Here is a 228,357-nt window from a genome sequence, read left to right as displayed (position 1 = left end):
CCGGCTCCAGCGCCTCGTGCAGCAGACGGCCGAGCTTCTCGACGCCATCCCGGATCAGGTCCGGTGTCAGCGTGACGAAGGACAGGCGCAGCGTGCGCGGGTCGGGCTGGTGGGCATAGAAGGCCGCGCCCGGCACATAGGCGATGCCGGCGTCCACGGCCCGGGGCAGCAGGGCCATCGCGTCCAGGCCTTCGGGCAGGCGGATCCAGAAGAACATGCCGCCCTGGGGCGACAGGTAGTCGCAGCCCGGCGGCAGATGCTCGCGCAGAGCCTCGGCCATCGCATCGCGGTTGGCCTTGTAGAGGGCGCGGATGGTGGGGATGTGGCCGTCCAGGAAGCCATCGCGGATGACCTCGTGGACGACGCGCTGATTGAAGCCCGGCGTGTGCAGGTCGGCGGCCTGCTTGGCCTGCAGCAGCTTCGGGTACAGCTCGGGCGGGGCGATCAGATAGCCGAGGCGAAAGCCCGGCGTCAGCACCTTGGAGAAGGAGCCCAGGTAGAGCGACCCTTCCGGCCATAGGCTGGATAGCGCGGCCGGCGGCGGCTCGTCGAACCAGAGGTCGCCATAAGGGTTGTCCTCGACGATGGGCACGCCGGCGCGGCGCGAGGCTTCGACGACTTCCACGCGGCGCTGGGCGCCCATGACGCGGCCGGTCGGGTTCTGGTAGTTGGGCAGCAGATAGCTGAAGCGCGTGCCGGGCGCGTCATGCGGCAGGGCCGCAATGGCCTCGGGGCGCGGGCCCTGGTCGTCGCTGGCGAGACTCGCAAAGATGGGCTCAAACGGCGTGAAGGCCTGCAGCGCACCGAGGTAGGTCGGCGTCTCGACGGCCACCGGCGCACCAGCGTCGCAGAGGATCTTGCCGACCAGGTCCAGCCCCTGCTGGGAGCCGCTGGTGATCAGCACCTGTTCCGGCGTCACGGTCATGCCGAGTGTTGCGACCCGCGCCGCCACCCATTCGCGCAGCGGCGCAAAGCCCTCGCTGGCCGCGTATTGCAGGGCCTCGCGCGGGTTCTTGCTCAGCACGCGGTCGCAGGCGGCCTTCAGCGCGTCGACCGGAAAGGTGTCCGCGCTCGGCAGGCCGCCGGCCATGGACAGGATGCCCGGCTTCTCGGTGACCTTGAGGATCTCGCGAATGATGGACGGGTTCATCCGCGCGGCGCGGCGCGCTTGGGTCCAGACGGTCGTCATGTCAGCCCCTCGTTCCATGAGTACATGGACCGATCCCCCGAGGGGATGGCGGTCCGGCTAGGGGCGGCCCGGCGCTCGGCCCGCCGGCCGGCAAAGACAGAATGGTGCATGGCAATCACTCGCGGGATTTCAAAGGAGTCAGCCTAGCATCCAGTCGACCGCGGCACCGGCCTGCAAATCGGTGGAGTCGAACAGCGGCAGGGCGGCAGCGCTGTCAGCGGGCAACAGCAGGCCCAGCTCGGTGCAGCCAAGAATGGCGGCCTGTGCGCCGCGGTCGGCCAGGGCTGCAACCTGGGCGCGCAGGGCCTCGCGCGAGGCCGGTTCAAAGCGGCCGCGGCACAGTTCCTCGTAGATCAAGCGGTGCACTTCCGTGCGGCCGGCCTCGTCGGGCACGATGACCTCGATGCCGAAGCGTTTCTTCATGCGATCGCGGTAGAAGCCTTGCTCCATCGTGAAGCGCGTGGCCAGCAGGCCGGCCCGCTTGACGCCGGCAGCGCGCAGCGCCTCGGCGGTCGCGTCGACGATGTGCAAGACCGGCAGGCCGGCCGCTTGCTCGATCTCGGTGGCGACCAGGTGCATGGTGTTCGTGGCAATCAGCAGCGCCTGCGCGCCGGCGCGCTTCAGGCCGGCGGCGGCTTCGCCCAGCACGCGAGCGGCTTCGGCCCACTGGCCGGCGGACTGCATGGCCGCAATGGGCGCGAAGTCGACGCTGTGCAACACCAGCTGGGCGCTGTGCAGGCCACCCAGGCGCGCGGCGACGCCGCGGTTGATCAGCGCGTACAGATGCTGGGTCGACTCCCAGCTCATGCCGCCGAGGATGCCAAGTGTCTTCATGCAGCGCCTGCCAGGTTCATGCGCCAGCCCCGTGCCGGCTTTGCCTCGACTCTGCGCTTGGGCGCGGGCTGCAGCAATTGAAAGGCTGCTTCCGGCCAGGCCTCGACAACGACCTCCTGACCAGCAGCCAGCGTCAGGCCCTCACCGGCACGCAGCCAGTGGTCGTCGGTGCCTCCCGAAATGGTCAGCCACAGCCGACCACCCGTCACGACGAGGCGGCGCGGCGTGCGAGCGGCAGCCAGGGTCAGCGCCTGGCCGGGCGCAAGTGGGATGGTGAATCGATCATTCATCACAGGCCTCCTTCAGTGAACCGGTTGCCGTTTGCCCAGCCACACGACCGCGAGCACGGCGGCGGCGAAGACCACGGTCATCGCATCCAGCCGCTCGCCCAGCAAGGGCACTGCGAACAGCATGGACAAAAAGGGTTGCAGCACCTGCACCTGGCTGACGCGCATCGTGCCGCCCAGGGCCAGGCCGCGATACCAGGCAAAGAAGCCGATCCACATCGACACCAGCGATACATAGGCAAAGCCGCCCCAGGCCGAAGCCGCCACCGGCGCCGTCGGCCGCGTCAGCACGGCCAGTGGCACGGTGAAGGGCAAGCTGATGACCAGCACCCAGCAGATCACCTGCTCGGCCGTCAGGGCGCTGGTGAGCCGCGCGCCGCTGACATAACCCACCGACGCGCAGACCACAGCCCCCAGCAGAAGGCCGTCCGCCATCTCCAGCCCGCCCGCCCCGCGCCAGGCCGCAAAGCCGATCACCAATGCCAGCCCAGCCAACGCACAGATCCAGAACCCCAGGCTCGGCCGCTGGCGCAGCACCAGCGCGGCGATGACGGCCGTGGCCAGTGGCAGCACACCGGACACGACCGACGCATGCACCGCGTCCACATGGCGGACTGCAAAGCCCAGCAGCAGCGGCCAGCCGAACACGACGCCAGCGGCCGTGAAGGCCAGCAGCTGCCATTCGCCGCCGCGCGGCCGTCGCGCGCCGGTGATCCAGAGATAGGCGATCGACAACAGCCCCGCCGCCACCGCGCGCCCGAAGGCGACAAAGGCCGGGTCGAGCTGGGGCGCCGCAGCGCTGCCACCGGCCAGCCGCGTCATCGGGATGCTGAGAGCGAACATCAGCACGCCGGCCGCGCCGAGCAGCAGGCCACGTGTCGCATCGGACGTGGTGGTCGTCGAGACCGTGGTGGACGTGGAAAACCCTGACATGAACTCAGTCTGAGGCATGACACCGATACAGAACCAGTACAGTCAGCCAACCTGACCAAGAATCTGTACTGCCATGCCCACCGGTACACACCCTCCCCTGCAGCGCGGCGCCAGCCTGCCGCTCGCCGGCCAGTTGGCTGAGCGCTATGCCCAGCGCATCCGGGAACGCCTGCTGCTGCCGGGCGCCCGCCTGCCGTCGGTGCGCGACTGTGCGCGCCAGCATGGCGTCAGCCCGCACACCGTCGTCGCCGCCTATGACCAGTTGCAGGCCGCGGGGCTGCTGGAGGCGCGCCGCCAGCGCGGCTTCTTCGTGCGCGAGAGCCGCCCGGCCACCACTCGCGCCGCGCCGCGCCCGCAGGCCATGGCCATGCCGCGCCAGGCGCCGATGGATGCGACGGCGCTGATCCGCGGTATGTTCGAGGCCGACGCCGCGCGCTCACCGGGCCTGGGCACGCTGCCGGCCGACTGGCTGGACCCGACGCTGCTGCAGTCCGCGCTGCGCCGCCTGCATGCCGCCGACTGCCTGGCCCTGCAGGTCGGCTATGGCGACCCGATGGGCGACGACCGCCTGCGCGCGGCGCTCTCCCAGCGCCTGGACGACCTCGGCATCCACGCTGTGCCGGCACAGATCCTGACGACCAACGGCGCCACGCACGCGCTGGACCTCATCATCCGCACCCAGTTGCAGCCCGGCGACGCCGTCCTCGTCGACGACCCGGGCTGGGCCGTCATGTTTGCCCGCCTGACCCAAGGCGGCATTCGCCTGCTGCCGGTTCCGCGTGGCGCCCAGGGACCCGACCTGGAGGTACTGAGCGCGCTCGCCGCCGCCCATTCGCCGCGCGCCTACCTGACCGTGTCGGTGCTGCACAACCCGACCGGCCACAGCCTCAACCTGGCCAGCGCCCACAAGCTGCTGCGCCTGGCCGACGAGCACGACTTCTTCATCGTCGAGGACGACAGCTACGGCTTCCTCGCGCCCGAGCACCTGCCGCGCCTGGCGGCTCTGGACGGGCTGCGCCGCGTCATCTACGTGTCGGGCTTCTCCAAGGTGCTGACGCCGGCCTGGCGAGTCGGCTACCTGGCGGCCGCGCCCGAGCGCCTGCACGCACTGACCGACACCAAGCTGCTCGATGGCCTGACCAGCTCGGCCGTGCTCGAGCGCGCCGTGGCGCTGTGCCTGGAGCAGGGGCGGCTGCGCCGCCATGCGCAGCGCCTGCGTGAGCGCCTGGCCACCGCGCGCCAGCGCATTTCGGCCCTGGCCACCAAGCAGGGCTTCGCCTGGGCTGCGCCGCCGGACGGCCTGTTCGGCTGGCTGGACGTCGGCGTCGACACCGAGCGCCTGGCCCAGCCCCTGCTGGACGCGGGCTGGCTGATCGCGCCCGGTGCCCTCTTCAGCGCCACGCGCGCCCCCGGCTCGCTGGTGCGCATCAACATGGCCACCTCGCAGGACCCGGCCTTCTGGCGCGAGCTGCGCGCCGGCGTTGACGCCTTGAAAGGCCGCGCCGCGCTCCCCTAGGTTCATCCCCCTTGTTCGCTGGAGCAACCCCTGGGCGCTTGAGCGGCGCTGCACCGCAGCCTGGACGGGCGGGTCGACTTGGCGAGCTGGCAGTCGCATGTCGGCCGGCAGTTCGAGGCGGATGGCCACGCGGTCACGCCGCAAGCGCTGAGAGCCGATTTCTGCCGCCTGCAGGGCTGACAAAAAGTTCTCACTCCACCCGGACTTTTTCAAGGAGCCGCGCTCGGGCCGCCGGCAGAATCCGCGTCGCCCGGCGCCGCTGCGGCGCCCGATGTGGACATGAGCAACTCCTTGAAATTCCTTGTTGTAGACCCCCTTACCGGGGTTCAGACCTTTGCACGCCAGCTGCTGCAAAGCCGCGGCTTTGCCGCCGACAGCATCCTGTGCTGCGCCGACACCGAGGCGGCCCTGGCCCAGGGCCTGCTCTTCAAGCCGCATTTCCTGATCACCGATTGGTTTGCCAAGGCGCCACTGAGCGGCATCCAGCTCTACCAGCGCCTGCGTGAGGTGCAGCCATCGCTGCATCTGTCGTTGCTGAGTTTCGAGGTGACGCCCGAACACCAGTTCGAGGCCGAGGCGCACGGCGCCGACTTCCTGCTGAAGAAGCCCTTCACCGCCGAGCAGCTCAAGGCGGAGATGACTCGCTCACTCGAGGCGCTGGCCAAGCGCTCGCCCGGCCTGCATGGCCAGGTGCGCGAGGCGATGCGCGCGGCCAAGCCGGCGCCGCGGCCGGCGTTGCCCGTCATTGCGCCCCAGCCCGTCATCAAGCCGGGCGACAAGGTGCGCTTCAACGGCGCCGTTCACGTGGCCCAGTACGTCGTGCACCGCCACGGCGAGACCGTGGTGCAGCTCAAAGGTCAGAACGGCTTTGTGTCGCTCGAGAAGCTGCAACCCGCCTGACATCAAGTCCCCTCGCCCAGTCCCGCCCCGCTGAACGCGGGCGCGCCTGGTCGGTCCCCTGGGGGGGACGGCGATGCTCACGGCATCGAGCCGTGAGCACATCGCCCGACGGGCCGGCTAGGGAGCGGCCCGGCGCTCGGCCCGGGCAAGGCACGACTGCCGCAGCACTCAGATCACGACGATGAGGATCATCAGCAGCGGATAAGGCAGGGCCACCGTCGGGCGCAGCGCGCTCTTCAGGTATTGCGTCACCAGGCCCAAGCCGCGCGGCCGGCTGGCGAGCCAGTCGCTGTGCAACTGCATTGCCACCGCCCCCTCGCCCGACTTCAGCCCCGCCTCGACAACGAGCAGGCGATCGCCCAGCCGCCCCTGGAAGGTCTTCAGCACGCCCTCCTGCAGCCACAGCAGGGCCAGCAGCGCCAGGGCCAGGGTGTTGTCCGGCACCAGCACGGTGGCCGCAAACGCCACCAGCTTCACACCCAGGGCCAAGGCCTCGTAGCGCTCGTGCTGCGCCTGCAGGGCCAACCATTCCTGGTGCAAGGCGTTCACTTCGCCTCCAACAGTTCCCACCGCTCCATCAGCACCAGCAGCTCGGCATCGATGTCGGCGGCGCGGTCGGTCACCTCGGCGATGCGGGTCGCGCCCTGCGCGTACAGCTCGCTACCGGCGATCAACGCGTTCAGCTGCGTCTGCTCGGCCTCCAGCGCGGCGATCTGCTTGGGGATCTCGTCGAGCTCGCGCTGCTCCTTGTAGCTGAGCTTGCGCTTGGTCGCGACGACCAACGCGGGCTCGGGCGCGGGCGGCGGTGTCGGAGCAGCCRCGGCCTTGGGTGCGGCCTGCGCCTGCAAAGCTGCGGCGCGCTTGGATTGCAGCAGCCAATCCTGCACGCTGCCCTCGTACTCGCGCCAGCGCGCGTCGCCTTCATAGACGATGGTGGACGTGACGACGTTGTCCAGGAAACGCCGGTCGTGGCTGACGAGGAAGACAGTGCCGTCGTACTCCGCCAGCAGCTCCTCCAGCAGCTCCAGCGTCTCGATGTCGAGGTCGTTGGTGGGCTCGTCCAGCACCAGCACATTGGCGGGCCGTGCGAACAGGCGTGCCAGCAGCAGGCGGTTGCGCTCGCCACCGCTCAGCGTTCGCACCGGCGAGTTGGCGCGTGCCGGCGAAAACAGGAAGTCGCCGAGGTAGCTCTTGACGTGCTTCTTCTGGTTGCCGATCTCGATCCACTCCGAGCCCGGGCTGATGGTGTCGGCCAGCGTCGCGTCGAGGTTCAGCGTGTCGCGCATCTGGTCGAAGTAGGCGACGCTCAGCCGAGAGCCCAGCCGCACCGTGCCGCTGTCCGGCGCCAGCTCGCCGAGGATCATCTTCAGCAGCGTCGTCTTGCCGGCGCCGTTGGGGCCGATCAGGCCGACCTTGTCGCCGCGCAGGATGGTGGACGTGAAGCCGCGCACTATTGATCTGTCGCCGTAGCTCTTGGACACATCCTCCAGCTCCGCGACGATCTTGCCGCTGGCGCCACCGGTGTCAATGTCCAGCCTGACCTTGCCCTGCACATCGCGCCGCGCCGCATGGGCCTGGCGCATCACTTCCAGGCGCTGAATGCGCGCGACGGAGCGCGTGCGGCGCGCCTCGACGCCCTTGCGGATCCAGACCTCCTCCTGAGCCAGAAGCTTGTCGAAGCGCGCGTTGAACAGCGCCTCGTTCTCCAGCTCATAGGCCTTGGCGGCCTGGAAGGCGGCGTAGTTGCCCGGGTAGCCGCGCAGCTGGCCGCGGTCCAGTTCGACGATGCGGTTGGCGACGTTGTCGAGGAAGGCGCGGTCGTGGGTGATCAGCAGCAGCGAGCCCTTGAAGTCGTTCAGCAGGCCTTCCAGCCAGGTGATGGCGTCCAGGTCCAGGTGGTTGGTGGGCTCGTCCAGCAGCAGCACGTCCGGTTGGGCGACGAGGGCCCGGCCCAGCGCGACGCGCTTCTTCAGGCCACCGGACAGCGTGCTCACCAGGCGCGAACCGTCCAGGCCCAGGCGGTGCAGGGTCTCCTCCACGCGCTGCTCCCAGTTCCAGGCGCCGATGTGCTCGATGCGCTCCTGCACCCAGGCCAGGTCATCGTTCTCATCATGGATCTCGTAGCGCTCGCGCAGCGCCTTGTGCTCGGCCACGCCCTCGCTGATGACGTCGAAGATGGTCGCGTCGCCGCGCAGCTCGGGCTCCTGCGGCACATAGACGTTGGTCAGGCCTTGCTGCTGCTGCAGCAGGCCGTCGTCGAGCTTCTCGAGGCCAGCCAGGATCTTCAGCAGCGAGGACTTGCCGGTGCCGTTGCGGCCGATGAGGCCGACGCGTTCGCCGACTTCGAGAGAAAAGCCAGCACCGTCGAGCAGGGCGACGTGGCCGAAAGCGAGGTGGGCGTTGGAGAGGGAGAGGACTGCCATCCCTCGATTGTCCCTCGGCGGTTCAAACGGCCCTCAGCGACGGCGTTGCCGACAGATGGCCCAGCACCTGCTCCATGACCGCCGGGTCGTTGAGCAGGCGGCGGTGGCCGAGGTTCTCGGTCACGTGCAGGCGGCCCGCCGCCAAGCCGGCCAGCAGGGTCTCGCTGCCGGTCAGTGGCGCCGTCAGATCGCCCCGGTCATGCACCAGCAGCGTCGGCTGGTTCACGCGCACGCCTAGCCAGCCGGGCTCGAAATGCCCCAGCGATGCGCCCTCGCTTTGCTCGATACGGCCGCGCATGCGCGCCGCCAGACCCTCGCCCGTGCCCATGGCCTGGGCGAACCAGCGCAGGAACTGCCAGGGCGGGGGCGCCAGCGCGATCAGCGCCGCCCGCCGCACCGGCAGGCCACGCGCCAATGCGTGGGACAGCGCCATCGCACCCAGGGAATGCGCGACGACCCCATCCCACGGCCCGAAGCGGGCCGTGACGGCGAACAGCGCCCTCACCCACTGCAGCAGGTTGCTGCGCCAGCCGCTGCTGCGGCCATGGGCCGGCAGGTCCAGCAGCACGGGCTCGAAGCCGGCCACCGCCAGCGTGTCGGCCAGCGGCCGCAGCTGCTGGGCATCGCCGGCCCAGCCATGGGTCAGCAGCACCTTGGGCCGGCCCGGTTCGCCATGTTCGATATCGCTGCGCTGCCAGACGCTGATGTGGCCACCTTCGAAGGGCAGTTGCCGCTCCACCCAGGGCCGCGGCACGTCCCGCGAACGGGCCAGCCATTTGGTCGGCATGGGCGTGAAGAACAGGCGCAGCGCCACGCGCGCGCCGAGGTCGGGCGACAGGCGATGCAGGCCACGCAACAGCGCCGCGATGCCGCGGGCGGTGGGCGAGGCGTAGAAGGCAGCGGCGGGGTTGTGGGAGGTGGTCACAGGGGCTCCATATTTCGCACGACCGTGCGACGAAAAGGCAAACGAAGAAGATCAGCGGGCAAAGGCGTCATCGATCAGGGAAGGCAGTCGTTCAGCAGGCGCTGCCAGGCACGCTCGGCGCGCTCACCGGCACGGGGGTCGCGCAGGAAGCGGGCGTCGTGCAGCAGGATGATGAAGATGGCGTCCATTTCGAACACCATCTGCTCGGCGTCGAGGTCGGCACGCAGATGGCCCGCTTCAACCGCCTGCAGCACGGTGCGCCGCAGCGTCGCGCGCCAGCGCAGCACGCCATCCAGCAGATGCTCGCGCACCGGGCCCTCGCGGTCGTCATACTCGAAGGCACCGGCCGTGTAGAGGCAGGTCTTGTGGCGGTCGACGTCGCTGGCCCAGGCCAGCCAGCGGCGCATGACGGCCTGCAGCCGCGGCAGGCCGCGGGCCTCGCTCATGGCGGGCACGAAGACGGTCTGTACGAAGCGCCTGTCGAATTCCAGCAGCACAGCCAGTTGCAGTTGCTCGCGCGAGCCCACGCGCGAAAACACGCCGCTCTTGGACAGGTCCAGCCGCTTGGCCACCTCACCGATGCTGATGCTCTCCAGCCCCTCGGTCACGGCCATGTCGAGTGCCGCGCCGACGATGGCGGCCAGCGTGATCTCGGCGCGTTCGCTGCGGGTTTCCATGCCCGCAATTTAGCACGACCGTGCGGGCCTCCGCTAGGGTGCCATGTGCGGGGTCTTCGCGTCCAGCACGGCTTCCGGCTCCTCGGCCTCGGCCGGCGTCTCGTTGTCCAGCACAGCCTGCAGTCGAAGCATGTCCAGGTCACCCGTCCACTTGCCCACCACCACCGTGGCGACGCCGTTGCCCACCAGGTTGGTCAGCGCCCGCGCCTCGGACATGAAGCGGTCGATGCCCAGGATCAGCGCCAGCCCCTCGACCGGCACATGGCCGACGGCCGACAGCGTGGCTGCCAGCACGATGAAGCCGCTGCCCGTCACGCCGGCCGCGCCCTTGGAGGTCAGCAGCAGCACGCCCAGCAGCGTCAGTTGCTGCATCAGAGTCATCGGCGTGTCGGTCGCCTGGGCGATGAAGACGGCCGCCATCGTCAGATAGATGGAGGTGCCGTCGAGGTTGAAGGAATAGCCGGTCGGGATGACGAGGCCGACGGTGGACTTGCGCACGCCGAGGTTCTCGAGCTTGGCCATCATGCGCGGCAGCACCGATTCGCTGGACGACGTGCCCAGCACGATGAACAGCTCTTCCTTGATGTACTTGATGAACTTCCAGACCGAGAAGCCATGCAGCCTGGCGATGGTGCCCAGCACGATGAAGATGAAGATCAGGCAGGTGGCGTAGAAGGCACCCATCAGCTTGGCCAGCGAGACCAGCGAGCCCAGCCCGTACTTGCCGATGGTGAAGGCCATCGCACCGAAGGCGCCAATGGGCGCAAGCTTCATGATCATGCCGACGATGGCGAACAGCACGTGCGAGGTCTTCTCGATGACGTCGAACACCAGCGTGCCACGCCCGCCGAAGCGGTGCAGCGCAAAGCCGAACAGCAGCGCGAACAGCAGCACCTGCAGCATCTCGCCCTTGGCGAAGGCGTCCACCACCGTGGTCGGGATGATGGCGAGCAGGAAGTCCACCGTGCCCTGCAGCTTGCCCGGGCCGGTGTAGGCGGCGATGCCCTTGGTGTCCAGCGTCTTGGGGTCCACATGCATGCCGTCGCCCGGCTGCAGCACGTTGACGATGATGAGGCCGACGATCAGCGCGATGGTGGACACGGCCTCGAAGTACAGCAGCGCATAGCCGCCGGTCTTGCCGACACGCTTCATGTCCTCCATGCCGGCGATGCCCACCACCACCGTGCAGAAGATGATGGGCGCGATGATCATCTTGATCAGCTTGATGAAGCCGTCGCCCAGCGGCTTGAGCGCCTCGCCCGTCTGTGGCCAGAAGTGGCCGATCAGCACGCCGATGAGGATGGCTGTGATGACCTGCAGGTACAGCGAACGGTAGAAAGGCTGGCGGCCGGTGGCAGCTTGCATGCGTGTCTCCATCAGTTCTTCGAGCGGAACTGGCTTCGGCGGCAGCTTAGGTGCGAAGGCCGGCGGCGGCGACTGTGGCTTCCCACAAGAATTGCAAAGCCGGCGCCCAACCCCCTAGAACAATTGGCTCGCGTGGTGGCGCAGGTGGTCGCCCATGAAGCTGGCGATGAAGTAGTAGCCATGGTCGTAGCCGGCATGGCGGCGCAGGGTCAAGGGTTGACCCTTGGCGGCGCAGGCGGCCTCGAAGGCTTCGGGGTGCAGTTGCTCGGCCAGGAATTTGTCGGCCAGGCCTTGGTCGATGAGGATGCCCTCCGGGTAAGGGGCGCTGGCCTGTGACTGCATCAACGCGCTGGCGTCGTGGGCAGCCCAGGCGGCCCGGTCCTCGCCGAGATAGCCACTGAAGGCTTTCTGGCCCCAGGGGCATTGCATGGGTGCGGCGATGGGCGCAAAGGCCGACAGTGACGCGAAGCGGCCGGGATGGCGCAACGCCAGAGTCAGCGCGCCATGGCCTCCCATGGAGTGACCGAACAGGCCGACGCGCGCGAGCCCGGTTTCGCGCTGCACCAGCGGCAGCAGCTCTCGCATCAGCCAGCTCTCCATGCGCCAGTGTTTGGCCCACGGCTCGCGCGTCGCATCGAGATAGAAGCCCGCGCCGACGCCGAAATCCCAGGCCTCGCTCTCGCCTGCCACGCCGGCACCGCGCGGGCTGGTGTCGGGCGTCAGCAGGGCCAGGCCCAGCTCGGCCGCCAGCGCCTGCGCGCCGGCCTTGATCGCAAAGGTCTCCTCGTTGCAGGTCAGGCCCGCAAGGAACACCAGCAGCGCCTTGGGCTGCGGCGGCAGGAAGAGCCCGAAGCGCATGGGCAGGCCGATCTCGGCCGAGTCGTGCTGGTGAAAGCGCTGAGTGCCGCCAAAGCAGCGGTGTTCACTGAGGATCTGCATGCCGCAAGTGTGGCCGCTCCGGCCGGCCTTCGTCCAAGTTCCAGATCGGTATCTGGCCGCAGGCGCTGTCGACCGGACAGCCGCCGGGCCGATACTGGCGTCATGCCCTCCACTGCCCAGACTGTTCGCGTCGGCCGGCTGGCCTTGCTTGTTGGCGGCGCGCTGCTGACGCTGATATCCACCACGCCGGCCGCATCGGCGGGATGCGGCGAAGTGACCATCAAGCACATCCAGGTGGCGAGCCAACGTCCGGCTTCCTGCATCGCCGTGCAACTGCAGCACGCGATCGTCTTGCTCGACAAGGCGCTGGTGGATGCCCATGCCAAGGGATTGGTCGCGGCTCACCCCGACGACGAGCACAGCTCGTGGTGGTCAGCCCGCCGAGCCGGCGCCCTGCTTCAGAACATGACGTCGCGCACCACATTGGATTCGTGTGCCCGCGTGGACGGCACGAGGAGCACGGGCGACTGGCTGCGCTACGTCGCGCTGCAGATCGACCAAGGCTGGGCTGCTGTCCAGCCTAGCGGATCAAACACCTTGGTCAGCACCGTCGCGGTCCGCGAACGGTCGATGGATTGCCCAAGTGGGAGTATCGGAGGCACCTCCACGCGCATGTATGGCATCCCGGGTGGCCACTGGTTCCTCCCCCTCCTGACGGGCATTTCCTGAGCCAACGCCAGCGACCCATCCATGCCTTCCTCGTTCCAGACCTACCTCGTTGGCGGCGCCGTGCGCGACCGCCTGCTCGGCTTAGCCGTGCAAGACCATGACTGGGTCGTCGTAGGCGCATCGCCGCAGGAGCTGCTGGCCGCCGGCTACCTGCCCGTCGGCAAGGACTTCCCCGTCTTCCTGCACCCCGACACGCGCGAGGAAGTGGCCCTGGCCCGCACCGAGCGCAAGACAGCCGCCGGCTATCACGGCTTCGCCTTCCATGCCGCGCCCGACGTGACGCTGGAGCAGGACCTGGCGCGCCGCGACCTGACGATCAACGCCATGGCCCAGGACGAGCAGGGCCGTCTCGTTGACCCCTACGACGGCCAGCGCGACATCCGCGACAAAGTGCTGCGCCATGTGTCGCCCGCCTTTGCCGAGGACCCGGTGCGCATCCTGCGCCTGGCCCGCTTTGCGGCGCGCTTTGCGGACTTCACGGTCGCGCCCGAGACCGTCGAGCTGATGCGCGCCATGGTCGCGGCCGGCGAGGTGGATGCGCTGGTGGCCGAACGTGTCTGGCAGGAGCTGTCGCGCGGGCTGATGGAGAACAAGCCGTCGCGCATGTTCGAGGTGCTGCGCCAGGCTGGTGCGTTAGCGCGGCTGCTGCCCGAAGTGGAGGCCCTGTTCGGCGTGCCGCAGCCCGAGGCCCACCATCCCGAGGTCGACACCGGCATCCATCTGCTGATGGTGCTGGACCAATGCGCCCGGCTGAAGGCGCCGCTGACCGTGCGCTACGCCTGCCTGTGCCACGACCTCGGCAAGGGCACGACGCGCAAGGAAGAGCTGCCGCGCCACATCGCCCATGAGAAGCGCAGCGAAGACTTGGCCCGCAAGGTCAGCGCGCGCTGGAAGGTGCCCACCGACTGCCGCGAACTGGCCGAGCTGGTCGCCCGCGAGCACACCCATGTGCACCAGAGCAGCGCCTTCAGCGCCGAGGCGCGGCTGCGCCTGCTGGAGCGCTGCGACGCCTGGCGCCGGCCCGAGCGTTTTGCCGAAATGCTGTGGGCCTGCGAATGCGACGCCCGCGGCCGCCTCGGGCTGGAGGACCGCGACTACCCGCAGCGCGAGCGCCTCGCTGCCGACCTGGCGGCGACGCTGAAGGTCGACCTCGCCGCCGCGAGCGCAGCGGCCATTGCGCGCGGCGCCAAGGGGCCGGACATCGGCCGCGCCGTGCAGCGCGCGCGGCTGGCGGCGCTCAATGCCAGCGTTAGTTAGGGCCCTGTGACGCCCAAGCCCGCCTCAGGGCTTTGCGTTGCTTCACCGGCGTGAAAGCGATCGCATGGCTAAAGTCAGTGGTTTTGCTCCCGGCGCCAGAGTCGGCGCCGGAGCGGGCCGTCGAGAAGCAAGTCGAACAGGACGCAATGATGAAGTTGGCATGGGGTAGCAGCGCTCGGCTGGGCATCTTGGTGGCACTGGGCATGGGGCTGGGCGGTTGCGGCCAGTCCAACAGCCAGACTGCGGCGGCCACGCCGCCCCCGCCCGAAGTGGGCGTCGTCACCGTCACGCCGGGCCGTGCCGACCTCGCCGCCGAACTGCCCGGTCGGCTGGAGGCCTTCCGCGTCGCCCAGGTGCGCGCCCGCGCCGCCGGCATCCTGAACAAGCGCCTCTTCACGGAGGGCAGCGACGTCAAGGCCGGCCAGGCCCTGTTCGAGATCGACGCCGCGCCCTACCGCGCCTCCCTCGCCAGCGCTCAGGCCACGCTCGCACGCGCCGAAGCCAATCTGCTGCAGGCCCAGTCGCTGGCCGACCGCTATGCACCGCTGRCCAAGACCCAGGCCGTCAGCCAGCAGGAAGCGCTGGGCGCCCAGGCCGCCGCTGGCCAGGCCAAGGCCGACGTGGCCGCCGGCAAGGCCGCCGTGCAGACAGCGCAGATCAACCTCGGCTATGCCGCCGTCACGTCGCCCATCTCGGGCCGCATCGGCCGCGCCCTGGTCACCGAAGGCGCACTGGTTGGCCAGGGCGAAGCGACGCCGCTGGCCATCGTGCAGCAGATCGACAAGCTCTATGTCAACTTCACGCAGTCGGCCGCCGAGGTGATGCGGCTGCGCCAGGCGCTGGCCGATGGCAAGCTGCAACGTGCGGGCGGCAAGGACGCCGCACGCGTGCAGGTGCTGCTCGAGGACGGCAGCGTCTACGCCGAGACCGGCAAGCTGCTGTTCTCCGACCTCAGCGTGGACGCCGCCACCGGCCAGATCACGCTGCGGGCCGAGCTGCCCAACCCCAAGGGCCTGCTGCTGCCTGGCCTGTATGTGCGCGTGCGCCTGGCCCAGGCCGAGGTCAGTGACGCCGTCTGGCTGCCGGCACAAGCGGTGGCGCGCGGCGCGACCGGCGAGACGGTGCTGGTGGTGGCCGACGACGGCAGCGTCAGCGCGCGGCCCGTCAAGCTGGGCCCGGCCCAGGGCGGCAACGCGCTGGTGCTGAGCGGCCTGAAGGCTGGCGAGAAGGTCATCGTGGACGGCCTGCAGAAGGCCAAGGCCGGCGGCAAGGCCCGCCCGGTGCCATGGTCGCCCGCGGGCTCGGCCCCGGCTGCAGCGCCTGCATCGGCCGCCTCGAAGGGCTGAACCTCACATGGCGCAGTTCTTCATCAACCGGCCCATCTTCGCGTGGGTCATCGCCCTGTTCATCACGGTCATCGGCATCGTCGCGGTCACGCAGCTGCCGATCGCGCAGTACCCGCCGGTGGCGCCGCCGTCCATCGTGCTGTCGGTCAGCTACCCCGGCGCCTCGGCACAGACGCTGGAGGACTCGGTAATCAGCGTCATCGAGCGCGAGATGAACGGCTCGCCCGGCCTGATCTACATGGAAGCCGTCGCCCAAGCCGACGGCACCGGCTCCATCACGATGAGCTTCGACCCGGCCACCAGCCCCGACCTGGCCCAGGTGGACGTGCAGAACCGCTACGCACGTGCCCAGCCGCGCCTGCCGCAGGCCGTCATCCAGCAGGGCGTGCGCGTCGACAAGGCCAACCCCAACTTCCTGCTCTTCATCATCCTGTCGAGCAGCAACCCGGCCTTCGACCCCATCGCGCTGGGCGACTACGCCTCGCGCACCGTACTGCCCGAGATCCAGCGCGTGCCCGGCGTGGGCCAGGGCCTGCTGTTCGGCACCGAGCGCGCCATGCGCATCTGGCTGGACCCGGCCAAGCTCGTGGGCTTCCGACTCGCGCCGGCCGACGTCAACGCGGCCATCCAGGCACAGAACGCCCAGGTCAGCTCCGGCTCCATCGGCGACCTGCCCAATGTGCCCGGCCAACCGGTCGCGGCCACGGTCGTCGTGCGCGGCCAGCTCACGAACGTGGAGCAGTTCGGCAACATCATCCTGCGCGCCAACGCCGACGGCTCCACCGTGCGGCTCAAGGACGTGGCCCGCATCGAGCTGGGCGCCGACAGCTACACCGGCCGCTCCACGCGACTGAACGGCAATCCCTCGGCCGGCGTGGGCGTGCAGCTCGCCCCTGCAGCCAATGCGCTGCAGACGGCCAAGCTCATCAAGCAGCGGCTCAAGCAGCTGGAGCCCTATTTCCCGGCGGGCGTGAAGGCCACCATCCCCTACGACAGCTCGCTGTTCATCGACATCTCCATCTCGCAGGTCGTCGAGACGCTGGTGGAGGCCGTGGCGCTGGTGTTCCTCGTGATGTTCCTGTTCCTGCAGAACATCCGCTACACCATCATCCCCACGCTGGTCGTGCCCATCGCGCTGCTGGGCAGCTTTGCCACGCTGCTGGCCCTGGGCTTCTCCATCAACGTGTTGACGATGTTCGGCATGGTGCTGGTGATCGGTATCGTGGTGGACGACGCCATCGTCGTGGTGGAGAACGTCGAGCGAGTCATGAGCGAAGAGGGGCTGTCCCCCCTCAAGGCCACGCGCAAGGCCATGGGGCAGATCTCCGGCGCCATCGTCGGCGTGACGGTGGTGCTGATCTCGGTGTTCGTGCCGCTGGCCTTCTTCTCGGGCTCTATCGGCAACATCTACCGCCAGTTCTCGGCGGTGATGGTCAGCTCCATCGCCTTCTCGGCCTTCCTTGCGCTGTCGCTGACGCCGGCGCTGTGCGCCACACTGCTCAAGCCCGTGGAGGCCGGCCACCACCTGGAGAAGCGCGGCTTCTTCGGCTGGTTCAACCGCGGCTTCACGCGCACGGCCAAGGGCTACGAGGGCTGGGTGTCCAAGTTCATCTACCGCGGCGCGCGCATGGCTGTGGTCTACGCGGCCGTCATCGCGGCGGCCGTGCTGGTGTTCCAGAAGCTGCCCACCTCCTTCGTGCCCAACGAGGACCAGGGCAACATCCTCGTCAACATCCAGCTGCCGCCGGGCGCCACCCAAGCCCGCACGCTGAATGTCGTGAAGCAGGTCGAGGACTACATGCTCAAGCAGCCCGAGGTGGAGAGCATGGTCGGCGTCGTCGGCTTCAGCTTCTCGGGCGCGGGGCAGAACGCAGGCCTGGCCTTCGTCACGCTCAAGCCCTGGGACGAGCGCCACGGCCCCGAGCACTCCGCGCAAGGCCTGGCCGCCCGCGCCTTCGGGGCGCTGAGCAAGGTGCGCGACGCCATCATCTTCCCGACCAGCCCGCCGCCCATTCGCGATCTGGGCCGCGCCAACGGCTTCGCCTTCCGCCTGCAGGACCGCAGCGGCCACACGCGCGCCGAACTGCTGGCCGCGCGCAACCAACTGCTGGGCGCCGCGGCCAAGAACCCGCTGCTGAACGCCGTGCGCCCCGACGGCCTGGAGGACGCCGCGCAGCTGGAGCTCAGCATCGACCGCGACCGTGCGCAGGCGCTGGGCGTGAACATTGGCGCCGTCAACGCGGTGCTGGGCACGTCGCTGGGGTCCACCTACGTGAACGACTTCCCCAACACCGGCCGCCTGCAGCGCGTCATCGTGCAGGCCGATGCGCCCGCGCGCATGCAGCCCGAGGACCTCGCCCGGCTCAACGTGCTCAACAACGCCGGCCAGCCGGTGCCTCTGAGCGCCTTCTCGACCAGCAAGTGGGTCACCGGCGCCATGCAGACCGTGCGCTACAACGGCTACTCGGCCATGCGCATCCTGGGCGAGCCGGCCAAGGGCGTGTCCACGGGCGTGGCCATCGCCGAGATGGAGAAGATCGCGGCCACCCTGCCCGACGGCTTCGGCTACGAGTGGACCGGCCAGTCGCGCGAGGAAAAGCTCTCGGGCTCCACGGCCTTCATCCTGTTCGGCTTCTCGCTGCTGGCCGTGTTCCTGTGCCTGGCCGCGCTGTAYGARAGCTGGAGCATCCCGCTCGCCGTCGTCCTCGTGGTGCCGCTGGGCGTGCTCGGCGTGGTGCTGGGCGCGACCTTCCGGGGGCTGGAGAATGACGTCTACTTCAAGGTCGGCATGATCACCATCATCGGCCTGTCGGCCAAGAACGCGGTGCTGATCATCGAGTTCGCCAAGGACCTGCAGGCCCACGGCAAGAGCGTGTTCGACGCGGTGCGCGAAGCGGCCCACCTGCGCTTTCGCCCCATCATCATGACCTCGCTGGCCTTCATGCTGGGCGTGCTGCCGCTGGTGCTCGCCAGCGGCGCGGGCTCGGCCAGCCAGCGTGCCATCGGCACCGGCGTGCTGGGCGGCATGTTGACGGCCACGGCGCTGGCCGTGTTCTTCGTGCCGGTGTTCTTCGTCGTCGTGCGCCGCTTCTTCCCGGGCAGCGAACGGCAGCGCAAGCGCGATGCCCACGAGGCGGAAGACGACACGGGAGGCCAGGCATGAAGACGTCTCTCTCGCTGATCGCCCTCGCGGCGCTGCTGGCCGCCTGCGCCGGCCCCGAGCCCAAGCGCCCGGTTGCCTCGGAAGCCGCGGCCGCAGCCGTGCCGCAAGCCTTTCCGCAAGCCGGTGGCCCTGGCGCGACGGCCGCCACCGAGTTGCCCTGGGCCCAGGCCTTCAAGGGCGCGCGGCTGCAAAAGCTGATCCCGCTGGCCCTGGCCAACAACCGCGACCTGCGCGTCGCGGTGCTCAACATCGAGAGCGCCCGCGCCACCGCTTCGGCGCGCGATGCCGACCTCTGGCCCACCGTCAACGCCGGCATCAGCGGCTCGCGCACGCCGACGGCGGCTGGCGGCATCAACAGCGTCTACCAGGCCGGCCTGCAGGTCTCGGCCTATGAGCTGGACCTGTTCGGCCGCCTGCGTGGCCTGAGCGCCGCGGCCGCCGCACAGGTGCTGGCGGCGCAGTCCAACCAGCAGGCGGTGCGCACGGCGCTGGTGGCGAGCATCGCCAATACCGAGATCGCGCTGCAGGCCGACGAGGCCCTGCTCAAGATCACGCGCGACGCCCTCGCCACGCGCGAGCAGTCGCTGTCGCTGACCCGCCAGCGCTTCGAAGGCGGCGTGTCAGGCGAGCTGGACCTGCGCTCGGCCGAGTCCTCCTGGCAGGCGGCCCGCGCCGTGCTGGCCCAGGCCCAACGCCAGCGCGCGCTGGACGAGAACGCGCTGGCCCTGCTGATCGGCGGCCCGCTGCCGGCCGACCTGCCCGCGCCCACCGGCGCCCTGGCGGACTTCGAGCCCCTGGCCGAGTTGCCCGCCGGGGTGCCCAGCGAGGTGCTGACACGCCGGCCCGACATCCGCCAGGCCGAGTTCCAGCTCGGCGCAACGGACGCCAACATCGATGYCGCCCGCGCCGCCTTCTGGCCGCGCATCACGCTGACCGGCAGCGTCGGCACGGCCAGCGGCCATCTGTCCGACCTGTTCAAGAACTCGGCCTGGAGCTTTGCGCCGCAGCTGATCCAKCCCCTCTTCGACGCCGGCCGCAACCGCGCCAACCTGGCCGGAGCACGTGCGTCGCGGGACATTGCGCTGGCCCAGTACGAGAAGGCCATCCAGACCGCCTTTCGCGAGGTCGCCGACAGCCTCGCGGGCCGCGCCACGCTGGCCGAACAGCGCGCCGCACTGGCTGCCCAGGTGGAAGCCGAGACTCGCCGCCTGAACGCGGCCGAGCAGCGCTACACGGCCGGTGTCTCCAGCGCCCTGGACCGGTTGGACGCACAGCGCTCGCTGTTCGCGGCCCAGCAGACCCTGGTGCAGGTGCAAAGCCAGCGCGCGCAGAACCTGGTGGCGCTGTACCGTGCCTTGGGCGGCGGAGGCTGACCCCATGCGCGGGCTGGCGCTTGCCCTTGTCCTGCTGGCGCTGCTGCCAACGGCGCAGGCCCAAGGGACGCTGCGAGAACGCCTCAAGGCCCGCATTGAGGAGCGCCGCGCCGACAAGGGCGGCGGCCTGCAGGAGCTGCAGGTGCAGGGCCGCAAGGTGCTGGTCCATCTGCCGACGGGCTATGACGCCAGCCGCCCCGCGCCGCTGGTGCTGGCCTTCCACGGCGGCGGCGGCCATGCCGGGTACATGGCCGACGACGAGAAATACGGCTTGCAGAAGAAGGCCGACCAGGCCGGCTTCGTCGTCGCCTTCCCCAATGGCTACAGCAAGCTGCCGGGTGGGAAGTTCGCCACCTGGAACGCCGGCGGCTGCTGCGGCGACGCGCGCGACCGCAATGTGGACGACGTCGCCTTCGTCCGCGCCACCGTCATGGCGATCAAGGACAAATACAGCATCGACGCCAGCCGCGTCTTCGCCACCGGCATGTCCAACGGCGGCATGCTCAGCCACCGCCTGGCCTGCGAGGCCGCCGATGTGTTCCGCGCCGTCGCTTCGGTCGCCGGCACCGATGCCACCGCCAGCTGCGCGCCGAGCAAGCCCATCGCCGTGCTGCACATCCACGCCAAGGATGATGACCATGTGCTCTTCAACGGCGGCGCCGGCCAAGGCGCCTTCCGCGACGAGAGCAAGGTCATGAGCTTCATCTCCGTGCCCGAGACGATCTCGCGCTGGGTGCAGCGCGACCACTGCGCGGTGCCGCCGCAGCGCGTGCTCGACAAGCCCGGCGCCACCTGCGAGACCTACAGCGGCTGCAGCGGCGGCGTCAGCGTGCAGCTCTGCGTCACCGAGACCGGCGGCCATTCCTGGCCTGGCGCGCCCAGCGTGCGCCGCGGCAAAGGGGCGGCCTCGCAGGCGCTGGACGCCAACGACGTGATCTGGCGCTTCTTCGAGCAGGCCTCACGCTAGACCCTGCTGGAATCGCTTCCAATTTTCTGACCCATACTGCGCCGCACAACCAATGCCGCCCTCGCCGCCATGCGTTTCCTGACTGCCGCCCTCCTCCTTGCCACCAGCCTTTGCGCCACCGCCGGCGGCCCGCCGGCCATCTACGACGAAGGCGTCGACGCCAAGGCTGCGATCCGCGCCACCTTGGCGGAAGCCGAGAAGGCCAAGCTGCCCGTGCTGGTCGTCTTCGGCGCCAACTGGTGCGGCGACTGCCGCATGCTGGACAACAGCTTCAAGCACGGCCCGAGCGCGCCGCTGATCGCCAAGAACTTCAAGGTCGTCAAGGTCGACGTCGGCCGCTTCGACCGCAATGTCGACATCGCCGAGGGCTATCGCGTGCCGCTGAAGAAGGGCATCCCCGCCGTCGCCGTGCTGTCGCCTCAGGGCAAGCTGATCTACGCCACCGAAGGCGGCGAGCTGGCCGACGCCCGCAAGATGGGCGACCAGGGCGTCTACGACTTCTTCACCCGCGTGACTGCCTCGGCCAAGTGACGGTCTCCCTGACCGGCGCCTCGTGGGCCCTGCGCACGCAGTTCTTCGTGCTGGGCGTGATGTTCGCCACGTGGGGCGTGCATGTGCCCACCGTCAAGGCCCATTACGGGCTGGGCGAGCAAACCCTGGCACTGGCCATGCTGGCCGGCGGCGTCGGCGCGCTGCTGGCCCTGGCCCAGGCGGGCCGCATCGTCGGCCGCTTCGGCCCCAGCGCCGTGGCCGCCACCATGGGCGTGCTGTGTTGCGCCAGCGTCGCCTGCCTGCTGGCGTTCTCGTCCTATGCGGCGCTGCTGGTCGTCATGCTCGGCTTCGGCATCACGGGCAGTCTGCTCGATGTGTCGGTCAACGTCGAGGCGACCGAGATCGAGCGCCTGTCCAAGCGGCCGCTGATGAGCGGCTTCCACGGCATGTTCAGCCTCGGCGGCATGGCAGGCGCGGGCCTGGGCAGCGTCGCGCCGGCGCTGGGCCTCACGCCGCAGGGCCATCTCTTCGTGGCCACCGGCCTGGGTGCCGTCTGCGCGCTGGTGGCCAGCCGCGCGATGCTGCCCGTCGAGCCCGGTGCGGCCGACGAAAAGCGACCGCTGAGCATTCCGCGTGGCCCGCTGCTGCTGCTGGGCGTGCTGGCGTCCATGGGCTTGATCGCCGAGGGCGCGATGTACGACTGGAGCGTGCTCTTCATGAAGCAGGAGCGCGGCAGCGAGCCCAGCACCGCGGCCCTCGCCTATGCCAGCTTCAGCGGCGCGATGGCTGTGGGCCGGTTCGGCGGCGACTGGGTGCGAGCGCGCATGTCGGGCACGAAGCTGATGCGGGCCAGCGGCGTACTCGGCGCCGCCGGCATGGCGCTGGCGTTGGCCCTGCCCTCGCCCGTCGTGGCGCTGATCGGTTTCGCGCTGGTGGGGCTGGGCCTGTCCAACGTCGTACCGGTGATCTTCAGCGCGGCGTCGCAAGTGCCCGGCGTGTCTTCGGCCCACGGCATCGCGGCGGTGTCTGGCGTCGGCTACCTCGGCATGATGGCCGGCCCGCCGCTGATCGGGTTGATCGCCGAGCATTCGTCGCTGACCGCCGGCCTGGTCGTCGTCGTCGTGTTCGCCGTCTTCATGGCGCTGTCGGCGAAGCGGGCAATGCGCGGGGCCTGACGCCGGGCGCAGCAGGACGAAACCGGGGCGGGGTCATCTACCCACGACCGGCCGGCTTGGGCCACTTGATGCGCGCGGTGAGCTCGCCCTTGTGCTGTCGCATGGCGGGCAAACTCGTTTCGGAATTTAAGGCATCAAGCTGGCAGGACCGAAGATAGCGAGACAGTTTCGGAATTTAATGAATTTGAAGTTGTAAAGCCACAGCTGTGGCATGATTTCGGAATTCAAGAAATTTGTCCTTCCGGCATCGTCCGGAGCGCCTCATCACGGGAATTCCGAAATGACTTCCAACCCTACCGCCCCGCCACCCGAACTCCTGCGCGTCGTGGATGCCGGCGCCCTCGGCCCGGCCATCCGAGCCCGTCGCCGCGCACAGTCGCTGCGCATCGACGATGCGGCCTCTTTGAGCGGCGTCTCCGTCGACCTGCTCTCCCGCCTCGAGAACGGCAAGGGCTCCGTGCGACTGGACAAGCTGCTGGCGGTGTTGGACAGCCTGGGGCTCGCCCTCGTGCTCGGCCCCAAGGACCACCCAACGATGCAGTCCGTCTCGTGTCCCGGAGTCGAGCCTCCCGAGCAGCCATGAACTCGGCCGCCGACGTCCCAGTTGCCCCGCATGCGCTCAACCTCTGGGCCGACGGCCAGAAGGTCGCGACGCTGGGCTATGAGGCCCTGAACGACCGGTGGTCGCTGGACTACGAAGCGAACTGGGTCGCGGCGCCGGGAGCGTTTCCGCTGTCGCCTGCGCTGCCCTTGCAACCCTCGGCCGACGGTTATGCCGTCGGCGCCGTGAAGCGCTTCGTGGAGAACCTGCTGCCCGAAGGCCGCGCGCTCGACATCGCGGCCACGACCTACCGCGTCTCCAAGTCGAACATCTACGCCCTCATCAGCGCACTTGGGACCGAGACCACCGGGGCGTTCCGATTCTGGCGCTCGGATGACGTGCCGCCGGCCGCCGCCGCCAAACCGCCGCGTGAGGTGACCCGCGAAGAACTGGACCAACGAATTGCCGAGCGCGACCAGATTCCGCTGGCCGTCTGGGATGGCAAGGTCCGCATGTCCATCGCGGGCGTGCAGGACAAGTTGATGGTCTACCTGGACCGCCCGCTGAGCGACGCAGGACGTCTGTTCCTGGTCGAGCCGCCCCTGGCATCGACTCACATCCTCAAGCCCGACCCCGCGCGTGGTGTGACACCGCATCTCGTCGTCAACGAACACTTCTGCATGTCATTGGCGCGGCGCATGAAGCTGCCCGTCGCGGAGGTCGGCATCTATCGGACACCACGGCCGGTACTCGTCGTCCGCCGCTTCGACCGGGTTGTCGTGCAAGGCGCCGGAGACGGTGCCGCGCATGGCGCCAACGAGCCCACCGTGCGGCGCCTGCACATCATCGACGCCTGTCAGGCCTCGGACCTGCCCGAGAGCTTCAAGTACGAGCGGAACCTGGGGAGTGGCGAGCACGTCCGCAACATCCGGGAGGGCGTGAGTTTCCAAATGCTGTTCGAACGCGTGGAGCAGACCGTCAACAAGGCCGTGGCACGCATGACCCTGCTGAGGTGGGCCCTGTTCCAATTCCTGATCGGCAACTGCGACGCGCACGGCAAGAACTTCTCGTTCTTCGTGCGACGCGAGGGACTGGACCCGGCGCCCTGGTATGACCTGGTCAGTGTGGTTCAGTACGCAGGCATCGACCACCAGTTGGCCATGGCCTGGGGCGATGCCTTCTCGCTGGAAGAGGTAGGAGCGTTTCAGCTGGCCGACTTTGCGCAGCGATGCGGGGTCGACAGGAAGCTACTGAAACGCGAGGCCGCACGGCTGGCCAAACTGGTGGTGGAACACGCGCTGGCACAGGCCTTGGCGGACGACTACATCGACGACAGTGAGCGCGCCTTTGCAGGCCAACTCCGTGATTTCGTCGTGGGACAGGCTACCCGGTTGACCAAGCTCGCGGACGAGGCGTCCAAGATGAAACCTGAGTTTCTGTGACGCCTTGGAGTTCGCGGCGCTGACCACAGGGGCACAGAGGCACCGCGAAGCAGCCTTCATGCCTTGCCTCTGTGCCTGCGTGCCTATTTGGTTTGCCTTTGAGCTCCATCTCAAGGCGCCACCTCGCACTGCACCCCCGCTTCCGCTAGCAGGGCTGGAAACGGCGCTGGCGGCACCTGGTCGGTGAACAGCATGTCGACCTCGTCGAGCCTGGCCAGCTTGACCATGGCCGGCCGGTTGAACTTCGAATGATCGGCCGCCAGCCACACCTGCCGCGAGTGCTCGATGATCGCCCGCGCCACCTTGACCTCGCGATAGTCGAAGTCGCGCAAGGTGCCGTCGTCCTCGATGCCGGAAATGCCGATCAGCCCGATGTCCACCTTGAACTGGCTGATGAAGTCCACCGTCGCTTCGCCGACGATGCCCCGGTCGCGGGACCGCACCACGCCACCCGCCACGATGACCTCGCAGGCGGGGTTGTCGCTCAGGATGGCGGCGACATTGAGGTTGTTGGTGATGACCCGCAGGCCCTTGTGGTTCATCAGCTCGCGCGCAACCGCCTCGGCCGTCGTGCCGATGTTGATGATCAGCGAGCAATCTTGCGGCACGACCGCCGCGATGGCCCGCGCGATACGCTGCTTGCTGTGCTCGTTGAGCTGCTGGCGCTGCCGGTACGCGATGTTCTCGGTCGTCGAGGTGGGCATGCGCACGCCGCCGTGAAAGCGCGCGAGCAGGCCTGAAGCGGCGAGCTGCTTCACGTCGCGACGCACCGTTTGCAGCGTCACGCCGAACTGTTCGGCCAAGGCCTCCACCGAGACCGCGCCGCGGTTGCGCACCTCCTGGATCAGCAGGGCTTGTCGAGGGTTGGGGATCATGCGCGCAAGGCAAGGTTCAAGCTTGGGGGGGCCAGCGTAAAGGCGCGCGGAGATGTTCCATAGGGGTGGATTTGCTCTTGCGCAGCGTTCGCTTGTGACTTAAAAAGAAAAACTTCGAACGAATACGAACAAAAGCGAACCCGCCCGGCGCGCATTGCTCGTCGACCACACGAAGATCGGAGACAGCTTGAACGACTCCCCGACGGGCGTGACTCAACCGGCCGCATCTCCCGCCCACCCGAGTGCAGCGCAAGCTTGCGACGCGCTCATCGTGGGCGGTGGCATCAATGGTGCCGGCATCGCGCGTGACCTGGCCGGGCGCGGCCTGTCGGTGGTGCTTTGCGAGAAGGACGACCTGGCCGCCCATACGTCGTCGGCATCCACCAAGATGATCCACGGCGGCATCCGGTACCTGGAGTACTACGACTTCCTGCTGGTGCGCAAGGCGTTGGCCGAGCGCGAGGTGCTGCTGCGCAGCGCCCCGCACATCATGCGTCCGCTGCGGCTGGTGGTGCCGCACGACCCAAGCATGCGCCCGGTGTGGATGATGCGCATCGGCCTGTTCCTCTACGACCACCTCGCGCGACGCGAGTTCCTGCCCGGCTCACGCACCATCCGCCTGCGCGGGCACACATTGGGCGCCCCGTTGAACCCGCGCTATTCCCGTGCCTTCCTGTACTCCGACGGTTGGACCGACGACGCCCGGCTCGTGGTGCTCAACGCACTGGACGCCGCCGAGCGGGGTGCCCAGGTGTTGACCGGTTGGCGCTGCATCGACGCCCAGCGCGACAGCACCCATTGGCAGGCTACCCTCCAGGACGCCACGGGCACCGTCCGCCTCGTGCGCGCCCGTGCCCTCGTCAACGCGGCGGGGCCCTGGGCGGCGCAGTTCCTGAAGGAGCACGCGCATGCTCAGGCGTCGAAGATCAAGCCGCTGCGGCTGGTCAAGGGCAGCCACATCGTCGTGCCCAAGCTGTTCGACCACGACCACGCCTACGCGCTGCAGGGCGCCGACAAGCGCGTCATCTTCATCATTCCCTACGAGGGCGACTACACGCTCATCGGCACCACCGACGTCGAACACAAGGGCCCGGCCGGCGACGCGAAGATCGACGACGACGAGATCCGCTACCTCTGCGAACAGGCGAGCCGCTACATGGTCAAGCCGGTGGTGCCGGGCGACGTGGTGTGGAGCTACTCCGGCGTGCGCCCGCTGATCGAGGACGACGCCGAAGATCCCTCGGCCGTGACCCGTGACTACCTGCTCGAGCTGGACACCGACGGCGCGCCCTTGCTGACCGTGTGGGGCGGCAAGATCACGACCTTCCGCAAGCTGGCCGAAGACGCGGCGGACGGGCTTTGCAAAGGCCTGGGCTTGAAGACGGCCGCGTGGACCGCAGGCACCTGGCTGCCCGGTGGCGACCTGAGCGCCTGGATCGGCCCGGCCACGCGGCCCGACGTCGACTTCGCCCGTTTCGAACAGAAGCTAGGGGAGCGGCACCCGGCGCTGCCGGTCAAACTGCGCCATCGGCTGGCTCGTTGCTATGGCGCTCGCATCGACTGGGTTCTTGGGGCCGAAGGCCTGGGTGAAGAGATCGCACCGGGCCTGCACGAGGGCGAGCTCGTCTACCTGCACGACCACGAATGGGCACGCACGCCCGACGACGTGCTGTGGCGCCGCACCAAGCTCGGGCTGCACATGAGCGAAGCACAACGCCAGGACGTCGCCCGCTGGTGGGCGACGCGCTGGCCAAGTGAGACGACAACGACAACGACAACGACAACGACAAGCATCGGAGGCAGCGTGAGGACGACGACATGGAGTTGACGCTGGAGCGGGTCGGCAAGGTGGTGGGCCCCGAGACCCATCTCTACCCACTGGACCTGAAGCTCGCGCCGGGCGCCGTCACGGTGCTGCTGGGCGCCACCCAAGCGGGCAAGACGACCCTGATGCGCTTGATGGCGGGGCTGGACAAGCCCACGCACGGCCAGGTCCACGTGGACCGCAAGGACGTGACCGGCATGCCGGTGCGCGAGCGCAACGTCGCCATGGTGTACCAGCAGTTCATCAACTACCCGTCGATGAGCGTGTACGACAACATCGCCTCGCCGCTCAAGCTGCGCCGCGAGAAGAACATCGCCGGCCGCGTGCAGGAGCTGGCCGCCAAGTTGCACATCGAGCCCTTTCTCTCGCGCCTGCCCGCGGAGCTTTCGGGCGGCCAGCAACAGCGTGTGGCGCTGGCCCGCGCCCTTGCCAAGGCCGCGCCCTTGATGCTGCTCGACGAGCCCCTGGTGAACCTGGACTACAAGCTGCGCGAGGAACTGCGCGACGAGCTCACGCAGCTCTTCGCCGCGGGCGACTCCACCGTGGTCTACGCCACCACCGAGCCCACCGAAGCCTTGCTGCTCGGCGGCTACACCGCCGTGATGGACGCCGGCGAAGTGCTCCAGTACGGCCCCACGGCCGAGGTGTTCCACAGGCCGCGGTCGATCCGCGTCGCGCGCGCCTTCAGTGACCCGCCGATGAACCTCATCGCCGGCAACGCCACCCCGTCGGGGGTGAGCCTGCCGGCGGGCGTGCAGTTCACGGTCCCCCTGCCGCCCACCCACAGCGCCACGCTGACCCTCGGCGTGCGCGCAAGCGCGCTGCACCTGCAAAGCCGCCCGGGCGACGTGGCCCTCCCCGGCACGGTGGAGCTGGCGGAAATCTCGGGCTCCGACACCTTCGTGCACGTGGAGACCCCGGTGGGAGAACTGGTCGCCCAACTGACCGGCGTTCACTTCTTCGATCTGGGCGCCAGCCTCACGCTGTACCTGAGCCCTGGCCAGGTGTACGTGTTCGACGAAAACGGCGAGCTGCTGGTGGCGCCGAGCAAGGAGCTGACCTGATGGCCCGCATCGAACTCGACCTGGCCCACGCCTACCGCCCCAACCCSCAGGCGGATGAAGACTACGCGCTGCTGCCGCTGAAGATGGTCTTCCGCGATGGCGGCGCGTATGCGCTGCTCGGCCCCTCGGGCTGCGGCAAGACCACGCTGCTCAACATCATCTCCGGCCTCGTCACGCCGTCGCAGGGCACGGTGCAGTTCGACGGCATCAACGTGACGCGGCAGACACCCCAGCAGCGCAACATCGCCCAGGTGTTCCAGTTCCCCGTCATCTACGACACGATGACGGTGGCCGAGAACCTGGCCTTCCCGCTGAAGAACCGCGGCGTGCCGCGCGACAGGATCAAGCAGCGCGTGGGCGTCATCGCCGAGATGCTGGAGCTGAGCGGCCAGCTCGACACCCGCGCCGCCGGCCTGGCGGCCGATGCCAAGCAGAAGATCTCGCTCGGCCGCGGCCTGGTGCGCGAGGACGTGAGCGCCGTGCTCTTCGACGAGCCTCTCACCGTCATCGACCCGCACCTCAAGTGGCAGCTGCGCCGCAAGCTCAAGCAGATCCACAAGGAGCTCAAGCTGACGCTGATCTACGTCACCCACGACCAGGTCGAAGCCCTGACCTTTGCAGAAGAAGTGGTGGTGATGACGCGCGGCCGCGCGGTGCAGATCGGCACGGCCGGCGAGCTCTTCGAACGCCCGCAGCACACCTTCGTCGGGCATTTCATCGGCTCGCCAGGGATGAACTTCCTGCCCGCCGACGTCCTGCCCGGTGCCCCCGCCGGCGCGACAACGCTGGGCGTGCGGCCCGAGTACGTGACGCTGGCAGAACCTGATGCGGCCGGCGCATTGCAGGCCGTCGTCACGCAGCGGCAGGACGTCGGCACCTACTGGCTCGTCACCGCCAAGGCAGGCGACAGCGTGATCCGCGCGCGCCTCAGCCCCGACCTCACGCCGGCCGCCCTTGGCGAGACCGCGTGGTTCAGCGTCAAGGGCAGCCACACCTGCTATTACAAGGACGAGGAGTTGATGGCATGAAGCCGGTCAATCAGAAGGCGTGGTTCCTGATCCTGCCGGTCATCCTGTGCGTGGCGTTCTCCGCCATCCTGCCGCTGATGACGGTCGTGAACTATTCGGTGCAGGACATCATCTCCCCCGAGCGCCGCGTGTTCGTCGGCACCGAGTGGTTCAAGGCGGTGATGCGCGACGAGGACTTGCAAGGCGCACTGCTACGCCAGGTGGGGTTCTCGCTGTCGGTGCTGCTCGTCGAGATTCCGCTGGGCATCTGCCTGGCGCTCTCGATGCCGGCCCAGGGGTGGAAGTCTTCCGCGGTGCTGGTGCTCGTGGCCATCTCACTGCTCATCCCGTGGAACGTGGTCGGCACCATCTGGCAGATCTACGGCCGCACCGACATCGGCCTGATGGGCGCCGCGCTCGCCAAGCTCGGCATCGACTACAGCTACACCGGGCATGCGACCGACGCCTGGTTGACGGTGCTCGTGATGGACGTGTGGCACTGGACGCCCCTCGTCGCCCTGCTTTGCTTCGCCGGCCTGCGCGCCATCCCAGACGCCTACTACCAGGCCGCGCGCATCGACGGCGCCAGCAAGCTGTCCGTCTTCCGCTTCATCCAGCTGCCCAAGCTGCGCGGCGTGCTGATGATCGCCGTGCTGCTGCGCTTCATGGACAGCTTCATGATCTACACCGAACCCTTCGTGCTGACCGGTGGCGGCCCGGGCAACGCGACGACCTTCCTGTCCCAGTACCTGACGCAGAAGGCCGTGGGCCAGTTCGACCTCGGCCCGGCCGCCGCCTTCTCGTTGATCTACTTCCTCATCATCCTGCTGCTGTGCTTCATCCTCTACAACTGGATGCAGCGCGTGGGCACGCAGTCGAGGGAGGTGGCCCATGGATGAGCGCCGTTTCAAGAAGCGCACGATCTTCCTGGTCGCCTACCTGCTGTTCGCCATCCTGCCGGTGTACTGGATGGTCAACATGTCGTTCAAGACGAACACGGAGATCCTGTCCAGCTTCAGCCTTTGGCCGCAGCACTTCACCTGGGAACACTACAAGACCATCTTCACCGACGAGAGCTGGTATTCCGGCTACATCAACTCGCTGATCTACGTGGCCATCAACACGGTGATCTCGCTGCTGGTGGCGCTGCCGGCGGCCTATGCGTTCAGCCGCTACAGCTTCCTCGGCGACAAGCACGTCTTCTTCTGGTTGTTGACCAACCGGATGACGCCGCCGGCCGTCTTCCTGCTGCCCTTCTTCCAGCTCTACACCACGCTGGGAATGATGGACACGCACATCGCCGTGGCGCTCGCGCACCTGCTGTTCAACGTGCCGCTGGCGGTCTGGATCCTGGAGGGCTTCATGAGCGGCATCCCGCGCGAGATCGACGAGACGGCCTACATCGACGGCTACTCCTTCCCGCGCTTCTTCCTGACCATCTTCGTCCCGCTCATCAAGGCCGGTGTGGGCGTGGCGGCGTTCTTCTGCTTCATGTTCAGCTGGGTGGAACTGCTGATGGCGCGCACGCTCACCAGCGTGAACGCCAAGCCCATCGTGGCGACGATGACGCGCACGGTCAGTGCCTCCGGCATGGACTGGGGCGTGCTCGCCGCCGCCGGCGTGCTGACCATCGTGCCCGGCGCGATCGTCATCTGGTTCGTGCGGCACTACATCGCCAAGGGTTTCGCGATGGGCCGCGTCTAGCGCCCCGCGATCGACCGAAAGGAGACAAGCATGTTCGAGTGGATGGCCTGGACGCTGCCGGTGGCGGTGTTCTTCTGCAGCATCGTGCTGATGCTGATCGGCATGACGGTCTGGGAGCTGAAGTCGCCCACCACCAGCCGCCGCGGCTGGCTGCCGCTGGAGACGACCCGCGGGGACCGCCTGTTCATCGGCCTGCTGGCGGCGGCCTGGGTCAACCTGGCCTTCGTGGCCTTGAGCGAGAAGATGGTCACGTGGTTCGGCCTCGTGGACGAGCCGTCCATCTGGATCAGCTTCGTCATCTCCATGGCGCTGCTCGTGCTGATCATGCGCAAGGGCTAAGAGGGTGAGAGGACATCCAGCATGCCCGCTTTGACTCCCCAAACCACCCTGCTCGTCGTTGCAAATGCTCGCCGTAGCCCGAGCTACGGCTGTGCTTTGCGCCTAGACCAGGGCGCTTTGGGAAGCCATCTCGGCCACGCCGGATGCCCTCTCACCCTCTGAAGCGACGCAGTTTTTTCAAGAAGGCGGCCGGCCATCTCTTCCCGACCGGCGTGCCAGTGCAAGCAATGGGAAGCCATCTCAGGAGACAGACATGAAATTGCGCTTGAATGCCGTGGCCTTTGCCGCTGCTGCTCTGGCTGTGGGTCAGGGCGCATGGGCCGGCGAGGCCGAAGCCAAGAAGTGGATCGACAGCGAGTTCCAGCCCTCCACGCTGAGCAAGCAGCAGCAGGCGGATGAGATGAAGTGGTTCATCGACGCTGCCAAGAAGCTGCAGGCCAAAGGCGTGAAGGAGATCTCGGTGGTGTCCGAAACCATCACCACGCACGAGTACGAATCCAAGACGCTCGCGAAGGCCTTTGAAGAGATCACCGGCATCAAGGTCAAGCACGACCTGATCCAGGAGGGCGACGTCGTCGAGAAGCTGCAGACCTCCATGCAGTCGGGCAAGTCGATCTATGACGGCTGGATCTCCGACTCCGACCTGATCGGCACGCACTACCGGTACGGCAAGATCATGAGCCTGACCGACTACATGGCCGGCAAGGGCAAGGAGTGGACGAACCCGGGGCTGGACCTGGCCGACTTCATCGGTACCAGCTTCACCACCGGCCCCGACAAGAAGCTCTACCAGCTGCCCGACCAGCAGTTCGCCAACCTGTAYTGGTTCCGCGCCGACCTGTTCGCCCGGCCGGACCTGAAGCAGAAGTTCAAGGCCAAGTACGGCTACGAGCTGGGTGTGCCGCTCAACTGGAGCGCCTACGAGGACATCGCCGACTTCTTCTCCAACGACGTGAAGACCATCGACGGCAAGCCCATCTACGGCCACATGGACTACGGCAAGAAGGACCCGTCGCTCGGCTGGCGCTTCACCGACGCCTGGCTTTCAATGGCCGGCACGGCCGACATCGGCATCCCCAACGGCAAGCCGGTCGACGAGTGGGGCATCCGCGCCTCACCCGACGGCTGCACGCCGCTCGGCGCCAGCGTGTCGCGCGGCGGCGCCACCAATTCGCCCGCGGCCGTCTACGCACTCACCAAGTACGTCGACTGGATGAAGAAATACGCCCCGAAGGAAGCCACCGGCATGACCTTCGGCGAGGCCGGCCCCGTGCCGGCCCAGGGCCAGATCGCCCAGCAGATCTTCTGGTACACCGCCTTCACCGCCGACATGACCAAGCCCGGCCTGCCCGTGGTCAACGCCGACGGCACGCCGAAGTGGCGCATGGCCCCGGGCCCGAACGGCCCGTACTGGAAGCAGGGCATGCAGAACGGCTACCAGGACGTGGGCTCATGGACCTTCTTCGAGGCGCACGACGCCAACAAGACCGCCGCCGCCTGGCTGTACGCGCAGTTCGTGACCGCCAAGACCGTTTCGCTGAAGAAGACCATCGTGGGCCTGACGCCCATTCGCGAGTCCGACATCCGCAGCAGCGCCATGACCGACCTGGCGCCGAAGCTCGGCGGCCTGGTGGAGTTCTATCGCAGCCCGGCCCGCGTCGCATGGACGCCGACCGGCACCAACGTGCCCGACTACCCCAAGCTCGCGCAGCTCTGGTGGAAGAACGTCGCCGTCGCCGTGACGGGTGAGAAGACCCCGCAGGCCGCCATGGACAACCTCGCCGAGGAGATGGACCAGGTCATGAGCCGCCTGGAGCGCGCCGGCATGGCCCGCTGCGCGCCCAAGCTCAACAAGAAGGAAGACCCGGGCAAGTGGCTGTCCGACAAGAGCGCCCCGTGGAAGAAGCTCGCCAATGAGAAACCCAAGGGCGAAACGATTGCCTACGACACGCTGCTGAATGCGTGGAAGTCGGGGAAGGTTCGCTGAGCAAGCCACTGTTTGTCGCGACGGCGATGGCGCGTCTGGCCCGGCGAAGCGCCGGGTCAGCACCGACCTGCGCGACGGAGCACCGTGGATCGCTCAGCGGTTTGAAGGTCGCCGCCTCTCGCCTCTGCCGGATAGCGGCTAAGGGCCAGGAGGGGAGCCGCCAGGATTTGCAGGCGGGGGCGCCGCCGGAGCCGGCGAAGAGGGCGCCGCCACCGGACCGTTTAGCTGTTCGTTGATCAGTTCAGAAAGCAATACGTGCAGTGGCCCGAGGTCGAGGCCCGTTGCTGCTGAGGCATCCACCTGCTGAAGAGCTTGCACGTAGCGTGCGCGCTCGCGCACGATCAATTCGGGAAGGATGGTCGTTCCGGGCAGCCACTGCCCTGCCTTCAAGCAGAGCACGAAATAACTCGCCGCTCGCGCCGTACGACCGTTTCCGTTGATGAACGGATGTATCCAATTCAGACGCCACAACACAAATGCCGCCAAAACGACCTCATCTGTAGCCTCCCAGAGGCGATTCACGGTGTTGATGAAGTCTTCCATCAACGCCGGTACGCGGTAATGAGGCGGAGGGTTGTGACTGCCGACAGTCACCAGGCAAGGGCGGTACTCGCCTGCACTCGTGTGAAGGCAGGTGATGGCGTGGAAGTTCAGCGCCCGGATCACCTCGGCAGACAAAAATGGGCGCCCAACCGCGAGGCTGGCGCCCACTACAGATCTTAGAAAATCGTATTGTCGGTTTCCGTTCGCAATGGCAAGGTCAAGGTAGATCGGGTGATGTTCGTTGTCTCCGACAAGATCGAACAGGATCACTTCCGATCTCCGACTGTGCCTCCCGCTTGCTCAAGGATGACCTGACGAACTCGCTCGCGCGTAACCCCGCTGTCTTGGGCCAGCGAGCCGTAGACGAACGAAACGCGCTGCTCAAGAAGATCGCTCGCGGAAGTCTTGATCGTCGCGGCAGTTCTGAGTCTCTTCAGAAGGTCAGGACTTGTCCTGATCGCAAAAAGGTTTGATTGCATTTGCAGCTCCCGGATCTATCAACAATTCTTTTTGTCCATCTGCGCTATGCGCGTCGCAGATGAAACGGATAACGATTTATCGGTCGGAACGCGCCGCATAGCAAGCAGGTTTACATCTAAGTCGCGGTGAATGCCGATCAAGCATGGTTGAAAAATCAAGGAGTTACCTTTGATAGTTCACGTCAAACATGGCCATTTCAAAGCTACTACGCACACCAGTCGAACGCACCTCAAATGAAAGTCAGCACAGACTGCGCTGCAGCACCGGCGAACTTTTTGTAGATGACACGCCGATTTGTAGAAAAGCCCCGACCAGTTTCCTGTGCGGGGCTCTCGCCTAAGTACTTGTCAGCCTTAGAAAATTTTGGTGGCCTGGGGCGGAATCGAACCACCGACACGCGGATTTTCAATCCGCTGCTCTACCAACTGAGCTACCAGGCCTTTGTCTCGTTCCCGAACGGCTAGCGCCGCTCAGCGAAGTCCGTGACTGTAGCACAGCGAATAGCGCTGCTATTCGAGTGCGCAACTAGCGCCGCTGTTCAGCCGCCGCTGCCGCGCTTGTTGCGSSTCAGGTCGACRCCCAGCTGCTTGAGCTTGCGGTAGAGGTGGGTGCGCTCCAGGCCGGTCTTCTCGGCGACGCGGGTCATGGAGCCGTTTTCCTTGGCGAGATGGAACTCGAAGTAGCTCTTCTCGAAGGCGTCGCGCGCCTCGCGCAGCGGGCGGTCGAGCTCGAAGCTCTGCTCGGACGCCAAAGCGTTGCCAGGCATGTGGCTGTTGCCCGCAAGGCTGGCGGGCGCCGCCTGCATCGGGCTCATCTCAGGGCGGGTATAGCTGACCATGCCGACCGCCGCTGGCGCGGGGCGCGGCGGGGCTGTCTTGACCAGCGCCTGCTCGACGGCGCGCAGCAGTTTCTGCAGCGTGATCGGCTTTTCGAGGAAGGCGATGGCGCCGAACTTGGTGGCCTCCACCGCCGTGTCGATGGTGCCGTGGCCGCTCATCATGATGACGGGCATGGTCAGCACGCCGGCGCTGCCCCATTCCTTGAGCAGCGTCACGCCGTCGACGTCGGGCATCCAGATGTCGAGCAGCACGAGATCCGGGCGCATGCGTTCACGCACCGCCCGCGCCTGGGTGGCGTTCTCGGCAAGCTCAATGGTGTGTCCCTCGTCGCTGAGGATTTCGGACAACAGGGCACGGATGCCCAGTTCGTCGTCGACAACAAGAATCGTGGCCATGAATCCTTAGGTCTTGGCGGCCTGTGCACCGGGCTCGGTGGCAGGTGCCAGATTCGAAAATGATAGCGAAACTTGCGCGCCGGTCACGACAGCCTCCTGACTGCCGTCCGGGGGAGAACCCGCATCGGAAGCCGGATGCAGGTTGCGCAAGGAGATACGGGCGCCGTGTTCATCGGCAATTTTCTTCACGACGGCCAGACCCAAGCCGGTGCCCTTGGCCTTGGTTGTCACATAAGGTTCGAAGGCGCGCTTGAGCACTTTCTCGGCAAAACCGGGGCCGTTGTCGACGATGTGCAGGCGCACCGAACGCGGCGTGCCGCCCTCGGTCACGGACAACGAGGAGCGCACGGCCACATGGCCATCGGGGCGCTCGTGCACGGCGTCCAGGGCGTTCTGCACGAGGTTGTGGATGACCTGGCGCAGCTGGCTGGCATCGCCCTTGATGTGGGGCAGGTTGGCGGCCAGCTCGGCCGTCAAGCGTCCCCGCTCCTGCGGCTCGGCGTAGAGGCTGAGCACCTCTTGGATCAGCTCGTTCAGATCCAGGGGCTTGAGCTGGGCCGACGGCAGACGGGCGTAGTCGCGGAACTCGTTGACGAGCTGCTTCATGGCCTGCACCTGGTTGACGATGGTGGCCACCGAACGCACGAGCATGGCCTGGTCGGTACCTTCGAGCTTGGCTTCGAGCTTGTGCTGCATGCGCTCGGCCGAGAGCTGGATGGGCGTCAGCGGGTTCTTGATCTCGTGGGCGAGGCGGCGCGCCACCTCACTCCAGGCGGCCGAGCGCTGCGCCGAGACAACCTCGGAGATGTCGTCGAAAACGACCAAGCGGGCGGCCTGCGGCAGCGGCGCGCCGCGCACCAGCAGGGTCAGCGGGTCCTGCTTGGGGTCGAGCTTGAGCTCGAAGGAGTCCTGCCAAAGCTCGCGGTCCATGTCGCGCTCGCCGCTGTCGCGGCCGAGGTGCTGCTCGAAGCGCTGGTCCAGCGCCGCGGAGAACTCGGCCAGCGGGGCAAGGTCGGCCAATGGGCGGCCGATGTAGGCCGACAGCGGCAGGCGCAGGATGCGCGTCGCGCCGGGGTTGACGGTCTCGAGGAAGCCGTCGGCGTCGATGACGAGGACGCCGGCGGTCAGGTTGTCGAGGATGGTCTGCAGGTGGGTGCGGGCGGCGTCCAGCTCGGCCACGGTGCGCGACACCTGCGCGCGCGCGTCGGCCAGTTGGCCGGTCATGTCGGCGAAGGAGCGTGTCAGGCCGCCGAGTTCATCGCGCGAGGCGAGCACGGGGCGCGCGGAGAGGTCGCCCTGGGCCACGAGGCGCATGCCGTCGGCCAGCATCAGCAGCGGCCGCGCGAGCTGGTTGCCGAGCGTCACGGCCAGCAGCAGGGCCGCGAAGGTGGCCAGGATGAGCACCAATGTCAGCGTGCCCAGGTACATGCGGCGCAGGCCGACGCGCTCCAGCGAGCGCTGCTGGTATTCGGCGTTGGCGGTCTGCACCGCCAGGGCATTGGTCAGCATGCTGGCCGGAATGCGCTGGATGACCATCAGGTAGCGCTCGTCCAGCCCCAGGCGCAACTCGGTATTGCGCATCCGCGCCAGCGTGCGGATCTGGGCGCCGCCTTCCAGGGCTGCGGCCTCGTCCTCCAGCCCTTCGAGCTGGCTAGCCACGCTGCCACGGGCCTTGTCCAGCATGGCTCTGCTGGGGCGGTCGGGCGTGAGCTGGCGGGTATCGCCGCCGCCCTCCAGCAGGATCTGGCCGTTGGCGCCGACGACGGCGACCGTGCGGGCGCCAAGCTTGTCGCGCAGGCGCTCCAGCGCCAGCAACTGCGGCGTGCTGCTTTCGGCGAGCTGGTCGGCGGCGTCACGCGTCTTGGTGCCGAGGTCGCTCACCATGGCGTCCAGCGTGCCGCGGCCGAGGTTCAGGCCAGCCTCCAGCGCGCTGGCCAGGCGCACGTCGAACCAGGTCTCGATGCTGCGGTTCACGAACTGGTAGGAGACGGCGTAGATCATCACGCCGGGCACGATGCCCACCAGCGCGAAGATGCTCGCCAGCTTGAGCAGCAGTCGGCTGCCGAAGCGGCCACTGCGCACACGCAAAACGAGGCGCACGGCGGCCGTCAGGATGACCAGGGTCAGCACCACGGCGACCCCCACATTGACCCAGTAGAGCCAGTTGTAGTGGCGCTCGAAGAAGGCGCGCTCGGACGTGGTGCCGACGATGAGTACGAAGGCCAGCACACCGGCCACGCCCGTCAGGGTCACCAGGGTGATGACCCAGCCCCAACGCGAAACCTTGGTCATTTCAGAGTGAAGTCGGGCGCGAAGTAGCGCTTCTGCTCGATGCTGAGCGCAAAGCCCGATTGCAGGCCGATCTGCATGGGGCGCGGCAGCTGGGTGACGTCGAGCTTGTAGCTGAACTCGAGGTAGTAGCTGCCGCCGTCCTCGATGTCCTTGGACTCGGCAATATGCCAAGCGCTCTGGCCGCGCATCGCGGTCAGCGCTTCGTCCAGCGTCGCGAAGCTTTGGTGAAGGCCGCCGTTGGAGACGCGGTACTGCCGGGTCAGGGACTGCCAGGCCAGGCGCCAGGTGCGCTCGGCGCGGGCGACGCGGGCGTCGCGCCAGTACCAGCGGTTGCGCAGCACGGTGGCCTCAACGACGAAATACAGCGGCACGCCCTTGTGCAGTGCGTCTTCGGCGGGGTGGCTGAGTTCGAAATGAGTCGTGAAGCTCAGGTCCAGGCCGTCGTCGGCGCGGCGCGCGGACAGCTGGGACAGCTCGATGCCGTCTGCCCGCGCCGGCCCGGGGGTCAGGGCGAGCAGCACGGCAAAGAAGGCGGCGATGGCGATCCGGGCGAACAAATCAGGGTTTCGTGATCAGTGCGTAGAAAAAGCCGTCCAGAGGCGACTGCTGTTGCGAACCATTGTCAGCCAGGGGCAGCAGGTGACCTGTGAACCCGGGCACGGCATGGGACTTGGCGTCAGTTTGGCGTTGCAAAAACGCGTCGAGCTGGGCCTGGCCTTCGGCGCGGAAGACAGAGCAGGTGGCGTAGACGAGGCGGCCGCCCGGCGCGAGCAGCGGCCACAGCGCGTCCAGCAGCTCGGCCTGGATGCGGGCCAGGGCGGTGATGTCGTCGAGGCGGCGCAGCCAGCGCACGTCGGGGTGGCGGCGCACGATGCCGGAGGCGCTGCAGGGGGCGTCAAGCAGGATGGCGTCGAAAGGCCGGCCGTCCCACCAGGTGCCGGTCTGGCGGGCGTCGGCGGCCTTCAGCGTCGCCTGCTGCTGCAGGCGGTTGAGGTTGTCCTGCACGCGGATGAGGCGCTGCGCGTCGGCGTCCAGCGCGGTCAGCTGCAGGTCGGGCTGCAGTTCCAGCAGATGGGCCGTCTTGCCGCCCGGTGCGGCGCAGGCATCCAGCACGCGGGCACCCGGCTTGAGGCCTGCGCCGACGACGAGCGGAGCGGCGAGCTGGGCGGCCGCGTCCTGCACGGACACCAAACCCTCGGCAAAACCGGGCAGGGCCGACACGGGCACGGGCTTGTCCAGCACCACGGCCTGGGGCGTGGGTGCGCCCAGGGCCCTTGCCGCGATGCCGGCGGCCGCCAGGCGCTTCACGTAGTCATCCGCCGTGGCGCGCTGGGCGTGCACCCGCAGCGTCATCGGCGGTGGGCGGTTGTTGGCGGCCAGGAGGGCCTGCCACTGCGCCGGCCAGTCCAGCCGCAGCTTCTCGACCCACCAGGCCGGGTGGTTGAAGGCGCCCAGCGGGCTGCGCTCGGCGGCGGCGACGATGGCGCCGCGTTCGCGCAGGAAGCGGCGCAGTACGGCGTTGATGAAGGCAGCGCTGGCCGGCGCGCGCTGCTTGGCGGCGTGGACGGCCTGGTCGACCAGGGTGTGGTCGGCGTACATGGGCGACGAATCGGGCTCGGGGTCGGGCCAGAGCAGGGCCAGCGAAGTCAGCAGCAACGCGTCGACGCGCGCCGGCGGCGCCTTGGGCGCGAGCTGCTGGCGGGCGGCTTCGGCGCCGCCCAGGCGGCGCAGCGCCGTGAAGGCCAGGGCCTGGGTGCCGGGGCGCAGGTCGGCGGGCACGCGGCCCAGCAGCTCGGTCAAGGACTTGCCCTCACGCACGCCCTGGACGGCATCGGCGGCCTGGGACAGCAGCCGGTGCAGGGGGGCCGACATCGAGCCGGCTTGGGGGCTTTGGGACATCGCGCCAGTGTAGGAGCGGGCTTTGGCCGGAGAATTCGCGCCCATGAATGCACCCGCCCCCGACGCGCCCGTTTCCGAACGCATCCGCTACCGCCTCGTGTCGGCCAACTGCCGCCACCATGCCAACGACAACATCGCCGCCTTCATCGAGCCCGGTGAACTCGACGCGCTGCAGGCCGAAGTGCAGACCCGCATGCAGGAAGTGCTGAAGAGCCTGGTCATCGACACCGAGAGCGACCACAACACGCAGGAAACCGCCAAGCGCGTCGCCAAGATGTTCGTGCGCGAGGTGTTTGCCGGCCGCTACGCCCAGGCACCCACGGTGACCGAATTCCCCAACATCAGCCGCCTCAACGAGCTGATGATTGTCGGCCCCATCACGGTGCGCAGCGCCTGCTCCCACCACCTCTGCCCCATCATCGGCAAGGTGTGGATCGGCATCATGCCCAACGAGCATTCCAACCTGATCGGCCTGTCGAAGTACGTGCGCCTGACCGACTGGATCATGAGCCGCCCGCAGATCCAGGAAGAGGCCGTGATCATGCTGGCCAACGAGCTGGAGACCCGCGTGCGGCCCGACGGCCTGGCCGTCGTCATGGAGGCCGACCACTTCTGCATGCACTGGCGCGGCGTCAAGGACATCGAGGCCGCGATGACCAACAGCGTCATGCGCGGGGCTTTCCTGACCGATCCCAATCTGCGGCGGGAGTTCCTGTCGCTGATGAAGAAGTCGTGAGCCCCTCGTCCAGTCTCGGCCCGACCGCCTACAGCGAGCGCGCTTCGCTGAAGCCGTAGAGATTCGCCAGCACCCGCGTCGGGAACTGGTGCAAGGCCTCGTTGTACTGGCCGACCGCCTGGTTGAACACCTGCCGCGCGAATGCGCGCTGGCGCTCGATCAGCTTCAACTCGCTGACGAGGCCGTCGATCTCGGTTTCGCTGCGCAGCTCGGGCTGGTGGTCCAGCAGGGACAGCAAGCGGGTCAGCGCCGCGGCGTGCAGCGCGCTGGCCACGGCCAGGCTGCCGACCGGGTCGGGCGCCCAGGGCTTGCTGCGTGAGGCCTGGGCCGCGGCCTGTGATTCCGCCTGGGCGCTTGCCAGCGCATCGAACGTCGCCTGCTCGCTGGACAGCCGCGGCGCCACGGCCGCGAGCAGCTTGTCGCAGACCTCGCCGCGATCCTTCAAGTGGGCATCGAGCTGCACAAAGGCCTCGCCGATGACATTGCGCAGCGACATCAGCCGGTTGTAGGCACCAATGCCCCAGAAGAACAGCAGCGCCGCCCCGGCGACGCCAGCCCAGCTCCAGATCGTCATGCCGCCGCCCGGTAAGCAGCAAACCCATTGGCTCGCAGCGCGCAGGCCGGGCAGTGGCCGCAGCCATGGCCCCAGTCATGCAGCTCGCCGCGCTCGCCGAGGTAGCAGGTATGGGTGTCCTCGACGATGAGCTTCACCAGCGCCTCGCCGCCGAGTGATTCGGCCAGGCGCCAGGTGGCCGCCTTGTCGATGAACATCAGCGGCGTGTCCAGCGTCATCGGCGTGTCCAGGCCCAGGCTGAGTGCCACCTGCATGGCCTTCATCGTGTTGTCGCGGCAGTCCGGGTAGCCGGAGAAGTCGGTCTCGCACATGCCGCCGACCAGCACCGACGCGCCGCGGCGGTAGGCCAGCGTCGCGGCAAAGGTCAGGAAGAGCAGGTTGCGGCCGGGGACGAAGGTGTTGGGCAGGCCGTTGGCCTGCAGCTCGATGGCACGTTCGCTCGTCAGCGCCGTGTCGCTGATCTGGCCGAGCAGGGACAGGTCCAGCAGATGGTCGGCGCCGAGCTTGCCGGCCCAAGCTGGGAACTGGCGCGCGATCTCGGCGCGCACGGTGTTGCGGCAGTCCAGCTCGATGCGGTGGCGCTGGCCGTAGTCGAAGGCCAGCGTCTCGACTTCGGCGAAGCGGTCCAGGGCCCAGGCCAGGCAGGTGGTGGAGTCCTGGCCGCCGGAAAACAGAACCAGGGCTTTGCGGTTGTCGGTCATGGCCGGGATGCTACCCGGCCACCCCGCCCATGCTCGGCGCCAGGCCGGGTGCCGGCGCGCCGGTTCGGCACCTTCAAGAGCCGGCCGACAGGCACCTCGGCCGTGCTTGCGCGCCCCCGAATCGCCCTGCGCGGCGCGCCTTTGCACCGCCCGCGTGCGCGTCCAACCCGCCTCGCCCAGGCGGTCGAACTGGCACGCCACATGCTTGTATACCGCATTGAACACAAGCCGGAACTCAACCGGCGCACTTCGTGGGTCAAGCAACTTGAGGAGAGCCAGGATGACGCGATCGCAATGGAACCGCCGGCACTTGTTGGGCAGCCTGGGTGCTGCGGGAGCCGGTGCAATGACCGCCGGCTGGAGCGGCCTGGCGCAAGCCCAGAAGCCGCTGACCGTGGGCTTCATCTACGTCGGCCCGCGGGACGACTACGGCTACAACCAGGCGCATGCCGAGGCCGCGGCGCTGGTGAAGAAGATGCCGGGCATCAAGGTGGTGGAGGAGGAGAACGTCCCCGAGACCAACGCGGTGCAGAAAACCATGCAGGGCATGATCGCCCAGGACGGCGCGGGCCTGCTGTTCCCGACCTCGTTCGGCTACTTCGCCCCTCACATCCTGGCGCTGGCGCCCAAATACCCCAACGTGCGCTTCGCGCACTGCGGCGGGCTGTGGGACGCGGCCAAGCACCCCAAGAACGCCGGCAGCTTCTTCGGCTACATCGACGAGGCCCAGTACCTCAACGGCGTGGTTGCAGCCCACGTGACCAAGAGCAAGAAGCTCGGCTTCATCGCGGCCAAGCCCATCCCGCAGGTGCTGCGCAACATCAATGCCTTCACGATGGGCGCGCGCAGCGTGCACCCGGACATCACGACGACGGTGATCTTCACCGGCGACTGGAGCATGCCGGTCAAGGAGGCCGAGGCCACCAACAGCCTGGCCGACCAGGGCGTGGACGTGTTCACCATGCACGTGGATGGCCCCAAGGTCATCGTCGAGACAGCAGCCAAACGCGGCAAGTTCGTCTGCGGCTACCACGCCAGCCAGGCCAAGCTGGCACCGCAGGCCTACCTGACGGGCGCCGAGTGGAACTGGATCACCGCCTACAAGCAGATCATCGACGCCGCGCAGACCGGCAAGCCGCATCCGAACTTCGTGCGCGGCGGGCTCAAGGACGGCTTCGTCAAGAGCAGCCCCTACGGCAGCTCGGTGCCCGAGGGCGGGCGCAAGCAGGCCGAGGCCGTGCGCGCCGAGATGCTCAAGGGCAGCTTCGACATCTTCAAGGGCGAGCTCAAGGACAACGCCGGCAAGGTGGTCATTCCCAAGGGCAAGGTGTTCAAGCAGACCGACATGGAGCTTGAAGGCATGAATTACCTGGTCGAAGGCGTCATCGGCAAGGTGTGACCCCGCACCGGGAGCCGCCGCCATGGTCGCCACCTCAAGAGCGCAGGGTTTCGCCGAAGCCCTGCTGCTGCCCGTCTTCGCACTGACCGCCGCGCTGCTGCTGTTTGGCGTCTTCGTGTGGCTGGGCGGCACGTCGCCGGTGGAGGCCTGGAAGCTGCTCTTCCTCGGCGCCTTCGGCGACGCCTTCTCCTGGCAGAACACGCTGCTGCGCGCCGCGCCGCTGATGCTCACCGCGCTGGCCGTGGCGCTGCCCGCGCAGGCGGGCCTGACGATGATTGGCGGCGAGGGCGCGCTGGTGCTTGGTGCGCTGGGCTGTGCCGGCCTGCCCTATCTCTTCGGCCCACCCGGCAACGTGATCGGCAGCGCCGTGGTGCTGGCGGCCGGTGCGCTGCTGGGCGGCGGCTGGGTGATGCTCTCCGGCTGGCTGCGCCAGTGGCGCGGCGTCAACGAAACCATCTCCAGCCTGCTGCTGAGCTACATCGCCATCGCGCTGTTCAAGCACTTCGTCGAAGGGCCGATGCGCGACCCGGCGAGCCTGAACAAGCCGTCCACCCATCCGCTGGCTGAAGGCCTGCGCATCGGCCCCATCATGGGCGACGCGGCCATGGAGTCCTGGCTGGGCGACGTGCACTGGGGCCTGGTCATCGGCGTCGTGCTGTGCCTGGCCTGCGGCGCCTGGCTGAGCTTCAGCGCCTCGGGCTTCGCGATGCGCGTGGTGGGCGGCAACGCCCGGGCCGCCCGTCTCGTCGGCCTGCCCACCGACCGCCTCATCCTGCTGGCCTGCGCCCTCGGCGGCGCGGCGGCGGGCCTGGCCGGCGCCATCGAGGTGGCGGCCGTGCACACGGCGGCCAATGCTTCGGTGATCGCCGGCCTGGGCTACACGGGCATCCTGGTCAGCTTCGTGGCGCGTCACAACCCCTGGGCCATCCCGCCGGTGGCCGTGCTGTTCGGCGGCTTTGCGGCGGCCGGCAGCCTGCTGCAGCGCCGGCTGGACCTGCCCGACGCCTCGGTGCTGGTGCTGCAGGGCTTCGCCTTCGTCTTCATCCTCGCGGCCGAGGCGCTGCGCGGGCGGCTGTTTGCACCGCGTGCCGTGGCCAAGCGGCCAGCGCCCGTCACTGCGGCGGCTGAACCTCAGGGGGTCGCATGAGCGCCGCGCAGGGCCGCCCCAAGCAAGCTCGCTCCCGCTTGGCGGGACAGGCCGCAGGCCGAAGGGTGCACCAATGAGCCTCACGCTGAACGTCGTCCCCGACCTGCTGCTCGCCGTCGTCGGCGGCGCGCTACGGGTGGGCACACCCTTCCTCTTCGTCAGCCTCGGCGAGTGCCTGACCGAGAAGAGCGGCCGCATCAACCTCGGCCTCGAAGGCGTGCTCGTCTTCAGCGCCATGGCTGGCTTCGGCGGCGCCTACCTCAGCGGCTCGCCGTGGCTGGGCGTGCTGGCTGCCAGCGGCTGCGGCGCGCTGCTGGCCCTGCTGCACGGCCTGCTGTGCTCGCTGCCGCGCGTGTCAGACATCGCCACCGGCATCGCGCTGATGCTGCTGGGCGCGGGCCTGGCCTTCTACCTGGGCAAGCCGCTGATCCAGCCGCAGGCGCCGCAGATCCCGTCGCTGCCGCTGGGCGCCTGGAGCGACTCGTCCGCCGTCCAGACGGCGCTGTCGGTCAACGCCCTCTTCCCCATCGGCGTGGCGCTGGCCACGCTGCTGGCCTGGGGCTTCAAGAACACGCGCTGGGGGCTGGTGGTGCGCATGGCCGGCGACAGCAGCGATGCCGCGCGGGCACTGGGCTACTCGGTCAACGGCGTACGCATCGCCGCCACCACGGTGGGCGGCGCCATTGCCGGCCTGGGCGGGGCGTCGCTGTCGCTCTATTACCCCGGCAGCTGGAACGAAGGCCTGTCCAGCGGCCAGGGCCTGATCGCCGTGGCCCTGGTCATCTTTGCGCGCTGGCGCCCCTGGCGCTGCCTGGGCGCGGCGCTGCTGTTCGGCGGCGCGGGCGCCATCGGCCCGGCGCTGCAGAGCGTGGGCGTGAGCGGCGGCTACTACCTGTTCAACGCCATGCCCTACGCGCTGACCCTGCTCATCCTCGTGGCCACCTGCACGCCGAGCCAGTCTCTCAAAGGTGCGCCCGCCGAACTCGGTGTGTCCCGTTGAACCGAAGGAACCCGACCATGCCGACCCTGCGTTCAAAACCCTATGCCTGGCCCTTCGACGGCAACATCAGCCCGAACAACACGGCGCTGGTCATCATCGACATGCAGACCGACTTCTGCGGCATCGGTGGCTACGTCGACAAGATGGGCTACGACCTGTCGCTGACGCGCGCGCCCATCGCCCCGCTGAAGGTGCTGCTGGCCGCCGCGCGCCGCAAAGGCATGCACGTCATCCACACCCGCGAGGGCCACCGCCCCGACCTGGCCGACCTGCCGGCCAACAAGCTGTGGCGCTCGCGGCAGATTGGCACCGCGGGCCGCGGCATCGGTGACGCCGGGCCCTGTGGCCGCATCCTCGTGCGCGGCGAGCCGGGCTGGGACATCATTCCCGAGCTCTACCCCGCCGCGGGCGAGCCCGTCATCGACAAGCCCGGCAAGGGCAGCTTCTGCGCGACCGACCTGGAGCTGATCCTGCACACGCGCGGCATCCGCAACCTCATCCTCACCGGCATCACCACCGACGTGTGCGTGCACACGACCATGCGCGAGGCCAACGACCGCGGCTTCGAGTGCCTGATGCTGTCGGACTGCACCGGCGCCACCGACCCTGGCAACCACGCCGCCGCGCTCAACATGATCCAGATGCAGGGCGGCGTGTTCGGCGCGGTGGCCGACTCGGCCGCCGTGCTCGACCTGCTGGCGCAACTCTGAGCCGCGGCCATGTCCCACCCGCACGCCCTGCAGCTCGATACCTACCGCCTCACCAAGCGCTTCGGCAGCTTCACGGCGCTGGATGACGTCTCCCTCACCGTGCGGCCCGGCACCGTGCATGCGCTGTTGGGTGAGAACGGCGCCGGCAAAAGCACGCTGGTGAAGGCCATCGTCGGCTACCACCGCCCCGACGACGGCGCCGTGCTGGTGGACGGCCGCGAGCGCGAGATCGCCTCGCCGGTCGTGGCCCGCGACCTCGGCCTGGGCATGGTCTACCAGCACTTCACCGTCGTGCCCGGCATGAGCGTCGCCGAGAACCTGCTGCTGGCGCGCGGCCACCTGCCCATGGTCGTGGACTGGAAGGCTGCCCGCGCCGAGCTGCAGGCCTTCATGGACACGGCACCTTTTCGCCTGCCGCTGGACGCCTGGCCCGGCGAGCTGTCGGCCGGCGAGAGGCAGAAGCTCGAGATCCTCAAGCAGCTGTTCCTCAAGCCGCGCCTGCTCATCCTCGACGAGCCCACCTCGGTGCTGACGCCGCAGGAGGCCGACGAGGTGCTGGGCGCGCTGCGCGAGCAGGCGCACGCCATGGCCTGCTCGGTGCTGATGATCACGCACAAGTTCCGCGAGGTGATGGCCTATGCCGACGACGTGAGCGTGCTGCGCAAGGGCGCGCTGGCGGCCACCGGCGCCGTGGCCGACTGCACGCCCGACAGCCTGGCCACTGCGATGGTGGGCGAGGGCCGCAGCGCGGTCATGCGCCCGACGTGGGTGCGCGAAACGCGTCCGCCCGGTGAAGTCAAGCTCGCCATCGAGGCCCTGGACGTGATGGGCGACCGCGGCGAGCCCGCCGTGCGTGCCCTGAGCCTGGACGTGCGGCGCGGCGAGATCGTCGGCATTGCCGGCGTCAGCGGCAACGGCCAGCGCGAGCTGATGCAGGCCCTGGTGGGCCAGCGCGCCCGCCTCGCCGGCCGGGTGATGGTGGACGACCAGCCCTTCCTGGCCCGCCGCGCCGAGAACCGCGCCCGCAAGGTGCGCAGCCTGCCCGAGGAGCCGCTGGCCAATGCCTGCGTCGGCCCCTTGAGCGTGGCGCAGAACATGGCGCTGCGCAGCTTCGACGAGACACCTTGGGCGCGCGGCGGCCTGGTGCGCTGGGGCGCGCTGCGCCAGCGTGCGCGCGAATGGATCGCCGAGTACGGCGTCAAGACCCAGGGCGAGCGCGCCGCCATCCGCACGCTGTCGGGCGGCAACGTGCAGCGCGCCGTGCTGGCCCGCGAGCTGGCCGGCGAGTCCGAGCTGCTGCTGGTCAGCAACCCCGTCTTCGGGCTGGACTTCGCCGCCGTCGCCGAGATCCACGGCCGCCTGACGGCCGCGCGCAACCGGGGTGCGGCCGTGCTGCTCGTCAGCGAGGACCTGGACGAGCTGCTGGCGCTGGCCGACCGCATCGTCGTCATGAGCGAAGGCCGCATCGTGCATGACGTGCCCGCTGCGGAAGCCACGCGCCAGTCGCTCGGCGAATTCATGGGTGGAAAGGGGCACGCATGAACACGCTGCTCACGCTGGCAACCGCGCAACCCTTTCCCTACACCTTCAACCCGGCGCACACGGCGCTGGTCGTCATCGACATGCAGCGCGACTTCATCGAGCCCGGCGGCTTCGGCGCCAGCCTGGGCAACGACGTGACGCGGCTGCAGGCCATCGTGCCGGCCGTGCGCCGCATGCTGGAGGCCTGGCGTGCCATCGGCGGCGTGGTGCTGCACACCCGCGAGGCGCACCTTCCCGACCTCAGCGACTGCCCGCCGGCCAAGCGGCTGCGCGGCCAGCCGTCGCTGCGCATCGGCGACGTCGGGCCCATGGGCCGCGTCCTGGTTGCCGGCGAGCCCGGCGCCGAGATCATTCCCGAGCTGGCGCCGCTGCCGGGCGAACTGGTGGTGGACAAGCCCGGCAAGGGCATGTTCTACGCCACGCCGGTGGACGCGCTGCTGAAGGAGCGTGGCATCACCCACCTGCTCTTCATGGGCGTCACGACCGAGGTCTGCGTGCAGACGTCGATGCGCGAAGCGAACGACCGCGGCTACGAGTGCCTGCTGATCGAAGACGGCTCCGCCAGCTACTTCCCCGAATTCAAGGCCGCCGCGCTGGCCATGCTGACCGCCCAGGGCGCCATCGTCGGCTGGGCAGCGCCGTCGAGCGCAGTCATCAAAGCGATCACATGACCGAAACTCTGCACACCGTCGCCGACTGGCAGGCCGCCTATGCCGCTGGCGCAGGCCCCTTCATCCTGCTGACCGACCTGCTGGCCCGGCTGCAACCCACCGACCCTGCGTGGATCCACGTCTGCACGCCCGAGCAGCTCGTCGCCCAGCTCGCCGCACTGCCGCCGCGCGGGCCCGCCACACCGCTGTGGGGCGTGCCGCTGGCCGTGAAGGACAACATCGACGTGGCCGGCATGCCCACCACGGCCGCCTGCCCGGCCTTCGCCCACCAGCCCGAGCACTCGGCCACCTGCGTGCAGCGCCTGCAGGCAGCCGGCGCCATCGTCATCGGCAAGACCAACCTCGACCAGTTCGCCACCGGCCTCGTCGGCACCCGCTCGCCGTACGGCGAAGTGCCCAACAGCTTCGCGCCTGAATACGTGAGCGGCGGCTCCAGCTCGGGCTCGGCCTCGGTGGTGGCGCGGGGCCTGGTACCGCTGGCCCTGGGCACCGACACCGCCGGCTCGGGCCGCGTGCCGGCCGGCTTCAACCACCTCGTCGGCCTCAAGCCCACGCCGGGCAGCGTGCCCATGCGCGGCGTGCTGCCGGCCTGCCGCACGCTGGACGTGGTGAGCGTGTTCGCGCTGACCGTGGCCGACGCGGCGCTGGCGTTCTCGCTGTTCGAGGGCGCCGAAGGCGACGAGGCGCGCTTCCACGTCGCCGCGCCGCGCCCGCCGTGGCTGGGCKGCGCCCGCGCAGCGCTGCGCCTGGGTGTGCCGCTGGAGCCTGGCTGCGACGCCGCCCTGGGCTGGCCGGCCGCCTTCGAGGCCGCGCAGGCCCGCGCCCGCGCGCTGGGTGCCGAGCTGGTGCTGCTGGACTTCGAGCCGCTTTTCGAAGTCGCCAAGCTGCTGTACGAAGGCCCCTGGGTGGCCGAGCGGCTGAGCGTTGTCGACACCCTGCTCGCCGCCGAACCCGAGGCCTTCGACCCCACCGTGGCCCACGTCATCACGCAAGGCCGCAACCACGACGCAGTGGTCGCCTTCCGTGGCCGCTACAAGCTGGAAAGCCTGCGCGCCGAGTTGCAAAGCCTGTGGCAGCAGGTCGATGCGCTGCTCGTGCCCACCGCAACCACCTGCCCCACGCGCGCCGCCGTGGCCGCCGAGCCGGTGCTGCGCAACAGCGAGCTGGGCCGCTACACCAACTTCGTCAACCTGCTGGGCTGGTCGGCGCTGGCCCTGCCTTGCCAACTGCCCGATGACCCATCCCCGCTGCCCTTCGGCATCACGCTGATCGCCCCCGGCGGGGCCGACGCGGCGTTGGTCGACTTCGGGCTGCGCTGGGAGGCCGCCGGCCCCGCGCTGCTGGGCGCGCGCCTGCGCGAGGCCCGCCCGGCCGACCGCCGCGTGCAAGCCCGGCCGCTGAGCGAGTCGACGCTGCTGCTGGCCGTCGTCGGCGCCCATCTGCAGGGCCTGCCGCTGCATGGCCAGCTGCAGGAGCGCGGCGCGCGGCTGCAGGCCCGCACGCAAACGGCGCCGCGCTACCGCCTGCACGCACTGCCAGGCACCGTGCCGCCCAAGCCCGGCCTGGCCCGTGTGCCTGAAGGCGAGGCCGGCCACGCAATTGAGGTCGAGGTCTACGAACTGCCGGTGGCCAGCGTCGGCTCGCTGCTCGCGCTGATCCCGCCGCCGCTGGGTCTCGGCAATCTGGAGCTGGCCGATGGCCGCTGGGTCAAGGGCTTCATCTGCGAAGGCTCCGCGCTGCTGGGTGCACCCGACATCAGCCATCACGGCGGCTGGCGCGCCTTCCTGCTTTCGTCATGATGGACGCCGCTCGCTTCGACGACCCCGCCGTGCTGGCCGAGCTCGGCGCCGTGTTCGACGCCTACGAGCAGGCGCTGATGGGCAACGACGTGGCCGCGCTCAACGCCTTCTTCTGGCAGGACGCGCGCGTCACGCGCTACGGCATCGCCGACCGGCAATGGGGCATCGCCGAGCTGGAGGCCTACCGCGCCGCCACGCCCGCGCCGGCCTTCACGCGGCGGCTGGAGCACCTGCGCCTGCACGCCTTCGGGCCCGACATGGCGGTGGCGCAGGTCGAGTTCGTGCGCAGCGACACGCCGCTGCGCGGCTTCCAGACGCAGACCTGGGTGCGGCTGCCCGAGGGCTGGCGCATCGTGGCGGCCCACGTCAGCATGATTCCCTTCGCCTGCGGCACGCCAACCATCGTGGAGCCCGAGACTCTCGCGACCTTGCCGTGACCCAGCCCGCCCCCACCCCGCCCGCCGAAGCCCCGAGCCTGGCCGACCAGGCCTACGTGCGGCTCAAGCAGATGATCTTTGACTTTGCGCTGATGCCCGGCGACCGCGTCTCCGAGACCGAATTGGCGCAGCGCGTCGTCGTCAGCCGCACGCCGCTGCGCGCCGCCTTGCAGCGGCTGGAGCGCGAGGGCTTCCTGCAGCTGCTGCCGCGCCTGGGCTGGCAGGTAGCGCCGCTGGACTTCGACGTGATGGACGAGCTCTACGACCTGCGCACCCTCATCGAGTGCGAGGCCGCACGCCACCTCTGCGAGCACGAGCAACGGCCCGGGCTGCAGCAACTGGCCGACATCTGGATGGTGCCGCCTGCCGAGCGGCTGGCCGACGCGGCAGAGGTAGGCGCGCTGGACGAGCGCTTCCATGCGCTGCTGGTGCAGGGCAGCGGCAATCGCGAGATGGTCCGCGTGCACAGGGAAATCACCGAACGCATCCGCATCATCCGGCGGCTGGACTTCACCAAACCCGCGCGCGTGGATGCAACCTACGACGAGCATGCCCGCATCCTGCGCACCATCACGCGGCGGCGCACCGACGAAGCCCAGCGCCTGCTGCGCGCCCACATCCAGCAGAGCAAGCTCGAAGTGCGGCACATCACGCTCGACATGCTTTACCGCGCCAGGCGGAGCAGCTGATGCCGCGCAGCTCCTGGGCATGCGAATGGCACATGAATTGCATGAGCCTGCCATGCCGGTTCGTGCGAGCGGCCATGGCGATGCCGGCCGCCAAGAGTCAATTCACGCGTTCTTCATCCACCCCCTAGGAGCTTTGCCTTGAAACCCACCGCACGCCTGCTTTGCACCGCCCTCGCCGCCTTCGCCGCCGGCGCCACCCAGGCCGCCGACTGGGCCGACACCTCCATCGGCTACCGCTACGGCACCAAGTTTGCCGAGCCCTTCGGCACGAACGACATCCACAAGAACATCCTCGACCTCAACCATGCCAGCGGCTACGCCTACGGCACCAACTTCTTCAACGTCGACCTGCTGCTGTCCGACAAGAAGGACCCGTCCAGCCCCAACTCCGGCAGCGGCGCCAGCGAGGTCTACATCGTCTATCGCCACACGCTGGACTTCGGCAAGATCACCGGCAGCCCCATCGCCTTCGGCCCTGTCCGTGGCATGGGTCTCACCGCCGGTTTCGATGCCAACGTGAAGGTGGATGCCGGCTACAACTCGCGCAAGCAGATGCTCGTGCTCGGCCCCACGTTGATGATGGACGTGCCTGGCTTCCTCAACATCAGCCTGCTGCTGCTGAAGGAAAGCAACGCGCCGTACAACAAGTTCAGCAGCACGGCGACGCCGCGCTACAACTACAAGAGCCATGTGATGCTGACGGCGGCCTGGAGCATCCCGCTGGGCAAGCTGCCCCTGGCCTTCGAGGGCTTTGCCAACTACATCGCCAGCAAGGGCACGGACGAGTTCGGCGGCGCAACAGGCCCCGAGACCGACTTCGACGGCCAGATCATGTACGACGTGGGCGCGGCCACCGGCGCGACGCCGAACAAGTTCAAGGTGGGGCTGGAGTACCAGTACTGGCGCAACAAGTTCGGCAACCCGTACAAGGGTCCGGCCGGCAGCGGCGCATTCGCAAAGACGCCGATGATCCGCGCGGAATACCACTTCTGAAGTTCCCGCGACGTCCGGCATGTCTCGCCTTGAATTGATCGGCATCACCAAGCAATACCCCGGCGTTCGGGCCAACGACGACATCCATCTCAAGGTGGCGCCGGGGCAGATCCACGCCGTTCTCGGCGAGAACGGCGCGGGCAAGTCGACGCTGATGAAGATCATCTACGGCGCCACCAAGCCGGACGCCGGGCAGATCGCCTGGAACGGCCGCGAGGTCGAGGTGGCCAGCCCGGCGCAGGCCCGCGCGCTGGGCATCAGCATGGTCTACCAGCACTTCTCGCTGTTCGACACGCTGACCGCCGCCGAGAACATCTGGCTGGGGCTGGACAAGTCGGGCTCGCTGGCCGAGGTGGCCGAGCAGACGCGGGTGGTGTCGGCGCAGTACGGCCTGCATGTGGACCCGGCCCGCCCGGTGCATACGCTGAGTGTCGGCGAGCGCCAGCGCGTCGAGATCGTGCGTGCGCTGCTGACGCGGCCGCAGCTGCTGATCCTGGACGAGCCCACCTCGGTGCTGACGCCGCAGGCCGTCGAAAGCCTGTTCGTGACGCTGCGCAAGCTGAGCGGCGAGGGCTGCTCCATCCTCTACATCAGCCACAAGCTGCACGAGATCCGCTCGCTGTGCGACCACTGCACGGTGCTGCGCGGCGGCCGCGTGGTGGGCGAGGTCGACCCGCGCAAGGAAACCAACGCCAGCCTGTCGCGGCTGATGATCGGCGCCGATGCGCCGGTGCTCACCGCCCGCGAAGGCCAGCGCGGCGCACACGTGCTGCGCGTGGCTGAACTTGGCCTTGAGCAGCTCGACCCTTTCGGCGTCACGCTCAAGGACATTGACTTCGACGTCTGCGCCGGCGAGATCGTCGGCGTGGCCGGCGTGTCGGGCAACGGCCAGCAGGAGCTGCTCGCGGCGCTGTCGGGCGAGGACCCGCGCGCGGCGGCAGGGACCATCCAGCTCTTCGACCAGGACATCGCCCGCGCCACGCCGGGCCGGCGCCGCGCCGCCGGGCTGCACTTCGTGCCCGAGGAGCGCTTGGGCCGCGGCACGGTACCGACGCTGTCGCTGGCCATGAACACGCTGCTGACGCGCACCGAGGCGTTGGGCCGGGGTGGCTGGATACGCATCGCCCAGGCGCGCCGGCTGGCGGCCAGGCTGATCGACAACTTCCGCGTCAAGGCCTCGGGGCCGGACGCGATGGCCCGCACGCTGTCGGGCGGCAACCTGCAGAAGTTCATCGTCGGCCGCGAGATCGACGCGAGCCCGAAGCTGCTGATCATTGCCCAGCCGACCTGGGGCGTGGACGTGGGCGCCGCCGCGCAGATCCGCGGCGAGCTGCTGCGGCTGCRCAACCAGGGCTGCGCGCTGCTGGTGTTCAGCGAGGAACTGGACGAGTTGTTCGAGATCTGCGACCGGCTGCACGTCATCGCCGACGGCCGGCTGTCGCCATCGGTGCCCACGCCCCAGGCCACGCGCGAGCAGGTCGGCGAATGGATGTCGGGGCTGTGGCCCGCGACCGCGGAGGAGCCGGTCCATGCTCAGGCTTGAGCCGCGCACGCAAACCTCCATGCTGCTGGCCGTGGCCGCGCCGCTGCTGGCGCTGGCGCTCACGGTGGCCATCGGCGTGCTGCTGTTCACGGCCCTGGGCAAGGACCCGCTGCAGGCGCTGCGGCTGTTCTTCGTCGAGCCGCTGAAGAATGGCCGGGCACTGTCGGAACTCAGCGTCAAGGCCGTGCCGCTGGCACTGATCGCGCTGGGCCTGGCGGTGTGCTTTCGCGCCAACATCTGGAACATCGGCGCCGAGGGCCAGTTCGTGCTTGGCGCTCTGGGCGCCGGCTGGGTGGCCATGCAGGCCGGGCCGGACACCTCCGCCTGGTTCGTCGTGCCGGTGCTGCTCGGCGGTGTCGTCGGCGGCATGTTGTGGGCCGGGGTCGTGGCGCTGCTGCGCGACCGCTTCAACACCAACGAGATCCTGGTCAGCCTGATGCTGGTCTATGTGGCCACGCTGCTGCTGAACTACCTCGTCTACGGGCCCTGGAAGGACCCCGACGGCTACAACTTCCCGCAGACCGTGCTGTTCGCGGCCTCGACGCGGCTGCCGCGCCTGGTGAACGGATTGCGCATGAACGCGGGCGTGGTCATCGCGCTGCTGGCCGTGGCGGCCTTCGCGGTGTTCCAGTTCCGCACCTACCGCGGCTATGCGTTGACGGTCGGCGGCATTGCCCCGGCCGCCGCGCGCTATGCCGGCTTCTCGTCGCGCAGCGCGCTGTGGACGGCGCTGCTGCTCTCCGGCGGCATGGCGGGGCTGGCAGGCGCCTTCGAGGTGGCCGGGCCGCTGGGGCAGCTGACGCCTTACGTGCCGGTGGGCTACGGCTTCGCGGCCATCATCGTGGCCTTCGTCGGCCGGCTGCATCCGGTGGGCATCGTGTTCTCGTCGGTGCTGATGAGCATGTTCTACATCGGCGGCGAGCTGGCTCAGAGCCGCATGGGCCTGCCCAAGGCGCTGACCAGTGTCTTCCAGGGCGTATTGCTATTCACGCTGCTGGCCTGCGACCACGGCTTGCAGTACCGCATGCGCTGGGTGGCGGCGGTCAAGGCGAGGGCGGCGGCATGAGCGCCGCGCCGGGCCGCCCCAAGCAAGCTCGCTCCCGCTTGGCGGGACAGGCCGAAGGCCGAAGGGTGCATCAATGAACGAGATTGCCTTGCTCATTGCCGCCACGCTGAGCGCCGGCACCGTGCTGGCCATCGCCGGCCTGGGCCTGCTGATCAATGAGCGGGCCGGCATCGTCAACCTGGGCACCGAGGGGCTGATGCTGGTGGCGGCCATCGCCGGCTTTGCCACCGCGGTACACAGCGGCTCCGACCTGCTGGGCTTCATCGCCGGCATGGCGGCGGGCGTCGTGCTGTCGCTGTTCTTCGGGCTGCTGGTGATCTGGCTCAACACCAACCAATACGCCACCGGGCTGGCGCTGAGCCTGTTCGGCGCCGGCTTCTCGGCCTTCGTGGGCATCGAGTACACGCAGCAGCGGCTGGCCGAGCGGGCGCACTGGGCCCTACCCGGCCTGGCCGATTTGCCGGTGCTGGGCAAGGCGCTGTTCGAGCACCACCCGGTCGTCTACCTGGCCATGGCGCTGGCGGTGGCGCTGCACTTCTTCCTGTACCGCACGCGGGCGGGGCTGGTGCTGCGCGCGGTGGGCGAGTCGCCTGAGTCGGCCCATGCGCTGGGCTACCCGGTGCGGCGCATCCGCCTCGCCGCCGTGGCCGCCGGCGGCGCGCTGTGCGGCCTGGCCGGCGCCTACCTGTCCCTCATCTACACGCCGCTGTGGGTGGAGGGCATGGTGGCCGGCAAGGGCTGGATCGCACTGGCGCTGACCACCTTCGCCACCTGGCGGCCGGCCCGCGTGCTGCTCGGGGCCTACCTGTTCGGCGGCGTGACGATGCTGCAGTTCCACCTGCAGAGCGAAGGCATCGCCATCTCCAGCCACTGGCTGAGCATGCTGCCCTACCTCGCCACCATCGCCGTGCTGGTGCTGATCTCGCGCAACCCGGCCTGGATCAAGGCCAACATGCCGGCGTCGCTTGGCAAGCCCTTCAAACCCGGCCATTGAATTCCCTGTCTCAACCGCTCACCCCTCAGGAGAAACGCATGACATCCCTTGCCACCCGCCGGACCTTCGCGCTTGCCGCACTGGCCGCCGCCGCCCTCGCGGGCTGCTCCAAGAAGGAAGAAGCTCCTGCCGCCGCGCAGCCCGCGTCCGCCGCCGCTGCCAAGCCCGAGCCGCTGAAGATCGCCTTCGCCTACGTCGGCCCGGTGGGCGACGGCGGCTGGACGTTTGCCCACGACAACGCCCGCAAGGCGCTGGAGAAGGAGTTCGGCGACAAAATCGCCACCAGCTTCGTCGAGAAGGTGCCCGAGGCCGCCGATGCCGAACGCGTCTTCAACGACCTGGTGGGCCAGGGCAACAAGCTGGTGTTCGGCACCACCTTCGGCTACATGGAACCCATGCTCAAGGTCGCGGCCGAGCACAAGGACGTGAAGTTCGAGCACGCCACCGGCTACAAGACGGCCGAGAACCTGCGCACCTACGACAGCCGCACCTACGAGGGCGCGTATCTCGCCGGCGTCATCGCCGGGGCCATGACCAAGACCAACACCCTCGGCGTGGTCGGCTCCATCCCCATCCCCGAGGTCATCCGCAACATCAACAGCTTCACGCTKGGCGCGCAGWSSGTSAACCCSAAGATCAAGACCAAGGTSGTCTGGGTCAACGAGTGGTTCGACCCGCCGAAGGAAACCGAGGCCGCCACCGCGCTCATCAACGGCGGCGCCGACGTGCTGATGCAGAACACCGACTCCGCCGCGGTGCTCAAGACAGCCGAGGAAAAGGGCAAGCGCGCCTTCGGCTGGGACTCCGACATGAAGGCCTACGGCCCCAAGGCCCACCTGGCTTCGGCCGTCATCAACTGGGCGCCGTACTACATCAAGGCCACGCGTGACGCGCTGGACGGCAAGTGGGCCACCGGCAAGGCCTGGTGGGGCGTGAAGGAAGGCGCCATCGACATCGTCTCCCTCGCCGACGACGTGCCGGCCGAGGCCAAGGCCAAGGTCGAGCAGGTCAAGGCCGGCCTCAAGGACGGCAGCTTCTCGATCTGGAAGGGCCCGCTGGTCGACAACACCGGCAAGGAAGTGCTGGCCAAGGATGCCGTGGCGGACGATGCCTTCCTGGGCGGCATCAAGTTCTTCGTCAAGGGCGTCGAAGGCAAGGTGCCTGGACAGAAGTAGGAACCCCTCGCCTGGTCTTGCCGCGCTGAACGCGGGCAAGCCCAGTCGGTCCCCCGAAGGGACGGCGATGCTTGCGGCATTGAGCCGCAAGCACATCGCCAGACGGGCCGGCTTGGGAACGGCCCGGCGCTCGGCCCACAAAGACACTACGGCCATGAGTACTGAAATCGACTTCGACCGCATCCCGCGCTCAGCCCTTTCCGGCCTGCTGGCACGCAGCCCCAAGGCCGAGTTGCACATCCACATCGAGGGCTCGCTGGAGCCAGAGCTGATCTTCGCGCTGGCGGCGCGCAACGGCGTGGCCCTGCCTTACGCCAGCGTGGAGGCGCTGCGCGCTGCCTATGCCTTCACCGACCTGCAGAGCTTCCTGGACATCTACTACGCCGGGGCCAGCGTGCTGCTGCACGAGCAGGACTTCTACGACATGGCCTGGGCCTACTTCGAGAAGGCCGCACGCGACCACGTCGTCCATGCCGAGCTGTTCTTCGACCCGCAGACGCACACGGCGCGCGGTGTGCCCATGGGCACGATCATCCAGGGCCTGTCGCGCGCCTGCACCGATGCGCGCGAAAAGCTGGGGGTCAGCGCCGCGCTCATCCTGTGCTTCCTGCGCCATCTGAGCGAGGCTGACGCCTTCGCCACGCTGGAACAAGCCCTGCCCTACCGCGCGCATTTCATCGGCGTCGGGCTGGACAGCTCGGAGCGCGGCAACCCGCCAAGCAAGTTCACGCGCGTGTTCGTGCGCTGCGCCGAGCTGGGCCTGCACCGCGTTGCCCATGCCGGCGAGGAGGGGCCACCGACCTACATCGAAGAGGCCCTGGACCTGCTGCGCGTGGAGCGCATCGACCACGGCGTGCGGGCCATAGAGAGCCCGGCGCTGATGCACCGCCTTGCGCTTGAGCGCATGCCGCTGACGGTCTGCCCGCTGTCCAACGTCAAGCTCTGCGTCGTGCCCGACCTGGCCATGCACCCGCTGCCACAGCTGCTGGCCGCCGGCCTGGCCGTGACCATCAACTCCGACGATCCGGCCTACTTCGGCGGCTACCTCAACAAGAACCTGTCGGCGCTGTTCGACGCTCTGCCTCAATGGGGCGCGCGCGAGGCTTATCAGCTGCTGCGCAACAGCCTCGAAGCGAGCTTCCTGCCACCGCCGGCCCGCGCCCCCTGGGTGGCGGCGCTGAACGCCGAGTTCGCGCGGGCGGTGGTCTAGGAGCCGCCCACTGCGGTTCGCCGCGGCCCGACTCACCAGGTGGTAACTTCCGCGCCGCGTGGGCGCCTTCGCCTGGGGAGCAACAACATGAAATCGACCGTTTTCAGCCTGGCCACCGCCCTGGGGGCTGGCAGCGTACTGGCAGCCGCACCGGCATCACACATCGACGAAGTCCTCGTCTACCCGGGCGGCGCCCAGGTCACGCGGCTGGCCACCGTCGCGGCCGGCGCGCGCGAGCTGGTGCTGAGCTGCCTGTCGGCCCGCTTCGACCCTGACTCGCTGCAGATCGAGGCGCCCGCCGGCGTCAACCTCGGGCCGGCGCAACTGGAGACGCTGCCGCGCGAGCGCGTGCCCGAGTGCGCGAACAGCCCGCTGGACGAGCAGGTCCGCAAGCTGGAGGGCCAGCGTGACACGCTGACCGCCGAGTCAAGCGCACTGGACACCGGCCTCGGCTACCTCAAGGCCCTGGGCGCTGGCGAGGCACGGGCCACACCGGCCACAGGCATCGGCGCGACGGCAGACACGATCCGCAAGACCGCGTTGGAGGGCCTGCTGCGCCAAGCCGCCATCCGCCGCCAGTTGGAAGACCTGGACAAGCAGCTCGCCCCGCTCAAGTCCGAGCGAGACGGCGTGGCTGCGGCCAACCCGCAGTGGCGCAGCCTGCGCCTGCGGTTGTCGACCGCGCGCGAGGCCGAGCTGAAGCTGAACTACCGGGTGACGCAGGCCGGCTGGGCGCCGAGCTACCGCGCACTGCTCGACACGGCCACGGGCGCGCTGAACCTGGAGCGCCTGGCTCAGGTGTCGCAGCAAAGCGGCGAGGACTGGAAGAATGTGAAGCTGCGGCTGACAACGGCGCAGGTGGCTCAGAAGGTCGGGCCCGGCTCGCCCCGGCCCTGGCAGCTCGACCTGGCGACCGCCCGCGTGCCGGCACCCGCGATGTCAGTTGCCGATTCGGTGGTCGTGACAGGCCAACGGGCCAACCTCGTCAGCCGGACCGCCGCCGAAGAGGCGGCAGGCAAGCTGGAGCGCTTCGACCTCGGGGTGTTCGAGGGCAGTTACGCGACCGAGTTCGTGCTGCCGCTGCGCGTCACCGTCGACAGCGGCACCCAGCGCGCCAGCCTGACGCTCGGCAGCGAGAAGCTGCAGGCCAAGGTGCTGGCACGCGTGCAGCCGCAAAGCGAGGCTGCCGCCTATCTCGTCGCTGACGCCGCCAAACCCGCCGGCGCGTGGCCCCGCGGCGCCGTGCAACTGGTGCGCGACGGCGCGCTGGTGGGCAGCACCCTGCTCAATATCGCCAGCGGCGACGAGCGCCTGGAGCTGCCCTTCGGCCGCGACGACGCGCTGCGCGTGCTGGTTGAGCCCGAGCAGCGCAATGCCGGCAACACCGGCTTCATCAGCACGCGAGCAGAGCACCGCTATGGCCGCGCCTACGTCGTCGAGAACCGCCACACGGCGGGCACGGTGACCCTGCAGCTCATCGAGGCCGCGCCCGTGTCGCAACACGAGGACATCAAGGTGCAGTCTCAATTCAGCCCGGCGCCGACGACTCAGGCGTGGCGCAAGCAGGCAGGGCTGGTGATGTGGGAGCAGCCTCTGGCGGCGGGAGCCAGCCAGCGGTTCATGGCGGACTATGTGATCAGTGCGCCGAAGGAAGCGCAGGTGACGGGGTTGCGTTGAACGGCTCGGATTGGCCACTTTCGCTCGCTGCCACGGACCGTGCCGGAAGTTCGCCCCGGCGGACGACAGCCAAGCCCGAAGGTCGGTTGTCGCCGGCTGTTCCATCACACCCCCTCTGAGCCCGCCGAGCAGCGCAAGGCCTTGAGGGCGCGAGCGCAGCTCGCTTCAAGAGCTGACTCCGCGCAACTGTTTGAGCAGAGCGTAGCGGCGCGAGTTTTGCGCGGGCCCTCAAGGGCTGAGCAGCGCAGGGAACCCCGCAGCGCAGCGGAGGGGCGGGCGGATCGGGGGGCGACTTTTTGCCTTCTTTTTGGTCGCTCAAAAAGAAGGTCGCCCGCCGGGGCGACGTCCCGGCATGGGCATCACGCGCAGGCCAAATGACTCATCAGCAAGAGGCCGGTCGACTGGACATGAGCTCGCGGGTGCATCGCGTTGCGAGGCAGGATTCGTTGGGGTTCACGGTGTTCACCCCAGCCTGCCGAGCGTCATCGACCGACTCAGCTTGTCCGAGAGGCCGAGGTTTGGATAGCTGTTGTGAATTCGCTATCACCTATCTCTAGCTCCGGGCCGTCCGCACGGAATTCCCTGAGTTCGCGTAGCAAGGGCCCAACCGCCGAAGGTGAGAACGACCAACCTTCCACGCTTGACCAACCCTGAGTCAGCAAATATCCATTCTGAGTCCTGCAGCACCGCAGCCAGCCGGTGTACTGATCTGAGAAGTCATATGGCAGGTAAGCAGTCTCCCCGGCGCATAGAGATTGCGCCGTTTCCAGCCACTGCTCGTGTAGCCGCTTAAGAACTGCCCTGACCTTGGCCGCGTCTTCGGCCTGCGGAAGAAGCTTGTCATCGAGAGCAAGGTAGTAGGAATCACAGACCCACTCTCGACCGGCAAATCGCAAGGCGATGTCGCCATGACCGCTCTCGTTGTCCTCGAAATCAAGACTTAAGTGCATCGTCAATGGGAAGAGTTTCGAGCCTCAACCCCTCACCTCACCCTGCCCCAACACCACCCACTTCATCGACGTCAGCCCCTCCAGCCCCACCGGCCCGCGGGCGTGGAACTTGTCGGTGGAGATGCCGATCTCGGCACCCAGCCCATACTCAAAGCCATCCGCAAAGCGCGTGCTGGCATTGACCATCACGCTGGCCGAATCCACCTCGCGCAGGAATCGCATCGCGTTGGGATGATTCGTCGTCAGGATCGCATCCGTGTGATGCGATCCATAGCGATTGATGTGGGCAATGGCTTCGTCAAGTGAATCGACCACCTTGATGCTGATGATGGGGGCGAGGTATTCGGTGGACCAGTCTTCCTCGGTCGCCGGCATCGCACCAGGCACCAAAGCCAAAGTCCGCAGGCAGCCGCGCATCTCCACGCCCTTGGCCTTGAAGAGGGCCGCGATGCGCGGCAGGAAGGCCGGCGCCTGGGCCGCGTGGACCAGCAGCGACTCGGTCGCGTTGCAGGGGCTGTATTTCTGCGTCTTGGCGTTGTCGACGACCTTGAGCGCCTGCTCCAGATCCACCTCGGCGTCGACATAGCTGTGGCAGTTGCCGTCCAGATGCTTGATGACGGGCACCTTGGCCTCGGCAGAGATTCGCTCGATCAGCCCCTTGCCGCCGCGCGGAATGATGACGTCCACCCATTGCGGCGAGCTGATCAACAGTCCCACGGCGGCGCGGTCCGTCGTGTTGACGAGCTGCACGGCCGCGCGCGGCAGCCCGGCTTCCTCCAGTGATGCGGCCACCAGCTCGGCCAGGGCAAGGTTGGAGTGAATCGCCTCCGACCCGCCGCGCAGGATGCAGGCGTTGCCGCTCTTGATGGCCAGCGAAGCGGCCTCGATGGTCACGTTGGGTCGGCTCTCGTAGATCATGCCGAACACGCCCAGCGGCACGCGCATGTGGCCGACGCTGATGCCGGTCGGGCGGCGCTTCACGCCGGTGATCTCGCCGATGGGGTCGGGCATGGCGGCGATCTGCTCGCAGCCTTCGGCGACCGTCGCCAGGGTCTTGGCGTCGAGCTTCAGGCGGTCGCGCAGCGGGCCGCTGAGCTCGGCGGCACCGGCCAGGTCGCGGGCATTGGCGTCGGCAAGCGCCGGGCCGGCCGCGCGCAGGCGGCGGGCCAGGGCCAGCAGGGCAGCGTTCTTGGCGGCCGTGGGCGCGGCAGCCATTGCGGTGGCGGCGGCGCGGGCGGCGCGGCCGAGGTCGTCCATGTAGGCAGGCAGGCTCATGGCCGCCATTTTCGTCGACGACCCTCGACCTACAGCTTCGTAAGGTCTGGGCCGCCCTCCGCGCCGAACCAAGCCTTGCTCAACGCCTGGCGAGCGCTGTTCTCGGCGGCCGTGTCGCCGCGCTTCCTGTAGACCTCGGCCAGGGCCGCCAGCGCCCAGCCGTTGTTGCGCACGCGGGCGAGCGATTCCCGCAGGGCTTTCTCGGCTTCGTCCAGCCGCCCCTGGCGCAGGCGCACGGCGCCGAGGGACTGGCGCACCGGGTAGTACCAATAGGCCGGCTCGGTGTAGGCCAGGCCCTCCTCGATGGCGACGGCCTGCTCCAGTGCGGCGGCCGCGCCCGCCAGGTCGCCCTGGGCGTCGGCCAGGCGTGCCGTGGCGACGAGGCGGGCCGTCTGCGCGATGGCTTGAGCCGGAATGCCCCAGGCGTCGAAGGGCTTGAAGTCGGCGCCCTTCTCCAGCGCCGTGATCGCCTCGATCTCAAGCCGGGCCGCCACCGCGTCGTGGCGGGCGGCCTGGGCCAGCGCGCGGGCGTAGTGGTACATGACGCGCACCAGCACCAGGTCGTCGGGCGGCGCGGCCAGCTTCAGGATGACGTCGGGCGGGCTGAACTGGGCGTGCGTCGTGTAGGGCGCGGCCTTGACGGGCTGCATGATGGGGAAGGCCTTGACGACGTCGACGGGCATGGACGCGTCGAGCTTGGCCGCCGCGTCGATGGCCGTCTTGGCCGCGCCGCCCATCTGGGCCGACACCATCAGGAAATGGATGTTGTGCGGGTAGTAGGCCGAGCGGTAGAGCGGGTCGGACGGCGAGCTCTTGAAATAGGCCTCGTCGACGGCGATGGCCTGGCGGTTGGCATCCAGTGACTCGCGGTATAGGCCGACGCGGTAGTAGATGTGGGCCGGCATGTGCACGATGTGGCCGGCGCCGGGCATCTGCGCGGCCAGGCGGCGCGCGGGTTCCAGTGCGCGCTCGGGTCGCGTCGAGGCCTCGACGGCATGGATGTAGAGGTGGATGGCGGCGGCATGGTTGGGGCGGCGCTTGAGCACGGTCTCCAGCGCGGCCACGATGTCGGCGGTGCGGCCCTTGGGCTTTGCGCCGGCGGCCTCCCAGTAGTCCCAGGGCTGGGTGTCCATGGCCGCCTCGGCGTAGAGCACCTGCATCAGGTCCTCGCCGGGGAACTGGGCGGCGACGCGCTTCATCGCGTCGGCATAGGCGGCGTCCAGGGCACTGCGGTCGGCCGGTGGCTCAGCGGCGTAGCGCTGCTGCAGGGCCTCGATGAGGACGCGCTCGCGCGGCGGCAGCTTGTCCTTCAGCGCGACGGCGCGGGCAAGCGCCGTCCAGGCGGGCGCGTTGGCCTCGGCCTGCATGGGCACATTGATGTTGGGGCCCAGCACCAGCGCCTCGCCCCAAAAGCACAGGGCGCAGCCCGGGTCGAGCTTCTGCGCGGCCTGGAAGGCACGCTGGGCCTCGGCATGGTTGAAGGCGAAGGACAGGCGCAGGCCCTGGTCGAAATAGGCCTGCACCTTGGGCGACGCATGCTCAAGCTTGAAGCTCATGCGCCCCAAGTCCTTGTAGAGCGGCACGTCGCCCGGCGCGGCCTTCATGGGCGCGGGCTGGAAGGGCGCGGTCTCCGTCCTGGGCGCGGAGGCGGCCGAGGCCAGCAGGGCCTGCAGCAGCACGGGCCGACCGGCCACTGACGGGGCGCAGACGCCGCCGGGGCTGCTCAGCAGCGGGTCAAAGGCAGCGGCCGTATCGGCACTGCCGGCCAGGGCGACGAGGCCCAGCGCGGCGAGGGCCTGCAGCAGGCGGGTGGCGGGGTGATGGCGTGATGGCATGCGACCTCCAGGCCCGGCAGGGGCCAGGAGGGGCATGCTCGCACCAGCGCCGCGCGGCCGCAATCAGGGCCGGGTCAGGGCAGTGGTTTGCCCTCGGCGTCGCGAACCTCGGGCTTGCGGCCAATCGCTTCCAGCTGCGGCACGATCTTGGCCTTGTCGCCCACCGCCACGACGATGAGCTGGGCCGGGTCGAGGTGCTGTTGGGCGGCCTTCAGCGCGGTGGCAGCGGTGACGGCACCGACCTTCTTCGGCAGCTCGGTGATCGCGTCCAGCGGCCGGCCCGCGGACCAATTGCCCGAGTAGCCGGCCACGACCGCGAGGTTGGTGTCGAACAGGCCGGGCAGGGACAGCAGCTGGGCGTTGCGCACGCGGCCCAGCTCGGCCGCGCCCATGGGCTTGGCGCGCATGCCCTCGATCTCCTTCCACATGTCGACCAGGGCCGGGCCGGTCACGTCGGTGCGCACGCTGCCGCGGATGCCGAACTGGCCGCGCTCGCGGCCCATGGTGTAGCCGGAATGGATGCCATAGGTGTAGCCCTTGACCTCGCGCAGCTGGTTGTTGATGCGCGACGTGAAGAGGCCACCCAGGGCCGCATTCATGACATTGATGGCGGCTGCATCGGGCGCGGCGGCGAAGGGGCCGGGCGAGACGACGGCCAGGGCCGTCTGCGGCGCGCCGGGCTTGTCGACGACGACGGTGCGCGCGGCGATGGGCCTGGACGCGGGCAGCGGCGCGGCGGCTGCGGCCGCGCCCTCGCCCTTCCAGGCGCCGAACAGCGGCTCGATCAGCGCACGCAGCTCGGTCTCGGTCAGGTCACCGGCAACCACCAGGGCCGCGCGCTCGGGGCGGTAATGGGCCTGCCAGAAGGCACGCAGCGCAGCGCCATCCACGGCCTTGATGCTGGCCTCGGTGCCCAGCGCATTGGCGCTGAGCGGGTGGCCCTCGCCATAGGTCACGCGGTTGCCGACGGCATTGGCCAGCAGCGGTGCCTGCTCGCGCATCTGGGCCAGGGCGGCCAGTCGCTGCGCCTTCTGGCGCTCGATCTCGGGCGCGGCAAAGGCCGGATTGAGCGCCAGGTCGGCCAGCAGGCCCAGGCCTTCCTTGGCACTGGCCTTGAGGCCGGAGAAGTCGATGCGCGCCTCCTCGCTGCCGGCCTGGGCGTTCAGCGTGGCGCCCAGGGCCGCGGCAGCTTCGGCAATCTGTTGGGCGCTGCGCGTCTTCGTGCCCTCGGGCAGCATGGCGGCGGTGAAGCCGGCCAAGCCGGGCTTGTCCGCCGGGTTGGCGCCCTGGCCGGCACGCAGCACCAGGGCGGCACTCACCAGCGGCAGGCCGGGCTTGGGCGAGTAGATGACGGTCAGGCCGTTGGCCAGCGTGAAGCTCTGCGCGGCCGGCAGCGTCAGCGCCTTGGCCTTGGCGGCACCGGGCGGCTTGGCGCGCCAGGCCTCTGCCGCGTTCAGCGACTCGCGCTCACCCTTGGCGGCCTTGGTGGGCGCCGGCGGCGTGGCCACCTCGGGCGGCAGCACCTGCTCGCCAGGCTTCGCTTGCACGACGACGCGGCGGTCCTTCTTGAGCCATTGCGTGACGGTGGCACTGACGGCGGCCGGGCCCAGTTGCCCATAGCGCGCCAGATCCTTGCCGACAAAGCCGGGGTCGCCGGCCATCTGGTTGTAGTGGTTGATCAGATCGGCCAGCGACGTCACTTTCTCCATGCGCTGCAGCAGCTGGGTCTGGATGGTGGCTCGGGCCTGGCCCAGCTCGGCCTCCGTGGGCGGCGTGGTGGCCAGTTTGGCGATCTCCGCGTCAACCAGCCTCTCGATCTCGTCCAGTGACGCGCCGGGGCGGGCGACGATCTCGATGTTGAAGATCGAGCTCAGCGACTGCGAGTCCTGCCCCACCTGCACGCTCTGGGCGAGCTGCTTGTCGCGCACCAGCAGGCCGTACAGGCGGCTGGCCTTGCCGCCGCCCAGCACATGGGCGGCGACGTCCAGCTCGGCGTCACCGGCTGCGAACATGGGCGGCGTGTGCCAGGCGAGGTTCAGGCGCGACAGCTCGATGCGGTCGGTCACGACGAGGCGACGCTCCTTCGTGATCTCGGGCATGGCGACCTTGACCTCGGGCACCTTGGCGCCGGCCTTCAGCGAGCCGAAATACTTCTGCACCAGGGCCTTGGCCTGCTTGGGGTCGAAGTCGCCGGCCAGCACCAGGGTGGCGTTGTTGGGCCGGTAGTAGGTGCGGGCAAAGTCCTTCACGTCCTTGAGCTGGATGCCCTGGATGTCGGCATGCGAGCCGATGACGGCGGCGCGGTAGGGGTGGCCTTCGGGGTAGAGGGCCTGGTACATCGCCTCCTCGACGATGCCGTAGGGCCGGTTCTCGAAGCTCTGGCGGCGCTCGTTGCGCACCACGTCCTGCTGGTTGGCCAGGGACACCGAATCGACCTCGTCGATCATGTAGCCCAGCATGTCGGCCTTCAGCCACAGGCCGAGTTCGAGCTGGTTGGACGGCAGCGTGAAGAAGTAGTTGGTGCGGTCGAAGTTGGTCGAGCCATTGCTGTCGGTGCCGCCGGCGGCGTCGACGAATTTGTCGAATTCGCCGCGCGGGATGTGCTTGCTGCCGGCGAACATCAGGTGCTCGAACAGGTGGGCAAAGCCGGTCTGGCCCTTGGCCTCGTTGCGCGGGCCGGCATGCACCCACAGGTTGAAGGCCACCAGCGGCAGGCGGTGGTCCTCGACGAGGATGACCTCGAAGCCATTGGCCAGGGTGAGCTTCTCCTGGCGCACGGCGAGCTGGCCGGCCTCGGTGTTGACCGCACCCTTCATCGCGGATTCAGGGGCGGCGCCCGCGGGCAGGGCGGCCGAGAGGGCGCCGGCCAGGGCCAGCAGCGCGACGAGACGGCGGGGGGCGGGAGCTTTCATTCGTATCGGTCCTCGAAGGGCAATGCGGGATTGGGCGACGTGTTCAACACGGTGCGGAAGTGCCGGGAGTCACCATGAGCCTACCAAGGCGACAGCCAGGCGAGCAGTGCCAGCCAAAGTGGCGCCGTGGCGACGTAAAGGATGGTGGAGACGACAGTGGCGGCCGTGACCTCGGCCTCCAGCGCGCGGTAGCGCTGGGCAAAGATCAGCGCGTTGGAGCCGGTCGGCAGCGCCGCGATCATGACGATGACGGCCAGCGGCATACCATTCAGCCCCAGGCCCCAATGCGCGACGCCCAGCACGACGGCCGGCATCAGCAGCAGCTTGGCCAGCACCAGCCCGGCCAGGCCGCGCCATGTGCGTGGCCAGCCGTAATAGGCCAGCGACATGCCAATCAGCGTCAGGCACAGCGGCACGACGGCCGTGCCCAGGCTTTGCAGCGCCTCATCGGCCACGGCGGGCAGGGTGAGGCCAGTCGCGTTCCAGGCCAGGCCGGCCAGCACCGGCAGCACGACGGGGTGGATGACGGTGTTGCGCACCGTCTGCAGCAGCGTGCCGGCCAGATTGCCGGTGCTGCGCTCACGCGCCAGGTCGAGCTCGACGATGGCGGTCAGCAGCGTGAGTATCGACAGCGCATGCAGGCTCACCACGGCGATGTGGATGGCCAGGCCTTTCTCGCCGAACACGCCGGCCGCGACCGGCAGGCCCACCTGCAGCGTGTTGCCGAAACCCGCCGTGATGGCCCTGACGCTGGGCGCGACGACGTTCTCACCCGGCTTGCGCAGCCCGCGGTACAGCACATAGAGCAACGCGATCAGCACCAGCACCGGCACGAAGAAGGCGAACAGGAAGGCCCAGGGCAGCGCCGCCGTATCCAGCCGCGCCGTGGTGCGGAACAGCAGGGCCGGCACGAAGATGTAGAAGGCTGCATTGGCCAGCACACGGGCCGGGTCGCTGTCACTGCCCGCCTCGCCACCACCCAGCCAGCGCATGCGGCCGACCGCCCAGCCGATGGCCACCGCAACCAATATCGCCAACAGCTTGGCCGCAATTGCCCAGGTCATCTCAGGCCCCTCGCCCAGTCGCGCCGCGCTGGACGCGGGCGCGCCTGGTCGGTCCCCCGAGGGGACGGCGATGCTCGCGGCATCGAGCCGCAAGCACATCGCCATCGCGGGCCGGCTTGGGAGCGGCCCGGCGCTCGGCCCGAAAGGCGTCAGAGAACATCATGCCAACGGCAGGCGCAATTCAAAGACGAAACTGCTGCCCTGCCCGGCCGTGCTCTGCACGAGGATCTGGCTGCCCATCAGGCGCACCAGCTGCTGGCTGATGGACAGGCCCAGGCCTGTGCCGCCGAGGTGGCGCGAGGCGTCGGACACCTGCTCGAAGGCCTGGAAGAGCCGCGCCTGCTGGGCCGGTGTCATGCCGATGCCGGTGTCGCTGACCTCGAAGCGCAGCCGCGTGTGCCTGGCATCGAGCTCGACGACGCGCGCGTCGAGCTGCACGCTGCCGCTGTCGGTGAACTTGACGGCGTTGGACAGCAGGTTGAGCAGCACCTGGCGCAGGCGCTGGCCGTCGGCGATGACCTGGGTCGGCAGGCGGGCGTCGATGTCCAGCCAGAAGGCCAGGCCCTTCTGCTCGGCGCGCAGGCGCACGCTGTCGCAGGCCATGTCGACGAGGGCGCGCAGGTCCACGGACGCCGGCTTGAGCGAGACCTTGCCGGCCTCGATGCTGGCCATGTCCAGCACGTCGTTGATCAGCTCCAGCAGATGCAGGCCGGAGTCACGCATCAACTGCAGCTTGGCCTGCTGGCCGGCGGGAATGGCGGCATCCATCTGCATCAGCTGCGTGAAGCCCAGGATGGCATTCAACGGCGTGCGGAACTCGTGGCTCATGGTCGCCAGGAAACGGCCCTTGGCCTGGTTGGCGCTTTCGGCGCGCAGCTTGGCCTCGCTGAGTTCGGCGGTGCGCTCGTTGACGAGTTCTTCGAGGTGGTCGCGGTGGCGGGTCAACTCGGCCTCGGCCTGGCGGCGCAGCGAGATGTCGCTGACCATGCCCTCGATGCGACGCTGGCCGCTCTCGCCCTCAACCCAATGCGCGTTCAGCTCGACCCACAACGGCCGGCCACCCGCGCCGCGAAGCTGCAGTTGGCATTGCTGGATCTTGCCCTGCTCGTTCATGACGGCAGCGACGCGCTGCATCTCGTTCCGGTCAATGCCTGACAGCTCGCGCAGCCGCCGCCCGACGGGGCTTTGCGAACCCAGGCCCAGCATCTGCGTGAAGGCGCGGTTCATGCTGAGCACGCGGCCATCGGCGTCGGCCTGGAAGACGCCCTCGGTCGCGTTCTCGAACAGGCTGCGGTAGCGCGCCTCGCTGGCGCGCAGGCCTTCGGAGCTGAGCTGCACCTGGTCAGCCGCGCTGCGCAGCTTCAGGCTCATGGCGTTGAAGCGCATCGTCAGCTCGCCGATCTCGTCGCCGCGCTCCACGGTCTCCTGCGCACCGAGGTCGCCCTTGGCAACGCGCTGGGCCAGGGCGCCCAGCTTCAGCACCGGCCGGCGCACCAGCCATTGCACGAGCAGGGAGCTGGCGATGACGATGCCGATGACGACGACGGCCAGCAGCTCGACGACGAAGAGGCGGGTGCGGCTGATCTGCTCGTCGATGAGATCACGCGTGACGGTGAGAACGGCCGAGGCGACCTGGGTGCCGGCCGTGTCAGCCGCGGGCTGGTAGGTGATGGCGAACTCGCGTCGCAGCGGCCCCACGGCCGGGGTGTCGCGGCCGCGCCGCGCCTGGCCGCCGCGCAGGCCCAGGCCCTTGAGCTCGATGGCATGCACCTCGGGGTCGGCCATGACGGCGTCGAGCAGGTTCTCGATGGCGACATGGTCTAGGTTCCAGATCGGGCCCGCGAAACCGCGCTCGATGAGGCCAGCCATGCGCGCCTCGCGCTGGCGCAGGCCGGCCATCAGCTCGGCCTCTTCGTGTGTCGTCCAGTACCAGCCCACCGCCAGCACCAGCAGGCTCGCAACCAGCGCAATGCCGGCCGTCAGGCGCGTCTGTATGCCGATGCTGATCGGTGCCAACGCCATCCCCTCTCCCCCGGTGCAGCCTTGTCAGGCCATGCGGCGAGCATAAATGCTGTGGCGCCGCGAATTTCCTGCCCGCTCAGCTCTTGGCCGCCGTCTTCTTGGCTGCCACCTTCTTGGCAGCAGGCGCCTTGGCAGCGCGCGGCTCGAACTCGAAGATGACCTTGCCTTCCTTCTTGTCATAGGCCAGGAAGGCCTTGAACTTGCGGCGCGTCTTGTTGGAGACGAAGTTTTCCAGCAGGTCGGTCTTGCCGTTGGCCAGCAGCTTGTGCACCTGGGCCGGCTCGATGGGCTGGGTCAGGATGACCTTGCCGGTCTTGAAGTCGCAGGTGACGGTGGCACCGACCGAATGCTCACAGACGTAGTTGGCGCCGTGCTCGTAGACGTGGCCCTTGCACTTGGGGCAGGCCCCGAGCGAGTTCTGGCCGGAAAAGTCCACCGGTTCGCCATCGCCCTCGGCCTTCTTGGCGTCCTCGCCGAAGTCGAATTCCAGCTTCCAGTTGGCGATCTCCTCGTCATAGACCAGCGCCAGCTCGGCCGTGAAGGGCCAGCCCGCCTTGGAGCGGAAGCCTTCCAGCGGGCCGATCTTCTTGTTCGCCAGGAAGGTCTCGACCTCGTTCAACTCGAAGCTGCGCCCACCCGGGATCTTGCCGATGGAGAAGCCGCAGGCGTCCTCACCCGTGCCGCTCTTGCCGGTGCAGGTGAAGCGCCGATAGTTCTCTTTCACGATGCCGCCGCACTTGGGGCAGGGCGTCTTCAGCGTCGCATAGTCGCCGGGGATGGTGTCGCGGTCATAGCCCTTGGCCTTGGCGACCATCTTCTCGGTCATGGTCGCGATCTCGGCCATGAAGACCTCGCGCTTCAGTCGCCCCTTCTCCATCTCGGCCAGCTTGTATTCCCAGTCGCCGGTCAGTTCGGGCTTGGTCAGGTCCTCCACGTCCAGGCCGCGCAGCAGCGTCATCAGCTGGAAGGCCTTGGCGGTCGGGATCAGCTCGCGGCCCTCGCGCAGCATGTACTTCTCGCTGATGAGGCCTTCGATGGTGGCCGCGCGCGTGGCTGGCGTGCCCAGACCCTTCTCGGCCATGGCCTCGCGCAGCTCGTCGTCGTCGATGAGCTTGCCGGCGCCTTCCATGGCGGACAGCAGCGTCGCTTCGGTGTAGCGCGCCGGCGGCTTGGTCTGCAGCGCCTTCACGTCCACGCTCTCGGTGCGCACGACTTCGTTCGGCTGCACCGGTACGAGGTTGGCGTCTTCATCGTCCACGTCCTTGCCGTAGACGGCCAGCCAGCCCGGCTTGACCAGCACCTTGCCGTTGGTCTGGAAATGGTGCTTGTTGTCGATTTTCGAGATACGCGTCGTGACCAGGAACTCGGCCGGCGGGAAGAACACCGCCAGGAAGCGCTTGACGACCATGTCGTAGAGCTTGGCCTCGATCTCGGTCAGGGCCTTGGGCGCCTGCAGCGTCGGGATGATGGCGAAGTGGTCCGACACCTTGGCGTTGTCGAAGACCTTCTTCGTCGGCTTGATATAGCCTTCTTTCAGCGACGTGGCGGCATGCTGGGACAGCGCGGCCAGCGGGCCCGGCAGGTCCTCGGTGGCCAGCATCTTGGCCGTGTCCTTGGCCACGGCCACGTAGTCCTCGGGCAGGAAGCGCGAGTCCGTCCGCGGGTAGGTCAGCACCTTGTGCTTCTCGTACAGCGCCTGGGCGATGGACAGCGTCGTCTTGGCCGAGAAGCCGAAGCGCGAATTGGCCTCGCGCTGCAGCGTCGTCAGGTCGTAGAGGCCGCCGCAGCTGGTCGTGCTGGGCTTGCTTTCCTCGGTGACGACGGCGGGCTTGCCGAGCACCGCCTTGGCGATCTCGTCGGCCTCGGCCTGGGTCCAGAGGCGGTCGGCCCGGCGCTCCAGGTCGTCGTTCTTCTTCCACGCGGGGTCGAACCACTTGCCTTCGTACTGGCCGGCCTGGGCGTCGAAGTTGGCGCGCAGCTCCCAGTAGTCGCGGGCGACGTGCTTGCGGATCTTTTCCTCGCGCTCGACGACGACCGACAGCGTCGGCGTCTGCACGCGGCCCACCGTGGTCAGGAAGAAGCCGCCGTCGCGCGAGTTGAAGGCCGTCATGGCCCGCGTGCCGTTGATGCCCACCAGCCAGTCGGCCTCGGAGCGGCAGCGCGCGGCGTCGGCCAGCGGCAGCATCTGCGCGTCGCTGCGCAGCTTCTCGAAGCCCTCGCGGATGGCGGCCGGCGTCATGGACTGCAGCCACAGCCGCTCGATGGGCTTGTTGAGCTTGCCCTTGGCCGGCTGGGCGTACTGCTCGATAAGCCGGAAGATCAGCTCACCCTCGCGGCCCGCGTCGCAGGCGTTGATCAGCGCCGTCACGTCCTTGCGGCGGATCAGCTTGGCCAGCGCGTTGAGCCGGCCCTTGTTCTTGTCGATCGGGTTGAGGTCGAAATGCGGCGGGATGACGGGGAGGTTGTTGAAGCTCCACTTGCCGCGCTTGACGTCGAACTCCTCGGGCGCCGCGATCTCCACCAGGTGGCCGACGGCCGAGCTGACGACGTACTGCTCGTTCTCGAAGTGGTCGTCGTGCTTGTCGAACTTGCCCGCCACGGGTGTCAGCGCGCGGACGATGTCCTGCGCGACGGAGGGCTTCTCGGCAATGATCAGAGTCTTGCTCATCGGTCTTTCAATCAGTTGTCAGTTCGTCTTCCCGGGCCGAGCGCCGGGCCGTTCCCAAGCCGGCCCGCCGGGCGATGTGCACGCGGCTCGAAGCCGCGTGTATCGCCGTCCCCTCGGGGGACCGGCCAAGGTAGTCCTTGGACGAGGGGTCTCATTCTTGCTGCCTACAATCCGGGCCTCGCGCGCACGCCTACGCACACGCGCACCCATGAAATCACCGTACCACAGCGCCGATGACCGCCAAATCCCCGCGTCCTGCCCCGCGCCGCAAGATCGAAGTCCGTGATTCCGGCGTGCATGGCCGGGGGGTTTATGCAGCAGCTCCCATCGCCGCCGGTGCGCGCATCATCGAGTACACCGGCGAGCGCATCACCTGGGAGCAGGCGGTTGACCGCCATCCGCACGACCCGGCCCAGCCCAACCACACCTTCTACTTCCACCTCGACGGCGGCCTCGTCATCGATGCGCTGTATGGCGGCAATGACGCGCGCTGGATCAACCACGCCTGCGAGCCCAACTGCGAAGCCGACGAGGTCGATGGCCGCGTCTTCATCCAGGCCCTGCGCGATCTGGAGCCCGGCGAGGAGCTGTTCTATGACTACGGCCTGGTGCTGGACGACCGCCACACGGCCAAAGTCAAGAAACAGTTCGCCTGCTGGTGCGGCGCGCTGACCTGCCGCGGCACCATGCTCGCCCCCAAAACCCGCAAGTCGGGGCGCTGACCTGATGGAACGGCGCCACCTCGCCGAATGCGGCTCGACCAACACCGAGGCGCTGGCGCATCTGCGTGAGGGCGGCGGGGCGCTGCTGGTTTCGGCCTCGCGCCAGACCGCGGGTCGTGGGCGCCTGGGCCGGGCTTGGCTGACTGAACAGGGGGGGGATGACGCCGCGCTGACTTTCTCCATCGCCTTGCCACTGCCGGCCGCGCTTGACCTGAGCGGCCTGTCCCTCGCCGTGGGTTGCACGGTGGCCGATGCGCTGGACCCGGCGGGCCGGCACATCCAGCTCAAATGGCCCAACGACCTCTTCCTGGATGGCGCCAAGCTCGGCGGCATCCTCATCGAGACCGTGCCGTTGCCGGTGGACCAGCGCGGCGTCGTCATCGGCATCGGCCTCAACCTGCGGCCCTTGCCCGAAGGCGCCGACCGCACCGCCTTTGCCAGCGGCCACGCGGCGCTGCAGACGCTGAACCCGGCCGCCACGGCCACCGAGACGCTGGACCGCCTGGCCCCCGCACTGCGTGGCATGCTGGCCGATTTCGAGACCCTGGGCTTTGCGCCCTGGCAGGCCGCATTCGCGCGCCGCGACCTCGCGGGCGGCCAGCGTGTGCGCGTCGGCGAGCAGGCCGGCACCGCACGCGGCGTCAGCGAGCGTGGTGAACTGCTGCTGGAAACCGCCGCTGGCCTGCTGCCGATCAGCGGAGGCGAACTGAGTCTCAGATTGGAGAAATCGCTGTGATGCGCGTGGTCGTGCTGGTACTGCTGGCGGTGAACGCCCTCTTCCTTATCTGGTCGCGAGGCTGGCTGGACACCGTCACGGGCCTGCCGGCCGAGGGCGGCCGCGAGCCGCAGCGCGTCAAGGCCCAGCAGCATCCCGAACGCATCCAGCCCCTGGCCGCCAGTGCGGCCGCCGTCGCCGCCCAGCGCAGCTGCCTGGAACTGGGCCCGCTCGATGGCGATGCGGCCCTCGCCGCCGCCCAGGCCGCCTTGAAGGCTGCCGGTGCTGAGGCCCAGGTGCGCAGCAGCGAGCAGCCGGGCGTGTGGGTGGTGGCGACCATCAAGCTCGCCGACCCCGAGTTCCGCGCCCGCAAGGAAGCCACCTACAAGCAGCTGCGCATCAACTTCGAACCGCTGGACGGCCTGCCCGCCGAGCAACCGGCCTTCGTGCTCAGCAAGCACCCCAGCCAGGCCGAAGCGAACGCCCAGGCCGAGAACTTCGACAAACGCGGCCTCAAGGGCCTGCGCGTGCTGACGCTGAAGGCGCCGCTGGCTCGCCACAGCCTGGTCATCAATCAGGCCGACGGCCTGCTCGCGGCCCGGCTCAAGGCGTCCAAGGACGCGGCCCTGGCCGTCGGTTTCAAGGCCTGCAGTGCGGCGCCCGCCGCAGCCGCATCAGCGGCCAGCAGCTGAGCGTCGCAGCGCCGACGCCGCCAGCAACAGACCAGCCAGCCAGGCCGCGCTAGCTGCGCCGCCGCCGCCACCACCCGACGAGCCGCTCGACGAAGACGCTGCCGCGACGCTGATCGTCGCCGACTGGCTGTAGACGACACCGGCGTTGTCGGTCAGGTCGGCGCGCACCGTGAAGCTGCCGGCCGCCGTCGGCGTGATCGTCGCCGCGGCCGTGCTGGCGCCGGAGGCAAAGGCCGTCACGATGCCGCCGCCATCGACCAGCACCCAGGCCGTGGAGGCGACCGAGCGGTCCCCGGGCAGGCCGGTGGCCGTGACGGTCAGTGTCAGCGTCTGGCCAGCGGTCAGGCCGCTCGCCGGGCTTGGCGTGATGGTCACCGTCGTGCCGTTCAGCGCCTGGGTCGCGGCCACGGCCGCAGCGGCGTCCACCATGCCGGCGCCGCAGGTGCTGGTCGTGCAGTAGCACTCGTCCTGCGCCGTGGCACTGGGTGCCTTGCATTGCGGCGGGTTGCCATCCGCGGCGCTGCCGCCCCCGCTTGTCGGGAAGGGGCGCGCCGTGCTCTTGAGGATCTGCGTTGCCTCGGCCGAGGTCAGACCCGGACGCACGGAGGCCATCAGCCCGACGATGCCACTGACGATGGGTGCCGAGAAGCTCGTGCCCACCGAGGCGCCGCTGCCGGTGTAGGTGTCTGCGCCCGCCACTGGCGTCGTCGTGCCCGAGTTGGTCGTGCTGACCATGGGATAGAGGCAGGCTTGGTTGGTCAGCGTGTTGATGCAGTTGCCGCCCGGCGCGGCGATGGTCACCTCCGTACCGAGGCTGGAGAAGCCGACCTTGGTGCCGACATGACGCAGCGCCGCCACCGTGATGACGCCGGGGCAGTTGCCCGGCAGGCCGACGGCCTGGCCTTCGGAATTGCCGGCCGCGACGACGATGGTGACACCGGCCGCGTTGACCTGGCTGATGACGTCACGGTAGAGAGCGCCCGTGCCCGTGGTGCCACAGGTCCCGCTGCCGCCCAGGCTCATATTGAGCACCTTGGCCTTGTTCGCATTGGCCGGCAAGCCCGGCACGGCAATGCCGGCAGCCCACTTCATGCCAGCCATGATGTCGCTGTCATAACCGCCGCATTTGCCCAGCACACGCACGGGCAGGATCTTCAGGCCCCAGCCGACGCCGGCCATGCCCAAGCCATTGTTGCTGCTGGCGGCGATCAGGCCGGACACACGGGTGCCGTGCCAGGAGCTGTTGCCGATGTCGCTGCTGTCGCAGCCACTGCCCAGGGCGCCGCCGTTGATATCGGTCTGGCTGACCCAGTCGCCCGGGTCGGACGGGTCGTTGTCAGCACCGCCACCGTCATTGGCGATGGCAATCGACGTCGCTTGCTGGCTGTTGCCGGCGCTGCCGAAGCCGATCATGTCGTAGCCGCTGACGAATTGACCCGACAGGTCGGGGTGATCCAGGCGCACGCCGGTGTCCAGCACGGCGACTATCGTTGTGGCGGTGCCGGTCGTGGTGTCCCACGCTGCCGGCGCATTGATGCTGGAGACAACCTGGCCCGGCGTGGCGCTGGGCTTCTTCAAGTACCACTGGTCGATGGTGCGGGCCTGCACACCACCGACGGTCGATTCAGGGTTCACGTCCGCGCCACCGAACAGCGGGTCGTTGGGGAGGCGGGCATGCTTGCGGCGTTGGTCGACGACCACCAGCTCGACCTCGGCATCGGTGGCCAGCTTCTTTGCCAGCGCGGCACCGGTCATGCCCTTGGCGATGACCACATGGGTGCGCTCGTCCAGGCTGATGCCGGCCGCCAGCCGCTGGCCGCTGCGCAGGCCCAGGGCCGTCGCGCGCGTCTGCGCCACCTCGCGCGCCTCGGCCCGGGTGGCCCGCAAGGCCAAGGCCTTCGCGCGCACGCTGTCGGCCTGAGGCTTGAAGCGCACGATGACGCGGGCTTCGGTGTCTGGCGTCTGGGCCAGCACGGGCGCGGCCATCACGGTCAGGGCGGCGATCAGCAGCGGACGCAAGGACTTCATGACGGCGAGCTCGAACGGGCGGGGCGGCCAGTTTAGGCGCGCCCTTGTGAAGCAATCGCAAACAAGTGTGGGGCGCAAGAAAGCAGAAAGGCCAGCCGATCGCGAGATCGACTGGCCTTTTCAGCGGTATTCGGGCCGAGCGACGGGCCGCCCCTAGCCGGCCCGCCTGGCGATGTGCTTGCCGGTCGATCCGGCAAGCATCGCCGTCCCCTTGGGGGACCGGCTAGTCTGGCCCGCGTTCAGCGCGGCAGACTGGACGAGGGGCTCACGCAGCCACCACGCGGGCCATTTCGAGGACCTTGTTCGAATAGCCCCACTCGTTGTCGTACCAGGACACCAGCTTGACGAAGGTGCTGTCCAGSGCGATGCCGGCGTCGGCATCGAAGATGGAGGTGCGGGCGTCRCCGCGGAAGTCGGTSGCAACGACCTTGTCCTCGGTGTAGCCCAGSACGCCCTTSAGCGCGCCTTCGCTTTGCGCCTTGAACTCGGCGCAGATCTCTTCGTAGCTGGCGTCCTTCAGCAGCTCGACGGTCAGGTCGACGACCGACACGTCGCTGGTGGGCACGCGAAAGCTCATGCCGGTCAGCTTCTTGTTCAGCTCGGGGATGACCTTGCCGACGGCCTTGGCGGCGCCCGTGCTGCTCGGGATGATGTTCTCGAGGATGCCGCGGCCGCCGCGCCAGTCCTTGTTGCTCGGGCCGTCGACGGTCTTCTGCGTCGCGGTGGTGGCGTGCACGGTGGTCATCAGGCCGCGCTTGATGCCCCACTTGTCGTTCAGCACCTTGGCCAGCGGGGCCAGGCAGTTGGTGGTGCACGACGCGTTGGAGATGATGGCTTCGCCGGCGTACTTGGTGTGGTTGACACCGAAGACGAACATCGGCGTCTCGTCCTTGGAGGGGGCCGAGAAGATGACCTTCTTGGCGCCTGCGGCCAGGTGCTTCTCGCCGCCGGCCTTGTCCAGGAAGATGCCGGTGGCTTCGATGACGATGTCGGCACCCGCCTCGGCCCACTTCAGCTCGGACGGGTCCTTGACCGCGGTCAGGCGGATGCGCTTGCCGTTGACGATCAGGGTGTTGCCGTCCACGGCCACTTCACCGTCGAACTTGCCGTGCACGCTGTCGTACTTGAGCATGTAGGCCAGGTAGTCGGGCTCGAGCAGGTCGTTGATTGCGACGACCTCGATGTCCTTGAAATTCGCCACGGCGGCACGGAACACCATGCGCCCGATGCGGCCGAAGCCATTGATGCCGATCTTGATGGTCATGGAACTGTCTCCAGAGGATGAAAAATTCGGTGCGGGCGCGATTCTCGGCGATTCGCGGTACGGGGTGGTTTCAGGGCGATTTCAGCCACCGGTCGCGGCGGCAAACCGGCCGCAGGGAATGTCGATGACCATGGATTCATCGAACAGCCAGTCCTGCGAACGCGAGTCCAGCTCCATCTCCAGCCCGGCCAGCCAGCGCAGGAATTCCAGGCGGTTGGGATCGGGTCGTCCGAGCTCGAAAGCGGTGTTGGGCAGGTGAGGCCGACGTTGCGTCCAGGTCACCTTGAAGGGGCACGCCATGGTGTCGAAATCAAACGAAGCGTCCAGGGTCCTGCGGCCTTTCACCCAGCCCATGAACTTGGCCAGCGGCACCTCGGCCTCGCGGAACTTCGGCGGCTTGGCGGACGTGAAGACGTACTGGAAGAGCTGCTCGAAGGCAAATGGGGGATCGCCTGCCTGCCGGCAGGGCATCCGGTATTGCTCCAGGTATTCCTGGATCGCCTTCTGCGGTCGTGGGCCGGCGTTGGAGTAAAGGACCTGAACCTTGGGCGGCTGTTGGCCGTCGCCGTCGAAGCGGGCCACCACCAGGGTCTTGACGATGGGGCCCTCCATCTGCGAATACACGAAATCGGGCGCCTTGCGCGGCATGACCACACACTTCTGCGTCGCGGCCTGCTCCGACCACCCCCGTGCCGCCGATATCCGCACCGGTGCATCGCCGGCGAATACGAATTCCTGGACAGCCGCGAGCGGGGCAGCGCCCGCAGGCAGGCAGGGCAGGCGATGGCCCTTGAGATAGTCGAAAACCTCGTCCTGCATGGACTCATCGGCCGTGTTGGCCAGCACCTCCACGCGCGGGGCCGCGTCCGGGCGCTCGAACAGCAGCTTCACCCGCACCATCCGTGAACTCGACGGTTGACCGCGCAAGGCCTCCCGCTTTTCCCTCGGCAGCTGAGGGAGTGCGTTGGCATTGAGCAGGCAGGCCAGCATCTGGTCGGCCCTGTCATCCGGCCTTGGCACCTGGCCCTGAGCCGCCAATGTGCACAGCCCTGCCGCCAAAAGAATGATGAAGTCGCGCATTGCATCTCCTGCCGCCATGACCGGAGGTTTTACCGCAAGACCGCCGCGTTATTCCTTCTTCAGCATCGCCTTGACGGTCGCGGCCACGTTCTTCGGCGTGCAGCCAAAGTGCTTGAACAGCACACCGGCCGGCGCGGACTCGTCGAAGGTGTCGATACCAACGACGGCGTCGACACCGTATTACCACCAGAAATCGCTGACTTCAGGCCAAGCCCTTCTCCTGCAAACTGGCCAGCACGGCCGAGAGCTCGCGCTCCACCGCCTGCAGCAGCGGCTCCAGGCCCACCGCTTCGACGCCCTGGCTGCAGGCTTCCTCCAGCGCGGTGGCGGCACGCTGCAGGGCGGGCATGCCCAGGCTGCCCGCGACGCTCTTCAGGTCGTGCGCGCAGCGCAGGGCGGCCTTGCCATCACCGCGCTCACGGGCCGCCCGCAAGCGCACGACGATGTCGCTCTCACGCTCGCGGAACAGCGCCAGCAGGCGCCGATACAGCGCCTCGTCACCCATCAGCGCGGCCAGGCCGGCGCCCATGTCCAGGGCCGCGGGCGGCGCCTGCGGCGCGGGCGCGGGCAGCGCCGGACGCACCCAGCGCGCCAGCGTGGCGAACAGCTCGTCAACGCGGATGGGCTTGGGCACATGGTCGTTCATGCCCGCCTCCAGCGCCTTCTGGCGATCGCCAGCCATCGCGTTGGCCGTCATCGCGATCACCGGCAGGTCCTGCAGTTCGGGGCGGCGGCGCAGTTCGCGCGTCGCCTCGTAGCCGTCCATCACCGGCATCTGGCAGTCCATCAGCACGGCCTCGAAGCGCTCGCGCGCGAGGATCGCCAGCGCCTCCTGGCCGTCGCCGGCGATGTGCACGACGATGCCGGCGCGGTTCAGAAGGTCGCGCGCGAGCTCCTGGTTGATGGGGTTGTCCTCGACCAACAGGACGCGCGCGCCGGCCAGCCCGGCCTGGCGCGCCTGCAGCAGTTCGTGGCGCTGCACGTTGCGGCTGAGCCCGGCACGCGGACGGCCCAGCGCATTGGCGCAGGCGTCCAGCAGGCCCGAGGGCGTGACCGGCTTGGCCAGCAGCCCTGCCACCAGCAGCCCGCGTGCGGTGAGCTGGCGTTCGGCCTCGTCGCGGTTGAAGGCAGTCACCATCAGCACCGTCGGCGGAGCGTGCCTGCCGGCGGCCTGCCCCAGCCGTTCCAGGCAGCCGATGCCATCCAGGACCGGCATGTGCCAGTCCAGCAGCAACAGCCTGAACGGCCGGTCCTCGGCGTCGGCCTGCGCCACGGCCTGCAGTGCCGCAACGCCATCGGCCGCCGTCTCGGCCTCCAGGCCGAAGGCCGTCGCCAGCGTGTGCAGCAGCTCGCGTGCCGCCGGATGGTCGTCGACGACCAGCATGCGCATGCCGTGCAGTTCGTTGTCCTGCGGCGCTGGCGCCGCCCCGGGCTGCAGGCCCAGGGGCAGGCTGAAGTGGAAGCAGCTGCCGCGCCCGGGCTCGCTGTCCAACCCGATCTCGCCGCCCATGCGCTCCACCAGGTGGCGGCAGATCGCCAGGCCCAGCCCCGTGCCGCCGTAGCGCCGGCTGGTCGACGCATCGGCCTGCGTGAAGGGCTGGAACAGGCGCGCGACGGCCTCGGGCGCGAGGCCGATGCCGCTGTCGCGCACCTCGAAGCGCAGCGTCACGCGCTGGCCTTCGCGCGCCGTCTCGGCCACCGCCACCGTGACCTCGCCCTGCTCGGTGAACTTGACCGCGTTGTTGCTCAGGTTCAGCAGGATCTGGCCCAGCCGCGACGGGTCGCCGACGAGCGCGGTTGGCAGCGTGGGCGACAGCGCGAACAGCAGCTCCAGCCCCTTTTCCTCGGCGCGCATGCCCACCAGCGTGGCGAGCTGGTCCAGCACGTCGCCGAGCTGGAAGGGGATCTCCTCGATCTCCAGCCGGCCGGCTTCGATCTTCGAGAAGTCGAGGATGTCATTGATGATCCCGAGCAGCGACTCGGCGGCGCGATGTACCTTGTCGACGTAGTTGCGCTGGCGCGCGTCCAGGCCGGTCTGCAGCGCCAGGTAGGACATGCCGAGGATGGCGTTCATCGGCGTGCGGATCTCGTGGCTCATGTTGGCCAGGAACTCGCTCTTGGCCCGCGTGGAGGCCTCGGCGGCGTGCTGGGCGCTGGCCAGCTCTTCGGTGCGCTCGCGCACGCGCTGCTCCAGCCCTTCGGCCACCTCGCGCGCGACGCGGGTGCGCTCGTCGAGCCGCGCCTGGAGCGCGATCTCGAAATGGCGGTGCAACTGGCGCATGCGCAGGCGGTAGGCCAACCACAGCGCCGTCAGCAGCAGCACGGCGACCGCGGCGCGGAAGTACCAGGTGGCATACCACGGCGGCGGAACATGGATCTTGAGCGGCACCGCGCTCTCGCTCCAGTCCCCGCGGGTGCCGCGCGCCTGGACGAGGAAGGTGTAGTCGCCCGGCGGCAGCATCGTGTACGTCGCGTTGCGCCGCGCGCTGTCCGTGTCGTTCCACTTCGTCTCGAACCCTTCGAGCCGGTACCGGTAGCGGGTGTGCGCCGGGTCGACATAGTTCAAGGCGGCGAAGTCGAAGGACGCGATGCTGCGCGGTTCCAGAGCCAGCGCAGAAGCAGACCAGATCGGCTGCTGCAGCGGCGTGCTGCCTGGCAGCACCGACTCGCCGAACAGGCGGAAGTCGGTCAGGAACACCGGCAGCGTGCGCTTGCGGTCGACGACCTGGCCGGGGATGAACGCCACCAGCCCCTTCTGCGAGCCGAAGAACAGCTCCCCGCTCGAACTCCTCGCGGCCACCACGGGGTTCGCGAACCGGTCGGTCAGCAGGCCGTCGGATGCGCGGTAGTTCGTGAAGGTCCCGGTGCGCGGGTCGAAGCGCGACAGCCCGTTCGGCGTGCTGACCCACAGCTGTCCATCGTCGTCTTCCAGGATGCCGAACACGCTGTCCGCGGGAAGGCCGGCGCGCGAGTCGTACGAGGTGAACGTGCCGTCGCGGGGATCGAGCTTGACCAGCCCGCGGAAGGTCCCGGCCCACACCGTCCCGGCGCGGTCGACGTGGACCGCATTGACGCGTTGATGGCCCGGCGGACGCGCGGCGCGGAGTTCCGCATCGAAGACCTTGAAGGTGCTCGTGCGGGGGTCAAAACGGTGCACGCCGTGAGATGACGTCGCCAGCCACAGCACGCCGCTGGCGTCCTCCGCGATCGAGCGGTACTGGACCAGGGTGCCGGGCTGCGGGCTGAAGGTCGAGAACCTTTCCGTCGCCGGCTCCCAGCGGCTCAGGCCGAAGTCCGTGGCGACCCACAAGGTGTTGCCGCGATCAACCCACAGTGCCGTGATGCGGTCGTGGTTCAGCGAACTCGGGTCCGATGCGACGTGGGTGTACGCCGTGTAGCGCTGCGTGCGGCGATCGAAGCGGATCAGGCCGTTGCCGTAGGTGCCCAACCACAGATCGCCCGCGTGATCCGCAATCGCCCGGACGCCCCGCGCGAACACCGGCAGGTCGATCTGCGTCGCCTGATCGGTCGTGCGGTCGACGCGGTTCAGGCCGCGGTCCGTGCCGATCCACAGCGTCTGGTCGTTCTCGGCGTAGGCGGCGGTCACCGGGCCCTTGCCGAGGCTGCGCGGGTCCGCCTGCTGGTGGCGGTAGGACCGGAAACGCGGACGCTCGGTGTCGAAGCGGTAGACGGCCCCCGCCCTCGTCGTCGACCAGAAGCTCCCGTCGCGATCCCGGAACGTGCCGACGACGAGGTCGCCGCGCAAGCCGTCGGGATCGTCGGGGTCGCTCTGGTACCAGAGCGCCTGAGTGCGGTCCGGCGTCAGCTTCACGAGGCCCAGCTTGCCGGTGCCGAGCCAGAGTGCCCGGTCGTCATCCTCCTGGATCGACAGGACGCCGGAGGAGGCGTTCGGCGCCAGCCCGCCGCCCCGCAACGCATAGACGGTGACGGCGCCGCTGGCCACGTCGACCGAGGCAAGGTCCCCGCCGGAGGAGAGGCCAAACCACAGCATGCCCCGGCTGTCCAGGAACGGCTTGGACGGGAATCCCGTGGCGACGACTTTGCGCCCGGGACTGGTCTCCAACCGAATGTGTCGCCTGACCTCGCCCGAGCGCCGGTCCAGCACGTAGAGGCCCTCGGTGCTGGTGACCCAGAGCGTGCCGTCGCGCAGTGCCAGCGTCGCGATGACGCGCGTCTCGCCGAGCCCGGGCGTGTAGCGCGGCCGATGGCAGGTCGTCTTCGACGTGACCGGGTCCAGGGCCGTCACGCCGTCGTCCGTCGCGAGCCAGATCAGGCCGTCCGGGTCCTCGCTGATGTCGTGGGTGATCGCCACGGTGCCGCAGGCTTCGTTGGGTGACCGGTACTGTTTGAAGCTGCCGGTCGCAGGGTCATAGCGGCTGAGCGAATCATCGGCGCCGATCCACAGCCGGCCCGCGTGGTCCTTGAACAGCGACTGGCCAATGATGAAGCCGACGCTGCTCGCGCGCTGGTCCGCCGGGACCTTCATGAAATCGTAGCCGTCGTAGCGCCGCAACCCGTCCTCGGCGCTCAGCCACAGGAAGCCGAACTCGTCCTGCACCATCCGCTGGACCGCCACGGACGCAAGGGGCGACGGCAGCGGGTAGAACGGCATTGGCGCGCCGGCGACGAGCGGTACGTCGACGACGCGGATGTCCTGAGCGCAGGCGGCCCTGCAGGTGGCGAGCGCAGCAAGCGCGGTGAACAACGCGACGAAATTGCATAGCCGTGCGCTGATGGCGCGCCAGCCCCTCGAACGCGCACGAAACAAATCGCCAGTCGCCAACGCCAGCCCTCCAGAGCCCCCGGAATCAAGGGCCATTGGATGTCTGTCCGGGAACCCCGGCTATCGGCATTCACCCGCTGCGCCGGGCAGGCCCGCGGCGGCGCCCCCGAGCCCCTGATGTCCATCGCCACCCCCTGGCCGCACATGGCCCGGGGCGCGACGGCATCACTTCTTCTTCAGCACCGCCTTGACGGTCGCCGCGACGTTCTCGGGCGTGAAGCCGAAGTGCTTGAACAGCACGCCGGCCGGGGCGGACTCGCCGAAGGTGTCAATGCCGACAACCGCGTCGACACCGTACTTCCACCAGAAGTCGCTGACGCCCATCTCGACGGCCACGCGCGGCAGGCCCTTGGGCAGCACGCTCTTCTTGTAGTCCTTGTCCTGGCGGTCGAAAACGCTGGTCGACGGCATGGAAACCACGCGCACCTTGATGCCCTCGTCGGCCAGCAGCGCCTTGGCGGCCATCGCCAGCTGCACCTCGGAGCCGGTGGCGATGATGACGGCCTCGGCCTTGCTGTTGCCCTTGGCGCTCACCGGGTCGAACAGCACATAGGCGCCCTTGGCGATCTCGTCGACGTTGGTCTTGGGCGAGTAGGTCAGGTTCTGGCGGGAGAGGGCCAGCAGGCTCGGGCGCTGGGCGTTGCCGATGGCCATGGTCCAGGCGACCACCGTTTCGGTCGTGTCGGCCGGGCGCCAGACGTCCAGGCCCGGGATCAGGCGCAGCGAGGCGACATGCTCGATGGACTGGTGGGTCGGGCCGTCTTCGCCCAGGCCGATGGAGTCGTGCGTCATCACGTGGATAACGCGGGCCTTCATCAGTGCGGCCATGCGGATGGCGTTGCGGCTGTAGTCGCTGAAGGTCAGGAAGGTGCCGCCGTAAGGGATGAAGCCGCCGTGCAGCGCGACGCCGTTCATGATGGCCGCCATGCCGAACTCGCGCACGCCGTAGTTGATGTGGCGGCCGTTGTTGGGCGTGCCGTCCGCGCCGATGCGCAGGGCCGGCGTGCTGCTGGTGTTGGTCAGGTTGGAGCCGGTCAGGTCGGCGCTGCCGCCGAGCAGCTCGGGCAGGGCGAGCGTGAAGGCTTCCAGCGCCAGTTGGCTGGCCTTGCGGCTGGCGACGGTCTGCGCTTCGGCATGGGCCTTGACGACGGCGTCGACGGCGATCTGCGCGAAGTTGGCGGGCAGCACGCCGGCCATGCGGCGCTGGAACTCGGCGGCCAGCTCGGGGTGGGCTTCGGCATAGGCGTCGAAGCGGCTGTCCCACTCGGCCTCAACCTTGTCGCCACGTTCCTTGGCATCCCAGGCGGCATAGACCTCGGCCGGCACAGCGAAGGGCTCGTGCTCCCAGGCGAGGGCCGCGCGGGTCAGCTTGATCTCTTCGGCGCCGAGCGGTTCGCCGTGGGCCTTGCTGGTGTTGGCACGGTTGGGCGAGCCCTTGCCGATGGCCGTCTTGGCGATGATCAGCGTGGGCTTGTCCTGGCTCTCCTTGGCCTTGCCGATGGCGTCGTCCAGGGCGTCGACGTCATGGCCGTCCACCGGGCCGATGACGTGCCAGCCATAGGCCTGGAAGCGCTTGGCGGTGTCGTCGGCGAACCAGGGCGCAACCTGGCCGTCGATGGAGATGCCGTTGTCGTCGTAGATGGCGATCAGCTTGTTCAGCTTCCAGGCGCCGGCCAGCGACGCGGCCTCGTGGCTGATGCCTTCCATCAGGCAGCCGTCGCCCAGGAAGGCGTAGGTGTGGTGGTCGACGATCTCGTGGCCTTCGCGGTTGAAATCGCGCGCCAGCAGCTTCTCGGCCAGGGCCAGGCCCACGGCGTTGGTCACGCCCTGGCCGAGCGGGCCGGTGGTCGTCTCGATGCCCGGGGTGATGCCCACTTCGGGGTGGCCCGGCGTCTTGCTGTGCATCTGGCGGAAATTGCGCAGCTCGTCGATGGGCAGGTCGTAGCCCGTCAGGTGCAGCAGCGCATAGATCAGCATCGAGCCGTGGCCGTTGGACAGCACGAAGCGGTCGCGGTTGGCCCAATGCGGGTTGGCCGGGTTGTGCTGCAGATGGTGGCCCCACAGCGCGACGGCGATGTCGGCCATGCCCATGGGTGCGCCCGGGTGGCCGGAGTTGGCCGCCTGCACCGCGTCCATCGCGAGGGCGCGTATCGCGTTGGCCATGAGGGTGGGGGAAGCGGTCGATGCAGTCATGGCCGGGGCTTTCTTGGGGCTGAAGGGCAAAACCAGGGATTTTACGGGGGTGGTTCGATTGGCTTGATCCAGCGCAAGACCGCCCGCGCGGCGAAGCGCGACGCTTGGGGCATGACCACGCCCATGCCCCTGGCCGTGCGCATCATCCGCGCCGAGCACGACGCCCTGGCCGCGATGCTGCGCACTTTGCCCCTGCTGCTCGAGGCCCAGCAGCGCGCCGGCACGCCCTGCGACTTCGGTGCGCTGCGGGCGATGCTGTTCTATGTCGACGAATTTCCAGAACGCTTGCATCACCAAAAAGAAAGCGAGCTGCTGTTCCCCAAGCTGCGCGCGCTGGCGCCCGAACTGCGCGAGACGCTGGACGAACTCGACGCCGACCATGCCCAGGGCGAACGCGCGGTGCGCGAGCTGCAGCACAGCCTGCTCGCCTGGGAGCACATGGGCGAGCCGCGGCGCATGAAGTTCGAGCAGCAGCTCAAGGTCTACACCGCCCGGTACCTGCGCCACATGCGGCGCGAGGAGACCGAGATCCTGCCGCGCGCGGCACGGCTCCTGAGCGCCGCGGACTGGGCCGACCTGGACGAAGCCTTCAGCAGCCACCAGGACCCGCTGGCCCCGCGCCCGGGCCAGCCGGTGGACGAGGCCTACGCGCCGCTACGCCAGCGCATCCTGGCCGCGCTGCCGGCGCCACTGGGCTGGGGGCCGGCGCTGGATCAGGCGGGTGGCTGACCCTCGGCGGCCTGGGCCCGCAGGATGAAGCGGAAGCCCACGTCGTCGCGGCGCTGATCGCGGGCGATGCGGTCGACGGCCGCCGAGCGGGTCTGCTCGACGCGGCTGCGGAAAGACCCGCCGCGCAGCGCGTGCCAGCCGGTATCGGCGCCCGGCCGCCCTTCGGGATCGACCCAGGCGGCTTCGGCGCTGCGCTGTTCCGGCGCCAGCAGGTCGCGGCAAAGCTCCGCGACGTTGCCGTGCATCTGGCGCAGTCCCCAGAAATTGGCGGCGCCCGCGGCGACCGGGAGTGGCGCGTCGGCCTCGGCATGCACCCTCTGCTGGCCCGGCTGGTCGCTGAAGGCATAGGCCGTGCGCGTGCCGGCGCGGCAGGCCGCCTCCCACTCGGCCTCGCTGGGCAACTGGATCTCGCAATCAGGCAGGCCACGGGCCAGGCGCGCCAGCACCTCCTCCACCTCGGCCGCAGTAACGCCGACGACGGGGAAGCTGCCGTCATCGCTGCGTACGCTGCGCCCGCCCAAACGCCGCCAGAACGCCCAGGAACAAGTGGTGTCGGCAATCCAGAAGCCGCGGCTGAGGGTCACCGTGCGCAGCTCACCCTCCTCCTCCGGGCCGTTGGGCGAACCCATGGCGAACTTGCCGGCCGGCACCCACCGCAGATGCTGCAGCGCCTTGTCATACCCCTCCAGCGGCGCCATGCGCAGCCGGGCATAAACACCGTGAGCTGCATCCGACCCCAGCACGACGCGGGCCTCACGCGCCTGGCTGGCACCGTACTGCTCCGGGCAGACCCACCCTCTCGGAATCGCCCAGGTCGCCGCCGCATCGGGCGGCCCGGTCGGCAGCCAGATCGCCTCACCGCGGCGCAGCGGCGGTGTCAGCAGCGTCGCGGTGCCGTCCTCCGCGCGCACCTCGGCGGCCCAGTCCGGGCGCTTCAGCACCTTGAGTACCGGCGTCCCGAACTGCCGGAGCAGGTCCAGGGCTGCCGCCTGCGACAGATGGGGCCGCAGCTCCTGCAGCAGGAACTGCGTGGCATCCGCGGGCGCACCGCGGTCGACCCAGGCGCGCAGCTGATCCATCAGCCGGCCGCTGCTCAGCAGGCTCCACAGCGACGCCGGCAGCACGCGGTCCCGCAGTGCCGCGCCCTCGCGCGACAACGCCACGCGCACCAGCTCCAGCTCGCCCGAGTTGACCGCCTCCACCAGAGCGCGCTCGTTCTCCAGGCGCGCCTCCTGGGGCGCGTTCGCCAACGCGACCGGCTCGTCGCTCTCGGTGCCGCCGGCCTGCGGCTCGACCGGCTCCGGCATCGCGACCGCCACGGCCGGTGGGGCGACGGGCGCGGTAGCGGCCGGCATCTCCACCATCACCGCCGGCACCGCGGCCTCCGGCGGCTTGGCCGTCGCGGCATCCGGCGCGACCGGCATCACGGCGGGCGCGCCGGCCGCGGTCTCCGTGCCTTCCACCTCCGTGAACACCATCAGCGCCCCCAGCTGCGCGCCGGTCAGCGCCGCCTTTTCGTGCAGCTCGCCAACACGCGCCAGCAACTCCAGCAAGTCAAATCCCGAGCGGTTGTGCATGGCCGCTTCGCACAGATCGGGCAGGCGCTGCAGAACCAACCGGTACTGCAGCTGGGCCGGCGAATCGACACCCAGCACCTGCAACTGCAAGGCCTTGCGCAGGCCGGCGACATCGCGGAACAGCGCGTCGGTGCGCCAATCGGCCAGCGTGATCAGCAGCCTGGCGCCGTGCAGGCGCAGATAGCGGTACAAGGCCGGCGCAAACAACTGCAGCGCGCAGACGATGGCCAGCCATTCGCGCTTGCGCGGCGTCTTGGCGTCGCCGGCACCCAGAGACTCGGCCAGGGCCAGCAACGAGGTCATGCGGTGCAGCTTGCGTGGCACGCCGGGCGTGATGGCGGCCACCAGCGTGGCGAGGTCGTTGGCCTGCGCGGACGCGTCGGCGAACCAGGCCGGCCACTTGTCGGCCAGGAAGTCGCGCGCCGCCGCGCCGGTGGGCCGCGGCAGCCGCACCGGCAGGTGCACGAGCTTCTCCAGGTACTCCGCACCGGTGATGGGCGTCATGCCCTCCTTGCCCTGCAGCGCGTAGTCGCGGTAGCGGTGCGCAATGCCGCGCTCGATGACCTCTTCGTCCAGCGCCAGCACGAAGGCGCAGCCCTCCACCTCCAGGAAGAGCTTGATCGCCTCCAGGACCTCGACGGCCTTGTCGGGCAGGCAGCGGTCGAGGTCGTCGACGAGAAACACCAGGTTGACCTGCACGCCCGGCGCCGAAGCCACCTCACCCGTGAAGAACCAGTCCCAGCCCGTGCGCGAATAGAAGCGCAAGGCGGGCCACAGACCCGTGCCGCGTCGAAGCAGGCGCTGCCGGTGCAGGGTCAGCGCCGAAGGGTTGCGCCCCGTGACGGCCTTGAGCTGTTCGAGGAAGTCGTAGTAGAGGCTTTGCAGCTGGCTGATGGGCGTGTCCAGCCGGCGCGCATTCGCCCTCAGGCGGCGACGCAACTCCAGCACCTCCAGGGCGCCGGGGTTGGGCTTGCCCTCGGCCGGCTTGATGGCTGGCAGCTTGAGCGCGACTCCATGGGCCGTCAGCGCCGCCTGGGCCAGGTCGCGCCCACCGTGCTGGTAGATAACCTGCGCCAGATCGCCCAGCAACATCAGCTGATCTGACAGCCGCTCATGCCGCTTGATGTCGGTGCCCAGGCTGTCGTCGATCGCCTTGCGCAGGCATTGCTGGGCGACCCGCAACAGCGGCACCAGCAGATGCTCCTCACGCTCGAAGCGCCAGGCGTTGAAGGGCACGACGACCGTCAGCACCTGCTCGCCGTTCTTCTGGCTGCGCTTGTCCAGCTCATCGCCGACGGTCTGCAGCAACCGGCTCTTGCCCGCACCCCATTCGCCGAAGACACCGATGACCAGCGCCGGCTCGGTGCTGCTGCCAGCGCCGGGCCTGAGGCTGGCCTCCAGCTCGCTCACGAGGCGCCGGGCCAGAGCTGCGTGACCGAAAGAAAGCGGGACGGCGGGCTGCATGGCGTCGTTTCGCAAGCCGCCGCCGCGGGCCTCAGCTGCGACCTGAACGCTGCAGCGTCAGCCGGCCACTGCTGGCCCAGCTGTCCAGCGGCCGGCGCATGTCCTGGCGCAGCTCGTCCTCGCCATCGGCCTTGGCGTCCAGCAGGCCGACCCAGGCGTTGCGGCCGGTGTCCTTGGCGTCGTACAGCGCCGCATCGGCCAGGTCGATGGCGGCATGCCAGTCCAGCGCGCGCGGCAGCCTGGGGCATAGCGGGAAGGCCGAGAAGCCGACCGAGCAGGTCAGGGTCAGGCGCAGCCCGCCGTCGAGCTCGAAGGGCTGGGCCATGATGGCCTGGCGGGCGCGTTCGGCCAGCTCGGCCGCGCGGCGGCGCGGCGTGCCGCGGGCGACGATGAGGAACTCTTCGCCGCCCCAGCGCACCAGGTAGTCGGTGGCGCGAAAGACCTGCTCCAGGCGGCCGCGCATCTGCATCAGCACGGCGTCGCCGGCCATGTGGCCATGGGCGTCGTTGATGCGCTTGAAGTGGTCGATGTCGATGAGGAAGAACAGCAGGTCCTGGTCGCTGTCGGGGTTGGCGACGAGAGCGCCCGAGGTCGGCTCGTAGTGGCGCAGAACCATGGCGACGTCGGCCGGCATCTGGCGGTCCAGGAAGCGGCGGTTGCGCAGGCCGGTCAGCGGGTCGGTGAGGCTGGCCTCTTCCAGCTCGACGGACTTGGCCGTCAGCGCGGCAGTGGCGGCCTCCAGCGCTTCGGTGCGCTCCTGCACGCGCAGCTCCAGCACGCGGCGGTGGCGCAGCAGCAGCCGCGTGCGCATGCTGACGATGGCCGCCACCAGCCCCACGGCAGCGATGACGGCCAGGGCCAGGGCCCAGCGCGTCTGCCACCAGGCGGCGCGCACGTTGACACCGATCTTGATCTCGGTGGGGCTCCAGGCGCCGTCACGATTGCTGCCCTGCACCTGCAGCTGGTAGTGGCCGGGTGACAGGTTGGTGTAGGCCGCCGTACGGCCCAGCATGCCGGCGTCGATCCAGCCGGCGTCCAGGCCCTGCAGCCGGTAGCGGTAGCGGTTGCGGCTGGGCTGGCTGTAGTCCAGCGAGGCGAAGGCCAGGCTCAGGCCCCGCTCGCCGGGCGCGAGGACGATGTCGCTGCCGTTGGCCGGCAGCGCGCGCTCCTCGCCATCGACGCGCAGTTCCGAAACGACCAGCGGCGGCTTGTACGTCCAGGGCGAGAAACGGTCAGGGTCGATGACGAGCAGGCCGCGTGCGCCGCCGAACAGCATGCGGCCGTCGTCGAGCTTGGCGTAGGCGCGGAACCAGCCGGTGCCGAGGTCGGCCCCGTCGGCCGCGCCGAGTTCGCGGCGCTCGCCGCTGCGCGGGTCGTACATATTGCGCTGCGACCAGATGCGGCCCTGCTTGTCGAACAGCAGGTTGGCGCCGAACGCCCCACCGATGTCGGAGGCGCCGACGACTTCGAAGCGCGCCTTCTTGCCGTCGCTGTCGATGAGGCGGTGCAGGCCGGTGCCGGTGTCCACCCAGAGGCGCCCGGCCAGGTCGACGGCCATGCCCAGTACGGTCTGGCCGGTCAGGCCCACGGGCTCGACCCATTCGGCCACGGGCTCGTCCGACCCCGGCTTGGCGACGCGGAACAGGCCGGCCGCGCCGCCCGCCCACAGGCTGCCGTCGGGCAGGCTGGCGAAGGCATTGACCTCGCCGGTGCCGCCCACCAGGCCGGCGGTCGGGATGGCGCGCATCTGCGGGTGCTCGGGCGTCCAGCGCATCACGCCGTCCAGCGTCGCGATCCATAGCGAGCCGTCGTCCAGCGCGTGGAAGCGCCGCGGCACGGCATTGCCGCTGCGCAGGGTTTCCTTCCAGCGGCCCTGGGTGTCGAAACGAAGCAGCTGGGTGTCGATGGCGACCCAGACGGAGCCGTCCTTGCTCTGCCCCAGTGCATTGACCCGCCCTGACGGCAGGCCGCCACTGCCCTGGGCGACCACACCCAGCGGCATCAGCTGGCGGTCGCGGCGTTCGATGCCGCCGGCCAGCGTGCCCAGCCAGATCTCGCCGTTGTCCAGCTGCAGGATGCTGCGCACGTCCAGGCCGCCCGAGACCGAGCCGATGGCCTCGCGCACCATGGACAGGCCAGGCAGCGACGGCACATGGCGCATCAGGCCGCCACCATAGCTGCCGGCCCAGACCGTGCCGGACGGATCGCGCATCAGCGCGCGCACATCGCTGCGCGGCGCGGTGCCGGCACCGGTGGCGGGCAGGCGCTCGATCAGCGCGCCGTCGACCGCGCGACGGCGCGACACGCCCGAGGCGTCACCGAACCACAGCTCGTCGGCATCGGGCTGGGCCATGGCCATGACGGGCCAGACGCCCGAGGTGGCGCCTGGCTGGGCGCCGGGGCTGAAGGGCAGCGGCTGGCCATTGGGCGACAGCGCGCGCAGCCGCCCCTGGGCCGTGCCGACGATGATGCGGCCGTCCTGGGCCTCGCTGATCAGCGTGACCAGCTGGTCGCCGATGCCGACGTCCAGCGCTTCGATGGGGCCGTCGGGCGCCTTGCGCGCCAGGCCCCGCCAGGTGCCGATCCACAGCGTGCCCTGGCGGTCGACGAGCAGGGTCTGCACGCGCGGGTCGGGCAGGCCGTCCTCCTTGCCGCGGTGGTGGGTGAAGCGCTGGCTCTTGACGTCGAAGCGGTCCAGGCCGCCGCTGCCGCCTATCCACAGCGTGCCGTCCTTTTCCAGGGCGAAGGTGCGCACGGTATTGGCGGCGGGCGCGGTCTCGTCGGCCGACTTGCCGTTGCGCGCCCAGCGATCCCAGCGACCGGTGGCCACGTCCAGGCGCACCAGGCCGCTGTTGCCGGCGGCCACCCACATCCAGCCGCGCGGGTCGGGCAGCATGGCGCGCACGAACTGCTCGGGCAGCAGCTGGCCGTCGGGGCCGCTCAAGGGGTAGCGCCGGAAGGCATAGCCGTCAAAGCGCAGCAGCCCCTCGGGCGAGCCGGCCCACAACACGCCGCGGGCATCCAGCGCTAGCGCGGAGACAACGTTGTCCCTTACCGCGCCCGCTTCCCCGATGGGCTCGAAGCGCGGCACCACCGCCTGTGCCGCGGTGGCCAGCAGCGCCGCGGCGATCAGCAGCGCTGCAGCGCACCCTTTTGTTGTCAAGACCCTCATAACGGCATTCTCAGGCACCCAAAGGGCCTGCTTTGCCGGGTCTTGCCCTCAGAGAACGTGAATGATCACTGCGCAAGAGGCTTGGCGATGCTGTCGATGCGTTCGATGACTTCCGGGGTCAGCTTGGGCGTCACGGCCAGGGCGCCGAGGTTGTCGCGCAGCTGCTCGATGCGGCTGGCGCCCAGGATGACGGTGGACACGCGCGGGTTGCGATTGATCCAGGCGATGGCGAGCTGGGCCATGCTGCAGCCCAGCTCGGCGGCGATCTCGGACAGCTTGCCGACAGCGTCGTTCCTGGCCTTGTCCTGCAGTTGCTCGCGCATCCAGCTCATGTTCTCCAGCGCGCCGCGGCTGCCGGCGGGAATGCCGCTGCGGTATTTGCCGGTCAGCAGGCCCGAGGCCAGCGGGCTCCAGGTCGTCAGGCCCAGGCCGATGTCCTCGTACAGGCGGGCGTAGTCTTGCTCGACACGGCGGCGGTGGAAGAGGTGGTACTGCGGCTGCTCGACGACGGGCTTGTGCAGGTGATGGCGCTCGGCAATCTCCCAGGCGGCGCGGATGTCGGCGGCGCTCCATTCGCTGGTGCCCCAGTACAGCGCCTTGCCCTGGCGAATGATGTCGCTCATCGCCCAGACGGTTTCCTCGATGGGCGTGTTCGGGTCGGGGCGGTGGCAGTAAATCAGGTCCAGATGCTCGAGCTGGAAGCGCTTCAGCGATGCGTCGACCGCCTGCATCAGGTATTTGCGGTTCAGCGTGTCCTTGCGGTTGACCGTCACGCCATCACGCTGCAGACCCCAGAAGAACTTGCTGGAGACGATGTAGTCCAGCCGGTTCCAGCCCAGCGCCTTGAAGGCCTGGCCCATGACGACCTCGCTCTCGCCCTGCGCATAGACCTCGGCGTTGTCGAAGAAGTTGATGCCGGCGTCGAAGGCCGCGGCCAGCATCTCGGTGGCGGCCTTCGTGCCGACCTGGTTGTGATACGTGACCCAGGAGCCGAGGGAGAGTTCGGAAACCTGGAGGCCGGCGCGGCCGAGACGGCGGTATTGCATGGAGCGTTCCTGTGCGGGAGGGGCGGAAAAGCCGCAGCTTATCGGGGCCGCCCGGCCCGGCCGGTGCATGGCCACAATGGCCCCGAGCGCGCCGGGGGCGAGGCGCCCGACACCCCGAGTCGCCGCGCAGCTGCATCGCCGGCAGTTATCGTTGAGCCCATGAAGCTCGCCGTCATCGGCGCCGGTCCTGCCGGCCTCGCCCTCGCCCTGCTCGCCGCCGAGCGCCTGGCAGGCGCTGAAATCCATCTTTTCGACACCCGGCCGCTGGACCACGACATCAGCGGCGACGCCCGCACGCTGGCGCTCAACCTCGGCAGCATCCGGCTGCTGCAGCGCCTGCACGCCTGGCAGCCCCAGAGCGCCCAGGCCATCCAGACCGTGCATGTCAGCCAGGCGCCGCCCGCGCCGATTGCCGGCGAGGTGCGCATCAGTGCCACCGAGCAGGGCCTGCCCCAGCTTGGCGCCGTGCTGCCCTATGGCGCCCTGGTCGCGCCGCTGCAGCAGCGTTGGCTGGAGTTGGCCACCGCCCAGCGCGAGCGCCTGTTCACCCGCTTCGGGACCGCCGTGCATGCGATTCGCTCGAACCTGGCTGGCGTGGAGCTGGACTGCGGCGAAGGTCCAGTCGTCGACAGCTTTGACCTCGCCGTCGTCGCCGAGGGCGGCGTGTTTGCCGAGCAGGATAGAAAGTCCATCACCAGCGACTATCACCAGAACGCCTGGGTCGGCACGGTGCGCCTGGCGCCGCCCGGCCTGCAGGGCCTGGCCATCGAGCGCTTCACACGCAACGGGCCCCTGGCCCTGCTGCCCCTGCCCGACGACGCGCAAGGCCCGCGCGCAGCCCTCGTCTGGTGCCTGCCCCAGGCCGAGGACGACATCGCTACCTTGAACGACGCCCAGCGCCTGGTCGTCATCCAGCAGCAACTGCCCGCCGTGGCCGGCCGGCTGACCGGCATCTCGGCATTGAAGTGCTTCCCGCTCGGCCTGAACGCCGAGACGCGGCTGCTGCAAGGCCGGGCGCTGCGCATCGGCAATGCGGCCCAGACCCTGCACCCGGTCGCCGGCCAGGGGCTGAACCTGGGCCTGCGCGACGCCCAGGCCCTGATCGATGCATTGCGCGATGCGACGGAAACCGGCCTGGGCCTGGACGCCGTGCTGGCCCGCGTCGACTGGCAGCGCGCCCCCGACCGCTGGCCCATGATTGCCGCGACCGATTTCCTCGCCCGCAGCTTTGCCTGGCGGCTGCCGGGGCTGCCGGCGCTGCGTGGCCTGGCCCTGGCCGGCCTGGAGCTGGCCACGCCGCTGAAGAAAGCGCTGGCGCACCGCATGATGTTCGGAGGCTGATCTGGAGATCCGACCCATCCAGCCTGCCGAGGTCGAAGCCGCGCGCGAGCTGCTGATCGCCAACCACTGGGGACCGCGCGTGGCCGATGCCGACGTCTTTGCGGAACTGGTCCGGCGCTCCCAGGTGGCCCTGGCTGCCGTGGACGACGACGGTGAGGTCATCGGCTTCCTGCGCGCCATCACCGACGGCCTCTTCAACGGCTATATCTCCATGGTCGTCGTGGCGGACTCCCACCGCGGCCGCGGCGTCGGCAGCGCCCTCGTCAAGGCGGCCGTCGGCGACAACGACGAGATGACCTGGGTGCTGCGCGCCGGCCGCGACGGCGTGGCCACCTTCTACGAAAAGCTGGGCTTTCAGGTCTCCCAGGTGGCCATGGAACGCAAGCGCAAATCCTGAAAGCATCGATGCGACACGCTCTCCTTCTGACCCTGCTGCTGGCCACGACCGTGCCGACCCAGGCCCAGGCCCAGCTCATCCCGCCGGGCAAGGCTATCGCTGGCGCCACGCAGGAGGAATGGTCCAAGCGCTGGTGGCACTGGGCCTTGTCCTTCGACGAAGAGGACAGCCCCGTGGCGGACACCGACGGCAGCCTGTGCGCCAGCGGCCAGTCCGGGCCGGTCTGGTTCCTGGCCGGCACCTATGGCACAAAGCGCACGGTGCGCCGCTGCAGCATCCCGGTGGGCAAGACGCTGTTCTTCCCGCTGATCAACTTCATCGCCTTCCCGCCCGACGATGAGCGCGAGGCCTGTGCCTCGCTGATGCTGCGCGCCGAGTCCCTGACCGAGGCGCCCGCGGCCCTGGTGCTGGATCTCAACGGCAAACGCTTCGCGGGGCTGGAAGCGCACCGCCAGGCCACCAAGGGCTGCTTCCTCGTCGCGCCTGACGACGACGCGCCGGCTGCCGGCAATGGCTACTACGTGGCCCTCGGGCCGCTCAAGCGCGGCCGCTACACGCTGAACTTCGGCGCCATCCTGCCCAGCATGTCGCAGGCCGTGACCTATACGCTTGACGTGAAGTGACCCCGTCATGCCGCGGGTGAAAGCTCCCGCCAGCGGCACGGTCATGACGCACCGGCTGTTTTCCGAGGCCTGAAAAGCCGGGCAGAGCGGCCGCTTTTGTTGCCCTGCCCAGCCGCGCCTGGGCCTAGCATGGGACACCCATGTCGCGCCCTGCCCTGCTTCCCGCCGCCCTGCTGGCCCTGTTGCTGGCCGGCTGCGGCACGCCCAGCCAGCCCCTGCCCATGGCGATCAGCCCGGCCGAGGCGCTGCAGATCCGTGGCTGGGTGCCGGATGCGCTCAAGGCCCAGGTCGGCGTCGCTGCCGTCAAGGGCGGCCAGGAGACCGGCCGCTGGTGGGGCTCCAAGGTCAGTGCCCTGGCACTGCAGCAGGCGCTGGAAGAGTCTCTGCATGCCGTCGGCATGAAGCCGCTGTCGCCCGAGCCGGCGCCGCGCTTCGAGTTGCAGGCCGAGCTGCTGCAGCTGGACCAGCCCCTGGTGCCCGCCGTCGGCGTGACCGTCGGCGTGGCGGTGAGCTACACCCTGGTCGACAAGGCCAGTGGCAAGCCGGTCTACCAGCGGCGCGTCGCCAACACCGACGAGGCCCGCTTCAGCGAGGCCATCGTGTCGCCCAACGAGCGGCTGCGCATCGCCAACGAGCGCGCGCTGCGGGCCAACATCGACCTGCTGCTGCGCGACCTGGTCACGCTGCGGCCGTGACCTCGTGCCGGCGCCGACCGGCCGTCAGCCACAGCGCCAGCGCGCACAGTAAGCCCAGCGCGCTCGCGGTGCCGAAGAAGGCCATCATCGGCCCGTAGCCCGCCGGGTTGGCCGCGCCGGCACCGGCCTGGTCGTTCAACCAGCCGGCCATCAGGTTGGCACCGCTGACACCCGCGTTCTGCGCCACCCACATGAGGCCGATGGCCGTGCCGAAGCGCGCCGGGGCAACGAGGCGACTGGTCAGCGGCCACATGACGGCCGGCACCAGCGAGAAGCTGATGCCGATCAGCGCCGTCGACACCCACAGGGACCAGTCCGTCAGTGCCATGACGGCCAGCGCCAGCGGCAACAGCAGCGCCCCCAGGGCCAGGAAAGGCGCATAGCGGCCAAGCCGGTCGCACAGCCAGCCGAAGGCCGGCGTGGCGAACACCGCGGCCAGGAAGACATAGCTGTTCATTTCGCCTGCCGTGGCCAGGTCCAGACCATGCGTGTGCTGGAAATACTTGATCGAGAAGGTGCTGCGAAAGGCCAGGATGACCGAGTACCACAGCACGCACAGCGCCAGCAGATACCAATAGGCCTTGCCGAAGTGCAGCAGGTCGCGCAGCACGAAGCGTTCGGCCGCCGGTGCGGCTGACACCCCACGCTGAGCGCCACGGTCCACCCACCAGTAGGCCAGCGACGCCACGAACGACGTCGCAGCGAGGGTGGCGGCGATGACCAGCGGCGGCTGCCAGCCCTGGGCGTAGGCGCTGGCGAACCAGGTCGGCGACATGTCGGCGCCAAAGGAGCCCAGGCGCCCGATCGCCAGCGCCAGCCCCATCGCGAAGGCGACGGTGCCGCCGGCGAAATACTGCGCGATGGCCGCCAGCGTGGCGATGCCGAAGGTCTCGGCGCCGATGCCGAACAGCAGCCGGCCGGTCGCCATGCCGGCGAAATTGGGGCTGAAGGCGGTCAAGGCCGCGCCAGCCAGGCAGATGGCCGCCGTCCACAGCGTCATGCGCGCGGCGCCGAAGCGGTCCACCAGCACCCCGCCGACAAGGATGAGCACGATATTGGGCAGGCTGTAGATCGCGTTCAGCAGGCCGATCTGGCTGTCGCTGAAGGCGCGCTGCTGCTGCAGCAGGTCGGCCACCGGGCCGATGGAGTCGTAGACGTAGTAGTTGCCGAACAGCGCCAGCGCCACCAGCGCACCCACCAGCCAGGCCGTGGAGCGGCTGGCCATCTTGTCAGTCATGGGGAATCCTTTGCAGACGCCGCTCGCAGGCCCGGAGCGGCGGAGTGCGCCGATTCTCGACGCGCCTGCTCAGAGCTTGCGGTGGGCCAGGGCCGGCAGCTGCTGGCGCACCTGAGTCAGACGCGCCGGGTCCACGTCGGCGACGACGACGCCCTCGCCTTCGGCCAGCACGCTGAGCACCTGGCCCCAGGGGTCGATGACCATGCTGTGGCCCCAGGTGCGGCGACCGTTGGCATGCTGGCCGCCCTGGGCGGGGGCGACGACGTAGCACTGGTTCTCGACGGCGCGGGCGCGCAGCAGCAGCTCCCAGTGCGCCTGGCCGGTCGTGTAGGTGAAGGCGGCCGGCACGGCGAGCAGGTCACAACCGGCATAGGCGCGGTAGAGCTCAGGGAAACGCAGGTCATAGCAGACCGACAGGCCGACCTTGATGCTGCCGGTGTCGAAGCTGGTGGGCTGGTTGCCAGGCTCCAGCACGCGGCCCTCGTCATAGCTCTCGCGGCCGTTGTCGAAGGCGAAGAGGTGGATCTTGTCGTAGCGCGCGACGCGCTCGCCGTCGGGCGAGAACACCAGTGTCGAGTTGCGCACGCGCTCAGGCGTTGTCGACCTGATCGGCAGCGTGCCGCCGATGAGCCACAAGCCCAGGTCGCGTGCGGCGCTCGCCAGCATGGCCTGGATGGGGCCTTCGCCATCGACTTCGGCCAGTGCCAGCTTGTCGCTGTCGTGCATGCCCATCAGGCAGAAGTACTCCGGCAAGGCTGCGAGCTGGGCGCCGCGGCGGGCGGCATCCTCCAGCAGGCGCCGCGCCGCGCCGAGGTTGGCGGCCACGTCGGGGCCGGAGACCATTTGGAGGGCTGCGATCTTCATACAGTTGATGCTAGCCGCTCAACGTCCGCTTCGTTGTTAAGCCTGGAAAACGATGCGCGCACGATGCCGTCGAGACCTCGAGCCCGCATGTCCAGCGGCGTGTAGGGCACTCCATTGGCGCCCACATGGATGCCCTGCTGCGCCAACCGTGCACGGGTTGCCGGGGCCGTTTCACCTTTGACCGTGAAGCTGACCAGGCCCGATTGCGGCCCCGTGCCGAGGTCGTGCACGCGCACATGCGGCAGCCCGCCCAGACGCTCGCGCAGCAGAGCCGCCAGGCTTTGCACATGCGCAGCGATGACGTCGATGCCGCTCTCCAGCGCCTCGGCAATGGCCACCTGCAGGGCCAGGCGCAGCGCCACCGGCTGCTCCGCCGTGTCGAAGTGCCCACCCGAGACGTCCACCCAGGGCGGCTCCAATTGATCCAGGAAACCCTTGCGCACATACAGCAGCGCCGTGCCACGCGGGCCGCGCAGATGCTTGCGGCCGGCGCTCTTCAGCACATCGCAGCCAAGGGCCTGCACATCCACCGGCAACTGCCCCACGGCCTGGCCGGCATCGATGAAATACGGCACGCCGGCCGCGCGCGCCACCTGGCCCAGGGCGGCAGCGTCGTTGATGAGGCCGCCATTGGCGGGCAGCCAGGTCAACGAGATCCAGCGCACGCGCTCGTCAATCAGCGCCGCGCTGGCCTCGACGTCGACGCTGCCGTCTTCACGGCAGGGCAGCACCTCGACGCTGGCACCGCTGCGCTGGTAGGTCGCCAGATTGCCGCCCCATTCCTGGCGGCCGACCAGGATGCGGTCGCCGGGGCGCAGCGACGTCTTGTGCGTGAAGGCCGACCAGGCCGCGCCAAAGGCGGCCGAACCGCTGCTGAGAAAGGCCACCTCGTCCGTGCCAGCGTTCAACAGCCGTGCGGCGTCTTCGCGCAGGCGCTGCAGTTGGGGCGCGACCGCGTCCCCGGCCTCCATCGGCCCGAGGCGAGATTCCAGCGCCAGATGTGCCTGCAGGGCCGCCAGTGCTGCCGCCGACATCGGCGAGGCACCGGCATGGTTGAGCAGCAGGTGCCCGGTCACGACACCAGCTCCACCAGCGCCTCGACCTCCACCGCCGCGCCCGCCGGCAGGCTGGCCACGCCGATGGCCGCGCGCGCATGCCGGCCCCGCTCGCCCAGGGCCGCGACGACGAGATCGGACGCGCCGTCGGCCACGGTGCTGTGCTCGGTGAAGCCAGGCGACGAAGCGACAAACACCCCCAGGCGCAACACTTGGCGCACGCGGCCCAGGTCGCCACCGACAGCCGCGTCCAGCACGGCCAGCAACTTCAACGCGGCCACTTCGGCCTCGGCGCGGCCGGCTGGGGCGTCCAGCGCACCGCGCCCAGGCGTGCCGATCTGGCCGGCGATGACGAGCAGGCCTTTGCCTTCGCGGTAGTGCAGATAGTTCGCAGCAGGTTCGCCGAGTTCAGGCAGGCTGCGGCCGAGGCTGGCCAGGCGATCTTTCAGGTTGGTCATGGCTTGAGGAGGAGCTTGCCCTGCGTCGCACGCGACGCGAGCAGTTCATGGGCGCTGGCCGCGTCGGCCAGCGGGAATTCGGCGTGGATGCGCAGCTGCACGGCACCACTCAGCAACGCATCGAACACCGTCGCCGCCCGTGCGCGGCGCTTGGCCGCATCGGGCAGGAAGTGGGGCAGCACGGGCCGCGTCAGCGTCAGGCTCTTCTTCTGCAGCGCCAGCACGTCGACCGGCTCGGGCTGGCCGCTGGCCGCGCCGAAAAGCACGAGATGGCCACCGATACGCAGCGCGTCCAGGCTGCCGGCGAAGGTGGAGCGGCCTACCGAGTCGAAGGCGACCGCCACGCCGCGCGCCGCCGACAACCAGTCGCCGTCCGCGAGCAGGGGCACGGCGCCCAGGCCACGCAGCCAGTCGGCCTTGGCAGCGTTGGACACCGTGCCGAAGACCGGATGGCCGCGTGCAATCAGCCACTGCACCAGCCAGCCGCCCACACCGCCGGCCGCGGCATGCACGAGGACGGGCTCGCGCGCCGGCAGCCGCGCGACGTCGTCGAGCAGCATCGCCGCCGTCAGGCCATGCTCCAGCGCCGCAGCGGCGTCACGCAACGACAGCGCATCGGGCACGCGCACCAGATGCTCCAGCGGCACGGCGAGATGGCTGGCATAGGCACCTTGCACGCCGGTCGTGAAGGCGACGCGATCACCGACCTGGAACTCGGCGGCTGGCGTGACGTCGACGATCTCGCCCGCCCCCTCCAGGCCGAGGCGCCAGGGCAGGCTGATACCGGGATAACGGCCCTCACGCTGATAGAGGTCGACAAAGTTGATGCCGGCGTAGTCGATGCGCACGACCGCCTGGCCGGGCATGGCCTCCGGCATCGGCAGCTGCTGCAATTCCAGCACCTCGGAGCCACCGAACCGGTGGACAAGAATGGCTTGTGCGGGCATGGCTTTGATCTCCAGCGTTAACGTCGCGCCACTGTCGGCCCCACCCGCCCGCCACACCAGCGAGGCTTTCGCACACCGGCTGTGCCGATTTCTCAAGACCATGCGCGAACGCCTGCCACCCCTCTTTTCCCTGCAAGCCTTCGAGGCCGCCGCCCGCCTGGGCAATTTCAGCCGCGCCGCCGCCGAGCTGCATCTGACGCCCGGCGCCATCAGCCGCCAGGTGCGCCAGCTGGAAGACTGGTGCGGCCAGACCCTGTTCGAGCGCGTGGGCAACCAGATGCGGCTGACGGCCGAGGGCCGCGAGCTGCTGGCGCGCCTGGGCGGGCCGCTCGCGGCCCTGCACGAGGCGGTCTACCCCGAGCCAGACGAGGCACGCACGACGCTGCAGATCGCCACGCTCGGCTCGCTGGCGCGTGCCTGGCTGCTGCCGCGGTTGCACGGCTTCATCGCGGCCGCGCCGACGGTGCGCCTCATCGTGCAGACCGACTACGCGCTGGTGCGCCCGGCGCCACGTGTGGCCCTGGTGGCGCTGCGCCATGGCCGGCCCGAGGACGGCGGCGAGCTGCTGTTCGAGGACAGCCTGCTGGCGGTCGCCGCGCCGGCGGTGGCCCACGCGCTCGGGCCGGATGCCATGCGCTGGCCTGCAGCGCAGATGCTCAGCCATGTGACCGGCGACGCGCCGCTGTGGCAAGCCGCGGCCGGTGTCTCCGCACAACCCGAAGGGCCGGCCTTCAACGATGCCGGCGTTACGCTGGACGCGGCCGAGGCCGGCCTGGGTGTGGCGGTCACGCGTCTGTCGCTGGCGCTGCCGCGGCTGCGCGTGGGCACGCTGGCGCAGGCGCACGCGCTGCTGCTGCCGTCGCCACGCGCCAACCTGCTGGTCATCCGCGAGGACGCCGCAGCCCTGCCCGTCGTGAAGCGCTTCGCGGCTTGGGTGCGCCAGGAGGCCGCCCTCACCGCCGCAGACTTGAAAGCCTACACACCGGCCTGAACTGACCTCGATGAGCCAGGCCGGACTGTTCGACGATCTTGCGCCGTCGCCGGGCGCGCTGCCCGCCGGCTTGCGCTACGACGCAGGCTTTCTGTCCGCCAGCGAAGAAGCGACCCTCATCGCCATCGTGCAGGCGCTGCCGCTGCAGGAAGCGAAGTACAAGAGCTATACCGCACGCCGCCGCGTCGTCAGTTTCGGCGGCCAGTTCGATTACGACAGCAACGAACTGCGGCCGTCGTCACCCCTCATCGCCGAGCTGCACCCGCTGCGCGAGCGGGTCGCCCGCTGGGCTGGTGTCGACGCACAAGCCCTCGTGCATGTCCTCGTGGCCGAGTACGCGCCCGGCGCGCCACTGGGCTGGCATCGCGACGTGCCGGATTTCGAGGACGTCTTTGGCGTGTCGCTGGGCAGTGAGGCGCTGCTGCGTTTCAGGCCCTATCCGCCACACAACCCGAAGCGCGAGGACATCATCAAGCTGAACGTCGACCCGCGCTCCCTCTACGCGCTGCAAGGCGCGGCACGCTGGGGCTGGCAGCACAGCGTGGCGCCGGTGGACGCCCTGCGCTGGTCGATCACGTTCAGGACTGCGCGGCAGAAGTCACGCCCGCCGGCATGACGCCCCAGGGGCTGCGGCATGAGAATCGAGCGGACATGCAGCTTCCCTCCCGCCTGCGGCGCCAACTGCTGGCGCTTCCTCTCGCCGCCGCGCTACCCGCCGCGCTGTCGCCAGCCCATGGTGCCGGCACGCCACTGACGCTGCGACTGCCCGACCCCAATGCCTACAGCGCTCACGGCGACTTCTTCATCGAGGCGTTGAAGCTGGCCCTGAGCAAGACGGGCGACGGCGAGCCGGCGCCCGTCCTGGTTCACGCGGCACCTGACCTGCCACGGCCGCGCATGCGCCAAATGCTGCAGGACGGCCTGCTGGACCTGATGTGGAGCACAACGACACCCGAGCGCGAGGCGCAGGCGCTGCCGGTGCGCTTCAACCTGCTCAAGGGCATCAACGAGCTGCGCTTCCTGCTCGTGCGGGCCGCCGACCTCTCCACCCTGCGATCGGTGCGCACCCTGGAGGCGGTGCGCAAGCTGCGAGCCGGCGCGGGCACCTACTGGAGCGACGCGCAGATCCTGCGGGCCAATGGCTTCACCGTCGAGACGGCGACCAAATCCGAGCTGCTGTTCCGCATGCTCAAGGCCGGCCGCTTCGACTTCATCCCGCGCACCCGCGAAGAAATCGACGCCGAGCTGCTGCAATTCGCCGATCAGGGCTTCGCCGAACTGCCGGGTGTGGCGCTGCAATACAAGCAGCCGCTCTACTTCTTCGTGGCGCGCGACAAGCCGCAGCTGGCCGAGCGGCTGATGCGCGGGTTGAGCCTGGCGGCGGCCGATGGCAGCTTCGACACCCTCTTCATGGCCGAACCCGGGCTGAAGACCGCGCTGATGCAGCTGCGCGGCTACACGGGACTGCGGCTGCAGCTGAAGGCGCTGGATTAGGGCGCGCTCGCCGCCTTGGCCGGCAGCGCCTCCACCTTCTCCACCTTGGGGTCATCCCAGGTCCCGGTGATGTGGAACTCGCGCGTGTTGGCCGCTGCCACCGGGCGGCTCAGGATGAGCTGGGCCAGGAAGGCGCCGAGCGCGATGGCCGGGTTGATGGCCGCATAAGCCAGCGATGCACCGCCGGCCGACACCTCGGGCACGACGACGACGCGCAGCTTCTGCGTCTCGGCCGCCAGGTCGGTGCTGCCGTCCACCAGCACGGCCGCCTGCAGGCCGCGGATGCGGATGTTGTCGCTGCGGGCCACACCGGCGGTGATCTTGACGTCGCCGGTCACGCCGTCGAATGTGAAGCCCTCGGCAAAGACGTCGCGGAAGTCCAGCAGGAAGCGGCGCGGCAATGATTGCAGGCTCAGCACGCCCAGCAGCCGCCCGACGCCGGGCTCGGCCTTCAGGAAAGTGCCCGTGTCGAGCTGGATGTTCAAGGCGCCCGCCATGCTGGCGTAGTGCGGCGCCAGCGGCGAGCCGTCCCAGCCGACCTGGCCGGCCAGCACGCCCTTGCCGCCGCGCAGCACGGGGGCGTCCTTCTGGCCTTGGCCGAGGCGCTCCAGCAGCTTGCCGGCGTCGGCGATGTCGAGCTTCCAGTCGAGCTGGGTGCGGCGCCGGGCGTTGCCGTCGCCACCCCAGTGGCCGGTGGCCATCAGCGTCGCCTCGGGAGAGTGGATCTGCAGCTTCTCCAGCTTCCAGTCACGCGCGGCGGCCGGCGCGTGGGCCAGCACCTCCAGCCGGCCCAGACGCTTGCCGCGCAGCTCGAAGTCGTCGACCGCGATGTCCAGCGACGGCAGCGGGCCGCTTCCCGCGTCGGTCTTGCCCGGATCGATGAGCTCGCTGACCGACTCGGCTTCCTGGCGCGGCAGCGACAGCCGGGTCAGCCGTGCCTGCACGGCGTCGATCTGGCCGCCCTTGACGCCCTTCAGGTCGATGCGGCCGGAGAGCTGCTCGGCGTCGATGTTGACGCGCCAATTGGCGCCCTCGCGCGCCACCACCGCGGACGCGCGGCCAAGCTGGCGGCCACCGACCTTCAGCGACTGGCTGCGCAGCGAGATCTGGCTGGGCAGCAGGCCCGCGTCGTCAGCACCCTCGCCGCCGCTGCCACCGCTGCCACCACCCGCCAACCCGCCCAGGCGCTGCTGCCAGGCGTCCAGGTCCAGGGCCGCGACATTGACCTGCAGCAGCACGCCGGTGGCCGGCAAGGCCGGCAACTTGTCCTRCACGGCCAGGGCGCCACGCAGCACCTGGGAGCTGGGGCCGGAGATATCGCGCTGCAGCTGGGCCTGCAACAGCGGCGCTGCGGGGGTGCCGACTTCGAGGCGCAGCTCGTCGCGGCCGGCGGCGGTAGGCGTCATCAACAGGCGCAGCGGCAGCACCGCATCGGCCTCCTTGTGGCCGGGCGCGGGCAGGTCCAGGGCCAGGCCCTGCAGATTGCTGGTGACGCTGAGCTCGCTCTGGCCATCCTTCGGGATGGCGAGCTGGAAGCGGTAGGCGGCCTGGCCGCTGGCCGCCTGCGCCAGGCGGGTGACGGCGCCCAGCTCCGTGGCGCGGCGCAGGCCCTCGGCCGTGGCCTGGCCCTGCACGGCGAAGCGCATGCCGCCGTCGCGCTGGGTACCGCCCTCGATGCCAGCGTCGCCGCCGAGCAGGCGGGCCGTCATGCCGGTCAGCTGCAGGCCCTTGCGGTCGAAGTCGACCCGGCCACGTGCGCCGCTGAGCGCCGGCAGTTCGGGGCGCAGCTTGAGGTCGACGCCACCGAGCTGGAGCTGGCCTTTGACCGCCGTCTGGTGGGTGTCGTCCAGCGGGATGGTGATGCCAAGCTTGAGCCCGACCGGGCCCTGGGCTGTCGTGGTGCTCAGCGCATGGCCCAGCCACTCGTCCAGCGGCGAAGCGCGCACGAAGCGCAGCAGGTCGGTGCCGGTGCCGCGGCCGTTGCCGTCCAGCTGCAGCACGCGGGCATGGTGCAGGTCCTTGATACCACCGTTGACACCACTGAGTTCATAGCCCAGCACCTTGGCATGGCCATCCTCGATCTCCATGCCGGCGCGCTCGAAGATCAGCTCGGCATCCACGCCCTCCATGGCCGGCCAGTTGCCGCCGTTGTCGCTCGGCGGCACATAGGCCAGCGTGACRTTCTGGGCCTGGGTGGCCACACGGAAGATGCCGGGGGATCTGGGGGCCGCGAAAGGGAAGTCGCTCAGTTCGCCCTTGAGCCGCACGCTGACGTTGCGCGCCTCGCCGCCGAGGATGGCACGCGACACATAGCTGCGCGTGGCTGGCAGGCGCTGCGGGATGTAGCGGGCCACGCGCGTGGCCTCCACGCGCTGCACGCGGCCGCTGAGGTCCAGGAAGCCCGGCGTGGTGGCACCGGCCGCGCGCCGCCAGGTGACATCGAACTCGCCGCTCAGATCGGGCGTCTGCAGTTGCAGCTCGTGCAGCTTCAGCTCGACCTCGCCGGGCGTCTTGCCCTTGGCTTGGCTGTCGGGCTGGGGCAGCTTCCAGGTCAGCTGTGTGGACAGACGCGTGATCGGCAGGTGCGGGTCCTCGAACAGGCCCGGCAACTCGACCTCGCCCTGGTGCACGGCCAGCTTGGCGATGCCGCCACGTTCGTTGGCGTCGAGTTCCAGGCTGGCGCCGTGCAGCCCGGGGCGGCCGAGGTGGTCCTCCTGCGCGCCGGCCTTGGCGGCCACGGCCAGGCCGTCGATCTGCGCCTTGACACGGTAGCTGCGCGGCGCGTCCAGTGCGCCCTGCCATTGGCCGCTGAGGGCCGTCAGCACGCCGCGCGGCTCCAGCTCGTCGAGCAGTTGGTGTGCGCGCTCGCCAAGAGGCAGGCGCTGGGCGATCTGGGCCATCAGCGCGAAGTCCAGGCGCTGGGCGTTGACCTCGCCACCCAGCACCTCGTCGGCCTTGCCGAGCTGCAGGGCCACGCCCCAGTCCGAACGCGGCCAGACCACGACGCTGCCGTCGTTGTCCCGGCTGACAAAGCCGAGCTGACGGGCCTGGACGCTCAACGCGCCCTTGGCGCGGGCCAGGTCCAGCCGGCCCTCGATGTGGTCCAGGTCCAGCTCGGGCGCCGATTCCAGCAGCCTCAGGCGCACCGAGCGCAGCGCCAGGTCCAGCGTCGCCGCCACCGGCTGGCCGTCCTTGATCTGGCCCCAGGCGCGCACGGCACCGTCGCCCTCGCTGAGCTGGAAGGGCAGGTCGACATGGCGCTTCAACTGGCTCAGGTCGGCGCGCGGCAGCTCGGCATAGAGCTGGCCGCTCCAATGCTGGAATTCGCCCGGGCGCTTCAGCAGGCTCTGAGTGAACTGGCCACGCAGCGTGAAGCGCCGACCCCAGTCGGCGGGCGGCGTGGCGTCCAGGCGCAGGTCGTGGCGGCGCAGGCCGTTGCGCATGACGAAGTTCAGCGCCGACAGCTCCAGCGGCCGGGTGTCGGCGCGCTTCTCGTCCACCCAGCGCACCCGGCCGTTGACGATGGCCAGCTCGGGCTGGCTGAACAGCCAGTCCATGCCGGCTTCGGTGGTGCCGGCGTCGGTCTTCTCGGCCTCGTCCAGGCCCAGCCCGGCGATGAAGATGCGGCCTTGGGCGTCGCGGCGGATGATGAGCTCGGGGGCGTCGACCAGCAGTTGCGAGAAGCGCGGCTCCAGCGCGAGCAGGGACTGGGCCGACAGCACGGCCGCGACGCGCGGCAAGCGCAGGGCCGGCCGGCCGGCAGCGTCCAGCACCTGCACATCACCCAATTCCATGCGCGGCAGCCAGCCACTGGATTCGACGCTGATGCGGCCGATGCGCAGCTCTACCCCCAAAGCCTTTGAGGCTTCCTTTTCCAGCCAGGGGCGCCAGTCATTGGCGTGCGGGAGAATGGCCCAGTGCAATACCGCCCAGGCCATCACTCCCAAAGCCCACAACAGGGCCAGCACCAGCAACGCCCAGCGCAGGCTGTGCCAGCACAGGCGCAAGGGCCAGCGCGAGGCGCGGGTGCAGCGGTGGAGGGCGGCCGAGAGGAAGTCAGACACGTTGTCTTGGGGCACGTGGAGAAGAACCGGCCGGCAGGCAATCTAGCACAGGGTCATGAGCGCACTGTTTCCCGTTTTTGCTGAGCACAGCCGCTATGTGCAGCGGGTTCGCCGCCGCTATGCGGCCGAGCTGGCGCTGCTGCAACCGGGCCTGCCCGACCGGGCCGTCATCGCCGCACTGATCGAGACATTGGGCACGAACCGCCCGCTGGCCAGCGCCCTGCGCGTCGCTCGCCACCTGGTGCTGGAGCGCCTGGCGGTGCTGGACATCGAACAGGGCGCCACCGTGGAGGATGTCACGCTGGCCATGACGCACCTGGCCGAGGTGACGCTGGACAAGGCGCTGGCCGACGCGCGCACCGAGCTGGATGCCATCCACGGCGAGCCGCGCACCGCGGAGGGCGGCGACATCGCCTTCTGGGTGCTGGGCATGGGCAAGCTCGGCGCCCGCGAGCTGAATGTCTCGTCCGACATCGACCTCATCTACGTTTACGAAGACGACGGCCAGACGCAAGGTTCAAGGCCGGTCAGTGCCCACGAATACTTCTCCAGCGTGGCCAAGAAGCTCTACGCGCTGATCGGCGACGTGACCGACGACGGCCAGGTCTTTCGCGTCGACCTGGCGCTGCGCCCCAACGGCAAGAGCGGCCCGCCGGTCGTCAGCCTGGGCATGCTGGAGGAGTATTTCCTCGTGCAAGGCCGCGAGTGGGAGCGCTTTGCCTGGCTGAAGAGCCGCGTTGTCGCGCCGCTGTCGGGCATGGGCGCGCCGGGCGACGCCCGCACCCTGCAGTTGCGCAACCTCGTCACGCCCTTTGTCTACCGCCGCTACCTGGACTACGGCGTCTTCGAAGGCCTGCGCCAGCTGCACGGCAAGATCCGCAGCGAGGCCAAGGCCCGCGCGGCCGGCCGGCCCGAGCGCGCCAACGACGTCAAGCTGTCGCGCGGCGGCATCCGCGAGATCGAGTTCATCGTGCAGCTGCTGCAGGTGGTGCGCGGCGGCCAGTTCCCGGAGATCCGCACCCGCTCCACCGTCAAGGCGCTGGCCCAGCTGGCGGCCGGCGGGCTGATGAAGGCCGAGACGGCGCACAAACTCAGCGAGGCCTATGTCTTCCTGCGCCGCGTCGAGCACCGCATTCAGTTCCTGGACGACCAGCAGACCCATTGCCTGCCGCAGGGCGACGCCGACCTGGCATGGATTGCCGCGTCGCTCGGATTGAAATGTTCGCGCGAGGCCTGCGAGCTGTTTGAAATGCTCGGCGAGGTGCGCGAGCTGGTGGCGACCGAGTTCGACGCGCTGCTGCACGAAGGCGGCAAGCCCAAGGGCGGCTGCAAGGGCGGCCAGTGCGGCGGGCCCAAGCCCGCCGTCGATGGCGAGGACTTCCTGGCCGGCCTGCCGCCGGAGCTGGCCACGGCCGTGCGCGCCCTGGCCGACACGCCACGCGTGCAGGGCCTGCGCGAGGAATCGCGCCAGCGCCTGGCCAAGCTCTTCCACCGCGCAGCGCAAGCCGTGGCGGCCGACGAATGCTCGCTGGACGCGGCGCTGCGCTTTGTCGACTGGGTCGGCCCGCTGCTGCGCCGCGAGAGTTACCTGGCCCTGCTCGTCGAGCGCCCGGCCGTGCAGCAACGCCTGCTGCGCCTGCTGGGCCTGGCGCGCTGGCCCATGCGCTACCTGATGCAGCACCCCGGCGTCATCGACGAACTCGCCGACCCGCTGCTGCTGACCGCCCGCTTCGACCGCGAGGCCTTCATCACCGACCTGCTGGAGCGCGAGCAGGGCTGGGAGCGCAGCGGCGAGGCCGACGAAGAGGCCCTGCTGGACACGCTGCGCCGCGCCCACCATGCGGAAGTCTTTCGCACGCTGGTGCGCGACGTCGAGGGCCGCATCACGGTCGAGCAGGTGGCCGACGACCTCAGCCTGCTTGCCGACGCGGTGCTGCAGATCGCCATTACCTGGGCCTGGGCGCGTTTTGGCAAGGCGCATCGCCCGCAGCCGCGCCTGGCCGTCATCGCCTACGGCAAGCTGGGTGGCAAGGAGCTGGGCTATGGCGGCGACCTGGACGTCGTCTTCGTCTTCGACGACGAGGACGAGAACGCAGCCGAGATCTACGGTGCCTTCGTGCGCCGCCTCATCACCTGGCTGACGCTGCGCACCGCTGCCGGCGAGTTGTTCGACATCGACACCGCCCTGCGGCCCAATGGCAATTCGGGGCTGCTGGTCACGTCGCTGGCGCACTTCGAGGCCTACCAGACCGGCCGGGGCAGCAACACGGCGTGGACCTGGGAACACCAGGCCATCACCCGGGCGCGTTTTTGCGCCGGCAATGCTGAGCTGGCCGAGCGCTGCGAGAGCGTGCGCCGCCAGGTGCTGACGGCGCCGCGCGACGCCCAGGCGCTGAAGACCGAGGTGCAGGCCATGCGCGAGAAGGTGCGCGCGGCGCGGCCCGTGAAAGACGGTCTCTTCGACGTCAAGCACAGCGAGGGCGGCATGATGGACGCCGAGTTCGCCGTGCAGTTCCTGGTGCTGGCGCATTCGGCGACGCACCCTCAGCTGCAGGATGACCTTGGCAACATCGCGCTTCTGCGCATTGCGGAGTCAGCCGGTCTGCTGCCGGCCGGCGTGGGTGTCGCAGCGGCCAACGCCTACCGCGAGCTGCGTCGCGTGCAGCACAAGGCGAGGCTGGATGAGCAGTCGACGGCGCTGGATGCCGAAGCCGCCGCGCCGCTGGCCGCGCACCGGGACGCCGTGCGCGCGCTATGGCAAGCCGTGTTTGGCTGATGCTGTGCGCGGCGCTGGCCGCGCTGTCCCTGCTGGCCTGGCCGCTGCCGCGCGCGGCGCTGGACTGGCAGCCAGCCCTGATCGCCGCACAGCCCTGGCGCGCTGTCACAGCCGCCTTTGTTCACTGGACGCCTATTCACCTGGGCGCCAATCTCGCCGGCTGTGCCGCCCTGGCCCTGCTCGGCTGGCGTGCCACGATGGGATCGAGCGAAGCCCTGGCCGCCCTGATCGCCCTGCCGCTGACCCAACTCGGCCTGCTGCTGCGCCCCGAGCTGCGGCACTACGCCGGCCTGTCAGGCGAGCTGCATGCGCTGGTAGCCATCGCGGCGATGGCTTTGCTCACGCGCGGGGGTCGCGAACGCTGGGTTGGCGCCGGCATTGCGCTCGGTCTCGTCAGCAAACTCTTCCTTGAACACCCGCTCGGCCCCGTGCTGCGCGACACGCCGGGATTCGACTTTCCCGTGGCGCCGTTTGCTCACCTGACGGGCGCTGTCGCCGGCGCGCTGGCCTGGCGGCTGACAATGCGCCGATCTGACAAATAAAACCTGAGGACGCCCCATGGGACGTGAAGCCAGTTGTACCGCCCGCGTCGGCGCCGAGACCGAAGAGGTCACCGCCCTGCTCGAATCCACCACCGTCGTGCTGCGCGGCGCCATCAAGCGCAAATGGGACATCGCCGCCCTGCAGAACCTGCGCGTCGAAGGCGAGGAACTGCGCTTCGAAGCCGGCGAAAACGGGGAAGAGGCCGTCGCCCTGGTGCTGGGCGAGAAGGAGGCCGGCAAGTGGTTGAAGAAGCTGCAGACGCCGCCGCCCACGCTGGCCGCCAAGCTCGGCGTCAGCGCCGACAACCCCGCCCTGCTGATCGGCCCCACGGTCGGCACGCTGGACCCGGCCCTGGCCGAGGCCCTGGCCGGCGGCATCACGACCAATCTGCGCGAGGCGCGCATGCTGGTGGCCGTGCTGAGCAACCCGTCCGAACTGCCGCGCATGGCGGAGTTCCATGCCGACATGATCTGCAAGACGGTCTGGGTCGTGCACCCCAAGGGCCCGGAAGCCAGCCCGTCGGACACCGAGGTGCGCCTGGCCATGCGCAACTGGGGCTATGTGGACAACAAGACCAGCGCGGTGTCGGACAAGCTGACGGCGACGCGCTATGTGCTGACCCAGCCGCCCGCCAAGAAGCGCGTGCGCAACAGGTAGACCGGCGCTAGATGACGTTGGCCTCGATCAGAGGCCGTCCGTCCAGCAGCCGCTGCGGCGTCAATGCATCGATCAAAGGCGCATCCAGGCCCGCGATCAGCCGGGCCATCGAATGGCCTACCGCCGGCGACTGCTGCATGCCGTGGCCCGAGAAGCCGCAGGCCGTGAAGGCATTCGCATAACCCGGCAATCGACCGGCCAGGCCGTTGTGGTCGAAGGCGTTCATCTCGTAGTAACCGGCCCAGGCCGAGCGCACGCGCAGCGCCTCGAGCGCCGGCACGCGGGCGGCCAGCGTCGGCCACAACAGTTCATCGAAGAGGCCATGGTCGATGTCGTRCAGCGGCGCTTCGTCGGCGTCGTCCCCGCGCGGCGGGCCACCGGCCAGGATCAATGAACCCTCCGTACGGAACCAGAAGCCGCTGGGGTCGATGACCAAGGGGCAGCCGGGCAAGGTGGCCGGCGTTTCCAGCACGAAGACATCGCGCTTCTTGGCGCTGACCGGCAGCGTGAAGCCGAGGGCCGCGCCCAGCGGCGCACTCCAGGCGCCGGCCGTGATGACAAAGGCTTCGCCACCCACACGCGAGCCGTCTGAGCAGCGCACCGCGGTGACGTGGTCGCCAGTGGCGTCGAAGCCCACCGCCTCCGCTTCGACAAAGCGCACACCGCAGGCCTTGGCCTTGCGCCGGAAGGCGCGATGCAGAGCCGGTCCGTCGAACCAGCCCTCGCCGCTCAGGCCCAGCGACCCGAGCGCGATGTCGTCGACGGCCAGCCAGGGGAAGCGCGCAGCAAGCTCGGCCGGGCTCAGCAGCGCGACATCCACGTTCTGGGCACGCTGCAGCGCATGCACCTCGCGCAGCGTCGCGGCACCTGCCTCGGTCGCGAGATAGAGATAGCCCGGCTCGACCAGGCCGATGGCGGGCCTGTCGTCCGCCGTCGCCAGCTCGTCCGCCGCGCGGCGCAGGAAGTCGATGCTCCATCTGGACAGGGCCATGTTGACGGGCTGCGAGAACTGCTGGCGAATGGAACTCAGCGACAGCGAGCTGGAAGCCTGCGCATAGGAGGCATCGCGCTCGACGACGGTCACCGCCGCGCCATGGTCGCGGGCCAGGAAGCAGGCCGTGGCGGCGCCCATGATTCCCCCGCCAATGATGGTCACCTTGAACATGCTGGCAGCATAGGGGCCATGAGCTCTCCGATCAGCCGCCAGACCCATCTCGATCCCCGCGCCGTTTCATTGCTGCTGTTGTGCTGCTTCCTGTGGGGCATCAACCAGGTGGCCGCCAAGGCCGCACTGACCGAGATCTCGCCGCTCTGGCAGGCGGGGCTGCGCTCGGCTGTGGCGGGCCTGCTGGTGTGGCTGTGGTCGATGTCGCGCGGCATCCGCCTGTTCGAGCGTGACGGCAGCTTGGGCGGCGGCCTGCTGGCCGGCCTGCTGTTTGCGGCCGAGTTCGGCTGCATCTTTGTCGGCTTGCAATACACCAGCGCCTCGCGCATGGTGGTCTTCATCTATCTGGCGCCCTTCGTCGTCGCCCTGGGCATGCCGTGGATCGCGCGCGGTGAGGCGCTGTCGGCGCGGCAGTGGCTGGGTCTGGTGCTGGCCTTCGGCGCCATGGCTTTCGCGTTCGCGGAAGGCTTCTCGGCGCCGGGCACGCCGATGCAATGGTGGGGCGACGCCCTCGGCGTGGCCGCCGCCGTGCTGTGGGGCGGCACGACGCTGGCCATCCGTGCCACCAAGCTGAGTTCGGCGCCGGCCGAGAAGACCCTGCTCTACCAGCTCGGTGTTTCGGCCCTGGCGCTGTGCGCCGCGGCTCTGGTCGCCGGCGAACCCCTGCCCCTGCACTGGTCACCGCGCCTGTTGGGTCTGTTCGGCTTCCAGGCCATCATCGTCACCTTTGCCAGCTATCTGGTCTGGTTCTGGCTGATCCGCCATTACGCGGCCACCAAGCTGTCCGTCTTCACCTTGAGCACGCCGCTGTTCGGCCTGCTGGCGGGCGCCCTGCTGCTGGGCGAGGGCATCAGCGCCCGCCTCGTCGCGGCCCTGGCGGCGTTGGCGGTGGGCATCGTGCTGGTGAATCGATAGGGAAGTGCTGAGCAAGCCCTTCCCGCTGTCGCCACCGCGCTAGAGCCGCAGCGCCGCTCTGCATAGACTGCGGCATTCACCAGGAGACCTCCCCATGATCACCCTCTGCGGCATCCCGCTCTCGAACTACTACAACAAGGTCAAGCTGGCCCTGCTGGAAAAGGACATCCCCTTCAGCGAGGAATACATCAAGACGCATTCCCATGCCGAGGACGTGCTGAGCTGCTCGCCGCTGGGCAAGGTGCCTTTCATCAAGACGCCGCATGGCCCGCTGTGCGAGAGCCAGGCCATCGTGGAATACCTGGAGGCGGCCTATCCCGAGACGCCCCGGCTGATCCCCGCCCATCCCTACGAGGCGGCCAAGGTGCGCGAGCTCATCACCTACGTCGAGCTGCACCTGGAGCTGGTCGCGCGCGAGCTGTATGCCGAGGCCTTCTTCGGCGGCGAAGTCAGCGACGGCACCAAGAAGCGCGTGGCCCGCGTGCTGCCCGAGAACATCGCCGCCTTCAAGCGCCTGGCCAGGTTCGGCCCCTATCTGGCCGGTGACAGCTTCACGCTGGCCGACTGCGCCGGCTGGGTCAGCCTGCCATTGGTGGGCATGGCGACCAAGATCATCTATGGCGAAGACCTGCTGCAGGCCGGCGGTGTGGACTGGAAGCCCTATGCCAAGCTGATCGGCGAGCGCCCGCATGCCATCAAGGTGGCGGCCGACCGCAAGGCCGACCAGGACCGCTCACTGGCGGCCAATCGAGCCTGAACACGCCCCTGCCTTGACCGCCGCGCACATCGAGATCGAACTGAAGTTCCTCGTGCCGGCGTCGTCCCGCGCGGCGCTGGCGGCCGAGCTTGGCGCACGCGGCGCGGCGCGGCGCGTCTCGCTGATCGACGCCTATTTCGACACGCCCGACCGGCACCTCGCTCGCGCCGGGCTGGCTTGGCGCATGCGCCGTGAAGGCCGGCGCTGGGTGCAAGGGCTGAAGGCCGCGCGCGGTGGTGCGCTGGAGCGCTTCGAGCACGAGGTCACTAGCCCCGACGCCAGCCCCGACCCGCAAGCCCATGCCGCGACGGCGCCTGGCCAGCAATTGATCGAGTTGCTGGCACAGGCCAAGGCCGAGGGCCAGGATGCCCTGGAACGCTTCCAGATCCAGCAGCGCCGCCTGATGCGCCGCGTGCGCACACGCGGCGCTGTCGTCGACATCGCGCTGGACGAGGGCCGGCTGACGGCCGGCGCCGCAGTGCAGAAGTTTCGCGAGATCGAGTTCGAACTGGTGTCGGGCTCGCCGGTGGCAATGCTGGGCCTGGTCGAGCGCTGGCGGCGGCGCTTCGGCCTCGTCTACGACCCGCGCAACAAGGCCGAGCGCGGCCATCACCTCGTGGCCGGTTCGCTCCATCCACCGCTGCGCAAGGCCAAATCACCTCGCTATGACAAGGCATCCAGCGCGCTGGATGCCTTCGGCGCTGTGTTCGATGAATGCCTGGCCCACCTCAACCGCAATGCCATCGGCCTGACCGAGGGCGCCCCCGAGCTGCGCGCCGAGCATGTGCACCAGGCCCGCGTCGGCATCCGCCGGCTGCGCAGCGCGCTGCGGGCCTTCCGTGGCTGGGTGGCCGAGCCACCGGCCGAGTTGGTGGATGGCCTGCGCCGGCTGTTCGCGGAACTCGGCAAGGCGCGCGACAGCGATGTGCTGGGCAGCGGCGTCGTCGCCGAACTCAAGCAGGCCGGCGCGCCGCCGCTGTCCCTTCCCGCCGACAGCGCCCCGCCCGACCTCGCCGCGCTGATCCGCAGCGACGAGACGCAGCACCAGCTGCTGGCCTGGATCTCGTGGCGCGCCGGCCTTCAGCCCCTCGCCGAGCCGCAGGATGCGCTGCAGCGCCTGGCGCGCAAGCGGCTGCGCCGCTGGCACAAGAGGCTGGTGGACGGCTGCCGCCGCTTCGAGGAGCTCGAGCCCACGGCCCTGCATGCGCTGCGCAAGCACGCCAAGCGCCAGCGCTATGCGCTCGAGTTCTTCGCTCCGCTGCTGCCGCACAAACGCGCCACCCGTCATCTGCAGGCCCTGGCCGCGGCCCAGCAGGCACTGGGTGAGATCAACGACCTCGTTGTCGCGCGGGATCGCTACCAGGCCCTGGTGACTGCCGACCCTGCCGCCTGGTTCGCCGTCGGCTGGCTGACCGCGCGCCTGGCCGAGGCCCGCGAGCGGGCGCGCGACGAGCTGGGCCATCTGGCCGCCGTCGAGCCGCTGCCGCGCTGATGCCACAGCCGCGGGAGCGCTCGGTCAGCACGCTCTCGCGCCGTCCTACACACAAGAACCGCAACGCGGCGAAAACTGGGCCTTCGCCACCAAGGAGCCGACCATGATTCGCAAGCTCGGCAGCGGCCAGTACCGCCTTTACTCTCGCAAGCCCGATCCACAGACCGGCAAGCGCAGGAACCTGGGCACGTTTGACACACGCGAACAGGCCGAAAAACACGAGCGCGAGGTGCAGTACTTCAAGCGGCATTGACTGGAGGAGAAACCATGGAACCCTTGCAAACTGACGCCGGAAACACCGGCTGGGTCACAGGCTGGATGGTGCTGCGGGTGAAGCAGGAGCTTCCCGGCGATTTCGTCAGCATCCATGCGCACGCCGCCGAGGCGCAAGCCGCGGCCCACCAGCGCGGCCCCGGCCATCAGGTCTTTCACGGCAGGTATCACGCGGCGGGCGGCGAGTTCTTCGTTGACTAGCCCGGCGACGACAGCTTGAGCCCGGCGATGCCGACCACGATCAGTGCGATGCTGAACAGCCGCGCCGGGTTGGCCGGCTCGCCGAGCAGGAAGATGCCCAGGATCACGGTGCCGACCGCACCGACGCCGACCCACACGCCATAGGCCGTGCCCACTGGCAGCGACTTCATCGCGATGCCCAGCAACCAGAGGCTGGCCACCATGCAGGCCGCCGTTGCCACGCTGGGCCAGGGCTTGGTGAAGCCGTCGGTGTATTTCAGGCCGATGGCCCAGCCGACCTCGAACAGGCCGGCGATGACGAGAATGATCCAGGCCATCCGTTTTCCTCTGGAGAGATGCGCCGCGGATTCTGGCCGCGCTTGAATCCCCGGGGCCGCGTGGGGTTGCCTTAACCTAGCAGCAATGAGTCACAAGCCCACCACCGTCAATGACCTGGGCGAGTTCACCGTCCTCATCGACGTGCGCTCGCCGGCCGAATACGCCCTCGACCACATTCCCGGCGCCATCAACTGCCCCGTGCTGGATGACGAGGAGCGTCGCATCGTCGGCACCACCTATGTCCAGGTCTCGGCCTTCGAGGCGCGCAAGATCGGTGGGGCCATGGTGGCGCGCAACATCGCAAGCCACCTGGACCAGTTGTTCAGGGACAAGCCCAGGGAATGGCGGCCGCTGGTCTATTGCTGGCGCGGCGGCATGCGCAGCGGCAGCTTCGTCAACTGGCTGAGGCTGGTGGGCTGGGATGCACAGCAGCTCAAGGGCGGCTACAAGGCCTGGCGCGCCCATGTCATCGAGCAGATTGCGCTGCTGGCGCCGCGGCTCGACCTGCGCGTGCTGTGCGGCCCCACCGGCAGCGCCAAGACGCGGGTGCTGCAGGCGCTCGCCGCTCAAGGAGAGCAAGTCCTCGACCTCGAAGATCTGGCGGCCCACCGGGGTTCGGTGCTGGGCGCCATGCCCGGCCGGCCTCAGCCGTCGCAGAAGGGTTTCGAGACGCAGTTGATGCAGGCCCTGGCCGGCCTGGACCTGAGCCGGCGCGTCTGGGTCGAAGCGGAGAGCCGGCGCATCGGCCGCATCACGGTGCCGGAGCCGCTGCTGCAGCGCCTGCGCGAGAGCTCCGTCGTCGAGATTGACGCCTCTGCCCAGGCGCGGCTCGACTACCTGCTGCGCGACTACGCCTGGCTGGGCGACGACCCGCAGGGCCTGGCCGACAAGCTGGGCACGCTGCGCGAACTGCTGCCCAAGGAAGTGCTGGCCGAGTGGCAGGCCTGGGCGCTGGAAGGCGCCCTGCCGCCGCTCTTCGAAGCCCTGATGGCCCGGCACTACGACCCTCTGTATGCCCGTTCGCAGGGCCGCCATCTGGCGGGCCTGCCCGACGCCCAGCGCCTGCAATGCGAGGATCTGTCGGATGCCGGCATCCAGGCCCTGGCCCGTCGCATCGCTTCACTGCCCTAGGTTGGAAACATGATCCCCTCCTCTTCCGTGCCCCGCCTGACCTCGCTATCCCACGGCGGCGGCTGCGGCTGCAAGATCGCTCCCGGCGTGCTGAGCGAGATCCTGAAGAGCACGCGCCACTTTCCGGCGCCGCCGGAACTGCTGGTGGGCATAGAGACCGCCGACGACGCGGCGGTCTACCAGCTGACCGACGAGATCGCGCTGATCGCCACCACCGACTTCTTCATGCCSATCGTCGACGACCCCTTCGACTTCGGTCGCATCGCGGCGACCAACGCCATCAGCGACGTCTACGCSATGGGYGGCAAACCSATCATGGCGCTGGCCCTGGTGGGCATGCCGATCAACGTGCTGCCTGTCGACGTGATCGGCAAGATCCTGGCGGGCGGTGAATCGGTCTGCGCCGCCGCCGGCATCCCGATCGCGGGCGGTCACACCATCGATTCGGTCGAGCCGATCTACGGGCTGGTCGCGCTGGGCGTGGTGCACCCCCAGCGCGTCAAGCGCAATGCGGACGCACGCCCCGGCGACCGGCTCGTGCTGGGCAAGCCGCTGGGCGTGGGCATCCTGTCCGCGGCCCTCAAGAAGGAATCGCTCTCGCCCGAGGGCTACGCGCAGATGATCGCCACCACGACACAGCTCAACACCCCGGGGCCGGACCTGGCGGCGCTGGACGGCGTCCATGCGATGACCGATGTGACGGGTTTTGGCCTGGCCGGCCATGCGCTGGAACTGGCGCGCGGCGCCCAGGCCAGTGTCGAGCTCGACTGGGCGCGGGTGCCCTTGCTGGCGCAGGTGCGCGAGCTCGCCGAGCGCGGCATGGTCACCGGCGCCTCGGGGCGCAACTGGGCCGGCTACGGCTCGGACGTGCAGCTGCCGCAGGGCTTCCCGGCCATCGATCAGGCGCTGTTGAGCGACCCCCAGACCAGCGGCGGCCTGCTGGTGTCTTGCGACGCCAGCGCGGTTGACGCCGTGCTGGACGTGTTTCGCCGCCATGGGTTCGGTGCGGCGGCGGAGATCGGCAGGGTCGTGGCAAACGGGCCGCAAGGCAGCCGCCTGCGCTTGAACTGAGCTGCCCCACGGCGGGTCCAACCGCCTATCCCCTCCCGGCAACAGAGGTATGCCCGGCCGGGGGGTGTAAGGTCGGGCTACTTTGGAGCCCCTCATGACGTCCCGTTCTGGATCCGCATTGCTGGCAGCAGGTCGCACTCCTGCGTGCCAAACATGATCCGCCTCGAGATCGCGCTTGAACTCGACTACGTCATTGCCGACCCGGGCTGTGATTTCATCTTCAACATCCACGCGGCCAGCACCCCCCGCCAGCTGGTGGTGGCGGAGTCGCTGACGCTGAGCCAGCCCTTGCTGGCCCGCGTCGAGACGGAGCCGGTCACCCGCAACCGCTACCTGCGCCTGCAGGCCCAGGCCGGGCCGCTGAAGGTGGCCTACCGCGCCACGGTCGACCTGATGCATCACTTCGCCCCGCCGGGTGACGTGGGCGAGGTGCCCGTCGCGCGGCTGCCCGCCGAGGTGCTGGGCTATATCTACCCGAGCCGCTACTGCCAGTCTGACCGGCTGCACCGCATGGCCATGCGCGAGTTCGGCCAGCGCTGGCAGGGCTACGGCCGCGTGCAGGCCATCCGCGACTGGGTGCTGGAGCGCACGACCTTCACGTCCAACACCTCGGACTCCAACACCTCCGCCATCGACACCCTGCTCGATCAGGTGGGCGTGTGCCGCGACTTTGCCCACTTGATGATCGCGCTGTGCCGCGCCATCAACATCCCGGCGCGCTTCGCCACGGGCATCGACTATGGTGCCGACCCCGCGCTCGGGCCGACCGACTTCCACGCCTACGTGGAGGCCTACGTCGGCGACCGCTGGTACATCTTCGACCCTTCAGGCACCGCGATCCCGATGGGCTTCGTGCGCTTTGGCACCGGGCGCGACGCCGCCGACGTCGCCTTCGCCACCATCTTCGGCACGGTCAACTCCAGCGCCCCGGTCATCAACATCCAGGCCGTGGCCGGTGCCGACGGACGCCTGCAGCTGCCCTACCACTGCACCGACGCCATCTCGACGGACGGATAACGTGGCCGTGAAGATTCTCTCGGTTCTAGCCCGGCATCCCATCCTGGTTCCCCTGGCCTGCGCCGCAGCGTTGACCGTGGTGCTGGTGGGCGAGAGTTCCTACTGGCAGTCTGAAGACGTGCTGGGTGAACTCAGCGCCCTGCGCGCCGGCACCGCCAGGCTGGAGGAACTGCGCGCCGCCCCCACCGATCAGCAGACCGACATCCACCGCACGCTGCTGCTCAACCGCCTGGGCGTGGCGCTGCTGAGCGTGGCCAGCCTCGCTGCGTTGTTCCTGTACCTGCGCCAGGGGCTCGCGCTGGAAGACCAGCGCGAGCGCGAAAAGCAGGAACGCCAGCGCCTGGTGCAGATCGAGCGTGAGCGGCTGGAGGTCGAGGTGGCGCGCCGCACCGCGCAGCTCGTCAAGCTGGCGCATCACATCGAAACGGCGCGCGAGCAGGAGCGGGCCCGGCTGGCGCGCGACCTGCACGACGAGATGGGCTCGCTGCTGACATCCGCCAAGCTTGATGCCGCGCGCATCAAGACCCGCGTCGCGAGCCTCGCACCCGAGGCGCTGGAGCCGCTGACGCGGCTGATCGAGAAGCTCAACAGCGGTATCGCGCTGAAGCAGGACATCATCGAGAACCTGCGCCCGTCCACCCTCGACACTCTGGGCCTGGCCGTCACGCTGGACATCCTGGCCGGCGATTTCGCGAAGCGCTCCGGCGTGCTGGTGCATTGCGAGCTGGCGCCCGTGCGGCTCGCCGAGGCCGCCGAACTCGTCGTCTATCGCGTCGTTCAGGAAGCCATCACCAACGTCAGCAAATATGCGCGCGCGCGCCAGCTGTGGCTGAACCTGGGCATCATCCAGGGGCAGGCCGAACTGACGGTGCGGGACGACGGCATCGGCTTCGATGCCAACGCAGCAACGAACTCGAGCTACGGCCTGCTGGGCATGAGATTCAGGGTCGAAGCCGAGCACGGCAGCTTGTCGGTGACCTCGGCGCCGAATCAGGGCACGCTGATCCGGGTCAGGCTGCCAGCGTCGACCGAAGCCCCCGTTCCCGCCGAATACGTCATCGCCGGCGCCGCATCTCTGCCGGGTCATCCGCCAAGCCGAGCGAACGGTGCGGACCACGACCATTCGGTGTCGCGCCAAGGTTGAAAAGCCGTCCGCCGGGTCGGGCCCGGTGCAGACGCTGATGGCGGACCGCCACGATCTTTATACGTTCTTTACACCGCCTACGGGAAACTGGCTCCATCCCACCCAGTTTCCCGTTCATGAGCCTTGAGACCCAACGCAGCGGCCTGGCCGCACTGACGCTCGGCGCAATCGGTGTCGTCTATGGCGACATCGGCACCAGCCCCCTCTACACGCTCAAGGAAGTCTTCCTGCCCGCTACCGGCGTCACGCTGGACACCCACAACCTGGTGGGCGCGGTCTCGGTGATCGTCTGGGCGCTGATGTTCGTCGTCACGCTCAAGTACGTGATCCTGATCCTGCGCGCCGACAACCGCGGTGAAGGCGGTGCACTCGCGTTGACGGCCCTGGCCGCCCATGCCGTGCAGCAGCGGCCCAGGCTGCGTGGCGCGCTGCTGTTGCTGGGCCTGTTCGGGGCGACGCTGTTCTATGGCGACAGCGTCATCACGCCCGCGATCTCGGTGATGGGCGCCATCGAAGGCCTGGAGGTCGTGACGCCGACCTTGAAGCCCTATGTGCTGCCGATCTCGGTGGCCATCCTGGTGGGGCTGTTTCTGGTGCAGCGCCATGGCACGGCGGCGGTGGGCAAGGTGTTCGGGCCGGTGATCGTGCTGTGGTTCGCCGTGCTCGGCGCCATCGGCGTCATGCACATCACCCAGCATCCCGAGATCCTGGCTGCACTCAACCCGCTGGAGGCCTGGGCCTTCCTCAGCACGCGGGGATGGCATCTGTTCGCTGCAGTCGGGGCCATCGTGCTGGCATTGACGGGTGCCGAGGCCCTCTACGCTGACATGGGCCATTTCGGCGTGAGGCCGATCCGCCTGGCCTGGACGGGGCTGGTGTTTCCCGCGCTGGCGCTCAACTACCTGGGCCAGGGCGCGCTGCTGATCGGAGACGCCACTGCCATCGAGAACCCGTTCTTCCGCCTCTTCCCCAGCGCCTTGGTGCTGCCCATGGTCGGCCTCGCTGCGATGGCCGCCGTGATCGCCTCGCAGGCCGTGATTTCCGGGGCCTACTCGATGACCAAGCAGGCCATCCTGCTCGGCTTCCTGCCGCGCCTCACCTTGCGCCATACCTCCGCCAGCGAGTCCGGGCAGATCTACGTGCCGGCGGTCAATTGGGCACTGCTGGCCGGCGTCATCGGTGCGGTGCTGATGTTTGGCAGCTCATCGGCGCTGGCGGGGGCCTACGGCATCGCGGTGACGCTGACGATGCTGATCACGACCGTGCTGACCTTCTTCGTCATTCGCGACGGCTGGAAGCTCCCCGCGCCGCTGGCGATCGGCGCCACGGTGTTCTTCCTGGCCGTGGACATGCTGCTGGTTGCCGGTTGCGCGATCAAGTTCTTCGACGGCGGGTGGTTTCCGCTGGCGCTGGGCCTGATGCTGTTTGTCTTGATGAGCACCTGGGCGCGCGGCCGTCAGCTGCTGATGGCCGGCCTGCGCAGCGAAGGCATCGAACTCCAGCCCTTCATTGAGAGCCTCGCCCTGGGCGAAGCCCATCGTGCACGGCGCACGGCGGTCTATGCAGTCGCCGACCCGAACCTCGTGCCGCAGGCCCTGTTGCACAACCTCAAGCACAACCAGGTCCTGCACGAAACGAACGTCATCCTGAACGTCATGTTCCACGACCGTCCGATGGTCGACGCAGCCGACCGCCTCGAATTGACGTCATTGGCGCCAGGCTTCTGGCGCGTGCTCGTCCACTACGGGTTCATGGAGGAGCCCGACGTTCCCCTGGCACTGGCGCTGTGCGAGGCCAAGGGCTTGCGCATCGAGCCCTTCGAGACCAGCTACTTCCTCAGCCGCGAGACGGTGGTGCCGACTCCCGGTGGCGGCATGGCGAACTGGCGTGAGCGCCTGTTTGCAGCATTGAGCCGCAACTCCAGCGGGGTCGCCAGGTTCTTCCGGTTGCCGGACAACGCGGTGGTCGAACTGGGCACACGCGTGCAGATATAGCCAGGCGCGTCGCGCCGTCTTGCGAACAGTTCGGCCCGCGGGGGCAGTCCGGCAGCGTCGAGGCGCTCAACCACGGCAGCAACGACGTGCTCGCACTACAACCCCGGCGTTCCCTTGTCGAACGCCGGTATCCCCTCAATGGCGTGGTGAGCGGCCTCGGTGGCATAGGTCAATGCTTCCTGCTCCGTAGCCCACAGGTTGTCGGTTGTCGGGCGGTAGCTGTCATCCGTGCCAACCTGGCCAGCGGCGGCCACGTCAAGGATCGCGAAGCGTCCTTCGAAGCCGCCGCTGCGAGGCACCGCCTCCACCGTGAACCGCACACCCCGGTGAACGTCGGCGATGGCCTCATTCATGGCTTCTCCTTGGATTGAACGACGCCGTCAGTGCGGCTCAGCGTCCTGCCCCATCAACTCCGCCTTGCGCCCGGCGATGGCTTCACCCAAGGTATCCAGGTCGAGGTCGGACTTGCGGATCTTGGGGAACATCTCGCCTTCCTCTTCCTTGACGTGATGGTCGATGTACTCGCCAAGCACCTTCACCTTGGCGTCGTAGTGATCGTCATCGGGCGAGCCGGCTTCGATCTGCGCGATGAGTTCCTTGGCGCTGGCGTGCTCGATGTCGGCTTCGTCGATCAGGTCGGCGTCGTCGCCCAGCACGTCCCGCGCGGCCGGATAGAAGAGCTCTTCCTCAGCCGTGGCGTGCGCGGTCAGCATGACGCAGATCTGCAGCGCGATGGCTTGTTTCTCGCCGGCATCGCCATCGGCCTTGACAAGCTTGTCATAGGCCCGGAACAGGGACTTCACCTCCCGGTGATCGGCGGTCAGCAGATCGATCGCGTCCGGTGTCGAATCGCGTGTCGTCGGGCTGGCGGGTTTCCTGGCCGTGCTCTTGGTGGATTTGGCTGAGGTCTTCGTTGCGCTGGTGGGCATGGGAGTTCCTGCTGGCTGATGGTTTGGAAAGACTCCGGCGGGCACCGGAGCGGGTGAATTCAGAGCTTGTCTTCGGCAAGGGCGGTACGAACCGCCCTGTCGAGATCAAACCCAGGTCTCGCCGTAGTAGTCGTAGACCTTGCGACCGTAGTCGCGCGTGTATGCCGGCTCGCTGTAGCGGGCATAGCGCGGCGCGCCTTCCAGCTGCGACTTGTCGAGGTTCACCACATAGCCGTCCTTGGCGGTGTCGTACTTCAGCTTGGACCAGGGCATGGGATAGAGATCGGTGCCCATGCCCAGGAAGCCGCCGAACTCCAGGGCGGCGTAGCGCACCTGCCCGGAGGCCTTGTCGATGACCAGGTCGTCGATGGAGCCGAGCTTGTCGCCCTGCAGGTTGTAGACCTCGGTGCCTTCAACCTTCGAGGCAGCGATGGTGGGGCCGGTGGTGTTGTCAGTGTTCATGGTGGTCTCCGTAGCTGTGTAGCGGTCGATGGCGCCGCCCTGCTTCGACGGCAAATCACGTACCCACGCGCGGTGCCTCCTGCCTCGTTGAACCGCCTTGCAGGCTTGCCAACCATGCGGCATTCCGTCCTACACATGCCACCGCTGGCTTGGCGCATGCTGCGATGCAGCAGTTGAAGTTCAGCCATGTCGAAATGCATCATGCTGATTCGCCACGCCGAGAAGCCACACGGCGAAGACGGCGGCGTGGATGCATCCGGTCGCGACGATCCCAACTCGCTCAGCGTTCAAGGCTGGCGCCGCGCCGGCGCGCTGGTTCCGTACTTCTCGGCACTGGCTGAACGCCTGCATCCGCAGGTGTTGGAGCGCCCGCAGCACATCCTTGCGGCCCGGCCAACGGCAAGGCATCCGTCGACCCGCCCTTATGACACCGTGGAAGGCCTGGCCGACCGCCTCGGGGTTGCCGTCGACGAACGCTGGTCGGACCACGATCCGGTAGACAAACTCGCGTGGCACTTGCGGTCGCTGGACGCGCCGGTGCTGGTTTGCTGGCGGCACGACGATCTCCCCAAACTTGCCAAGGCGATCACGACAGTCGATGAAGTGCCGGAGAACTGGCCGTCCGAGCGATTCGACCTGACGTGGTCGTTTCGCTGCCAGGCGGGTCGCTGGCTGTTCCAGCAAGTGCCGCAGCTCCTGCTGGCCGGTGACCGGCTCACACCCGTCGACTGGCCGCAGAACAGAGCAAGGGCACGGCAAGCGGCTTGAGCAGGTTGCCGACGGTCTGGCCGCCATGGTGGCCCGCCTGCGGCATCAGGTGCAGCCGCTCGGCCAGCATCGGCCCTCGCGGCCGGTGGGAGCGGCATTTGCCAATCGTTGGGCCTTCCGCATCCTGCGCAAAAGCCCCTTGAGCCCAGCACCAACCGTCAGCCGCTTCCTCACCGCCGACGCTGCGAAGGCGGCGTTGACGGCGCCTGCCATCGCCGTCCAGCTCGCCATGGTCGACTGGCGCGGCGGCAGCGCGCGGGCGCGGCCCTCGTCATCGCCCCCCAACGGAGCGGCCCGTTCACGCGAGCGCAGTTTGCGCAGCTGCGGCAAGTTCTGCTGCACAGACTGCAGGTGGAATTCGGCGTCTCCATCGACGGCGTCGAGGCCGGCCAATGCGCTGGCGCACGGGACCTCGTCTGCGCCAACGCGCAGCGCCTCGCCTGGAACATGACCGGGGGCTTCAACCGGCAGGAGATGCAAGGTGCAGAGCAACTGGAATGGCGCCTTCAAATGCCTGGCACCCGAGCAGCTGATCGAGCGGCTGGCATGGCTGGAGCGGCCGCTGGTGTTCACCAACGGCGTGTTCGACCTGCTGCATGTCGGCCACGTCAGCTGCCTGGAGGCGGCACGCCGCCAGGGCAATGTGCTGGTGGTTGCGCTGAACAGCGACGCCTCCGCCCACGACCTGGGCAAGCCGGGTGAGCGTCCCTGCTGCACGCTGCACGAGCGCGCCCACGTCATCGCGGCTCTGTCCTGCGTGAACTGGGTGACGTGGTTCGAAGAGGCCACGCCGGCGGCGCTGCTGCAGGCGGTGCGGCCCGACGTGTACGTGAAGGGCAGCGACCACGCGGCGGAACAACTGCCTGAGACACCGTTGGTGCGCGGCTGGGGCGGCCGCGTCGTCACCGTGCCCTACTTGGCCGGCCACTCGGCGGCGGCCAGACGCAGCTGATCGAGCTTGGGGCGCATGCGCCTTCCCCTAAAGACCCTCTCAGGCGCCTAAGGCGGTAGGGGTCGGGCCGGGAAGCGAGCAGCGAGCTTGCCCGGGGCGGCGCTCATGACCTGGCCTCCTCCTCGGCCCAGCCCTGTGCGCCGATCAACGGCACGAAGGCCACGTCGGCGAGCGCTTGCTGGTCGAAGTGGCCGTTCGCCAGGCGCCTCACCTTGACGAGGGTCTGGCCTCGGGTTTTACCGACCGGGATGACCAGGCGGCCGCCGGGCGCGAGCTGGGCCTTGAGCCCGGGCGGCACGTCCGGGCCCGATGCGGCGACAAGGATGGCATCGAAGCTCTCACCGCCGGGCCAGCCGCCGCTGCCGTCGCCGGTGATGATCTCCACGTTGTCGTAGCCGAGCGCCGCCAGGCGCTCATGCGCACGACGGGCGAGCACCTCGCTGCGCTCGATTGCCGACACGTGCGCGGCGATGCGGCTCAGCACGGCAGCCGCATAGCCCGAGCCCGCGCCGATCTCCAGTACCGCGTCGCCCGCCTTCACTTCGGCAGCCTCGATCATCAGCGCGACGATGAAGGGCTGGGAGATGGTCTGGCCCTGGGCGATGGGCATGGCTGCGTCCTGGTAGGCGAAGTCCTCGAAGCCGGCTTCGACGAAAAACTCGCGCGGCACGGTGCGCATCGCCCGCAACACCGCGGCGGCGCGGATGCCGCGGGCGGCCAGCTGTGTGGCCACCATGCGCTCGCGCCGCTCGGCGTAATCCACGTTCATGGCGCTCAGAGATCCATCAATTCGCTGGACGTGCAGTCCCGGCCGCGCTCCTTGGAAACGTAGAGCGCCCGGTCGGCACGCTCCAGCACGGCATCCAGCGCCTCGTCCGGGCGGGCCTGCGCGACGCCAGCCGAGAAGGTGTAGGCAATACCGGCATGCGGCTCCAGCGTGTGGCGCACCCGCTCGAGCGCGGTGCAGGCCTCCGCCATCTCGGTGCCCGGGAGCAGCAGGAGGAATTCCTCGCCGCCGATGCGGCCCATGGCCTGGCCGGATCGCAGATGGGCCTGGGTGTGATCGCAGAAGTGGCGCAGCACGGCGTCCCCGACGGCGTGGCCACGTGTGTCGTTGACTCTCTTGAAGTGGTCCAGGTCCAGCAGCGCAAGGCTCACCGGCTGGGAATGCCTGCGCGGGTCGTTCAGGGCGCTCAGCGCGAGCTTCAGGATGTGCCGGCGGTTCGGCGTGCCGGTCAAATCGTCGGTAAAAGCTGCCTGAACCGCCAGCTCGTGCGCACGCTCCAGCTCCGAAGCCATCCGCTGGTTGGCTCTCAACAGGCGCTCGCAGTCGTCCTTCTGATCACGCAGCGACTTGCGCTGCCGATAGAGGGCGACAAACGCACCGACCTTGCTTTCCAGCACCTGAGGGTGCACCGGCTTGATCAGGAAGTCGACGGCGCCGGCCTCGTAGCCACGGAAAGTCCGCGCCGCATCGCCGCTGGCGCCCGTCAGAAAAATGATGGGAACTTCGCGGGAAAGCGCGTTGTCGCGCATCGATTCGGCAAGCTGGAAGCCATTGACGTCGGGCATGTTGACGTCAACCAGCGCCAGCGCAAAGTCGTGCTGCGTCAGCCGCTGCAGCGCCACCGCAGCAGACTCGGCGGATACGACCTCGATGCCGGGACGATCCAGGATCAGCTTCGTCGAAACAAGGTTGTCCAGGTTGTCATCGACATGGAGGATGAAGGCGGTCTCACGAGCAGGCAGCGCAAGCTCCCGGGAGGACGTTGGGGGTGCGTGGCAATTGGCGCTCCCGCAGCGCTGCCGCGCCTGGCTGATACTCGCGCCGTCAAGCCGACATCAGGAATCTGCGTGAACACGTCCCCGATCAGCGACGACCTGGTAGACCGCGTTCGCCACGCGCTGGCTGAGGTCGCCGACGTGCGAGAGAAGCGCATGTTCGGCAGCGCCGGCTTCATGGTGCGAAACCACCTGTGCGTGACGGCGCGGCCCGAGCGGCTGATGTGCCGCATCGACCCGGCGCTGCACGAGATGGCGCTCCAGCGTGACGGTGTCGAGACGGTGGTCATGAAAGGCCGCCCCTACCCAGGCTATGTGTTCGTCGCCGCGACGGCGGTACAGACGAAGGCGGCGCTGGACTATTGGATCGAACTGTCCCTGAAGTTCAACGCGACGCTGCCTGCGGCCAGCGAGAAAAAGAGAGCGACGCGAGGCAAGCCCAAAGGCGTCTAGCGCGCGCCTTGGGTCTGCGGCAATTGGCCATCGAATTCCCCGCGCGCCGGGTAGTCGTTCTTGATCACGAAGTCGAGCGCCTGAACCAGATCGGCAAAGTTCGGGCGGGCGAACGGCATGGACTGCACCGAGAGCCAATACAGCGTCCGGTCGGGTCTCACCAGAAACAGACCGGGTTCGGAAAACAAGGCCGGCTCCTCGATGCCAATGGACGTCTTGCCTCGCGAACTCGACACGTAAAGTCCCCAAGCGCGGGCCACTCGCAGGTCGAGGCCGTAGCCGATGCGAAGCTTGTTCGCGCCGATCTTGTCGGCCATCTGCCGAGCGCGGTCTTCACCGTCCGAGCTGATGGCGATGACGCCAACGCCGCGCTCGTTGAAGGCTTCCATCTTGCTTTCCAGCTCTCGCAGGTAGGTGGCGCATATCGGGCAATGCAGGCCACGGTAGAAGCTGATCAGCATGAACCTGTCTGAATGCTCCTCGGCGAGGTCAAAGTTCCCATGGGCCAACGTCGGCGCCGCCAGCGGCGGGACGGTGCTGCGGGGTTGAAGCATGGTCTTCCTTCCGATTGCTTGACGAGATGCGTGCACGATGCCAGATTTGTGGCAATCAATTGTCCGAAATGCATGATCCAAAGTCCGACATGAAGCCACAACCTCGCCTGGACCGCCTGAGCGCATTCCTTTCAGCCTTCCCTTTGGGGGTCCGCGCGACGCAGGGCGACGAGAACCCTGAACCCGCACATTTGTTTCTCTTGGAAGGCCCCGAACCCCGTTCACGCCGCATCGTTTTCTGCAGTACAGGCAGGCGCCGACCGGCATGCGCCGGCGAGGTGTTGCTCGGGGCCGTGGTCGACTTCGGTGGCGATGCGAACCCGCTTCTGCGATCCATGCCGACCGAGATCGCGCTCGACACATCACAGACCGATCCGCTATGGGCGATTGCGACCCAGTTCCACGCCGAAGCCACCGTCGCGCGTTGCGGTGGCGCCGCGGCCTTGGCGCGGCTGGGCGAACTCCTGGTGCTGATGGTCTTTCGCCAAGCCATCGACCAGGGTGCAACGCAACCCGGGGTGCTGGCTGGCCTGGCTCATCCACAGCTTCGCTACGCGGTTGGTGCGTTGCTGGAGCATCCCGCTCGCAACTGGCCGATGGAAGAACTGGCTGCACGCAGCGCGCTGTCGCGCAGTCAGTTCATGCTGGCCTTCAGGCGCACGCTGGGCATGACGCCGGGCGCGTTCCATACTGCTTGGCGACTCACGCTCGCGCACCGCAGTCTGCAGCGCGGTGAGCGCGTCAAGGCCGTCTCCGCCGCGTGCGGATACGGCAGTGCAGCAGCCTTCAGCCGTGCCTATGTGAAAGCGTTTGGCCACAGCCCTTCGGGTGCCGCATCGAACGGACAGAGCGCGCCATCCGGCGCGTGACAGGTCGCCGCCGCCACCAAGCACGACGGCACAAATCGGCGCAAACACGGCGCGTGATCAAGGGCGTTGACGCGCCTAGGCCAATTGTCCTAAACTTTCTAGGACGATTGACCTAAAACGCGTTCATGACGGACCTCTTCTCCTGCGATACGTCCTGCGGCGGCCAGCGCGCTCATATCGGCGACTCTGTCGTCGGCCTCTTCGCCAAAGGAGCGCAGCGATGAAACCGGCAGTGGATGAGCCGTCGACGCGGGAGCAAATCGTCCAGGCGGCGGACCAGTTGTTCTACGAGCGTGGCTTCGAGAAAACCTCGTTCGCAGACATCGCGGGAAGTGTCCAGATTTCGCGCGGCAACTTCTACTACCACTTCAGGTCCAAGGACGACATCCTGGCAGCCGTGATCGCGCTGCGCACCGCCAGGACGGCCGCCATGCTGCAAGCCTGGGCGTGCAAGGCCTCGACACCGGTCGGGCGGCTCCATTGCTTCGCGCAGATGCTGATCCAGAACCGCAAGAACATCCAACGCTTCGGCTGCCCCGTCGGCACGCTGTGCGCCGAGTTGTCCAAACTGGATCACCCGTCACAACGGGATGCCGGAATGATCTTCGGTCAGTTCCGCACGTGGCTGCGCGAGCAGTTCGAAGCCCTCGACCCCAACGCCGACGCGGATGCCCTGGCGCTGCATCTCCTCAGCCGCAGTCAGGGCATCGCGTCGCTGGCCAACGCGTTTCACGACGAGGGCTTTATCCGGCACGAGGTTGAGTTGATCGCGGCATGGCTGGAGTCGCTGACGGTACGGGAGGCAAGTCGGCGCGGCAAACGCAATGTCTCGTAATGATTTTTCAAGGGTGAAAGCATGTTCATCGTCTTTTTGAGATTCGGCCAGAACCGCGCGCAGGCGGGTCAGTGGATGGCGGAGCACAACAAATGGCTGGCCGAGGGCTTCGAATCCGGCGTCTTCGTGATGGCTGGCTCGCTGGAAAACGCGCAAGGCGGCGTCCTGATCGCACGAGATATCGAGCAGGTGGCGTTGCTGGAGCGGGTGAGGCAGGACCCCTTTGTCATGCACGGCGTCGTTGCCGCCGAAGTGCACGGCTTCAAGCCGTCCCGCCTTGCTGATGGCTTGGGAGCCGTTTTCGAGCCTCCGTCCCTGGCGAGCTCTTCGACGGCACGCGCTCACGTTCTTGAGTGAATGGCTGGGCGCTTGCGGCGCAGCGAAGGCCCTTCCTACACTCGGCCAGGAATTGCGAGCGGCACACGCAGTGGATGTCGTCATGATCGCGGTCCGAGCCTTTCGACCTCTCGTTTCACGCCATTCATGCCATGAAGCTCAAGCCACTGCCCAGGACCGTCGCCATCGTCATGGCCGGCTTGATCGCCGCTACCACGCAGGCTCAACCGGCCGAACCCTTCCCGGTCCATATCGAGGTGGATGCCGGTCGCACAGCGGGCGATCTCAAGCCCATCTGGCGCTTCTTCGGCGCGGACGAGCCCAACTACGCGACCATGAAGGACGGCCGCAAGTTGATGAAGCACCTGGGCGACCTGCGGCCGGGGAGCGTGTACTTCCGCGCGCACAACCTGCTGAACACGGGTGACGGCACGCCGGCGTTCAAGTGGGGCAGCACGAATGCCTACACCGAGGACCGTGACGGCAAGCCGGTCTACGACTGGGCCGTCACCGACCGCATCATCGACAGCTACCTCGAACGCGGCGTGCGGCCCTACCTGCAGATTGGCTTCATGCCGCAGGCCTTGTCGAGCGCCAAGCCGGGCACGCCGTACCAGCACAGCTGGCGCCCCGGCTTCGCCTACGACCTGATCGCCGGCGGCTGGAACGCCCCGCCGAAGGATTACGCCAAGTGGGCCGAGCTGGTCTTCCAGTGGACCAGGCACTGCGTGGAGCGCTACGGCCGCGAGGAAGTGCTGCGCTGGTACTTCGAAGTCTGGAACGAGCCCAACGGCCCGGCCTACTGGACCGGCACGCAGGAAGAGTTCAACAAGCTGCATGACTACGCCATCGACGCCGTGCGCCGCGCACTGCCCGAGGCCCGCGTGGGTGGCCCCGACGTTGCGGGCTCCGGGGGGGCGTTCATGGACGCCTTCCTCAAGCATGTCGTCAGCGGCCGCAACCATGCGACGGGGCAGATCGGCACGCCGACCGATTTCCTCGCCTTCCACGCCAAGGGCAGCCCTCGGTTCGTCGACGGGCATGTGCGCATGGGCATGGCGCCCCAGTTGAGCGGCATCGCCAACGGCTTCCAGAAGATCGCCGCGGTGCCCGAGCTGAAGGACAAGCCCATCGTCATCGGCGAGAACGACCCGGAAGGCTGCGCCGCCTGCCCCGGCCCGCAGAACGCCTACCGCAACGGCACCATGTATTCCAGCTACACGGCGGCCAGCTACAAGCGCATCTGGCAACTCGCCGACCGCCACCAGGTGAACCTGGAAGGCGCGCTGACCTGGGCCTTCACGTTTGAAGACCAACCCTGGTTTGCGGGCTATCGCCAGCTGGCGACGAATGGCGTCGACCTGCCGGTCCTCAACGTGTTCCGCATGTTCGCCAAGCTGGGGCCGACGCAGTTGCGCGCCACCAGCGACGCCGAAGTGGCGCTGGAGGACATCGTGGCGAACGGGGTCCGCGGCCGCCCGGATGTGGGCGTGCTGGCCACCCGCACGCCCGACGGCAAGATTGCCGTGATGACCTGGCACTATCACGACGACGATGCCAGCGGCCCGGATGCGGCGGTCAGCTTGAAGCTGGCGGGCCTGGGCGGGCAGGCCACGCGCACGGTGACGCAGTGGCGCGTCGACAAGGCCCACGCGAACGCATTCACGGCTTGGCAGGCGATGGGCGCGCCCCAGGCGCCGGACGCGAAGCAGTACGCCCAGCTGGAAGCCGCCTCGGTGATGGCGCCGGCCGCGCTGCCGGCGCTGGCGGTGGCCAATGGCAGTGCGACGCTGAGCTTCACGCTGCCACGGCAGGGTGTGTCGCTGCTCGTCATCGAGTAGGCGCAAGTACACCCGGTGAACGTCAAGCTTGCAGCACTGAAGTGGCTGGCCGGCCTGCTCGTCTGCGGCCTGCTGGCGCCGCTGGCGCTGGCCGCGGACGCGCCGCGCACCGAGACGCTGATGCTGTCGGGCACCGGCCCGGATGACGCGCTGGACTGGGACTTCGTCATCGACGGCGGGCAGCGCGCGGGCGAGCAGGCGCGCATCAAGGTGCCGTCCAACTGGCAACAGCAAGGCTTTGGCCACTACCAGTACGGCTACGACAAAGGCCCGCGGGCGGCGGACAAGGCGACCTACCGACGCCGCTTCAGCGTGCCGGCCGAGTGGCAGGGCCGCACGGTCCGCGTGGTCTTCGATGCGGTGATGACCGACACCCTCGTGAAGGTCAACGGCAACGTCACGGGGTCCATCCACCAGGGCGGGTTCAACCGCTTCAGCCACGACATCACCCGCTGGCTCAAGCCGGGCGAGGACAACGAGATCGAGGTGCAAGTCAGCGAAGCCTCGGCCGCCACGGCCACCGACATCGCCGAACGCCATGGCGACTACTGGGTGTTCGGTGGCATCTACCGGCCGGTGTGGCTGGAGGCGTCGCCGCTGCAGTCCATCGCGCACGTGGCCATCAACGCCCAGGCCAGCGGCGAGCTCACGGCCGACGTGACGCTGCGGGCGCCGCGCACGGTGACCCGGCTGGCGGCCCAGGTCACCACCCGCGACGGCACGGCCGTGGGCCAACCCTTCTCCACCGCGATTCCCACCGGCGGCGCCGGGCGCGCGCGCATCCAGGGGCGGGTCGAGCAGCCGCTGCTCTGGTCCGCCGAAACGCCGCACCTGTACTCCCTGCAGCTCACGCTGTTCGAAGGCGACAAGGCCGTCCACCAGGTCAGCGAGCGCTTCGGCTTTCGGACCTTCGAGGTGCGTGAGGGCCAGGGGCTGTACCTCAACGGCCAGCGCATCATGCTCAAGGGCGTGAACCGCCACAGCTTCCGCCCGGAGACGGGTCGTGCGGTGTCGCGCGCCCAGGCCTATGAGGATGCGCGCCTCATCCGATCCATGAACATGAACGCCATGCGCGTGGCCCACTACGCGCCCGAGAAGGCCTTCCTGGAGGCGGCCGACGAGTTGGGGCTTTACGTCATCAACGAGCTGAGCGGCTGGCAGAAGGCCCATGACACCGAGGTGGGCCGCAAGCTCGTGCGCGAGCTGGTGGAGCGGGACATCAACCACCCGAGCATCCTGTTCTGGTCCAACGGCAACGAAGGCGGCTGGAACCGCGAGCTGGACGGCGACTTCGCCCTCTACGACCCGCAGGCGCGGCCGCTGATTCACCCCTGGGAGGCTTTTGGCGGCATCGACACCAAGCACTACCCGCGCTACCCGGACCTGCAGCGCCGCCTGGCCGGCCCGCTGCTGGTGATGCCCACCGAGTTCCTGCACGGCCTGTTCGATGGGGGCCTGGGCGCCGGCCTGGACGACTACTGGCGAGCCATGAGCGCCTCGCCGCGCGGCGTGGGCGGCTTCCTTTGGAACCTGGCGGATGAAGGCCTCGTGCGCACCGACCAGGGCGGGCGCATCGACGTGTTCGGCACCTACGCGCCGGACGGCATCGTCGGCCCCCGGCACGAGAAGGAGCCCAGCTACTACACGGTCAAGGAGATCTGGTCACCGGTGCAGATCACGCCGCCAACGCTCGACGATCAATTCAACGGCGTGCTGAAACTGCGCAACGCGTTCGATTTCACGACGCTGGCGGCGGTGCGCTTCCAGTGGGAATGGATTCGGTTCGCCCAACCGCAGGACCGCAGCCCGGACGCCCGCGTGCTGGCCCAAGGCGACCTCGCCGGGCCGGCCGTGGCTCCGCATGCCGCGGGTGAATTGAAGCTGCCGCTGCCCGCGGCCTGGCGCGAGGCGGATGCGCTGCGCCTGACGGCAATGCAAGGCGACCAGCATCTGTGGACCTGGGTCTGGGCAGCGCCGGACCGGCCCTCCCACCTCGCGCGCCAGCATGCCGGCGCGCCCGCGGTGGTAAGAGACGGCGACAGCATCCGGCTGCAGGCCGGCGCCATGTCCGCGCGCTTTGATGCCCGTACCGGCCTGCTGCTCGAACTGGCAAGGGGCGGCAAGGCGCAACCCTTGTCCAACGGGCCGCGCCTGGTGGTCGCCCGGCCCAGGCAGGCCGCCGAGCCGGCATGGCTGGAACCGGCCGCCGCGGCCGACGGCGTCTACGAGTTCCCCACGCCGACGATGGCCAATGTTGCAACCATCGACCTCGGCATCACCGAGACCGATGGCTGGGCGAGCTTCAGGCTGGATCTGTCCGCCGATGGCCAGCGTTGGAAGACCGTCTTTGACGGCGCACGGGTGGCGCGCGACGGCCAGACCTACATCTTCCCGCCCCAGGCCGTGAAGGCACTGCGCGTGACCCGCCTGGCGGGCGTGCGGCGCACGCCCTCGGTGGTGTCTCTGCGGCTGGCCTTCGAAGCAGACCGCTTCGCCGTGCCGGCGGCTCAGGTCGCCGTGACCGCAGGCACCGGGCCGCAAGGCGCCTGGCTGGAAGCGCCTGGCGCCGGCGGGCTGGACCGCGTGCGCTGGACGCTCGGCGAGGACGACGACGGCGGCGTGCTTGCGCTGGACTACGGCTACCAGCTCCAAGGCCCCACGCTGTACCACGGTGTCGGCTTTGATCGGCCGCTCGTTGAGGCCAGCAAGCCTCGCGCGCTCGTGCGCGGGCCGAGCCCCGTCTGGCAGAACCGCCTGCGCGGGCCCGTGCTTGGTGTGTACGACATCGCGCCGCCTGCCGGCTATTTCGCGGACCCGCGCTGGCTGCGGCTGATCTCACCAGTTGGGGACCTCACCATCGTCAACGACGGGGCAGGCTATCTGCAACTGGGCGCGAGGCTGGCAGACTTCCCGACCACCAGCGTGGATTTCCCAGCCAGCGACATCGGCTTCCTGCACGCCATCCCCGCCATGGGCGCCAAGGGCCAGGCCGCTGACCTGACCGGGCCGGCGGGTGAGCCGGCCCTGGCGACGGGACGCTACGGCGGCCGGTTGCTGCTGCGGTTCTGACGGCCGCATGACGCTGCCCGGTTGCACAACGATCACAGGAGACCCATTGAACCCCCTTCACGTCATGCGGGCCGCGGCTTGCGGCCTGCTCGCCCTGGCGGCCACGGCATCATCTCAGGCGCAAGACATCGCCCTGGGCCAACGACTGTTCGACAGCAACTGCGCCATGTGCCACACCGTGACACCGGGCAGGCGCGCGCTGATGGGCCCCGGCCTGCATGGCATCGTCGGCCGCAAGGTGGGTGAAGCGCCGGGCTTCGGCTACTCGGCGGCGCTGGCCGAGCTGGGTGCGAAGGGCAAGGTCTGGACGAAGGCGGAGTTGGACCGCTTCTTGGCCGACCCCGCGGCCTACGCCCCGGGCACCACCATGCCGATCAGCATGGCGGACAAGGCACAACGCCAGGCGCTGTTGACCTATCTCGAAAAGCTTTCAGGCCCGGCGACCACGGTGGCGGTGAGCACTGCGGCCAGCAAGCCGGCGGTCCCTGGTGCAGACGTGGGCAGCTGGAGTGCTGATCGACCGGGGCGGATTCATGAGTGGAAGGTGGCCGACCTGCCCACGCCCTTCGCCACCGAAAGCGCAAGCAACGGGCCCCGCACGGTGCCACGCCCCGAGGGCGCGTTGCCGTTAGTTCCCGAGGGCTTCAAGGTCAGCTTGTGGGCCAGGGACCCTGATCGCGGCCGCGTCATGGTCAAGGCACCCAACGGGGACATCTTCATCTCGTCCACGACGAAACGGCTGGTCAAGGTGTTCTGGTCGTCCACGGGCGAGACCGCCGATGTGGTGAGCACCTTTGCGTCGGGCATGGACCGCCCCTTCGGCCTGGCCTTCTGGCCGACAGGCTCCGACCCGCAGTACCTCTACGTGGCCTTCGTCAATTCCATCGTTCGATATCCGTACCGCAACGGCGACCTTGTGGCCGGCGGCGAACCCGAAGTGGTCGTTCCCAAGCTGTCCCAGGCCGTCGGCGCGCACTCGTCCCGGACGCTGGTGTTCTCTGCCGACGGACGCACGATGTTCCTGTCCATCGGCTCGGCGACGAACGTCGCCGAGGGCATCGGCAAGACGCCGCCCGAGCCGCTTGCCGGCTGGGAAGCCAGGCACGGCCTGGGTGCAGCCTGGGGTGAGGAGGAAGGCCGCGCCGTGGTGCTGGCGTTCGATGCCGATGGCAAGAACCGGCGCACCTATGCCGCGGGGCTGCGCAACTGCGTCGGCATGTACCTCTACCCACGCACCGGGAACCTGCTGTGCAGCGTCAACGAGCGCGATCTGCTGGGCGACAACCTGCCGCCGGACTACCTGACCCGGGTGAAGGAAGGCGCCTTCTATGGCTGGCCCTGGTTCTACATCGGCGCCCATGAAGACCCCCGTCTCGCCGGCCATCGACCCGACCTTCGCGACAAGGTGACAGCGCCCGATCTGCTGCTGACGGCACACGCGGCGCCACTCGGCATGGTCATGTACGAGGCGCCGCCGGCCGCCCCTGCGGCGTTCGCGAAGGCCTACGACGCCGACCTGTTCGTCGCCTTTCACGGCTCCTGGAACCGGCAGACGCGCACGGGGTCGAAAGTGGTCCGGGTGTTCATGAAGGATGGCGTGCCGACGGGCCGCTACCAGGACTTCGTGACGGGTTTCGTCGCCAGCGACACCGAAGTCTGGGGCCGGCCCAGCTCGGTCGCCGTGCAGAAGGACGGCTCACTGCTCGTGGATGACGATGTGACCGGCGAGATCTGGCGCGTCGCTCCGAAATGAATGTTCCAGGCTGACCGACGACGCGTTGCCCGTTGCCCGGCACGCCCCCTAGATTGGCAGCTGCCCGGGGCGTCCCACCGGACCGGAAACATGTTCTCCTTGCCGGCGGACCGTTCACCTGATTCCGTTGTCAGGTTTTTCGTCTCCGTCAGCCAAGGAACATCATGACTCGCTCACGAACGTTGCTCAGCGCGCTTCTTTGCGCTTGTGCGGTTTTGCCGTTTGGCGCGGCGCATGCGCTCGGCGTCGTCACCTATGTGGGTCACGCGGCCGCTGACAATTTCAATCCGCTCAATCGCCTGAATGACATCGACCACGGGACGACCTTTGCGCCTGCAAGCTACGGGGTGAACGTGGATGGCAACGTCGCCACCTCGATCACCGATTCGGCCCAGGGGGGCTCGGCTTATGCCTATTCCCTCTCCGTGGCTGCGTACTCGCCCGTCCTCGGATTCACCGTCGGCGGTGGTGCTGGAGCGACCACGACGATTCATTACCAGGTCATGCTGAGCGGCCCGGCCGCGGCAACGGTAGTGCCGGTGCACGTCCTCGCCCACGGCTTGGTCGACGGCGAAGGAAGTACGCAGGCATCGGCCTCCTTCTCCGTGAACTACGACAGCGGCGGCGCTGGCGCGATTTTGCTCGCCGGCATCAACCTCAACGGAGTGAGTGGCAACAGCTTCTCGTTCGATCAGGTCACCAACTTCAAGGTCAATGCCGTCTTTGATGTCTACCTCCGTGCCGATTCCGGCTCGGGCGGCCCCGGCGGGCCGGCAGGCTGGTCGAAGGCCTTCGTTGACCCTTCGTTCACGATCGACGACCCGGCGCTGGCCGCGCTCTACCACTTCGAAGGCATTCCTAGCGCCGTGCCTGAGTCGGCGACCTGGGCGCTCACGATGTTGGGGCTGGGCGTGGTTCTCGGCGTGCGGCGCCGGCGGACTGCGCTCGTGCCAGTGCCCGAATCGCAATGATTGGTTAACTGGCCCCAGTAGGCGGCCGCGCCATGCGCCTCAAATGGTCGCTCCGCTAGACTGACGACCATGCGCCACGGCCTGACGACCTTCCTGCTGATGCTGTGCATGTGCTGGCAAGCGCTCGCCCATGCAGGCGTTGCCGTGGGGATGGCGGGCCAGGAAGAGCAGCAGCATGCGTTGATGCACCTCGAGGGCCAGGGGCACCATCACGATGGTCACGGCGACGCCAGCGGCGTCCACGAGGACCAGTCGCTCGCCTCGGCCCATCATCTGGCCAGCGACTGCGGTTTGCATTCACCGGTCCTGATGACCCGTGTTGACCTGCACTTGCCGCAACTGCCGCCGGCGATGCCGGTGCAAACCGCGGCGACGCCGCCCCCGCCGCCCTGCCTTGCCGGCCCCGAGCGGCCGCCCAAAGCCCAGTCCTGATCCCGCCGCGACCCGCGCGTGCACACGCGCGGCCGTCTGTCGCTCTGGCGGTGACCTCTTGCGCATGACCAGCCCTGGGCCGGTCCCATGCCGGTCGCCGCCGCTTTCGCATCAGGACCATCGTGAAACTTCCTCCATGGTTGGCGCCATGGCTCGCCGGCAGCGCCCTTGCTGCCAGCGCGCTCGCCTGTGCCGCCCAACCCCTATCGAATTCCGCAGCGCTCGCGGCCAGCCGCCCCAGCCTGGCCCAGGCGATTGACGCCGCCTGGCAGCGCTCCGCCGAGGTGACGCAGTCGCAAGGCCAGCAGCGCCAGGCTCGCGCCGAGCAGGCCGTCGCCGCCAGCTGGCTCGCCGCGCCGCCAGCGCTGCAGCTGTCCCAGCGTGAAGGCCGCGGCAATGGCGCCAGCGGCCAGCGCGAAACCGAGGTCGGCATCGCCCTGCCGCTGTGGCGCATCGGCGCCCACGCAACCGCCGGCCAGGCCGCCCAAGCCGGCCTCGACTGGAGTGCCGCCGCCGAGCGGGCCGCCCGCCTGCACGTGGCCGGCCAGGTGCGCGAAGCCCTTGGCCAGCTGAGCGGCCTGGAGGCGGAGCAGCGCCTGGCCGCGCTGCAAGGCCAGTTGCTCGGTCGCCTGGCCGAAGACGTCGAGCGCCGCGTCAAGGCCGGCGACCTCGCGCCTGCCGACGCGATGGCGGCCCGGGCCGAGTGGCTGTCCAGCCAGGCTCTGGAAGCCGAGGCTGCACTGAAGCTGCACGCCCAGCAGACGCAATGGCAACTGCTGACGGGCCTCGCCGTTGCCGCGCGGTTCGAGCCCCCGCCCGCAGGGGCGACCTTCGACCTCGATGAGGCTCACCCCGAACTGCAGCTCGCCGCGCGCGCCGTCGACCGTGCCCAGCGCCAGCTCGCCCTGGCACAGGCCCAGCGCGGCGACGGCCCCGAGCTGGGCGTCAACCTGCGCCAGGAACGCCCCGGCCAGGGCAATCCGGCATTGAACAGCATAGGCGTCGCGCTGCGCCTGCCTTTTGCTGCATTTGGCACCGAGACGCACGCCCAGCCGCGCATCGCCACCGCGCTGTCCGAGGTCGACATGGCCCTGACCCAGCAGCAACGCACCCGCGACCGCCTCGCGGCCGAGCTGGAGCTGGCACGCAGCCAGCTGCAAGGTGCTCAAGCCCAGACCCGCCTCGAAACGCAGCGCGCCACGCTGCTGCGCGAGCGGGCGGGCCACATCGACAAGGCTTTCAAGGCGGGCGAAGCGCCGCTGCCCGAACTGCTGCGCGCCCTCAGTGCCGCCGCCCAGGCCGAGGCCGCCAGCGAACGCCAGCAAGCCCATCTGCGCCTGGCCCAGGCGCGACTCCAACAAGCCCAAGGATTGCTTCCATGACCTCCCTTTCCCTGCTGCGCGCCCTCGGCGCCGCTGCGCTGGCCGTGAGCCTGGGCGCTGCGGCCGGCCCCGGCGCCCACGGACCCAACGGCGAACATCTCGACGGCCCGGCCGCCACCACCGCGCCCGCCGGCAGCCGCCCGCGCATCGAAGCCAGGAGCGAGCAGTTCGAGCTGGTCGCCACGCTCGCCGGCGGCGAGTTCTCGATGCTGATCGATCGCTTCGCGACCAACGAGCCGGTGCTCAAGGCGCAGGTCGAAATCGAGTCCGGCGGTCTCAAGGCCAAGGCTCCCTTCCATGACGACATCGGCGACTACGCAGTCGCCGACGAGGCGATGCTGAAGCTGCTCGGCAAGCCCGGTGACCACGCCATCGTCATCACCGTCATCCACGGCAACGAGTCGGACCTGCTGGACGCGACCCTCAAGGTCAGTGCCGAGCAGGCCCTGGCCGCGGCGCAGGCACCGCACGCGCACGAGCCCGGCGATGACCACGGGCACGACCACCCCAGCGGCTCACGCAAGCTGTGGACAGGGATGGGCGTCATCGCGGCGGCGCTGATCGCCCTGGCTGCATGGCGCCGCCGCGCCGGCGCCAGGACCGGGAACGGAGGCCAGGTATGAAGCGCCCGCTGCTGACCCTTGGACTGCTGCTGGCCGCCACGGCCAGTCTCGCCGGTCCCGGCGCCCATGGCCCCAATGGCGAACACCTCGACCAGGCCGGCCCGACCAGCGCCTCGGGCCTCGTGCGCCTGCCCGACGGCAGTGTCAACGTGCCCAAGCTGGCCCAGCGCCGCTTGGGGCTGCGCACGCTGATCGCACCCGAGACGGAGGCCGCCGCGACGCTGGAGCTGCCCGGCCGTGTGGTGCAGGACCCCAACGCCAGCGGCCGTGTGCAGGCCAGCCATGGCGGCCGTATCGAACCCGGCCCCAAGGGACTTCCTGTGCCCGGCCAGGCCGTGCAAAAGGGGGAAGTCCTCGCCTGGCTGCACCACCACGCCGAGCCTTTCGCTCAGGCCAACCAGGAAGCCCAGCGCGCCGAGCTGCGCGCCGGCCGCCAGCTCGCCGAGCTGCGCCTGAAGCGGCTGGAAGGGCTGGAGGGCACGGTGCCGCGCAAGGAGATCGAGGCGGCGCGGCTGGAGGCCGAGTCCCTGGCCGCCCGCGAGCGCAGCATCGCCGCGAGCCTCGACCAACGCGAGCCGCTGCGCGCGCCGGTGTCGGGCGTCATCGCCCGCTCCGAGCTGATGGCCGGCCAGGTCATCGACGCGCGTGACGTGCTCGTCGACATCGTTGACCCGGCGCGGCTGATGGTCGAGGCACAGACGCCCGACGTGACGCTGGGCCAGCGCATTGCCGGCGCCGAGCTGGCGGATATCACCGGCGTGAAGCTGCAGCTCGCCGGCGTGCCCCGTGCACTGCGCGACGGCAGCTTGCCGCTGAGCTTTCGCGCACAGGCCGACAAGGCCGGGGAAGCGACATCGCTCGCCGTCGGCCAGACGGTCACGGTGATCGTCTCGATGAAGGACAAGGTCAAGGGTGTCGTGCTGCCGGCCGAGGCCGTCGTGCGCAGCCCGGTCAACGAGACCGTCGTCTGGATCAAGACCGGCGCCGAGCGCTACATGCCTCAGCCAGTGCAGGTGAAGCCGCTGGACGCCAAAACCGTGCTCGTCACGCGAGGCCTTGCGGCGGACAACCGCGTCGTCGTCGTGGGCGCGGCGCTCATCGCGCAGATCCGCTGAAGGGCCGGCCATGTTCAACTGGATCGTCCACACCAGCCTGCGCAACCGGCTCTTCGTGCTGGCCATTGCTGCGCTGCTGATGGCCTATGGCGGCCTCACCGCCTGGCGCACGCCGGTCGATGTGTTTCCCGACCTGAACAAGCCGCTGGTCACCGTGCTGACCGAGGCCGGCGGCATGGCACCCGAGGAAGTCGAGCAGCTCGTCAGCTTCCCCATCGAGACGGCGCTGAACGGCATGCCCGGCATCACGCGGGTGCGCTCGACTTCGGGTGTCGGCCTGTCTATCGTCTACGCCGAGTTCGACTGGGGCACCGACGTCTACCGCAACCGTCAACAGGTGTCCGAGCGGCTCGCGCAGCTGCGCGGCCAGCTGCCGGGCGACATCACGCCGACGATTGGTCCCGTCTCGTCCATCATGGGCGAGGTCATGCTGATCGCGCTGCCGCTCAGCGTAGGCCAGGCCACGCCCATGCAGGCGCGCGAGTACGCGGACTTCGTGCTACGACCGCGGTTGCTCGCCATCCACGGCGTGTCCCAGGTCATCCCCATCGGCGGCGAGGTGCGCACGCTGCGCGTCGAGCCCGACACCGTGCGCCTGGCGCAGCTGGGCGTCTCGCTGACGCAGATTGAGCAGGCACTACGTGGCTTCGCCGGCAATGCGGGCGGCGGCTTCATCGACCTGAACAGCCGCGAGTACCTGATCCGTCACCTCGGCCGTACCAACCGCATCGAGGACCTGCAGGGCATCGCTGTCGCCTGGAAGGATGGCCGCGCCGTCCTGTTGGAGCAGGTCGCCAGCGTGCGCTTCGCGCCTGGCCTCAAGCGTGGCGACGCCGGCTACAAGGGTGCGCCGGCCGTCATCGTCAGCGTGCAGAAGCAGCCCGCGGCTGACACGGTCCAGCTGACGAAGCAGATTGAGACGGCCCTCAACGAGCTGAAGCCCGGCCTTCCCAAGGGCCTGAGTGCGCCCAAGGTGCTATTCCGCCAGGCCGACTTCATCGAGGCCTCCATCGCCAACGTCACCGGCGCGCTGCGCGACGGCGCCATCATGGTGGCCATCGTGCTGTTCGCATTCCTGCTGTCGGTGCGCACGACGCTGATCTCGCTGATTGCCATCCCGCTGTCGCTGGCTGTCACCGCGCTGGTGTTCCGCCTGCTCGACCAGTCCATCAACGTGATGACGCTGGGCGGCCTGGCGATTGCCATCGGCGAGCTGGTGGATGACGCCGTTGTGGACGTCGAGAACATCCAGCGCCGGCTGCGCGAGAACCGAGCGCTGCCCAGCCCGCGGCCAGTGCTGGAGGTCGTGCGAACCGCCAGCGTCGAGGTGCGCACCGGCATCGTCTACGCGACCTTGATCGTCGTGCTCGTCTTCGTGCCGCTGTTCGCGCTGCCGGGCATCGAGGGTCGGCTGTTCACGCCGCTCGGCATTGCCTACATCGTGTCCATCCTGGCGTCGATGCTGGTGTCGATGACGGTCACGCCGGTTCTGAGCGCGTTCCTGCTACCGCGCATGAAGCGGCTGGACCATGGCGACAGCCCGTTGGTGGCACGGCTCAAGGGCTGGGATGCGCGGCTGCTGGCCTGGTCCTTCCCGCGCGCCAGGCTGCTGATCGCCGCGGCCGCCATCGCCGTCGCTGCGGCTGCAGCCAGCGTGCCGTTCTTCCCGCGCGCCTTCCTGCCGGCCTTCAACGAGGGCTCGCTGGTGCTGTCGCTAATGTTCAACCCCGGCACCTCGCTGGCCGAGGCCAACCGCATGGGTTCGCTGGCCGAGACGCTGATCAGCCAGGTGCCCGAGGTGACCCAGGTGGGCCGCCGCACCGGCCGCGCCGAACTCGACGAGCATGCCGAGGGCGTGCATTCGTCGGAGATCGACGTGGACCTGCGGCGCGGTGGCAAGCCTATCGACCGCGAGGCGGTGATGGCCAAGATCCGCGCCCAGCTCGCCTCGCTGCCGGCCCAGGTCGCCATCGGCCAGCCGATCTCGCACCGGCTGGACCACCTGCTGTCCGGCGTGCGCGCGCAGATCGCCGTGAAGATCTATGGCGACGACACCGACACGCTGCGCGGCCTGGCCGAGCAGATGCGCGCCGGGTTGAGCGGCGTGCCGGGCTTGGTGGACCTCACCGTCGAGAAGCAGGTGCTGATCCCTCAGATTGCCGTGCGGCTGGACCAGCGCAAGGTCGCCCAGGCCGGGCTGTCGCCGGGCGAGGCGGTGCGCGTATTACAGGCGTTGACCGACGGTGCCCATGGCGCGGAGATCGTGGACGGCCAGCGCCGCTATGACCTGGTGCTACGCCTGCCCGACGACCAGCGCGGCCCGCAGGACCTGGCGCGCACGCTCATCGACACACCGGCCGGGCGGCTGCCGCTGTCCAGCATCGCGACCGTCGAGGAGGCCGACGGGCCGAATCAGATCGGCCGCGAGAACGGCCGGCGGCGCATCGTGGTCTACGCCAACACCGACGGGCGTGACATGGGCCGGGTCATCGGCGACATCCGCCAGGTCATTGCCAAGACCGCCTTGCCTACGGGCGCCTTTGTCAGCCTGGAGGGGCAGTTCCAGGCGCAGGAGCAGGCAACGCAGCTCATCGTTGGCCTGTCGCTGATCTCGCTGGCGATGATGTTCCTCGTGCTCTACACGCGCTACCGCTCGGCCGTGCTGGCCGGCATCATCATGGCCAACATCCCGCTGGCGCTGGTCGGCGCCGTCATCGCGATGTGGCTGGCCGGCGTGACGCTGTCGGTCGCGACGATGGTGGGCTTCATCACACTGGCCGGCATTGCCACGCGCAACGGCATTCTCAAGGTCAGCCACTACATCAACCTGTGCCGCTTCGAGGGCGAGCGCTTCGGCCTGTCCATGATCGTGCGCGGCTCGCTGGAGCGGCTGACGCCGGTGCTGATGACGGCCCTCGTCGCTGCCTTTGCGCTGACGCCGCTGCTGCTGGCCGGCGACGAGCCGGGCAAGGAGATCCTGCACCCGGTCGCCGTCGTCATCTTTGGTGGCCTGGTCAGCTCGACGCTGCTGGACACGGTGCTGACACCGGTCATCTTCTGGCTGGTGGGAGACAAGCCGCTGCAACGGCTGCTGGATCCCAGCGAGACCGAGACCCCGACGCAAGCCCAGGAAGCATTCTAGGAATCAACCAGGCCACGCGGCGCCGCCTGCACAAGAGCGCCGCACCCCGATTGGAGATGAACCCCATGAAGACCAAGCAACTGCTGATCACCGCCCTGCTGGCCGCGAGCGCCCTGGCGATGAACCCGGCGATGGCCCACGGCTCAGCCGCACCGCGCCACGGCGGCGTCGTCCAGGTCGCCAACGACGTGAACTTCGAGCTGGTGGTCGACGCCGACGGCGCGACCATCTACCTTGTCGACCATGACGAAGACATGCCCTCCAAAGGCGTCTCGGGCAAGCTGACCGTGCTGAACGGCGCGCAGAAGTCCGAAGTCGACGTCAAGGCCACCGAAGGCAACAAGCTGCGCGCCACCGGCGTGAAGATCGCCCCGGGTGCCAAGATCGTGGCCGTGCTGAACAACGTCGAGGGCAAGACCGCGACGGTGCGCTTCACCATCAAGTAAGGTGCCGTCATGACGAAACGACTGATTGCGCTCGGTGCTCTGCTCGCCGTTGGCACGCCACTCTGGGCGGCCGATGCGCCTCGCGACAACGCGTCGCTTGCAGCCAAAGCCGAGGCCGTGTTCGGCAAGCAGGCGGGCCAGAGCTTCGATGCGCCCGCGGTCAAGCCGAGCGCCTCGGCGCCGCGCACAGAGACCGTGACGGTGACGCTGGCCCCGGGCAAGGGTGCCGAGGTCCAGGCGGAACTCGACGCCGGCCAGGGTATGGTCTTTCACTGGTCCGCCAGCGCCGACGTGGCCGTGGACCTGCATGGCGAGCGGACCGGCTCGAAGGACGAGTACACCAGCTACGACATCGAAGGCGGCCAACGCCATGGCGCCGGCACCTTCGTGGCGCCGTTCGCTGGCACGCATGGCTGGTTCTGGAAAAACCGCAGCCAGCAGCCGGTCACGGTGACCCTCACGATCACGGGCTTTCACAAGCGGCTGGTCCGGCACGGTGGGCAGCCCTGAAAGCGAAGCCGAGCGTGCCCCTTCACCTGAACCTTCCTGCGCTGCGCGGCGGACTGCTGGCCTTGCTGGCGGCCGCGCTGTTCGGCGTAAGCACGCCCCTCGTGCAGAAGCTAGGCCAAGGACTGGGGCCGTTCACGACCGCGGCGCTGCTGTATGCCGGCGCGGGTCTCGCCGGCGCCTTGCTGCGCCAGAAGGCGGAGAAGGAGGCACGCGTGCTCCGCTCGGACCTGCCACGCCTGCTGGCCGTCGCCCTCTTCGGCGCGGTGATCGGCCCGGTGGCGCTGGCCTGGGGGTTGCAGCGCACCAGCGGCACCGGCGCGTCGCTGATGCTGACGCTGGAGGCCCTCTTCACGGCCGTGCTGGCCTGGCGCCTCTATGGCGAGTCGATGGACCGACGCGTCTGGACCGCGATGCTGCTGTTGCTCGCTGGAGGCGTGCTGCTCATCCTTGACCAGGGCCTGGCGTCCAGTGGCCAATGGATCGGTCTGCTCGCTGTGCTTGCCGCAACAGCCGCCTGGGGCACGGACAACACCTTGTCGCGAGCGCTGGCTGAGCGTGATCCCGGCCAGGTCGTGCTGGCGAAGTCCGCGCTCGGCGCCGCCGCGACCGCGGTGCTGGCCTTCATCGCGGGCGAGGCGGTGCCCGGCCTCGGCACCGCGGCGGGGCTGATGGGCATCGGCGCGACCGGCTATGGCCTGAGCCTGCGCTTCTATCTGCTGGCCCAGCGCGAGTTCGGTGCGGCGCGCACGGGCTCCGTGTTCGCTTTCGCGCCCTTCATCGGCGCGGCGCTGGCCTTCGGATTGGGGGACCGTTCAGCCGGCTGGGGCATGGCGGCGGGGGGCCTGCTGATGCTGCTGGGCGTCGCGCTGCACCTGGCCGAGTCGCACGACCATGAGCATGCACACGAGGCGCTGGAACACGAGCACGCGCACCGGCACGATGATGGGCATCACGACCATACCCACGACCCGATGCCAGAAGGCGCGCACAGCCACCAGCACCGGCACCAACCCGAGCGCCACAGCCATGCGCATGTGCCGGACGCCCATCACGGGCATGACCACTGAGGTCAACGCCCCAGGCGCGCTTTGACTGCCTCCACGAGCGGCGCGACGGCCGAAGGTGGAAACGGCGACACACTGCTGACGTTGATCTCGCAGAGCACGTAGCTGCCCGGCTGCTCGCCGAACAGGAAATCGCAATCCCACAGCATCGGCAGCTGGTCTCGCTTGAGGCCCACGCGCTCGCGCAGCAGGTCTATCCATCCGGACTCCAGGTGCTGCCGCAGCGCCTGGAACTGCGGCAGGTCCGCCGGGTGATAAAGCCGCGGGCTGGTGGCAGGCGGCGGCTCACCGTCCTTCGCTGGATGCAGCGCATTGACAGCCTGGTGCCCGAAACCGGCAACGCGGTCCTCGACGAGGTAGGCCCTCACCATGCCGTCGACGAGACGCGGCTGCCAGGCCTGGTCGATCATGTGGCCGCCGTTCTCCGGCTCGAAATAGGGCGCCAGCCGCTGCTGCAGTTCGTGCAGGCTGAGCAATTCCTCCTCGCTGCCCCGCTGCGCATGGCGCACCTTCAAAAGCGAAGCGCCGGTTGCCTCGACACGCCAGACGCCATTGCCACTTTGCCCGCGGTACTGCTTCAGCACACGCGCCCCGCTGGTCAGCCGCTGCGGTAACCCGTCGGCCAGTTGCACCAGGCTGTCGACGCGCACCGCATCGCTGCCGAAGGGCAGGTCGCGCACGTCGACAAGCACGTCCTTGGTGCCGAGCTTGAGCAGGGTGTCGGGATGCGTACTGACGAAGACGCCGCCCGCGGCCAGCTCGCGCAGCATTGCATCGAGCCGGTCACGGCGGCAGCCCGCCTCGATGGGGTTGCACCAGACCAGCAGGCCATCCACTCGCTTCAGCTGGGTAGCGACTTCATCGGCGAAGTCGTCGTGATAGACGGCCGGCTCGGCCGCAATGCCGGCGGCGGCAAAGGCCTCGAACAGCGCGGCAAAGCGACTCTCGTCCGGGTCATTGCGGTCGCGGGCCGCACGGTCTCCTGGATAGAGCAACGCCAGCGTGGGTGGGTGGTCAGCAGCCATGCGCGGACGGGCCGTTCAGGCTGGCTGGGTCAAGAGGAAGGTCCTGGGGGATGGCGTTCATGGCTTGTCCTCGGCGTTCTGAAAGGCAGTCAGCAGGCCCTCGAAGACCCCGGCGCTGACTTGCATCAACTGGTCGTCATCGGTGATGGCCTCGCGCATGCCGGCCAGCACGCGCTCGACGCCCGCGGCCTCCGGCGGCTGCACGCCGCCGATGTCCAGGCTGTGCACCAGCAGGCCCAGGCGCAGCAACGCAGGCGTCTCCAGGCCGAAGCTGGCGAGCAGCGTCTCGAAGGTCACGCGGGCGCCGACGTGGGTGAAGGAGGCGCCGTCGAAGTCAAAGCCGAGCGCCCTCTTCGGGCAATCGGCCGGCGACTGGAGCCACAGGATGCGGGCGTCGGGGTCGATGAAGCGGCGGATCAGCCAGGCGCAGGCCATCCGGTCCACCCACGGCCGGGCGCGCGTGGCCCAGATCCGCCCCTGGTAGTCGGCCCGATCCAGTGGCGTGATGGTTCGCACGGCGGGTTGAGGCTCATCCGGCGACAGCAGCCGGCTGGCCTGGTCCTCGAATTCTTCCAGTGCTTCGCGGGCCTGGCGTTGGGCCTCACCGGGAAAGAAGTCGATGGCGACGAACTGGTCGAAGGCCTTGCGCAGCTTGCGAGCCAGCTTGACCGACTCCATCGCCTGCTCGGCGCTGAGCCGCTTGCGACCGTCGGCGATATCGCCCAGCAGGGCCGCGAACTCGGCGCTGCGGTTGAACAGCGCAGGGAAATTTGCGTCGCCAGACTCCGTGCCCAGCAGATGAGCCGTACCGTCGTTCTGGCGCAGGTCGTCGGCAATGCCACCCAGCGCCGCCTCATGCGCCTCGGAGTGCGGCAGCAGGTAGACGCCGTCGCGCAGCACCGCCGCGCCGCAGCCCTTGAGCGCCCGCCAGACGCGCATGCGGGCGGCGGTGTTCTCGGTCGGCAGCGAGAGGATGAGGAGCAGCCACTTCATTTGGTTGAATATATAACATCATGTCTCGATCACAACATATCGTTCGAGTGCCGATATCTGAAAACCCACCATCACCCTGGAGATGAGGAGCCGTCGCGGCCGGGGAGCAGAAGGCGGAACGACGTGACGGCGGCTCCGGTGCCGAGCGTCAGCGTGCCGCCGTGCGCCTGCGCAATCTGGCGGGCGAGGCTGAGGCCTATGCCAGTGCCTTCGGGCTTGGTGGTGTGGAATGGGCGAAAGATGCGTGCGGCTGCTTCGGGTGGGATGCCCGGGCCGTTGTCGCTGACTTCGATCGCGAGGCCGCCATCGGCAATGCGAGCCGCCAGCGTCACTTGCCCGTCGTTGCGGTCCAGCACGGCCTCAGCCGCGTTCTGCAGCAAGGCCCACAGTGCCTGGCTGATTTGGTCTCGATCCAGCGGCCAACGCAGGTCGTCCGGGACTTCGACAGTCAACGCAATGCCCGGCCAACGGCCGGCGAACAGCCGCGCCAGATCGCCCAACATCGGCCGCACCGCCACCGGGAGCAGCAAGGGATCGGGCAGACGGGCCAGCGCGCGATAGGCCTCGGCGAAGCGCTGCAGGCCTTCCGCGCGGCGCGCCAATGTGGCGAGGATTTCCCGCAGCAGCGTCAGGTCGGCGTTGGGCTGCCCAACCGCCGCCAGCCCGCTCTCGGCCAGAGACGCGATCGGGGCCAGGCCGTTGAGCAGCTCATGGCCGAGGACCTGAATCAGTTCGGCGCTCGCGCGCGCCTCTGCCGCGCGTTCTTCCTGTTCGATGTCGATGAGCGCGACGACCATGCCGCTGCCCAGCATGATGCGATCGATGCGCCAGCTTCGCGCTTCATGGCGCAGATGGCGGGCATCGCGGTCCAACAGTTCAAGGGGCACCGGCAGGACGCGGTCGTCGGTAGCGAACAACCGGCGCGCGGCGCGGTTGAGCGCACGGGCGCAGCCGCCCTCGATCGCCAGTATTGGCGTCGGCGCGACGTCCAGCAGCAGGCGAGGCGTGGTCACATCCGGCGCTGGGGTGACAGGGTCGGGCGTCGATAGGGGCCTTGCGGCCCGACCCCAGTCCAGTGCGCCGAGCCAAAAGGCGACCAGCGTCGCCCCGACGAGCAGCCCCCAATAGCCCTGGTGCACTGCCGTGCCCGCGGCGACGCCGCATGCGACGAACCCGATCGCATGGAGTGCCGCCCGCAAGCCATGTCTAGAGCCCATGGCGCGCCATGCGGCGGTACAGCGCACCGCGGCTCAAGCCCAGCGCGGTGGCGGCATGCGTGACGTTATGGCGATGCTCACGCAACGCCGCTGCGATGACGGCGCGTTCGGCGTCGATCAAGTCGAACCCACCAGCCTGCGTTTGGGTGACGGGCACCGACACCGACGGTGCGAGTGCAGCGGTGGAGATCGTGCCGTCCTCGGTCAGGAGCACCGCACGCTCAATCGCAAGCGCCAGGCCGCGAACCTCGTCGGGCCATCCGCCCGCTTGCACCGCCGCCTCGGCTGCTTCGCTCAGTCTTGCCGCGGGGCGTGCGAATCGCTCGGCGGCGATGCGGGTGAAGTGCCGCGCGAGCAAGATCGCGTCATTTCCACGCGCAGCCAGCGGCGGTACGGCGATCTCGACAGTCGCCACACGACGCTGCAACGCCGGCGTCAGCGACGCCACGCTTTCCGCGATCGCGATGCATCTCACCGCAGGAGGCAGACGGTCGAGCAGCCGTGCCTGCGCCACCGCATCCAGCCGGTCGGGATGGCGCAACAAGACGGTACCCGTCGCCCCGTCGAGCCGATCCCATGCGGCATCGTCGCGCAGGTCGACGCGCAGCAGCGGCGTCGCGGCATCGGCTGAGTTGGCGTGCACCGCCAGCGCGGTAAGCGTGCGGCCGCTCCCCGCCGGCCCCGTGATGGTGACGCCCGCGCCAGTCGGACCGAAGCGGCGCACGAGATCGCGCAGCCGCTGCATCGCCGCGCTGTCACCGAGCAGCCGGGCCGGCTCCTGTGGCGCAGCGGCCTGCACCGCCGCCATCGGCCGGTTGCGCGCGACCGCGGCTTCGACCTTGGCAACCAACTCGGCGTTGCGCCACGGCTTCATCACGAAGTCCCGTGCGCCGGCCTGCATCGCCGCCACTGCGATGCGGATGCCGCTGTGCGCGGTGATGACGACGGCGCACGTCGCCGGGTCATCAGCAACGATCCGATGCAGGCATTCCAAGCCCTCGGCGCCGTCTGACCGGCCCGCGGCGAAGTTCATGTCGAGCAGCACCGCGTCGTAACAGGACGCGGCCAGGCGTGAATACGCGGCCTCCGGCCCGTTCGCGTTGTCCAGTCGATGCCCGGCGATACGGAACGCGATCTCCATCGCCTCTGCAACGGCCGGGTTGTCATCCACCAGCAGGATTGACAGGCTTTTCGACCGTCCACTTCCGGACGGTGTGTCCATCGCCGGACGGAGGGCCTCCTGTGGATCCTCGCTAAGTTGTTGCGGCATCACGTTTTAGTCCTTCAGGCCTTCTGCAACCACACTGTCAGCATGATGACCGAACGGCTCGTGCACGCAAATATGCCGCCTGCATCCATCACCGGCGTGGGCATGGACAGCCGCGTCGAACGCGCCGCGACGCCGTGGTGGCGCCACCGTGCAACGCCGATGGCGGCGACGCTGGTGCTGGCAACGGCGTTGGTCTGGCGCTTCCTGCCCGCCAGCGGGTCGACCGACATCGCCGCTGCCGACATCGAAAGCGGTGCGGTCGTCCGCGCGCCCTTTGCCGACTACCTGCCGGTGCGTGCCACGGTCGCTCCGAAGGTGACGACGCTCGTTGGTGTTCTGACCGGGGGGCATGTCGAGAAGCTGCTGGTGCAGGACGGCACGACGGTGGCTGAGGGCCAGGCGCTGGCGACTCTGGCCAATCCTGCCCTGCGGCTCGACGTGCTGACGCGCGAAGCGCAAATCGCCAGCCAGTTGGGCGGCATCGCGGGCGAGAACCTGGGTATTGCGCGCAACCGGCTGGATCGCGCGGCCCAGATCGCGCAGGCCACCTACGACCTTCTGAAGGCGCGGCGCGAACTGTCGACCCGCCAGCAGCTGCACGAAGACGGGTTCGTATCCGCGGCAGGAGTGAAGAGCTATGCAGAGGAGGCCGCCTATCAGCAGAAACGGCTCGACCAACTGCAAGCAGGCAACGACGACGAGGCGCGTATCACAGCGACCCAGGGCGCACGGCTGGATGACACGCGCGGGCAGTTGGAGCGCAGTTTGGCCGCGGTCCGCGCTGGCCTGGATACGTTGACCATCCGCGCGCCCAACGCCGGGCGGCTGATCAACTTCACGATCCAACCCGGCCAGACGCTGCGCCCCGGCGATGCGGCGGGGCAGGTCGACAGCGAAGGCTCGTGGAAGCTGACCGCGGACGTCGATGAATACTATCTTGGACGCATCGCCGTCGGCCAGCGGGCGAGCGCAGAGAGCCTCTCGCTGACCGTCTCGAAAGTGCTGCCTGCGGTGAAGGACGGCCGCTTCCGCATCGAACTCGCGGTCGAAGGCATGCCGCCCGCTGGCCTCAATCGCGGTCAGACGCTCGACATCCGCATCACGCTCGGCAGCACCGCACCCGCCCTGATCGCGCCGGTGGGTGGCTGGCTCGACGCTGGTGGCGGCACGTCGGTCTTCGTGTTCGACGCCGATGGCGAACACGCCCGCCGCCGCGCCGTGAAAACGGGCCGTCGCAACCCTGAGCAGGTCGAAATCCTGTCCGGCCTGAAACCCGGCGACCGCATCGTCACCTCCCACACCGCCTCCATGAGGGGCGACGTTCTCAACATCCGCTGAAGGGCAAGCCGTGATCCGTCTCGAGAAGATCCAGCGCCGCTACGTCTCTGACGAGGTGGAGACGACCGCGCTCCACGACATCGACCTCCACGTCGAAGCCGGCGAGTTCGTCGCCATCATGGGGCCATCGGGCTGTGGCAAATCGACGCTGCTCAACACGCTGGGCACCGTCGACCGCCCGACCGCTGGCCGCTACCTGTTCGGCGATCGCGACCTCGCCGCGCTCAACGAGAAGGAGCTGGCGAAGTTCCGCGCCGCGACGTTGGGCTTCGTCTTCCAAAGCTTCAACCTGATCGACGAGCTGACGATCGAGGAGAACGTCGCGCTCGGCCTCGCTTACCGGGCCGATGCCGGCGACCGGCGCGCGCGGGTGGCGGCGGCGATAGACAAGGTCGGCATCGGCCACCGCGCGCGCCACTTCCCGCATCAACTGTCCGGCGGCCAGCAGCAGCGCGCTGCGATTGCCCGCGCGATAGTCGGCGATCCCAAGTTGATCCTTGCTGACGAGCCGACCGGCAACCTTGACACCGTCAACGGCGAGCAGGTGATGAACATCCTCGCCGGCCTGAACGCGGAGGGCGCCACCATCGTCATGGTCACGCATTCGCCCAGCCACGCCGACGTGGCGAAGCGCCGCATCGACATGCTTGACGGCCGTATCGTGGCCTCCGCGGCCCGCTCGATCTGAGGACCGCGCCCATGAACCGCTTCGCGCTGCTGTCGCTCTACCGCTCGCTGACTCGCCACAAGCTTCACGCCGCGCTCAACATCGGCGGGCTGGCTGTGGGCATCGCGGTGTTCCTGGTGCTGTCGCTCTATGTGCGATTCGAGACCAGCTACGAGAAGTGGCTGCCAGGCCATGGGCAGATCTACCTGGTGCAGACGCGCATTGACCTGCCCGGCAGTCCATTCAGCGGCGCCTATTCGATGACGATGGGAGGCTTGCTGGAGCAACTGCGTGAGGAACATCCGGGTGTCGTGGGGACGCGCATCCGCGGCGGCAAGGATGGCGGGAGCGTGCAACGCGGCGCCGAAGCGATCAAGGAAGACGTGGCGCAAGTCGATCCATCGTTCTTCGATGTGTTCGCCCTGCCGATGCTCAAGGGCAGCGGCAGCGCGCTCAACGATCCGACCAGCGCGCTCATCAGCCGGTCGGCCGCCCGCAAGTACTTCGGCAGCACTGATCCGGTTGGCCAGACACTGACCGTCTCGATCGACTGGCCCGCCGCATACCGGATTGCCGGCGTTTTCGAAGATCAGCCGGCCAACAGCGAACTGCAGTTGTCGATCCTCATCCCATTGCCCAAGGGCGCGCCTGCGGGCCAATGGCAGTGGTACATGTGGGGCACGGCGTCGGTCTCCACTTTCCTGCGCTTCGACACGGCGGCGCAGCGGCTGGCGTTGGCGCGCGCGCTGCCGGCGATGATCGATCGCCGAGCCACGAGCATGGGGCCGCAGCCGTCACGGTTCCTGTCCTTGCCCTTGCTGCCCCTGTCTGACATTCACCTGCAGCCGCAGGGACCCGAAAGCGCGGGCCGCAAGATGACGGTGGTGGCGCTGGGCATCGTCGGGCTGATCGCCCTGCTGATCGCCATCGTCAACTACGTGAATCTCGCGACCGCCCGGGCCGGGGTGCGTGCGCGCGAAGTGGCAATGCGCAAGGTATTGGGTGCGGACCGGCGTGCATTGGTCGGTCAGTTCCTGGGCGAAGCGGTGCTGACGGTCGCCGTTGCTGCGCTGGCCGGGTTGATCCTCGCGGAGTTGAGCCTGCCGTGGGTCAATGCCGCTGGCGGGCTGTCGCTCACCATGCCCTATTCGCTGGTCGTGCCGGCCCTGGCGGCGGCCACGCTGCCCATCGGGCTGGCGGCGGGCTTCTATCCGGCCTTGCTCCTGTCACGGTTGCCCACGGCGGCGGTGCTCGCGTCGGCGCGAGCACCGGGTGGCGGCCGCGCCGGCGTCCGCGTGCGTGAGGCGCTGGTCGTCTTGCAATTCGCACTCGCGACCGCCTTCGTCATCGGCACGGCAGTGCTGGTCGCACAGACCCGTCACATGCACAACGCCGATCTCGGCTTCCAGCGCGAAGGCCTGCTGATGGTGCCCTCGCTCGCGGAAACCGGCATCAGCCCACCGCAGGCCCGCGCGATCCTTGCAGCATTCCGCGAGTTGCCCGGGGTCCGCGCCGTCGGCAGCGCCAACGTGGGTGCGGGCGTCGATGGCAATGCCGCGCTCGATGCCATCGACATGCCGGGCCGCCCGGCGCCGGGCTTGACGATCCGCGTGATCAGCGTCGGCCCGGGGTTCTTCGAGGCCTATGCGCCGCGACTGCTGGCGGGCCGGTTGTTCGATGACGCGCATGCCGCTGACGACGCCAGCGACTGGCAGAAATGGAAGCTCGGCCGCAACATCGTCATCAATTTCGAGACAGCGAAGCGGCTCGGTTTCGCATCGCCACAGGAGGCGATTGGCAAGACCGTCGGCGGCGCGATGCCGCGCACGATCATCGGCGTCATCGATCAGTTGCGATTCTTCTCGCCGCGCGCACCGGACGACACCACCAGCTATCAGTACTACCGCGAGGGTCCTGCAAAGCCCGTCGCCGCGGTCCGGTTCACCGGCGATCCGCAGGTGACCTTGGCCGCCGCGCGGCAGGTCTGGCTGCGCCTCGCGCCGCAGGTGCCGTTCGTGGCCGCCACTGCGGATCGGCGACTGGCCCAGTTCTACGAAGCCGACGATCGCGCCACTCACCTGTTTGGCATCGGTGCGGCGCTGGCGGTCCTGATCGGCTGCGTCGGGCTATGGGGCCTCGCATCGTTCAATACCCAGCGGCGGGTGAAGGAGATCGGCATTCGAAAGACGCTGGGTGCGTCGTCCGCCGATATCGCAAAGCTGCTCGTCGGCCAGTTCCTGCGGCCCGTGCTGATCGCGAACCTGCTCGCATGGCCATTGGCATTCGTGGCTATGCGGGCGTGGCTGGCCGGTTTCGACGACCGGATCGAACTCTCGCCGCTTTACTTCGTCGGCGCGACATTGCTTGCCGCGGCCATCGCGGTACTGACGGTGCTCGGCCAGTCGCTGCGCGCCAGCCGCGCCGCGCCGGCCTGGGGATTACGTCACGATTGATCTATCTGGGGCGTGCATCCCAAGCGATCAATCAATCTCCCGAGGGGCGTGCTTGACTTGCGTCGCCCGTGTGTCGGTTTGCGCTGAGCACCCGGAATCGAAAATCTTGGTGCCTCCGATGCTTGGCCTCAGCCGCGTCAGCGAACTTGGAACCGCTGCCTCACTCAACTTTGAACTACCGACTTTTTGTTGTCGATCAATGTTGAACTGTTAGCGGCGGCTCGCTGCAACGCCTAGTCGGCGAGCGTTGGATAGTCGGTGTAGCCCCTGGCTCCGGGCGTGTAGAACGTGTCCGGCGCCGGCACATTCAACGGCGCGTCTTGGCGCATGCGCTCGACCAGGTCCGGGTTGGCGATGAAAGGCCTGCCCATGGCGATCAAGTCTGCGCGGCCGTCGCTCAGCGTCTGTTGTGCGCTGGCTTTGTCGAGCCCGCCGGCGAGGATGAAGGGGCCATCGAATGCAGCCCGCAAGTCGGACTTCAGCTGCGCCGGGACGGGCGGGGCGCCCATGGCCGAATGGTCCAGGACGTGGACATACATGAGGCCAAGTGCGGAGAGTTGCTGAACCAGCGCCAGGTACTGCTCGTCCACGCCTTCGAATGCGCCGGTGCTGTTGACCACGCCGCGGGGTGACAGGCGGATGCCGACTCGCTCTGCGCCGATCTCTTTCACGGCCGCACGGGCGACCTCCAGCACCAGCCGGTTGCGCCCTTCAGCGGTTACGCCATAACCATCGGCGCGGCCATTGACATTGGCGTTCAGGAATTGCTCGAGCAAGTAGCCGTTGGCCGCGTGCAATTCGACGCCGTCGAAGCCGGCCTGGATGGCAAGCCGCGCAGCAGTGGCGTATTCGCCGATCACGGCCTGGATGTCAGTCTCCGTCATGGGGCGCGGCGGCGTGTGCGGCTGGCTGCCTTGCGTATCGGTCCACATTTCGCCGGGGCAGGTCTCGGAAGAAGGCCCGAGCACTTCGGCGCCGGCCGGCAGGTTGGCCACGTGGGACACGCGACCGGTATGCATCAGCTGCACGACGATCCTGCCGCCCCTGGCGTGCACGGCATCGGTCACCAGCTTCCAGCCCTGCACCTGGGCGTCATTGAACAGCCCCGGAATGCGGGCATAGCCCAGGCCGTTGGGCGATGGTGAGGTGCCTTCCGTGATGATGAGGCCGGCGGTCGCACGCTGGGCGTAGTAGGTGGCCATCAGGCTGTTGGCCGTGTTGTTGTCGCTCGCGCGGCTGCGTGTCAGCGGCGACATCACGGTGCGATTGCTGAGTGGGATGGCGCGCAGGGAAAAGGATTCGAAAAGCATGGGCTGTTCTCGGGGGAGTGGAATGAAGCGGGGATTGGCAGTGGCGTTGAGTCGGCTGGGTCACCCGATCCGGTAGCGGGCGGCCGGCGTTCCAACTTGGGTGTTCGCGAACAGTTCGGAGCGCGCGGCTTCGTACTTGTCCCAAAGGCCTGCGTCGGCGACCGAGGGCCAGGTGACCGTTTCGCCCTGGTCAAGACCCGCAAGCGCCGCATCCACCATGTTCTCGGTCGTCATCACGGACGCCTTGTTGAGAGCGGACAGCGGGACACCCGACGCGTCCCAGAGTTCGGTGGCGGTCGATGCCGGAAGGACCAGCTGAACCTTCACACCGGTTTCGGCAAGTTCCTGCTGCAGACCTCTGCTGTACTGCAGTACGAAGGCCTTGGTGCCGCTGTAGACGGCGCTGATCGGCAGCGATTGGATGGCCAGGACGGAAGCGATGTTGATGATCAAGCCCTGGTTCCTCGCCACGAACGCAGGCAGCACGGCCTGGCTCAGGCGTGTCAGCGCTGTGATGTTGAGGGCGATCTGGGACATCGCGTCGTTCGCAGACGTCTGCGCCGCCGGCCCCAGTCGTGCCACACCGGCGTTGTTGACCAGGACGCGAAGGTCCTCCTGGGTGGCCAGAACCGTCTCGATCCGCGCCAGATCTTGGTCCTGGGTCAGGTCGGCGACGATCGCCTCGGCTTTGATACCGTACGCCTTGGAGACCTGGGCGCTCAGCGCTTGCAGGCGATCAGCGCGCCGGGCGACAAGAATGAGGTCGTAGCCACGCGCAGCGAGGCGGTCCGCATAGACAGCGCCGATACCGGAGGAAGCCCCCGTGATCAGAGCGACTTTCCTGGAGTTGACGTTGGTCATTGATCGGTCTCTTATAAAATTGAGTACTCAACAAAATTGTTGAGGGCTCAAATGTAAGATCGACCGAGCGCGTCTTGCAGATAGTGCAGTACTCAACCATTTTGTGAACATGGGAATCTCCGCACCTCTCGTTGACCCGAAAAATGGCCTGGACACGCCGACCGTGCATGAGAACGACATGCTGGGCGGCCGCGTCTGTACGAACACGGCGTTGCGCCTTGCGGCCCGCCGACTCGGCCAGCTGTATGACGAAGCGCTTGCGCCGTTGAACCTCAAAGCCACGCAGCTCGCGCTCATCGCAGAAATACACAAGCTCATGGGCACAGGCCAGCAAGGGCCGACGCTGCAGGATCTGGCGGCCCGGCTCGCCATCCAGCTTTCGGCACTGACCCATGCGCTCAGGCCGCTGGTGCGGGATGGCCTCGTCGAGTTGCGCCAGGACGCCCAGGACAAGCGGATCAAACATGGCGTTCTGACCCCGCTCGGCCAAGCGCGGCTTTCAGAAGCCGTGGTGCTCTGGGCTGCAGCAAACGACCAGGTGGAAGCCGCTCTGGGCCCCGCCTCGGCTGCGAACTTGCGGGCCCTGGCCGATCAGGTGGCTTCCGACGCGTTTCTGGTTGCCTACAAGGCAGAAGCCTCTTGACATCAACCACGGCGTGACGCCGCTGTCGGTTTGCGTTCAACCCAGAACTGGAAACCGGCTCTGATCAATCACTTGGCGCAGGACGGGTCAGCAGGCTTTGAACTCGTGTCTCAATCAAGTCTGAACTATCGGCTTTCTGTTTCACTCAACTTTGAACTTTCGGCGCCAGCAACGCATGAACCAGAGGAGGTGCCCAGTTGCTGCAGCGCCTCGAAGGCGATGTCACGCATGACCCAGTCGCGCTGGCGCCCCGACACGCCCATCGTCGGACGCGTCGCAGGTGATGACGCCGGGGCGATTTCGACCGCACGGCTGTGGGCGATCCGCAAGAGGTTCTTCAACGTGTCCGCGGGCCTGCTGGAAGAGACCAACCCGAAGCTTGCCGACAAGCTCAGGGCGGCGTCGCCGCACTGGATGCGTCATACCCACGCGTCACATGCTCTGCACAGGGGCGCCGAACTGACGACCGTGCGCGACAACCTACGCCACGCGTCGATCGCAACCACGTCGACCTATCTGCATGGGGACGATGAGAAGCGCCGCAAGCAGCTTGGCTCAGCCTTTCCGGCGACTTAGACCTTTACGTCTTGCGCCCGACGAAGCGAATTCGCGGCAGCAATGGGAGCTGTACGTAGTCCGACTAGGCTGAGCCCACCAAGGCTAGGTGAGGGGCATGGTCCCCACATGAGCATCCCCAATTGTGGGGATGACCTCAACTGGAGGTGCAAAAAGAATCGGATCCGGAAAAGTCTACGCGAGGTAGGGATGGAAAACGAACAAACGTTTGAATACTCACTGGGTGTCGCCAAAGTCTCCGGAGAGGAGGTTCAAAAGGGTGCCCGCGAAATTTGGGACGAAATGAAGACGCCGGGATCGCTGGCGTATGAAGACCTCCAGAAGCTCGGTCTGAAGCCCGACGACCTGCCAGCTGATTTGGATTCGGCGCTCTCGTTCGAAACGGACGCCGTCGGATATGACCTGGCTACCATCAGCTTGGTCGTCGCGACCATTGGGGGCGCGATTGCGCCGAAGCTCCCAGGGATGATTGGTGATGTCTGGAAGTACGTGATCCTCCCGCAACTCCGTGCGCGCTGGGGCGACAAGGCCCTTGCCGAGAAGGCGAAAAAAACCACTGGAAAAGGTGGCGCCTAGCGCGGAGCTGAGGCCGTGCACCTGGGGTGGCCACACCTCCTTCCGATCACGTTGCACCTCCATGCGTCCAAGGAGGCGCTCAAGCTCGGCCATCCACTGTCCGTGCTGACCGAGGAGGGGGTGCCGAAGGATATCTTCGGCCTGCTCGGAGACGTCGCGGGCACCAAGGTACCGCGGCAACGCGGTGGTCACGCAACGCCGACAACCTCCTCTCTTGAGCACTATCTCGACGCAGTGGCTGCGGAGATAGAAGAGGCTTTCGCGGAGGCCGACGATCTTTTCCAAGGCGCTTTGCTAAAAGCAGCAGCCCGAGGAACTGGAAACTCGATCTGCACACGCTGTGCCGCGCAGGCCGGCGCGAGCGCGCACGTCTGTACCTTCAAGGTCGCAGATCAGGTCAAGGACCTCGCGGCTGTGACAGATAGAGGCCTGTGTTTGCAGCCCATCACGGAGCTGTTCGATTACTGTGCGAAGCTGGCTGGCCGTCTCTATGGCCTATCCGCTTCTGCTGAGCCGCTTCTGATCCTAGAGACGGGATTCGAGCAGGCTCACAACGAGATGATGGACTCCGTGCTGCACGGTAGCGTCCGAGAAGCCGCCCCGCGCGGTGGTAGAACCTGCCGCCTCGTCAGCATCAAGCTGTCGGCTGGTAAGTGGAGACCCAGCGACTACTTGGGAATCGTGACCGTGCTGTTCCATGAGTGCTTCTCGCATGGCTTTTGCGCGGTCAATGTGCAGCAAGGGCTGCAGTCGATTGCTTTCCATGAAGGGTGGATGGACTGCGTAGGCGTCGCCGCGCTGCGGGGTGAGCTGAATCGCCTCCCGAACCAGGTCCCCCCTGCCGAGTGCCTCGGCGGCCAGCACGTCGCTTACCTCTACCGCAGCGAATTCCTCGGTGCTCTGGACCTCTTGCACATGCGCCGCTATGGCGCCTCAGCCAGTCTGTTTCCCGAAGTTAACGACTACATCAAGGGGAAGAACGCCCTTGAGGCTCTTCGAAAAATGCTCATGATTCAGTTGGCTGGAGAGGTGACGGATCTGGAATCGGTCGCTGCTAAGACCCTGCTTACTGCGTCCACCGCGCTGAACGCTGACTCCTCGTGGACCCACGAGGAACGAGGGCGATTCGTGAGCGCTATGGTGCAGTGCTTCGCGAAGCCATCCCACGAGCTCGTGGATGAGGCTGTTAAAAAACACAGCATTACACGCTCGTTGGAGAGCCTGATTGCGCATCCAAAGCGCCACGCTGTGAAGTTCGCACGACAGGTTCAAGCCATCGCCGCTGCCGATTCGCCATTCACTTGACAAACGAATGTCGATTGCTAGAGTGTCTGCCAGGGGGGAAGCATCATGCTGAAAAAACTCACAGTCCTGGACAAGATTCTGGAGCTGGAATCGTTCACGATCGCGCAGCTTTCGGAGGCCTCGGGCATCACTGGGAACACGGTCCAGACCGTGGTGAACAGGTGTCCACCGTTGTGGCTCGAATCTGAGTCATCCACTACAGGAGCCAAGGGAGGGCAGCCAAAGCGGTACGAGCTGACCGAGCTGGGCAAGGCTCAGATTCGCGCTCAGTTGGCGCTGCTGCCAGCAACTCCAAGTGTCCGAAGCAATGGCAAGCCACCAGCTGGGATCGCGCTTGCCGAAAAGGCACTGGATCAGCTGCGGACGGCAGTCAAAGGTGGCGTATTCGAYGGGGACCAGGCGAAGTTTTGGCGTGACGAGGCGTGGAGCAATCTGGAGTGGGCCAAGGGAGAGCTCGAGGGTTCAAACCAGCACGACCAAAGGCATCGGTTGGCCGAACTACGGGAAGAGGTTCTTCGGCTCGACATTGAGCGTCGTGTTAAGTGCGAGAAGGAGCTCGAGGTGCGCCCCCCAGCAGAACGCCGTCCTCCGCACCTCGCTCAGACCGCTGAAGCCACCCGATCGCGTAGGAAATTGGAGCTCATGACCAGCGCGGGTGAGCGCCCAGCGTCTAGCCCAGCCGCAGCGCCGGCACTACCCAGCTTCTTTAGGACAGTGTTCAGCGGGATGGCTCAACAGCCGGCGCGCCGCTAATGAAAACTCTGACCTTCTACTCCTACAAAGGAGGTCTCGGGAGGTCCATGCTGCTGGCCAGCATGGCTCACATTCTTGCGCGCTCGGGCAAGTCGGTTTTTGCACTGGACTTGGACTTCGAAGCACCTGGCCTGCACTACAAGCTTTCGCCGGGAGGACCTGCTGATCTTCCAAGAAAAGGCGCAATCAACTTCATCTCTGAAACCCTTCGAACTGGCGCTCCTCCCAAACGACTTTGGGGGGAGTACGTTTTTAAGGTCAATGAGACACAGCCCAACCTCCGGCTAATGGCCGCAGGTTCGCCATTTACCGGAGAATATCTGGATCTGTTGGGTGGGTTCGATGTGCGGAATATGTTCGACGGCGAGGAAAATGCCGGCATCGACGTGTTCTCCCTCCTTAAGGCATCGATACAGGCCGAATTCGAGCCCGACTATTTGCTGATAGACGCGCGAACCGGACTCACCCATGTGAGCAGCGTGGCGCTCCAGTTGTTGACGGACGCCGCGATATGCCTTTTCTCCTGCTCCAGTGAGAGCTATGACGGCTCTCTTGGAGTCATGAGGTCGGTAGCCTTTGGCAACGATTCACAAGACATTCCGACCGAGATTTTCCCTGTGATATCTCGCGTATCTACTAGTCGGGATGGGGCCAAGTTGGAGAAAGAGTTTCGTCAGCGACTCAGGCGGGACCTGCCGAACGTTGAAGAGTCGAAAGTTCTCGTCTTGCATACTGATGTGAGTTTCGAGGTTGACGACAGGCCGGCGATTAATCAGCAAAGAAGCTTAGCCGAATCCACGCTCATGAACGACATGGTGGGGGCGGCCAAAACACTCTTCGGGCAAGACCGAGGAGTGATGGAAGTTCTCGATCAGCTCAACCTGCCGGAGAACCTTCAAGAGGGCGGCGAACTGCAGCCTCCAATGCCCATTTTGGACCGAATGTCGCTCCGATCGACTCGAAAAGGACCACAACAGCATCTGATCGTCGCAAACAAGCGGTATGTGGAAGGACGCGCCTACAACGCATGGGTGGACGATCTATTGTGGATGCTACTGAATCGCTCCAAGGAAAGCGGTTTCGGCTATACAACCGTTCCATCTGCAGATGTTATTTGGGCGCGTGTTCCTGAACAGATGCGCAGCGGCGCCTTTGATTTTTGTTGTGATCCTTACTACATCCAAAGAAGTCGCGAACTTCTTCTTGGCTATTTCCCATTTGGCTATGTGAGTACATTCGAGCTGTTCGTTGAGGCGGGAACCGAATTCGACGACGTGCTCACACGCGCCTACAACAGGCGTGATCACTATAAGAAATGGACACTGCGGGATGCCTTGATCGCCCTCTTTAGAAGTGGAATCCAGATCAAGGGCGTTCCTTTCAATGCGAGACATCTGCAAACGGTCAAAGATACATCCTCCTCCACCGAATGCCAGCGCATTATGGCGGAGCTCCTTCTAGACGACTCAGTTCACTTGGTGGGTCAAAAGGAGAAGCCAGAGGACCTGAAAAATAGTGTCTTAAGAGACTTTCTATTGGTCATCGATCACGGCACCGGTGTGGATCTTCTGAAGTCGCTTCCAAGCGGAAGGGAATATGCGAGGCAACAAGGCTATCGGCAAGTTTATTATGAAAATGGGCCTGTGCCGGTTGGGCTAATCTATCCTAAAGAAGACACTCAGTGGGGGCGTGCAATTGCTGACGCAGTAAGTAATTTGATACGCACTGGTCAACTGACAGAATCATATTGGGAAGCCGTCTCCGACGACCTGCGGGAAGTTGGAATAGGTGCCGTTTCGTTTGATACGTTGCAGCGGATAGCTTCGCGAGGAATGTCGTTCGCAAAGGCGTTCGACTGGGGACTTGCACGGTCGGATGCTGTATCCAGGCGACTTCATGAAATGTGAGCGCGGGGCAAGGTCAATTGTTCAAGCGCTGCCAGGCGGCATTCTCGGCGTTAAGCGCGAGCTGCGGTGACCGGCGATACGACCCTCGCTGCTGTTTCCTGAGATGCGCTGGCGTCTTCGGGAGGCCACTGCGCCAGCAGTTGGCGATGGGGCGCACGCACGGCGCTGACGCTATCGGTCCCAACCGATCTCCCGTATGACCAAGGCGAGCGCATAAACGGCGGACACCATTCGGCGAACCGTCTACGTCGCCGGCTGAACCAGGGTTCGAAATGTGAAGGGGCTGACCGAAGCCGCTTCATGGCGGCTCGACGACTTGGAAAGTCCTGCCGGCCCAGCTAGGCCGCAGCCGCGAATAGCCGTGCTGAGCTTTTGAGCCCCGTACAACAGAGTGGCCGCTCGATGACCTTAGGCGGCGCTCGACCTGTTCCCATTGACCGGCCGTCGGAAGCCAGTTCATTTCAATGGAGCGTTGAACTTCAGAAGGGATTTCCTTGTCGGATATTGGGCGGCACACCAGCTTGACGATCTCACGCCCGGCCAGCATCCAATGAGCTTCGATGTCCGACACGACACCCGGGCGCGACGGATCAGCGGGAATGGGTGTCGCCGCGCCAAGGTCCGCTGAGCAACGCTGGCAGCGCCGCTGTGATCCATGTCCATAGCTGCCGGCTTTCGTAGCAGCCATGTCCAACGGATAGCGCAGTGAACGCTTGCAATGCCAGCAGCTCGACTCCATCAGGCAACCGTGGTCCGGGCAGTATCGCCAGTCGAGGAAGCGCCAATGAATAGGGAAGGAAGGCGGGTCTCTTTCTCTCATGCATAGAGGGCAGTAGTGGAAGCATGATGTTTTCGTGTGATGGCCACACAGCACGCTCGCGCCAAGCCAGCTCTTGTTGAGTCTGGTCATGGCGCGGTCCGCTGCGAGGAACGCCGAAGTCGGCAGGCCACACTTCAGCCTCAGCTCAGTCAGCGCCAGACCGTGCAGTTGCAGATCTGCGTCGCGACGAAATTCGAGACCCAAGAAGTCAAGAAGCGCTTCCAGTGAGCAACCTTGCGCCAACGCTAACCGACTCAACCAGCTGCTCGGCGCTTCGTCACCCATGGGCATGGGCACACCGTGGCGAATGACTTGATCTGTGGTCATGTGAGGAACAGCGGCAGTTGCGGCCACGCCGAGGCCCAGCCCCGTCGAACGCGCTTCATAGAAACAATGGCATCTGCCGCCGAGGACGTGCGCCGACACGGCGCACGCCCGATGACCGCGCTGCGCGATGAATGTCCAGCAGCCACGCGGCACGCTGGCCGTCCGTCTCGGCCGCCGAGTCGTCTGCAAGCTCTCCGAGGACCGGCAGATGGACGGCGTCGAACACGTGAGGCGCGACGGCCTCCGCCCGCCCCAGCTCGAAGAGCCGCCGCATGCCGCGCACGAGGACACCGCCGACTTCCACCAGGCTCGCCGCGCTGTGCCGAACATTGCGAACCGGGTCCCCCGGCCGCTCCAGCAGGCCGAAGGCTTCGACCAGCCGAAACGCGCCGTCGAGCGTCAGGTCGTGCAGGAGCCGCGGCAGCTCTCGCATCGCACCTCGCGCTGCCACCGCATCGCCCTGCAGTACGGCCTCCACCCAACGGAGCCACACGGCGAGTTCCGGTTCCACCGATTTGGCTTCCCCCGCAGGCTTGAGGAACCGCCCGCATCGGCAGATGCGCAACGCAGGCCTGGCCCAGCGGATGGGCCTGCCGCAACTGGCGCAGGCTTGAAGGAAGCTGTAGCCATGCCGGCAGCAAGCTGGCACCGCACGCGTCATCCAAGCGATCTGCGCAAACCCGGTCTCGCGAAGGCAGACGGGACACACCTTCGCAATCATGGAGGTGGGCGCGACCCACCGGCTGAGCCGTTGCCCCGCAAGATGGACCCATCGACCCCCACCACGCCATTCGAGCAGCGCCAGGCGGTTTCGCACGTCGTCGGCATCGGCGTGGAGCGCCCATGCCAAGACGGCGACGTCGCCGTCGCCAAGGGACTGCCGCCGATCAAGTCCCATCCAGCGCATGCCCTTCTCGTACTCGACACCATTGGCCTGGAACGCTCTCAACACGAAGCTCATCGCCGATTCACCGGGCTGGAGTGCGACGGTTACGCCCAGCCGGCCGAGGTCACGCGGCGGCAAAGGGATTCACCACTTGGTTGGACGCGCCGCTGACGCGCTGGAATGCCAACTCAAAGTGCCCGCGGTCGACGGCCTCTGCTTTGGCGTCGATGGCGACCAGCACCGCTTCGGTGAGCAGCAGCTTGGTGCGGCGCCGGTTGCCGAGCACCGCCTTGTGCGTGAGCTTCGCAAACTCCCTGTCGCTCAGGATCCTGAAATCGATGCACCGCGTGCGGTTGCCGATCTCGGCCAGGAACTGGCCCCAGGTGGCATCGTCCTCGAAGTGCCGCAGGTTCAGGCGTACTGAAACGCGGTCGGCCAGCGATGCGTCCACGTTCTCGAGGCCACCGAAACTGCTGCTGGACAGGAACACCAGCGCAATGCCGGTCTCATCCATCAAGTCGCGCAGCACCTCGGACGCAGTCGTTTCGATCCCTTTCGGGGCTCGGGACTTGCGGGTGCCCTGCTCCAGGACGTGCGCCTGATCGATGAAGATCATGCGCGTGCCTAGCTGCTGCAGCGCTTCGAAGGCGATGTCGCGCATGCTCTCGAAGCGCCCCTTGCGGATGGCCGTGAACGGGTGGCGGATGGCACGGAGCAGCAGCGACACGATGGCGCCGGCGCACGGGTTCGAGCGCAGTCGCATGCCCAGTGCGCCGCAGCCGTCGATGATGTCCTTCGACGTCGGAAGACTCCTGCGGAAATACTCGGAGATGCTGGTCTTGGAAGTGCCTGGCGGCCCTGAGATCAGGATGCCCTGGGGCCGACTGACTCGCAGGGACAGCTGATAGGCCCGGTCCAGCGCGCCCAGGACAGCGTGCAGGTCCGGGAATAGCACGTACTTGCGGTCTACCTCGTCCGCCGCGAGCAGCGCCTGCTCGGAGTACATGAACATGCGGCGCGCCGCGATCTGGCGCGCCTCGTCTTCTGCAGCGTCGCCGGTGTCGATGATGTCGAAATTGCTCATGATGCTCAGAAGTCGATGACCTGGAAGTCGACGTTGTCGACGAAGGAATAAGCCTTGATCTGCTGAGCGCTGATGGGCTCGACAGGTGCCGGAGCAGGCCTGGGTGGTTCGGATGTCGTGCCACTGAACACCCGGGACGACGTGGCGCCGGAATAGCGTGCGGCAGCCTTCTGGTCGGCCCGGGTCTTCCAGCTCACCGACTCTTGCCAGTGCTCGTGCAGGCGCAACCGCGCCCTTTCGAGGTACTCGTAGGCCCCGCTGCTTTTTAGTTCCTGCCTGGCGAACTTGCGGATCTGAAGGTGCTGGTTCCAGCTCAGGCCGTTGGCGTACTCACCCCATCGGCATGGGCTGCCGACCCAGTGCTCGGTCTTCGGGTCCTGGACCCAGACTTGCGACATGTCGTCCGGATCCCACTTGACCCACGTCTTGAAGCGGGCGCCGTGCGCCTGGCGCATCGGCAACAACTCGGCGCCGCCGAACGGGAGCCCATGCAGCTCGACACCGCCCTGGTGCACTGTCAACTGCTTGGAGAGCGCCGAGACCATGCGCAGGCGCTCCAGGTCATGAGGGAAGCGCGCGGGCGGCACGCGGATCAAACCCTCCTGCATGAGGTCGTAAGGTCGCGCCAGCTTGCGTTCGTTGACCTGGAACGGGTGGAAGTCGACCGCATACATCACCAGCCCGCGCACGAACGCCGAGAACATGATGGCCGCGTCCTTGTCGGGATCGAGGTTCACCACGTTGGCCACACGCTTGTGCACGCGGCCGCGTGTCAGGGTCAAGTTGTCCAGCGTTCCGAAGAAGCGCTCGACGTGCGGCTTGAGCCACGGCGTGCGGACGCGGCAATACGTGAAATGGCTGCAGAGTTCCCAGCCCATGCGCTGGAACACGGGCGAATGGAACTCCATGCCGTTGTCGAGCATCACATGGTCCGGGATGCCGTCGGCGAGCCATGAGTTTTCCAGCTTGATGCCGGCGACCATGTCGGCCTTCGGCTGCAACGCGCACCTCACCGCGCCGCTGACGCTGCTCAGCCCGGCGCCGTAGAAGCTCACGTAGAACCCGAGCAGGTAGTTCGAGTAGGCGTCGATCACAACCGTCAGCAGCGGCCGCCCGAGAGGCAGGCCAGTGCGATCACAGATCACCACCCAGTTCAGCGGCGTGTGGTCGACTTCGACCACGTCCAGCGGGTACTTCGCCACGGTGCCGTCCATCGTGGTGCGGGTGTCATGCCGGGCACGCGCCGGACCGTAGCGCGCTTCGATGACGCGACGGCGGTCCAAACCCTGCACGCGTCTTGACAACGTGCTCAGGCTGATCTGCGCCTCGGCTTCCGACAGCTTGCCCGCGATGACCAGCGGCTTCGCCTGCGCCCGAACCATCGTCAAGGTATGGCGCAGCGAAAAGCGATCAAGCGTCAAGTAGTACTTCCGGATCGACTCGGTCACCAGGCGGTCCATCTCGGGATGGAGCTTGCTCGAACGCACTCGTCGCGCATTGCCGTCGACCAAGGACTGCGGGGCGTGCTGCGCGTCCTCGAATTTGCGCAGCCACCGCATCACGGTGCTGGCGGCGGGTGGCTTCGGATCTGCCAGACGCTGCGCGACCTGCTTCACCAAGCGCTCGATGGCTCGGCGCATGCCGCGGCTGAGGTGGGCCTGTCGGATCGCGACCACGTAACCCATCTTGCGCTTGAAGGTTTCGAGCTTCGCGCCCTTGAGGCTCTCGTAAGCGAGTAGCGGCAGGGCGGACGTCTTCTCTTGCCGCGGCGCGGGGGCGGCGTCATGGCCGACCAACTCGATGTCACCGGCCCAGATGCTCTTCAGCAGCTTGTGCTTCGGTATGGTGTTCGGCCGACGCGTGTGACAGTCTTCGTAGCTCCAGCTGCCGTCCGGCAGCTCGCGGATCAGCTCAAGCGTTCGTGCGCCACGGCGAAACACCAAGCCAGCGTGCAAGGTAAACGGCATCTTTGTTCTCCAGGAATTCGGTGTGGATGAGTCGGCTGTGAGAAGCCGTGGTCACAGGGCCGACGAACGTGATGACGCGCGTGGCGATCAGGTGAAACAGCAGTTCGCGAGTGACGCCGAACTCGGTCATCAGCGCCTCGATGGAGGCGCCTGCGCGATGTGCACGGAGGTGCTGCGAGACGCGCGCGAGGTCGCGGGGGTCGAAGTGCCCCTTGGCGTAGCGCAACACCAGGCGGACGGTTTCATGCTGCTGCCGCCGGCGCAGCGTCTTCTCGGAGATGACGAAGAACCGTTCGCCGCGCTCGGCCAAGTGCCGCGCGGCGAGGTTGAACAGCACCCGGTACTTGGGCACCTTGGCTTCGAGCTTGACTTCCCATACCGACGTCCGGCCGTCGAGGGTCTCGAGGCGGTAGTCGGGCGTGTAGGTCTGACCTGGCAGCTGCAGGGTCTCGGGCTGGGACGCGATGTGCCGGGTCGCTGGGCATAGCGCCGCGACCTGCACAAAAGCGCTTTCGGTGGTGGCCTCGGCCTGAACGGGTGAGGGCAGAACGCCTCGTAGGTTCAGGAGGTGGACGGTCCGAGGCGTGGTCGGCTTGATGAGCCGACGGACGGGGGTGTCCATGGATTTCCTTGCGGTGAGTGGCCCCGACGCCAGGCGTAGGGGCGAGCTTGACCAGCACTAACCACAAGGAGATACTCGAGTCGCCAAACCCGTTGGGAGTACCTCCCGGCGGAAAACGCCGGTCATTCGAAAGGGTGATCGGCGTTTTTTCTACATGTCGTTCTCCTTCGTCGCCGTCGAGGCGGCAGCGTCTTGGGGAGGCATGCTCTGCGTCAGGCTCTTCGTCCTGCAGCGGGCAAGCCAGAGGGCCACGTCACGCGTGAGCGCAAAGCGCCCACGGCGCTTCTCGATGTCGAAGAGGGGAACCGGCACGCGGCCTCGCGAAATGGCCTGGCGCATCGCTGCGGCCGTCGGAAATCCCAGCGCGCGATACAGCGCAGCCCCACCGAGCATCGGCCCGTGCCGCTCATGAAGGCCCCGCTCAATCTCTTGAGCCAGCTTGTCTTCGCTGTCGATTTCCACTGTGCAGTTTGCGTCTGAGGGGGCAGGTGTTGCCTAGTCACGCATCCTATGAAGACTCCATCCGGCGGTCGAGAAAGGTAGCGTTACGGGTGCCGCGTTACTCCTCCCACCGCCCCGCCAGCAACATGCAAGCCCTTGAATCTGCACGCCTTTCGTTGGCGGAGTTCCGTCAGCGGAGCGGTTTCGCGGCTTCCCGCGAAAGTCCGAAACCGATCAAGAAGGACATCACCGACGCGCTGAAGACGGTGTTCTGGGCGTTCTCACTGCAAGCAAGGACTGGCTTGGCATCGCCTCGGGCGCTGGAACGGTTTTTCGAATCCGAGACGTTTCGCAAGAACAAGGACGGTCGGCCGTTCAACAACAACAAATGGCGGCACTACTTCGCCGGCCGGCATGTACCCGATGCGGCACTCGACAAGGTAGAGGCCAGGTATGCCGGCGCGAACGCCTGCCTGGACAGTCCACTGTGGGCAGCGTTGACGCTGCGGCCACTGACCAGGCGCCAGTTGGAAGACCTGGTGCTGCCACTCGCCCCGGACATCCAAGCGATCGTCAGGCGACGAGGCACCGATCCGCGCCCGCACCGATTTCCTGGCTTGACCATAGACCGCGGGCTGGCAGACATGCTTGAACGCCGCGCCAGCTTCGACGCACTCGCCGCCGCCGTCATCATGGTCCGCATCGCGCATGTCGAAGGTGAGTCGGCCGCAGCATTTGACTGGGGCCGCCGTGTGCTGCGGATTCTGCTGATGCTGAGCGAACGGCTACACGATGGCGGCATTGCGCGGCCGCTGCTCGAATTGGTGGAGGAGCGTGTGATGGCCTTGGCGTGGCATGACGGCGCACGACCAGGCTACCCCGCCGGCTGCTTCTATCAACTGGCGTTGCACTACGCGCAGGGACTGCGGCACATGAAGGATCAGCCGTTCAGCGAGATGACAGAGAAGCAGCGGCAGGACGCAGGCCAATGGTTTCTCGACTTCGCCTACCGAGAGGACTACTACTACGCCTTCAACCCGGTCCGGGTGATATCCGAAGGTACGTCTGCCCGAGCGGACGACCGAAAGTTCGCGACGCCCGACATCTGGCTACATACCTGGGCACTAAACATGTTGGCGGTGGGTGAACACTGGGAACATCCTCCTGACGCAGTTCGATCTGGCAGAGATCTTTGGGCCTCACACTATCCAGGCATTTCAAAGATCATTGCCGCGAAATTCACAGTCAATCCGGCCGCCCAGGCAGATCCGCTCAGTCGAGCAGCTAGCTTCCTAGTGGCCGCACCATCGGACGAGGCCGAATGAAGATCTTCTGCTGTCGTCACGGGCAGAGCGTGGCCAACGCCGGCGCCGCGACGCTGGACCCGCTGTCGATTGAGTTGACCGAGCTTGGCCGTCAGCAGGCCGAGGATCTCGCGCTGCAATGGGCAGAGGCACCAAGCCTCATCCTGGTCTCGCCGGCCGAGAGAGCGAGGGCCACGGCGCTGCCGACCAAGCGGCGTTTTCCATCGGCGCGAGTCGAGGAATGGCCCATCCAGGAGTTCACCTACCTGGCCCCGGCCCGATGTGTAGGGACCACCGCTGACCAACGCCGGGAATGGGTTGAGGCTTACTGGGCATTGGCGGACCCAGATCGATGCGATGACGAGGGTGCTGAAAGCTTCAACGAGTTCCTTGCGCGCGTCGACAACACGATCGTGCGCCTGGACCAGGTCGCCGGAGGCTCTGACCACCGCACCGTCCTTCTCTTTGGCCATGGACAGTTCATCAATGCAATGCGCTGGCGGCGGTCCCGCTCGGGTGGCGGGCAGGAGATGCCGAGCTTCCGGGACTTTGACCTTAAAAGTCCGGTCCCGCACTGCGAACCGCTTGAGCTAGTGCCGCTCCCTATACATCGCTGACTTGCTGCAGGAGACGATGGCTCTGCCTCCGCCAGCAGACAGCCGACAGTCTGAGAAGCCCGCCCCGACCCGGCGGGTCTTTTCATTCTGCGGCGCGCCGCCCGCTGCGGCGGCAATGGGTGGGTCAATCGTTCCGGATTTCCACGGAAATTGACCCCGTGTTGATTTCCTCCGAAACCTGACCCACCCCATTCAGTGATTTCCGTTCAAACCTGACCCACGTATGAACCCTAGCCTGCCGCTATTTGCGGCAGGAGCACTGGAGTGATTGACGTGGCGACACTGAGTGTCATCAGGCGGTGGGCCCTGCGCGAGCAGCTGTCCATCCGCGAGATAGCCCGACGCACCGGCCTGTCTCGCAACACCATCAGGAAGTACCTGCGCAGCGGCGACCAAGAGCCGGCCTATACCAAGCGGGCCAGCAAGAGCCGGCTCGACCCGTTTGCCGAGAAGCTGACCCACTGGCTCAAGACCGAGGCCGGCAAGACCCGCAAGCAGCGGCGCACCTTGAAGCAGATCCACGCCGAGCTCGTGACGCTCGGCTACGACGGCTCCTACAACCGCGTGGCGGCCTTCGCGCGCGACTGGGCCCAGAAGCGCCAGGAGGCCAAGCAAACCACCGGACGGGGCACCTTCGTGCCGCTGGTCTTCGACGCCGGCGAGGCCTTCCAGTTCGACTGGAGCGAGGACTGGGCCGTGCTGGCCGGCGAGCGCACCAAGCTGCAGGTGGCGCACTTCAAGCTCAGCCACAGCCGGGCCTTCTACGTCCGGGCCTACCTGCTGCAGACCCACGAGATGCTGTTCGACGCGCACAACCACGCCTTCCGCGTGTTCGGCGGCGTGCCCCGGCGCGGCATCTACGACAACATGAAGACCGCCGTGGACAAGGTCCTCAGCGGCAAGGCGCGCGACGTCAACGCGCGCTTCGCCGCGATGGTCAGCCACTACCTCTTCGAGGTCGAGTTCTGCAACCCGGCCTCGGGCTGGGAGAAGGGCCAGATCGAGAAGAACGTGCGCGATGCGAGGCATCGGCTCTGGCAGCCCGTGCCGGCGTTCCCGTCATTGGACGCGCTCAACGCCTGGCTGGAAGCCCGCTGCCTGGCGCTGTGGAAGGAGATCTCCCACGGCCAGCAGCCCGGCACGGTGCACGACGTCTGGCAGCTGGAGAAGCCCACGCTGATGAAAGTGCCTCGCCCCTTCGACGGCTTCATCGAGCACACCAAGCGCGTCTCACCGACGTGCCTGGTCACCTTCGAGCGAACCCGCTACAGCGTGCCGGCGTCGTACGCCAACAGGCCGGTGAGCCTGCGCGTCTACGCCGACCGGCTCGTCGTCGCGGCCGAGGGCAACCTGATCTGCGAGCACAAGCGGGTCATCGAGCGAAGCCACGACACGATCGGCCAGACGATCTACGACTGGCGGCACTACTTGGCCGTGCTGCAGCGCAAGCCCGGCGCGCTGCGCAACGGCGCGCCGTTCACCGAGCTGCCAGTGGCCTTCAAGAAGCTGCAGACCGAGCTGCTCAAGAAGCCAGGCGGCGACCGGGAGATGGTCGAGGTGCTGGCCCTGGTCCTGCACCACGAAGAGCAGTCGGTGCTGGCGGCCGTGGAGCTGGCGCTGGAGGTCGGCGTGCCGACCAAGATGTACGTCATCAACGTGCTGCACCGGCTGCTCGATGGCAAGGCCGATCCACCGCCGGTGGACGCGCCACAGGCCCTGCGCCTGACGACCGAACCCCAAGCCAACGTGACGCGCTACGACGACCTGCGCAATGAAAGGAAGGTGCGCCATGCGTGACACCAAGATCAATGGGCTCGTCGTCGCGCTGCGCGAGCTGAAGATGTTCGGCATGGCCCACGCCGTGGGCGAGCTGGCCGAGCAAGGGGCGCCGGCCTTCGAGGCTGCGCAGCCGCTGCTGGCCCAGCTGCTCAAGGCCGAGACCGCTGAACGCGAGGTGCGTGCCGTGGCCTACCAGCTCAAGCAGGCCCGCTTCCCGGTCTACCGCGACCTGGCCGGCTTCAACTTCAGCCACAGCGAGGTCAACGAGGCTCTCGTGAGGCAGCTGCACCTGGGCGACTTCATGGACCGCGCCGAGAACGTCGTGCTCGTCGGCGGGCCTGGCACGGGCAAGACCCACCTGGCCACGGCCATCGGCGTACAGGCACTGGAGCATCATCGGCGGCGCGTGCGCTTCTTCTCCACGGTCGAGCTCGTGAACCAGCTCGAGCAGGAGAAGGTCTGCAACAAGACCGGCCAGATGGCGCACCGGCTGGCCCACATGGACATGGTCGTGCTCGACGAATTGGGCTACCTGCCGTTCAGCGCGTCTGGCGGCGCGCTGCTGTTCCATCTGCTGAGCAAGCTCTACGAGCGCACCAGCGTCGTGATCACGACGAACCTGAGCTTCAGCGAATGGGCCAGCGTCTTCGGCGACGCCAAGATGACCACGGCGTTGCTGGACCGGCTCACGCATCACTGCCATATCCTTGAAACCGGCAACGACAGCTACCGGTTCAAGAACAGCTCAGCTCAACCCACCACCAAGAAGGAGTCCAAACCGAGGAAGTTACCCACAACCTGAGCCCGAGAGGCTCGAACAAGGGTGGGTCAGGATTGGACGGAAACGGTGGGTCAGGATGGCGTGGGAATCAACAGCACTTGTGCGCTCGCCTATCGCGGAATAGTGGACCGGGGGGGGCCCGGCGCAGAGCGAAAGGTGCTTAAATTCTAGGGGGGAGCGTGTGCCGCCGAGCCCTGGCTAGAGCTGAAGCTTGCGGTCGCCTCAGGGAGGCGAAACAAGCATCGTTCCGCCGGTTCTGGTGCAGATTAAGAACGACAAGATGACTAATGCATTCTTTGAGCGGCCAATCCTCAACTCGCCGTACGAGTACCCCGCTCGTCACTGGGAGCTTGATGGAACCGGGCAACCGACGCAAAAGATCGTCGAACAGCGCAGGAAGGCCGAGTTCATCACGCCAATCCCGCGCGCGAAGAAGCAAAAAGGCTCTGGGACCCAGGTTTCCTTGATCGCCGGTGATGAGGCCCTGTCGTCCGCCTCACAAAGCTACGACCACACAGCGCTGATCAACTCGGTGCGGCAAGCGGTTGACCGATGGCGCCTTCTGCCGGAAGCTCAGTGGCGGGTCACTCCAGAAACGGCCCGCCTGCTCAAGCACTGGCGCAGTCACAAGTTCGCCAGCATCCGCCCCTTCTTCTGCCAGGTCGAGGCGGCCGAGACAATCATCTGGCTGACCGAGGTGGCACCGCAAATCGGCAATGCCGGCAAGGCCTTCCTGGATCACCTGGACAGCGTCAACGGCGAAGCCAACCCCGGCCTGTCGCGCCTGGCCCTGAAGCTGGCGACCGGCGCCGGCAAGACTACCGTGATGGCTATGGTCATCGCGTGGCAGACCATCAACGCCGTGCGCCACGAGCGCAGCAACAAGTTCGCTCGCGGCTTCTTGATCGTCGCCCCTGGCCTGACGATCAAGGACCGCCTTCGGGTGCTGCAGCCCAACGACCCCGACAGCTACTACCAAAGCCGCGAACTGGTGCCCAGCGACATGCTGGAAGACTTGAACCGGGCCAAGATCGTCATCACCAATTACCACTCGTTCAAGCTGCGCGAGCGCATCGAGCTGAGCAAGGGCGGCCGCGCACTGCTTCAGGGTCGGGGTGGCGCTGATCTCGATACGGTCGAGTCAGAAGGTCAAATGCTGCAGCGCGTCATGCCAGAGTTGATGGGTTTGAGCCAGGTGATGGTCATCAACGACGAGGCCCACCATTGCTACCGCGAGAAGCCGGCGGCCGAGGCCGAGGCCCCCGCAGACACACTCAAGGGGGACGAGAAGAAAGAGGCCGAAGAGAACAACGAAGCGGCGCGGCTGTGGATCTCTGGCCTGGAAGCCGTAGGGCGCAAGCTCGGCATCAACCGCGTGGTGGACCTGTCCGCCACCCCTTTTTTCCTAGCCGGCTCGGGCTACATTGAGGGAACGCTGTTTCCGTGGACGCTCAGCGACTTCTCGCTGATGGATGCCATCGAGTGCGGCATCGTCAAGCTGCCCCGCGTGCCGGTAGCTGACAACATCCCCGGCGGCGACATGCCCAAGTTCCGCAACCTGTGGGAACACATCCGCACCAAGATGCCCAAGAAGGGCCGTGGCGCGGCCGGCAAGTCGCTGGACCCGCTGAGCTTGCCCGTTGAGCTGCAAACGGCGCTTGAGGCCCTGTACGGCCACTACAAGCTCACCTATGAGAAGTGGCAGGAAGCCGGCCTGAAGGTGCCGCCCTGCTTCATCGTGGTGTGCAACAACACGTCAGCGTCCAAGCTCGTCTATGACTTCATCTCGGGGTTCCACCGCGAAAACGACGATGGCAGTAGCACGCTGGTCAATGGCCGGCTGGAGCTGTTCCGCAACTTCGACGAGAACGGTAACCCCTACGGCCGCCCGCGCACATTGCTGATCGACAGCGAGCAGTTGGAGTCCGGCGAGGCGCTGGATGACAATTTCCGCGCCGCAGCCGGTGCAGAGATTGAGCAATTCAAGCAGGAGGTGCTGGAGCGCGGCGGGCCGCTGGCCGACGAGCTGCGGTCCGGCAAGGCATTTGACGACGCTCGGCTGCTGCGCGAGGTGATGAACACCGTGGGCAAGCATGGCAAGTTGGGCGACTCCATCCGCTGCGTGGTGTCGGTATCCATGCTGACCGAAGGCTGGGACGCCAACACAGTGACCCACGTGCTAGGCGTGCGCGCCTTTGGCACCCAGTTGCTGTGCGAGCAGGTGATCGGCCGTGCGCTGCGCCGCCAGTCCTATGACCTGAACGAAGAGGACCTGTTCAATCCCGAGTACGCGGATGTGCTGGGAATTCCATTCGACTTCACCGCTACCCCGGTGATCAGCAAGCCAAAGCCTCCGCGCGAAACCGTGCAAGTGCGCGCCATGCGCGACCGCGAGGCTCTGGCCATCGACTTCCCCCGCGTGCAGGGCTACCGGGTGGAGCTTCCGCAGGAGCGCCTGACCGCCGAATTCAACGACGACTCCACGCTGGTGCTAACGCCCGACCTCGTGGGCCCGTCTATCACCCAGAACGCTGGCATCGTGGGTGAGGTGGTGGATCTGAGCCTGAAGCACACCGGCGACATGCGGCACTCTACGCTGCTGATGCACCTGACCAAGCGCCTGCTTTACAACCACTGGCGCGACCCAGGCGACGATCCCAAGCTGCACCTGTTCGGCCAGCTCAAACGCATCACCCAGGAATGGCTGACCAAGCACCTGGACTGTAAGGGCGGCACCTACCCGGCCCAGCTGATGTATCAGGCTCTCGGCGACATGGCCTGCGAGCGCATCACTGCAGCCATCACCCGGGCCGAGCACGGTCGCCGGCCCATCAAGGCCGTGCTGGACCCGTACAACCCCAGCAGCAGCACCGCCTACGTCAACTTCAACACGTCCAAACCCGATCGCTGGGAGACTGCTGCCGACCGCTGCCACATCAACTGGGTGGTGCTGGACAGCGACTGGGAAGCCGAGTTCTGCCGCGTGGCCGAACGGCACCCCAAGGTGCACAGTTACGTCAAGAACCACAACCTGGGCTTCGAGGTGCCCTATCGCTACGGCTCCGAGACGCGGCAGTACCGGCCCGACTTCATCGTGCGCATCGACGACGGCCACGGCCCCGACAACCTGCTGAACTTGGTGGTCGAAATCAAGGGCTACCGCGGCGAAGACGCCAAGGATAAGAAGACCACCATGGACACCTACTGGGTGCCCGGGGTCAACAACCTAAAGGTGTATGGCCGCTGGGCCTTCGCCGAGTTCACCGACATCTGGCAGTTGCAAGACGACTTCGCCACCAAGGTGGGCGCCGCCTTTACCCACATGATCGACGACGCCATGGTGCGCGCAAGTTCTGCCCCCGCCGGCCAACCCCTGACTGCCGAGATCGCCTGATGGCCAAAAAGAGCAACAAGAAAGACGGCCTGACCGTCGAGACCTTGACCCACACCGACGCCACGCGCAAGAACATCCCGACGGCCGAGTTCCAGTCGGTCATGAAGCCTGAGGAGGAAGGCCCGGTGCCGGTGCGCTATCTGCGCGAGACCCAGGGGCTTGAAGACGAGAAGGCTGCGCGCAACCGCGACCTGGATCCACAGCTGGTGTGGCGCGGCAAGGACGCGCAGGACTGGTCAGACCTGGTGGTGCACGCCCCGCCGCTGTACATCCAGGAGAAGGTGCATCCCAAAGTTCTGATCGACGACCTAAAGCGGCAGACTGAGGTCGCAGCGGCAGCCAAATCCCAGGAACACTTCGGCGACACACTCGATCTGTTTGCCGACTTCAATGGCCTTCCTAGCGAGGACGCAAAAACCGAGTTCTATCAACACGACAGCCACTGGTCCAACCGCATGATCCTTGGGGACAGCCTAGCGGTGATGGCCTCACTAGCCGAACGTGAGGGGCTGCGCGGTAAGGTGCAGTGCATCTATTTCGACCCGCCTTACGGCATAAAATTCAACTCTAACTTCCAATGGTCCACAAACGCTAAAACAACTTCCGATGGAAAGTTGGACCATATAACGAGAGAGCCAGAGCAAGTAAAGGCGTTTCGAGATACTTGGCGCGACGGCATCAATTCCTATCTCACGTATCTTCGAGACAGACTTCAGGCATCCAGGGACCTGCTTTCTGAAACCGGATCAATTTTCGTTCAGATTGGCGACGAGAATATGCATCTCGTCCGATCGCTTCTAGACGAAGTTTTCTTACCACAGAATTTCGTGAGTGTAATTGCGTACTCGAAGACGACTGGATCTGGGAGCGGCGCTGGAGGCACAAACGTCCTCGCCTCAGTGGCAGACTACATACTTTGGTACGCTCGGGACAAAACCCGGGTCAAGTATCGTCAGCTTTATAAGGAGAAGGTGTTTGGTGAGGAAGGTGCGACGAAATACGACCAAGTACAGGAGCCGAGTGGGCTCCGAAGGCCCATCACCACTGAAGAGAAAAACGGCGCGATAGCGCCGTCGAATCGCATCTTCACCCTTGGGGACCTGACTTCTCAGACAGGCGTAGACAAGACTCGATTCGACCTCAACATTGAAGGTCGCACCTTTCGTCCCCATCCATCCGTTTGGAAAACGGGGGAAACAGGCATGGCAAGACTTCAGAAGGCGGGTCGAGTCATTCCAATCAAGTCATCAGTTCGCTATCAACGCTTCCTGGAGGACTTCTCCGCGTTTCCTCTGAGTAATGTATGGCTTGATATAGGCGGAGTTCAAAGCAGGTCTGATCCGAAGATTTACGTCGTTCAAACTTCCACTACCGCAGTAGACAGATGCGTATTGATGACGACCGACCCGGGAGACTTGGTACTCGATCCAACATGCGGCTCGGGGACTACTGCTTACGTCAGTGAACTCCGCGGTAGGCGTTGGATTACCGCTGACACCTCTCGTGTTGCGCTGGCACTTGCACGTTCACGGCTAATGGGTGCAAGGTTTCCATACTTCCTGCTGCGGGACAGCCGAGAGGGGCAATTGAAAGAGGCTGAGCTGACCCGCACAGCTCCTGCAACGGCCAATAGATTTGGCAGCGTACGTCATGGATTCGTAAATGAAAGAGTCGCCCATATAACCTTGAAGTCGATCGCAAACAATGCTGAAATCGATGTTATTCACGACAAATTCCAAGCGCTACTAGAGCCTCTGCGCCAGCAGTTGAACCAGTCGCTTGGTCAGACGTGGGCCGAATGGGAAATCCCTCGCGGGACTGACGCCAAATGGCTAGAAGGAGCCAAGAAACTACACGCCCAGTGGTGGGCACAGCGCATCGAACGCCAAAAGGAGATCGACGCTTCCATCGCCGCCAAAGCCGAGTTCGAATTCCTGTACGACAAGCCTTACGAGGACAGGAAAAAGGCGCGCGTGGCCGGCCCGTTCACGGTGGAAAGCCTGTCGCCGCACCGCGTCCTGTCGTTGGACGAGGACGACGAACTGGTGGACGGTGTGGCCGAGCAGGAGGCCCGCTATCAGGCCGAGCAACGCGACTTCGCCGCAATCATCCTGGACCAACTGCGCATGGCCGGCGTGCAGCAGGCGCACAAGGAGGACCGCATCATCTTCACGTCGCTGAAGCCGTGGCCGGGCGACCTGATCTGCGCTGAAGGCCACTTTGGCGAGGATGTGGGTGATGCCAAGCGCGCCGCCGTCTTCATCGGCCCCGAATTCGGCACTGTCTCGCGCCCCGACCTAGTGGCCGCCGCACGTGAAGCCGCGGATGCTGGCTTTGACGTGCTGATCGCATGCGCCTTCAACTACGACGCCCGCTCCACCGACTTCGACAAGCTGGGCCGCATCCCCGTGCTGAAGGCGCGCATGAACGCCGACCTGCACATGGCGGAGGACCTGAAAAACACCGGCAAGGGCAACCTGTTCGTGATCTTCGGCGAGCCCGACATTACCTTGCTGCCTACCGGCGACGGCCAGATGCGCGTCAAGGTCAACGGCGTGGACGTGTTCGACCCCAGCACCGGCGAGGTACGCAGCGACGGCGCCGACGGCATCGCATGTTGGTTCATCGACACCGACTACAACGAAGAAAGCTTCTTCGTACGCCACGCGTACTTCCTGGGTGCCAACGACCCGTACAAAGCGCTGAAGACCACGCTGAAAGCAGAGATCGATGCCGACGCCTGGGCAACTCTGAACAGCGACACGTCGCGGCCGTTCGACAAGCCGAAGTCGGGGCGCATCGCGGTGAAGGTCATCAATCACCTGGGCGATGAGGTAATGAAGGTATTCAAGGTCTGAGCATCAAAAGAATCCAGGGAAGGAAGTCGAAGTGCTCGTTTACAGCAGTAGTTTCATGTTGGCGCCTACGGGCGGCCCCCAGCAGGTCATTGACTTGATTGCGCGATGGATGGGCAAGCGGTCGGGAGGGTTCATAGCCGCCAATGAGTTGGCGCAAGGAATCGCAAGGAAACGGTTGAAAGACGGCAGTACCGTGATCAGCCGTTCAACAAAGTTCGACCCCGCGGCCCCCAGTTACCCTTTCATCTTCAGTACCGAGCTGTCGCATCGAGACGACCAGGTCGCTGGACGCCTGTGGACTACGGGCATCGGAATCCGGCAATTGGCGGCGGACAAGCCCGTCGAATGCACCTTCCTGTTGCGAACGGACGAAGCCAGCGCGCGAGTGCTCGCGCCGATCCAAGTTACGCGGCCTCGTGTCGTACTCGACATCGTGAGCCAATGTCAGCCGGTTGGTGAGACTCCCGGGCTCAAGGTCAAACGTCTTGACGAAGCGAGCGCCACCGCGTTCCTGGCCGACATCGAGCGGGAAGACCGAGGGCATCCAATCGTCATCATCAGCCCGCGTCGCGATGGCAGCTATCTCGTTCAGCCCGAGCGCTTRAGATCGCTACTCGTTGGTATCGCGGAAGTGGTGCAAGTGGCGCCAGGAGTCGACACCTTCGAACTCGAAAAGGTACTGGGGCGTCGCTATGGCGCTTGGGGCGGGGCACTCAACGTTCTGTACCGTTCAAAGGTTGGTCATGCCGGTGTTTACTGCGACAGCTCGCTCTATCGCCCGGACAGGTTGGCGGACTTGGCCGAGGCTGGCGTCAACCTTGATTCTGAGATTCTCTCCACCGTCACGCACCAAACCAATGTGCCAACGGCATGGCGCCACATCTCGCTTGGCGTCGTCGACCAGGCTGTGTTGCGGGGCCAGTTGGCCAGCGCCGTTGCAAGCGCCAAGCAGACCGATGATGGCGCTGGCTACATTCAGCTGCTTGAAGAAGCAATGGACCAGCTGACTGCTAAAGACCTATCCATTGGCGAACTTCGAGATCAAGTGCAGGATCGGGATGAGCGGATCTCCGAATTGGAGGCCAGCGTTCAGGGCCTGAAGTACTCCCTCGCTGGGCAACGGCAATCTGCGGTTGGTCCAGATGACGAAGGCCTAGAGGCAATCCAGCCGCTGCGTGACGCCGTCAGTACATTGGTGGAAGGAGTCCCAACGCTTGAGCAGTCTCTGACCATCATCCGAACTCTCTTTCCTGACCGTATCGTGGTCTCGGATTCAGCTCTGTCTTCGGCCCGGGAGTCGGAATCGTTCCGCAATGGCAAGAAGGCCTTCGAGCTTCTGTGGAAACTGGCGACCGGCTACTGGTCCGCAGTGGCGGGCGGTGGCGGGGATGCGGAGGGGCGCAAAGTCTTCGGCCAGAACGCGTACGCCCAGAACGAGGCTAGTGCTCTGAGCAACGACGGCAAGCGCCGCCGTACCTTCGAGTACAAGGGTCAAGACATCTTGATGGAAAAGCACCTCAAGATCGGCGTCAAAGACAGCGTGGCTGAAACACTCAGAGTGCACTTTGAATGGGTAGGCGCCGACAAGGCAATCGTTGTTGGCCACTGCGGCAAGCATTTGGACTTCTGACTGGTGGATCAGCCCATGGATTTCCGCATCGCTGACACGTTCACAGATAGCCTAGCCCGCTTGACGGGAGATGAGCAAAAGCTGGTCAAGACCACCGCCTTCGACCTGCAGATGAACCCCGTCAACCCCGGCATGAGTCTGCATAAGCTCGACCGGGCGAAAGACAAGAACTTTTGGTCGGTGCGCGTAGGCGCTGACGTTCGCCTGATCGTGCACAAGACTGCCAGCAGTTTCATGCTGTGCTACGTCGACCACCACGACAAGGCCTACCTGTGGGCCGAGAGAAGGCGCTTGGAGACGCATCCCAGGACCGGCGCGGCCCAGTGGGTGGAAGTGCGGGAGCGGGTGGAAGAAGTGCTGGTGCGCCGCAAGATTGAGGCGCCCGAATCTGTCGCCGCTAAGCCTGCGCTCTTTGCGCACCTCACGCCGCTGGAGTTGCTGAGCTATGGCGTGCCTGAGGACTTCGTACAGACAGTTCTAGAGGCCAACGAAGACAGCCTCCTGGAACTGGCTAGCCACTTGCCAGGCGAAGCCGCCGAGGCCCTGCTGGAATTGGCCACCGGAGGCAAACCCAAGCCTGCCCCCGCCCCAGCCCCCAACGCGGACCCGTTTGCCCACCCCGACGCCCAACGCCGGTTCCGTGTCATGCGCGACGTGGAAGAACTCGCCCGGGCGCTGGACTACCCCTGGGAAAAGTGGACCATCTTCCTGCACCCGGCGCAGCGTCAGTGGGTCGAGAAGGACTACAACGGTCCAGCGCGCGTGGCCGGCTCGGCCGGGACTGGCAAGACCATCGTGGCCTTGCACCGCGCCGTTCACCTGGCGCGGCAGTACCCTGAATCCCGCGTGCTGCTGACCACCTTCTCAGACACGCTAGCGCGGGCGTTGCAGGGCAAGCTGCGACGCCTGATCAGCAACCAGCCCAAGCTCGGCGAACGCCTGGAAGTCGAGGCCCTGAGTACCGTCGCTTTGCGCCTTCATGAGCGTCATGTGGGCAAGGTGCGTGTGGCGACCGAGGAGCAGTTGCGTAAGTCCGTGGCTGACGCGGCACGGCGTGTTGAGGGCCATCGATTCACCGCGCCGTTCGTTTACGCCGAATGGTTGGACGTGGTGGATACGTGGCAGCTCAGCACCTGGGAGGGCTACCGTGACTTCAAGCGCCTGGGTCGCAAGACGCGCCTGTCCGAGGCACAGCGTGCGCTGCTTTGGCAGATCTTCGAGGCGGTGGCTGCTGACCTATCGGCGCAGGGCGTGACGACCCGCGCGGCGATCTGCACGCGTGTGGCTGCTGCCGTGGGCAGCATGAAGCACGCGCCCTACGACCATGTAGTGATCGACGAAGCTCAGGACGTGAACGTCAGCCAGCTACGCCTGCTGGCGGCCATCGCCGGCGGGCGGCCGAACGGGCTGCTGTTCGCGGGCGATCTGGGTCAGCGCATTTTCCAGACCCCTTTCTCGTGGAAGGCGCTAGGCGTGGACGTACGAGGTCGGTCGCGCACACTCCACGTGAACTACAGAACCTCGCATCAAATCCGCGCCCAAGCAGACAAGCTTCTAGGCCCTGAGGTGAGCGATGTTGACGGCAACGTGGAAGACCGACGCGGCACGGTATCGGTTTTCAACGGCCCCACACCCGAAGTGCTCACGTTCGACGATGCTCGATCCGAAGAGCGGCACGTGAGCGAATGGATAGCTGCGCGAACTTCAGACGGTATGCAGCCGCACGAGCTGGGCGTGTTCGTGCGGTCTGCTGACCAAATCCCACGGGCGGAAGCAGCGATCCAAGCAGCTGGCTTGCGCTGGCGCGTGCTTGACGACAAGGTAGACACCGCCAGCGGTCAGGCTTCCATCAGCACCATGCACCTCGCCAAGGGCTTGGAGTTCCGCTACGTGGCGGTTATGGCGTGTGACGACGAGGTCATCCCGCTGCAAGAACGCATCGAAAGCGTCGTCGACGAAGCAGACCTGGAGGAGGTCTACCACACCGAGCGTCATTTGCTCTATGTGGCGTGCACGAGAGCACGAGACCAACTGCTGGTGACCTCTGTTGCTCCCGGGTCAGAGTTTCTCGGAGATCTGACGGCCTAGCGCTCGGGATGGGGCAATGGAAGTGGCGTAATCAGATGGCGATGGGCTGCGATGGTCCGGCGATGGAGCTCGGCCACATCGGGGAGGCAGTGGGCTGGTCAAGGTGCGCTCCAGCGGCGCGGCGGACCGACGCACAGGTTTCGGGCAAGGCGGCTGCCGAGCTGCTTCTGGACGCGTCGGCGCCGATGTCGTCCGTGGTGCTCATGGCTACGGCGCGTAGAACTCGGAGTGCCCGAGCCGCTTTCCGACTCGCGCCTTGACCAGAGCCTGGCAAGCCCATAACACTTCCCACGGGATCTCATCCAGCTGCTGAGCGATGGCCGCGTAGTTGATCGGGCGGGGCGACGCCGCGGTCAGGATCTGGCCAACGCGGCTGATCAGCACTTGGTCGTTCCAGCCCACGGTGGCATCCCCGTCACACCAGATGATGTGCCCCTTCCAGAGGATGAAGTGCGCCTCGCAGCCGTCCTCACGCCAGACCGATGGGTACAGCGTGAGCGTGTCGCCTTTGCCGTACAGGCGCCAGGCTTTGCCAGACCGGGGATMAAGATTCACCGACAGCATCTGGCCGCAGCCGTCAGGGCAGCGCATCACCAGCGATCGCGGCACACCGCGGTGATCGATCGATGCGTCGCCCAGCTGCTCCAGCAGCGCGCGCGCGGCGCCCTGCCCCTCGGCCGTGCCGACGAATCGGATGTGCTTGGCGCGGGTCATGTCGCCTTCTCCGGCAGTGGCGCCCGGTCACCCGAGGCGATCCGCGCTTTCGGGCCGCAGAACCAGCAGCCGGACTGGACAGCGCATGTGGCTGCGTTCATTCGAGCACGGTTGCCCTGGTAAATGATGTAGCGCGGGGCGGCGGGCACGCCGGCGATGACCGATAAAAGCATCGTCATGCTGATGGACGCCACCGTGCTGTTGAGGCTGACGACAGCAGGCTGCGGCACACGCTCAGCGCCTTGGATGTAGGGGTCTTTGGCGCGCTGCTCATCGGTCATCAGCTCGCGCTGCACTTGCGTGGAGTCGAGGTTGTTGGCGCACCAAAGACAGGCTTGGCCCGGGGACACCAGCTTGACGTGCCCGTCGAACCTCGCACCCCCGTTGCCCGCAACGGTGATGGCTACGCCCATGTCGATCACTGGAGTCAGGTATTGGTATGCAGCCTGATTCAAGATGTGGCGGCTCGCGTGCGAGTCGGTGCAGCAGAAGACGGCATCCTCTTCGACGACGCGCCGAGCGACGCCCTTGGCCGTGACGTCGGCCTTGATGACTTCCACGGTGGCGTTCGGGTTAATCGCTCGAATCATCCTCTTGGCGATCTCGACCTTCGGCCGGCCGACGTCCCGGCGGCGGGCTCCGACCACGCGATTGAGGTTGGTCTCTTCGATCAGATCGTCGTCCACCAGGAGGAAGTAGCGAACGCCGAGGTGCGCGGCCTGTTGCGCCATCAGCGATCCCGTGCCGCCCAGGCCGACTATTGCCAGGCGAAGGGTGCTCAGAAGGTGCTGGCCTTCGGCCCCGAAGGCGCGAACTTGGCGGTCGAAGCGACCATCTGGGTCATCCAGAGGCATGTTCGCGTCCAGGTGCACGACGAGCGAGTCGCCGAGTTCGACAACGCGTAGCGGCTCGCTCGTCCCCAGCATGCGGGCGTTGATGCCCTGCTCAGCGAACAGCAGCGAAGCATGCGGGCCGTGCGGTCCACGACGCCCGAGATACTTTGCCAACGCGCGCTCGGTCTCGTCGTCGACATGGGAGAACTGAGCTGCCAGGCCGCCCGGGTGAGTGTGCACGTAGACCAGCGCCAGGTTTTCCTGACGGGCCTTGCGCTCGATGGGCAGGCAGAACTCAGTGCGCAACTCGGCCCGGATGGGCGTGCGGTGCGCATAGTCGGCTTCGGTGGGGATGTGGGTCTCCATAACCAGGAGGCGGTGTGCCCCGGTCGACAGCAGCACGGGCGAACACAGCAGGATCGCCGCGCTTTCCAGCTCAGCGTGTTCCAGCTCCGCCTTGAGCCGCTGCAAGGCCGGCGCTGCGAAGGCGAGGGTGTTCATTGCGGCTTGTTAAAGCGGTTGGTGATCATGCCGGCCCAGGTGCTGAGGGTGTTCTTGGCCGGGTTCCAGGCGTTGTTCTCCGTGTGCCAGGAGAACCAGAGGCCGGACTGCGTCGTCTCCGGGATGAAGTACGGGTCGTTGCTGGACTGTGGTGGGTTGCCGTTGGTCAGGCGCAGCCCGCTCTCCGCCCAAAAGCAGTCGAGCCGGGGGCCGGGGTAGCCCACCGGCACGATGAAGCGCACGGTGGTCGAGGACTGCGACCAGCCCGGAGGGATCGGAAAAGCCGGGATGGTGACCAGCGCGGCCCCGGAGGGCAGCGGGTCCATCTGGGCCTCCGGAAAGCGCTCCTTGAGCTGCGCGAACTGCTCGACAGTGGCCGGGTGCATCAGAAACCTCCGAAGTTGGTGCGGGGGCGGGTCGAGAAGCGCTTCGGGCCCTGGCCGTGGCCGTGGGCCAGATCCACCGCCTCGTCGTCGCCGATCGGGCGGTCCGGGTCGTGGCCGCTCTCGAGCACCAATTCGTGGTTGATGTCGATGCTCGAGTCGACCTGATGGCCCAGCTGCTTGATGGCCATGCCGCTGAGGCGAGGCTGGGAGTTGTTGACCTTGTGGCCGTCGATGAAGAAGAAGTTGTCCATGGTGCGAGGTCGCCAAAAGTTAGAACGGTCAGAATCTTAAGTTAAAACATAATAGTTCTGCAAGAGGTGTGCTGTTGCCGGTGCCTGACGCCACTTCGGGCCTGTCTGGACGCCATCGCAAAAGCGGGGTAAACGTGCGAGCGCGCACTGCGCAGCACGCGCGCGTTGGGTTCCGGTCGCTGTTTAGGCGCAGTTGTTGCAGGCTGCGCTTAGGGCGTTAGCCTGGGGCTGCGAGCTTTTGAGAGCGGCCGCACCTATGTGGAGCGCTGTTCGCTGAATGCCGTTGCGCAGTTGCGCTGACGAAGCGCAGACTTGGGACGCGGCGAAAGGCGGACCCTTGTGGCTACGTGCGCGCAGCCTCAAAGGGAGGTGCTGCCGCAAGCTGCGGTAGGCCGTCTACGAGCTCACGCGAACAAGGGAGCGAACGTGGCTGACTACATCTACGTCGACAACTCGAATCTCTACATCGAGGGACGAAGGGCCAGCGCAGTCGCGCACGGCCTTGCGGCTGACATGCGCGAGGCCATGAATCTTGGGATCTTTGACCACGGGTACACCCTCAGCTTTGGCAAGTTGCACGAGTTCCTGACTGGCAACGACCTCAGCAAGATCAAACGAGCGGCCCTCTTCGGGTCGCGGCCGCCTCCAAACGACTCCATCTGGGTGCACGCCAAGAGCGCCGGCTTCGAGCTGCATCTGGAAGACCGGAATGTCCAGAACAAGGAGAAGAAAATCGACACTGGCATCGCGACGCTATTGACCAAGGACGCGTACAAGACCGGCAAGCCTGGCGAAGATCTCTTTGTGCTCGTTGCGGGTGATGCCGATTACGTGCCGACCATCAACGAGCTCAAGGCCGATGGGTATCGCGTAGAAGTGGTCTTCTGGAGTCAGTGCGCCAGGGAACTTCGCGAAGTCGCTTCGAAGTTCATCTCGCTCGACCCCTACCTCGAAGCGCTGCGGCTCTGACGTCGCTGCGAGGGGCGCTCAGGCTTCTTGCTAGCGGCTGGATTCTGTGCCGGCGCAATGCAGGCGAAGTGCGGCCGCGGCGTTATCGCGGACCGCTTGCTTCTGCACGCGCAGTGACCGTTACGACTTCGCCGCTTCGGATTTGAGGCGTTTCTTCGGGCCTGGTTCCGGCTCGATCTTCTTCGCAGACGTTTTGCCGGACCCATGTGTGTTGGCCAACTCGTGGAACTGCGCCGTGGGAAGCAGCAAAGGCCCATTGCGCATCCGCGACGTCAATCGAAGGATCTCGTCTCGCAGTGCTCCGTAGAGCAGGGAGGTTCCGTTGACCAGGCACAAGTCTTGACGCTTGTCCTCAGGGAGTTTGGCGCCACTGACAAAGCCGACAATTGAAATGTCGAAGATGTAAGGGAAGGAAGAACCTTCCTTGGGAGCAGCTCTCAATCGAAGTTTGATGCCCCAAAGTGAATCTGGTGCCTCGTCTCCTCGTTCGGCTTTGCCAAATTCGACTGATGAATCGAACTGAGCGTTGTCGAAGTTTGGATACTTTCCGTCTCCCTTACCGTCAAAGTCTTCAACGGGGGAGACTTGCAGGGCAGCGAGCTCATAATGCTCTAGTTGTAGTGCGCTGCTATGCATTAGAGGCGAACTTCAAACAATCGCCATTCGCGGCCGCACTTGCGGCGGCACCAAGTCCAGAACTCAATGTATATACCGGCGCCATTCTTGAATTGAACACCGGTGCTCGCCATTGACCCTTAACCTTGCGAATCCGTATGTCAGCAAGCTTCTGCTCGGAACGGGGTTCCTCAAGTTCGAAGAAGCTATGAGCACGTGGCATGTACGTCGTACGGAACACCACGTCGAAATCAAAGCCTGCCGCCTCAGAAATACTGGAAATCGACTCAAGAGTCAGATTCTGTGTGCCACTTAATTTTATGGACAGTGCAGCTTCTGAAATCTCCAAGCGTTGAGCTATTTGTTTTCTTTTCAGGCCCGCTCTCGCGATCAAAATAGCTAGATCTGCTGCGACTTTTGTCTTTAATTGATCTGAGCGCTTAATGGTTGAGCTAAGTTCCTTGATGCGATCTAAGAATTTCATGATGAGAGCTCCAAGGTCACTGTTCGGGGAAAAGAGTATTGAGCCGTTGAGATTCGCAAAAAGCGCGAATGGCTCCATCCAGGCAATCCCCATCCGCCTTCTTGAGCGACGCACGCTTTTTCAAGCATGCGTACACCACAATATGAGTATTGCGGGCAACAAATCCAACTACCGCGACATTGCGTCGCGACAGACGGAAGGTAGGGACGGTAATCACCTCGGATCCGCAGCGAAAGGACACATCACCGAGGTGAAGCCATTCGTCCGCGCCATAGCATTCGGCAATCGGCAGGCCCGACCTGGCCTTCATGCACAGGTCGTACATCAGCTGGCCGAGTTCCGTCAGGCATAAATTGTCAAGCTGCTCGGCGTGATCCGAAAAAATGCAGCACCGGTCGTCAAACCAAGCTGCGAGCACGCGATTCCTCGGTGCGGCGGCGGCGGGAGGGTCAGACGAGAAATCGGTTTCTTCGAAAAGACGGACCCGCACGTGAGAAGCTTAATCTATAAGTTAAGTGTGGTCAAGCTTGAGCTCCCGCTCGTTGCGCTTGACAGCTCGCTAATGCTCATTGTGAGCGCAGAACTTTGGGATTGACTTCGTACAAGCACCGCCTTCCTTGGGTGAAGTTTGTGTGTTGACGATGCTGCACCCGGACCCGGGGTGCCGCGCGGGCGACTGCAGCGCCGCGACCTCCGCTGGCGTTCCAGGGCCAGCGTCAGACTCAAGGTTGATGGCCCTGAAGAGCGTCCGTCGTAGCGACACAGCGGAAAGGACGGTGATTTCATTGCTGGCGTTCCGCTCGTAAGCGTGACTGACGGCCAAAAACCTGGAGTTCAGTCAGCCTGCGAAAGGCTCTCGCAGGTCCGATGGCTGTGGGCGGCCGCCATACGCTAGCAGCACCAGGCGCACCGCTTCGATGGCGAGCCAGTCGAGGCGCGTTCGAGGATGTAGGAGCGGTAGGTCGTCTCGCTGATGCTCGGCTCGACCGCAAACAACAGCAGTTGGCCGTCCCGAGAACCGCTGGAACGCGGGTCAGCGTCGAGCCGACCTGAGGCTGACATTCGCTCGGGGCGTTGGGTCGATCCGTCTGCCCTACGCTCGCCGAAGCTTCGGCGAGAAAAAACTGCTTGCTTATCAGTCACTTAGGTTCGTGCGCGGTCGCTTGATGTTGGCTTTAAGAGTTCCAAGTTAAGCGCAAACAATTCCAAACTCAGCGCAAACCGACAGCCGCGTCGCGTCGAGCAGCCCATCCCCCCAAATCTGCAGCCTGTCGCCTCCCGCTAGGTCGCTCCCGGAGCTAGGAGATATGGTGTGCTACATCAGCAACACACCCCGGAGCACCCATGACTCCCACCTGGACAGACCAGGCACCGATCTACCAGCAGCTGGCCGACCGACTGGCCGTGCAGCTGCTTGACGGCAGCCCCCCGGAAGGCGAGGCCCTGCCGTCGGTGCGACAGCTCGCCAGCCAGTACGTCATCAACCCGCTCACCGTCACGCGGGCGCTGCAGGCGCTCAGCGAGCACGGCCTGATCGAGTCGCGCCGCGGCCTGGGCATGTATGTGATGAGCGGCGCCCGCGAGCGCTTGCTGCGCCAGGAGCGCGAGCAGTTCCTGCAGAAGGACTGGCCTGCCCTGCGCGCCAAGCTCAAGCGGCTGGGCCTGACCGCCAAGGATCTGAACTGGGAGTCGACATGAACCTCATCGAAGCCAAGAACATCACGCTGCGCTACGGCAAGAAGACAGCGCTGAACGACGTCTCCGTCGCGGTGCCCAAGGGCCGCGTCGTCGGCCTGCTGGGCCACAACGGCGCCGGCAAGACCTCGCTGATGAAGGCGATGGTCGGCTTGCTGCCGGTGCAGGGCGAGCTGAGCGTGCTGGGGCTGGAGCCGACCAGGAACCGCCAGCAGCTGCTGACCGAGCTCAGCTACATCCCCGACGTGGCCGTGCTGCCGCGCTGGGCCCGGGTGCACGAGCTGATCACGCTGATGGGCCGGCTGCAGCCCAAGTTCTCGGCCGAGCGCGCCCGCACCTTGCTCAAGCGCACCAGCGTCAGCGAGGGCGACAAGATCAAGAGCCTGTCCAAGGGCATGGTGGCCCAGACGCACCTGGCACTGATCGCCGCCATCGACGCCAAGCTGATGATCCTGGACGAGCCGACGCTGGGCCTGGACGTGGTGTCGCGCAAGAGCTTTTACGAGATGCTGATTGACGAGTGGTGCGACGGCGAGCGCAGCGTGCTGATCTCGACCCACCAGGTCGAGGAGGTGGAGGCGCTGCTGTCCGACGTGATCATGCTGGACGAAGGCCGCGTGGCGCTGTCGATCAGCCTGGAGGATATCGACCGCCGTTTCGTGGCGCTGAACCACGACCCGGCCGCCGCCGACGCGATGGCCGCCGCCCACCCGCTGCTGCGCTACCGCGAGCAGGGCCGCACGACCTCGCTGTTCGACGGCCCGCCGCCCGAGCACATCACCAGCCTGGGCCAGCGCGTGCGCCCCAGCCTCGTCGATCTTTTCATGGCGCTGACCCGCAACCCGGCGCTGAACGGCAAGCAAGCCTGAACTGGAGCAAATGCCATGAACAACCACATCCCCACCCTGCTGTTGCGCGAGTGGATGCAGCACAAGCGCGGCTGGCTGATCGCCGCCTTCGCTCCGCCGATCCTTTTCCTGGCCATGCTGCCCTTCGGCCATGTGCAGGGCCTGCCGATGGAACATCCGGAACTGATCGGCCTGGCCATCTTGCTGCTGAGCACCTGCGCGGTATATGCCATCTGCCTGCTGGTGGCGCTGTTCCAGCTGCCTGGCCTGGCGCGCCGCGACGCGCAGGACCGCTCGATCGAGTTCTGGCTCTCCCTGCCGGGGCGGCCGAGCGAGAGCGTCGCATCGACGGTGCTGGCCCATGCCTGGCTGGCGCCTCTGGGTGGCGCGGTCGTGGGGGCCCTCTTCGGCCTGCCGATAGCGATGTCGGTCCTGGGCAGCAAGGCGGGCTTGGGCGCGGCAATGTCGGTGAACTGGGGCGAGGTCGTCTCGGCGGCAACGCCCCTGCTGCTGCGTGGCCTCGTGGGCACCGTGCCGCTGATGCTGTGGCTGGCGCCRATGATCTTCGTGCTGATGGCCGCTTCGGCCTGGCTCAAGCGCCTGGGCGTGCCCCTGGTCTTCGTCGGCGGCTTCGTCGTCACCCTGGTGCTGCACAAGGTCTACAGCATCGACTGGCCGCTGCAGGCGCTGAGCGATTGGAACGAGCGCCTCGGCCACTCGATGATCAATGACGCGGAAGGCCTGAAGTCGGCCCTGATGTCGGACGTCAACCTGTGGACCTGGTCGCTGCAGGACCTGAGCCACACGCTGGCCGATCTCGCCTCGCTGCAGTTCCTGGGCTGGGTCGCCGTGGCCGCCGCTGGTTTCGCACTGGTGGTGATGAAGCGGGCACGCGGCGCCTGATCGGCCGGCCTGCCCAAAAGCAAACCGGGGTCAGTTCAACTGGCCCCGGTTTTTTGTTTCTGAACGCCTCAGGTCGGTGAACTGGCCAGAGCGTCGGGCGCCGCCGGCGGCACGATGCGCGCTGCCACTTCCTTGCGGAAGCGGTTGAGCTCCTGCACGGTGGCGAAGCTGCGGTCCATCAGCAGGCTCATGTTGTGCAGGATGCGCTCGACGACCTTGTTCTCCCAGACCGAGTCGAACTGGATCTGCTTGTCCAGCCAGCGCTCCAGCCACTCGGGATCGGGCAGGCGGCTCTGGATGGTGTCGCGCGGGAAGAGTTTGGCGTTGACGTGCAGATTGGTCGGGTGCAGGGCCTGGGCCGTGCGGCGGGCGCTGGCCATGAGCACGCCCACCTTGGCGAAGGCCGCGCGGGCCTCGTCACCGAACTTGGCCATGGCCCGCTTCATGTAGCGCAGATAGGCGCCGCCGTGCCGGGCCTCGTCGCGCGACAGGGTTTCGTAGATGGCCTTGATGACGGGCTCGTTGTGCCACTCGGACGCACGGCGGTACCAGTGGTTCAGGCGGATCTCGCCGCAGAAATGCATCATCAGCGTCTCGAGCGCTGGCGCGGGGTCGAAGTCGAACCGCACCTCGTGCAGCTCGGCCTCCGTGGGCACGAGATCAGGGCGGAAGCGCTTGAGGTACTCCATCAGCACCAGGCTGTGCTTTTGCTCCTCGAAGAACCAGACCGACATGAAGGCCGAGAAGTCACTGTCTTCGCGGTTGTCGCGCAGGAACATCTCGGTGGCCGGCAGCGCCGACCACTCGGTGATGGCGTTCATCTTGATGGTCTGGGCCTGTTCGTCGCTCAGCAGGCTGGCGTCGAACTTGTCCCACGGGATGTCGCGGTCCATGTTCCAACGCACGGCTTCGAGTTGCTTGAACAGTTCAGGGTAAAGCATGAGAAATCCTCGTCTAGAGGCGGGATTCTAAAGTTCGCGCCAGCGTGCCATCTCCGGCGCGATTGCGGCCAGGCCGTCGAGGCAGCGCACGCCGTCCTGAGAGCCCAGCAAACGGAGTGCCCGGCTGCTGCAGCTGGCCCAGATTTCGACGGCGGCCGGCAGCTGTGTGCGCAAGCTGGCCAGTCCGTCCAGCGCGGCTCGGGGGGCCAGCTGGCCGGCGAAGCTCAGCGCGACGACATCGACCCGGCAGGCCGCCGCGGCGGCAGGCAACTGCGCCAACGGCGTCTGCACGCCCAGTGACAGGCAGGCGGCGCCCTCCAGGCCCAGCAGGGCCTCGACCATCAGCAGGCCCAGCGCGTGGCTTTCGCCGGGCAGGGTTGTCAACAGCACCCGCGGCTGGCGACCGGTCGGGGGCGGCAGCGCATGCATGGCCTGGCGCAGCACCAACTGCAGGGATTCGCTGTAGAGGTGCTCCTGGAAGATCTGCAGCGCCCCGCTCATCCACAACTCGCCAATGCGCGTCGTCAAAGGCGCGAAGACCTCGATGACGCCACGCCCCAGACCGCGGCGCAGCACGACCTCGGACAGCGCACGCCGCAGCCCCTCGACGTCATGGCCTTGCAGCAAGGCGGCACAGGCGGCGATCTCGAAAGGCTCGACAGCCGCGCCCGCGACGGGCACGGCCGCAGGCGGCTTCAGCAGGGCCGACAACTCCTGCACCGACGCAGCAACGACACGGCCCGGACGGTGGCCGGCGTCCAGCAACCGCTTCACGAGCCGCAGCCGCTGAACCTGTTCCGGCGGGTACAGGCGCTCGCCGGTCGCGTCGCGCCTGGGCGACGGGAAACCATAGCGGCGCTCCCAGACGCGCAGCGTTTCCTTGTGGATGCCGGTATCGCGCTCGACCGCGGTGATGCCGATGCCGTCGAACGAATCATTCATCGCTGGATCTCGGATCGCGCATGGTTCGCCCTGCACAAAGCTGGGACAGTAGTTGATTCCGGCCGCGCGAGAGGGGCGGCCCGCACACCAACAGAAATATTCGACAAAGCGACTTACACGTCCTACTGTTTGTAATTCCGCTGCAGCCGCACGGGGCAGAGAAAAACAGCCGCGGCGAGGACAACAATCGTCACAGGAAACCGGTACACGGCCTTGGAATTTCGCGCTCAGTGCCCACTCTCAGGCTACACACCAGTAAAAACCCGAGCCCTGGCTCGGCTCGCACTCTCCGCTCAACCACGAATTTAGGTCGCGCAACCTCTCTGATCTCAGAGCAGCAATCTCGAAGCCGTTCTCCTCCTCCTCCCTCCCTCCCTCGTTGGCTTCGAGGCGTTCTGCGGCCACTTTTATGACCAAGGCCTGCGTCCACGCGACGCAGGCCTTTTTTCAGCCGCGTGTGAGGTGCGCCTGGACTATTTCAACCATCCTTTGCGGCGGAAGTAGATGAAGGGTGCCGCGACGGACAACAGCATCAGCACGAGGGCGAATGGGTAGCCCCAGCTCGACTCCAGTTCCGGCATGTTCTTGAAGTTCATGCCGTAGATCGATGCGATCAGCGTCGGTGGCAGCAAGGCCACGCTGGCCACCGAGAAGATCTTGATGATCTTGTTCTGGTTGATGTTGATGAAACCGACGGTCGCATCCATCAGGAAGTTGATCTTGTCGAAGAGGAAAGCGGTGTGTGAGTCGAGTGAGTCGATGTCACGCAGGATCTGGCGCGATTCCTCGAACTGCTCGGCGTTGAGCATGCGGCTGCGCATCATGAAGCTGACGGCACGGCGCGTGTCCATCACGTTGCGGCGGATGCGGCCGTTCAAGTCTTCCTCGCGCGCAATGGCCGACAGCACCTCGCCGGCGGCGGCGTCGGTCACGTCGCTCTTCAGCACGCGGACGCTGACGGCCTCGAGCTTGTCGTAGATGCCCTCCAGCACGTCCGCCGAATACTCGGCGTCGGCGTCGTAGAGCTTGAGCAGCACGTCCTTGGCGTCCTCGATCAAGGCCGGAATGCGCCTCGCGCGCAGCCGCAGCAGGCGGAACACCGGCAGGTCCTCGTTGTGGATGGAGAACAGGATGTTGTTGAAGAGGATGAAGGCCACGCGCACATTGCGCGCCGACTTGCCGTCGGGGCCCTCGTCGCCCTCGATGAGGAAGTCGGAGCGGATGTGCAGCTCGCCGTTGTCTTCCTCGTAGAAGCGCGCCGATTCCTCCAGGTCCTCGTCGACGATGTCCTCGGGGATGGTCAGGCCGAAGCGGTCGCGGATCCAGCCCTTCTCCTCGGCGCTCGGGCTTTCCAGGTCGACCCAGACCGGGCGCGACTGGGCCAGGTCCTCGGCGGTTTCGATTTCTTCCTGGAACAGGCCGCCCTTGAGGCGCCCGTTGTCCAGCGTGAACACATTCAGCATGCATCGTCTCCTGGCAGCGCTGGCCAGACTGGCGGAGGACGACGGCGCAGCGCCGTCCGGGGTGGCGGGATTCAGGTCAACCGTCTCACTCCGGGCGGGGCCTCAGGAAGGCCGGCAGCGGGAGTGGACGGTCACCGAGGGTGATCGCTGTCCAAGAAGGGCTCCGTAGGGTGAATAGCCGCGGATTATTGCACCCGCTCAAGACGTGAAAGAAGCCGCGAAAACGAGGCCCTCCAGCCGACAAACGGTCACCGTCATCCCCTTGTCATGCCGCGGCTTCGCGAGCAAACTGGACTCGTCGATTTCCCCACTCCCACCCACCTCCGCTACCCGAAAGACCCTCCTCCTCCCTCCCCCTTCGTCTGTTTTTTCTCAGTTTTCTGGTTTGTTTTCCGACCCATTCCTCTGAAAGGAGGCTTTATGAATCTGACGATCAGTGGCCATCATCTCGAAGTCACGCCCGCTCTGCGCGAGTACGTACTCACCAAGCTGGACCGTGTGACCCGCCACTTCGACCAGGTCGTTGATATCAACGTCCTGCTGACCGTAGAGAAGCAAAAGGAGAAGGAACGCCGCCAGCGCGCCGAAGTGACCCTGCATGTGAAGGGCCGCGACATCTTTGTCGAGCAATCCCACGAGGATCTGTACGCCGCCATTGATCAATTGATGGACAAGCTGGACCGTCAGGTCTGCCGCCACAAGGACAAGGTGCAAGACCATCACCACGCCTCGGCCAAGCGCCTCGAGGTACCCGCACGCTGAAGCCCCTGGCTCATCTCGCGGCGGCCTGCGGGCCGCTTTTGTTTTTGCGATGCACAATCCATGGCTGCTCGCGGCAATCGGTTTTTGCTGCAGTGCCGCAAAAACCCGCATTCATGGGTGGTCAGAGGCGTTTTCCACGTCTCTAGGGGCTACCGCCCACCCCAAAACGACGCAGGGTTCCATAATCTGTCGCTCTGATTGACCCACCAGCCCGGCACGGCCGCGCCTATCCGGCGCCCCCGATGCTTGGCCTCAACCCATGAACCGTCTCGCCGCCATCCTGCCTGCCGACAACGTGTTGGTGAACGTGGATGCGTCCAGCAAGAAACGCGCCTTTGAACATGCAGGCTTGCTGTTCGAAAACCACCACCAGATGGGCCGGGCGCTGGTCACCGACAACCTCTTCGCCCGAGAGCGTCTGGGCTCGACCGGCCTGGGACACGGCGTCGCCATCCCGCATGGCCGCGTCAAGGGCCTGAAGAACCCGCTGGCTGCGGTGCTGCGGCTGGCCCAGCCCATCGGCTTCGATGCGCCGGATGACGAGCCCGTCGGGTTGCTGATCTTCCTGCTCGTGCCCGAAGCGGCCACGCAGCGTCATCTGGAGATCCTGTCCGAGATCGCCGAGATGCTGTCCGACCGCGAACTGCGCGAGCAGCTCAAGGCCGAGCCGGACGCCGCCACCCTGCACAAGCTGATTGCGGCCTGGGAGCCGCTGAAATCAGTCGCTTGATGCCGCTTTTCGACGCTTCGCGTAAACCCTTAGTTTGAAACCCACCTCGATCAGCGCGGAAAGGCTTTTCGAAGAGCACCGCGAGGCCTTGCGCTGGGAGTGGATCGCCGGCCACGCCCACCCGGAACGCCGCTTCGACGAAGCGGCCGTGCGCGATGCGCAGAGTGCGGCCGACCTGGTCGGCTACCTGAACTACATCCATCCCTACCGCGTCCAGATCGTCGGCCGTCGTGAGGTGGCCTATCTGAACCAGGAAGGCACCGACGTTCAGGACCGGYGCATCTCGCGCATCGTCACGCTGGAGCCGCCGGTCATCATCGTCGCCGACGACAGCCTGCCGCCGCCGCGCCTGGTCGCCATGTGTGACCGCGCCGAGATCCCGCTGTTCCGCACCAATGAGTCCGCCGGTCATGTCATCGACCTGGTGCGCGGCTACCTGTCCCAGCTGTTCGCCAACCGCACGACCCGCCACGGTGTCTTCATGGACATCCTGGGCCTGGGCGTGCTGCTGACCGGCGAATCGGGCCTGGGCAAGAGCGAACTCGGCCTGGAGCTGATCTCGCGCGGCCACGGCCTGGTCGCCGACGACGCGGTCGACTTCTTCCGCATCGCCCAGACCGCCATCGAAGGCCGCTGCCCGGAGCTGCTGCTCAATCTGCTGGAAGTACGAGGCATCGGCCTGCTCGACATCAAGTCCATCTTTGGCGAGACGGCGGTGCGCCGCAAGATGCGCCTCAAGCTCATCGTCCACCTGGTGCGCAAGGAGACGATGGAGCGCGACTTCGAGCGTCTGCCCTATGAGCCCCTGTACGAGGATGTGCTGGGCATGCCGGTGCGCAAGGTCGTCATCGCCGTGGACGCGGGCCGCAACCTCGCCGTGCTGGTCGAGGCCGCCGTGCGCAACACCATCCTGCAGCTGCGCGGTATCGACACCTACAAGGAATTCGTCGAGCGCCACCAGCGCGCCATCGACAACGGTTCGATGGACTGAAGCCCCTCGCCCGAGGGGAGCGCTCAGCTGCGGTTCGGGCAGTCCGTCTTCAGGCAGGTCGCGTACAGCGCCAGCGAATGCTCCTGCAGCTGGAAGCCACGTTCGCCCGCGATGGCGTGCTGGCGCTCCTCGATGCCGGGGTCGAAGAACTCCTCGACCTTGCCGCAGTTCAGGCAGACGAGGTGGTCGTGGTGGTGGCCCTCGTTGAGCTCATAGACGGCCTTGCCCGTCTCGAAATGGTTGCGGCTCAAGAGGCCCGCCTGTTCGAACTGCTGCAGCACGCGATAGACCGTCGCCAGGCCGATGTCGGCGCCCTCGCCAAGCAAAGCCTTGTAAACATCTTCAGCGGTCATGTGACGCTGCGCCGCGCGCTGGAAGATCTCGAGAATCTTGATGCGCGGCAGCGTCGCCTTGAGGCCGCTGTTCTTGATGTCGCTGGTCTGGTTCTTGGCGGAAGAGGGCATGGCGGGGAGCAAAGGAGGCCAGGGAGGGCCCCGCTAGAATCCGCCGATCATAGCCAGCCGGCCTGCCGGCCGGCGCTTCCCGTCCCCTTCCTGCCCCTTCAGCCAGCCGCCCGATGCGTCCCCTGCTTGCCTCTCTCCCGCTGCTTGCACTGCTCGGCGGCTGCTCCTACCTACCCACCTGGGATTCCCTGCCAAGCCTGCCGTCGGTCACCGGCGAAAAGGTGCTGGGCCTGCTGACGCCCTATCGCGTCGAGGTCGTGCAGGGCAATGTGCTGACCAAGGAGATGGTCGCCCGCGTCAAGCCCGGCATGCCCAAGGCGCAGGTGCGCGACCTGCTCGGCTCGCCGCTGCTGACCGACGTCTTCCACGAGGCGCGCTGGGACTATGTCTTCACGATCCGCCGCCAGGGTGCCGCGCCGCAGCAGCGCCTGGTTGTGGCCCTGTTCGACGGCGACAAGCTCAAGTCCCTGGATGTGCCCGACGACCTGCCGGCCGAGAACGACTTCGTGGCCGCCATCAACACCTTCAAGCCGAGCAGCAAGAACCCGAAGCTGGAATTGAGCGAGGCCGAGCGCGACGCCCTGCCCCCGCCCAAGAAGAGCACCGAGGCCGCGCCCACGGCCGCCGCCGAAGGCCCGGCGCCGGGCCGCACTTATCCGCCGCTGGACGCCAAGCCGGGTTCGGGCTCGTGATCAAGGTCGCAGTGATGGGTGCCTCCGGGCGCATGGGCAAGATGCTCATCGAGGCCGTCGAGGCGGCCGACGACTGCAGTCTGCACGTCACGCTGGATAGGGGCGACGACGTCCGCGCAGGCCTGGCTGGCGCCGACGTGATGATCGACTTCACCCGCCCCGAGGCGACGCTGGCCCATCTGGCGGTTTGCGCCGAACTGGGCGTCAAGGCCGTGGTCGGCACGACCGGCTTCGACGAAGCCCAGAAGGCCGAGATCGCCAGATTCGCCGAGCGCACCGCCGTCGTCTTCGCGCCCAACATGAGCGTTGGCGTCAACGTCGTGCTCAAGCTGCTGGACATGGCCGCCCGCGCGCTGAACGAGGGCTATGACATCGAGATCGTCGAGGCCCACCACCGCATGAAGGTGGACGCCCCCAGCGGCACGGCCCTGCAGATGGGCCAGGTCGTCGCCGACGCCCTGGGCCGCGACCTGAAGACTAGCGCCGTGTATGGCCGCGAAGGCGTCACGGGCGCGCGCGACCCGTCCACCATCGGCTTCGCCACCGTGCGTGGCGGTGACATCATCGGCGACCACACCGTCCTGTTCGCCGGCATCGGCGAGCGCATCGAGGTCAGCCACAAGGCCACCAACCGCGGCATCTATGCCCAGGGCAGCCTGCGCTGCGCGCGCTTTCTGGCCGGCGGCAAGAAGGCCGGCCTGTTCGGCATGAACGACGTCCTCGGATTCAACGGCTGATATGGGCGGCTTCGCGGACTTCTGGGCCCAAAGCGACCTGGTCGGCCGCGCGGTGGCGCTGCTGCTGCTGGCCATGTCGGTCAGCGCCTGGGCGCTGATCCTGTGGAAGGCCTGGCTGCTGCGCCGCGCCCGCCGCGGCCTCGTGCGCGCGGTGCCGGCCTTCTGGGGCGCGGCCGGTGTTGCTGAGGGCCGCAGTGCGCTGCAGAGCTTCGACACCGAAGGCCTGTTGCTGCCGCTGCTGGACGCCGCCACGGCCGAGACCCGCAGCGCCACGCTGGACGCCGCCGGCAAACGTGAATCCCGCCTGACCCGCCGCCTGCGCGACGCGCTGCATGCCGTGCTGGCCAAGCTCCAGTTCGGCCAGGTGCTGCTGGCCTCGGTTGGTGCGACGGCCCCCTTTGTGGGCTTGTTCGGCACCGTCTGGGGCATCTATCACGCGCTGGCCAGCATTTCCGCGGCTGGCAACATCACCATCGAGAAGATCTCCGGGCCCGTCGGCGAGGCGCTGATCATGACGGCCGCCGGTCTGGCCGTGGCCATTCCTGCCGTGTTGGCCTACAACGTCTTCGGCAAGCTCGTGGCAGCTTGTGAAGCCGACCTTGAAGGCTTCGCGCACGACCTGCGCGAACTGCTGGACCACGACTGATCATGAGCTTCGGGCGACTTGAAAGACCCGACGCGTCGCGACCGATGAGCGACATCAACATGACGCCGCTGATCGACGTCATGCTGGTGCTGCTGGTCATCTTCATGATCACTGCGCCGCTGATGACCGCCTCGCTGCGCCTGGACCTGCCCAAGAGCGAAGCTGCGACACCCAGCGATGCGCCGAGCTTCATCGCCGTGGCCATCACGCCGGACGGCAAGCTGCATCTGGGCGACGACGAGCTCGACGCCATGGCTTTTCAAAAGCGCATCGGCGAACTGGGCCGTGCCAACGCGCAGCTGGAAGTGCAGTTGCGCGCTGATCGCGTCGTGCCCTATGGCCAGGTGGCCGAACTGATCGGCTGGGTGCAGGCCGCGGGATTGAACCGCATCGCCTTCGTCGCCCAGGCCGCCGCTTCGGCACCGTGACCGAACGGTCGCCAGAGGGGCGACCCATACAATTTGGCGTATGAACGCCAAGACCGAAGCGCCCAGCTACAACCCGAACGAGATCGAAGCCGCCGCCCGTGCCTACTGGACGGAGCGCGATGCCTACCGCGTGACCGAAGACGCGAGCAAGCCGCACTTCTACGCCTGCTCCATGCTGCCCTACCCGTCGGGCAAGCTGCACATGGGCCATGTGCGCAACTACACGATCAACGACATGCTGGCGCGCCAGCTGCGGATGAAGGGCTTCAATGTCCTGATGCCCATGGGCTGGGATGCCTTCGGCCTGCCGGCTGAAAACGCTGCGATGAAGGGCAAGGTGCCGCCCGCGCAGTGGACCTACTCCAACATCGCCCACATGAAGGGCCAGATGCAGGCCATGGGCCTGGCCATCGACTGGAGCCGCGAGGTCGCGACCTGCCAGCCCAGCTACTACAAGTGGAACCAATGGCTGTTCCTGAAGATGCTGGAAAAGGGCATCGCCGAGCGCCGCACGCAGGTCGTCAACTGGGACCCGGTGGACCAGACTGTGCTGGCCAACGAGCAGGTCATCGACGGCCGCGGCTGGCGCTCCGGCGCACTGGTGGAAAAGCGCGAGATCCCGGGCTACTACCTGAAGATCACGCAGTACGCCGAGGAGCTGCTGTCGGCGGTCGCTGATCCCGCTGACCCCAACTACCTGAGCGGCTGGCCCGAGCGCGTGCGGCTGATGCAGGAAAACTGGATCGGCAAGAGCCAGGGCGTGCGCTTCGCCTTCCCGCACAGCATCGAAGGCGGCGGCGGGCGCCTGTGGGTGTTCACGACTCGCGCCGACACCATCATGGGCGTGACCTTCTGCGCCGTCGCACCCGAGCATCCGCTCGCGACCGTCGCGGCCAAGGACAAGCCGGAAGTCGCCCGCTTCATCGAGGAATGCAAGGCCGGCGGCACGACCGAGGCCGAGCTGGCCACGCAGGACAAGAAGGGCGTGCCCACGGGCCTGTTCGTCACCCACCCCATCACCGGCGCGCAGGTCGAAGTCTGGGTTGGCAACTACGTGCTGATGAGCTACGGCGACGGCGCCGTCATGGGCGTGCCGGCGCACGATGAGCGCGACTTCGCGTTCGCGCTGAAGTACGGCCTGCCCATCAAGCAGGTCATCGACGTTGACGGCCAGGCCTACGACGACAAGAAGTGGGCCGAGTGGTACGGCGACAAGTCCAAGGCGCGCTGCATCAACTCCGGCGTGCTGGATGGCCTGGGCCACGTGGACGCCGTCAACAAGGTCGCCGAGCTGCTCGCCGAGAAGGGCCTGGGCGAGAAGAAAACCACCTGGCGCCTGCGCGACTGGGGCGTSAGCCGCCAGCGCTACTGGGGCACCCCCATCCCCATCATTCACTGTGAAACCTGCGGCGTCGTGCCGGTGCCGGAGAAGGACCTGCCCGTCGTGCTGCCCGACGACCTGATTCCCGACGGCAGCGGCAACCCGCTGAACAAGCACGCGGCCTTCCTGAACGTCGRCTGYCCGAGCTGCGGCAAGCCGGCCCAGCGCGAGACGGACACGATGGACACCTTCGTCGATTCGTCCTGGTACTTCATGCGCTACTGCGACCCGATCAACGACCAGGCCATGGTCGCGGACGGCACCAAGTACTGGATGCCGATGAACCAGTACATCGGCGGCATCGAGCACGCCATCCTGCACCTGCTGTATGCGCGCTTCTGGACCAAGGCGATGCGCGACCTCGGCCTGGTGACGATCAGCGAGCCATTCGAGAAGCTGTTGACGCAGGGCATGGTCTTGAAGGGCGCGTTCTTCCACAAGCCAGAGGGTGGCGGCAAGGACTACTACTGGGACCACGAGATCGACGTCATCCACGACGACAAGGGCGGCATCGCCGGCGCCAAGTTGAAGAAGGACGGCACGCCGCTCGAGTACGAGATGACGACCATGTCCAAGTCCAAGAACAACGGTGTGGACCCGCAGGCCCTCATCGACCAGTACGGCGCCGACACGGCCCGCCTGTTCGTCATGTTCGCCAGCCCGCCCGAGCAGACGCTGGAGTGGAACGACGCGGCCGTCGAAGGCGCGCACCGCTTCCTCAAGCGCGTGTGGAACTTCGGCGCGCGCAATGCCGACGCGATCAAGTCCGGCGGCCAGGACTTCGCCGCGCTGAACGGCGACGGCAAGGCGCTGCGCCGCGAGGTGCACAACGTGCTCAAGCAGGTCAGCTACGACTACGAGCGCATGCAGTACAACACCGTCGTCTCCGGCGCAATGAAGCTGCTCAATGCACTCGAGGGCTTCAAGGCCGAAGGCCAGGCGGCAGCGGTGCGTGACGGCTTCTCGGTGCTGCTGCGTGTGCTCTACCCCGCCACGCCCCACGTTGCCCACCAGCTCTGGCAAGACCTCGGCTTCGCGGCCGAACTCGGTGACTTGCTCGACGCACCCTGGCCGACGGTCGACGAGGCCGCCCTGGTGCAGGACGAGATCGAGCTGATGCTGCAGGTCAACGGCAAGCTGCGCGGCGCAGTCAAGGTGCCGGCCTCAGCCGACAAGGCGGCCATTGAAGCTGCGGCGCTCGCGACCGAGGAGTTCGCCAAGTTCGCCGAGGGCAAGGCCCCGAAGAAGGTCGTCATCGTGCCTGGCCGCCTCGTCAACATCGTCGTCTGATGGACCGCCGCATCGCTCTGTTCAGCCTCGCAGCCCTCGCCGGCTGCGGCTTCGAGCTGCGCCACGAGCCCGTGCTCTCCTTCCAGACCCTGGCGCTGACCGGCTTCCCGCCGGAATCGCCGCTGGCCGCCGGCCTCAAGCGCCAGATCAAGCGCACGCCGGTGCAACTGCTGGACGACCCGGCTCGCGCCCAGGTCGTGCTGGAAGCCACCCGCGAGTTCCGCGACCGCACCGTCGTCGCGTCCACCAGCGTCGGCCAGGTGCGTGAGTTCCAGCTGCGCTTGCAGTTCGACTACCTGATCCGCACGGCGGCGGGCGAGCTGCTGGTGCCCAAGGTGGAGCTGCGCCTGGCCCGCGACATGACCTACACCGAGACCTGGGCGCTGGCCAAGGAGCAGGAGGCTGCCAACCTGTACGGCGCGATGCACTCCGACGCGATAGCGCAAGTCATGCGCCGCCTCGCCGCCGTGAAGCTCCAAGGCTGATGCAACTGCGCGCCGAGGGCCTCAGCGCCCACCTTGCCAAGGGCCTGGCCCGCATCTACACCGTGCACGGCGATGAGCCGCTGCTCGCCCAGGAGGCGGCGGACCAGATCCGCGCCGCCGCCCGCGCCAATGGCTTTGGCGAGCGGCAGATCTTCATCGTCAGCGGTGCCTATTTCGACTGGGCACCGGTGCTGGCCGCCGCGCAGGCCATGAGCCTGTTCTCCGAGCGCCAGTTCATCGAGATCCGCATCCCCAGCGGCAAACCCGGCAAGGAGGGCTCCGAGGCCTTGCAGCGCTATGCCCAGGCCGCGCCCGACGACGTGCTGACCCTGGTCACGCTGCCGCGGTTGGACAAGACCCAGCTGTCCAGCGCCTGGTTCATGGCGCTGGACGGCAACGGCGCGTCCATCCGCGTCGAACCCGTGGAGCGACGCCTGCTGCCCGCCTGGCTGGCGCAACGCCTGCGCGCGCAGGGGCAGTCGGTGCCCGAGGGCGAGGATGGGCAGAAAGCCCTGGCCTTCTTCGCCGACCGCGTCGAGGGCAATCTGCTCGCAGCCCACCAGGAGTTGCAGAAGCTGGCCCTGCTGCATCCCAAGGGCGAGCTGACGCTGGAGCAGATCGAGGCGGCCGTGCTGGACGTGGCGCGCTTCGACGTCTTCAAGCTCAGCGAGGCCGTGCTGTCGGGCGCCGTGCCGCGCATGCTGCGCATGCTCGACGGCCTGGAGGCCGAGGGCGAGGCCGCCGTGCTGGTGCACTGGACGCTGGCCGAGGACGCGCGGGCTTTGGCCCGCGTGCGCGCCGCGCTGGACGCCGGCAAGCCGCTGCCATTGGCGCTGCGCGAGGCGCGCGTCTGGGGCGCCAAGGAGCGTCTCATTGAACGCATCGCGCCGCGGCTGGACGCTGCCCAGGCTGGTGCCCTGGTGCAGGCGGCGCAGATCTGCGATGGCCTCGTCAAAGGCCTGCGCCACCCCGACTGGCCCAGCGACCCCTGGGCCGCGCTGCGCCGCCTGGCCCTGATGCTTGGCGAGGCCGCCAGCGGAAAAACTGGGGCAGTTCTGGCTGCCCGTTGACCCCGATTGGGCTATCGTCGGGGCGGTAACCCTGCCGCCATGCCGCCGTCTCTTCACCAACTCGTCCCTACTGCCCTCGCGCTGAGTTCGCTGGCTGCCCAGGCCGTGCCCGTCACGGTGCAGTTGCGCGGGCCAGGTGGCCAGCCGCTGGCCGGCGCCGCGGTGGCCATCGAGGTCAAGGGCCGCACCGGCAAGACCAGCACCACGAAGGCCGAGATGGGCCAGCGCGACCGCCAGTTCACACCCGAGCTCCTCGTCGTGCAGACGGGTACGGCCGTCAGTTTCCCGAACTTCGACGCCGTGCGGCATCATGTCTACTCGTTCTCGCCCATCAAGGTCATCGACATCAAGCTCTACTCGGGCACGCCGGCCGAGCCCATCGTGTTCGACAAGCCGGGTGTCGCCACGCTGGGCTGCAACATCCACGACCGCATGAGCGCCCACATCGTCGTGGTGGACACGCCGACCTTCGGGCGCACCGATGACAAGGGCCAGGTGGCGTTTGACCTGCCGGTGGGCGAGCACGTCGCCAAGGCCTGGCATGGCGGCCAGAAGTCAACCAACCTGCAAAGCGTCAAGCTCGAAGTGCCGGCGGGCGGGGGCCCCGTGGCCCTCACGCTCGCCGAGTAACGCCACCGCAATGCGCTGGCCAGCCTGGCTGAACCTGCGCCGCCTCGAGGGGCGCATCGTCGCCCTCTTCCTGGCGCTGCTGCTGGTCGTGCAGCTGGTCAGCTTCGGCGCCATCCACGCCAGCATCACGCACAACGCCGAGGATTCCCTCGCCAGCGAGCTGCAGACCGGCGAACGCGTGCTGCGCCGCCTGCTCGACCAACGCGCCGGCAAGCTGCGCGACGCGGCCGAGCTGCTGGCCAAGGACTATGGCTTTCGCAGCACCGTCGGCCTGTCGCTGGCCGAGGCCGGCACCGTAGAGACCATCAAGGACGCGCTCGTCAATCAGGGCGAACGCGTCGGCGCCTCGGTCGTCGCCTACTTCGATGACCAGCAGCACCTCGTTGCCGCCACCCGCGACGGCGCGGCCGGTTTCGGCGCAGCGCTGGGCCAGCTCGTGCACAGCAAGGATGGCGCGGCCCTGGCCGTGCAGGGCAGCAAGGTCTACCAGGTGGTCGCCGTGCAGGTGCGCACGCCGGCACCGGTGGGCTGGGTGTTGATGGCCTTTGCGCTGGACCGCGAGGTGCTGGACGATCTCAAGGCGCTGTCGGAGCTGCAAGGCGTCGTGCTGCTGCAAGGTCCGACCAAGCAGTGGCAGACCACCGTCGACAACCTCGATGGCAGAGCAGTCAACGCCTTGCGTGCTGCGCTGGGTCAGGCCGCTCCAGCCGACGGCATCGTTGAGCTGGCCGGCGAACGCATGCGCGCCCTCTTCGTGCCCCTGATCGGTGGCGATCAAGCCCTTGGCGTGCTGCTGTTGCGGTCGCTGGACGCGGCCCTGGCGCCCTATCAGCAGTTGCAGCTCGTCCTGCTCGGCCTGACCGTGCTGGGCGTCGTCGTCTTCGCCCTCGTCAGCGTGCTGCTGGCACGCGGCATCAGCAATCCCATCACGGCCCTGTCGGCCTCGGCGCGCCGGCTGGAGCGCGGCGACTACGACACGCCCGTGCCGTCGACCTCGCGGCTGGAGGAGGTGCACAAGCTGGCCCTGGCGCTGGAGAGCATGCGTGAGGGCATCCGCCGCCGCGATGCCCTCGTCAACAACCTGGCCTACGTCGACCCGCTGACGCTGCTGCCCAACCGCGCGCGTTTCGCCGAATTCCTGCAGCACCACCTGACCCACAGCAACACGCCGGGTGCCGTGCTGATGCTGGACCTGGACCGCTTCAAGCACGTCAATGACGTGCTCGGCCACGAGGTGGGCGACCGCCTGCTGCAGTCGGTCGCCGAGCGCCTGCAGGCGTTGTGCGCGCCGGCGCATTCGGTGCTCGCGCGGCTGTCGGGCGACGAGTTCGCCGTGCTGCTGGCGCACACGGACGCCCATGCCGCCAGCGAGGCGGCGCTGGCCATCCTGAAGGACTTCGAGCGCCCGCTGCAGATCGACAACGAGACCATCGACCTTGGCGCCGGCATCGGCATCGCCCTCTTCCCCGAGCATGGCCGTGAGGTCAACCTGCTGCTGGGCCGCGCCGAGCTGGCCATGTATGCGGCCAAGGCCCGCCAGTGCGGCAGCCTGATCTACCACGCCCAGCTGGATGCCGGCAGCCAGGAGTCGCTGTCCCTGTTGACCGAGCTCCGCCACGCGGTCGAGAAGGATGAGCTGCGCCTGTACCTGCAGCCCAAGATCGACCTGCAGCAGGGCAAGATTCTCGGCGCCGAGGCSCTGGTGCGCTGGCAGCACCCGACGCGCGGCCTGGTGCCGCCGATGCAGTTCATTCCTTTTGCCGAGCAGACGGGCTTCATCCGCCTGCTCAGCGCCTGGGTGCTGTCCAACGCGGCCAGGTTCGCGCGTCAGGCCGCGGACGCGGGCCTGACGCTGCGGCTGTCGGTCAACCTGTCCACGCGCGACCTGATGGACCAGGACCTGCCGGCCAAGATCGAGGCCATGCTGGCGCCGCTGCAGGTGTCGGCCGACTCGCTGTGCCTGGAGATCACCGAGAGCACCATCATGGACGACCCCGAGCGGGCCCTGTCCACACTGGAGCATCTGCATGCGATGGGCTTCAAGCTGTCCATCGACGACTTCGGCACCGGCTATTCGTCGCTGGCCTATCTGAAGCGCCTGCCGGTGGATGAGCTCAAGATCGACAAGAGCTTCGTCATGGCGATGGAGCGTGACCTCGACGACGCGCGCATCGTGCGCTCGACGATCGAGCTGGCGCACAACCTCGGCCTCACCGTCGTCGCCGAGGGGTTGGAGACGCTCAAGGCCTGGGCCATGCTGGCCCGCCTGGGCTGCGACGAAGGCCAGGGCTATTTCATCAGCAAGCCCATGCCGCAGGAGCAGTTCATCGCCTGGGCCAAGAGCTGGCAGCCGCCGGACATCTCGGTCGTCACGGCCGAGAGCCTGATGGCCAAGCTCGGCTAGTTGTCCCGGTCTTCCAGCGCTTCACACAGCGCCGTCAAACCCGCCGTCACCGTCTGCAAGCGCACCGCATGGCGGTCGCCGCTGAAGTTCTCGCGCCAGACCTGGGCCGGCCGCCCCGCATGCACCAGGGCCAGCCAAACGGTGCCGACCGGCTTGGCCTCGCTGCCGCCCGTCGGCCCGGCCACGCCGGTGACGGCCAGTGCCCAATCGATGGGCGCGTGCGCCAGCAGGCCACGCGCCATGTGTTCGGCCACCTCGGCGCTGACGGCGCCGTGCAGCGCGATCAGGCCCTTGGGCACGCCCAGCAGTTCGGCCTTGGCCTCGTTGCTGTAGCTGACGACGCCGCGCTCGAACCACGCGCTGGAGCCGCTCAGGCTGGTGCAGGCGGCGGCGATGAGGCCGCCGGTGCAGCTCTCCGCCGTGCCGATGCGCTCGCGCCGCTGGATCAGCGCCACAGCGATGCGGTCGATCAGTTCAAGGTCGTCGGCAAACATGCTTACCCCATCACAAAGCGGTAGAGCGCGATGACAGCGAGCGTACAGCCGGCCGCGACGAAATCGTCGAACAGGATGCCGAAGCCCTGCGCCCACGTGACCGCGGCGCCGCGCTCGCCCTTGAAAAGCCGGTCGGCCCAGCCCACCGGCCCGGGCTTGGCGGCGTCGAAGAAGCGGAACAGGCCGAAGGCAATGAGCTGGCCCAGCCAGCCCACCGGCGCGATCAGCCACAGGATGAGCCAGAAGGCCAGCACCTCGTCCCAGACGATGGAGCCCGGGTCGGGTGTGTTCATGTCGCGCGCCGTGCGCGTGCAGGCCCACCAGCCCACCAGCGTGCCGATGCCGATCAGCAGGCCCCAGGCCAGCTCGCTCATCCACGGCGAGATGACCCAGAACACCAGCCAGGCCCAAAGGGTGCCGACGGTACCGGGCGCTTTGGGGCTCAGGCCGCTGCCGAAGCCCAGGGCGATCCAGCGCGCCGGGTGGCGCAGCATGAAGGCCGGCGTCGGACGGATCGGTGCGCCGCTCATGACTTGAAGTGGTCGAAGGAGCGCAGGCCGTGCTCAACCACTGCGCCGCGCGCGTCGACAACGCGCAACCCGGGCTCGGCTTCGATGACGCCGATGCGCGTCAATGCCACGCCCACATCGGGCAGCCGCGCACCGGCTGGCGCGGTGAAGACCAGTTCGTAGTCGTCGCCGCCCGCCAGCAGGCATTCCTGCTGCACGGCGGCCGCCTGCGCAGCCAGCACCTCGCTGCGGGGCAGCGCATCGACGTCCAGACGCGCGCCAACGCGGGAAGCCGCCAGGATGTGGCCCAGATCGCCGAGCAGCCCGTCTGACACGTCGATGGCCGCCGTCGCGATGCCGCGCAGCGCCTGGCCCAGTGCGACGCGCGGCGTTGGCAGCTCCATCGCGGCACGCACTTCCTCGAAGCCGGCGCCATCCACGGCCACAGTGCCACGGAACACCTCCAGCGCCAGCCGCGCATCACCGAGCCGCCCCGACACCCAGATCTCGTCACCCACTTGCGCGCCGCCGCGCAGCAAGGCCCGCCCCGGCGGCGCCTCGCCGAAGACGGTGATGCAGAGATTCAACGGCCCCTGCGTTGTGTCGCCGCCGATCAGCGGGCAGGCATGGGCGTCGGCCAGGGCCAACAGGCCGCGCGAGAAACCGGCCAGCCAGGCTTCGTCAACGCGCGGCAGGGCCAGGGCCAAAGTGAAGCCTCGCGGCGTCGCACCGCAGGCGGCCAGATCGCTCAGATTGACGGCCAGCGCCTTGTGGCCGAGACGCACCGGATCGACCGTCGACAGGAAGTGCCGGCCCTCGACCAGCATGTCACTGGAAACCAGCCAGCGCGCACCCGGCGTGGGCACGAGCACGGCGCAGTCGTCGCCCACGCCCACCTCGACGCCAGCCACCGCGGGGCGCTGGAAGTAGCGCCGGATCAGATCGAATTCGCCCATGGCCACGATTAGACCTTGTGGACATCCACAGCGCCCGGCGCGCCCTTGGGTGGCATGATTCCAGCCCCGTCGGCACCTTGTGATCCCGCCATGCTCAGCTCCGAAGAAAAACGCGCCCAACTCCGCCAGGCCGCTCTCGAGTACCACGAGTTCCCGACGCCGGGCAAGATCGCCATCGCGGCGACCAAGCAGCTCGTCAATCAGCACGACCTGGCGCTGGCCTACTCGCCTGGCGTGGCGGCGGCCTGCGAAGAGATCGTCGCGGACCCGGCCAATGCCTTCCGCTACACCTCGCGCGGCAACCTGGTCGCCGTCGTCTCCAACGGCACGGCCGTGCTGGGCCTGGGCAATATCGGGCCGCTGGCGTCCAAGCCCGTCATGGAGGGCAAGGGCGTCCTGTTCAAGAAGTTCGCCGGCATCGACGTGTTTGACCTCGAGGTGGCCGAAAACGACCTCGACAAGCTGGTCGACTGCATCGCCGCGCTGGAGCCCACCTTCGGCGGCATCAACCTCGAAGACATCAAGGCGCCGGACTGCTTTTATGTCGAGCGCAAGCTGCGCGAGCGCATGAAGATCCCTGTCTTCCACGACGACCAGCATGGCACCGCCATCGTCGTCGGCGCGGCCTTCCTGAACGGCCTCAAGGTCGTCGGCAAGGACATCAAGCAGGTCAAGCTCGTCACGTCGGGCGCAGGCGCCGCAGCGCTGGCCTGCCTGGGCCTGCTCGTCAAGCTCGGTCTGCCGCGCGAGAACATCTGGGTGACCGACCTTGCGGGTGTCGTCTACGAAGGCCGCACCGAGCTGATGGACCCGGACAAGGCCGTCTTCGCGCAGCCGACCTCGCAGCGCAGCCTGCGCGAGGCGATTGCCGGCGCCGACGTCTTCCTGGGCCTGTCGGCCGGCGGCGTGCTGAAGGCCGACATGGTCGCGACCATGGCCGCGCAACCGCTGATCTTCGCGCTGGCCAATCCGACGCCGGAAATCCTGCCGGAAGAAGTCCAGGCCGTGCGCGGCGACGCCATCATGGCCACGGGCCGCACGGACTACCCCAACCAGGTCAACAACGTCCTGTGCTTCCCCTACATCTTCCGCGGCGCACTGGACTCGGGCGCGACGACGATCAACGTGGAGATGGAGATCGCCGCGGTGCACGCCATTGCTGATCTTGCCCAGGCCGAGCAGAGCGAGGTGGTGGCCGCGGCCTATGTGGGCGCGACGCTGAGCTTTGGCGCGGAGTACCTGATTCCCAAGCCCTTCGATCCACGGCTGATGATGCGCATCGCGCCGGCCGTCGCCAAGGCCGCGGCCGACTCCGGCGTCGCGGCGCGGCCCATCCAGGACTGGGATGCCTACCGCGAGAAGCTGCAGAGCTTCGTCTACGCCTCGGGCAACACGATGAAGCCCATCTTCACCGCGGCCAAGCGGGCGCCCAACAAGCGCGTTGCCTACGCCGAGGGTGAGGAGGAGCGCGTGTTGCGCGCCGCACAGGTCGTCGTCGACGAAGGCCTGGCGCGCCCGACGCTGGTGGGCCGCCCGCAGGTCATCGCCGAGCGCTGCGAGCGCTTCGGCCTGCGCCTGCAGCAGGGCCGCGACTATGACGTCGTCAACGTCGAGCACGACGACCGCTACCGCGACTACTGGCAGACCTATCTGCAGATGACCGAGCGCAAGGGCGTCACCCAGCAGCTTGCCAAGATCGAGATGCGCCGCCGGCTGACGCTGATCAGCTCCATGCTGCTGCACAAGGGCGAGGTCGATGGTCTGCTCTGCGGCACCTGGGGCACGACCGCCACGCACCTGCAGTACATCGACCAGGTCATCGGCAAGCGCGCCGGCGTGAAGACCTATGCCTGCATGAACGGGCTGATCCTGCCGGGCCGCCAGGTCATGCTGGTGGACACCCACGTCAACTACGACCCGACCGCCGAGCAGCTKGCCGAGATCACCGTCATGGCCGCCCAGGAGATGTGCCGCTTCGRCCTGACGCCGAAGGCCGCCCTGCTGTCGCACAGCAACTTCGGCACCAGCGACAAGCCGTCGGCCGTAAAGATGCGCGACACGCTAGCGCTGCTGCGGCAGCTCGCGCCGTGGCTGGAGGTCGACGGCGAGATGCACGGCGATACCGCGCTAGACGCCCCCTACCGCAAGCAGATCATGCCCACCAGCCCGCTGACGGGCGAAGCCAACCTCCTGGTGCTGCCCAATATCGATGCCGCCAACATCTCCTACAACCTGCTGAAGACGGCCGCCGGCGGCGGCATCGCCATCGGGCCGGTGCTGCTCGGCGCGGCCAAGCCGGTGCACATCCTGACGCCTTCGGCGACCGTGCGCCGTATCGTCAACATGACGGCCCTGACCGTCGCCGACGCGAACGCGGCACGCGCCTGAACCTGGCACCGGCTCCAAGGGGGAACAGGGCAAAAGCGCCCGGACTCCCCCAATTGACAGAAGTTTTCACGACCCAAAACGGCGTCATGCAGCTGTCATGCTGCGAGTGAAATCAATCACTTAGACGCGCGTGAGTGCTGGCTCACATGACCCTATTCCAGACTCCGGCGCCCGCGCCGAGCTTGAGCTTTTGGGGTCGCTTCGGTACCATTACGGTTTCTCGTTCAGGGTTAACCCGTGTTTTTGCTCTCGTGGCTGGCGCGCTCCGGCGCCTCGGCGGTCACCACCGCCCTGCTGCTTTCCGGCTTGGCCGGAGGCGCGCAAGCCAAGGAAGCCGTCGGCGATAAGCCCCCCACCGCAACGCCCGCTCTGGCTGAAATTTCGCTGAGCGAGCTGCCCGCCCAGGCCCAGGAAACGCACCGGCTCGTTCTCGCCGGTGGCCCGTTTCCTTATGCCAAGGACGGCGTGGTGTTCGGCAATCGCGAGCGTCTGCTGCCCCGCAAGGCTCGCGGCTTCTATCGCGAATACACGGTCAAGACCCCTGGCGCCCGCAACCGCGGTGCCCGCCGCCTTATCTGCGGTGGCACGCCGCCGACGGCGCCCGAGATTTGTTATTACACCGGCGATCACTATGCCAGCTTCAAGCGCGTTCGCGCCCAAGCGGCCCGGTGAAGTCGAGGGTTCAGCAGTTTTGTGACTTGAAAGGAGGAACGCGACCATGCTTTTGCAGACCGTCCGTCCCAATATCGTGCAGGCCATACGGGCCTACAGGGTCGAGGACTTGATGCAGGCCGCCCAAGAAGCGGGCCAGCATTTCCTGTACGCCAACCTGTCGGAGGCGCAGTCCAAGCAGGACGTGCTCGATGGCATCGCGCAGGCCTTCCTGTTTCCAGCGCATTTCGGCAAGAACCTGGACGCCCTGCATGACTGCATGACCGACCTCGTGCACAAGTCTGGCTCTCAGCCAGGCTTTGTCGTGGTGCTGGAGCAGTTGCCCGACAACGTGCGATTCGACCGCGAGGCGAGAGAGCAATTGCTCGATGTCTTCCGAGACACGGCCGACTACTGGGCCGACAGGAAGATAGCGTTCAGGTGCTTCTATTCTTTTCAGTAGCCCGCTCCCAAGATAACGGGTCATGGGAGCGGGCTACTGAAGTGGCCCCGGTTATTGAAAAGCCTGCGCCGAAAAGCGCCAAGGCGACGGTTGGCAACCCCAACTTCGGCATGAACATGCCGATGATGTGCAGTGCCTTCGACACCTCGATGTGGCTCAGCGCAGCTTGAAGCGCTGAACTATCGAAAGCAGAACGGGACCCTCGGGTCCCGTTTTCATTTCTGCTGCGGCACTTCAAGCGCCAGCGCGACGAATTCGTCGACCGGCACCTCCTCGGCGCGGCGCTGCAGGTCGAAGTGGCCCGAAAAGCCGCGCTCGGCCAGCCAATGGCCCAGGCTGTGGCGCAGCAACTTGCGGCGCTGCGAGAAGGCGCTGGTGACCAGCGCCCCCAGCAGGGCCGGGTCTACCGCTGGCGGCCTGGCCAACGGCTGCATGCGCACGATGGCCGAGTTCACGCGCGGCGGCGGGTCGAAGGCCTCGGGCGGCACTTCCAGCACCGATTCAATGTCGTAGCGCCACTGCAGCATCACGCTSAGGCGCCCATAGTCCTTGCKGCCCGGKSCKGCGGCCATGCGRTCSACCACTTCCTTCTGCAGCATGAAGTGCTGGTCGACGACGTCGTCCACCGCATCCAGCAGGTGAAAGAGGATGGGCGTGGAGATGTTGTAGGGCAGGTTGCCGACCACGCGCAGCTTGGCGCCCTTGGTGGCAGCCAGCGCCTTGAAGTCGACCTTGAGCACGTCCGACTCGATGACCTCGACGTCGTCGCGCTTGCGCAGGCGCGCAGCCAGGTCGCGGTCCAGTTCGATGACGGTCAGCGGCTTGTGTCGCGCCAGCAGCGGCAGCGTCATCGCGCCCAGGCCAGGGCCGATCTCGACCAGGGTCTCGCCCGGCTGCGGATCGATCAGGTCGACGATGGCCTCGATCAGCGCCTTGTCGGTCAGGAAATGCTGCCCGAAGCGCTTGCGGGGGATGTGGGAACTCAGTCGAGCCACTCGCGCACTTCAACAAACGCCTTCGCCCGCAGATCCTTGACCCACTCCTGATAGGCCTCGTCGTATTTCTGCTCGCGCAGTGCGCCGCGGGCCTGGTCGCGCAGCTGCTTCATCTCGACATCGACCGTGCGGCGCTCCAGCACCTGGATCAGGTGCACGCCGAAGCGCGACACGACCGGTCCCGAGATGCCGTTCAGCGGCAGCACGTTCATCGCTTCCTCGAATTCCGGCACAAAACCGCCGGCAGCCATCCAGCCCAGGTCACCGCCTTCGGGGGCGCTGCCGTCCTCGGAATTGGCGCGGGCGAGTTGCTCGAACTTGGCCGAACCGGTCTCGATCTGGCGCTTGAATTCGGCCAGGCGGCGGGCCGCGACTTCGGCCGTCAGCTGTGCCGAGGGGCGCAGCAGGATGTGCCGGGCATGGGTCTGCACGGCCTGCGTCAGGGATGCGCCACCTTGGCGCTCGATGACCTTGAGGACGTGAAAGCCCGCGCCGGTGCGCAGCAGCTGAGGCGCGACCTCGCCGCTCTTCAGCCCCTTGACGGCATTGACGAACACGTCGGGCAGCCGATCGGCCGGGCGCAGGCCGATCTCGCCGCCGCGCGCCTTGTTGCTGTCTTCGGACACCTCGCGGGCGACGCGGGCGAAGTCCTCACCGCCCTTGATGCGCGCCAGGGCGCCTTCAGCACGGGTGCGGCGTTCGGTGACGACGCTTTCCGGCGCGCCATCGGGCACCGGCACGAGCACCTGGGCGAGGTTGACCATGCCGCCGCTGGCGAGTTCATTGCGCTTCTTGTCGAGGTAGGCGTCGATCTCGGCGTCCGTCACCTTGATGCGTCCCTGCACTTCGCGCTCGCGCACGCGCTCGGTCATCATCTGGTCGCGCAGGTTCTCGCGAAAGCTCTTGTAGTCGGTGCCGTCGGCCTTCAGGCGATCGCGCAGCTGCGCCATCGTCAGCTTGTTCTGCGCGGCGACGTTGGCCACCACGCGATCCAGCTCGGCCTCGTCGATCTTCTGGCCGGTCTCGCGGGCGTAGGTGACGAGGACGCGATCCTCGATGAGGGCCTCCAGCGCCTGCTTGCGCAGGCCGGCCGTCTCGGGCATGACCTCGCCCTTCTGGCGGGCTTCCTGGCGCAGGCGTTCGGTACGCTGGATGACCTCACTGGCGGCCACGACGTCCTGGTTGACGACGGCGGCGATGTAGTCCCCCGGCTGCAGCGTGGGCGTCTGGGCCTGGGCCTGGAAAGCGGCCAAGGCCAGCGTCACGGCAAGAAAGAGGGGAGCTAGGCGATAGATCATGGTTGGAAATCTGAACTCGGTGAGCGGTCGGAGCTCAGCCTTCGGTAACCGGGCACATTGTCCTTCAAGACTTTGAGGGCGTTCGAACCGAGCTGTGACAGGCCGACGAGCTCCAGTTGCAGCATCAGCCGCGTGTTCGTTTCGGCGCGGCCGGTGGACAGCCGCTCGACGCCCCAGCGCAGCACCCAGCAACCGGCGTCGTACTCGAAGCCCATGACCGAATCGGTCAGGCGCCGGTCGCGCAGCGAGTACTGCACGCGGCCGGCGCTGTACCAGGCGCCGCCGCAGGCCTTGCTGTCGGCACCGCGTGAGGTGACAGGGGTACCGTAGATCGGCCATTGCCAGGCCAGTTCGACCTGCTCGCTCTGCCCCCGCGCCAGCCGGTAGGCGACGCTGACGGTCTTGTAAGGCCCGGGCGAATAGCGCCCGCGCAGCACCGATCGAACCGAACGGTTGGTCTCGGGGTTGAACTCCAGCGTGCCGTCGGCCCACCACTTCTCGTCCAGATGGGCGGCGGCAGCCAGCAGCAGATCGGAGAAGCGCTGCGTGACGGGCTGGCCGTCGGGTGTGATCTTCTGATCGCGGAACAGGAAGCGCTGCACGGCGCCCAGGCGCAGGATCTCCTCGCCCGTGTTGGTGCCGATCCAGCGGCTGGTCACGCCCGCGCTCAATGCATGCAGGTCCGACACCCGGTCCACGCCCGAGAAGGGGTTGTCGGTGTAGATGGAGTCGAAGTTGAAGTCCTTGGCCGCCGCGTCGAAGTTGGGCAGGTTGGCCTGGTCGCGGAAGGGCGTGTTGACGTACAGCAGCCGCGGCTCAAGGCTTTGGCGGTAGTCGCGGCCGAACAGCGTCGTGTCGCGCTCGAAGACCCAGCCGTGGTCGATGCTCAGCGTTGGAATGACCCGGCCCATGCGCCGACGGCCGTCGGGCTGGGGCCGGTCGAGGTCGTAGGCAGCCGCATTGAAGGAAGCCCGCGGGATGAACCACCAGGCCTCGCCACCCAGCGGTGCGCTGATGTGGCCCAGCGCATGCACGCGCTGGCCGCCACGCGGCTGGCCGGCCAGCGCCGAGCCCGGCAGGTCGAAACGGTTGTACTCCAGCTCCAGCCCGCCCTCCAGCCTTGCCTTGCGGCCCCAGGGGCGAAAGCTGTCCAGCACGGCCTCATCGGCCGCCGTCGTCACGCGAACGCCAACCTGCGGGCTGCGCTGGAAGGGCGAATCGAACTGCGAGGGAACGTCGGTGCCCTGCAGCGCCTGCCAGCGCTGCACGCGGGCATAGGTGTCGATGACACCCCAGGACAGCTCGCGCTGGCGGTTCAGCGTGAAGTCGTTGGCCAGCAGGCGCGGCGTCTGGCTCTCGACGCGGCGCGACATGTCCTTCCAGTAGTCGTCGTCAGACACGCGTTCGCTCTTGAGCCGGTAGCGCCAGTCGCCAAACACATGGCCGTCGTTGTTGAGCTTGAGGCTCCAGCGCGAACGGCCGAAGACGCGGTCGCCGGGCAGCAGGTCGACGTTGATGCGGCCGGCATGGTCAGGCTCGAGGTAGCGGAACTCGCTGTCCAGGCCCACGCCGCGCTTGCTCATGATGAAAGGCGTGAAGGTCGCATCGCGCTGCGGCGCGATGTTCCAGTAATAGGGCACGCCGAACTCGAGGCCGCTGCGGTTGTCCAGGAACAGATTTGGCGGCAGCCAGCCCGACTTGCGCGCCGAGCTGAGCGGGAAGCTCAATGACGGTGCGGCGAGCAGCGGCATGCCCAGGAAACGCAGCACTGCGCCGTCGGCCTGGCCTTCGTTGGCGGCCAGGTCCATGCGCAGCTGCTTGGCCGTGATCTGCCAGGCCGGCTCCTGGCCCTCCACGGCGGGGCAGCTGGTGTAGCTGCCCTCGGTGGCGCTCATGTGCTCGCTGTCCTGGAATTTCAGCACCTGGGCCTTGCCGGCGCCGCCCGTGGCCGCGAGGAAGAAGCGGGGGGTCAGGAACTCGCCCTCGAAGCGGCTCACATAGAGCTGCAGCAGCGGGCCGGAGAAGACATTGCCGTTGTGGTTGATGCGCACCTGGCCTTCGGCCCGGGCAAGGTCGTCCACGACGCTGTAGTCCAGCTTGTCGGCGTTCAGCACCAGCTCGCCGTAGCGCAGCTCGACATCGCCCAGGCCCTCGGCCTTCTGATCCAGCTGGGCCGAGACCTTGTTGGCGCTGATGACCAGGGCCGGCTTGGCACCGGTCTTGGACGCCGGCCCGAGCACGCGGCTGCCGCGCAGTGGCAGGGCCTCTGCGGGGCCAGCCTGCTGCTGGGCCGACGCCTGCCCCCAGGCGCACAGGGCCAGGGCAACGAGGGCGGGTAGCAGGGCTGGGGTGGGAAATCGGGAGAAGCGCGGCACGGACGGCAAAGGCTCGGAGTCGGTGAGGATGCCGGGGCCGGCAGGTAAGGAAGCGCTGAACAAGTTCCTCGCGCGCGGCGCATCCGTGTTTTGGGCGGTCTGCGGCGTTGCAAATGCTCGCCATGGCCCCAGCCATGGCTGTGCTTTGCGCCTTGCAGCCCATCCCAAATCACGGCGCGCCGCATCGCGGGAACTCATTCAGCGCTTCCCTAGAATTTCATTATCCACGAGGGCCCTTCCCTATGACCTATGCCCCGACCTCGGCCTTGATTGCCGAACTGCTTGCCCGCCCCGCCGACGCCGACCGCCTGATGCGCGCCGCCTGCGCCGAGTTGCGCGCCCATCCCCTGCCACCAGCCCCGCCCGATGCCAACGCCCTGCGCACCGGCCTGGGCCGCGTTGCCGAGGCGGGGCTGGACGGCGTGCTGCATCGCCTCGTCGCCGATGTGCCACACGGCTGCGTGACGGAGAGCCTCGCTGCACTGCTGCGCCCGCCCGAACTGGCCTGGGACGAGGCCCAGGAGATCGACTGGGCCGCACGCCATTGGCAGGAATGCCGTGCCGAGGGTCAGCTCGACGAGGAACTGGCGGCCGACTTCGGCGAGTACTGGCGGCGCCTGGAATGGAGCGCGCTGCGCCAGCACCTTGTGCTGCTGGGGAACCTGGGCGAAGGCCATGCCGAGGAGCGCCGGCTGCTGGCCCATGTCGCCAAGACCTCGAGCCGCTATGTCGCCTTCGGGCCGCTCAAGCGGGCGATGGAGGCGCGCCATCCCGAATTCTTCGTGCTCGGCTTCAGCCTGCGCTGAGCGGAAAGCAAAACGACCCCGGGGCCGAGGCCGCGGGGTCGCCGTGGGGTGCGGATGAATCAGGCTTTGCGGCGGCGCTTGGCCAGGCCGACACCGGCCAGGGCGATGCCCACCAGCGCATAGCTGGCCGGTTCAGGCAGAGCGGCGGCACCGGTCTGGTAGGCCCACAGGCCCAGGTCGCTGTAGGCCGAAGTGTTATTGGGGTTGTAGTGGTCCCAGCTGCCATTGGTGCCGGCGTAGGCGTAGGCATAGGCATTCGGGTTGCTGGCACCGACGTCGGCGTAGTTGCCCCACATCAGGCCGCGCGAGGACGAACCACCGATGACCGAGCTCAGCGCGTTCCAGTCGCTGCCGGGCGTGCTGGTCCACAGCGCATCCACGTCGCTCAGCGAAGCGACCGAGAAGCCGGCAGCGGTGGCCGTGTTGACCTGAGCCGTGTAGTTCATGTTGAACAGGTCGGGCAGCTGGAGCCAGACACGGCCGGTGGTCGTGTCCTGGAAGGTGGCATAGCCGTTCACATCGGCGTGCGCCACGAGGCCGGCGTGAGCGGCACTGGCGCCCAGGCCGATGACGGTAGTGAGGGCGACGGCCAACAGCTTGGTCGAGAAGGTCATTTGATTTATGGACTAGGGATTGACGACGGACGCATGTTGCCCGCGTCGCCTCCAAGTTCCGCCCCCTCGCCTCCAGGGGGTCAGGCCATGCCTTGTGAACAAGTTCGCAGCCGCCCGGCCGCGTCTTCCCCCGTGGTCACGGGGAAGCGCCTCAGGGACAGGTCGCGCAGCCCGCTGCGACCAGCCAGGGGTCCTTGTCCTCGCCGCCGAAGATCTGCAGCAGGAAGTCGAGGAAGGCGCGCGTGCGTGCCGGCACGTATTTGCGGGTCGGCATGCCGGCCCACAGCGTCGTGCCAAACAGCCGCCACTGCGGCATGACGCGCTCCAGCGCCTGCTCCAGCAGCGCGTCCTCGACCATGAAGCTGGGCAGCCCGGCCACGCCAAGGCCGTGCAGGGCGGCGGCGTAATTGGTGTCCATGTGCGTCGTCGACAGCGCGGCGCGCGAGGGCACGATGGGCAGGGTGATCTCCTCGGTGCCGTCGCCGCGCTGCAGCGTCAGGCCGCGCATCAGCGAAGGCGTGGGCGGCAGCAGCGCGTCGTGCTGCTTGAGGTCGTGCGGGTGCTGGGGGCGGCCGCGCTGGTCCAGATAGTCGGGCGAGGCGCACATGATGAATTCACTGCGTGCCAGGCGGCGGGCGATGAAATCGCCGTCCAGCGTCTCGCGGGACAGGAAGATGGTCAGGTCGTAGGCGTCGTCCACCGTGTCGACCGGGCCCGGCGACGTGATCTCCAGCGTCACCAGCGGGTACTCGCGATGGAACTTGGGCAGGTGCTTGGCGAGCTGATGCACCGCGATGGCCGGCGGGCACAGGATGCGCAGCAAGCCGCGCACCTCCTGCGTGGCCGAGGCGGCCAGGGCTGCCGCCTCGTCGACATCGGCCAGGATGCGCCGCGCCCGCTCCAGATAGGCCTCGCCGATCTCGGTCAGCGACAGCCGCCGCGTCGTGCGGTTCAAGAGCCGCGTGCCGAGATGCTCCTCCAGCTCGGCCACCAGCCGCGTGACGACGGCCGGCGCCAGGTCCAGCCCGCGTGCCGCGGCGGCAAAACTGCCCTCGTCGATGACGCGGACGAAAACCTTGATGGCGCGTAGCTGATCCATTCAGGGATGCGCAGCCATGACCTGGGCCACGGCTGCGGTCAAGCGCTTGCCATAGGGCACGTGCAGGAACTCGTTGGGCCCGTGGGCATTGCTCTTCGGTCCGAGCACGCCGCAGACCATCATCTGCGCCTTGGGGAAGCCCTTTTGCAGCATGCTCATCAGCGGGATGGTGCCGCCCTGGCCGATATAGCCGACCGGCGCGCCGAAATGGGCATGGCTGGCGTCGTTGAGCGCCTGGCTAAGCCAGGGCGACAGCTCCGGCGTGTTCCAGCCGGTGGCGCCATAAGCGCCGGCACGACCGTCGGGCGTGAAGGTCACCTTGGCGTTGTAGGGCGCGTTGTCCTCCAGCAGGGCCTTCAGCTTGAGGGCAGCTTCGTTGCCGTCAATGAGCGGCGGCAGGCGCAGCGACAGCTTGAAGGCGGTGTAGGGCCGCAGCACATTGCCGGCGTTCTTCAGCTCGGGGAAGCCATCGGCGCCGACAACCGACAGCGTCGGCCGCCAGGTGCGGTTCAGCAGCACCTCGACCGGGTCGGTCGTCACCGGCAGCACCGGGCCGCCGTCCGCACCGCAGGCCCAGGGCATGCGCTTGTAGACCTCTTCCTTCAGGATGGCCGCCGTCGCTTTGACCTGGTCCAGGCGGGCGCCGGGGATGTCGCAGTGGAAGCTCTCGGGCAGCAGACGGCCCGTCTTGCTGTCCTCCAGCCTGTCCAACACCTGGCGCAGGATGCGGAAGGACGAGGGCACGACGCCCGAAGCGTCGCCGCTATGGATGCCTTCGGCCAGCACCTCGACCTTCAGCACACCCGACACCATGCCGCGCAGCGAGGTCGTCAACCAGAGCTGGTCGTAGTTGCCGGCGCCAGAGTCCAGGCAGACCACCAGGGACACGTTGCCCAGCCGGGGACCGAGCAGGTCCAGGTAGGCCGGCAGGTCGAAGCTGCCGCTTTCCTCGCAAGTCTCGATCAGGCCGACGCAGCGCGGGCGCGGGATGCCCTGCTTGTCCAGCGCCATGATGGCCGTCAACGACGCGTAGACGGCATAACCATCGTCGGCGCCGCCGCGGCCATAGAGCAGACCGTTCTCATACTTGGGCGTCCAGGGGCCGAGGTCGTTGCGCCAGCCGCTGAACTCGGGTTGCTTGTCCAGGTGGCCGTAGACGACGACCGTGTCTTGCGAATCTGCCTTGGTGGCCGGCACCTCGAAGAAGATGACCGGCGTGCGGCCGGGGATGCGCACCACTTCGAGCTTCAGGCCGGCAACCTTCTTGCTCTCGACCCAGGCGGCGGCCTGGGTCAGCACCTTCTCGATATGGCCGTTCTTCGCCCAGTCGGCGTCGAACATCGGGCTCTTGGCCGGAATGGCGATGTAATCGGTCAGCGCGGGGACGATTTCCTCGTCCCAGACGCGGGCGGCAAATTCGCCCAGCGCGCTCGTCTCATCGGCTTGCAGGGGCAGGTGGGGATCACGTGCGTTCATGGCGTACTCCTGGCGCTTGTGGCGCGACTTACCAGTTTAGGCTTGGCCGCGACAGGCATCACGCCGCCTGGGATAACTACCGGCGGCATTCACGGCGTCAACCGCTTAGGCTCGACGCCAAGATGCGCTTGTTACTGATTGTTCTGATTGCGCTGCTGACCGGCTGTGCCTCAGGCCCCAAATTCACCGTGGACGACGGCCGCAAGGTCGACGAGACGCTGCTGGCCGGCATGCGTGCCTATGGCGCCGGCGAGCGCCTGATCCGCCCGGCCATCGCGCGCAGCGCGGCGCTGAAAGACAAGGACTGCGACAAGCAGTGGGAGCTGCCCTTCGCCGTGGCCACCAGCGCCGGYTGGAGCGCGGACGATCGCGTCGCCTGGGTGCGCGCCCTGCAGGTGGACGAGAGGCTGACCGTCATCGCCGTCACCCAGGATTCGCCGCTGGCCCCGAGCGACCGCATCGTGCGCGTCGGCGGCCGCGAGGACATCGACGGCGAGCGCCTGCTGGAAACGCTGGCCGAGGCGCGCGACGCTGGCAAGCCCTTCAACGTCGGCCTGGCCTCAGGCCGCAACGTCGCCATCAAGCCCTTCGAAGTCTGCCGCGGCTACACACGCTTCGCACCGCCCAACACGGCGCAGCTGCAGGACTACCACTGGCTGCTCAGCCTGCACCCGCTGGAGGTGACCCAGGCCGAGCCCACACCCGACGAGGCGCTGTGGATGGTGTTGTGGACGCAGGGCCTGTCCGAAGAGGGCGGGGCCCGCATGAAGACCTACCACTACGCCATCAAGATCGCCGGCACCCTCTACAACCTGGCCACACTGGCCTCGGGCGTCAAGGCCGCGGCGCTGGCCGCCGACGCCGCGATGAGCGCGGCCAAGAGCGCCGCGGCCAACGTGGCCAGCGAGTTCCTCAAGCAGCAGCTCATCGAGCAGGGCAAGGCGCTGGCGACGCAGAAGATCCGCGAAGGCCTGGTGGACGCTGCTCAACAGCTGACGCGCCAGCAGGTCATGAACGTGATGCAGGCCGCGGCCGCCAACCGCGGCTCGCTGTCGGGCGTCTCCCGCATCGCGGCCACCACCTTCGACTATGCCGACGCCTGGGCCTTCACGCGCATGGCGGCCCTGGGCGCGTCGCCGCTGGCGGGCTTCACGCTGCACCAGAAACTCATCGAGCGCAGCCTGGCCGCCAACGCCTTCCTGTTCGACGCCGACCGCCTGGCGGCCATCAACAAGATCGCCGCCGCACGCGGTTTCGAGGCCGAGGTGGTCGCCATCCTCGGTGGCCTGCGCGCCGACACGCTGCGGGCCGAGATCGGCGCCATGCCGCTGGCCTCGGCGCGCGGCAGCTTCAGCTTCGACAACCCCGACGACCCCGGCGCCGGCCGTTTCTCCCGCGGCCTGGTCGACGCCATGCTGGAACTGCCCGCCGAGTCGGCCACCAAGAAATGAAGTTCGCCATCACGCTGCTGCTGTTGACGGCCGCCTGGGCTCAGGCCCAGACGCCTCCCGAAGCCGGGGCGTCGGCACCCGAGCCCGCAGCTTCCGAGCCCGTCGCCGCGCCGGCCCCACCGCCGCCCAGCTGCGCCCAACTGTCGAGCCGGGCGCTGTCGGCCGACCTGCGTGCCGCCACGGCCCAATCGCAGAACCAGCCACTGGAGGCCCTCGTCAAGCTCTACGACGAGGCGGTTGCGCAATGGGGCGGGGCACTGGCCAGCTGCGACGGCCGCGCTCGCGAACGCGCCCAACGAAACCTGGCCGACAGCCAGAAGACCCGCGAAGCCCTGGCCGAGAAGCTGCAGTCCGGCAGCCAGTGCGAGAGTGCCCACCGCGATGCCGCCTCGCTGCAGGAGCTGGCCCGCGCGGCCTTTGGCGAGCGGCGCTTTGGCGACGCCGCCAGCCTCTACCGCAAGGCCGAGGGCATGTGGGAGCTGGCCGCCGAGCAGTGCAACGGCAGCCAGCAGCAGACTGCCCAGCGCCGCCGCGAGCAGAGTGAGATCGACGGCCACAACGCCGAGTTCTGCGCCGCGCCCTTCGAGCGCGCCCGCGAGTTCTCCAGCAAGCTGCGCAACACCGGCGCCGCCCTGCCGCTGGCCGAGCGCCAGACACAAAGCCAGATCGGCGAGACGCTGTGGCGCGACACCGCCAAGCTCTGCAAAGGCAGCGCCCAGGAGCTGGYGACGAACAACGCCCAGGCCCTGGCTCGCGAGCGCGGCACACCCTGGGTGGCGACACCGCTGCCCGGCGCGCCGGCACCGGTGGTTGCGGCAGCGCCCAAACCGGCGGCCGCGATGGCGGCACCCGTCACCAACAAGGCCGCTGCCAGCGCGCCACCGCCGGCCCCGCCTGGGCTGCGCCAGGCAGCAGCCGCACCGATCACGCCCCTCGCCCAGCCCACAGCAGCGCCGGTGCCGGTTCCCGAGCCCAAGCTTTTCGATCGCATGGCCGGTGACACGCGCTACGTTGGCCAGTTCGTGCGCAATGACGACGACACCGTCACGGGCTCCGGTCGCGTCGAGTGGAAGAACGGCGACGTCTACGAAGGCCCGCTGCTGCGCAGCCAGCGCCAGGGCGTCGGCGAGATCCGCTGGGCCGCCGGCCAGCGCTACAAGGGCGACTGGGTGGCCGACCGCGCCACCGGCCGCGGCACCATGAGCTTTGCCAACGGCAATCACTACGAAGGCACGTTGATGGACGGCCAGCCAGAGGGCGAAGGCAAGCTGACCTATGCCTCGGGCGACGTCTACAGCGGCCAGATCCGCCAGGGGCTGCCGCATGGCCGCGGCAGCTATGTCTGGATGAGCGGCCAGCGCTACGAGGGCGAATGGGTCAACGACAAGCCACAGGGCCAGGGCAAGATGCGCTTCAGCAACGGCAACCAGTACGAAGGCCAGATGGCCGCCGGCCTGCCCCAGGGACGCGGCCGCATGATCTTCCCTGGCGGCGACGTCTACGAGGGCGAGTTCGACGCCGGCAAGGCCCACGGCCAGGGCAAATACGCCTGGCGCAGCGGCGAGCGCTACGAAGGCGCCTGGGCGCGCGGCCTCAAGCATGGCCAGGGCACCTTCCACTGGCCCAGCGGCGATCGCTGGGAAGGTGTGTTCAAGGACGACGAGCGCACGGACGAGGGCTTCATGGTGCGCAAAGGCAGCTGAGGGACGGCCCGAGACTGCCGCCTCCGTTACGCTTGCCCCATCAGCTTTTCTTTTGGAGATCCACGATGAAGACCCTGCTCACCGCCCTCGTCACCGCCCTCGCCATCGCTGCCCCGGCGGCCGAGGCGCGCGTGGCCCAGCACCACAAGACCAGCCAGGCCAGCAGCGGCATCCATGCCAAGACCGCCGCCAAGAAGACGACCAAGGCCAAGCACAAAAAGGCGGCCAAGAAGGGCCACAAGAAATCGGCCTGAGCTGCTGAAACCTAGGAGGCTGTCGGGCTTGGGGTCGGGTGCGCGCCAGGGCGAGTTGCGGGGTGAGACAAGGCGCGGGCGAGGCGTGTGGCGGGCCACACAACGAGTTCGCAACGCCGGATCGCCCCGCAAATCGCCCTGGCCCTGCGGGTTGGGCCTGCAAGGGCGCCGATCCTGCGTTGCAAATGCTCGCGGTACGCCCGGTACCGCTGCGCTTTGCGCCTTGTCTCAGCACCCTTGCAGGCCCAACGCGCACCCGACCCCAAGCCCGACAGCCTCCTAGGGCCGGATGAAGTAGCGCGCCGGGATGGCGCGCGTGGCAGCACTCAGCCCGGGGTTGTCGATCTGCAGCACGCGGCGCTCGGCCAACCGGGCCTGCGCGAGCCCCGCATGCCGGGCAGCGAACAGCGTGTTGAACGAGCCGTCTTCGAAGGCCCGCGTCAGCCCCTCGGTGATGGCCGCGTAGCGCTCGCCGTCGCCGCGTCGCACGAAGAGCAGGCGCGCGAACGGGTAGACCAGGGCGAGGTCGGGCTCCACGACAACATCCGGCGCCAACGCCTGCCATTGGGTCAGCAGGCCGTGGATCTCATTCAGACCCAGGGGCAAGTAGTCGAAGCGGCCCGCCTGCAACTGGCGGAACAACGTCGGCAGGTCGCTGCCGCTAACAACCCCCAGGCCGGCGGCGAGCAGCAACTGCGTATCGGGCCAGTCCTGGCCCTGACCGGCACGCAGCCGGGCGAGGCCGGCCAGGTCGTGCACCGCGCGGAACGCGGGCACCATGCCGGCACGGATCAGCAACAGTCGCCAGCCACTGAGGCCTCGGTCGACAGGCAGGTGCACCGGCTGAAAACGAGCTTCGAAGGCTCGACTGGTGCCCATGTCTATCACGTCGATTTCGCCCGTCTCAAGCTGGTACAGCGAGCGCCGGTAGTTGGTGGACGTGGGCGCCAGCAACAGCTCGAAGGGCCGCCCCCATTTCTGCAGCGCCAGGCGCAGCCCTTGGAAGCCGAAGGCCTCTTCGCCCTGATCGTTGACGCGCGGGTAGACGAAGCGCAGCGGCGCGGCCTCAGCCCGCACCCAGGGCGCCACACCGGCAGCCAGCATGGAGGCGAGGAAACGAGCGCGCAACATGTAGCGAGCCTAGCGAATCAAGGCGCGCCGTGGGCTAGGGTTTGAGTCCGTTGCGCGCCGGCCGGGTGCTCACTCTCGTTCGAACTTGAACACCGCCACGCY

At 67.6% G+C, this 228,357-nt stretch carries 198 protein-coding genes, 1 tRNA gene and 3 pseudogenes (2 of these 202 only partly in view); 118 read left to right on the top strand and 84 right to left on the bottom strand.

The features are described 5' to 3' along the window. From ACXJKJ_RS05530 to ACXJKJ_RS05515, 4 genes are all read right to left on the bottom strand, one after another. Positions 1–1,189: the 5' portion of an aminotransferase-like domain-containing protein gene (locus ACXJKJ_RS05530; RefSeq protein WP_457389400.1), read on the bottom strand. Its footprint begins 20 nt before the window's first position; only the first 1,189 of its 1,209 coding nucleotides appear in the window; the start codon lies at positions 1,187–1,189; its stop codon lies beyond the left edge, outside the window. Positions 1,190–1,327: 138 nt separating this feature from the next. Further along, the gene (locus tag ACXJKJ_RS05525; RefSeq protein WP_457389399.1) at positions 1,328–2,023 is read right to left on the bottom strand and encodes an aspartate/glutamate racemase family protein; all 696 of its coding nucleotides are present in this window, start codon (positions 2,021–2,023) and stop codon (positions 1,328–1,330) included. Then, entirely contained in the window at positions 2,020–2,313 is a 294-nt protein-coding gene (locus ACXJKJ_RS05520) for a DUF2917 domain-containing protein (protein WP_056205574.1), read from the bottom strand. The genes ACXJKJ_RS05525 and ACXJKJ_RS05520 overlap by 4 nt, the downstream gene beginning before the upstream one ends. A 12-nt stretch (positions 2,314–2,325) precedes the next feature. Beyond that, entirely contained in the window at positions 2,326–3,243 is a 918-nt protein-coding gene (locus ACXJKJ_RS05515) for a DMT family transporter (protein ID WP_457389398.1), read from the bottom strand. Positions 3,244–3,316: 73 nt separating this feature from the next. On the opposite strand from ACXJKJ_RS05515, the gene ACXJKJ_RS05510 reads away from it, so the two are divergent. Both ACXJKJ_RS05510 and ACXJKJ_RS05505 read left to right on the top strand, forming a co-directional pair. Further along, positions 3,317–4,759, top strand: coding sequence for an aminotransferase-like domain-containing protein (locus tag ACXJKJ_RS05510; protein WP_056205578.1), 1,443 nt, complete (start codon positions 3,317–3,319; stop codon positions 4,757–4,759). Between the two features lie 279 nt (positions 4,760–5,038). Beyond that, positions 5,039–5,659, top strand: coding sequence for a response regulator (locus tag ACXJKJ_RS05505; RefSeq protein WP_457322890.1), 621 nt, complete (start codon positions 5,039–5,041; stop codon positions 5,657–5,659). Positions 5,660–5,827: 168 nt separating this feature from the next. On the opposite strand, the gene ACXJKJ_RS05500 is transcribed toward ACXJKJ_RS05505, so the two are convergent. From ACXJKJ_RS05500 to fghA, 6 genes are all read right to left on the bottom strand, one after another. Continuing rightward, positions 5,828–6,208, bottom strand: a complete 381-nt coding sequence (locus tag ACXJKJ_RS05500; protein WP_056205581.1) for a hypothetical protein — start codon at positions 6,206–6,208, stop codon at positions 5,828–5,830. Continuing rightward, the gene (locus ACXJKJ_RS05495) at positions 6,205–8,082 is read right to left on the bottom strand and encodes an ATP-binding cassette domain-containing protein (RefSeq protein WP_457389397.1); all 1,878 of its coding nucleotides are present in this window, start codon (positions 8,080–8,082) and stop codon (positions 6,205–6,207) included. Before ACXJKJ_RS05495 ends, ACXJKJ_RS05500 begins: the two co-directional genes overlap by 4 nt. 22 nt (positions 8,083–8,104) lie before the next feature. Beyond that, positions 8,105–9,007 carry an alpha/beta fold hydrolase gene (locus ACXJKJ_RS05490; RefSeq protein ID WP_056205586.1) on the bottom strand — a complete coding sequence of 301 codons (903 nt, stop codon included), beginning with the start codon at positions 9,005–9,007 and terminating at the stop codon, positions 8,105–8,107. Between the two features lie 74 nt (positions 9,008–9,081). After that, on the bottom strand, positions 9,082–9,684 hold the full coding sequence (locus ACXJKJ_RS05485; protein WP_457389395.1) for a TetR/AcrR family transcriptional regulator: 603 nt from the start codon (positions 9,682–9,684) through the stop codon (positions 9,082–9,084). Positions 9,685–9,717: 33 nt separating this feature from the next. Next, the gene (locus ACXJKJ_RS05480) at positions 9,718–11,049 is read right to left on the bottom strand and encodes a dicarboxylate/amino acid:cation symporter (RefSeq protein ID WP_457389394.1); all 1,332 of its coding nucleotides are present in this window, start codon (positions 11,047–11,049) and stop codon (positions 9,718–9,720) included. Between the two features lie 114 nt (positions 11,050–11,163). After that, positions 11,164–11,988 (bottom strand): S-formylglutathione hydrolase, encoded by an 825-nt coding sequence (fghA, locus tag ACXJKJ_RS05475; RefSeq protein ID WP_457389393.1) that lies wholly within the window; start codon positions 11,986–11,988, stop codon positions 11,164–11,166. Positions 11,989–12,090: 102 nt separating this feature from the next. On the opposite strand from fghA, the gene ACXJKJ_RS05470 reads away from it, so the two are divergent. The 10 genes from ACXJKJ_RS05470 (at position 12,091) to ACXJKJ_RS05425 (ending at position 24,413) form a co-directional block, all read left to right on the top strand. Continuing rightward, positions 12,091–12,657 carry a hypothetical protein gene (locus ACXJKJ_RS05470; protein ID WP_457389392.1) on the top strand — a complete coding sequence of 189 codons (567 nt, stop codon included), beginning with the start codon at positions 12,091–12,093 and terminating at the stop codon, positions 12,655–12,657. 21 nt (positions 12,658–12,678) lie between these two features. Next, the gene (locus ACXJKJ_RS05465; RefSeq protein ID WP_457389391.1) at positions 12,679–13,914 is read left to right on the top strand and encodes a multifunctional CCA addition/repair protein; all 1,236 of its coding nucleotides are present in this window, start codon (positions 12,679–12,681) and stop codon (positions 13,912–13,914) included. 149 nt (positions 13,915–14,063) lie between these two features. Then, positions 14,064–15,260 (top strand): efflux RND transporter periplasmic adaptor subunit, encoded by a 1,197-nt coding sequence (locus ACXJKJ_RS05460; protein ID WP_457389390.1) that lies wholly within the window; start codon positions 14,064–14,066, stop codon positions 15,258–15,260. A gap of 7 nt (positions 15,261–15,267) precedes the next feature. After that, positions 15,268–18,423, top strand: a complete 3,156-nt coding sequence (locus ACXJKJ_RS05455) for an efflux RND transporter permease subunit (protein WP_457389389.1) — start codon at positions 15,268–15,270, stop codon at positions 18,421–18,423. Then, positions 18,420–19,796 (top strand): efflux transporter outer membrane subunit, encoded by a 1,377-nt coding sequence (locus tag ACXJKJ_RS05450; protein WP_457389388.1) that lies wholly within the window; start codon positions 18,420–18,422, stop codon positions 19,794–19,796. Before ACXJKJ_RS05455 ends, ACXJKJ_RS05450 begins: the two co-directional genes overlap by 4 nt. Before the next feature lie 4 nt (positions 19,797–19,800). Beyond that, positions 19,801–20,763, top strand: a complete 963-nt coding sequence (locus ACXJKJ_RS05445) for an extracellular catalytic domain type 1 short-chain-length polyhydroxyalkanoate depolymerase (protein WP_457389387.1) — start codon at positions 19,801–19,803, stop codon at positions 20,761–20,763. Between the two features lie 69 nt (positions 20,764–20,832). Continuing rightward, on the top strand, positions 20,833–21,294 hold the full coding sequence (locus tag ACXJKJ_RS05440) for a thioredoxin family protein (protein ID WP_457322517.1): 462 nt from the start codon (positions 20,833–20,835) through the stop codon (positions 21,292–21,294). Then, positions 21,291–22,430 carry an MFS transporter gene (locus ACXJKJ_RS05435; RefSeq protein WP_056205607.1) on the top strand — a complete coding sequence of 380 codons (1,140 nt, stop codon included), beginning with the start codon at positions 21,291–21,293 and terminating at the stop codon, positions 22,428–22,430. The genes ACXJKJ_RS05440 and ACXJKJ_RS05435 overlap by 4 nt, the downstream gene beginning before the upstream one ends. A gap of 280 nt (positions 22,431–22,710) precedes the next feature. Next, on the top strand, positions 22,711–23,013 hold the full coding sequence (locus ACXJKJ_RS05430; protein WP_457389386.1) for a helix-turn-helix domain-containing protein: 303 nt from the start codon (positions 22,711–22,713) through the stop codon (positions 23,011–23,013). Then, complete coding sequence (locus ACXJKJ_RS05425) at positions 23,010–24,413, top strand: HipA domain-containing protein (RefSeq protein WP_457389385.1); 1,404 nt, start codon at positions 23,010–23,012, stop codon at positions 24,411–24,413. The genes ACXJKJ_RS05430 and ACXJKJ_RS05425 overlap by 4 nt, the downstream gene beginning before the upstream one ends. A gap of 110 nt (positions 24,414–24,523) precedes the next feature. Here the strand turns inward: ACXJKJ_RS05425 and ACXJKJ_RS05420 are convergent, their stop codons facing one another. Next, complete coding sequence (locus ACXJKJ_RS05420; RefSeq protein ID WP_457350624.1) at positions 24,524–25,288, bottom strand: DeoR/GlpR family DNA-binding transcription regulator; 765 nt, start codon at positions 25,286–25,288, stop codon at positions 24,524–24,526. Positions 25,289–25,475: 187 nt separating this feature from the next. Between ACXJKJ_RS05420 and glpD the strand changes: the two genes are divergently transcribed. The 7 genes from glpD (at position 25,476) to ACXJKJ_RS05385 (ending at position 33,214) form a co-directional block, all read left to right on the top strand. Continuing rightward, a complete protein-coding gene (glpD, locus tag ACXJKJ_RS05415) occupies positions 25,476–27,116 on the top strand; it encodes a glycerol-3-phosphate dehydrogenase (RefSeq protein ID WP_457389384.1) in 1,641 nt (546 codons plus the stop codon). After that, complete coding sequence (locus tag ACXJKJ_RS05410) at positions 27,107–28,177, top strand: ABC transporter ATP-binding protein (protein ID WP_457389383.1); 1,071 nt, start codon at positions 27,107–27,109, stop codon at positions 28,175–28,177. Before glpD ends, ACXJKJ_RS05410 begins: the two co-directional genes overlap by 10 nt. Continuing rightward, positions 28,177–29,205, top strand: a complete 1,029-nt coding sequence (locus ACXJKJ_RS05405) for an ABC transporter ATP-binding protein (RefSeq protein ID WP_457389382.1) — start codon at positions 28,177–28,179, stop codon at positions 29,203–29,205. The genes ACXJKJ_RS05410 and ACXJKJ_RS05405 overlap by 1 nt, the downstream gene beginning before the upstream one ends. After that, the gene (locus ACXJKJ_RS05400) at positions 29,202–30,083 is read left to right on the top strand and encodes a carbohydrate ABC transporter permease (RefSeq protein WP_457389381.1); all 882 of its coding nucleotides are present in this window, start codon (positions 29,202–29,204) and stop codon (positions 30,081–30,083) included. Before ACXJKJ_RS05405 ends, ACXJKJ_RS05400 begins: the two co-directional genes overlap by 4 nt. Further along, positions 30,076–30,888 carry a carbohydrate ABC transporter permease gene (locus ACXJKJ_RS05395; RefSeq protein WP_457322533.1) on the top strand — a complete coding sequence of 271 codons (813 nt, stop codon included), beginning with the start codon at positions 30,076–30,078 and terminating at the stop codon, positions 30,886–30,888. Before ACXJKJ_RS05400 ends, ACXJKJ_RS05395 begins: the two co-directional genes overlap by 8 nt. 30 nt (positions 30,889–30,918) lie before the next feature. After that, positions 30,919–31,227 (top strand): DUF2160 domain-containing protein, encoded by a 309-nt coding sequence (locus ACXJKJ_RS05390; RefSeq protein ID WP_457389380.1) that lies wholly within the window; start codon positions 30,919–30,921, stop codon positions 31,225–31,227. Between the two features lie 253 nt (positions 31,228–31,480). Then, the gene (locus ACXJKJ_RS05385; RefSeq protein WP_457389379.1) at positions 31,481–33,214 is read left to right on the top strand and encodes an ABC transporter substrate-binding protein; all 1,734 of its coding nucleotides are present in this window, start codon (positions 31,481–31,483) and stop codon (positions 33,212–33,214) included. 138 nt (positions 33,215–33,352) lie between these two features. Here the strand turns inward: ACXJKJ_RS05385 and ACXJKJ_RS05380 are convergent, their stop codons facing one another. The 7 genes and pseudogenes from ACXJKJ_RS05380 to rsmB all read right to left on the bottom strand — a co-directional run bounded on the left by ACXJKJ_RS05380 (position 33,353) and on the right by rsmB (position 39,662). After that, positions 33,353–34,027 (bottom strand): Fic family protein, encoded by a 675-nt coding sequence (locus ACXJKJ_RS05380; RefSeq protein WP_457389378.1) that lies wholly within the window; start codon positions 34,025–34,027, stop codon positions 33,353–33,355. Between the two features lie 574 nt (positions 34,028–34,601). Then, positions 34,602–34,677: transfer RNA gene (locus tag ACXJKJ_RS05375), tRNA-Phe, on the bottom strand. Between the two features lie 98 nt (positions 34,678–34,775). After that, a pseudogene (locus ACXJKJ_RS05370) lies at positions 34,776–34,961 on the bottom strand (helix-turn-helix domain-containing protein); the annotation flags it as partial. Positions 34,962–35,102: 141 nt separating this feature from the next. Continuing rightward, positions 35,103–35,471, bottom strand: a pseudogene (locus ACXJKJ_RS05365) (response regulator); the annotation flags it as partial. Between the two features lie 6 nt (positions 35,472–35,477). Next, positions 35,478–37,763 carry an ATP-binding protein gene (locus tag ACXJKJ_RS05360; RefSeq protein ID WP_457389377.1) on the bottom strand — a complete coding sequence of 762 codons (2,286 nt, stop codon included), beginning with the start codon at positions 37,761–37,763 and terminating at the stop codon, positions 35,478–35,480. Then, a complete protein-coding gene (locus ACXJKJ_RS05355; protein WP_457389376.1) occupies positions 37,760–38,320 on the bottom strand; it encodes a DUF4390 domain-containing protein in 561 nt (186 codons plus the stop codon). The genes ACXJKJ_RS05360 and ACXJKJ_RS05355 overlap by 4 nt, the downstream gene beginning before the upstream one ends. A gap of 1 nt (position 38,321) precedes the next feature. Then, on the bottom strand, positions 38,322–39,662 hold the full coding sequence (rsmB, locus tag ACXJKJ_RS05350) for a 16S rRNA (cytosine(967)-C(5))-methyltransferase RsmB (RefSeq protein WP_457389375.1): 1,341 nt from the start codon (positions 39,660–39,662) through the stop codon (positions 38,322–38,324). 43 nt (positions 39,663–39,705) lie between these two features. Between rsmB and folE the strand changes: the two genes are divergently transcribed. Further along, the gene (gene folE / locus ACXJKJ_RS05345; RefSeq protein WP_457389374.1) at positions 39,706–40,398 is read left to right on the top strand and encodes a GTP cyclohydrolase I; all 693 of its coding nucleotides are present in this window, start codon (positions 39,706–39,708) and stop codon (positions 40,396–40,398) included. A gap of 28 nt (positions 40,399–40,426) precedes the next feature. Here the strand turns inward: folE and ACXJKJ_RS05340 are convergent, their stop codons facing one another. Both ACXJKJ_RS05340 and queC read right to left on the bottom strand, forming a co-directional pair. Continuing rightward, positions 40,427–40,972, bottom strand: a complete 546-nt coding sequence (locus ACXJKJ_RS05340) for a LemA family protein (protein WP_457389372.1) — start codon at positions 40,970–40,972, stop codon at positions 40,427–40,429. Then, positions 40,969–41,673 (bottom strand): 7-cyano-7-deazaguanine synthase QueC, encoded by a 705-nt coding sequence (gene queC / locus ACXJKJ_RS05335; RefSeq protein ID WP_457389371.1) that lies wholly within the window; start codon positions 41,671–41,673, stop codon positions 40,969–40,971. The genes ACXJKJ_RS05340 and queC overlap by 4 nt, the downstream gene beginning before the upstream one ends. 280 nt (positions 41,674–41,953) lie before the next feature. Here queC and ACXJKJ_RS05330 point away from each other — a divergent pair, with 280 nt between their 5' ends. The 16 genes from ACXJKJ_RS05330 (at position 41,954) to ACXJKJ_RS05255 (ending at position 59,725) form a co-directional block, all read left to right on the top strand. Continuing rightward, positions 41,954–43,072 carry a BMP family ABC transporter substrate-binding protein gene (locus ACXJKJ_RS05330; RefSeq protein ID WP_457389370.1) on the top strand — a complete coding sequence of 373 codons (1,119 nt, stop codon included), beginning with the start codon at positions 41,954–41,956 and terminating at the stop codon, positions 43,070–43,072. Positions 43,073–43,094: 22 nt separating this feature from the next. Further along, positions 43,095–44,219 (top strand): ABC transporter permease, encoded by a 1,125-nt coding sequence (locus ACXJKJ_RS05325; protein ID WP_457389369.1) that lies wholly within the window; start codon positions 43,095–43,097, stop codon positions 44,217–44,219. A 73-nt stretch (positions 44,220–44,292) separates the two neighbouring features. Then, complete coding sequence (locus ACXJKJ_RS05320; RefSeq protein ID WP_457389368.1) at positions 44,293–45,219, top strand: ABC transporter permease; 927 nt, start codon at positions 44,293–44,295, stop codon at positions 45,217–45,219. A gap of 17 nt (positions 45,220–45,236) precedes the next feature. Next, a complete protein-coding gene (gene biuH, locus ACXJKJ_RS05315; RefSeq protein ID WP_457389367.1) occupies positions 45,237–45,929 on the top strand; it encodes a biuret amidohydrolase in 693 nt (230 codons plus the stop codon). A 9-nt stretch (positions 45,930–45,938) separates the two neighbouring features. Next, positions 45,939–47,471 carry an ABC transporter ATP-binding protein gene (locus ACXJKJ_RS05310; protein ID WP_457389366.1) on the top strand — a complete coding sequence of 511 codons (1,533 nt, stop codon included), beginning with the start codon at positions 45,939–45,941 and terminating at the stop codon, positions 47,469–47,471. Then, positions 47,468–48,142, top strand: a complete 675-nt coding sequence (locus ACXJKJ_RS05305) for a cysteine hydrolase family protein (RefSeq protein WP_457389365.1) — start codon at positions 47,468–47,470, stop codon at positions 48,140–48,142. The genes ACXJKJ_RS05310 and ACXJKJ_RS05305 overlap by 4 nt, the downstream gene beginning before the upstream one ends. Beyond that, complete coding sequence (gene atzF, locus ACXJKJ_RS05300) at positions 48,139–49,941, top strand: allophanate hydrolase (protein WP_457389364.1); 1,803 nt, start codon at positions 48,139–48,141, stop codon at positions 49,939–49,941. Before ACXJKJ_RS05305 ends, atzF begins: the two co-directional genes overlap by 4 nt. Next, positions 49,938–50,378, top strand: a complete 441-nt coding sequence (hpxZ, locus tag ACXJKJ_RS05295) for an oxalurate catabolism protein HpxZ (RefSeq protein ID WP_457389363.1) — start codon at positions 49,938–49,940, stop codon at positions 50,376–50,378. Before atzF ends, hpxZ begins: the two co-directional genes overlap by 4 nt. After that, positions 50,375–51,067 (top strand): GntR family transcriptional regulator, encoded by a 693-nt coding sequence (locus tag ACXJKJ_RS05290; RefSeq protein ID WP_457389362.1) that lies wholly within the window; start codon positions 50,375–50,377, stop codon positions 51,065–51,067. Before hpxZ ends, ACXJKJ_RS05290 begins: the two co-directional genes overlap by 4 nt. Positions 51,068–51,205: 138 nt before the next feature. Further along, a complete protein-coding gene (locus tag ACXJKJ_RS05285; RefSeq protein WP_457389361.1) occupies positions 51,206–52,060 on the top strand; it encodes an outer envelope protein in 855 nt (284 codons plus the stop codon). 19 nt (positions 52,061–52,079) lie between these two features. Beyond that, positions 52,080–53,603, top strand: a complete 1,524-nt coding sequence (locus ACXJKJ_RS05280; protein ID WP_457389360.1) for an ABC transporter ATP-binding protein — start codon at positions 52,080–52,082, stop codon at positions 53,601–53,603. Next, a complete protein-coding gene (locus tag ACXJKJ_RS05275) occupies positions 53,590–54,669 on the top strand; it encodes an ABC transporter permease (RefSeq protein WP_457389358.1) in 1,080 nt (359 codons plus the stop codon). Before ACXJKJ_RS05280 ends, ACXJKJ_RS05275 begins: the two co-directional genes overlap by 14 nt. 73 nt (positions 54,670–54,742) lie before the next feature. Continuing rightward, complete coding sequence (locus ACXJKJ_RS05270; protein WP_056205672.1) at positions 54,743–55,663, top strand: ABC transporter permease; 921 nt, start codon at positions 54,743–54,745, stop codon at positions 55,661–55,663. A 38-nt stretch (positions 55,664–55,701) separates the two neighbouring features. Then, positions 55,702–56,838: a BMP family ABC transporter substrate-binding protein gene (locus ACXJKJ_RS05265; RefSeq protein ID WP_457389357.1), complete on the top strand. Its 1,137-nt coding sequence runs from the start codon at positions 55,702–55,704 to the stop codon at positions 56,836–56,838. Between the two features lie 154 nt (positions 56,839–56,992). Next, positions 56,993–58,048 (top strand): adenosine deaminase, encoded by a 1,056-nt coding sequence (locus ACXJKJ_RS05260; RefSeq protein WP_457389356.1) that lies wholly within the window; start codon positions 56,993–56,995, stop codon positions 58,046–58,048. Between the two features lie 87 nt (positions 58,049–58,135). Beyond that, positions 58,136–59,725, top strand: coding sequence for a DUF4139 domain-containing protein (locus ACXJKJ_RS05255; RefSeq protein WP_457389355.1), 1,590 nt, complete (start codon positions 58,136–58,138; stop codon positions 59,723–59,725). Between the two features lie 494 nt (positions 59,726–60,219). On the opposite strand, the gene ACXJKJ_RS05250 is transcribed toward ACXJKJ_RS05255, so the two are convergent. The 7 genes from ACXJKJ_RS05250 to ACXJKJ_RS05220 all read right to left on the bottom strand — a co-directional run bounded on the left by ACXJKJ_RS05250 (position 60,220) and on the right by ACXJKJ_RS05220 (position 72,451). Then, complete coding sequence (locus ACXJKJ_RS05250) at positions 60,220–60,675, bottom strand: hypothetical protein (protein ID WP_457389354.1); 456 nt, start codon at positions 60,673–60,675, stop codon at positions 60,220–60,222. A gap of 24 nt (positions 60,676–60,699) precedes the next feature. Continuing rightward, complete coding sequence (locus tag ACXJKJ_RS05245; protein WP_457389353.1) at positions 60,700–61,959, bottom strand: glutamate-5-semialdehyde dehydrogenase; 1,260 nt, start codon at positions 61,957–61,959, stop codon at positions 60,700–60,702. 20 nt (positions 61,960–61,979) lie between these two features. Further along, positions 61,980–63,785, bottom strand: a complete 1,806-nt coding sequence (locus ACXJKJ_RS05240) for a hypothetical protein (protein ID WP_457389352.1) — start codon at positions 63,783–63,785, stop codon at positions 61,980–61,982. 74 nt (positions 63,786–63,859) lie between these two features. Next, positions 63,860–66,697, bottom strand: coding sequence for a M16 family metallopeptidase (locus tag ACXJKJ_RS05235; protein ID WP_457389351.1), 2,838 nt, complete (start codon positions 66,695–66,697; stop codon positions 63,860–63,862). 80 nt (positions 66,698–66,777) lie between these two features. Next, positions 66,778–67,761: an AEC family transporter gene (locus ACXJKJ_RS05230; RefSeq protein ID WP_457389350.1), complete on the bottom strand. Its 984-nt coding sequence runs from the start codon at positions 67,759–67,761 to the stop codon at positions 66,778–66,780. 159 nt (positions 67,762–67,920) lie between these two features. Further along, positions 67,921–69,783 (bottom strand): ATP-binding protein, encoded by a 1,863-nt coding sequence (locus ACXJKJ_RS05225; protein WP_457389349.1) that lies wholly within the window; start codon positions 69,781–69,783, stop codon positions 67,921–67,923. A gap of 76 nt (positions 69,784–69,859) precedes the next feature. Continuing rightward, on the bottom strand, positions 69,860–72,451 hold the full coding sequence (locus tag ACXJKJ_RS05220; protein ID WP_457389348.1) for a DNA topoisomerase III: 2,592 nt from the start codon (positions 72,449–72,451) through the stop codon (positions 69,860–69,862). 233 nt (positions 72,452–72,684) lie between these two features. On the opposite strand from ACXJKJ_RS05220, the gene ACXJKJ_RS05215 reads away from it, so the two are divergent. Genes ACXJKJ_RS05215 through ACXJKJ_RS05205 form a run of 3 tightly spaced genes read left to right on the top strand, consistent with a single transcriptional unit; the run spans position 72,685 to position 74,580 of the window. Beyond that, entirely contained in the window at positions 72,685–73,173 is a 489-nt protein-coding gene (locus ACXJKJ_RS05215; RefSeq protein ID WP_056199773.1) for an SET domain-containing protein, read from the top strand. Positions 73,174–73,177: 4 nt separating this feature from the next. Then, positions 73,178–73,909 carry a biotin--[acetyl-CoA-carboxylase] ligase gene (locus ACXJKJ_RS05210; protein ID WP_457389347.1) on the top strand — a complete coding sequence of 244 codons (732 nt, stop codon included), beginning with the start codon at positions 73,178–73,180 and terminating at the stop codon, positions 73,907–73,909. Then, positions 73,909–74,580, top strand: a complete 672-nt coding sequence (locus ACXJKJ_RS05205; protein WP_056199777.1) for a hypothetical protein — start codon at positions 73,909–73,911, stop codon at positions 74,578–74,580. The genes ACXJKJ_RS05210 and ACXJKJ_RS05205 overlap by 1 nt, the downstream gene beginning before the upstream one ends. Here the strand turns inward: ACXJKJ_RS05205 and ACXJKJ_RS05200 are convergent. The 5 genes from ACXJKJ_RS05200 to tkt all read right to left on the bottom strand — a co-directional run bounded on the left by ACXJKJ_RS05200 (position 74,563) and on the right by tkt (position 85,949). Continuing rightward, entirely contained in the window at positions 74,563–76,608 is a 2,046-nt protein-coding gene (locus ACXJKJ_RS05200; protein WP_457389346.1) for a S8 family peptidase, read from the bottom strand. The genes ACXJKJ_RS05205 and ACXJKJ_RS05200 overlap by 18 nt on opposite strands. A 265-nt stretch (positions 76,609–76,873) precedes the next feature. Further along, a complete protein-coding gene (gap, locus tag ACXJKJ_RS05195; RefSeq protein WP_457350701.1) occupies positions 76,874–77,872 on the bottom strand; it encodes a type I glyceraldehyde-3-phosphate dehydrogenase in 999 nt (332 codons plus the stop codon). Between the two features lie 81 nt (positions 77,873–77,953). Beyond that, positions 77,954–78,952 carry a hypothetical protein gene (locus ACXJKJ_RS05190; RefSeq protein ID WP_457320957.1) on the bottom strand — a complete coding sequence of 333 codons (999 nt, stop codon included), beginning with the start codon at positions 78,950–78,952 and terminating at the stop codon, positions 77,954–77,956. 202 nt (positions 78,953–79,154) lie between these two features. Then, positions 79,155–83,678, bottom strand: coding sequence for a response regulator (locus ACXJKJ_RS05185; RefSeq protein ID WP_457389345.1), 4,524 nt, complete (start codon positions 83,676–83,678; stop codon positions 79,155–79,157). A 243-nt stretch (positions 83,679–83,921) separates the two neighbouring features. Continuing rightward, positions 83,922–85,949, bottom strand: a complete 2,028-nt coding sequence (gene tkt, locus ACXJKJ_RS05180) for a transketolase (RefSeq protein ID WP_457320953.1) — start codon at positions 85,947–85,949, stop codon at positions 83,922–83,924. Between the two features lie 111 nt (positions 85,950–86,060). Between tkt and ACXJKJ_RS05175 the strand changes: the two genes are divergently transcribed. Next, complete coding sequence (locus ACXJKJ_RS05175) at positions 86,061–86,678, top strand: hemerythrin domain-containing protein (RefSeq protein WP_457389344.1); 618 nt, start codon at positions 86,061–86,063, stop codon at positions 86,676–86,678. On the opposite strand, the gene ACXJKJ_RS05170 is transcribed toward ACXJKJ_RS05175, so the two are convergent. The 3 genes from ACXJKJ_RS05170 to ACXJKJ_RS05160 all read right to left on the bottom strand — a co-directional run bounded on the left by ACXJKJ_RS05170 (position 86,663) and on the right by ACXJKJ_RS05160 (position 93,937). Further along, complete coding sequence (locus ACXJKJ_RS05170; RefSeq protein ID WP_457389343.1) at positions 86,663–89,665, bottom strand: P-loop NTPase fold protein; 3,003 nt, start codon at positions 89,663–89,665, stop codon at positions 86,663–86,665. The genes ACXJKJ_RS05175 and ACXJKJ_RS05170 overlap by 16 nt on opposite strands. An 85-nt stretch (positions 89,666–89,750) precedes the next feature. Continuing rightward, the gene (locus ACXJKJ_RS05165) at positions 89,751–92,891 is read right to left on the bottom strand and encodes a diguanylate cyclase (RefSeq protein WP_457389342.1); all 3,141 of its coding nucleotides are present in this window, start codon (positions 92,889–92,891) and stop codon (positions 89,751–89,753) included. Positions 92,892–92,956: 65 nt separating this feature from the next. Beyond that, positions 92,957–93,937, bottom strand: coding sequence for a potassium channel beta subunit family protein (locus tag ACXJKJ_RS05160; protein WP_457389341.1), 981 nt, complete (start codon positions 93,935–93,937; stop codon positions 92,957–92,959). Between the two features lie 159 nt (positions 93,938–94,096). Between ACXJKJ_RS05160 and ACXJKJ_RS05155 the strand changes: the two genes are divergently transcribed. From ACXJKJ_RS05155 to ACXJKJ_RS05140, 4 genes are all read left to right on the top strand, one after another. Then, complete coding sequence (locus ACXJKJ_RS05155) at positions 94,097–95,278, top strand: FAD-dependent monooxygenase (protein ID WP_457389340.1); 1,182 nt, start codon at positions 94,097–94,099, stop codon at positions 95,276–95,278. Positions 95,279–95,357: 79 nt separating this feature from the next. Next, a complete protein-coding gene (locus ACXJKJ_RS05150) occupies positions 95,358–95,675 on the top strand; it encodes a GNAT family N-acetyltransferase (protein ID WP_457389339.1) in 318 nt (105 codons plus the stop codon). Positions 95,676–95,683: 8 nt separating this feature from the next. Then, complete coding sequence (locus tag ACXJKJ_RS05145) at positions 95,684–96,298, top strand: hypothetical protein (RefSeq protein WP_056199805.1); 615 nt, start codon at positions 95,684–95,686, stop codon at positions 96,296–96,298. Positions 96,299–96,438: 140 nt separating this feature from the next. Next, a complete protein-coding gene (locus ACXJKJ_RS05140; protein WP_056199808.1) occupies positions 96,439–96,993 on the top strand; it encodes a hypothetical protein in 555 nt (184 codons plus the stop codon). Here the strand turns inward: ACXJKJ_RS05140 and ACXJKJ_RS05135 are convergent. The 5 genes from ACXJKJ_RS05135 to ACXJKJ_RS05115 all read right to left on the bottom strand — a co-directional run bounded on the left by ACXJKJ_RS05135 (position 96,977) and on the right by ACXJKJ_RS05115 (position 101,554). Continuing rightward, the gene (locus tag ACXJKJ_RS05135) at positions 96,977–98,230 is read right to left on the bottom strand and encodes an MFS transporter (protein WP_457389338.1); all 1,254 of its coding nucleotides are present in this window, start codon (positions 98,228–98,230) and stop codon (positions 96,977–96,979) included. The genes ACXJKJ_RS05140 and ACXJKJ_RS05135 overlap by 17 nt on opposite strands. A 69-nt stretch (positions 98,231–98,299) precedes the next feature. Further along, on the bottom strand, positions 98,300–99,094 hold the full coding sequence (locus ACXJKJ_RS05130; RefSeq protein WP_457389337.1) for a carbon-nitrogen hydrolase family protein: 795 nt from the start codon (positions 99,092–99,094) through the stop codon (positions 98,300–98,302). Then, positions 99,091–100,170 (bottom strand): aminotransferase class V-fold PLP-dependent enzyme, encoded by a 1,080-nt coding sequence (locus ACXJKJ_RS05125; protein ID WP_457389335.1) that lies wholly within the window; start codon positions 100,168–100,170, stop codon positions 99,091–99,093. Before ACXJKJ_RS05125 ends, ACXJKJ_RS05130 begins: the two co-directional genes overlap by 4 nt. Then, positions 100,167–100,607 (bottom strand): RidA family protein, encoded by a 441-nt coding sequence (locus ACXJKJ_RS05120; RefSeq protein WP_457389333.1) that lies wholly within the window; start codon positions 100,605–100,607, stop codon positions 100,167–100,169. Before ACXJKJ_RS05120 ends, ACXJKJ_RS05125 begins: the two co-directional genes overlap by 4 nt. Further along, entirely contained in the window at positions 100,604–101,554 is a 951-nt protein-coding gene (locus ACXJKJ_RS05115; RefSeq protein WP_457389332.1) for a quinone oxidoreductase family protein, read from the bottom strand. The genes ACXJKJ_RS05120 and ACXJKJ_RS05115 overlap by 4 nt, the downstream gene beginning before the upstream one ends. Here ACXJKJ_RS05115 and ACXJKJ_RS05110 point away from each other — a divergent pair. The 3 genes from ACXJKJ_RS05110 to ACXJKJ_RS05100 are packed head-to-tail and all read left to right on the top strand — an operon-like array spanning position 101,553 to position 104,039. Then, positions 101,553–102,545, top strand: a complete 993-nt coding sequence (locus ACXJKJ_RS05110; protein WP_457389331.1) for a LysR family transcriptional regulator — start codon at positions 101,553–101,555, stop codon at positions 102,543–102,545. The genes ACXJKJ_RS05115 and ACXJKJ_RS05110 overlap by 2 nt on opposite strands. A gap of 10 nt (positions 102,546–102,555) precedes the next feature. Next, positions 102,556–103,161: an alpha-ketoglutarate-dependent dioxygenase AlkB gene (locus tag ACXJKJ_RS05105; RefSeq protein ID WP_457389330.1), complete on the top strand. Its 606-nt coding sequence runs from the start codon at positions 102,556–102,558 to the stop codon at positions 103,159–103,161. Positions 103,162–103,196: 35 nt separating this feature from the next. After that, positions 103,197–104,039 (top strand): substrate-binding periplasmic protein, encoded by an 843-nt coding sequence (locus ACXJKJ_RS05100; RefSeq protein ID WP_457389329.1) that lies wholly within the window; start codon positions 103,197–103,199, stop codon positions 104,037–104,039. Here the strand turns inward: ACXJKJ_RS05100 and ACXJKJ_RS05095 are convergent. Next, positions 104,036–108,103 (bottom strand): YhdP family protein, encoded by a 4,068-nt coding sequence (locus ACXJKJ_RS05095; protein WP_457389328.1) that lies wholly within the window; start codon positions 108,101–108,103, stop codon positions 104,036–104,038. The two genes, ACXJKJ_RS05100 and ACXJKJ_RS05095, sit on opposite strands and share 4 nt — an antisense overlap. A 55-nt stretch (positions 108,104–108,158) precedes the next feature. On the opposite strand from ACXJKJ_RS05095, the gene glnE reads away from it, so the two are divergent. The 3 genes from glnE to ACXJKJ_RS05080 are packed head-to-tail and all read left to right on the top strand — an operon-like array spanning position 108,159 to position 112,079. After that, positions 108,159–110,879, top strand: coding sequence for a bifunctional [glutamate--ammonia ligase]-adenylyl-L-tyrosine phosphorylase/[glutamate--ammonia-ligase] adenylyltransferase (gene glnE, locus ACXJKJ_RS05090; RefSeq protein ID WP_457389327.1), 2,721 nt, complete (start codon positions 108,159–108,161; stop codon positions 110,877–110,879). Next, complete coding sequence (rrtA, locus tag ACXJKJ_RS05085; protein WP_457389326.1) at positions 110,858–111,421, top strand: rhombosortase; 564 nt, start codon at positions 110,858–110,860, stop codon at positions 111,419–111,421. Before glnE ends, rrtA begins: the two co-directional genes overlap by 22 nt. Before the next feature lie 16 nt (positions 111,422–111,437). Continuing rightward, positions 111,438–112,079, top strand: a complete 642-nt coding sequence (locus ACXJKJ_RS05080) for a hypothetical protein (protein ID WP_457320921.1) — start codon at positions 111,438–111,440, stop codon at positions 112,077–112,079. A gap of 7 nt (positions 112,080–112,086) precedes the next feature. On the opposite strand, the gene ACXJKJ_RS05075 is transcribed toward ACXJKJ_RS05080, so the two are convergent. After that, a complete protein-coding gene (locus tag ACXJKJ_RS05075; RefSeq protein ID WP_457389325.1) occupies positions 112,087–113,244 on the bottom strand; it encodes an NAD(P)/FAD-dependent oxidoreductase in 1,158 nt (385 codons plus the stop codon). 18 nt (positions 113,245–113,262) lie between these two features. On the opposite strand from ACXJKJ_RS05075, the gene ACXJKJ_RS05070 reads away from it, so the two are divergent. The 5 genes from ACXJKJ_RS05070 (at position 113,263) to ACXJKJ_RS05050 (ending at position 116,882) form a co-directional block, all read left to right on the top strand. After that, entirely contained in the window at positions 113,263–114,159 is an 897-nt protein-coding gene (locus ACXJKJ_RS05070) for a DMT family transporter (RefSeq protein ID WP_457320925.1), read from the top strand. Positions 114,160–114,253: 94 nt separating this feature from the next. After that, positions 114,254–114,916, top strand: coding sequence for a glutathione S-transferase (locus ACXJKJ_RS05065; protein WP_056199851.1), 663 nt, complete (start codon positions 114,254–114,256; stop codon positions 114,914–114,916). Between the two features lie 13 nt (positions 114,917–114,929). Continuing rightward, positions 114,930–116,408, top strand: a complete 1,479-nt coding sequence (locus ACXJKJ_RS05060; RefSeq protein ID WP_457389324.1) for a CYTH and CHAD domain-containing protein — start codon at positions 114,930–114,932, stop codon at positions 116,406–116,408. A gap of 103 nt (positions 116,409–116,511) precedes the next feature. Continuing rightward, on the top strand, positions 116,512–116,661 hold the full coding sequence (locus ACXJKJ_RS05055) for a hypothetical protein (RefSeq protein WP_157256336.1): 150 nt from the start codon (positions 116,512–116,514) through the stop codon (positions 116,659–116,661). A 14-nt stretch (positions 116,662–116,675) separates the two neighbouring features. Further along, on the top strand, positions 116,676–116,882 hold the full coding sequence (locus ACXJKJ_RS05050; RefSeq protein WP_056199857.1) for a hypothetical protein: 207 nt from the start codon (positions 116,676–116,678) through the stop codon (positions 116,880–116,882). Here the strand turns inward: ACXJKJ_RS05050 and sugE are convergent. Next, complete coding sequence (sugE, locus tag ACXJKJ_RS05045) at positions 116,879–117,199, bottom strand: quaternary ammonium compound efflux SMR transporter SugE (RefSeq protein WP_457389323.1); 321 nt, start codon at positions 117,197–117,199, stop codon at positions 116,879–116,881. The two genes, ACXJKJ_RS05050 and sugE, sit on opposite strands and share 4 nt — an antisense overlap. 85 nt (positions 117,200–117,284) lie before the next feature. Between sugE and mnmH the strand changes: the two genes are divergently transcribed. The 5 genes from mnmH (at position 117,285) to ACXJKJ_RS05020 (ending at position 123,557) form a co-directional block, all read left to right on the top strand. Beyond that, entirely contained in the window at positions 117,285–118,331 is a 1,047-nt protein-coding gene (gene mnmH, locus ACXJKJ_RS05040; RefSeq protein WP_457389322.1) for a tRNA 2-selenouridine(34) synthase MnmH, read from the top strand. Positions 118,332–118,340: 9 nt separating this feature from the next. Further along, positions 118,341–119,402, top strand: a complete 1,062-nt coding sequence (gene selD / locus ACXJKJ_RS05035; RefSeq protein ID WP_457389321.1) for a selenide, water dikinase SelD — start codon at positions 118,341–118,343, stop codon at positions 119,400–119,402. Positions 119,403–119,555: 153 nt separating this feature from the next. After that, positions 119,556–120,419 carry a transglutaminase-like domain-containing protein gene (locus ACXJKJ_RS05030; RefSeq protein WP_056199870.1) on the top strand — a complete coding sequence of 288 codons (864 nt, stop codon included), beginning with the start codon at positions 119,556–119,558 and terminating at the stop codon, positions 120,417–120,419. A 7-nt stretch (positions 120,420–120,426) separates the two neighbouring features. Further along, positions 120,427–121,563, top strand: a complete 1,137-nt coding sequence (locus tag ACXJKJ_RS05025) for a sensor histidine kinase (RefSeq protein WP_457389320.1) — start codon at positions 120,427–120,429, stop codon at positions 121,561–121,563. A 116-nt stretch (positions 121,564–121,679) separates the two neighbouring features. Continuing rightward, positions 121,680–123,557: a potassium transporter Kup gene (locus tag ACXJKJ_RS05020; RefSeq protein WP_457389319.1), complete on the top strand. Its 1,878-nt coding sequence runs from the start codon at positions 121,680–121,682 to the stop codon at positions 123,555–123,557. Between the two features lie 95 nt (positions 123,558–123,652). On the opposite strand, the gene ACXJKJ_RS05015 is transcribed toward ACXJKJ_RS05020, so the two are convergent. From ACXJKJ_RS05015 to ACXJKJ_RS05005, 3 genes are all read right to left on the bottom strand, one after another. After that, the gene (locus ACXJKJ_RS05015) at positions 123,653–123,910 is read right to left on the bottom strand and encodes a hypothetical protein (RefSeq protein WP_457389318.1); all 258 of its coding nucleotides are present in this window, start codon (positions 123,908–123,910) and stop codon (positions 123,653–123,655) included. Between the two features lie 27 nt (positions 123,911–123,937). Next, on the bottom strand, positions 123,938–124,486 hold the full coding sequence (locus ACXJKJ_RS05010) for a hemerythrin domain-containing protein (protein WP_056199883.1): 549 nt from the start codon (positions 124,484–124,486) through the stop codon (positions 123,938–123,940). Between the two features lie 105 nt (positions 124,487–124,591). After that, positions 124,592–124,948, bottom strand: a complete 357-nt coding sequence (locus ACXJKJ_RS05005) for a PRC-barrel domain-containing protein (RefSeq protein WP_056201253.1) — start codon at positions 124,946–124,948, stop codon at positions 124,592–124,594. 186 nt (positions 124,949–125,134) lie between these two features. On the opposite strand from ACXJKJ_RS05005, the gene ACXJKJ_RS05000 reads away from it, so the two are divergent. Next, a complete protein-coding gene (locus ACXJKJ_RS05000) occupies positions 125,135–125,716 on the top strand; it encodes a histidine phosphatase family protein (protein ID WP_457389317.1) in 582 nt (193 codons plus the stop codon). Positions 125,717–125,761: 45 nt separating this feature from the next. On the opposite strand, the gene ACXJKJ_RS04995 is transcribed toward ACXJKJ_RS05000, so the two are convergent. Then, positions 125,762–126,196 (bottom strand): hypothetical protein, encoded by a 435-nt coding sequence (locus ACXJKJ_RS04995; RefSeq protein ID WP_457389316.1) that lies wholly within the window; start codon positions 126,194–126,196, stop codon positions 125,762–125,764. 1 nt (position 126,197) lies between these two features. Between ACXJKJ_RS04995 and ACXJKJ_RS04990 the strand changes: the two genes are divergently transcribed. Beyond that, on the top strand, positions 126,198–126,668 hold the full coding sequence (locus ACXJKJ_RS04990; protein WP_200955306.1) for an adenylyltransferase/cytidyltransferase family protein: 471 nt from the start codon (positions 126,198–126,200) through the stop codon (positions 126,666–126,668). A gap of 103 nt (positions 126,669–126,771) precedes the next feature. Here the strand turns inward: ACXJKJ_RS04990 and ACXJKJ_RS04985 are convergent, their stop codons facing one another. Beyond that, positions 126,772–127,437, bottom strand: a complete 666-nt coding sequence (locus ACXJKJ_RS04985) for a protein-L-isoaspartate(D-aspartate) O-methyltransferase (protein ID WP_457389315.1) — start codon at positions 127,435–127,437, stop codon at positions 126,772–126,774. 5 nt (positions 127,438–127,442) lie between these two features. Beyond that, positions 127,443–128,342, bottom strand: a complete 900-nt coding sequence (locus ACXJKJ_RS04980; RefSeq protein WP_457389443.1) for a diguanylate cyclase — start codon at positions 128,340–128,342, stop codon at positions 127,443–127,445. Between ACXJKJ_RS04980 and ACXJKJ_RS04975 the strand changes: the two genes are divergently transcribed. Continuing rightward, the gene (locus ACXJKJ_RS04975; protein WP_457389314.1) at positions 128,271–128,903 is read left to right on the top strand and encodes a TfoX/Sxy family protein; all 633 of its coding nucleotides are present in this window, start codon (positions 128,271–128,273) and stop codon (positions 128,901–128,903) included. The two genes, ACXJKJ_RS04980 and ACXJKJ_RS04975, sit on opposite strands and share 72 nt — an antisense overlap. On the opposite strand, the gene ACXJKJ_RS04970 is transcribed toward ACXJKJ_RS04975, so the two are convergent. Beyond that, positions 128,900–129,457 (bottom strand): peroxiredoxin-like family protein, encoded by a 558-nt coding sequence (locus ACXJKJ_RS04970; RefSeq protein ID WP_457389313.1) that lies wholly within the window; start codon positions 129,455–129,457, stop codon positions 128,900–128,902. The two genes, ACXJKJ_RS04975 and ACXJKJ_RS04970, sit on opposite strands and share 4 nt — an antisense overlap. An 89-nt stretch (positions 129,458–129,546) precedes the next feature. Here ACXJKJ_RS04970 and ACXJKJ_RS04965 point away from each other — a divergent pair, with 89 nt between their 5' ends. From ACXJKJ_RS04965 to ACXJKJ_RS04895, 15 genes are all read left to right on the top strand, one after another. Then, positions 129,547–130,326 (top strand): helix-turn-helix domain-containing protein, encoded by a 780-nt coding sequence (locus ACXJKJ_RS04965; RefSeq protein WP_457389312.1) that lies wholly within the window; start codon positions 129,547–129,549, stop codon positions 130,324–130,326. 220 nt (positions 130,327–130,546) lie between these two features. Beyond that, on the top strand, positions 130,547–131,161 hold the full coding sequence (locus ACXJKJ_RS04960; RefSeq protein ID WP_457389311.1) for a TetR/AcrR family transcriptional regulator: 615 nt from the start codon (positions 130,547–130,549) through the stop codon (positions 131,159–131,161). Between the two features lie 21 nt (positions 131,162–131,182). Further along, positions 131,183–131,518, top strand: a complete 336-nt coding sequence (locus ACXJKJ_RS04955) for a YciI family protein (RefSeq protein WP_457389310.1) — start codon at positions 131,183–131,185, stop codon at positions 131,516–131,518. A 131-nt stretch (positions 131,519–131,649) separates the two neighbouring features. Continuing rightward, positions 131,650–133,338 (top strand): GH39 family glycosyl hydrolase, encoded by a 1,689-nt coding sequence (locus ACXJKJ_RS04950; RefSeq protein ID WP_457389309.1) that lies wholly within the window; start codon positions 131,650–131,652, stop codon positions 133,336–133,338. Positions 133,339–133,353: 15 nt separating this feature from the next. Then, positions 133,354–136,407, top strand: coding sequence for a glycoside hydrolase family 2 TIM barrel-domain containing protein (locus tag ACXJKJ_RS04945; RefSeq protein WP_457389308.1), 3,054 nt, complete (start codon positions 133,354–133,356; stop codon positions 136,405–136,407). A gap of 46 nt (positions 136,408–136,453) precedes the next feature. Next, positions 136,454–138,160 (top strand): PQQ-dependent sugar dehydrogenase, encoded by a 1,707-nt coding sequence (locus ACXJKJ_RS04940; protein ID WP_457389307.1) that lies wholly within the window; start codon positions 136,454–136,456, stop codon positions 138,158–138,160. A gap of 164 nt (positions 138,161–138,324) precedes the next feature. Next, on the top strand, positions 138,325–139,131 hold the full coding sequence (locus ACXJKJ_RS04935) for a PEP-CTERM sorting domain-containing protein (protein WP_082532801.1): 807 nt from the start codon (positions 138,325–138,327) through the stop codon (positions 139,129–139,131). Between the two features lie 69 nt (positions 139,132–139,200). Then, positions 139,201–139,563 (top strand): hypothetical protein, encoded by a 363-nt coding sequence (locus tag ACXJKJ_RS04930; RefSeq protein ID WP_457350770.1) that lies wholly within the window; start codon positions 139,201–139,203, stop codon positions 139,561–139,563. A gap of 122 nt (positions 139,564–139,685) precedes the next feature. Next, positions 139,686–140,945 (top strand): TolC family protein, encoded by a 1,260-nt coding sequence (locus ACXJKJ_RS04925; RefSeq protein ID WP_457389306.1) that lies wholly within the window; start codon positions 139,686–139,688, stop codon positions 140,943–140,945. Beyond that, positions 140,942–141,568 carry a hypothetical protein gene (locus ACXJKJ_RS04920; RefSeq protein WP_457389305.1) on the top strand — a complete coding sequence of 209 codons (627 nt, stop codon included), beginning with the start codon at positions 140,942–140,944 and terminating at the stop codon, positions 141,566–141,568. Before ACXJKJ_RS04925 ends, ACXJKJ_RS04920 begins: the two co-directional genes overlap by 4 nt. Then, the gene (locus tag ACXJKJ_RS04915) at positions 141,565–142,683 is read left to right on the top strand and encodes an efflux RND transporter periplasmic adaptor subunit (RefSeq protein ID WP_457389304.1); all 1,119 of its coding nucleotides are present in this window, start codon (positions 141,565–141,567) and stop codon (positions 142,681–142,683) included. Before ACXJKJ_RS04920 ends, ACXJKJ_RS04915 begins: the two co-directional genes overlap by 4 nt. Before the next feature lie 10 nt (positions 142,684–142,693). After that, positions 142,694–145,825 carry an efflux RND transporter permease subunit gene (locus ACXJKJ_RS04910; RefSeq protein WP_457389303.1) on the top strand — a complete coding sequence of 1,044 codons (3,132 nt, stop codon included), beginning with the start codon at positions 142,694–142,696 and terminating at the stop codon, positions 145,823–145,825. A 65-nt stretch (positions 145,826–145,890) separates the two neighbouring features. Beyond that, positions 145,891–146,271 (top strand): hypothetical protein, encoded by a 381-nt coding sequence (locus ACXJKJ_RS04905; protein WP_457389302.1) that lies wholly within the window; start codon positions 145,891–145,893, stop codon positions 146,269–146,271. Between the two features lie 9 nt (positions 146,272–146,280). Continuing rightward, positions 146,281–146,781: a hypothetical protein gene (locus tag ACXJKJ_RS04900; protein WP_457389301.1), complete on the top strand. Its 501-nt coding sequence runs from the start codon at positions 146,281–146,283 to the stop codon at positions 146,779–146,781. A gap of 14 nt (positions 146,782–146,795) precedes the next feature. Beyond that, the gene (locus ACXJKJ_RS04895) at positions 146,796–147,848 is read left to right on the top strand and encodes a DMT family transporter (RefSeq protein ID WP_457389300.1); all 1,053 of its coding nucleotides are present in this window, start codon (positions 146,796–146,798) and stop codon (positions 147,846–147,848) included. Between the two features lie 2 nt (positions 147,849–147,850). On the opposite strand, the gene ACXJKJ_RS04890 is transcribed toward ACXJKJ_RS04895, so the two are convergent. The 4 genes from ACXJKJ_RS04890 to ACXJKJ_RS04875 form a co-directional block, all read right to left on the bottom strand. Then, positions 147,851–148,870, bottom strand: a complete 1,020-nt coding sequence (locus tag ACXJKJ_RS04890; RefSeq protein ID WP_457389299.1) for a Cj0069 family protein — start codon at positions 148,868–148,870, stop codon at positions 147,851–147,853. Positions 148,871–148,927: 57 nt separating this feature from the next. Further along, positions 148,928–149,863, bottom strand: a complete 936-nt coding sequence (locus ACXJKJ_RS04885) for a chromate resistance protein ChrB domain-containing protein (protein ID WP_457389298.1) — start codon at positions 149,861–149,863, stop codon at positions 148,928–148,930. Between the two features lie 71 nt (positions 149,864–149,934). Then, on the bottom strand, positions 149,935–151,062 hold the full coding sequence (locus ACXJKJ_RS04880; RefSeq protein ID WP_457389297.1) for a sensor histidine kinase: 1,128 nt from the start codon (positions 151,060–151,062) through the stop codon (positions 149,935–149,937). A 7-nt stretch (positions 151,063–151,069) separates the two neighbouring features. Further along, complete coding sequence (locus ACXJKJ_RS04875) at positions 151,070–152,350, bottom strand: sigma-54-dependent transcriptional regulator (protein ID WP_457389296.1); 1,281 nt, start codon at positions 152,348–152,350, stop codon at positions 151,070–151,072. 45 nt (positions 152,351–152,395) lie between these two features. Between ACXJKJ_RS04875 and ACXJKJ_RS04870 the strand changes: the two genes are divergently transcribed. Genes ACXJKJ_RS04870 through ACXJKJ_RS04860 form a run of 3 tightly spaced genes read left to right on the top strand, consistent with a single transcriptional unit; the run spans position 152,396 to position 156,808 of the window. Next, positions 152,396–153,688, top strand: a complete 1,293-nt coding sequence (locus ACXJKJ_RS04870) for an efflux RND transporter periplasmic adaptor subunit (RefSeq protein WP_457389295.1) — start codon at positions 152,396–152,398, stop codon at positions 153,686–153,688. Between the two features lie 10 nt (positions 153,689–153,698). Further along, positions 153,699–154,376 carry an ABC transporter ATP-binding protein gene (locus tag ACXJKJ_RS04865; protein ID WP_457324640.1) on the top strand — a complete coding sequence of 226 codons (678 nt, stop codon included), beginning with the start codon at positions 153,699–153,701 and terminating at the stop codon, positions 154,374–154,376. 11 nt (positions 154,377–154,387) lie between these two features. Beyond that, positions 154,388–156,808: an ABC transporter permease gene (locus ACXJKJ_RS04860; RefSeq protein WP_457389294.1), complete on the top strand. Its 2,421-nt coding sequence runs from the start codon at positions 154,388–154,390 to the stop codon at positions 156,806–156,808. 233 nt (positions 156,809–157,041) lie between these two features. On the opposite strand, the gene ACXJKJ_RS04855 is transcribed toward ACXJKJ_RS04860, so the two are convergent. Together ACXJKJ_RS04855 and ACXJKJ_RS04850 are read right to left on the bottom strand one after the other, a co-directional pair. Beyond that, a complete protein-coding gene (locus tag ACXJKJ_RS04855; protein WP_457389293.1) occupies positions 157,042–158,118 on the bottom strand; it encodes an alkene reductase in 1,077 nt (358 codons plus the stop codon). 60 nt (positions 158,119–158,178) lie between these two features. Further along, a complete protein-coding gene (locus tag ACXJKJ_RS04850; RefSeq protein WP_457389292.1) occupies positions 158,179–158,979 on the bottom strand; it encodes an SDR family NAD(P)-dependent oxidoreductase in 801 nt (266 codons plus the stop codon). Between the two features lie 109 nt (positions 158,980–159,088). Here ACXJKJ_RS04850 and ACXJKJ_RS04845 point away from each other — a divergent pair, with 109 nt between their 5' ends. The 6 genes and pseudogenes from ACXJKJ_RS04845 to ACXJKJ_RS04820 all read left to right on the top strand — a co-directional run bounded on the left by ACXJKJ_RS04845 (position 159,089) and on the right by ACXJKJ_RS04820 (position 164,739). Then, positions 159,089–159,622, top strand: coding sequence for a MarR family winged helix-turn-helix transcriptional regulator (locus ACXJKJ_RS04845; RefSeq protein ID WP_457389291.1), 534 nt, complete (start codon positions 159,089–159,091; stop codon positions 159,620–159,622). A gap of 228 nt (positions 159,623–159,850) precedes the next feature. Then, positions 159,851–160,198 (top strand): annotated as a pseudogene (locus ACXJKJ_RS04840) (tyrosine-type recombinase/integrase); the annotation flags it as partial. A gap of 189 nt (positions 160,199–160,387) precedes the next feature. After that, entirely contained in the window at positions 160,388–160,774 is a 387-nt protein-coding gene (locus ACXJKJ_RS04835; RefSeq protein ID WP_457389290.1) for a hypothetical protein, read from the top strand. A 51-nt stretch (positions 160,775–160,825) separates the two neighbouring features. Next, positions 160,826–162,079 (top strand): hypothetical protein, encoded by a 1,254-nt coding sequence (locus tag ACXJKJ_RS04830; protein WP_457389289.1) that lies wholly within the window; start codon positions 160,826–160,828, stop codon positions 162,077–162,079. A gap of 45 nt (positions 162,080–162,124) precedes the next feature. Beyond that, a complete protein-coding gene (locus ACXJKJ_RS04825) occupies positions 162,125–162,832 on the top strand; it encodes a hypothetical protein (RefSeq protein ID WP_457389288.1) in 708 nt (235 codons plus the stop codon). Next, entirely contained in the window at positions 162,832–164,739 is a 1,908-nt protein-coding gene (locus tag ACXJKJ_RS04820; protein ID WP_457389287.1) for a KGGVGR-motif variant AAA ATPase, read from the top strand. The genes ACXJKJ_RS04825 and ACXJKJ_RS04820 overlap by 1 nt, the downstream gene beginning before the upstream one ends. Positions 164,740–165,037: 298 nt before the next feature. Here the strand turns inward: ACXJKJ_RS04820 and ACXJKJ_RS04815 are convergent, their stop codons facing one another. The 6 genes from ACXJKJ_RS04815 to ACXJKJ_RS04790 all read right to left on the bottom strand — a co-directional run bounded on the left by ACXJKJ_RS04815 (position 165,038) and on the right by ACXJKJ_RS04790 (position 170,907). Continuing rightward, the gene (locus ACXJKJ_RS04815) at positions 165,038–165,886 is read right to left on the bottom strand and encodes a TniQ family protein (RefSeq protein ID WP_457389286.1); all 849 of its coding nucleotides are present in this window, start codon (positions 165,884–165,886) and stop codon (positions 165,038–165,040) included. Positions 165,887–165,941: 55 nt separating this feature from the next. Then, the gene (locus ACXJKJ_RS04810; RefSeq protein WP_457389285.1) at positions 165,942–166,910 is read right to left on the bottom strand and encodes a TniQ family protein; all 969 of its coding nucleotides are present in this window, start codon (positions 166,908–166,910) and stop codon (positions 165,942–165,944) included. Further along, on the bottom strand, positions 166,897–167,856 hold the full coding sequence (locus ACXJKJ_RS04805; protein WP_457389284.1) for a TniB family NTP-binding protein: 960 nt from the start codon (positions 167,854–167,856) through the stop codon (positions 166,897–166,899). Before ACXJKJ_RS04805 ends, ACXJKJ_RS04810 begins: the two co-directional genes overlap by 14 nt. 5 nt (positions 167,857–167,861) lie before the next feature. Next, positions 167,862–169,823, bottom strand: coding sequence for an integrase catalytic domain-containing protein (locus tag ACXJKJ_RS04800; RefSeq protein WP_457389283.1), 1,962 nt, complete (start codon positions 169,821–169,823; stop codon positions 167,862–167,864). Next, on the bottom strand, positions 169,768–170,445 hold the full coding sequence (locus ACXJKJ_RS04795) for a hypothetical protein (protein WP_457389282.1): 678 nt from the start codon (positions 170,443–170,445) through the stop codon (positions 169,768–169,770). Before ACXJKJ_RS04795 ends, ACXJKJ_RS04800 begins: the two co-directional genes overlap by 56 nt. A gap of 150 nt (positions 170,446–170,595) precedes the next feature. Then, positions 170,596–170,907, bottom strand: a complete 312-nt coding sequence (locus ACXJKJ_RS04790; protein WP_457389281.1) for a hypothetical protein — start codon at positions 170,905–170,907, stop codon at positions 170,596–170,598. Positions 170,908–171,032: 125 nt separating this feature from the next. Between ACXJKJ_RS04790 and ACXJKJ_RS04785 the strand changes: the two genes are divergently transcribed. The 8 genes from ACXJKJ_RS04785 to ACXJKJ_RS04750 all read left to right on the top strand — a co-directional run bounded on the left by ACXJKJ_RS04785 (position 171,033) and on the right by ACXJKJ_RS04750 (position 185,337). Next, entirely contained in the window at positions 171,033–172,211 is a 1,179-nt protein-coding gene (locus tag ACXJKJ_RS04785; RefSeq protein WP_457389280.1) for a hypothetical protein, read from the top strand. Next, entirely contained in the window at positions 172,208–172,807 is a 600-nt protein-coding gene (locus ACXJKJ_RS04780) for a histidine phosphatase family protein (RefSeq protein WP_457389279.1), read from the top strand. The genes ACXJKJ_RS04785 and ACXJKJ_RS04780 overlap by 4 nt, the downstream gene beginning before the upstream one ends. A 264-nt stretch (positions 172,808–173,071) precedes the next feature. Further along, positions 173,072–174,604 (top strand): IS21 family transposase, encoded by a 1,533-nt coding sequence (gene istA / locus ACXJKJ_RS04775; RefSeq protein ID WP_457389278.1) that lies wholly within the window; start codon positions 173,072–173,074, stop codon positions 174,602–174,604. Then, positions 174,597–175,388, top strand: a complete 792-nt coding sequence (gene istB / locus ACXJKJ_RS04770) for an IS21-like element helper ATPase IstB (RefSeq protein WP_457389277.1) — start codon at positions 174,597–174,599, stop codon at positions 175,386–175,388. Before istA ends, istB begins: the two co-directional genes overlap by 8 nt. Before the next feature lie 259 nt (positions 175,389–175,647). After that, the gene (locus tag ACXJKJ_RS04765; RefSeq protein ID WP_457389442.1) at positions 175,648–178,761 is read left to right on the top strand and encodes a BPTD_3080 family restriction endonuclease; all 3,114 of its coding nucleotides are present in this window, start codon (positions 175,648–175,650) and stop codon (positions 178,759–178,761) included. Further along, positions 178,761–181,619, top strand: coding sequence for a site-specific DNA-methyltransferase (locus tag ACXJKJ_RS04760; protein ID WP_457389276.1), 2,859 nt, complete (start codon positions 178,761–178,763; stop codon positions 181,617–181,619). Before ACXJKJ_RS04765 ends, ACXJKJ_RS04760 begins: the two co-directional genes overlap by 1 nt. Before the next feature lie 31 nt (positions 181,620–181,650). Further along, positions 181,651–183,249 (top strand): hypothetical protein, encoded by a 1,599-nt coding sequence (locus tag ACXJKJ_RS04755; protein ID WP_457389275.1) that lies wholly within the window; start codon positions 181,651–181,653, stop codon positions 183,247–183,249. A gap of 15 nt (positions 183,250–183,264) precedes the next feature. Beyond that, the gene (locus ACXJKJ_RS04750; RefSeq protein WP_457389274.1) at positions 183,265–185,337 is read left to right on the top strand and encodes a UvrD-helicase domain-containing protein; all 2,073 of its coding nucleotides are present in this window, start codon (positions 183,265–183,267) and stop codon (positions 185,335–185,337) included. Positions 185,338–185,544: 207 nt separating this feature from the next. Here the strand turns inward: ACXJKJ_RS04750 and ACXJKJ_RS04745 are convergent, their stop codons facing one another. From ACXJKJ_RS04745 to ACXJKJ_RS04730, 4 genes are read right to left on the bottom strand one after another with little or no spacing between them, the layout of a single operon-like run. Then, positions 185,545–186,051 (bottom strand): DUF6527 family protein, encoded by a 507-nt coding sequence (locus ACXJKJ_RS04745; RefSeq protein ID WP_457389273.1) that lies wholly within the window; start codon positions 186,049–186,051, stop codon positions 185,545–185,547. After that, entirely contained in the window at positions 186,048–187,385 is a 1,338-nt protein-coding gene (locus tag ACXJKJ_RS04740; RefSeq protein WP_457389272.1) for a HesA/MoeB/ThiF family protein, read from the bottom strand. The genes ACXJKJ_RS04745 and ACXJKJ_RS04740 overlap by 4 nt, the downstream gene beginning before the upstream one ends. Beyond that, complete coding sequence (locus ACXJKJ_RS04735; RefSeq protein WP_457389271.1) at positions 187,382–187,771, bottom strand: E2/UBC family protein; 390 nt, start codon at positions 187,769–187,771, stop codon at positions 187,382–187,384. Before ACXJKJ_RS04735 ends, ACXJKJ_RS04740 begins: the two co-directional genes overlap by 4 nt. Continuing rightward, entirely contained in the window at positions 187,771–188,022 is a 252-nt protein-coding gene (locus ACXJKJ_RS04730; RefSeq protein WP_457389270.1) for a hypothetical protein, read from the bottom strand. Before ACXJKJ_RS04730 ends, ACXJKJ_RS04735 begins: the two co-directional genes overlap by 1 nt. Positions 188,023–188,448: 426 nt before the next feature. Between ACXJKJ_RS04730 and ACXJKJ_RS04725 the strand changes: the two genes are divergently transcribed. Further along, positions 188,449–188,991 carry an NYN domain-containing protein gene (locus tag ACXJKJ_RS04725; RefSeq protein ID WP_457389269.1) on the top strand — a complete coding sequence of 181 codons (543 nt, stop codon included), beginning with the start codon at positions 188,449–188,451 and terminating at the stop codon, positions 188,989–188,991. Between the two features lie 120 nt (positions 188,992–189,111). Here the strand turns inward: ACXJKJ_RS04725 and ACXJKJ_RS04720 are convergent, their stop codons facing one another. From ACXJKJ_RS04720 to ACXJKJ_RS04710, 3 genes are read right to left on the bottom strand one after another with little or no spacing between them, the layout of a single operon-like run. Next, positions 189,112–189,627 carry a hypothetical protein gene (locus ACXJKJ_RS04720; RefSeq protein ID WP_457389268.1) on the bottom strand — a complete coding sequence of 172 codons (516 nt, stop codon included), beginning with the start codon at positions 189,625–189,627 and terminating at the stop codon, positions 189,112–189,114. After that, positions 189,620–190,090: a hypothetical protein gene (locus ACXJKJ_RS04715; RefSeq protein ID WP_457389267.1), complete on the bottom strand. Its 471-nt coding sequence runs from the start codon at positions 190,088–190,090 to the stop codon at positions 189,620–189,622. Before ACXJKJ_RS04715 ends, ACXJKJ_RS04720 begins: the two co-directional genes overlap by 8 nt. 16 nt (positions 190,091–190,106) lie before the next feature. Next, entirely contained in the window at positions 190,107–190,580 is a 474-nt protein-coding gene (locus tag ACXJKJ_RS04710) for a hypothetical protein (protein ID WP_457389266.1), read from the bottom strand. Positions 190,581–191,434: 854 nt separating this feature from the next. Here ACXJKJ_RS04710 and ACXJKJ_RS04705 point away from each other — a divergent pair. Genes ACXJKJ_RS04705 through ACXJKJ_RS04695 form a run of 3 tightly spaced genes read left to right on the top strand, consistent with a single transcriptional unit; the run spans position 191,435 to position 193,536 of the window. After that, a complete protein-coding gene (locus tag ACXJKJ_RS04705) occupies positions 191,435–191,788 on the top strand; it encodes a GntR family transcriptional regulator (RefSeq protein WP_056200043.1) in 354 nt (117 codons plus the stop codon). Next, a complete protein-coding gene (locus ACXJKJ_RS04700; protein ID WP_457325000.1) occupies positions 191,785–192,654 on the top strand; it encodes an ABC transporter ATP-binding protein in 870 nt (289 codons plus the stop codon). Before ACXJKJ_RS04705 ends, ACXJKJ_RS04700 begins: the two co-directional genes overlap by 4 nt. A gap of 15 nt (positions 192,655–192,669) precedes the next feature. After that, a complete protein-coding gene (locus ACXJKJ_RS04695) occupies positions 192,670–193,536 on the top strand; it encodes a hypothetical protein (protein ID WP_056200050.1) in 867 nt (288 codons plus the stop codon). A 68-nt stretch (positions 193,537–193,604) separates the two neighbouring features. On the opposite strand, the gene ACXJKJ_RS04690 is transcribed toward ACXJKJ_RS04695, so the two are convergent. The 3 genes from ACXJKJ_RS04690 to corA form a co-directional block, all read right to left on the bottom strand. Beyond that, positions 193,605–194,477 (bottom strand): ferritin family protein, encoded by an 873-nt coding sequence (locus ACXJKJ_RS04690; RefSeq protein WP_056200052.1) that lies wholly within the window; start codon positions 194,475–194,477, stop codon positions 193,605–193,607. Positions 194,478–194,504: 27 nt separating this feature from the next. Beyond that, a complete protein-coding gene (locus tag ACXJKJ_RS04685) occupies positions 194,505–195,419 on the bottom strand; it encodes a MerR family transcriptional regulator (protein ID WP_457389265.1) in 915 nt (304 codons plus the stop codon). A 473-nt stretch (positions 195,420–195,892) separates the two neighbouring features. Further along, on the bottom strand, positions 195,893–196,882 hold the full coding sequence (gene corA, locus ACXJKJ_RS04680; RefSeq protein WP_056200057.1) for a magnesium/cobalt transporter CorA: 990 nt from the start codon (positions 196,880–196,882) through the stop codon (positions 195,893–195,895). A 420-nt stretch (positions 196,883–197,302) separates the two neighbouring features. On the opposite strand from corA, the gene hpf reads away from it, so the two are divergent. From hpf to hprK, 3 genes are all read left to right on the top strand, one after another. Next, the gene (gene hpf / locus ACXJKJ_RS04675; RefSeq protein ID WP_056200061.1) at positions 197,303–197,644 is read left to right on the top strand and encodes a ribosome hibernation-promoting factor, HPF/YfiA family; all 342 of its coding nucleotides are present in this window, start codon (positions 197,303–197,305) and stop codon (positions 197,642–197,644) included. Positions 197,645–197,903: 259 nt separating this feature from the next. Further along, entirely contained in the window at positions 197,904–198,374 is a 471-nt protein-coding gene (locus ACXJKJ_RS04670) for a PTS sugar transporter subunit IIA (RefSeq protein WP_056200063.1), read from the top strand. A gap of 34 nt (positions 198,375–198,408) precedes the next feature. Then, on the top strand, positions 198,409–199,365 hold the full coding sequence (gene hprK / locus ACXJKJ_RS04665) for an HPr(Ser) kinase/phosphatase (protein WP_457389264.1): 957 nt from the start codon (positions 198,409–198,411) through the stop codon (positions 199,363–199,365). 23 nt (positions 199,366–199,388) lie between these two features. Here hprK and fur read toward each other — a convergent pair whose 3' ends face one another. After that, complete coding sequence (gene fur / locus ACXJKJ_RS04660) at positions 199,389–199,829, bottom strand: ferric iron uptake transcriptional regulator (RefSeq protein ID WP_056200069.1); 441 nt, start codon at positions 199,827–199,829, stop codon at positions 199,389–199,391. A gap of 113 nt (positions 199,830–199,942) precedes the next feature. Between fur and ACXJKJ_RS04655 the strand changes: the two genes are divergently transcribed. The 9 genes from ACXJKJ_RS04655 to ACXJKJ_RS04615 are packed head-to-tail and all read left to right on the top strand — an operon-like array spanning position 199,943 to position 209,592. Beyond that, a complete protein-coding gene (locus tag ACXJKJ_RS04655; RefSeq protein ID WP_457321221.1) occupies positions 199,943–200,521 on the top strand; it encodes an outer membrane protein assembly factor BamE in 579 nt (192 codons plus the stop codon). Continuing rightward, positions 200,518–201,258, top strand: coding sequence for a 4-hydroxy-tetrahydrodipicolinate reductase (dapB, locus tag ACXJKJ_RS04650; RefSeq protein WP_268795276.1), 741 nt, complete (start codon positions 200,518–200,520; stop codon positions 201,256–201,258). The genes ACXJKJ_RS04655 and dapB overlap by 4 nt, the downstream gene beginning before the upstream one ends. 1 nt (position 201,259) lies before the next feature. Continuing rightward, positions 201,260–201,904 carry a MotA/TolQ/ExbB proton channel family protein gene (locus ACXJKJ_RS04645; RefSeq protein WP_457389263.1) on the top strand — a complete coding sequence of 215 codons (645 nt, stop codon included), beginning with the start codon at positions 201,260–201,262 and terminating at the stop codon, positions 201,902–201,904. Positions 201,905–201,906: 2 nt separating this feature from the next. Further along, positions 201,907–202,332 (top strand): ExbD/TolR family protein, encoded by a 426-nt coding sequence (locus ACXJKJ_RS04640; RefSeq protein WP_457389262.1) that lies wholly within the window; start codon positions 201,907–201,909, stop codon positions 202,330–202,332. Between the two features lie 40 nt (positions 202,333–202,372). Continuing rightward, positions 202,373–205,003 carry a leucine--tRNA ligase gene (leuS, locus tag ACXJKJ_RS04635; protein ID WP_457389261.1) on the top strand — a complete coding sequence of 877 codons (2,631 nt, stop codon included), beginning with the start codon at positions 202,373–202,375 and terminating at the stop codon, positions 205,001–205,003. Continuing rightward, positions 205,003–205,488, top strand: a complete 486-nt coding sequence (locus ACXJKJ_RS04630; RefSeq protein ID WP_457321213.1) for an LPS-assembly lipoprotein LptE — start codon at positions 205,003–205,005, stop codon at positions 205,486–205,488. The genes leuS and ACXJKJ_RS04630 overlap by 1 nt, the downstream gene beginning before the upstream one ends. After that, positions 205,488–206,558, top strand: a complete 1,071-nt coding sequence (holA, locus tag ACXJKJ_RS04625; protein ID WP_457389260.1) for a DNA polymerase III subunit delta — start codon at positions 205,488–205,490, stop codon at positions 206,556–206,558. The genes ACXJKJ_RS04630 and holA overlap by 1 nt, the downstream gene beginning before the upstream one ends. Before the next feature lie 39 nt (positions 206,559–206,597). Then, the gene (locus ACXJKJ_RS04620) at positions 206,598–207,188 is read left to right on the top strand and encodes a methylamine utilization protein (protein WP_457389259.1); all 591 of its coding nucleotides are present in this window, start codon (positions 206,598–206,600) and stop codon (positions 207,186–207,188) included. Between the two features lie 10 nt (positions 207,189–207,198). Further along, on the top strand, positions 207,199–209,592 hold the full coding sequence (locus ACXJKJ_RS04615; RefSeq protein ID WP_056200088.1) for a bifunctional diguanylate cyclase/phosphodiesterase: 2,394 nt from the start codon (positions 207,199–207,201) through the stop codon (positions 209,590–209,592). Here ACXJKJ_RS04615 and ACXJKJ_RS04610 read toward each other — a convergent pair. From ACXJKJ_RS04610 to thiL, 3 genes are read right to left on the bottom strand one after another with little or no spacing between them, the layout of a single operon-like run. Beyond that, a complete protein-coding gene (locus ACXJKJ_RS04610; RefSeq protein WP_056200091.1) occupies positions 209,589–210,086 on the bottom strand; it encodes a CinA family protein in 498 nt (165 codons plus the stop codon). The two genes, ACXJKJ_RS04615 and ACXJKJ_RS04610, sit on opposite strands and share 4 nt — an antisense overlap. Before the next feature lie 2 nt (positions 210,087–210,088). Then, positions 210,089–210,616: a phosphatidylglycerophosphatase A family protein gene (locus tag ACXJKJ_RS04605; protein WP_457321205.1), complete on the bottom strand. Its 528-nt coding sequence runs from the start codon at positions 210,614–210,616 to the stop codon at positions 210,089–210,091. Beyond that, positions 210,613–211,551, bottom strand: coding sequence for a thiamine-phosphate kinase (thiL, locus tag ACXJKJ_RS04600; RefSeq protein WP_457350820.1), 939 nt, complete (start codon positions 211,549–211,551; stop codon positions 210,613–210,615). The genes ACXJKJ_RS04605 and thiL overlap by 4 nt, the downstream gene beginning before the upstream one ends. Positions 211,552–211,641: 90 nt before the next feature. Between thiL and ACXJKJ_RS04595 the strand changes: the two genes are divergently transcribed. The 3 genes from ACXJKJ_RS04595 to ACXJKJ_RS04585 all read left to right on the top strand — a co-directional run bounded on the left by ACXJKJ_RS04595 (position 211,642) and on the right by ACXJKJ_RS04585 (position 215,053). Next, the gene (locus ACXJKJ_RS04595; protein ID WP_457389258.1) at positions 211,642–213,939 is read left to right on the top strand and encodes an NADP-dependent malic enzyme; all 2,298 of its coding nucleotides are present in this window, start codon (positions 211,642–211,644) and stop codon (positions 213,937–213,939) included. Between the two features lie 243 nt (positions 213,940–214,182). Next, the gene (locus ACXJKJ_RS04590) at positions 214,183–214,611 is read left to right on the top strand and encodes a ribonuclease domain-containing protein (RefSeq protein ID WP_457321200.1); all 429 of its coding nucleotides are present in this window, start codon (positions 214,183–214,185) and stop codon (positions 214,609–214,611) included. Between the two features lie 46 nt (positions 214,612–214,657). Then, positions 214,658–215,053 (top strand): barstar family protein, encoded by a 396-nt coding sequence (locus ACXJKJ_RS04585; RefSeq protein ID WP_056200105.1) that lies wholly within the window; start codon positions 214,658–214,660, stop codon positions 215,051–215,053. A gap of 215 nt (positions 215,054–215,268) precedes the next feature. Here the strand turns inward: ACXJKJ_RS04585 and rsmA are convergent, their stop codons facing one another. The 3 genes from rsmA to ACXJKJ_RS04570 are packed head-to-tail and all read right to left on the bottom strand — an operon-like array spanning position 215,269 to position 219,784. After that, positions 215,269–216,048: a 16S rRNA (adenine(1518)-N(6)/adenine(1519)-N(6))-dimethyltransferase RsmA gene (gene rsmA, locus ACXJKJ_RS04580; RefSeq protein WP_457389257.1), complete on the bottom strand. Its 780-nt coding sequence runs from the start codon at positions 216,046–216,048 to the stop codon at positions 215,269–215,271. Next, positions 216,036–217,346, bottom strand: a complete 1,311-nt coding sequence (locus ACXJKJ_RS04575) for a peptidylprolyl isomerase (protein ID WP_056200108.1) — start codon at positions 217,344–217,346, stop codon at positions 216,036–216,038. Before ACXJKJ_RS04575 ends, rsmA begins: the two co-directional genes overlap by 13 nt. After that, complete coding sequence (locus tag ACXJKJ_RS04570; protein ID WP_457389256.1) at positions 217,343–219,784, bottom strand: LPS-assembly protein LptD; 2,442 nt, start codon at positions 219,782–219,784, stop codon at positions 217,343–217,345. The genes ACXJKJ_RS04575 and ACXJKJ_RS04570 overlap by 4 nt, the downstream gene beginning before the upstream one ends. Before the next feature lie 179 nt (positions 219,785–219,963). On the opposite strand from ACXJKJ_RS04570, the gene ACXJKJ_RS04565 reads away from it, so the two are divergent. Next, on the top strand, positions 219,964–220,527 hold the full coding sequence (locus ACXJKJ_RS04565; protein WP_457389255.1) for a hypothetical protein: 564 nt from the start codon (positions 219,964–219,966) through the stop codon (positions 220,525–220,527). 59 nt (positions 220,528–220,586) lie between these two features. Here ACXJKJ_RS04565 and ACXJKJ_RS04560 read toward each other — a convergent pair whose 3' ends face one another. The 3 genes from ACXJKJ_RS04560 to ACXJKJ_RS04550 all read right to left on the bottom strand — a co-directional run bounded on the left by ACXJKJ_RS04560 (position 220,587) and on the right by ACXJKJ_RS04550 (position 223,716). After that, a complete protein-coding gene (locus ACXJKJ_RS04560) occupies positions 220,587–221,141 on the bottom strand; it encodes a PEP-CTERM sorting domain-containing protein (protein WP_457323138.1) in 555 nt (184 codons plus the stop codon). Positions 221,142–221,292: 151 nt separating this feature from the next. Further along, complete coding sequence (locus tag ACXJKJ_RS04555; RefSeq protein WP_056200116.1) at positions 221,293–222,240, bottom strand: LysR family transcriptional regulator; 948 nt, start codon at positions 222,238–222,240, stop codon at positions 221,293–221,295. Further along, positions 222,241–223,716 carry a M20 family metallopeptidase gene (locus tag ACXJKJ_RS04550; RefSeq protein ID WP_457389254.1) on the bottom strand — a complete coding sequence of 492 codons (1,476 nt, stop codon included), beginning with the start codon at positions 223,714–223,716 and terminating at the stop codon, positions 222,241–222,243. It abuts the gene before it with no gap. Between the two features lie 128 nt (positions 223,717–223,844). Between ACXJKJ_RS04550 and ACXJKJ_RS04545 the strand changes: the two genes are divergently transcribed. The 3 genes from ACXJKJ_RS04545 to ACXJKJ_RS04535 all read left to right on the top strand — a co-directional run bounded on the left by ACXJKJ_RS04545 (position 223,845) and on the right by ACXJKJ_RS04535 (position 227,124). After that, entirely contained in the window at positions 223,845–225,167 is a 1,323-nt protein-coding gene (locus ACXJKJ_RS04545; RefSeq protein WP_457389253.1) for a hypothetical protein, read from the top strand. Next, on the top strand, positions 225,164–226,870 hold the full coding sequence (locus ACXJKJ_RS04540) for an MORN repeat-containing protein (protein ID WP_457389252.1): 1,707 nt from the start codon (positions 225,164–225,166) through the stop codon (positions 226,868–226,870). Before ACXJKJ_RS04545 ends, ACXJKJ_RS04540 begins: the two co-directional genes overlap by 4 nt. A 65-nt stretch (positions 226,871–226,935) precedes the next feature. Beyond that, positions 226,936–227,124, top strand: a complete 189-nt coding sequence (locus tag ACXJKJ_RS04535) for a hypothetical protein (RefSeq protein ID WP_056200133.1) — start codon at positions 226,936–226,938, stop codon at positions 227,122–227,124. A gap of 279 nt (positions 227,125–227,403) precedes the next feature. Here ACXJKJ_RS04535 and ACXJKJ_RS04530 read toward each other — a convergent pair whose 3' ends face one another. Both ACXJKJ_RS04530 and metW read right to left on the bottom strand, forming a co-directional pair. Beyond that, positions 227,404–228,255 (bottom strand): hypothetical protein, encoded by an 852-nt coding sequence (locus ACXJKJ_RS04530; RefSeq protein ID WP_457389251.1) that lies wholly within the window; start codon positions 228,253–228,255, stop codon positions 227,404–227,406. Between the two features lie 69 nt (positions 228,256–228,324). Continuing rightward, positions 228,325–228,357 carry the 3' end of a methionine biosynthesis protein MetW gene (gene metW, locus ACXJKJ_RS04525; RefSeq protein ID WP_457389250.1) on the bottom strand. Its footprint extends 543 nt past the window's final position, so the window shows 33 of its 576 coding nt (coding positions 544–576); its start codon lies off the right edge, out of view; the stop codon is at positions 228,325–228,327.

This window comes from Roseateles sp. P5_E1, assembly GCF_054049335.1.
The sequence above is the reverse complement of the archived record's forward strand: the minus strand, read 5'-3'. Positions and strand labels throughout refer to the sequence as shown.

Excerpts from the sequence above, each read along its gene's own strand:
- ACXJKJ_RS04985 (WP_457389315.1), bottom strand. The coding sequence starts at position 127,437 with ATGAACGTGGATTACGCCGAGCGGCGCGAGCGCATGGTGGCCACACAG.
- ACXJKJ_RS05255 (WP_457389355.1), top strand. The coding sequence starts at position 58,136 with ATGAAATCGACCGTTTTCAGCCTGGCCACCGCCCTGGGGGCTGGCAGC.
- ACXJKJ_RS04730 (WP_457389270.1), bottom strand. The coding sequence starts at position 188,022 with ATGGACAACTTCTTCTTCATCGACGGCCACAAGGTCAACAACTCCCAG.
- ACXJKJ_RS04930 (WP_457350770.1), top strand. The coding sequence starts at position 139,201 with ATGCGCCACGGCCTGACGACCTTCCTGCTGATGCTGTGCATGTGCTGG.
- ACXJKJ_RS04550 (WP_457389254.1), bottom strand. The coding sequence starts at position 223,716 with ATGAACGCACGTGATCCCCACCTGCCCCTGCAAGCCGATGAGACGAGC.
- ACXJKJ_RS05000 (WP_457389317.1), top strand. The coding sequence starts at position 125,135 with ATGTCGAAATGCATCATGCTGATTCGCCACGCCGAGAAGCCACACGGC.
- ACXJKJ_RS04800 (WP_457389283.1), bottom strand. The coding sequence starts at position 169,823 with ATGCCGTTTACCTTGCACGCTGGCTTGGTGTTTCGCCGTGGCGCACGA.
- ACXJKJ_RS05340 (WP_457389372.1), bottom strand. The coding sequence starts at position 40,972 with ATGACGATCTGGAGCTGGGCTGGCGTCGCCGGGGCGGCGCTGCTGTTC.
- ACXJKJ_RS05080 (WP_457320921.1), top strand. The coding sequence starts at position 111,438 with ATGGGACGTGAAGCCAGTTGTACCGCCCGCGTCGGCGCCGAGACCGAA.
- ACXJKJ_RS04915 (WP_457389304.1), top strand. The coding sequence starts at position 141,565 with ATGAAGCGCCCGCTGCTGACCCTTGGACTGCTGCTGGCCGCCACGGCC.
- ACXJKJ_RS04875 (WP_457389296.1), bottom strand. The coding sequence starts at position 152,350 with ATGCCGCAACAACTTAGCGAGGATCCACAGGAGGCCCTCCGTCCGGCG.
- ACXJKJ_RS04565 (WP_457389255.1), top strand. The coding sequence starts at position 219,964 with ATGACCTATGCCCCGACCTCGGCCTTGATTGCCGAACTGCTTGCCCGC.
- ACXJKJ_RS04785 (WP_457389280.1), top strand. The coding sequence starts at position 171,033 with ATGCAAGCCCTTGAATCTGCACGCCTTTCGTTGGCGGAGTTCCGTCAG.
- mnmH (WP_457389322.1), top strand. The coding sequence starts at position 117,285 with ATGAGTCACAAGCCCACCACCGTCAATGACCTGGGCGAGTTCACCGTC.
- ACXJKJ_RS05055 (WP_157256336.1), top strand. The coding sequence starts at position 116,512 with ATGATTCGCAAGCTCGGCAGCGGCCAGTACCGCCTTTACTCTCGCAAG.
- ACXJKJ_RS04555 (WP_056200116.1), bottom strand. The coding sequence starts at position 222,240 with ATGGATCAGCTACGCGCCATCAAGGTTTTCGTCCGCGTCATCGACGAG.
- ACXJKJ_RS04780 (WP_457389279.1), top strand. The coding sequence starts at position 172,208 with ATGAAGATCTTCTGCTGTCGTCACGGGCAGAGCGTGGCCAACGCCGGC.
- glnE (WP_457389327.1), top strand. The coding sequence starts at position 108,159 with ATGAGCGCACTGTTTCCCGTTTTTGCTGAGCACAGCCGCTATGTGCAG.
- ACXJKJ_RS05420 (WP_457350624.1), bottom strand. The coding sequence starts at position 25,288 with ATGATCCCCAACCCTCGACAAGCCCTGCTGATCCAGGAGGTGCGCAAC.
- ACXJKJ_RS04605 (WP_457321205.1), bottom strand. The coding sequence starts at position 210,616 with ATGAGCGGCGCACCGATCCGTCCGACGCCGGCCTTCATGCTGCGCCAC.
- ACXJKJ_RS05270 (WP_056205672.1), top strand. The coding sequence starts at position 54,743 with ATGAACGAGATTGCCTTGCTCATTGCCGCCACGCTGAGCGCCGGCACC.
- istB (WP_457389277.1), top strand. The coding sequence starts at position 174,597 with ATGCGTGACACCAAGATCAATGGGCTCGTCGTCGCGCTGCGCGAGCTG.
- ACXJKJ_RS05485 (WP_457389395.1), bottom strand. The coding sequence starts at position 9,684 with ATGGAAACCCGCAGCGAACGCGCCGAGATCACGCTGGCCGCCATCGTC.
- ACXJKJ_RS04715 (WP_457389267.1), bottom strand. The coding sequence starts at position 190,090 with ATGAAATTCTTAGATCGCATCAAGGAACTTAGCTCAACCATTAAGCGC.
- ACXJKJ_RS05395 (WP_457322533.1), top strand. The coding sequence starts at position 30,076 with ATGGATGAGCGCCGTTTCAAGAAGCGCACGATCTTCCTGGTCGCCTAC.
- queC (WP_457389371.1), bottom strand. The coding sequence starts at position 41,673 with ATGACCGACAACCGCAAAGCCCTGGTTCTGTTTTCCGGCGGCCAGGAC.
- ACXJKJ_RS05115 (WP_457389332.1), bottom strand. The coding sequence starts at position 101,554 with ATGCCCGCACAAGCCATTCTTGTCCACCGGTTCGGTGGCTCCGAGGTG.
- ACXJKJ_RS04575 (WP_056200108.1), bottom strand. The coding sequence starts at position 217,346 with ATGATCTATCGCCTAGCTCCCCTCTTTCTTGCCGTGACGCTGGCCTTG.
- ACXJKJ_RS05225 (WP_457389349.1), bottom strand. The coding sequence starts at position 69,783 with ATGGCGTTGGCACCGATCAGCATCGGCATACAGACGCGCCTGACGGCC.
- ACXJKJ_RS05020 (WP_457389319.1), top strand. The coding sequence starts at position 121,680 with ATGAGCCTTGAGACCCAACGCAGCGGCCTGGCCGCACTGACGCTCGGC.
- ACXJKJ_RS05230 (WP_457389350.1), bottom strand. The coding sequence starts at position 67,761 with ATGACCTGGGCAATTGCGGCCAAGCTGTTGGCGATATTGGTTGCGGTG.
- thiL (WP_457350820.1), bottom strand. The coding sequence starts at position 211,551 with ATGGGCGAATTCGATCTGATCCGGCGCTACTTCCAGCGCCCCGCGGTG.
- ACXJKJ_RS04720 (WP_457389268.1), bottom strand. The coding sequence starts at position 189,627 with ATGCATAGCAGCGCACTACAACTAGAGCATTATGAGCTCGCTGCCCTG.
- ACXJKJ_RS05320 (WP_457389368.1), top strand. The coding sequence starts at position 44,293 with ATGAGCCTCACGCTGAACGTCGTCCCCGACCTGCTGCTCGCCGTCGTC.
- ACXJKJ_RS04850 (WP_457389292.1), bottom strand. The coding sequence starts at position 158,979 with ATGACCAACGTCAACTCCAGGAAAGTCGCTCTGATCACGGGGGCTTCC.
- ACXJKJ_RS04960 (WP_457389311.1), top strand. The coding sequence starts at position 130,547 with ATGAAACCGGCAGTGGATGAGCCGTCGACGCGGGAGCAAATCGTCCAG.
- ACXJKJ_RS05015 (WP_457389318.1), bottom strand. The coding sequence starts at position 123,910 with ATGAATGAGGCCATCGCCGACGTTCACCGGGGTGTGCGGTTCACGGTG.
- ACXJKJ_RS04870 (WP_457389295.1), top strand. The coding sequence starts at position 152,396 with ATGACCGAACGGCTCGTGCACGCAAATATGCCGCCTGCATCCATCACC.
- ACXJKJ_RS04970 (WP_457389313.1), bottom strand. The coding sequence starts at position 129,457 with ATGCTTCAACCCCGCAGCACCGTCCCGCCGCTGGCGGCGCCGACGTTG.
- ACXJKJ_RS04965 (WP_457389312.1), top strand. The coding sequence starts at position 129,547 with ATGAAGCCACAACCTCGCCTGGACCGCCTGAGCGCATTCCTTTCAGCC.
- ACXJKJ_RS04910 (WP_457389303.1), top strand. The coding sequence starts at position 142,694 with ATGTTCAACTGGATCGTCCACACCAGCCTGCGCAACCGGCTCTTCGTG.
- ACXJKJ_RS04560 (WP_457323138.1), bottom strand. The coding sequence starts at position 221,141 with ATGACCTTCTCGACCAAGCTGTTGGCCGTCGCCCTCACTACCGTCATC.
- ACXJKJ_RS04795 (WP_457389282.1), bottom strand. The coding sequence starts at position 170,445 with ATGGACACCCCCGTCCGTCGGCTCATCAAGCCGACCACGCCTCGGACC.
- ACXJKJ_RS05445 (WP_457389387.1), top strand. The coding sequence starts at position 19,801 with ATGCGCGGGCTGGCGCTTGCCCTTGTCCTGCTGGCGCTGCTGCCAACG.
- ACXJKJ_RS05135 (WP_457389338.1), bottom strand. The coding sequence starts at position 98,230 with ATGACTGACAAGATGGCCAGCCGCTCCACGGCCTGGCTGGTGGGTGCG.
- ACXJKJ_RS05330 (WP_457389370.1), top strand. The coding sequence starts at position 41,954 with ATGACGCGATCGCAATGGAACCGCCGGCACTTGTTGGGCAGCCTGGGT.
- corA (WP_056200057.1), bottom strand. The coding sequence starts at position 196,882 with ATGCTGAATGTGTTCACGCTGGACAACGGGCGCCTCAAGGGCGGCCTG.
- rsmB (WP_457389375.1), bottom strand. The coding sequence starts at position 39,662 with ATGTCCCAAAGCCCCCAAGCCGGCTCGATGTCGGCCCCCCTGCACCGG.
- ACXJKJ_RS05215 (WP_056199773.1), top strand. The coding sequence starts at position 72,685 with ATGACCGCCAAATCCCCGCGTCCTGCCCCGCGCCGCAAGATCGAAGTC.
- ACXJKJ_RS04610 (WP_056200091.1), bottom strand. The coding sequence starts at position 210,086 with ATGTTTGCCGACGACCTTGAACTGATCGACCGCATCGCTGTGGCGCTG.
- ACXJKJ_RS05030 (WP_056199870.1), top strand. The coding sequence starts at position 119,556 with ATGATCCGCCTCGAGATCGCGCTTGAACTCGACTACGTCATTGCCGAC.
- biuH (WP_457389367.1), top strand. The coding sequence starts at position 45,237 with ATGCCGACCCTGCGTTCAAAACCCTATGCCTGGCCCTTCGACGGCAAC.
- ACXJKJ_RS04645 (WP_457389263.1), top strand. The coding sequence starts at position 201,260 with ATGGGCGGCTTCGCGGACTTCTGGGCCCAAAGCGACCTGGTCGGCCGC.
- ACXJKJ_RS04750 (WP_457389274.1), top strand. The coding sequence starts at position 183,265 with ATGGATTTCCGCATCGCTGACACGTTCACAGATAGCCTAGCCCGCTTG.
- sugE (WP_457389323.1), bottom strand. The coding sequence starts at position 117,199 with ATGGCCTGGATCATTCTCGTCATCGCCGGCCTGTTCGAGGTCGGCTGG.
- ACXJKJ_RS05470 (WP_457389392.1), top strand. The coding sequence starts at position 12,091 with ATGCCCTCCACTGCCCAGACTGTTCGCGTCGGCCGGCTGGCCTTGCTT.
- ACXJKJ_RS05515 (WP_457389398.1), bottom strand. The coding sequence starts at position 3,243 with ATGTCAGGGTTTTCCACGTCCACCACGGTCTCGACGACCACCACGTCC.
- hpf (WP_056200061.1), top strand. The coding sequence starts at position 197,303 with ATGAATCTGACGATCAGTGGCCATCATCTCGAAGTCACGCCCGCTCTG.
- ACXJKJ_RS05160 (WP_457389341.1), bottom strand. The coding sequence starts at position 93,937 with ATGCAATACCGCCGTCTCGGCCGCGCCGGCCTCCAGGTTTCCGAACTC.
- ACXJKJ_RS05190 (WP_457320957.1), bottom strand. The coding sequence starts at position 78,952 with ATGCGCGACTTCATCATTCTTTTGGCGGCAGGGCTGTGCACATTGGCG.
- ACXJKJ_RS05130 (WP_457389337.1), bottom strand. The coding sequence starts at position 99,094 with ATGAAGATCGCAGCCCTCCAAATGGTCTCCGGCCCCGACGTGGCCGCC.
- ACXJKJ_RS04585 (WP_056200105.1), top strand. The coding sequence starts at position 214,658 with ATGCTTTTGCAGACCGTCCGTCCCAATATCGTGCAGGCCATACGGGCC.
- ACXJKJ_RS05140 (WP_056199808.1), top strand. The coding sequence starts at position 96,439 with ATGTCGCGCCCTGCCCTGCTTCCCGCCGCCCTGCTGGCCCTGTTGCTG.
- ACXJKJ_RS04700 (WP_457325000.1), top strand. The coding sequence starts at position 191,785 with ATGAACCTCATCGAAGCCAAGAACATCACGCTGCGCTACGGCAAGAAG.
- ACXJKJ_RS04535 (WP_056200133.1), top strand. The coding sequence starts at position 226,936 with ATGAAGACCCTGCTCACCGCCCTCGTCACCGCCCTCGCCATCGCTGCC.
- ACXJKJ_RS04890 (WP_457389299.1), bottom strand. The coding sequence starts at position 148,870 with ATGGCTGCTGACCACCCACCCACGCTGGCGTTGCTCTATCCAGGAGAC.
- ACXJKJ_RS05200 (WP_457389346.1), bottom strand. The coding sequence starts at position 76,608 with ATGAAGTCCTTGCGTCCGCTGCTGATCGCCGCCCTGACCGTGATGGCC.
- ACXJKJ_RS05525 (WP_457389399.1), bottom strand. The coding sequence starts at position 2,023 with ATGAAGACACTTGGCATCCTCGGCGGCATGAGCTGGGAGTCGACCCAG.
- ACXJKJ_RS04935 (WP_082532801.1), top strand. The coding sequence starts at position 138,325 with ATGACTCGCTCACGAACGTTGCTCAGCGCGCTTCTTTGCGCTTGTGCG.
- ACXJKJ_RS05425 (WP_457389385.1), top strand. The coding sequence starts at position 23,010 with ATGAACTCGGCCGCCGACGTCCCAGTTGCCCCGCATGCGCTCAACCTC.
- ACXJKJ_RS05205 (WP_056199777.1), top strand. The coding sequence starts at position 73,909 with ATGCGCGTGGTCGTGCTGGTACTGCTGGCGGTGAACGCCCTCTTCCTT.
- ACXJKJ_RS04820 (WP_457389287.1), top strand. The coding sequence starts at position 162,832 with ATGAAAACTCTGACCTTCTACTCCTACAAAGGAGGTCTCGGGAGGTCC.
- hpxZ (WP_457389363.1), top strand. The coding sequence starts at position 49,938 with ATGATGGACGCCGCTCGCTTCGACGACCCCGCCGTGCTGGCCGAGCTC.
- ACXJKJ_RS05430 (WP_457389386.1), top strand. The coding sequence starts at position 22,711 with ATGACTTCCAACCCTACCGCCCCGCCACCCGAACTCCTGCGCGTCGTG.
- ACXJKJ_RS04620 (WP_457389259.1), top strand. The coding sequence starts at position 206,598 with ATGCCGCCGTCTCTTCACCAACTCGTCCCTACTGCCCTCGCGCTGAGT.
- ACXJKJ_RS05260 (WP_457389356.1), top strand. The coding sequence starts at position 56,993 with ATGAGTACTGAAATCGACTTCGACCGCATCCCGCGCTCAGCCCTTTCC.
- ACXJKJ_RS04630 (WP_457321213.1), top strand. The coding sequence starts at position 205,003 with ATGGACCGCCGCATCGCTCTGTTCAGCCTCGCAGCCCTCGCCGGCTGC.
- ACXJKJ_RS05505 (WP_457322890.1), top strand. The coding sequence starts at position 5,039 with ATGAGCAACTCCTTGAAATTCCTTGTTGTAGACCCCCTTACCGGGGTT.
- ACXJKJ_RS05325 (WP_457389369.1), top strand. The coding sequence starts at position 43,095 with ATGGTCGCCACCTCAAGAGCGCAGGGTTTCGCCGAAGCCCTGCTGCTG.
- fghA (WP_457389393.1), bottom strand. The coding sequence starts at position 11,988 with ATGCAGATCCTCAGTGAACACCGCTGCTTTGGCGGCACTCAGCGCTTT.
- ACXJKJ_RS05110 (WP_457389331.1), top strand. The coding sequence starts at position 101,553 with ATGGCTTTGATCTCCAGCGTTAACGTCGCGCCACTGTCGGCCCCACCC.
- ACXJKJ_RS04900 (WP_457389301.1), top strand. The coding sequence starts at position 146,281 with ATGACGAAACGACTGATTGCGCTCGGTGCTCTGCTCGCCGTTGGCACG.
- ACXJKJ_RS04705 (WP_056200043.1), top strand. The coding sequence starts at position 191,435 with ATGACTCCCACCTGGACAGACCAGGCACCGATCTACCAGCAGCTGGCC.
- ACXJKJ_RS04885 (WP_457389298.1), bottom strand. The coding sequence starts at position 149,863 with ATGAAGTGGCTGCTCCTCATCCTCTCGCTGCCGACCGAGAACACCGCC.
- ACXJKJ_RS04855 (WP_457389293.1), bottom strand. The coding sequence starts at position 158,118 with ATGCTTTTCGAATCCTTTTCCCTGCGCGCCATCCCACTCAGCAATCGC.
- ACXJKJ_RS04760 (WP_457389276.1), top strand. The coding sequence starts at position 178,761 with ATGGCCAAAAAGAGCAACAAGAAAGACGGCCTGACCGTCGAGACCTTG.
- ACXJKJ_RS05465 (WP_457389391.1), top strand. The coding sequence starts at position 12,679 with ATGCCTTCCTCGTTCCAGACCTACCTCGTTGGCGGCGCCGTGCGCGAC.
- ACXJKJ_RS05175 (WP_457389344.1), top strand. The coding sequence starts at position 86,061 with ATGACCACGCCCATGCCCCTGGCCGTGCGCATCATCCGCGCCGAGCAC.
- ACXJKJ_RS05220 (WP_457389348.1), bottom strand. The coding sequence starts at position 72,451 with ATGAGCAAGACTCTGATCATTGCCGAGAAGCCCTCCGTCGCGCAGGAC.
- ACXJKJ_RS04905 (WP_457389302.1), top strand. The coding sequence starts at position 145,891 with ATGAAGACCAAGCAACTGCTGATCACCGCCCTGCTGGCCGCGAGCGCC.
- ACXJKJ_RS04845 (WP_457389291.1), top strand. The coding sequence starts at position 159,089 with ATGGGAATCTCCGCACCTCTCGTTGACCCGAAAAATGGCCTGGACACG.
- ACXJKJ_RS04530 (WP_457389251.1), bottom strand. The coding sequence starts at position 228,255 with ATGTTGCGCGCTCGTTTCCTCGCCTCCATGCTGGCTGCCGGTGTGGCG.
- ACXJKJ_RS04690 (WP_056200052.1), bottom strand. The coding sequence starts at position 194,477 with ATGCTTTACCCTGAACTGTTCAAGCAACTCGAAGCCGTGCGTTGGAAC.
- ACXJKJ_RS04670 (WP_056200063.1), top strand. The coding sequence starts at position 197,904 with ATGAACCGTCTCGCCGCCATCCTGCCTGCCGACAACGTGTTGGTGAAC.
- ACXJKJ_RS05155 (WP_457389340.1), top strand. The coding sequence starts at position 94,097 with ATGAAGCTCGCCGTCATCGGCGCCGGTCCTGCCGGCCTCGCCCTCGCC.
- ACXJKJ_RS04955 (WP_457389310.1), top strand. The coding sequence starts at position 131,183 with ATGTTCATCGTCTTTTTGAGATTCGGCCAGAACCGCGCGCAGGCGGGT.
- ACXJKJ_RS05440 (WP_457322517.1), top strand. The coding sequence starts at position 20,833 with ATGCGTTTCCTGACTGCCGCCCTCCTCCTTGCCACCAGCCTTTGCGCC.
- ACXJKJ_RS04805 (WP_457389284.1), bottom strand. The coding sequence starts at position 167,856 with ATGAGCAATTTCGACATCATCGACACCGGCGACGCTGCAGAAGACGAG.
- folE (WP_457389374.1), top strand. The coding sequence starts at position 39,706 with ATGAATGCACCCGCCCCCGACGCGCCCGTTTCCGAACGCATCCGCTAC.
- ACXJKJ_RS04815 (WP_457389286.1), bottom strand. The coding sequence starts at position 165,886 with ATGACCACAGATCAAGTCATTCGCCACGGTGTGCCCATGCCCATGGGT.
- ACXJKJ_RS04655 (WP_457321221.1), top strand. The coding sequence starts at position 199,943 with ATGCGTCCCCTGCTTGCCTCTCTCCCGCTGCTTGCACTGCTCGGCGGC.
- ACXJKJ_RS04740 (WP_457389272.1), bottom strand. The coding sequence starts at position 187,385 with ATGAACACCCTCGCCTTCGCAGCGCCGGCCTTGCAGCGGCTCAAGGCG.
- ACXJKJ_RS05250 (WP_457389354.1), bottom strand. The coding sequence starts at position 60,675 with ATGCACTTAAGTCTTGATTTCGAGGACAACGAGAGCGGTCATGGCGAC.
- tkt (WP_457320953.1), bottom strand. The coding sequence starts at position 85,949 with ATGACTGCATCGACCGCTTCCCCCACCCTCATGGCCAACGCGATACGC.
- ACXJKJ_RS05005 (WP_056201253.1), bottom strand. The coding sequence starts at position 124,948 with ATGAACACTGACAACACCACCGGCCCCACCATCGCTGCCTCGAAGGTT.
- ACXJKJ_RS04765 (WP_457389442.1), top strand. The coding sequence starts at position 175,648 with ATGACTAATGCATTCTTTGAGCGGCCAATCCTCAACTCGCCGTACGAG.
- ACXJKJ_RS05245 (WP_457389353.1), bottom strand. The coding sequence starts at position 61,959 with ATGGCGGCCATGAGCCTGCCTGCCTACATGGACGACCTCGGCCGCGCC.
- ACXJKJ_RS05520 (WP_056205574.1), bottom strand. The coding sequence starts at position 2,313 with ATGAATGATCGATTCACCATCCCACTTGCGCCCGGCCAGGCGCTGACC.
- ACXJKJ_RS04950 (WP_457389309.1), top strand. The coding sequence starts at position 131,650 with ATGAAGCTCAAGCCACTGCCCAGGACCGTCGCCATCGTCATGGCCGGC.
- ACXJKJ_RS05275 (WP_457389358.1), top strand. The coding sequence starts at position 53,590 with ATGCTCAGGCTTGAGCCGCGCACGCAAACCTCCATGCTGCTGGCCGTG.
- ACXJKJ_RS05360 (WP_457389377.1), bottom strand. The coding sequence starts at position 37,763 with ATGACCAAGGTTTCGCGTTGGGGCTGGGTCATCACCCTGGTGACCCTG.
- ACXJKJ_RS05145 (WP_056199805.1), top strand. The coding sequence starts at position 95,684 with ATGCGACACGCTCTCCTTCTGACCCTGCTGCTGGCCACGACCGTGCCG.
- ACXJKJ_RS05480 (WP_457389394.1), bottom strand. The coding sequence starts at position 11,049 with ATGCAAGCTGCCACCGGCCGCCAGCCTTTCTACCGTTCGCTGTACCTG.
- ACXJKJ_RS05510 (WP_056205578.1), top strand. The coding sequence starts at position 3,317 with ATGCCCACCGGTACACACCCTCCCCTGCAGCGCGGCGCCAGCCTGCCG.
- ACXJKJ_RS04685 (WP_457389265.1), bottom strand. The coding sequence starts at position 195,419 with ATGAATGATTCGTTCGACGGCATCGGCATCACCGCGGTCGAGCGCGAT.
- rrtA (WP_457389326.1), top strand. The coding sequence starts at position 110,858 with ATGGCAAGCCGTGTTTGGCTGATGCTGTGCGCGGCGCTGGCCGCGCTG.
- ACXJKJ_RS05120 (WP_457389333.1), bottom strand. The coding sequence starts at position 100,607 with ATGACCAACCTGAAAGATCGCCTGGCCAGCCTCGGCCGCAGCCTGCCT.
- ACXJKJ_RS05310 (WP_457389366.1), top strand. The coding sequence starts at position 45,939 with ATGTCCCACCCGCACGCCCTGCAGCTCGATACCTACCGCCTCACCAAG.
- fur (WP_056200069.1), bottom strand. The coding sequence starts at position 199,829 with ATGCCCTCTTCCGCCAAGAACCAGACCAGCGACATCAAGAACAGCGGC.
- ACXJKJ_RS05070 (WP_457320925.1), top strand. The coding sequence starts at position 113,263 with ATGAGCTCTCCGATCAGCCGCCAGACCCATCTCGATCCCCGCGCCGTT.
- ACXJKJ_RS05065 (WP_056199851.1), top strand. The coding sequence starts at position 114,254 with ATGATCACCCTCTGCGGCATCCCGCTCTCGAACTACTACAACAAGGTC.
- ACXJKJ_RS04860 (WP_457389294.1), top strand. The coding sequence starts at position 154,388 with ATGAACCGCTTCGCGCTGCTGTCGCTCTACCGCTCGCTGACTCGCCAC.
- holA (WP_457389260.1), top strand. The coding sequence starts at position 205,488 with ATGCAACTGCGCGCCGAGGGCCTCAGCGCCCACCTTGCCAAGGGCCTG.
- ACXJKJ_RS05305 (WP_457389365.1), top strand. The coding sequence starts at position 47,468 with ATGAACACGCTGCTCACGCTGGCAACCGCGCAACCCTTTCCCTACACC.
- ACXJKJ_RS05240 (WP_457389352.1), bottom strand. The coding sequence starts at position 63,785 with ATGCCATCACGCCATCACCCCGCCACCCGCCTGCTGCAGGCCCTCGCC.
- ACXJKJ_RS05100 (WP_457389329.1), top strand. The coding sequence starts at position 103,197 with ATGCAGCTTCCCTCCCGCCTGCGGCGCCAACTGCTGGCGCTTCCTCTC.
- ACXJKJ_RS05105 (WP_457389330.1), top strand. The coding sequence starts at position 102,556 with ATGAGCCAGGCCGGACTGTTCGACGATCTTGCGCCGTCGCCGGGCGCG.
- ACXJKJ_RS05400 (WP_457389381.1), top strand. The coding sequence starts at position 29,202 with ATGAAGCCGGTCAATCAGAAGGCGTGGTTCCTGATCCTGCCGGTCATC.
- ACXJKJ_RS05410 (WP_457389383.1), top strand. The coding sequence starts at position 27,107 with ATGGAGTTGACGCTGGAGCGGGTCGGCAAGGTGGTGGGCCCCGAGACC.
- ACXJKJ_RS05390 (WP_457389380.1), top strand. The coding sequence starts at position 30,919 with ATGTTCGAGTGGATGGCCTGGACGCTGCCGGTGGCGGTGTTCTTCTGC.
- ACXJKJ_RS05010 (WP_056199883.1), bottom strand. The coding sequence starts at position 124,486 with ATGCCCACCAGCGCAACGAAGACCTCAGCCAAATCCACCAAGAGCACG.
- ACXJKJ_RS04640 (WP_457389262.1), top strand. The coding sequence starts at position 201,907 with ATGAGCTTCGGGCGACTTGAAAGACCCGACGCGTCGCGACCGATGAGC.
- ACXJKJ_RS05165 (WP_457389342.1), bottom strand. The coding sequence starts at position 92,891 with ATGAGGGTCTTGACAACAAAAGGGTGCGCTGCAGCGCTGCTGATCGCC.
- ACXJKJ_RS04920 (WP_457389305.1), top strand. The coding sequence starts at position 140,942 with ATGACCTCCCTTTCCCTGCTGCGCGCCCTCGGCGCCGCTGCGCTGGCC.
- ACXJKJ_RS04835 (WP_457389290.1), top strand. The coding sequence starts at position 160,388 with ATGGAAAACGAACAAACGTTTGAATACTCACTGGGTGTCGCCAAAGTC.
- ACXJKJ_RS05210 (WP_457389347.1), top strand. The coding sequence starts at position 73,178 with ATGGAACGGCGCCACCTCGCCGAATGCGGCTCGACCAACACCGAGGCG.
- ACXJKJ_RS05235 (WP_457389351.1), bottom strand. The coding sequence starts at position 66,697 with ATGAAAGCTCCCGCCCCCCGCCGTCTCGTCGCGCTGCTGGCCCTGGCC.
- ACXJKJ_RS04735 (WP_457389271.1), bottom strand. The coding sequence starts at position 187,771 with ATGCACCCGGCCACTGTCGAGCAGTTCGCGCAGCTCAAGGAGCGCTTT.
- ACXJKJ_RS05050 (WP_056199857.1), top strand. The coding sequence starts at position 116,676 with ATGGAACCCTTGCAAACTGACGCCGGAAACACCGGCTGGGTCACAGGC.